Raw genomic sequence first — 230,686 nt, 5'->3', positions numbered from 1 at the left:
TCAACGCGATGCACGCGGCCAATGTCGGCGTGGGTGCTGTGGTCAGTTTTGTCGGCTACGTGCGCGACTTCAATGACGGCCTCGATGTGTCCGGGATGTTCCTGGAGCATTATCCGGGCATGACCGAGAAAGCGCTGGGCAAGATCGCCATCGAGGCCGAGCAGCGCTGGCCATTGCTCAAGCTTGAAGTGCTGCACCGCATCGGCGCCTTGGAGCCGGGTGAGCCGATCGTTTTTGTCGGCGCCGCCAGCGCCCACCGCCAGGCGGCGTTCGACGCCTGCGCCTTTGTCATGGACTACCTCAAGACCCGCGCGCCGTTCTGGAAAAAAGAAAACACCGTCGATGGCCCGCGCTGGGTCGAAGGGCGGGACAGTGATCATGCGGCGGCGGATCGCTGGAAGCAGTAGTCCACGTCGTTTCTTCGCAATACTTATGCCCGCATCGCGAGCAAGCTCGCTTCCACAGTGGCGCTTCGTTGCACACAATGTTTGTGTCTGACACAGATCCCCCTGTGGGAGCGAGCCTGTTCGCGATGAGGCCGGTAGCCTCCCATCACTTTCGCCTGTTTCCCCAATTGACGATGTGTACATTAAAGTCCAGTATGGATTTATAAGTACAAAATCAGTCGCACCTGCCTTTCTCTGCCAAACCAACAACAACCCGCGAGAGAACGATTATGAAGAAACTCCCCCTCATCACTGGTCTGGCCTTGAGTCTGTTGGCCTCCAGTAGCCTGTTCGCCGCCGATAAAACCTTGCGCATCGGTATCGAGGCGGCTTATCCGCCGTTTGCTTCGAAAACCTCGGAGGGGAAAATCGAGGGGTTTGACTACGACATCGGCAATGCCTTGTGCGCACAGATGCAGGTGAAGTGCGAGTGGGTCGAGGGTGAGTTCGATGGGCTGATCCCGTCGCTCAAAGTGAAGAAGATCGACTTGGCCCTGTCGTCCATGACCATCACCGAAGAGCGCAAGAAGTCGGTGGATTTTACCCACAAGTATTACTTCACCTCATCGCGCCTGGTCATGAAGGAAGGGGCGTCGGTCGATGACCAGTACGCCAGCCTCAAGGGCAAGACCGTCGGCGTGCAGCGCGCCACCACCACGGACCGTTTCGCCACGGAGGTCTTTGAACCCAAGGGCGTTACGGTCAAGCGCTACAGCAATAACGAAGAAATCTACATGGACCTGGCGTCGGGTCGCCTGGATGCGATTTTTGCCGACACCATTCCTTTGGAAGACTTCCTGTCGATGCCTCGTGGCAAGGGCTATGCCTTCGTCGGGCCGGAGCTCAAGGACCCGAAATACGTCGGCGAGGGCGCCGGGATTGCGGTGCGCAAGGGCAACACCCAATTGGTGGCGGATTTGAACAAGGCCATCGATGGGATTCGGGCCAATGGCGAGTATCAGAAAATCCAGGCCAAGTATTTCAAGTCGGATATCTACGGCGATTGATCGATAGCCTTCGCGAGCAGGCTCGCTCCCACAGAGGATTTGTGTCGTGCACGAGATATGTGTGCAATGCGATTCAATGGGGGAGCGAGCTTGAACTGGTCAAGTAATCTTGGACACCGATTAAGGTTCACGCCGCCAACCTTTCCTTCGCGACCGGCGACCGGTAGTCGTTGTAGCTGTGAGGCCTGCTGATGTTGTAGCGCGAGACATAGCGCTGCACGTCTGCCCGGGCCTCATGTTCCAGTTTGTAGCCCGTTTCAGGAACCCACTCTGATTTCAAACTACCAAAGAAACGCTCCATGGGGGCGTTGTCCCAGCACTCGCCTTTACGGCTCATACTTTGCCTAAACCCGTGTTTCACAAGCTCGTTTCGGAATTTATGACTGGTGTACTGACAACCTTGGTCTGAATGAAACAACACATCCTGGGGGTGGCCGCGTAGCTCAACCGCCATGCGTAGCGCTTCGCAGGTCAGGTTGGCATCAGAAATCATCGAGAACGACCAACCCACGATCCTCCGAGCGTACAGATCCAGAACGGCGGCGAAGTACATCCACCGCTTGCCGACCTTGATGTAAGTCACGTCGCCACACCACACCTGGTTAACCGCCGTTACATCAAATTTTCGCTTGAGCACGTGCGGCGCCACCAATGCCTCAACGCCCGGCGACTTGTACTTATGGCGCCTGCGCTGACGACTAGCGATGCCAGCTTCGCGCATCAAACTGCGAGCCATATAACGTCCGATACGATGCCCTTTGGCTTTTAGCTCCTTGGACAAAGTACGTGCGCCGGCCGACTCTCTGGACGCCCTGTGGTGCCTGACCAGCGCGGCTTTGAGCTTGTCCCGTTCAGGATTTGCTCTGCCTTGGCGCTGGCGCCAGGCGTAGAAACTACTGCGGTTGATCCCAAACGCCCGGCAACACCTTTTAACGCCGTATTGCTCGTCCAGCTCATCGATCAGCGTGAATGATCTTTGGCGTCCAAAAGCAGGAGAGCACTGGCCTTTTTTAGGATTTCAATGTCCAGGTCTTTCTCCCTGAGTAGGGCTTTGAGCCTCTGGATTTCTCGCTGATCAGCGGTAATCGCCTTGGCCCCTACCGGGGTCGAACCCAGGCGTTCTTTTTGCACTTGATCGACCCAGCGGCGCAGAGCAGTGGGGCCGATATCTAGGCTGGCACAGACCTCGGTAACCGGCTGGCCTTCATCCAGCACCATGCTGGCAGCCTTGAGCTTGAACTCACTCGAATAAGATTTACGCATATCCAAACACCTCAGATTTGGGCGCTATCATAGCGCCCGATTGAAGTGTCCAAAATCATTAGGCCAGTTCAGCTTGCTCGCGATGGCGTCAGGCCAGGCAACCCAAAACCTCAGCCCTTCAATTCCTTCAGATGCTTGTACACCGTCGCCCGCCCCATGTTCAGCACATTGGCCACATAGTTGGACGCGCTCTTGCCCTTGAACGCGCCTTCAGCATGCAGCGCCAACACCAGCTCGCGTTTGTGGTCGCGGGTCAGCAGGTTCAGGCTCAGTTGACGCTCGCGCATCCAGGCGTGCAGGAAAGTGTTGATCCGCTCCTGCCAGTCATCACGAAACAGTGAATCCGGCTGGGGAATCAATTTGCCTGGCGACAGGAACAGATCCAGCGCGGCCTTGGCATTCTCGAACAGCGAAATATTCAGGTTGATGCACAGCACCGCCAGCGGATGACCGTTTGCATCGCGCAGGACGCTGCTGAGGCTGCGAATCTTCTGTCCGTCCCAGTTCAGTTTTTCGTACGGCCCGATGTTACGTTCGCTGACGTCCTCACTGAGCATGTCTTCCAGGGACGAGTCATCGCCGATTTCGCGCTTGGACAGGTTATTGGCGATGTAGTCGACCTTCTGGGTGCGCAGGTCATGCAACACCACTTCCGCGTGGGGGTAGAACAGTGTGGCGATGGCATCGGCGATAGTGCGGAAGTTATCGAGTGTCGGATTGGCTTGCGGGGCATTCATGACGGGACTCCAGACGGTCAGCGCCCCGTGGAACAGGGGCGCGAGGGAGTGTGCCGCAATCGTGGCGATGCGTCACCTCACCGAAGGTCAACCCAGGCGAGTGGGCGATAGCATCGCGGCGTTCAGGCCGAAACGGGTCAAAGGCTCAGGCAGTGGTTCACCGCGCGCCAGTGCCGCGCTTGCCTGGCCCATGGCAGGGGAGGTCTGGATGCCATAGCCCCCCTGGGCCGCGACCCAGAAAAGGCCGGGTACTTGTGGGTCGAAGCCGGCCAGCAGATCACCGTCAGGCACGAAGCTACGCAATCCGGCCCAGGTGCGGGTCGGACGGCGAATGGTCAGGGTGGTCGCCTCTTCGATCTGGTAGATGCCCATGGCGATGTCCAGCTCTTCGGGCTGTACGTCGTGTGGTTCGACCGGGTCGGCATTGGCCGGAGAGCCGAGGAACATGCCAGCGTCCGGCTTCATGTAGAAGGATTCGTCGAGGCTCACCAGCATCGGCCAGTCGTGGATATTCACACCCTCGGGGCCGGCGAAAATGAACGCCGCCCGCCGCTTGGGTTGCAGGCCCAGCTTGCGCGCGCCGGCCATTTCGGCCACTTGATCGGCCCAGGCGCCGGCCGCGTTGATCAGCACCGGCGCGTAGAACGTCTGGCTGGCGGTCCTGACCTGCCATCGCCCTTGGTCGTCGCGGATCAAGTCCAGCACTTCGCTGTCGGTGTGTACCTCGCCGCCGCTGCGACGGATACCGCGCAGATAGCCTTGGTGCAGCGCATCGGTATCGATATCGCAAGCCGTGGGGTCGTAGATCGCGCCGTGGACTTTATCCCGTCGCAGGATCGGCAGGCGCAGGCAGGCCTCTTCGGCGCTGAGCAATTGCATTTGCGGCACCGTGGCTTTGGCGCTGAGGTATTGGTTACCAAGCTCGGCCGGGTCGCCGATGAAATCCACCGTCATTTCGCCGCGCGGGGTGAGCAACGGGTGTTCGCAGAACCCGGCTGGTGGTGCGTCGAAGAAATCCCGGCTGGCCTGGGTCAATGCCCGTACCTGAGGGGTGCCGTAGGCTGCGGTGTACAACGCCGCCGAGCGTCCGGTGGAGTGATAGGCCGGATGGGATTCGCGTTCAAGCACAATGACCCGGCCGTGGGGTGCGAGCCAGTAGCCGGTGGAAGCACCGGCGATGCCGCCGCCAATGATGATGAAGTCTGCTGAGATCATAAAGTTCTCCTGTCGAGCACATTGCCGGGAGTTTCCGTGAACCTGTGGGAGCGAGCCTGCTCGCGAAAGCGGTGTGTCAGTCACGCGTATTTATCTGATAAACCGCTTTCGCGAGCAGGCTCGCTCCCACAAGGGAAAATGGGTGTGTCAGTCGAGAAGTTGGTAAAGCGCATTCGCCAGCGCAACATCCTCCAGCCCCAACCCAATGGAACGGAAAAACACATGGCGCTCATAGTTTGGTCGCGCCGCACGTTCGCTCAGCAGATCGGGCAAGTCACCCACAATGCTTGAAGGCTCCCAGCCATGCTGTTCAGCGGCGATCAACATCTCGCCAGCCGAGCCCGGAGTGGTCTGACGATAGTCGCAGAACACATCCATGTCGTTGAGGCTCTGGGGCGGTACTTCATGCGCGCGCGGGGCGTTGGTGCTGATGGATGTGATCAACGTCGGTTTGCCGAGGGTCTGCGGGTCTAGCACTGCCCGGGCGGAGGAGGTGCAGAGCATCACCACATCGGCGTCGTGCAGTGCCGCTTCAAGGGTGTCGGCGATTTGCAGGCGCGGGTCCAGGCCTGTTATCGAGGCAAGTTGTTCTGCCGATTTGGCCTTCAGGCTTGGCGAATAGAGACTGATGCCTTGCCAATCCCGCAGTCCCTTGACGTACTGCACATGGGCGCGCGCCAGCGCGCCACTGCCGATCACCGCCAGGCGCCTGGCGTTGTGCGGGGCGAGGGCATCGATGGCGACGGCGGTGGTGGCGGCGGTGCGGACGGTCGTCAGCTCGGCGGCATCGCACAGCATCAACGGCTGGCCGGTCTGCATCGACATCAGCAAAGTCCAGGCGGTGATGAGTGGCCCTTGCTCGCGCACGATGTAGGGCGAGGTCTTGACCCCATAGACCTGGTCTTGAGCCAGCACACCGAGGAAGTTGATGAAGTCCCCGGCGCCCTCGGGAAACACCACCCTTTGCTGGGGCGGCTGCACCGCTTGCCCGGCCGCAAGATCGCGGAACAGCTTGCGCAGGACTGCCAGCACATCGACGTGCCCGAGCAGTTCTCGGGCCTGGGCTTGGGTCATGACATGAGGCGTATTGGTCATCGTAGACTCCGGGTGTCTCGAGTAAACTAATTTGTCCATTATGGACTTTTAGTTTATCCGAGCAATATCCCCGGGCAAAAAAAACGCAGCCTGAGTTGGCTGCGCTGATCATTCCCACGCGCTGCGTGGGAATGCCTCAATGGACGCGTTGCGTCCGTCTCGACGTTAGGGCCGCTTGCGCTCAACCGGCCGCAACAGATGAGTCGGTGGCATCTCGCAACTGATCTTGCGACCCAGCAGCGCTTCGATCGACGGCAACTGGTAAGAGTCGTCTTCGCCGGCAAAGCTGATCGATACACCTGCTGCCCCGGCACGACCCGTGCGACCAATGCGGTGCACATAGTCGTCCGGTACTTCAGGCAAGGTGAAGTTGATCACATGGCTGATGCCGTCGATGTGAATGCCCCGACCCGCCACATCGGTGGCGACCAGCACGCGGATCTTGCCTTCGCGGAAACCTTCCAGTGTCTTGATCCGCTTGTGCTGCGGCACGTCGCCCGAGAGCTGGGCGGCGTTGACGCCGTCGCGCACCAGGCGTTCCTCGATGCGGCGCACTTCGTCCTTGCGGTTGGCAAATACCATCACCCGCTCCCAGCCATTGTCGTTGACCAGGTTGTAGAGCAGCTTGTACTTGTCGGCACCGGCGACGGCGTAGATGTGCTGCTCCACATTTTCACTGGCGACGTTCTCGGCTTCGATCTCGACGATGGCCGGGTCGGTGGTCCATTGCTTGGCGAGGTTCATCACATCGTCGGTGAAGGTGGCGGAGAACAGCAGGGTCTGGCGTTCGCTTTTCGGCGGGGTCTGGCGAATGATCTGGCGGACCTGGGGAATGAAGCCCATGTCGAGCATGCGGTCGGCTTCGTCCAGCACCATCACTTCGACCATGTCCAGGTGCACGTCGCCGCGCTGGTTGAAATCCAGCAGGCGGCCCGGCGTGGCCACGAGGATGTCGCAGTGGCGGGCTTCGAGGTGCTTGAGCTGCTTGTCGAAATCCATGCCGCCCACGAACGTCATCACGTTCAGACCGGTGTACTTGGTCAGGTCGGCGGCGTCCTTGGCGATTTGCACCACCAGTTCGCGGGTCGGCGCAATGATCAGCGCGCGCGGTTCGCCCATATAGCGTTCCTTGGGCGGTGGGGTCTGAAGCAATTGGGTAATGATGGAAATCAGGAATGCGGCGGTCTTGCCGGTACCGGTCTGGGCACGGCCGATGGCGTCTTTGCCCGCGAGGGTGTAACCGAGCACCTGCGCCTGGATCGGCGTGCAATAGGGAAAGCCCAGGTCCTGGATGGCATGCATCAATTCAGGGGCGAGCTTGAAATCGTGGAAGCGGGTCTTGCCTTCCTGGGGCTCTACGACAAAGTCCTCGAGCTTCCAGGCGACGACGGGCGGTTTTGGTGCGCGTTCGCGGCGCGGCCTTGGCGCTTCGCTGCGTGGCTTTTCCTGGGTAGGGGCCGCGACAGGCTGGGCTGCGGTGGCGGTTGGCGGCGTTGTTTTCGCCTCCGCAACCGGCGGTGCGGTCCGGCGCGACTGCTGCGCATCGGCGCGGTTCGGGGCCTGGGGCGCGCTGGCGACAGGCGCGAGCTGCTCGGCCTCGCTTTTACCGAACATCTTCTTGAGTGCTTTGAGCACGGTCATCTCATCGATTGGTTAAGGAATGTACGCCGGCCAGTGTAATGCAAGAAACGGGCGCGGCGTAGTGTGTTCATCAAAGCGCTGGCGTGCGATAGGCCTCTTAGCGCAACTGCTTATCCAGCCAGGCGCCGATGTCGCGGATCTCCTCGGGTAACACTTCGTGGCCCATTGGGTATTCCTGCCATGTCACGGTGACACCATGCTGCTTCAGATACTCTTTCGCCGTCCGGCCCATCGGGTTGAGCACCACCTCGTCGTATTGTCCGTGCAACGCCAGTACCGGGATGCGCTGCTGGCTGGCAGAGAGTTGCAATTCCTCGCTGAAAGTTGGCGCATATGTGGACAGCGCGATAACGCCCCCCAGGGGCCCCTGCCATTTGACGAATGCGGTGTGATAGACCACCGCGCCACCTTGGGAAAAACCCGCGAGGAAGATTCGCGAAGCGTCTATTCCGCTGGATCGCTGGGCTTCCATCAGGTCGATGACCCGCTGGGCCGAGGTTTCGAGTTGATCTTCGTCAATGGCTCGAGCCGGGCTCAGGGCGCGGATGTCGTACCAGCTTGGCATGGCATAGCCACCATTGATGGTGACGGGCTGAGTGGGTGCTTGAGGCAGGACGAAACGTGTGGTGAGCAGGCTTTGCTGCAACATTTCGGCTACCGGCATGAAGTCGTAGCGATCGGCGCCCAGGCCGTGGAGCCAGATAATGCAGGCATCGGCGGTGCCAGAAGGCTCGAGAATCAAGGGGTCGGTCATGGTGTGCTCCAAAAATGTGCGGGCGCGCTCGATCAGTGCATGGTTACGGTGCGCGCTTGGTGCCTCAGTTAATTACATGTCGCAATACTACAACTTTTTGTCTTGACGTACCCGGTATGGGGTAAGCGCAGCGGTATGGTACGGGCTTTGCTATGGGGTAGCTGAGTGATGATTCTTACGCTGCGCGGTAACACTATCAGCTAGACGCGACGCATGGGATATCAGAAATCCGGTGATGGATGTTCGCCAATAGCCGCTACGGGCTTCGCGAACGTGAAGGGCTACAGCCCGTTCGGCCGATTGGTGAGAAGTGAGCAGGCCGCTGTTGATGGGCGCTCTCATTAATAGACTCATAGCGAAGGCCCAGACGTCGGTCGACCCTAAAAAAAGCCAACAGGGGTCGGCAATGCCTCAAAAGGGTGCGACAGGGCTCAAGCTCCGACACAACAAGAGCAAAACTGGAGGTTTGAATGAAGTTACTGAAATCCACCCTGGCAGTCGTGACTGCAGCAGCAGTCCTCGGCGTCAGCGGGTTCGCTCAGGCGGGTGCAACCCTGGATGCCGTGCAGAAGAAAGGTTTTGTGCAATGTGGTGTAAGTGATGGCTTGCCGGGCTTCTCGGTGCCAGATTCCACCGGCAAGATCGTCGGTATCGACGCTGACTTCTGCCGTGCCGTTGCCGCTGCGGTATTTGGCGATGCGACCAAGGTCAAGTTCAGCCAGTTGAACGCCAAGGAGCGCTTCACCGCGCTGCAATCGGGCGAAATCGACGTGCTGTCGCGCAACTCCACCATGACCAGCTCCCGTGATGCGGGCATGGGCCTGAAGTTTCCTGGCTTCATCACCTACTATGACGGCATCGGTTTCCTGGCCAACAGCAAACTGGGCGTCAAGAGCGCCAAAGAACTGGACGGTGCAACCATCTGCATCCAGGCCGGTACCACCACCGAACTGAACGTATCCGACTACTTCCGCGCCAACGGCCTGAAGTACACCCCGATCACCTTCGACACCTCCGATGAAAGCGCCAAGTCGCTGGAATCCGGTCGTTGCGACGTGCTGACCTCCGACAAGTCCCAGCTGTTCGCCCAGCGCAGCAAGCTGGCCTCGCCAAAGGACTACGTGGTTCTGCCGGAAACCATTTCCAAGGAGCCTCTGGGCCCGGTCGTGCGTAACGGCGACGACGAGTGGCTGGCTATCGTGCGTTGGACTGGCTTCGCCATGCTCAATGCCGAAGAAGCAGGCGTGACTTCGAAGAACGTCGAAGCCGAAGCCAAGTCCACCAAGAACCCTGACGTCGCTCGTATGCTGGGCGCTGACGGTGAATACGGTAAAGACCTGAAGCTGCCTAAGGACTGGGTCGTGCAGATCGTCAAGCAAGTCGGCAACTACGGCGAAATGTTCGAGCGCAACCTCGGCAAAGACACCCCGCTGCAAATCGATCGCGGTCTGAACGCTCTGTGGAACGCAGGCGGCATCCAATACGCACCACCAGTGCGCTGATGGTTCTATCACCCGGTGGGCCAACCACCGGGTGATGTTCTGTTCCATTCTTTGCGGGGCACTTCATGCAAAATTCAATCGGCGCACCTAAGCAGAGGTTCAGCCTCAGCGATCCACGAGTGCGTGCGTGGGTATTTCAGATCGTCACCATCGTGGCGGTCATCTCGCTGGGCTGGTTTCTGTTCGATAACACACAAACCAACCTGGAACACCGGGGCATCACGTCCGGTTTCGGTTTTCTGGAGCGCAGTGCCGGGTTCGGCATCGCCCAACATCTGATCGACTACACCGAAGCGGACAGTTATGCCCGCGTCTTTGTCATCGGTCTGCTCAACACCCTCCTGGTGACCTTCATTGGCGTGATCCTGGCGACCATCCTGGGGTTCATCATCGGCGTCGCACGCTTGTCGCAGAACTGGATCATCTCCAAGCTGGCGACCGTCTATGTGGAGGTTTTCCGTAACATCCCACCGCTGTTGCAAATCCTGTTCTGGTACTTCGCCGTATTCCTGACCATGCCGGGACCACGGGCTGCCCACAATTTCGGTGACACGTTCTTCGTCAGCAGCCGGGGCCTGAACATGCCGGCGGCGCTGGTGGCCGATGGGTTCTGGCCGTTCGTGATCAGCATCGTGCTGGCGATTGTCGCGATCGTGCTGATGACGCGCTGGGCCAACAAGCGCTTCGAAGCGACGGGCGAGCCGTTTCACAAATTCTGGGTCGGCCTGGCGCTGTTCCTGGTGATCCCGGCAATCTGCGCTTTGGTCTTCGGGGCGCCTGTGCATTGGGAAATGCCACAGCTCAAGGGCTTCAACTTCGTCGGCGGCTGGGTGTTGATCCCGGAGCTGCTTGCGTTGACCCTGGCCTTGACCGTGTACACCGCGGCGTTCATCGCCGAGATCGTGCGCTCGGGCATCAAGTCGGTCAGCCATGGCCAGACCGAGGCGGCCCGTTCCCTGGGGCTGCGCAACGGTCCGACCTTGCGCAAAGTCATCATCCCGCAAGCCCTGCGTGTGATCATTCCGCCGTTGACCAGCCAATACCTGAACCTGGCGAAGAACTCTTCCCTGGCGGCTGGTATCGGTTACCCGGAAATGGTTTCGCTGTTTGCCGGCACGGTGTTGAACCAGACCGGCCAGGCCATCGAGGTGATTGCGATCACCATGAGCGTGTACCTGGCGATCAGTATCAGCATTTCCTTGCTGATGAACTGGTACAACAAGCGCATTGCGCTGATCGAGCGGTGAGGAAACGCGCATGACATCTCATACTTTCAAACCCGACATGCCACCGCCGAGCAGCAGTATCGGCGTAGTGGCATGGATGCGCGCCAACATGTTCTCCAGCTGGCTCAACACGCTGTTGACGTTGTTTGCGTTCTACCTGATCTACCTGATCATTCCGCCGATCCTGCAATGGGCGATCCTGGATGCCAACTGGGTCGGCACCACCCAGGCCGACTGCACCAAGGAAGGCGCTTGCTGGGTGTTCATCCAGCAGCGTTTCGGCCAGTTCATGTACGGCTATTACCCGACGGGCCTGCGCTGGCGCGTGGACCTGACCGTGTGGCTGGCCGTGATCGGCGTGGCGCCACTGTTCATCTCGCGCTTCCCGCGCAAGGCGATCTACGGCCTGAGCTTCCTCGTGCTGTACCCGATCATCGCCTGGTGCCTGTTGCACGGCGGCGTGCTGGGCCTGGATACCGTGGCGACCAGCCAGTGGGGCGGCCTGATGCTGACTCTGGTGATCGCCACCGTCGGCATCGCCGGAGCCTTGCCGCTGGGTATCGTCCTTGCGCTTGGCCGTCGCTCCAACCTGCCGGCGATCCGCGTGGTCTGCGTGACGTTCATCGAGTTCTGGCGCGGCGTGCCGTTGATCACAGTGCTGTTCATGTCCTCGGTCATGCTGCCGTTGTTCCTGCCTGAAGGCATGAACTTCGACAAGCTGCTGCGGGCGCTGATCGGCGTGATCCTGTTCCAGTCGGCCTACGTGGCCGAAGTGGTTCGCGGTGGCCTGCAAGCGATTCCCAAGGGGCAGTACGAAGCGGCCGCGGCGATGGGCCTGGGGTACTGGCGCAGCATGAGCCTGGTGGTTCTGCCGCAAGCCCTGAAAATGGTGATCCCGGGGATCGTCAACACGTTTATCGCGTTGTTCAAGGACACGAGCCTGGTGATCATCATCGGCCTGTTCGACCTGCTCAACAGCGTGAAACAAGCTGCCGCCGACCCGAAATGGCTGGGCATGGCCACTGAAGGCTATGTGTTCGCCGCCCTGGTGTTCTGGATTTTCTGTTTTGGTATGTCCCGCTATTCCATGCATTTGGAACGCAAGCTGGACACTGGCCACAAGCGTTAGGAGTTGACTCATGAGTGAAGCGATCAAACAGCCTGTGAGCCCTGAAGGCATTATTCAGATGCAGGGCGTGAACAAGTGGTACGGCCAGTTCCACGTGTTGAAAGATATCAACCTGAACGTCAAGCAGGGCGAGCGCATCGTGCTGTGCGGCCCGTCGGGTTCCGGCAAGTCCACGACTATCCGCTGCCTCAACCGCCTGGAAGAGCACCAGCAGGGTCGCATCGTGGTCGACGGCGTCGAGCTGACCAACGACCTCAAGCAGATCGAAGCGATCCGCCGTGAAGTCGGCATGGTGTTCCAGCACTTCAACCTGTTCCCGCACCTGACCATCCTGCAGAACTGCACCCTGGCGCCGATGTGGGTGCGCAAGATGCCCAAGCGCAAGGCCGAGGAAATCGCCATGCATTACCTGGAACGCGTTCGCATTCCAGAGCAGGCGCACAAATACCCGGGTCAGCTCTCCGGTGGTCAGCAACAGCGCGTGGCGATCGCCCGTGCCCTGTGCATGAAACCGAAAATCATGCTGTTCGACGAACCGACCTCGGCCCTCGACCCGGAAATGGTGAAAGAGGTTCTGGACACCATGATCGGCCTGGCCGAAGACGGCATGACCATGCTCTGCGTAACCCACGAAATGGGCTTCGCCCGTACCGTGGCGAACCGTGTGATCTTCATGGACAAGGGTGAAATCGTCGAACAGGCCGCGCCGAACGACTTCTTCGACAACCCGCAGAACGACCGCACCAAGCTGTTCCTGAGCCAGATCCTGCATTGATCTGATCAGGCGGCGAAATAGACCCGGACTTGTCCGGGTTTATTTTTGTCCGCAGGTCAGAGATCCGCCGTGTCGCGTTCCCCATGGCGACTCGACAGCAGTCGCTGCAAATCGGCTCCGTCACTCAGCGCAACGACCTCAGCCATCAGATGCGGATGGCGATCAAGCAGCCGCATCAGCACGAACAGCGATTGAGCCGGGGCGACTTCGCCGCGCTCATAGCGGGAGAAGGCGTTGTGTCCGCCTCCCGACAACAGCTTCACTGCGTCTTTTTGCGTGAGGTGCAGTTTGCGCCGGATGCGTTTGATTTCCGCACCTATGGCCAGCGCATAATCTTCGAGCAACAGGTCGCTGGCCTTGGAGTAACGCTCGGCACTGTCAGTGTCGTGATCGAATTCGATTTCCCCGCAGATCCGGCATTCCCATCCGGCGATGTCGGATACTTGCCGGGTAACCTGCTTATAGTCGACCGCAAATGTGCGGCCTTGGAAGTGATGCATCGCTTCGAGAGTGCCGCAGCTGACGCATTGCTGGGTTTTCATTGGTTTTTCTCCTTGAAGGAGATCACCGGATGCCCACCGCCGGGGCGATAGGACACTTTGATGTAGATCTCCCGATCCTGAAATGTTGTGTGATAGACGTCTTGCCAGATTCGGTGATCGGCGTAGGTCGTCATTGATTTGTGCAACATTCTGTATTCGAGCAATTGAACGATTCGCAGCATTTGGGGAAGACTCAGCGACATCCTTCTGCCGCCCTCCCGCGCACTTAGCGTGAAGGCCTTGCTTCCCAACCTGCGAGTCTCGACCTTGACCACCGCCAGGTCGTAATGGGGTGTGCTCTTTTCCATAAGAAGTCATTTGCCCTGTTTCTGAAATTACCCATATTGGGTAATTATGTCCAATCGAAATTTCAGGATCTTTTACCTCCAATAAAACGTAGGCGGTTGCTGTCCTACACGAAGCTGACTAACATGTCAGAAAATTCATCCCATGATTGGATGAAAAGGCGAAGCCCATGTCCGACATTTCTCCATTGATAAAGCGCTCGTTGGTCGATCAGGCCCTGGAGCAATTGCGCCAACGCATCAGCGACGGCGTGTGGGCCGTCGGCCAGCGCCTGCCCACCGAGCCGGAGCTGGTTGCCGAGTTGGGCATCAGCCGCAACACCGTGCGCGAAGCCATGCGCGTGCTGGCGTTTTCCGGGTTGATCGAAATCCGTCAGGGCGACGGCAGCTATGTGCGGGCGGTGGTCGATCCGCTGGACACGCTCAAGGCGTTGTCGCGCTGCTCACTGGAGCAGGCGCGGGAAACCCGGCACATCCTGGAAGTGGAGGCCATTGGCCTGGCGGCGCTGCGGCGCACCGAGGCGGATTTGGCTGCTTTGCGCCAAGCGTTGAAAACCAGCGGCGAGCAGTACCACGGCGACCTGGAGCACTACATCGCCTGCGACCTGATTTTCCATCGGCTTCTGGTGGATGCCGCGCATAACCCGGCCCTCAGCGAGCTCTATCGTTATTTTTCCAGCGTGATCGGCGCGCAGTTGCGCCAGAGCCTCAACGTCATTCCTCGCCATCAACACGTGTTTGACCTGCATGTCGAAATCCTCGACGCCGTCGAACGACAGGAGCCGGAGCGGGCCAAGGCCCTTTGCCGGCAGTTGATCAATGAACCCTGAACCAGAGCTTTCCATGTCCCGCGACCCGCTTGACCACGCCACCGCGACGACGCACAAACGCGCCGCCGAACTCGAAGAACTGCTGATCGACGCCGAAGCCGACGATGAGCAAGCCCAGCAGAACCATCCATTGGTGCGCCGGCCCTGGCTGTTGTTGCTCGGGCTGATTCTGGTGGCGCTGAACCTGCGTCCGGCTCTGTCGAGCATGGCGCCGCTGCTCAGTGATGTTTCAAAAAGCCTTGGACTGTCGGCTGCCCAAGCGGGCCTGCTGACTACGCTGCCCGTGCTTTGCCTGGGGTTGTTTGCACCGCTGGCTCCGGTTCTGGCTCGGCGTTTTGGCGCAGAGCGCGTCGTGTTGGGGATTTTGCTCACGTTGGCTGGCGGGATCATTCTGCGCAGTTCTTTCGGCCAGTTCGGGCTGTTCGCCGGTAGCATCCTGGCAGGTGCCAGCATTGGCGTGATCGGCGTGCTGCTGCCGGGCATCGTCAAGCGCGACTTCGCCAAACAGGCTGGGGCCATGACCGGTGTCTACACCATGGCGCTGTGCCTGGGCGCCGCGATGGCGGCCGGGGCTACGGTGCCTTTGAGCGAACGAATGGGCGATAGCTGGTCGCTTGGCCTGGGTTTCTGGATGCTGCCTGCGCTATTGGCCGCGGTGTTCTGGTTACCGCAAGTGGGGCACAAGCACGGCGCTCACAACGTGGCCTATCGTGTCCGCGGTCTGCTGCGTGATCCGTTGGCCTGGCAGGTGACGTTGTACATGGGGTTGCAGTCTTCCCTGGCCTACATCGTATTCGGTTGGCTGCCGTCGATTCTCATCGGCCGGGGCCTGACGCCTACCCAGGCCGGGCTGGTGCTGTCCGGTTCGGTGATCGTGCAATTGATCAGCTCGCTGGCGGCGCCATGGCTGGCAACGCGCGGCAAGGACCAACGGCTCGCCATCGTGATTGTGATGGTCATGGCCCTCGGCGGTCTGTTCGGTTGCCTCTATGCCCCTATCGAGGGCCTGTGGGGCTGGGCGATCTTGTTGGGGTTGGGGCAGGGCGCGACGTTCAGCCTGGCCCTTACCCTGATCGTATTGCGCTCGCGCGACGCCCACGTGGCCGCGAACCTTTCGAGCATGGCCCAGGGCTTTGGTTACACGCTGGCGTCCCTGGGGCCGTTCGCGGTGGGCGTGGTACATGACTGGACTGGCGGCTGGAGTGCTCTGGGCTGGATCTTCGGCGTGATTGGCCTGGGGGCGATCATCGCGGGAATCGGTGCCGGTCGGGCTCTGTACGTCGGCGTGGTCAGCGAAAGAGTCACCGAGCCTCATTGATATCATTTTCATGGCGAATGACGATGGTCTTCCCGGCGGCGGGGGATTATCGTGCAGGCCTGTCGAACCGTTTCCCGGAGCCTGTCCATGAGTGATGCCCATAACGCCCTGATCACCCGTTTCTACCAGGCCTTCCAACGCTTGGATGCCGAGGCCATGAGCGCTTGTTATACCGATGACGTGGTGTTCAGCGATCCGGCGTTCGGCGAACTGCGCGGGCGCGATGCCGGTGACATGTGGCGCATGTTGACCACTCGGGCCAAGGATTTTTCCCTGACGTTCGACAATGTGCGCAGCGACGAGCGCAGCGGCGGCGCCCATTGGGTGGCAACGTACCTGTTCAGCCAGACCGGCAATATCGTGGTCAACGATATCCAGGCGCGCTTTGTGTTTCGCGATGACAAGATCTGCGAGCACCACGACAATTTCGATCTGTGGCGCTGGTCTCGCCAGGCTTTGGGCGCCAAGGGTCTCTTGCTGGGCTGGACGCCGCTGGTGCGCAACGCAGTCAGGGCGCAGGCCCTCAAGGGGCTGCGGGCATTCCAGGCCAGTCGCTGATAAGATCGCGGCTTGTTTCCTACCTGCTTGTTGAACATCCGTGACGACCGCCAACGAATCTTCCGAGCTGTGCGTGCCCGAGGCGACCGAGCCGGGCAAGCCCTGGTTCGTCTACCTGGTGCGGGCCGCCAATGGCTCGTTGTACTGCGGCATCAGCGATGACCCGGCGCGGCGCTTCGCCAAGCATCAAAGCGGCAAGGGCGCGCGCTTCTTCCTGTCCAGCCCGGCGGTGGCCCTGGTGTATACCGAGGCCTGCCGCGACAAGGGCGAGGCCCTGCGCCAGGAACGGCTGATCAAGAAGCTCAGGAAGAGCGCCAAGGAATGCCTGGTAGCCAGCGCAACGGCTCTTGATCAACCGCGCTGATAGTCCTTCATCACGCCGGTAGGCTGTTGTTCCTTGGCGCGCTAAAGTGCGGGACTTCCTACCTGCATTGGCGAATCTCATGTCAGAGCTGATTCTTCACCATTACCCGACATCTCCTTTCGCGGAAAAAGCCCGCCTGCTGCTGGGTTATAAAGGCTTGGCCTGGCGCTCGGTTAACATCCCGCCGATGATGCCCAAGCCCGACCTGACCGCGCTCACCGGCGGCTACCGCAAGACACCGGTCCTGCAAATCGGCGCGGATATCTATTGCGACACCGCCTTGATGGCCCGTCGGTTGGAGCAGGAAAAAGCCTCGCCGGCGCTGTTCCCTGAAGGTCGTGAAATGATCGCGGCGTCCTTTGCGGCGTGGGCCGATTCGGTGGTGTTCCAGCATGCGGTGAGTCTGGTGTTTCAGCCGGAGTCGGTGGCGGTGCGTTTTGCCAAGTTGCCGCCTGAAGCGATCAAGGCGTTCATCAGCGACCGCGCTGGCCTGTTCAGTGGCGGCACGGCCACGCGCTTGTCCGCCGAGCAGGCCAAGCACCAATGGCCGACGATCATGGCGCGGCTTGAGCAGCAGTTGCAGCGCGAAGAGGGGGATTTCCTGCTGGGTGATCCTTCGATTGCCGACTTTGCCATGGCTCATCCGCTGTGGTTCCTCAAAGGCACGCCGGTGACCTCGCCGCTGGTGGACGTATATCCGGCTGTTTCGGCATGGCTCGCGCGAGTGCTGGGTTTCGGCCACGGCGCGTCGAGCCAGATGAGTGCCGAAGAAGCCTTGGGGGTTGCCCGCAACGCGACACCGGCTGCGCTGCCGGATGAGTCGTTCGAAGAGCCTGACGGGTTCACGGCAGGGCAGCAGGTAACCATCGCCGCGACGGACTATGGTGTCGATCCGGTGGCTGGGGAGTTGCTGTTTGCCGGTCGCGAGGAATTGATTCTGCGTCGCGAAGATGAGCGTGGCGGGGTGGTGCATGTGCACTTTCCGCGGTTTGGATTTCGGGTCGAGACCCGATGAACAACGAATGATCTTGTGGGAGCGAGCTTGCTCGCGATGGGCCAGGGCAATCAATATTGATGTTGAATGTCAGTCCGCTATCGCGAGCAAGCTCGCTCCCACAGGGGGGGGGTTGTTCACAGGATCTGCGTTTGCCGCTAATCACTGTGTAGGAGCGAGCTTGCTCGCGATGAGGCCCTTAAGCCTATATCGCGGGCACTTCTTCAGCACCCTGTCTGCATCAGTTGCGACGCTTGAGCTGATCAGTCAACGAAGTCGGCAACCCCTTGATGATCAACGTCCCAGCCTCTTCGTCATACTCAATCTTCGAGCCCAGCAAGTGCGCTTCGAAGCTGATGGACAAGCCTTCGGCGCGGCCGGTGAAGCGGCGGAACTGGTTGAGGGTGCGTTTATCCGCCGGGATCTCCGGCGACAGGCCGTAGTCTTTGTTGCGGATGTGGTCGTAGAAGGCTTTCGGGCGATCTTCGTCGATCAGTTCGGAGAGTTCTTCCAGCCCCATCGGCTCGCCGAGCTTGGCCTGGCTGCTGGCATAGTCCACCAGGGTCTTGGTTTTTTCCCGGGCATCGTCTTCCGGCAGGTCTTCGCTTTCGACGAAATCACTGAAGGCCTTGAGCAGGGTGCGGGTCTCGCCAGGGCCGTCGACGCCCTCCTGGCAGCCGATGAAGTCGCGGAAGTACTCCGAGACTTTCTTGCCATTCTTGCCCTTGATGAACGAGATGTACTGTTTGGATTGCTTGTTGTTCTGCCATTCCGACACGTTGATCCGCGCCGCCAGGTGCAACTGGCCCAGGTCCAGGTGGCGGGACGGGGTCACGTCCAGCTCGTCGGTGACTGCCACGCCTTCGCTGTGGTGCAGCAGGGCGATGGCCAGGTAATCGGTCATGCCCTGTTGGTAGTGGGCAAACAGCACGTGGCCGCCTACCGACAGGTTGGACTCTTCCATCAGTTTTTGCAGGTGTTCCACCGCCACACGACTGAAGGCGGTGAAGTCCTTACCGCCGTCCAGGTACTCCTTCAGCCAGCCGCTGAACGGATGCGCGCCGGACTCGGCATGGAAAAATCCCCAGGCCTTGCCTTGCTTGGCGTTATAGCTCTCGTTGAGATCGGCGAGCATGTTCTCGATGGCCGTGGATTCGGCGAGTTCAGAGTCGCGGGCATGAAGCACAGCAGGCGTGCCGTCGGGTTTTTTGTCGATCAGGTGGACGATGCAATGACGGATCGGCATGGATTTCTCGGCTGGTGAAAGAGAGGAGGGCGCGCTCCCCGAAAAAGGGCTCAGTGTACCGCAATCACTGGTTTTGCAACGCGTCGAAGGCCCTTTCAGACCCTTCCGACACCCTGCGAGCATTTTTTTACCGATTTAGCGCAATAAAGCTGACCAAATGGGTAGGTAGAGGCGGATATTTCACAGGCGTTGTGCTAGTTTTGCCCGGTCTTACGCGATGTCACTGCGTTAAGCGTGCATTCAGCATTTGTCAGGTCGAACCAAACCCGGATTTCGGCATCTATTACCCCGATCCGTCGTGGTGATGACCGAGGGCGGCTGATCAGACAGATCGGGCTCGATGGCTGACACTGCACTCTGCAATCCATATGAATTTGATAGGGAAGGAACACTACATGGCTCTTACTAAAGACCAACTGATCGCTGATTTGGCTGAATCTGTAGACGCACCTAAAGCTACCGTGCGTGCTCTGCTGGACCAACTGGGCCAAGTCGTTGCCGATCAGCTGGAAAACGGCGGCGAACTGACCTTGCCAGGCGTTGGCAAGCTGAAAGTCACCGAGCGTCCTGCCCGTACCGGTCGCAACCCTTCGACTGGCGCAGCCATCGAAATCCCGGCCAAGAAAGTGATCAAGCTGGTTGTGGCCAAAGGCCTGACCGACGCGGTCAACAAGTAAGACCGCCCGATAAAAGCCGTGCCGCGGAGCGATCCGGGCACGGTTTTTTATTGCCTTGGAAAAACCAGTGAGACGGCAATGCTGTCATAGTAAACCCGTGGCGAGGGAGCTTGCTCCCGCTGGGCTGCGCAGCAGCCCCAACTGCGAGTACTTTGTATTGGGTGGCTTCACTCAGCCCTTGCGAACCCAACGCGACTGGCGCCAAGCCTGTTGCTGTGCCTCGGTCTGGAAGGTCCAGGCCACGAAGCGGCTCTGTTTTTGTCCCTGGGACATTTCCACCACCTGACTATGCAAGGCCCCCGCCTTTTTCAGCGCTGTCTCGATGGCCGGCAGGTTCGACGCCTTCGATACCAGGGTGCTGAACCACAACACTTGGCCCGCCACCTGTGCGCTTTCGCTGATCAGTTGCGTGACAAACCGCGCCTCGCCGCCCTCGCACCACAACTCCGCCGCCTGGCCGCCGAAGTTCAGCACCGGTAACTTGCGCTTCGGATCCGCTTTGCCCAGCGCGCGCCATTTGCGCTGGCTGCCCTTGGTCGCTTCTTCCAGGGAGGCGTGGAACGGTGGGTTGCACATCGTCAGGTCGAAGCGTTCAGCGCTTTCCAGAAGGCCCAGCAGAATCTGCTTGCGGTTGGTTTGCTGACGCAACTGGATGGCCTTGTTCAGCCCGTTGGACTGCACGATGGTCGTGGCCGAGGCAATCGCCGTCGGATCGATCTCCGAGCCGAGGAAATGCCAGCGGTAATCGCTGTAGCCGATCAGCGGATAGACGCAATTGGCGCCGGTGCCGATATCCAGCACCTTTACCGCAGCCCCGCGGGGGATTTCACCTTCGTTGTGGCTGGCGAGCAGATCGGCGAGAAAATGCACATAGTCCGCACGCCCTGGCACCGGCGGGCACAGGTAGTCAGCGGGAATGTCCCAATGCGCGATGCCGTAAAACGATTTGAGCAGCGCCCGGTTGAACACCCGCACGGCTTCAGGGCTGGCGAAATCGATGCTTTCCTTGCCGTAGGGGTTGATGATTACGAACCGCGCCAGTTCGGGCGTGCTCTTGATCAACGCCGCAAAGTCATAACGGCCCTGGTGGCGGTTGCGCGGGTGCAGGCTGGCTTTCTCCCGTGGCGCCTTGGCCTCGGTGGCAGGCTTGGGCTTCTGGCGGGCAGGCTTGGGTGTGCGAGGGGCGGTCATGGGCGGGTCGATTCGGGGCTGGTCAAAAAGTGGCGAGCATTGTCCCACATCTGGTCCGTTCTTGATGACTGCGCGAGTTAAATGTGGGAGCGAGCAAGCTCGCTCCCACAGGGGGGCGATACCTGAAAGAAAAGTGGCAGGCATAAAAAAGGAGGTCCAGCCGGACCTCCCTTTTCATTGCGAACAACCGTTACAGACTGGAAATCCGCGCGTGTTGCTCGGCCAGCTTGCCCAGGGCCAGCTCAGCCTCGGCCAACTTGGCCCGTTCCTTCTCGATGACTTCGGCCGGCGCCTTGTCGACAAAGCCGGCGTTCGACAGCTTGCCGCCAACGCGCTGGACTTCACCCTTCAGGCGCAGGATTTCCTTGTCCAGGCGCGCCAGTTCGGCGGCCTTGTCGATCAGCCCGGCCATCGGCACCAGCACTTCCATCTCGCCAACCAACGCGGTGGCCGACAGCGGCGCCTCTTCGCCAGCAGCCAGCACGGTCACCGATTCAAGCTTCGCCAGCTTCTTGAGCAGCGCTTCGTTCTCATTGAGGCGGCGCAGGTCTTCGGCGCTGGCGTTCTTCAGGAACAGGGTCAGCGGCTTGCCCGGGCCGATGTTCATTTCGGCGCGGATGTTGCGCAGGCCGAGCATGAAGGTCTTCAGCCACTCGATGTCGTCTTCGGCCGCCGGATCGATGCGGCTCTCGTTGGCCACCGGCCACGGTTGCAGCATGATCGTCTTGCCCTGTGCACCAGCCAGCGGCGCGACGCGCTGCCAGATTTCCTCGGTGATGAACGGCATGAACGGATGCGCCAGGCGCAAGGCCACTTCCAATACCCGAACCAAGGTGCGACGGGTGCCGCGCTGGCGCTCGACCGGAGCGTTTTCGTCCCACAAAACCGGCTTGGACAGTTCCAGGTACCAGTCGCAATACTGGTTCCAGATGAACTCGTACAGCGCTTGCGCCGCCAGGTCGAAACGGAACTGGTCGAGCTGGCGGGTTACTTCGGCTTCGGTGCGTTGCAGCTGGGAAATGATCCAGCGATCCGCCAGGGTCAGCTCGTAGGCTTCGCCGTTCTGGCCGCAATCTTCGCCTTTATCCAACACGTAACGCGCGGCGTTCCAGATCTTGTTGCAGAAGTTGCGATAGCCTTCGACGCGGCCCATGTCGAACTTGATGTCGCGACCGGTGGATGCCAGCGAACAGAAAGTGAAACGCAGGGCATCGGTGCCGTAGCTGGCGATGCCGTCCGCGAACTCTTCGCGGGTGGCTTTCTCGATCTTCTTCGCCAGTTTTGGCTGCATCAGGCCGGAGGTGCGTTTCTGCACCAGGGTTTCCAGGTCGATGCCGTCGATGATGTCCAGCGGATCCAGGACGTTGCCCTTGGACTTGGACATCTTCTGGCCCTGGCCGTCGCGCACCAGGCCATGGACGTAAACGGTCTTGAACGGCACCTGCGGGGTACCGTCTTCGTTTTTCATCAAGTGCATGGTCATCATGATCATCCGGGCGACCCAGAAGAAAATGATGTCGAAGCCGGTGACCAGCACGTCGGTGGAGTGGAATTTCTTCAGGAATTCGGTCTGCTGCGGCCAGCCTAGGGTGGAGAAGGTCCACAGGCCGGAGCTGAACCAGGTATCGAGAACGTCGTTGTCCTGTTGCAGGGCAACGTCCGGGCCGAGGTTGTGCTTGGCGCGGACTTCGGCTTCATCGCGGCCAACGTAGACCTTGCCCGACTCGTCGTACCAGGCCGGGATGCGATGACCCCACCACAGCTGACGGCTGATGCACCAATCCTGGATGTCGCGCATCCACGAGAAGTACATGTTTTCGTATTGCTTGGGCACGAACTGGATGCGGCCGTCTTCCACGGCGGCAATCGCCGGCTCGGCCAATGGCTTGGTGGACACGTACCATTGATCGGTCAGCCACGGCTCGATGATGGTGCCGGAACGGTCGCCTTTCGGGACTTTCAGGGCGTGATCATCGACGCTCACCAGCAGGCCGGCGGCTTCGAAGGCCGCGACGATCTGCTTGCGTGCCTCGAAGCGCTCCAGGCCGGCGAATTCGGCCGGAATCTGGCCGTCGACGTTCTCGTTCAGCGTGCCATCGAGGTTGAATACCTGGGCTGCTGGCAAGACATTGGCGTTCTTGTCGAAGATGTTCAGCAGCGGCAGGTTGTGGCGCTTGCCGACTTCGTAGTCGTTGAAATCGTGGGCCGGGGTGATTTTCACGCAACCGGTGCCGAATTCAGGGTCGCAATAATCGTCACCGATGATCGGAATACGACGGCCCACCAACGGCAGCTCGACAAACTTGCCGATCAATGCCTTATAGCGCTCGTCGTTCGGGTTCACCGCCACGGCGGCGTCGCCGAGCATGGTTTCCGGACGGGTAGTGGCAACGATCAGGTAATCCTTGCCTTCGGCGGTTTTGGCGCCGTCGGCCAGCGGGTACTTCAGGTTCCACAGGAAACCCTTCTCGTCGTGGTTCTCCACTTCGAGGTCGGAAATCGCCGTGTGCAGCTTGGTGTCCCAGTTGACCAGGCGCTTGCCGCGGTAAATCAGACCGTCTTCATGCAGGCGCACGAAGGCTTCCTTCACCGCTTCCGAGAGGCCGTCGTCCATGGTGAAGCGCTCGCGGCTCCAGTCCACGGACGAACCGAGGCGGCGGATCTGGCGGGTGATGTTACCGCCGGACTCCTCTTTCCATTCCCAGACTTTCTCCAGGAATTTTTCGCGACCCAGGTCATGACGGTTCTGGCCCTGGGCTTCGAGGCGGCGCTCCACCAACATCTGGGTGGCGATACCGGCGTGGTCGGTGCCCGGTTGCCACAACGTATTACGACCTTGCATGCGACGGAAACGGATCAGGGCGTCCATGATCGCGTTATTGAAACCGTGGCCCATGTGCAGGCTGCCGGTGACATTCGGCGGCGGGATCATGATGGTGTAGGAATCGCCCGCGCCTTGCGGAGCGAAATAATTCTCGGACTCCCAGGTGTTGTACCAGGAAGTTTCAATGGCGTGCGGCTGGTAGGTCTTATCCATGCGCGGCGGGACCCTATAGGCATTTATTCAGGAAAAGCCGGGAAGTATAGCGGGCAGGGCTGGTGCAAGCCACAAGCTGCGATGAATGCGGAGACAGTTGACCCCTGTGGACGCGAGCTTGCTCGCGATAAGGCCATCACATTCAACATGGATGGTGACTGACAGCCCGCTATCGCGAGCAGGCTCGCTTGTATGGTAGGACTTGAAGGGAGGAGGAGGGACAAGGCTCGATTCTGACTGTTCGCGCAGTACAGACCGTGGGAGATTTCACCCCTCCTCCTTTCACCCAAGCGCCGATAAAGAATGCATCTGGCCTAGACCGACGATAGGAACAAGCCTGCGCCTCGGTGAACCCTTCAAGTGTTCAAACCTTAGCGCGGAGGATTTTCAATGGCAATGCCGGTTTCTGTCGCAAAGCCGATCGTGGGGGTTGATGTCGCCAAAGATGAGTTGGTGATTTATCACGCAGAAACAGATCGACTGCAAGCGATCCCCAACACCAAAGCTGCGATCAAGAAGTGGCTCAAGGAATTGCCTGCGCCAGTGGATGTCGCCATCGAGGCCACCAATATCTATCACCAGGACTTCGCCGACCTGGCTTATGCGCAGGGCTGTGTGATCTACATGATCGGCGGCTACGAACTCAGCCATTACCGCAAAGGTGTGAAAGTTCGCGCCAAAACCGATGCGCTGGATGCTCGGTTGTTGGCTCGCTACTTGAACAACGAAGGCCACCAGTTGCACCCGTGGACCCCGCCATCGCCCCTGTATTGCCGGCTTATAAGCCTTTTCCGGCGCCGGGCAGCCTTGGTTCAGGCGCGTGTCAGCCTCAAGCAAAGTTGGTCGAACGAACCGTTGCTCAAAACGGCCTTTGAGAACCAGATAAAGGCCATGCAGCGACTGGAAATCTTGCTTGAGAAAACAATCCAGACGCAATTGGATGCAGCCGGTCTGGGCAGTCAGCTCAAGCGCTGCATGAAAGTCGAAGGAATCGGGCTGTTGAGCGGTGCGCGTTTACTTACGTCGTTTCAGCGTGGAGATTTCAGAAATGCCGATGCCTTCATCGATTTTCTAGGGCTGGACCTGCGCATATCGGACTCGGGAAAAAAGAAGGGACGCCGCTGCCTGTCTAAGCGAGGTGACCCGGAGGCGCGCCGATTGATGCACAACGCCGCGATGTCGGCGAGCCGCACAGCGGCGTGGAAGGGTTTTTATGGGGCTCTGCGGGCTCGAGGGCTAAGCACAACCGAAGCATTAGTGGCACTGGCCCGCAAGCTTGCCCGAGTGGTATTCGCCCTGTTGAAGAACCAGAGCGAATACTTACCAAAAGGCATCTAAGGGCTAGCCATGCACCATAGAATCTCCCACAGGATGTTCACAATGAGGCGGAGGACGCTATTCGTACTGGCTCAACAACCGCTCCATCCGCGCATCCAACCGGCGCTTGATCTCGGTCTCGATATGCGGTGCGAAGTCGTCGATGACGTCTTGCATGATCAACTGCGCGGCGGCACGAAGTTCCCGGTCCAGGTGTAGCAGGGCGTCGGGGCCTTTCGGTTCTGCCTTGGTGGCTGGCTGGGGTTCAGGCTGGCCGTTGATCGGGTCGAACAGCAGCGGGATCTGTTCGTCATGCACCGGCTCGTGCTCCACCGTATCGGTCAGCAGCGGCGGTTGCAGGTTGTCATCGCCGAGCAGTTGGCGGATCGACTCGAGGTCATCCAGCAGTTGCGCGGGTTTTTGCGGTGGTTTTGGAGTGTCCATCGTAGGCTCAGAGTCGCTGTAAACGGTGGTCTTGCAGAGGATAGCCCTGTTCACGGTAGAAACGGAAACTCTCCCGAGCGGCTTGCCGGATAGCCGGGTCTTCCACCACCACTTCCGCCACGCGGGCGAAGCGCTGGGCGAAGGCCGGCACTTTCAGGTCGAGGTTGACCAGCAGGTCGTGGTGTTGCCCGCAGTCATTCCCAAGCCCGAGTACGATCAAGCCCTCGGGTTCGTTTTCGGCAGGGCCATGGGGCACGAAGCTCTCGCCCTTGAACGCCCACAAGCGCGCATCGAGGTCGTCACGCTGGGCGGCATCGCTGCAACGCAGGTAGATGCGATGGCCCATGCGCCAGGCCTTTTCGGTGAGTTTGCAGGCGAAATCCAGCCGCGCCGAGGGATCGGCGCTGGGCAGGATATAGAAATCGACTTTGGTCATTGCGGTTCCTGGATCGCCGATGCGCCGCCCGAAGGCGACGTACCGGCTATCATCAGTGTCAGGCTTTGGCGCGGTCCAGCAGGTACTGGGTCAACAGGGGGACCGGACGGCCGGTGGCGCCCTTGTCCTTGCCGCCGCTGGTCCAGGCCGTGCCGGCGATGTCCAGGTGCGCCCAATTCAAGTTCTTGGTGAAGCGCGACAGGAAGCACGCCGCCGTGATGGTCCCGGCTTTCGGGCCGCCGATGTTGGCAATGTCGGCGAATGGGCTGTCCAGCTGTTCCTGGTACTCGTCGAACAACGGCAGTTGCCAGGCGCGGTCGTCGGCTTGCTGGCCGGCGCTCAGCAATTGGGCGATCAGCTCGTCATTGTTGCCCAGCAGGCCCGAGGTATGGGCGCCCAAGGCAACCACGCAGGCGCCGGTCAGAGTGGCGATGTCGATCACCGCTTGCGGCTTGAAGCGTTCGGAGTAGGTGAGGGCGTCGCACAGCACCAAGCGGCCTTCGGCGTCGGTGTTGAGGATTTCGACAGTCTGGCCGCTCATGGTGGTGACGATGTCGCCAGGGCGCGACGCCGTGCCGCTGGGCATGTTCTCGGCGCAGGCGAGGATGCACACCAGGTTGATCGGCAATTGCAGTTCGAGCACGGCGCGCAGGGTGCCGAACACGCTGGCGGCGCCGCCCATGTCATATTTCATTTCGTCCATGCCGGCGCCGGGCTTGAGGCTGATGCCGCCGGTGTCGAAGGTGATGCCCTTGCCGACCAGCGCGTACGGCTTCTCGGATTTCTTGCCACCGTTGTATTGCATGACGATCAGGCGCGGCGGCTGGGCGCTGCCCTGGCCGACGGCATAGAACGAGCCCATGCCCAGGTCCTTGATCTTCTTCTCGTCGAAGACCTCTACCTTGAGACCCTTGAATTCCTTGCCAAGCGCCTTGGCCTGTTCGCCCATGAAAGTCGGGTGGCAGATGTTCGGCGGCAGGTTTCCCAGGTCACGGGTGAAAGCCATGCCGTTGGCAATGGCGGTGGCATGGGTCACGGCGCGCTGGACTTCGGCCTGGGCGGCCTTGATGGTCAGCAGCGTGATTTTCTTCAGGGCGCGCGGTTCGGCTTTCTGGCTCTTGAAGCGGTCGAACTGGTACTCGCCGTCAATCAGGGTTTCGGCCAGCAGGCGATTCTTGCCGTAGCTGTCGCGGCCTTTGACTATCAGTTCGTCCAGCGCCAGTGCAGCGTCGCCGCCACCGAGGTTTTTCAGGGTGGCCAGCACGCCGGCGATGATCTTGCGCAACGGACGGTCGCCCAGTTCGGCGTCCTTGCCCACGCCCACCAGCAGCACACGGTCGGCCTTGAGGTTGGGCAGGTTGTGCAGCAACAGGCTCTGGCCGACCTTGCCGGCCAGGTCGCCGCGCTTGAGCACGGCGCTGATTGCACCGCCGCTCAGGGCGTCGAGCTGGCTGGCAACGACACCGAGCTTACGGTTTTCACCCACGGCAACCACCAGGGTGGCGGTCTTCAACGTTTCTGGGCTGACGCTTTTTACAACCAGTTCCATGTCCGGATCCTTGAGTCAATGGTCAAGAGGCCAGGCGCCACGACGACATTGGCGCGCTGAACAGCTGTCTTCTATAAAAAGAAGCGCCGGGGCTTGCCGGCGACAAAGGCGGCAGTTTGAACCTCGGCGCCCGAGCCTGACAACCCTGGCAATCGTTAACTTTTTGGCCATGAAGCGTCTGCTTAAAGCGTGCGCAGTGACAGGCGCCTCCAATCACAGGATAATGCGGCTCTTTTTTCGGCGGCTCGCATTGTGGGCCGGCTCGATACGTTTGCTAGTTTGGCCGCCTTAGGGTTTGTATGAAAAGTCGCGCAGGCGCTTCTCGTACAAGGCCCAGCCTGACAATCCTGGAGTGTCTGGTTTGATCGTCTTCCGTTACCTATCCCGCGAAGTCCTGTTGACCCTGAGCGCCGTCAGCGCCGTGCTGCTGGTCATCATCATGAGCGGGCGCTTCATCAAATACCTCGCCCAGGCGGCCTCCGGTGCCTTGGACCCGGGCTCCCTGTTCTTGATCATGGGGTTCCGCCTGCCGGGCTTCCTGCAATTGATTCTGCCGCTGGGGCTGTTCCTCGGCATCCTGCTGGCCTATGGGCGCTTGTATCTGGACAGCGAAATGACCGTGCTGTCGGCCACCGGCATGAGCCAGCAACGGCTGTTCCGCATCACCTTGTTCCCGGCAACGCTCGTGGCGCTGGTGGTCGCGTGGCTGAGCCTGAGCCTGTCGCCGCAAGGGGCCAACCAGTTCCAGCTGTTGATCAACCAGCAGGACGCCATGACCGAATTCGACACCTTGGTACCGGGGCGCTTCCAGGCCCTGCGGGACGGGACGCGGGTCACTTATACCGAACAGCTCTCGGACGATCGCATCGACCTGGGCGGCGTCTTCATTACCCAGAAGAATGTGTCTTCGGACACCAAGAAGGATCGGGGCATTTCCGTGCTGGTGGCTGAAAAGGGTCGCCAGGAAATCAACCCCGACGGCAACCGCTACCTGATCCTTGAAAATGGCTATCGCTACGATGGCACGCCAGGCCAGGCCAACTACCGGGCGATCAAGTACGACACCTACGGCGTATTGCTACCCAAGCCGGAGGCCAGCGACGAAGTCACCGATCGTGACGCCATGTCCACGGCCAGCCTGCTGGGCAACGACGACATCCGCGCCCGCACCGAGCTGCAATGGCGCCTGTCGCTGCCGCTGCTGGTATTTATCGTGACGCTCATGGCGGTTCCGCTGTCGCGGGTCAATCCGCGCCAGGGCCGTTTCCTCAAGTTGTTGCCGGCGATTCTTTTGTATATGGCTTACCTGACCATCCTGATTTCCGCCCGCAGCGCCCTGGAGAAAGGCAAGATCCCGCCGACGCTGGGCCTGTGGTGGGTGCATTCGATATTCCTGGCCATTGGCCTGGGGCTGCTCTACTGGGAGCCCCTGCGCCTGAAGCTCGCAAGTCGTCGCAGCGCGCTGGAGGTGGCCCGTGGTTAAGCTCGATCGCTACATCGGCAGCAGCGTATTCATGGCGATCCTCGCCGTATTGGGGATCATTCTTGGCCTGGCGACCTTGTTCGCGTTCATTGATGAAATGGGCGATGTCAGCGATACCTATACGCTGCTGGACGTGGCGAGCTACGTATTGCTGACCGCGCCGCGCCGCTTGTACGACATGCTGCCGATGGCCGCATTGATCGGCTGCCTGATCGGCCTGGGCAGCCTGGCGAGCAACAGCGAACTGACCATCATGCGCGCCGCTGGCGTGTCCATCGGTCGGATCGTCTGGGCGGTGATGAAACCCATGCTGGTGCTGATGCTGGTAGGTGTGCTGATCGGCGAGTACGTCGCCCCGGCCACCGAGAATACCGCCCAGGCCAACCGCTCCCTGGCCCAGGGCGGCGGTGACGCGCAAAGCGCCAAGCACGGTCTGTGGCACCGCCAGGGCGAAGAGTTCATCCATATCAACTCGGTCCAACCCAACGGAACCTTGTATGGCGTGACCCGCTACCGTTTCGACGATCAGCGGCATATGTTGTCCTCCAGCTTCGCCAAGCGGGCCCAATTCGCCGACGATCACTGGCAACTGAGCGATGTCACCACCACGCTGTTCCATGACAAGCGCACCGAAGTCGTCACCGCACCGCAGGAACGCTGGGACGTGGCGCTCAGCCCGCAGCTGCTCAGCACCGTGGTCATGGCGCCGGACTCGTTGTCTATCACCGGGTTGTGGGGGTACATCCATTACCTGGCGGACCAGGGCCTGAACAACGGTCGCTACTGGCTGGCTTTTTGGGTCAAGGTGTTGCAACCCCTGGTGACCGCTGCGCTGGTGTTGATGGCCATCTCCTTCATCTTCGGTCCGCTGCGCTCCGTGACCCTTGGCCAACGGGTATTCACCGGTGTGCTAGTGGGCTTTACTTTCCGCATTGCCCAGGATCTGCTCGGGCCATCGAGCCTGGTGTTCGGCTTCTCGCCATTGTTCGCGGTGCTGGTGCCGGCCGGCGTCTGCGCGTTGGCCGGGCTCTGGCTGTTGCGCCGGGCAGGTTGATTCAACGCTCGATGTGGCGAGCAAGCATCCTCGCCACACATGCTCATCGACAGGCGAGCGTGACGCTTGCGCGGTGTATCGGGTACAATTCCCGGCTATTTTTCGGCGGGCCATGCCTGCAGCCTTTTTGAGTGTTGATCCGTGAGTGATTTGAGTCATATCCGCAATTTCTCCATCATCGCCCACATTGACCATGGCAAGTCGACGCTGGCTGATCGCTTCATCCAGATGTGCGGCGGCCTGGCCGAGCGTGAAATGGAAGCCCAGGTCCTGGACTCCATGGACCTCGAGCGTGAACGCGGGATCACCATCAAGGCCCACAGCGTTACCCTTTACTACAAGGCTCGCGACGGCATTACCTACCAGCTCAACTTCATCGATACCCCGGGCCACGTCGACTTCACCTATGAAGTCAGCCGGTCGCTGGCGGCCTGTGAAGGTGCGTTGCTGGTGGTCGATGCCGGCCAGGGCGTCGAGGCCCAGTCGGTCGCCAACTGCTACACGGCCATCGAGCAGGGCCTGGAAGTCATGCCGGTGCTGAACAAGATCGACCTGCCACAGGCCGATCCGGACCGCGTGAAAGAAGAAATCGAAAAAATCATCGGCATCGATGCCACCGACGCGGTCACGTGCAGCGCCAAGACCGGCCTGGGCGTGGATGAAGTGCTCGAGCGCCTCGTCACCACCATTCCCGCGCCGACCGGCAATATCGAAGATCCGCTGCAAGCGTTGATCATCGACTCCTGGTTCGACAACTACCTGGGCGTGGTTTCCCTGGTTCGCGTGCGCCATGGCCGCGTGAAGAAGGGCGACAAGATCCTGGTCAAGTCCACCGGCAAGATCCACCTGGTGGACAGCGTCGGTGTCTTCAACCCGAAACACACCGCTACCACCGACCTGAAGGCCGGTGAAGTGGGCTTCATCATCGCGGGCATCAAGGACATTCATGGGGCGCCGGTGGGCGATACCCTGACCTTGAGCTCCACCCCCGACGTCGATGTGCTGCCAGGCTTCAAACGCATCCAGCCACAGGTCTACGCCGGCCTGTTCCCGGTCAGTTCCGACGACTTCGAAGACTTCCGCGAAGCCCTGCAAAAGCTGACCCTGAACGACTCGTCCCTGCAGTACACCCCGGAAAGTTCCGACGCCCTGGGCTTCGGCTTCCGTTGCGGGTTCCTCGGCATGCTGCACATGGAGATCATCCAGGAGCGCCTGGAGCGCGAGTACGACCTGGACCTGATCACCACGGCGCCGACGGTAATCTTCGAGCTGCTGCTCAAGAACGGCGAGACTATCTACGTCGACAACCCGTCCAAGCTGCCGGACCTGTCGGCCATCGAAGACATGCGCGAGCCGATCGTGAGGGCCAACATCCTTGTGCCTCAGGAGCACCTGGGCAACGTCATTACCCTGTGCATCGAGAAGCGCGGCGTGCAGCACGACATGCTGTTCCTCGGCTCGCAGGTCCAGGTGACCTACGACCTGCCGATGAACGAAGTGGTGCTGGACTTCTTCGATCGCCTGAAATCCACCAGCCGCGGCTATGCTTCGCTGGACTATCATTTCGATCGTTACCAATCGGCTAATCTGGTGAAACTGGATGTGCTGATCAACGGCGAAAAAGTCGATGCCCTGGCATTGATCGTGCACCGCGACAACGCGCACTACAAAGGTCGTGCGTTGACAGAGAAGATGAAGGAACTGATTCCGCGGCAGATGTTCGATGTGGCAATCCAGGCCGCCATTGGCGGGCAGATTGTGGCGCGTACAACCGTCAAGGCACTCAGAAAGAACGTATTGGCCAAATGCTACGGCGGCGACGTCAGCCGTAAGCGCAAGCTGTTGGAAAAGCAGAAGGCCGGTAAAAAACGCATGAAGCAGGTCGGCAACGTGGAAATTCCACAGGAAGCCTTCCTCGCGGTGCTCAGGTTGGATAGTTAGGTCCTATGTCGCTAAATTTCCCGCTGTTGCTGGTTATCGCCGTGTTTGTCTGCGGCCTGTTGGCGTTGCTTGATCTGTTGTTCCTGGCGCCTCGGCGCCGGGCCGCCATTGCCTCTTATCAGGGCAGTGTCAGCCAGCCTGACGGCGTGGTCATTGAAAAGCTCAACAAGGAACCGCTGCTTGTCGAGTACGGCAAGTCGTTCTTCCCGGTGCTGTTCATCGTGCTGGTGCTGCGCTCGTTCCTGGTGGAGCCGTTCCAGATTCCGTCCGGTTCGATGAAGCCCACCCTGGATGTGGGCGACTTCATCCTGGTGAACAAGTTTTCCTATGGGATCCGGCTGCCAGTGATCGACAAGAAGGTCATCGAGATCGGCGACCCGCAACGCGGCGACGTGATGGTGTTCCGCTTCCCAAGCGACCCGAACGTCAACTACATCAAGCGTGTGGTGGGCCTGCCGGGCGACAAGATCCGCTATACGGCCGACAAACGCTTGTTCGTCAATGGCGAACTGGTTGCCGAGCAGTTGATCGGTTCCGAACCGGGCACGCTGGGCAGTGCCGAGCTCTACAAGGAAAAACTCGGCGAGGCAGAACACCAGATCCGCAAGGAAATGAGCCGCTACCGCGCCACGCCGGACCATTCATGGACCGTGCCGGCCGGGCACTATTTCATGATGGGCGACAACCGCGACAACTCCAACGACAGCCGTTACTGGGATGATCCGAACATACCCAAGGACATGTTGGGCATGGTCCCCGACCGCAATATCGTCGGCAAGGCCTTTGCGGTCTGGATGAGCTGGCCGGAACCCAAACTCAGCCACCTGCCAAACTTCTCGCGGGTAGGGTTGATCAAGTAATCACACACGGCGCTGTTGAACACAGCGCCGAATGCATTTCTGGAGCCTGCACAAGGCTGCCCGAAGGCATGAAGCCAACGATAGTCAGGACGTCATTTTTGAACACAGCGTTAATTGTCCCAAGCCAACGGCGCCTTGCCGCCGTGGCGGTGGAATCCAGCCACGAACTCAGCGTGGGTAAACCGTGAGCGTTTCTCTAAGCCGCCTCGAGCGTCAGCTCGGCTACACCTTCAAGGATCAGGAGCTGATGCTCCTGGCCCTCACTCACCGCAGTTTTGCCGGGCGCAACAACGAGCGCCTGGAATTCCTCGGCGATGCCATCCTCAATTTCGTCGCCGGCGAGGCGTTGTTCGAACGCTTTCCCCTGGCTCGCGAAGGCCAGTTGTCGCGTTTGCGCGCAAGGCTCGTGAAAGGTGAGACCCTGGCCGTATTGGCGCGGGGTTTCGACTTGGGCGAGTACCTGCGCCTGGGTTCCGGCGAACTGAAAAGCGGTGGTTTCCGCCGCGAATCGATCCTCGCCGACGCCCTGGAGGCATTGATTGGCGCGATCTACCTGGACTCGGGCATGGAAATGGCGCGCGAGCGCGTGCTGGCCTGGCTGACTTCCGAGATCGACAGCCTGACGCTGGTGGACACCAACAAGGACCCCAAGACCCGCTTGCAGGAATTTTTGCAATCGCGCAGTTGCGAACTGCCACGCTACGAAGTGGTGGATATCCAGGGGGAACCGCATTGCCGAACCTTTTTCGTCGAATGCGAAGTGGTCTTATTGAATGAAAAAAGCCGTGGCCAGGGCGTGAGCCGTCGTATCGCCGAACAGGTAGCGGCCGCCGCAGCACTGATCGCCTTGGGCGTGGAGAATGGCAATGACTGATACAACCGTCACCCGATGCGGCTATGTCGCCATTGTCGGTCGGCCGAACGTGGGCAAGTCCACGTTGCTGAACCACATCCTGGGCCAGAAGCTGGCGATCACCTCGCGCAAGCCTCAGACCACGCGCCACAACATGCTGGGCATCAAGACCGAAGGCGATGTGCAGGCGATCTACGTCGATACTCCGGGAATGCACAAGGGCGGTGAGAAGGCCCTGAACCGCTACATGAACAAGACTGCCTCGGCAGCGTTGAAAGACGTTGACGTGGTGATCTTCGTGGTCGACCGCACCAAGTGGACCGAAGAAGACCAGATGGTCCTCGAGCGCGTCCAATACGTGACCGGTCCCTTGATCGTGGCGCTGAACAAGACCGACCGCATCGAAGACAAGGCAGAGCTGATGCCGCACCTGACCTGGTTGCAGGAACAGTTGCCGAACGCGCAAATCATCCCGATTTCCGCCCAACACGGTCACAACCTCGACGCGCTGGAGCGGGTGATCGCCGAGCACCTGCCGGAAAACGATCATTTCTTTCCCGAAGACCAGATCACCGACCGCAGCAGCCGTTTCCTCGCCGCCGAGCTGGTGCGCGAGAAAATCATGCGCCAGATGGGCGCCGAGCTGCCGTACCAGATCACGGTGGAGATCGAGGAATTCAAGCAACAGGGCAAGACCCTGCACATCCATGCCTTGATTCTCGTCGAACGTGATGGCCAGAAGAAGATCATCATTGGCGACAAGGGCGAGCGCATCAAGCGCATCGGCACCGAGGCGCGCAAGGACATGGAGCTGCTGTTCGACTCCAAGATCATGCTCAACCTGTGGGTCAAGGTGAAAGGCGGCTGGTCCGATGACGAGCGCGCGTTGCGTTCGCTGGGTTACGGCGACCTGTAATCGTTAATGTGAGTACATGAATGCCACTGTGGGAGCGAGCTTCTGTGGCGAGGGAGCTTGCTCCCGCTGGGCTGCGAAGCAGCCCCCGGATCTGCGATCATCTAGCCAAACCCATCGTATGGCCTGGTTTCACGGCTGCTTCGCAGCCGAGCGGGAGCAAGCTCCCTCGCCACAGGATTTCTTCAACCATTGATGTCTTGTTGATATTCAGGCCCCCGATGTCCCCCAACCCACCCACCGCCCAACCCGCCTATGTCCTGCACAGCCGCGCCTACCGCGAAAGCAGCGCCCTGGTGGACTTCCTCACGCCCCAAGGGCGGCTGAGAGCGGTGTTGCGTGGGGCTCGGGGCAAGGCCGGGACGCTGGCGCGGCCGTTCGTCCCATTGGACGTCGAGTTTCGCGGCAGGGGCGAATTGAAGAATGTCGGGCGCATGGAAAGCAACGGCGTCGCTGCCTGGCTCAACGGCGAAGCGCTGTTCAGTGGTTTGTACCTCAATGAACTGCTGATCCGCCTGCTCCCCGCCGAGGATCCTCATCCTGAAGTCTTCGACCACTATGCCGCCACGCTGCTGGCCCTGGCCGAAGGTCGCCCTCTGGAGCCATTGCTGCGCTCTTTCGAATGGCGCCTGCTGGACGATCTGGGCTACGGTTTTTCCCTCGACACCGACCTGCACGGACAACCCATCGCGGCGGACGGCCTCTACCGCTTACAGGTGGACGCGGGCCTGGAGCAGGTCTACCAGTTGCAACCCGGGTTGTTCAATGGCGTTGAGCTTCTTGCCATGGCCGAGGCCGACTGGACCGCGCCCGGTGCATTGGCGGCGGCCAAGCGTTTGATGCGCCAAGCCCTGGCGGTTCATTTGGGCGGCCGGCCGCTGGTCAGTCGCGAGCTGTTTCGCAAGCCCTGATCTACCCGTATGCTGTGGGCCGAATCTCTGTCCATTCAGGAGCGCTTTTCGTGAGCACCAGCAATCGCATTCTTCTCGGCGTGAACATCGACCATGTCGCCACCCTGCGCCAGGCCCGAGGTACTCGCTACCCGGATCCGGTCAAGGCCGCACTGGATGCCGAAGAGGCGGGCGCCGATGGCATTACCGTGCACCTGCGCGAGGACCGTCGCCACATCCAGGAGCGCGATGTGCTGCTGCTCAAGGATGTGCTGCAAACCCGCATGAATTTCGAAATGGGCGTGACCGAAGAAATGATGGCCTTTGCCGAGCGCATCCGCCCTGCGCACATCTGCCTGGTCCCGGAAACCCGTCAGGAGCTGACCACCGAAGGCGGCCTGGACGTGGCGGGGCAGGAGGCGCGGATCAAGGCCGCGGTGGAGCGGCTGTCGAAGATGGGCGCCGAGGTGTCGCTGTTCATCGACGCCGACGAGCGGCAGATCGAAGCCTCCAAGCGGGTCGGGGCGCCGGCCATCGAGCTGCACACCGGGCGCTACGCCGATGCCCAGACCCCCACGGACGTGGCCGATGAGCTGCAACGGGTGGCAGACGGCGTCACCTTTGGCCTGGCCCAGGGCCTGATCGTCAACGCCGGCCACGGCCTGCATTATCACAACGTCGAAGCTGTCGCCGCCATCAAGGGCATCAACGAGCTGAACATCGGCCATGCGCTGGTGGCCCATGCGTTGTTTGTCGGGTTCAAGTCAGCTGTGTCGGAAATGAAGGCGCTGATCCTGGCAGCCGCTAAGCCTTAAAATCACTACGAGCCCTGTGGGAGCGAGCTTGCTCGCGATGACGCCCTGACAGCCAACATCGATATTGACTGTCAGTCTGCTATCGCGAGCAAGCTCGCTCCCACAGGGGGTATGCCTTAAAGTTGCGGTGATTCCTGGCTCGGCTTGCTCTTGTCGACACCCGGCACGTGCAGGTTGCCCTCGGCCACCTGGTTGCCTTCGAGCTGTGGCTGCGTCACCCAGGTCAAGATGTCGTAGTAGCGACGGATGTTCGCCACGAAATGCACCGGCTCCCCGCCCCGGGCGTAGCCGTAGCGGGTCTTGCTGTACCACTGCTTCTGGGACAGGCGCGGCAGGATTTTTTTCACATCCAGCCACTTGTTCGGATTCAGCCCTTCCTTGGCGGCGAGCTTGCGCGCGTCGTCCAGATGACCACTGCCCACGTTATAGGCGGCGAGGGCGAACCAGGTGCGGTCCGGTTCCTCGATGCTTTCATCCAGTTGTTCCTTCATATAGGCCAGGTACTTGGCGCCGCCCATGATGCTCTGCTTCGGATCGAGGCGGTTGGATACACCCATGGCCTGGGCGGTGTTCTGGGTCAGCATCATCAGGCCGCGCACACCGGTCTTGGAGGTCACCGTCGGTTGCCAGAGCGATTCCTGGTAACCGATGGCAGCCAGCAACCGCCAATCGACTTTTTCCTTCTTGGCGTAGGTCTTGAAATGCTGTTCGTATTTGGGCAGCCGCTGCTGCAGGTGCTGGGCAAACGTCGTTGCGCCCATATAGCCGAGGACGTCAACGTGGCCGTAGTAGCGATCCTTCAACCGCTGCAACGTGCCATTCTTCTGCACCTTGTTCAGGTAGGCGTTGATTTCATTGAGCAGGCTGTTGTCTTCGCCGGGGCCCACTGCCCAGCTCTGGCTGCGGGTGTCGCCCAGGTCGAACGCCACGCGCACGTTGGGGAAGTAGACCTGGTTCATCGCCACTTCGTTGGAGTCCACCAGCGTCAGGTCGATCTGGCCCTCGTCGACCATGCGCAGCAGGTCGACGACTTCAACGGCGTCGGATTCTTCGTATTCGATCCCAGGATATTGCTGCTTCAGCTGTGCCAATTGTTCGGCATGGGAGCTGCCCTTGAGCACCATGATCTTCTTGCCGGCCAGGGCCGCCGCGTCGGTGGGGCGCGACTGACCGTTGCGATAGATGATCTGCGGGGTGACTTCCAGGTAAGGGCTGGAAAAGCGAACCTGTTTTTTGCGCTGTTCGCTGCTGACCAGGCCTGCCGCGGCCAGCACCGGGCCGTTGGGCTTGCCGATCTGGCTGAACAGGTCGTCGAGGTTGTCGGCGGTCTCGATTTTCAGCTCGACCCCCAAATCCTCGGCGAAACGCTTCACCAGCTCGTATTCGAAGCCGGTTTCACCACTGCGATCCTGGAAGTAGGTGGCGGGGCTGTTCCGGGTAACGACCCGCAGCACGCCATCCTCCTTTACGCGCTCCAGTGTGTTGGGTTTCTCAACACAGCCACTGAGCACCAGGAAGAGTCCGGTTGCGATCAGCCATCTGGCGTACCGCGGACGCAAAGCCGTTGGGGAAAACATCTGCGCAGTATACGCAAACGGCCTCGACCGCCATATATCGACAGCAAAAGGCCAGTCTGATAGAGGTTGCAAAACGTGTCCGCAAGCCAAGCGGGCCGGCGCGCGGCAAGGCCCCGCAGGGATAAAAAATATCTCTGTGGCGCGGGCCGGATGGCCGGGTAATCAAGCTATCCGCGCCACGACCGACGTTCGGCTCGCACCTGACGTAGCGTTTCGGGTGCCGTTGGCAGCGGTTTAGGCTAGAATGCACGGCCTCAAAGCACACCCCTTCCCGAGGCTGTCCCGAAGATGTTGATCCTGCGCGGCGCTCCTGCCCTTTCTGCCTTTCGCCACAGCAAACTTCTTGAGCAACTGAGCCAGAAAGTACCGGCTGTCAGTGGCTTGTATGCTGAATTCGCTCACTTCGCCGAAGTTACCGGCGGTTTGACTGGCGACGAACAGCAGGTGCTCGCGCGCCTCCTGAAGTACGGCCCAAGTGTTCCAGTCCAGGAGCCAACCGGCCGCCTGTTCCTGGTGTTGCCGCGTTTCGGCACCATTTCGCCGTGGTCGAGCAAGGCCAGTGACATTGCTCGCAACTGCGGCCTGTCGAAGATCCAGCGCCTGGAGCGCGGCATTGCCTTTTATGTCGCCGGTGAGTTCAGCGAGGCCGAGGCCCAACTGATCGCCGAAGGCCTGCATGACCGCATGACCCAGGTCGTACTGGGCAACCTGGAGCAGGCCGCCGGCCTGTTCAGCCACGCCGAACCCAAGCCGCTGACCGCCATCGACGTATTGGGCGGTGGCCGCGCCGCGCTGGAAAAAGCCAACGCCGAGCTGGGCCTGGCCCTGGCCGAAGACGAGATCGATTACCTGGTCAACGCCTTCCAGGGCTTGAAGCGCAACCCCCACGACATCGAACTGATGATGTTCGCCCAGGCCAACTCCGAGCATTGCCGCCACAAGATCTTCAACGCCAGTTGGGACATTGACGGCCAGAGCCAGGAAAAAAGCCTGTTCGGCATGATCAAGAACACCTACCAGATGCACAACGAAGGTGTGCTGTCGGCCTACAAGGACAACGCCGCGGTGATCGTCGGCAATGTTGCCGGTCGCTTCTACCCGAACCCCGAGACCCGCCAGTACGGTGCGGTCCAGGAGCCGGTGCACATCCTGATGAAAGTCGAGACCCACAACCACCCGACCGCCATTGCCCCGTTCCCGGGCGCGTCCACCGGTTCCGGTGGCGAGATCCGCGACGAAGGCGCCACCGGTCGTGGTGCCAAGCCCAAGGCCGGCCTGACCGGCTTCACCGTGTCGAATCTGCAGATTCCTGGCTTCGAACAGCCGTGGGAAAAGCCGTACGGCAAGCCTGAGCGCATCGTCAACGCCCTCGACATCATGATCGAAGGCCCACTGGGCGGCGCGGCGTTCAACAACGAATTCGGCCGTCCGGCCCTGACCGGTTATTTCCGAACCTTCGAACAGTCCATCACCACCCCTCGCGGTGAAGAGGTTCGCGGTTATCACAAGCCGATCATGCTCGCTGGCGGCATGGGCAATATCCGCGCCGAACACGTGCAGAAAGGCGAGATCGTGGTCGGCTCCAAGCTGATCGTCCTCGGTGGCCCGGCCATGCTGATCGGCCTGGGCGGCGGCGCGGCTTCGTCCATGGCCACCGGCACCAGCTCCGCCGACCTGGATTTCGCGTCGGTCCAGCGGGAAAACCCGGAGATGGAACGCCGTTGCCAGGAAGTCATCGACCGTTGCTGGCAGTTGGGTGAGAACAACCCCATCAGCTTCATCCACGACGTCGGCGCGGGCGGCCTGTCCAACGCCTTCCCGGAACTGGTCAACGACGGTGGCCGTGGAGGCCGCTTCGAATTGCGCAACATTCCGAACGACGAGCCGGGCATGGCCCCGCACGAAATCTGGAGCAACGAATCCCAGGAGCGTTACGTCCTGGCGGTCGGCCCGGCTGACTTCGAGCGCTTCCAGGCCATTTGCGAGCGCGAGCGTTGCCCGTTCGCCGTGGTGGGTGAAGCCACCGCCGAGCCGCAACTGACCGTGACCGACAGCCACTTTGGCAACAGTCCGGTGGACATGCCGCTGGAAGTGCTGCTGGGCAAAGCCCCGCGCATGCACCGTTCGGCGGTTCGCGAAACCGAGCTGGGCGACGATTTCGATCCGTCCACCCTCGACATCGCCGATTCCATCGAGCGCGTGCTGCATCACCCGGCCGTGGCGAGCAAGAGCTTCCTGATCACCATCGGCGACCGCACCATCACCGGCCTCGTGGCACGTGATCAGATGGTCGGCCCATGGCAGGTGCCGGTGGCCGACGTGGCCGTGACCGCCACCAGCTTCGACGTCTACACTGGCGAAGCCATGGCCATGGGCGAGCGCACGCCGCTGGCGCTGCTGGACGCCCCGGCGTCGGGCCGCATGGCGATCGGTGAGACCCTGACCAACATCGCGGCCTCGCGCATCGGCAAGATTTCCGACATCAAGCTGTCGGCCAACTGGATGTCCGCCGCCGGTCACCCCGGTGAAGACGCGCGCTTGTACGACACCGTCAAGGCCGTCGGCATGGAACTGTGCCCTGAACTGGGCATCACCATTCCGGTGGGCAAGGACTCCATGTCCATGGCCACGCGCTGGAACGACGAAGGCGTGGACAAGAGCGTGACCTCGCCACTGTCGCTGATCGTGACCGGTTTCGCCCCGGTCACCGACATCCGCCAGACCCTGACCCCGCAACTGCGCATGGACAAGGGCACCACCGATCTGATCCTGATCGACCTGGGCCGTGGCCAGAACCGCATGGGCGCCTCGATCCTGGCCCAGGTGCACGGCAAGCTCGGCTCGCAAGCACCGGACGTCGACGATGCCGAAGACCTGAAGGCGTTCTTCGCCGTGATCCAGGGCCTGAACGCCGACGGTCACCTGTTGGCCTACCACGACCGTTCCGATGGCGGCTTGCTGACCACCGTGATGGAAATGGCTTTCGCCGGTCACTGCGGCTTGAACCTGACCCTGGACAGCGTGGCCGAGTCGGCCAGTGAGATCCCGGCGATCCTGTTCAACGAAGAGTTGGGTGCGGTGATCCAGGTTCGCCAGGACGCCACCCCGGACATCCTCGCCCAGTTCAGCGCCGCCGGCCTGGCCGAGTGCGTCTCGGTCATCGGCCAGCCGATCAACAACGCCCACATCAATATCACCTTCAACGGCGACACCGTCTTCGAAGGCCAGCGTCGCTTGTTGCAGCGCCAGTGGGCCGAGACCAGCTACCAGATCCAGCGCCTGCGCGACAACGCTGAATGCGCCGAGCAGGAATTCGACGCGCTGCTGGAAGAAGACAACCCGGGCCTCAGCGCCAAGCTCAGCTTCGACGTCAACGAAAACGTGGCCGCGCCTTACATCAAGAAAGGCATTCGCCCGCAAGTTGCGGTCCTGCGCGAGCAGGGCGTCAACGGCCAGGTGGAGATGGCGGCGGCGTTCGACCGCGCCGGTTTCAGCGCGATCGACGTGCACATGAGTGACATCCTCGCCGGACGTGTCGACCTGAACGATTTCAAAGGCATGGTCGCCTGCGGCGGCTTCTCCTACGGCGACGTGCTGGGCGCCGGTGAAGGCTGGGCCAAGTCGGCGCTGTTCAACAGCCGCGCCCGCGATGCGTTCCAGGGCTTCTTCGAGCGCAACGACAGCTTCACCCTCGGTGTGTGCAACGGTTGCCAGATGATGTCCAACCTGCACGAGCTGATCCCGGGCAGCGAGTTCTGGCCGCACTTCGTGCGTAACCGTTCCGAGCAGTTCGAAGCCCGCGTCGCGATGGTCCAGGTGCAGGAGTCGAACTCGATCTTCCTGCAGGGCATGGCCGGTTCGCGCATGCCGATCGCCATCGCCCACGGTGAAGGCCATGCGGAGTTCCAGAGCGAGGAAGCGTTGCTTGAAGCCGACCTGTCCGGTTGTGTGTCGCTGCGTTTTGTCGACAACCACGGCAAGGTCACCGAAACCTACCCGGCCAACCCGAACGGCTCGCCGCGCGGGATCACCGGCCTGACCAGCCGCGACGGCCGCGTCACGATCATGATGCCGCACCCGGAGCGGGTGTTCCGCGCGGTGCAGAACTCGTGGCGTTCGGACGACTGGAACGAAGACGCGCCATGGATGCGCATGTTCCGCAACGCGCGCGTCTGGGTGAACTGAGGCGGTGTACAAGCTCTGTTTCTTCGTCCCGGCCAGCCACGTGGACGAGGTCAAAAGCGCCGTATTCGCTGCCGGTGGTGGGCGAATCGGCGACTATGACCACTGCGCCTGGCAAGTGCTGGGCCTGGGCCAGTTTCGCCCGTTGGACGGCAGCCAGCCGTTCATTGGCGAAGCCGGGCAGGTCGAGCAGGTTGAGGAATGGAAGGTTGAGCTTGTTGTCGCCGACGATCTGATTCGCCCCGTGGTGGAGGCGCTGAAACAGAGCCACCCCTACGAGACACCGGCGTATGAGGTGTGGCGGTTGGAGGATTTCTGATCCTCCCCGTTTAAATGAAAAACCCGCTGATTGGATCAGCGGGTTTTTTATTGTGGCGAGGGGATTTATCCCCGCTGGGCTGCGCAGCAGCCCCAAATACTGATTCCCCGGTGTGTCAGGCAGATGGGGTTGCTGCTTAGGGGGCTGCTGCGCAGCCCAGCGGGGATAAATCCCCTCGCCACAGGGGCCAGACAGTCGGCGAAGGCCTAGGCTTTGACACCCGCCTGACGACTCGGCACCACCGCCTCCAACGCCCGCCACAACCCCGGCGCTTTCTCCCCCAGCAGCAAATGCCACACGCCATCCTCCAGCGAACTCACCCCCTGGCAACCCAGCGTCTTGAGCTGGCTTTCCGACAACCCCTTGCCATCGGCCAACCGCACGCGCAAACGGCTCATCGCCACGCAATCGAGCTGCAACACATTCCTGCCACCGCCCAGGGCATCGAGCCATTGCTGTGCTTCGGCCTCCGGGACAATTGTCGTTAAGGCCGGCTCGACCACCGCGTTCGCGGGCGTACTGACGGCCTGATCGGAAGAGGGCAACGCCAAGCGAATCTCATCGGCAATGCTATCGGCCATCGGCCCCACCACCACCTGCAAGCTGCCGCCATTGCCGGGGCGGACCACCGCCATGGCGCCAAGGGCCTTGAGCTGGGCGTCGCAGGCCTTGTTGCGATCCACCATGTCCAGGCGCAAGCGCGTGGTGCAGGCGCCGACGGTAATCAAGTTGTCGGCGCCACCCAGGGCCTGGATGTAGGCGGCGGCACGTTGGTTTTCGGCGATGATCGGCTTTTCGCCCATCGCCACGTCTTCACGTCCCGGCGTCTTCAGGTCGAAGCGGCGGATGCAGAAGTCGAACACCAGGAAATAGATCGCCCCATAGACCAGGCCCACCGGTACGACCAGCCACCCGTTGGTGGATTTGCCCCAGCCCAGGACCATGTCGATGAAACCGCCCGAGAAGGTAAAGCCCAGGTGAATATCCAACAGATTGGTCACCGCCATCGACAGGCCGGTGAGCAACGCATGGACCAGATACAGCAACGGCGCGAGGAACATGAACGCAAATTCGATCGGCTCGGTGACGCCGGTCAGGAACGAAGTCAGCGCCATCGACAACAGAATCCCACCCATGACCTTGCGCCGCTGGGGCAGGGCATTGCGGTACATTGCCAGGCACGCCGCGGGTAGACCAACGAGCATCACCGGGAACATGCCGGTCATGAACTGGCCGCCCTTGGGGTCGCCGGCGAAATAACGGGTCAGGTCACCGGTGACGACGGCGCCGGTGGCCGGGTCAGTGAAGCTGCCGAAAATGAACCACGCCATGTTGTTGAGGATGTGGTGCAGGCCAGTGACGATCAGCAATCGATTGAACACACCGAAGACGAACGCGCCGAAGCTGCCGCTGGCCATCAACAGCTCGCCGAAGCTGTTGATGCCATGCTGGATCGGCGGCCAGATCAGGCCGAACACCACGCCAAGCCCCACCGCGCTGAAACCGGTGACAATCGGCACGAAGCGCCGTCCGCCAAAAAACGCCAGGTACTCCGGCAGCTTGATGTCCTTGAAGCGGTTGTACAGCCCGCCGGCCAACAACCCACTGACGATCCCGGCGAGCATGCCCATGTTGATCGTCGCGTCGAGCACCTTCAGTGTCGCGACCATTACCAGGTAGCCGATGGCCCCGGCCAGCCCGGCCGTACCGTTATTGTCCCGGGCGAAGCCCACGGCGATGCCGATGGCGAAGATCAGCGCCAGGTTGGCGAAGATCGCCTGGCCGGCATCGTGGATGATCGCGATGTTCAACAGGTCTGTGTCACCCAGGCGCAGCAGCAGGCCGGCAATCGGCAAAATCGCGATCGGCAGCATCAGCGCCCGGCCGAGGCGTTGCAGCCCTTCGATGAAATGCTGGTACATGGCGTCTCTCCTTTTATTGTTCTTCGACGGGTCTCAGCCCAGGGGCCAATGTTCATGACAGGCCTGGCGCACGGCGGCGGCGCTGGGCAGGTTCAGCAAGTCGGTACTGATGCGGCGGCACTGGGCGGCATCAAGGTGGCGTACGCGGTCCTTGATCTCGCCGACCTGCGGCGGGCTGACCGACAGCTCCCGTACACCCAGCCCGATCAGCACCGGCGTCGCCAGGGGATCGCAGGCCAGGGCCCCGCATACGCCAACCCAACGCCCGTGGCGTGCGGCGCCGGCGCAGGTCTGGGCGATCAGCCGCAACAGCGCGGGGTGCAAGGCATCGACGCGGGCGGCGAGGCCGGCGTGGTCGCGGTCCATGGCGAGGGTGTACTGGGAAAGGTCGTTGGTGCCGATGGAGAGGAAATCGGCATGCTCGGCCAGTTGCTCGGCGAGCAATGCGGCGGCTGGCACTTCGACCATCACGCCCAATTGCGGACGTTCCTCCAGGCATATTTCCGCACCCAGGACGTCAATGCGCTGGCGAATGTGCAGCAGCTCGGCGACCTCGGTGACCATCGGCAACAGGATCCGGCAACGGTGCAGCGGACGGGTATGCAGCAGCGCACGCAATTGCTGATCCAGCAGTTCCGGGCGCACCTGGCCCAGGCGAATGCCTCGCAGGCCGAGCACCGGATTGGCTTCGGCCGGAAGCGGCAGGTAATCCAATTGCTTGTCGCCGCCGACGTCAATGGTGCGGATGATCACCGGCTTGTCGCCCATGGCATCGAGCACGGCTTGATAGGCCTGGCGCTGCTCTTGTTCGTCGGGGGCGGTGTGACGGTCGACGAAAAGGAATTCAGTGCGCAGCAGGCCAACGCCATCGGCGCCATTGGCAAAGGCCTGGCCGGCTTCGGCGCTGGAGGCCACGTTGGCAGCGACTTCGACATCTACGCCATCGAGGGTTCGCGCCGGGGCGTGGGCGAGGGTTTGCTGCTGGGCCCGCAGCGCTGCGCGTTGGCTTTGTGCTTGCCGCACCTGGGCCAGGCGCTCGGCGCTTGGTGTGAGTTCGAGGCGGCCACCGTCGGCGTCCAGCACCACCGATTGACCGGGCAACTGCTCAAGCAGTGCATCGCCCAACGCAACCAGGCAGGGCAGGCCTTTGCCGCGAGCCAGGATCGCCACGTGGGACGTCGCGCCGCCCTCGGCCATGCATACGCCTGCCACGCCCTGGGCGCTGAGTTGCAACAGGTCCGACGGGGTCAGTTCCTGCGCGATGACAATGGCGCCCGCCGGCACCTCGAATTGCCAGGCCTCACCCAGCAGCGCCCGTAGGACCCGCTGGCGCAGGTCATGCAGATCATTGGCGCGCTCGGCCAGCAGCGTGCTTTGCAATTGCCGCAGCACTTGGCACTGTACGTCTATCGACCGGCTCCAGGCGTGGGCCGCCGCGCTCCCTTGCTCGATAGACAGGTACGCGGCATCCAACAGGGCCGGATCTTCCAGCAACGCCAAATGAGCGCTGAAGATCGCTTGCTCATCGACGTGGCGCCGGGCCTTGGCGTTTTCGAGTGTCAGCTGGATATCCTGACTGACTTGAGCCAGGGCATCGAGCAGTCGTTGGCGTTGTTCTTCGACATTGTGGCCGCCGGGATCTTTGGGTAATTGAATGCCATCCAATCGAACCAGCGGTCCGCTCGCCAGGCCGGGCGCGGCGCAGACGCCATGCAATACGCCTTCTTCGGCGGCGTGCCGGGTTGTCTGGACCTGCGGCGCCCTGCTGTGAGCCTCTTCGGCCAGAGCGGTGGACAAGCTCGCCAGCAGCGCTTGCAGCGCCGCTTCGGCATCGCTGCCGCGACAGCTGACATGCACTTCGGCCTGTTCGGTGATCGCCAGGCCCATCATGCCCATGACGCTGTCACAGGACGCCGACCGCCCCCCAAAGTGTAACTGCGAGCGGCTTTTGAATCCCCGTGCGGTCTGGCGAACCAAGGCCGCCGGCCGCGCATGCAAGCCGCCTCGATGGGCGATGCGAATCTGGCCGGACACTTCGATGCCGACTTCCAGGTCGTCAACCTGTCCTGCACCGGGCGCCCTGGGAACGACGTGCAACAGAGGTTCGCCGACCTTGACCCCTTTCAGGGTGATAGGCCGTGCCTGGAAATGTTCGCCATTGGTGATGACCAACAGGCTGACCAGGCTTTTGCAGCGCTGGGCCACTTTGTCCAGGTCGTAGCGCAGCAGCGCTTGCCCGTTGCTGACGCGCGTGCCTTCCTTGACCAGCATGAAAAAGCCGTCGCCCTGCAACTCGACGGTGTCCAGCCCCAGGTGCAGCAGCAATTCGGCGCCGTTGTCGGCCCGCAGGGTCACGGCGTGGCCGGTGCGAGCGACGTGGATCACCTCGCCGTCGCAGGGGGCGTAGAGGGTGTCGTTCAGCGGGTCGATGGCGATCCCGTCGCCCATGGCGCCGCTGGCGAATACGGCGTCCGGAACGTTGGTGAGGGTGAGCACCGGGCCGCTGAGCGGGGCGCTGAGGGTCAGCTCTTTATTGTTGTTGGGCATGGGCTCGCTCTCTGTGTAATTTCATGGGCCTTGCATGAACGCCGTCGGGTCAGTGGGTCCGGGTGACCTTGCTCAAATGCCGTGGTTTGTCCGGATCCAGGCCCCGGGCGAGGGCCAGCCGGGCAGCCATGCCATAAAAGCTCTGGATCGCCAGGATCGGGTCCAGGGCCGGGTGATCGGCGCGGGACAAGGTCAAGTCGCGCTCGACGATGTCATCGGGGGCCGCCAGCAGCACCCGGGCGCCGCGCTGGCGCATATCGGCGGCCAGACCCAACACGCCGGCCTGCTCGGCACCGCGCGGGGCGAACACCAACAGCGGGTAGTTTTCATCGATCAGCGCCATCGGGCCGTGGCGGACCTCGGCGCTGCTGAAGGCCTCGGCCTGGATCGCCGAGGTTTCCTTGAATTTGAGCGCCGCTTCCTGGGCGATGGCGAACCCGGCGCCACGGCCGATCACCATGAGCCGCTGGCAATCACGGAGCGTTTCGACGGCGGCGCCCCAGTCCTGGCCTGCGGCCTCGCGCAAACCTTCAGGCAGCGCAGCGCCGGCGTCGAGCAACTCGGCGTCATCCTTCCAGTGCGCCACCAAACGCGCGCTGGCGCTGAGGGTAGCGATGAAACTCTTGGTGGCGGCAACGCTGCTTTCGATGCCGGCGCACAACGGCACGCTGAATTCACAGGCCGCCTCCAGCGGAGAATCCTCTGCGTTGACCATCGCAACGCTCAACGCGCCGCGTTTGCGCAACAGGCGCAGGCTGTTGACCAGGTCCGGGCTCTGCCCCGACTGGGAGAACGCGAACGCCACCTGGCCACTGACCTTCAAAGGCGCCTGTTGCAGGGTCACCACCGACATCGGCAGCGACGCCACCGGCAAGCCCAATTGCTGCATGGTCAGGTAGGCGAAATAACTGGCAGCGTGGTCGGAACTGCCCCGAGCGATGGTCATCGCCACTTGCGGCGGTTGACGACGCAGGCGTCCGGCGATTTCCTCCAGCGTTGGGTCCAGCCGCTGCAGTTGGCGCTCGACGGCTTCGGCTGAGGCCTGGGCCTCTTCAAGCATTTTGCAAGTCAATGGCTTCTCCTTCGACCATCACGTCGATCAGGTTCAAGTTACGGTCGAGACGCACACAGTCGGCCCAGGCGCCGGGTTGCAGGCGTCCGCGCTCGGGCAGGCCGAGGTAGTCGGCGGGAAATTGCGACAGGCGTCGGGAAGCTTCGTCGATCGGCAGGCCGATTTTCACCAGGTTGCGCAGGGCCTGGTCCATGGTCAGGGTGCTGCCGGCCAGGGTGCCATCGGCCAGGCGCACGCCGCCCAGGCATTTGGTCACGGTGTGGCTGCCCAGCTTGTATTCGCCGTCGGGCATGCCAGCGGCGGCGGTGGAATCGGTGACGCAATACAGGCACGGGATCGAACGCAACGCCACGCGCATCGCACCGGGGTGCACGTGAAGCAAATCCGGGATCAGTTCGGCGTATTGCGCATGGGCCAGCGCCGCACCGACGATGCCGGGCTCGCGGTGATGCAGTGGGCTCATGGCGTTATACAAATGGGTAAAACTGCTGGCCCCGGCCGCGAGTGCCGCGACGCCTTCTTCATAGCTGCCGAGGGTATGGCCGATCTGCATGCGCACGCCGCGAGCGCTGAGGGCGCGAATCAACGCATCGTGACCGGCGATTTCCGGCGCAATGGTGATCACGCGGATCGGCGCCAGGGCCAGGTACGTTTCCACTTCGGCCATCAAGGCGGTGTGGGCGAAATTCGGTTGGGCGCCGAGTTTGCCGGGGTTGATGTAAGGGCCTTCCAGGTGAACACCGAGCACCCGTGCGCTGCCGCTGGGCCGCTGTTCGCAGAATTCACCGAGGGCCTTGAGTACGCGGATGATTTCTTCGCTCGGCGCCGTCATCGTCGTGGCGAGCAACGCCGTTGTGCCGAATCGCACATGGGTGCGGGCAATGGTTTCGAACGCCGCCGCGCCTTCCATGATGTCCTTGCCGCCACCGCCGTGCACATGCAGGTCGATGAAGCCGGGCAGCAGGTAGGGCTGGTCGTTGCTCGTCGGGTCGCAGGGCTGGCCTTCGATGGACACGACCCTGCCGCGTTCATGGATCAGGCGGCCGCGTATCCAGCCGTCGGCGGTGAGGATGTTGTTTTCGGACATGGGATTCTCGGGTCGTCTAGCGCCGCAACTCGGCGACGAAGTCGTAATAGTCGTTGCGGCAATAGGTGTCGGTGACTTCGATGGGCGTGTTGTCTTCCAGGTAGCCGACCCGCGTCATCAACAGCATCGCGGTGCCGGGGGCGATGCCCACCAGGGCGGCGAATTCGTCCGAGGCGTTGATGGCCTGGATGTGTTGCAGGGCGCGCACTACCGGTTTGCCGATGCTGTCGAGGAATTCATAAAGCGAATCGCCCACCGCCTGCGGCTTGGCAATGATCGATGCGGGCAGGGTGCTCATCTCGATGGCCATGACCGTGTCGTCGGCCTTGCGCAGCCGTTTGAGCCGGGCGACTTTGTCGGTGGGCGAGAGGCCCAGGCGTATCAATTCCTCATGGGTTGGCGGGGTGATCTCCCGCTCCAGCCATTGGGAGCCGGGCACAAAGCCTTTGAGCCGGAGCATCTCGCTGAAACCGCTAAGGCGTGAGAGCGGTTGTTCCAGGCGTGGGGTGATGAACGTACCCGAGCCTTGGTTGCGGCGGATCAGGCCTTGTTCGAACAGCACTTCCAGCGCCTTGCGCGCGGTGACCCGGGATATCCCCAATTGCTCGCTCAAGCTGCGCTCGGACGGCATCGCTTGTTCGGCTTTCCACTGGCCAGCGTGGATGGCGGCTTCCAGATTGCGGGCCAGTTGCAGGTAGAGCGGGGTGGGCTGGGTGTCGTCGGGGCGCAGGGTCTGGATATTCATTTGGGTGTCCGATGCGGTTTTTTGTGGGCGTTGTCGCTCGGTGGGTGGGGTGGAAGCTAATACCACTTGAATACCATGTCAACGCTGCTTTTCTAGGGCTGGCTTGTGTTTTCTGGGTATTCATTCGGGTGTTACTTAAGTGGTATTAGGGTGGTTTTTGTGGGGCGTGGAATTACAGCGTTGGGATGGGTTTTTTGTAGGTCAGTGGTATGCACGGAGGGCGGGTTGTGAAGTTTGATATTTATTTTTATGGCGACCGGTGGTAGTGCGTTTTGTGTGTATATCCGCCGGCACATCCAACATTCTCATTGACTGAGCCACCGCTATCGCGAGCAGGCTCGCTCCCACAGGGGAAACGCGAACACCCAGAACCAGGCCGCCTCGGGACGAGCCTTGATCTTCATCGCGAGCAAGCTCCCACAGTGGTTTCGTGTCGTTGACAAATATGCCAATCGACATCGAACCCTGTGGCGAGGGAGCTTGCTCCCGCTGGGCTGCGAAGCGGCCCTGAAACCTGACAGCGCGGTGTGTCAGGCAGATCGAGTTGACTACTTTGGGGTTGCTGCGCCCGAGGCGTCGGACCGTCCCAGCGGGAGCAAGCTCCCTCGCCACAAGAGCGCTTATCCACAGGAACTTCTTGCCGCAAGAAAATGGGCTACGGCCGAATCTCGATCATCGTCCCATCCGGCACAAGGTTCCACACCTCACGCATGTCCACATTGCGCATGGCGATGCAGCCGTCGGTCCAGTCCAGGGTGTGGAACAACTGCTCAGGGTTCTCCTCCGAGTCCGGCGTGCCATGAATCATGATCATGCCTCCCGGTTCCACGCCTTCGCGGCGGGCGCGGGCGGCGTCGCTGATGTTGGGGTAGGAGATGTGCATCGACAGGTAGAACCGGTCGCTGACCTTGCGCCAGTCGATCCAGTAAAAGCCTTCGGGGGTGCGCTTGTCGCCCTCGATCAACTTGGGGCCTTTCTTGGCGCCCTTGCCCAAGGAGATGCGATAGGTCTTGAGGGGCTTGCCGTCGTTGATCAATTGCAATTGATGGGCGGACTTGAGCACCAGGACTTTTTCGATGACTTTGCCGTTGTAGGTTCCCACGGCGGCGGCCTGGGACATGGCGGTGAACGACAAGCAGAACAGCACAAGCAACCAGCGCATTGAAACGATATCCCTAGAGGTGTCGCGGCTATATTGGATTTTCTAGGCTCTGTACGAAATGTATCCGCACTCGCCCATACTGCGTTGAAACGAGGCTCGGAATGCTCATGTACTCCAGTACACTGCGCTTCCTCGCCCCGTTTCGCCTTGTCTGGCCTTCGCGCGAACACATTTCGTACAGAGCCTACGTATTGGCAGGCTGAGTCAGCGGCGGAATCGACTCGGATCGCACCGGGTATTGCTCGGCCCGCCGGTCAGCGTAGAAGTATTCTAGGGTACGGCCCACGGTGCGGAAAGCCAGCTCGTTCCACGGGATGTCAGCTTCTTCGAACAGCTTCACTTCCAGGCTTTCGGGGCCCGCGGCGAAATCCTCGTCCACCAGCTCGGCGCGGAAGAACACATGCACCTGGCTGATGTGCGGAACGTCGATCAGCGTATAGATGCTCAGGTTTCGCACCCGGGCGCAGGCTTCCTCGGCGGTTTCGCGCACGGCGGCTTGCTCGACGGTTTCGCCGTTTTCCATGAAGCCCGCCGGCAAGGTCCAGTAACCACGCCGTGGCTCGATGGCGCGCCGGCACAACAGGACTTTACTGCCCCAGGTCGGTACACATCCGGCAACGATATTGGGGTTTTGGTAATGAATGGTGTGGCAGGTGTCGCAGACAAAACGCAGGCGCGAGTCGCCCTCGGGTATGCGCTGGGTCACCGGGTTACCGCACTGGCTGCAGAATTTCATGCTTGGATTCCTGAAGGCTGCGCCTATCTTGGCGTGTGCGGGCCGGTATCGGCAAGTTGTCGTTTCGCGACATGACGCGGTCCGGGGCTTGGGCCGCTTGCCTGATTGGTGCATGATGCTAGGCAGCGAATAAATCGAGAAGTCTCATGCTGGACGAGCTACTGCATCGAGTAAGCAACCATACGCCGCGCGATCTGGAGACCGATCGGCGTTTTCCTGAAGCGGCGGTGCTGGTGCCGATCACGCGCAGTGATGAACCGGAGCTGGTGCTGACCCTGCGCGCCAGCGGTCTCTCGACCCACGGCGGCGAAGTGGCGTTCCCCGGCGGACGTCGAGACCCGGAAGACCCCGACCTGATCTTCACCGCCCTGCGTGAAGCCGAAGAGGAAATTGGCCTGCCCCCCGGCCTGGTGGAGGTGATTGGTCCCCTCAGTCCACTGATCTCGTTGCACGGTATCAAGGTCACGCCTTACGTCGGCGTGATTCCGGATTACGTCGAATACCAGGCCAACGACGCCGAGATCGCCGCCGTGTTCAGCGTGCCGTTGGAATTTTTCCGCAAGGACCCGCGCGAGCACACCCACCGCATCGACTACCAGGGCCGCAGTTGGTACGTGCCCAGCTACCGTTTCGAGGGGTACAAGATCTGGGGGCTGACGGCGATCATGATCGTGGAGTTGGTCAACCTGCTGTACGACGCCGGCATCGACCTGCACACGCCGCCCAAGACTTTCATCAACACCTGATGCCCCGAGGATTCCCATGAAATACCGCTTGGGCGATGCCCGTGTCGAAACCCACCCACAGAGCTGGGTCGCGCCCAACGCCACGCTGGTGGGCAAGGTCCGCCTCGAAGAGGGCGCCAACGTCTGGTTCAACGCGGTGTTGCGTGGCGACAACGAATTGATCCTGATTGGCAAGGACAGCAACGTGCAGGACGGCACGGTGATGCACACCGACATGGGTTATCCGCTGACCATCGGCACTGGCGTGACCATCGGCCACAACGCCATGCTTCACGGCTGCACAGTCGGGGACTACAGCCTGATCGGCATCAACGCGGTAATCCTCAACGGCGCGAAAATAGGCAAGAACTGCATCATCGGCGCCAACTCGCTGATCGGCGAAGGCAAGGAAATACCCGATGGTTCGCTGGTCATGGGCTCGCCGGGCAAGGTCGTGCGAGAACTGACCGAGGCCCAGAAAAAAATGCTTGAAGCCAGTGCGGCGCACTACGTTCACAACTCGCAGCGCTACGCACGCGACCTGATCGAGCAGGAACAATGAACACACCTGAACGCCCGATTCCGTCGCCCTGCGTAAACATCTGCTCGCTGGACGATGACGACGTCTGCACCGGTTGCCAGCGCACCGTCTCCGAGATCACTCAATGGCGCAAGATGAGCAACGATGAACGGCGCAGCGTCCTGGCGTTGTGTCATGAACGGGCCAAGGCCAATGGATTGGTGTGGATGCTGCCGGCGAGGCGTTGATGTCCACTTGAGAATACAAAATCCCTGCGGAGAGGGAGCAAGGGCGTCTCACAAGGCTTTAATCGATCGTCGTCCCAACCACCGATCCAACCCCACCACCCCCAGCGCAATCCCGACAAACCCGGCCAACACGCCCCCGGCATTGATGAACACCTGTGGATAACCCAGGCTCGTCACGTCGATGAAAGGGTAGGGATAGGCCGCCAGCAGATCACCCCGTAGCAGGATGTAGGCGAAGTACACCAGCGGGTAAATCATCCACAGCCCGACGTGGCCCAGGCGCAACGTGCCTTTGGGCACCCAGAGCCCCCAATAGATGATGAACAGCACCGGCATGATGTCGTGCAGCAGTTCGTCGGCGATAAATTGCCAGCCTTCCGGTTGCCAGAGGTGGCGCAGCAATACGTTATAGGCCAGGCCGACCAAGGCGATGCTCACCGCGATGCCGCTGCGTACCGCTGGACGCAGGAACCAACGCCTCACCGCTGATTCACGGCGGGTCACTTCCCAGGTCAATACCACGGCGGCCAAGGTATTGGTCAATACGGTGAAGAAACTGAAGAAGTTGACCAGACCGCCCAACAGGCTCGCGCCCAGTTCCCACCGGCCCAGCAGGATCAGGTAGAGCTGAATGCTCAATCCCACCCAGCCGAGCAATGCCAGCATCGACACGAAACCGGTTCGCACGTTCATGGTTCAGATAGGCCGCTTGGTGCGCATCAACTTGACGTACAAGCGCTCGACCTTCTCCCGTGCCCATGGCGTCTTGCGCAGGAAGGTCAGGCTCGACTTGATGCTCGGGTCGCTCTTGAAGCAACGGATATCGATGCGTTCCGCCAGGCCTGACCATTGGTAATGCTGCACCAGGGCATTGAGGATCTGCTCCAGGGTCACGCCGTGCAGTGGGTTGTTGTTCGGTTCGGTCATGGCAAGCCTTGCATGATGAGCTGTGAAGCCGCGCACCTTAGCCGAGGCGCTCTGCGGGGGGAAGTGCCGCCGTTATCAGGGCTTGTGTCCCCGGCACACTGTTACCGAATTCGAGATGATCCATGTCAACAAAAGCGCTTTCGCTATTTGTAACAGGACATTATCCTTGCGCCGCTTGCTGAAACGCTTCTTCTGGCGTACCAGAGCCTCTGCGTCCAGCTACTCCTGTTGAAAGGTCTAAAGAATGCCGAATGTCGCGATCCTGAGAGACAGCGCTGTCTTGGTAAATTCCGGTGGGAACGAGCTTACTCACCATAGCGATTGCACATTCAACATTCGAGTCGACTGACACGCCTTGATCGCGAGCAAGTCCGTTCCAACAGCGACCGCGTCATCGAATTTGCCTTTTTCCAACTGAACCATGCCCCCTCAAGATCGTCATCTAAAGTGACTACTTGCGCGGGACTCTTTAAAACGTCACGGAGATACACACTATGAGCGCTGAGGGTGCTTTGAGTCGAAGCCGTCTGCTACCGAGCTTGCTCGGCATTCTGCTTCTATTGATGGGGCTGGCCTTGTTGGCCGGTGGGATCAAACTGAGCACGCTCGGCGGCTCGCTGTATTATCTGCTGGCGGGCATCGGCCTGGCGATTACTGGTGTACTGCTGATTCTGGCGCGCCGTGCAGCGCTGGGGATGTACGCGCTGGTTTTATTCGCCAGTACGGTGTGGGCGTTATGGGAAGTGGGCCTGGATTGGTGGCAATTGGTGCCGCGCCTGGCCATGCTGTTCGCCTTGGGCATCGTCATGCTGCTGCCGTGGTTCCGGCGCCCGTTGCTGACCGCCGATGCATCGCCGATGGGCACCCGAGCGCTGGGTGCGGCCGTTGTCATCGCGGGTATCGCCGCCCTCGCCAGCCAATTCACCAACCCTGGTGAGATCAAGGGCCAACTGGACCGCGACAGCGTACCGGGCGTGACCAACACCGCACCGGCCATGCCGGACGGGGATTGGAACTCCTACGGCCGCAGCGCCCATGGCGACCGTTATTCGCCACTGGCGCAGATCACCCCTGAAAACGTCAGCAAGCTGAAGGAAGCCTGGACGTTCCGCACCGGTGACCTGCCAGGGCCGAACGACCCAGGCGAGACCACCGCGGAAAATACCCCGCTGAAGGTCAACGGCATGCTTTATGTGTGCACGCCCCACAGCCAGGTCATCGCTCTGGAGCCAGAAACCGGCAAGGAAATCTGGCGCTTCGATCCGAAGCTTTCTACGCAGAACGCGGAAAACTTCAAGGGCTGGGCCCACATGACCTGCCGTGGCGTGAGCTATCACGATGACGCCGTCTACGCCTCGGCCGAGCAGAGCCCGACCGGCGCCGCCAGCACTACGCCGGCCAGCACCGTTTGCCCACGGCGGATCTTCCTGCCGACGGCCGACACCCGCCTGATCGCCCTCAACGCCGATACCGGCAAGATGTGCGAAGACTTCGGCGACAAAGGCCAGGTCGACTTGAGCGCCAACATCGGTGGTTTCACGGCCGGCGGTTACTACTCCACTTCGCCACCGGCGGTCACCCAGAATCTGGTCGTTATCGGCGGCCATGTCACCGATAACGTCTCCACCGACGAGCCAAGCGGCGTGATCCGCGCCTATGACGTGCACACCGGCAAGCTGGTGTGGAACTGGGACAGCGGCAACCCGGACGACACCACGCCGATTGCCGAAGGCCAGACCTACACCCGCAACTCGCCGAACATGTGGTCCATGTTCAGCGTCGATGAAAAACTCGGCATGCTTTACCTGCCGATGGGCAACCAGACCCCCGACCAGTTTGGTGGTTTCCGTACCCCTGAATCGGAAAAATACGCCGCTGGCCTGACCGCCCTGGACATCGCCACCGGCAAGGTGCGCTGGTACTTCCAGTTCACTCACCACGATCTGTGGGACATGGACGTTGGTGGTCAACCGACCCTGATGGACATGAAAACCGCCGATGGCGTGAAGCCGGCTGTGCTGGCATCGACCAAGCAGGGCAGCATCTATGTGCTGGACCGCAGCAACGGCCAGCCGATCGTGCCGATCAAGGAGGTCCCGGTGCCCCAAGGCGCGGTGGAAGGCGACTTCACCTCGCCGACCCAGCCGATGTCCGACCTGAACTTCGTGCCGCCGGTCCTCAAGGAGCGGGACATGTGGGGCGTCACGCCGTTCGACCAGATGCTGTGCCGGATCGACTTCAAGTCGCTGCGCTATGACGGTATGTTCACACCGCCTTCGTTGCAGGGCTCGATTGTTTATCCCGGCAACTTCGGTGTGTTCGACTGGGGCGGCATTTCTGTCGATCCGGTGCGCCAGATCGCCTTCGTCAACCCGAGCTACATGGCGTTCAAATCGAAGTTGGTACCGGCGGCGGAAGTGGCCGGTGGCCCGGGTCGCAAGAGCGAGACCGAAGGCGTGCAGCCAAACAAAGGCGCGCCATATGGAGTGATCCTCGAAGCCCTGCTCTCGCCCATGGGGCTGCCGTGTCAGGCGCCTGCGTGGGGTTATGTCGCGGCCGTGGACCTGACCAACAACAAAACCCTGTGGATGCACAAGAACGGCACGGTGCGCGACAGCTCGCCGGTTCCGATCCCGCTGAGCATGGGTGTTCCAAGCCTGGGCGGCACATTCACCACCGCCAGTGGCCTGGCATTCCTCAGCGGCACGCTTGACCAGTACCTGCGCGCTTATGACGTGAAGAACGGCAAGCAACTGTGGGAAGGCCGCCTGCCTGCTGGCGCTCAGACCACGCCGATGACCTACACCGGCAAGGACGGTAAGCAATACGTGCTGGTCGTTGCAGGGGGGCACGGTTCCCTGGGCACCAAGCAGGGTGACTATGTGATTGCCTACAAACTGCCGGATTAAGTCCTACCGGCGCTCATGAAAAAGGCGACACCCTTGCGGGTGTCGCCTTTTTTTTGTGCCGGAATCTGAACATAAGCGGCTTTTGTGGCGAGGGAGCTTGCTCCCGCTGGATGCGTCAGCATCCCCCTACGGTGTGATGGCCGGCAAAGCAGGGGGCCGCTTCGCCCGAGGCGTCGGACCGTCCCAGCGGGAGCAAGCTCCCTCGCCACAGGGGTATTGTGTATGACCTTTACAACTCGATCTTGACGGCCTGGGAAGCCCGGGTCGCCTTGGCGCGGGCGGCTTCGATGGATTCGTCGCGGGCCAGGGCCACGCCCAGGCGGCGCTGACCGTTGACTTCCGGCTTGCCGAATAGACGCAGCGCCGTGTCCGGCTCGCTCAGGGCGGCGCCGAGGTTGGCAAACGCGGTCTGGGTCGATTGGCCTTCCACGAGGATTACCGCCGAAGCCGATGGGCCGAACTGGCGGATCAACGGAATCGGCAGGCCGAGGATGGCCCGGGCGTGCAGGGCGAACTGAGACAGGTCCTGGGAGATCAGCGTGACCAGGCCGGTATCGTGGGGGCGCGGGGAGACTTCGCTGAACCACACTTGGTCGCCCTTGATGAACAGCTCGACGCCAAACAGGCCGCGGCCACCCAGGGCCTCGGTCACTGCCTTGGCGACGCGCTCGGATTCGGCCAGCGCCGCCGGGCTCATGGCCTGTGGCTGCCAGGATTCCTGGTAGTCGCCCTTTTCCTGACGGTGGCCGACCGGTGCGCAGAACGTGGTACCGCCGACATGGCGCACGGTGAGCAGGGTGATTTCGTAATCGAAATCGATGAAGCCTTCGATGATCACCCGGCCCTTGCCAGCGCGGCCGCCTTCCTGAGCGTAGTCCCAGGCTTTCTGCACGTCTTCAACGCCGCGCAGCAGGCTCTGGCCCTTGCCCGAGGAACTCATCACCGGCTTGACCACGCAGGGGAAACCCAGGGTCTCGACGGCCTTGCGGTAGTCTTCCACGGTGTCGGCGAAGAAATACGGGGAAGTCGGCAGGCCCAGCTCTTCGGCGGCCAGGCGACGGATGCCTTCACGGTTCATGGTCAGTTGCGCGGCGCGGGCCGTAGGAATCACCGTGAAACCTTCGGCTTCCAGCTCCACCAGGGTGGCGGTGGCGATGGCTTCGATCTCCGGCACGATGTAGTGCGGCTTCTCGGCCTCGATCACCGCACGCAGGGCGGCGCCGTCGAGCATGTTGATCACGTGGCTGCGATGGGCCACTTGCATCGCCGGCGCGTTGGCGTAGCGATCCACGGCAATCACTTCAACGCCCAGTCGCTGCAGTTCGATTACCACTTCCTTGCCCAGCTCACCGCTGCCACACAACAAAACGCGGGTCGCGGTGGGCGACAATGGAGTTCCGATACGGGTCATCTGAAGGTCCTCAAAACAGGAGCGGATCATCGGGGGCGCGCGCCGGGCGAGCTTCCCATGGGGAGAAAGCGCGGCATTTTACATGAACCGCGTCAGCCGGCGACGGCCTGTTTGCGCAAACGCCAGGCCATGATCAGCCAGACGGCCGTGACCCCGGCGAATTTCGAGAGCAGGGCGGTGATTATCACGGCGGGCGTCAGGGCATCGATCAGGCCGAAGAAAATGAATGTGTCGAGAGGGATGCTCAGTGCCGAACTGATCCACAACCGGTCATGCAGCGGACGCTTGGTGACCGTGAACACCAGCCAGTCGATGCACTCGGAGACGGCAAACGCCGTGGCGCTGGCCAGGGCGATGGTTGGGTCGGAGGTGACGTAGGACAGCACCAGCGCCACCAGCATCGCCACGATGGCGCCATGGCCGAAGCGGGTCTGCACCATGTCCCGCAAGATAAACACCAGGCCCCCCCAGGCCGACCAGATGATGTCCAGGTGCGGCGCGGCTGAAAATGCGAAGTTGATCAGCACGACGCTGCCGATGTAGGCGATCAGGAAAAGCATGGGACCGGGTACCTGGTGGGGATGGAATGTCGGGTGAACCCTCAAGGACAACGAAGCCCCCTGTGGCGAGGGAGCTTGCTCCCGCTGGGCTGCGAAGCAGACCCAAAACCTGACAACTCGGTGGATCAGATAGATCGAGGTGACTGTTTTTTGGGGGGCTGCTGCGCAGCCAGCGGGAGCAAGCTCCCTCGCCACAAGGGCCATTAGTGTCAGAAGGTTACTTCAGCAGCAAGCCATCCCTCAATCTTCCTCACTGTCATCCAGCTTCCAATACCCCACGGCCTTCACAAAATCCTGGTCCAGGCCTTTCTCTTCCAGCAATACCTTACGGATCTGCCGGGACACCTTGCTCTCGGTCGCGACCCAGGCGTACAGCTTGCCGCCGGGCATTTCCAACTGCTGCACGGTACGTAGCAGGCTGTCCTGGCGCCCCTCACGCAATACCCAGATCACATGCACCTGCGCGGGGCTGTGGAGCACCTGCTGTTCGGCGCCATTTTCCACTTCCACTACCACCAAGGCTTTCCGGTTGGGGGCAAGGCCTTCGAGACGGCGAGCGATGGCGGGCAAGGCGGTTTCGTCGCCGATCAACAGGTAGCTGTCGAAGACGTCCGGCACAATCATCGACCCCCGTGGCCCGGCGATGTTGAGGTATTGGCCGGGCGCGGCCTGGGCCGCCCAGGTCGAAGCGGGGCCGTCGCCATGGAGCACGAAATCGATGTCCAGCTCCAGGGCGTCCAGGTCATAGCGGCGCGGGGTGTAGTCGCGCATTTCTGGCATCGGACCCTGCGCCTTGCCCGCACCGGGCGCGAAGTTTTCCAAGGCTGCGTGTTCCTCGGCGTTCTGGGGGAACAGCAGTTTTATGTGATCGTCGGTGCCCAGGCTGACGAACCCGGCCAGTTCCGGCCCGCCGACGGTAATGCGGCGCATGCGCGGTGTCAGGTCGACCACCCGCAGCACTTGCAGGCGGCGGCGTTTGATCTCGTGGCTGACGCGGTGGATGGTGTTTGGATCGACTCCAGTCATGCTTTTACTCCGAAAAGGTTGGACGGTCAGGGCCGTCGACAATGGCTTTGGCGGTGTCGTTGAGCAGGTCGCGTACCCGCAGGATTTCATCCGGGCTCCAGCGGCCATGGTGCATTTGCAGGGCGTGGCGCAAGTTATGGACCGCTTCGTGGATTTCAGCGGGCCGATCCTGGCCGCGCAGCGAACGCTTGCTCACTTCGATGCGCATCCTTACGCCGTCGAGCGCCACGGCTTGCTCTTCAAGGGATAGACGTCCGGCATCGGTCACGCTGTAGCGTTTTTTCCCACCATCGGCGTCGCCGCTGATCATTTCGCTCTCTTCAAGGAACGTCAGCGTTGGGTAGATCACACCGGGGCTGGGGCTGTAGGCGCCGTCGAACATGCTTTCGATCCGGCGGATCAGGTCATAGCCATGGCAGGGTTGTTCGGCAATCAGCGCCAATAACAGCAACTTCAAGTCCCCAGGAGCGAATACCCTGGGGCCACGGCCGCCGCGTTCGCGGCCTGGCGGGCGTTTGTCGAAGCCGTCGTGGGCGGCATGTTCGCGGTGGGGATGGAAATGCGGGTCTCTCATTTGTGTGTCCTCCAGGGTTCTTAAGATAGAACTTAAGATATATCTTTCTTTTGTGCACGCCTGTTTTCGATAAATCCGACGAGCAGCCGATTGTCCAACGGCGTGACGAGCACGCGTTGAGTGTGGGAATGGAGACGGGAATGTGTGGGATCCGGACGTCGCGTATCGCTCGTCCCTTAACGGCTCGTCACCAACGGCTGGCACTGGGTATGCGTGCCCGGTTGCAGGTACGGCGAGAGAAACGGCGCCATGCCTTTGAGCACCTGGACCGGCAAGGCGGAGGTGAACTTGAAGTTCTGCGCCGACACGCCGGGTACGTAAGCGGTGAGCGTGCCGAAATGGCTGTCACCGATGTAAAACACGAACGTCGCGGTGCGGTTGATGGACTTGGAGCTGATGACCCGTCCACCGGAGCCGACGGCTTCGATACGGTTGTCGCCGGTGCCCGTCTTGCCGCCCATGGCCAGTGGCGTGCCATCGGCCAGTTTGAAGCTTCCGGCCACCCGTTTCGCGGTGCCGGCATCCACCACTTGGGACAATGCACCGCGCAACGCACGGGCCACTTCGACCGGCATTACGCGCTTGCCGTTGTCCGGATCGCTGACCACTCGCGTTTCATAAGGCGTGTCGACGGCGAACTGCAGGCTGTCGACCCGCAGCGCAGGCTGGCGGACACCGTCGTTGAGAATCGTCCCCACCAGCTCCGCAAGCGCGGCGGGGCGATCCCCAGAGCTACCGATCGCGGTGGCAAGGGACGGCACGAGATGGTCGAACGGGTAGCCAACCTTCTGCCAGCGTTGATGAATATCCAGGAACGCTTCGATTTCGAGCATGGTGCGGATACGGCTGTCCCGAGCGCTCTTGTGCCGGCTTTTGAACAACCAGCTATAGACTTCCTGGCGCTCGAACCGGCTGGCCTTGACGATCTGGCTGAACTTAGCGTCGGGGTTGTTCAACAGATAGCCCATCAGCCACAGGTCCAACGGATGGACCTTGGCGATGAAGCCTTGGTCCGGCAGGTCATAGGCGCCGGGGCCGTAGCTCTGGTAGAGCCGTTCCAGGCGTTCATCGGTGAGTTTTTCAGCACTCTTGGCCGACTTCAGATGAGCGCGCACGAAGCGGTTGAAGCTTTCCTGGCTGTCGCTGGGAAAGAAATAGCGGTGCACGGCGGCCAGGCGGATGGCGGTGGGGCGCATGCCGTCGAGGAAGGTCTCGAGGCGCTGGCCGGTGTCCTTTTTCTGGTACTTCTTCCAGAACCTGAGCAGGAACGAGGTGCCTTCGCGATCGGCGAACTGGGCGAGGTATTCCTGGCGACGCGGGTCTTTGTCGTCCTTGAGCAGTTCGGAACTGTTATTCGGGCCGGCGTAGGTGGCGTAGCGCACCAGGTCGCGCATCAGGCGAATGAAAGGCAGGTTGATGGATTCACGCAAGGCGTCGCGCAGCGTGGGGTTGCGACCGTCGTCCTCCTTGCGAAAGTTATGAAAAGTGTGCAGCCCGCCGCCGGTGAAAAACGCCTCGCCGGGGCTGGCTGAATATGTGCGGTCCAGCGCCGCTTCGAGCATTTTCGGCAGGCTGCGGTCGGTGTTTTCGATCAGGTAGTCCACGGCCCAGCGGGACAGGCGGTCCTGGTCGGCGACCTCGGTTTTTTTCAGGGCAGCCGGGGCCTGTTGCGCATAACGCTCGTGGAGTTCGGCGATGATCTGCAAGTACGTGGTCAGCACCCGCAACTTGGCGGTGGAGCCCAGTTCCAGTTTGCTGCCCTCATTGATGTCGAAGGGTTGGTCGGTGCTGTCGGTCTGGATGCGCACTCGCGAGCCGTCCGGGGTCAGTTCCAGCAAGGTGAAGCTGTAGCGCACCTGCGTGGTGCTGGTGGGGGTCAACAGGCGTTCTCCCATCAGGCCGATCTCGGCGGCGAATGCCGGGTCGGCCAATCGCTTGAGGTACTCGGTGGCCTGGGCCTGCAAATCGCTTTGCAACGTGCTGGTGGCGGAGAGGTCGAGGCGATCGAGGTCGTACAGCGGACGATTGAGCAGCGCGGCGATGCGACTGCGGGCGGCACTGATGCCCTTGTTGGTTTCGATAGGCTGGACGGTCGGGTCCTGGACCCAATCGCGGTAGCTGACCTTACTGGCCAGTGCGGCATCTGCCAGCGCGGCATCGATCACGCCGTTCTGGGCCAGCAGCCGGATGTGGCTGTCGGTGAGACGGGCGAGTTCGTCGTGCCCCTTCGAGAGATAGTGCGACGGGCGTCGCTGGGCGATCATCAACGACAACATTTCCCGCAGGGCCAGGCCTTTTTCCGCAAGGCTCTTGGGGTCGGTGGCGGTGCTGGACAATCGTTCGTTGGCCCGTCTGAAATCCGCGCCATACCAGACCCTCAGCCCTTCGGCCATGCCGTGGACCTCGCCATGCCCCGGCACGGCGGAAAGCGGCACGCTGTTGAGGTAGTCACGAATGACCCGTTGGCGGGCCTCGAGGGTTTGCGGGCCGGCCTGATAGGCGCGCACGCTAGCGGAAATCATCTGACGGATCTTCTCCGCGCCCGACACGGTCAGGCCCTCGGGGGAATGCCGGTATTTCTCCAACTGCGTCGCGAGCGTGCTGCCGCCGGCGGATTGCCCTGGCAGGCTCAACAATTTGGCGACCTGGGACCACGCCGCCATGCCGAAGCGTGGCCAGTCCACCGCGGGGTTGGCCAATGGTTGCTTGGGGTCGAGCAGGAAGCGGTTCTCGATGAACAAAAGGCTTTGCACCACGACCGGAGGAATGTCATCGAAACTGGCGTAAAGCTGTTGCGGATACTTGAACTGATAGACCGGCGCGGCGCGGCAATCGGTAATGGTCAAGCCAGCCTGGATCTTTTCCGCGTAGGGCACGAACAGGCCTTTGTCGACATAGTCCATCAAGGCCGGAGAAAAACGCGCCTGGGCCTCGATCACGTAGTCACGCTTGAGCAAACGAGGCAGGAATTCCCCCAGGGAGCTGTAGCCCAATCGCTGATCGAACGGGCCCGCACCGGGGTAGACAATGGCGTCGCTGGGGCCGGGTTGCACCGCATAGGTCAGGGACGCCGCGTATTTGCTGAGCTCCTGGGCCTGGAACCGGGACGTGCGCATCTCCTTGGCCACGGCCAGCCCGACCACCACCACGATAATCAGCAACAACAACCAGAACGCCCGCCAGCCATGCCGGGCGCGGCGAGTTTTTTTGGGTAAAGGCGCTTCTTCCATACGTTCAGTCGGGACCACAGGTTTATTCGAATCGGTTTGCCACAAAGCGCCCATAGTCGACTGATCCATTCACGCAGATTGATCGGACTTGCTTGAAGCTTAGACGGTGGTTGGCGTGGGGGAGGGGAAATTGTCGGCACTGGTTTTTCATGACCAATGACTCTCTTTTGTGGCGAGGGGATAAATCCCCTCGCCACAAGGTTCTCTACCTCAAAGCCATACAGCGTCCCATAGAGGGTAATCGCCAATGCGCTCCACCAGCCCAGCCCGAAGCGGATTGGCAATGATGTAGTCGGCACTGGGCCGCAGCTCTTCATTGTCACGAATCGCGCGATCATGGAAGCCGCTTTGCCAAAGCGGGCCAGAAGTTCCGGTGAGGTGGTTGACCCGATGGGCGCAGCGAGCTTTGGTGGCACCGATAACACGACTCAAATGGCTCTCGTGGATTTGCAGCAACCAATGAAAGTGGTCCGGCATTACCACCCAGGCTAAAGAATTCACCTGGCCCGAATCATGAGCACGTTTGAATTCGGCGACCAATAGCCGCCCAACCTTCCAATCGGAAAAAACCGGCCGTCGCTGATGAACAACTGCCGTTACCAGGTAGGCTCGTCCTGGCTCTGAATAACGGCCTCGACGCAAGCGGTGGGAGTTGGGGCGTGGATGCATTCCTTGCTTCCTTTGAAGGGGTTTGAATGCAGCCTAGTCATGCAGCTAGTTTTTCGACGCTGGAAAGGTCGAGCGAATATTCCGAAACTTATGTACTACTTGTGACAAAGGGATTCATCTGTGGCGAGGGGATTTATCTGTGGCGAGGGGATTTATCTGTGGCGAGGGGATTTATCCCCGTTGGGCTGCGCAGCAGCCCCCAAACCCGGTATGCCTGGACAATTGAGTTGCCTGCATTGGGGCTGCTGCGCAGCCCAGCGGGGATAAATCCCCTCGCCACAGATTGATCCTTTTCGACAAGGGTTGAGCGGCTGAAAGCCCTGCACTAGAGCCATCTGCCCATGGCAACGCATGACGCTGCACCCTCACTGTGCAATACTCGGCGCTGCTTCTAAAAGGCCATTAGCTCAGGCAATCCCTCTTCATAACGCCATCCTCGGCTGGCGCATTCCCTGAATTAACCTGCTTTTATAGTGAAACTTTCTGTTCCGAGCTTTTTATACTGCACGACCCGCTGATCTTGAGGAATTTTCCTACAGGACGGTCTGCCCACAAGGCAGGCCCGGTTTCGGCAATGCCCGCAGGCCCATCCGCCCGCGGCTTTGGAGACTCGGTGGTCAATCCAATAACAAGACGAGGTTGTATCCCTATGCCAGTCGGCAATCCTCTGCCCCATGGCGAGACCGCGCAGGGTGGTCCGCTCAAACGTGAGCTCGGCGAGCGGCATATCCGCTTGATGGCGCTTGGCGCCTGCATCGGTGTCGGGCTGTTCCTAGGTTCGGCCAAGGCGATCGAGATGGCCGGGCCGGCGATCATGCTGTCCTACATCATCGGTGGCCTGGCGATCCTGGTGATCATGCGCGCCCTCGGCGAAATGGCCGTGCACAACCCGGTGGCCGGTTCGTTCAGCCGCTACGCCCAGGATTACCTCGGCCCGCTCGCCGGTTTCCTGACCGGTTGGAACTACTGGTTCCTGTGGCTGGTGACCTGCGTGGCCGAGATCACCGCGGTGGCGGTGTACATGGGCATCTGGTTCCCCGACGTGCCCCGCTGGATCTGGGCCCTGGCCGCATTGGTCAGCATGGGCTCGATCAACCTGATCGCGGTCAAGGCCTTCGGTGAATTCGAATTCTGGTTCGCCCTGATCAAGATCGTGACCATCATCGCCATGGTCATCGGCGGCGTCGGCATCATCGCCTTCGGTTTCGGCAACGACGGCGTGGCACTGGGCATTTCCAATCTGTGGACCCACGGCGGTTTCATGCCCAACGGCGTGTCCGGCGTGTTGATGTCCCTGCAAATGGTCATGTTCGCCTACCTGGGCGTGGAAATGATCGGCCTGACCGCCGGTGAAGCACGCAACCCACAGAAAACCATCCCCAACGCCATCGGCTCGGTGTTCTGGCGGATCCTGCTGTTCTACGTCGGCGCGTTGTTCGTGATCCTGTCGATCTACCCGTGGAACGAAATCGGCACCCAGGGCAGCCCGTTCGTGATGACCTTCGAGCGCCTGGGCATCAAGACCGCCGCCGGCATCATCAACTTCGTGGTGATCACCGCCGCGCTGTCGTCCTGCAACGGTGGAATCTTCAGCACGGGTCGCATGCTCTACAGCCTGGCGCAAAACGGCCAGGCCCCGGCCGGTTTCGCCAAGACCTCCAGCAACGGCGTGCCACGCCGCGCGCTGTTGCTGTCCATCGCCGCCTTGCTGCTGGGCGTGCTGCTCAACTACCTGGTGCCGGAAAAAGTCTTCGTCTGGGTGACCTCCATCGCCACTTTCGGCGCGATCTGGACCTGGGTCATGATCCTGCTGGCCCAGCTCAAGTTCCGCAAAGGCCTGAGCGCTTCCGAGCGTGCCACGCTGAAATATCGCATGTGGCTCTACCCGGTCAGCTCGTACTTGGCGCTGGCGTTCCTAATGCTGGTGGTGGGCTTGATGGCGTACTTCCCCGACACCCGCGTGGCGCTGTATATCGGCCCGGCGTTTCTGGTATTGCTGACGGTGTTGTTCTACATCTTCAAGTTGCAGCCGACCGCCGATCAACCGGGTTCGGTGCGTTCCGCTTCGTAAGGTCAAGCGTGATGCAAAACAAAGCCCTGGTCGGATGACTGGGGCTTTTTTCATAAGTCTGATAAATCCGAGAACCCTGCCACCGGTACGCCACGGCGTATTCTTCTGAACTGGAGGGCACCTGTTATTTCTAACAGGTGATCGCGTGCCGATTTTCACGGATCATCGATGTCTGGCAGCGCCGACCGTCGGAGAGCTTATGAAAGCGATATGGAGCGTTTTTTTCAGCTATTCACTCGTCGGGCTGGCCAATACGCTGATCCATTGGCAGATTTTCTTCGTGCTGCGCGTGGCGTTCGGCCTCGACCAATCGACGAGTAATTTCATTGCCTTCTGCGTGGCCGCCTCATTTTCTTTTTATGCCAACGCGCTCTACACCTTCGAAGCCAAACTCTCCGTGCCGGGTTATGTGCTGTTCCTGTGTGTCATGGGCGCGCTCAGTTTCATCGTCGGCCACTTGGGGGACCGCTGGCGTCTCCATGGCCTGCTGACCGTTGCGGCGTTTTCGCTGTTGAGCCTGGTGCTTGGCTTTCTGTTTTCCCGGTTCGTCGTGTTTCGCGGACATCGGCCATGAAAATATCGCTGATTGTCCCGGTATATAACGAGGAGCAGGCCATTGGCCTGTTTTATCAAAGTGTTCGCCAGCATCCACAACTCAAGGATCATTGCGTCGAGATTGTCTTCATCAACGATGGTAGCAACGACCAGACCGCCGTCCTGGCCCGAGAGATAGCGTTGACGGACAGCCAAGTCCTGCTGATCGACTTTTCTCGAAATTTTGGCAAGGAGCCGGCCTTGTTCGCCGGCATCGAGCACGCCAGCGGCGATGTGGTCATCCCGATGGACGTGGATCTGCAAGACCCCATCGACGTGATCCCGCGAATGGTCGAGCAATGGCAAAGAGGTGCCGAAGTGGTGCTGGCCAAGCGTCGTGATCGTTCGTCCGACAGTTACCTGAAGCGCCGAGGCGCGGCGCTGTTCTACCGTTTGCTCAATCGCATTGCCTATCCCCATATCGAACAGAACGTGGGGGACTTTAGATTGATGGACCGCAAGGTCGTGGAAGTCATCAAGACGCTTCCCGAGTATCAGCTATTCATGAAGGGCGTGTTGTCATGGGCTGGTTTCAATACCGTCATCATCGAATACGACCGCGCCGGCCGCGCTGCGGGGAACAGCAAGTTCAACGGCTGGAAACTGTGGAACCTGGCCCTGGAAGGCATCACGTCGTTCAGCACCGTGCCGTTGCGGTTATGGACTTACGTGGGTAGCTGCATTTCGTTGGTCTCGTTGTTGTATGCCGCCTACCTGATTCTGGACAAGTTGATCTTCGGTAATGATCTGCCCGGCTACCCTTCGCTAATGACCGCGATCCTATTCCTGGGCGGCGTGCAACTGATCGGCATCGGTGTGTTGGGCGAATACATCGGGCGGATTTATCTGGAAACCAAGCACCGGCCTCGCTATGTCATCAAGGAACTGATTCAGGGTGGCCGACCTAAGATGCGAGATGAATCGTGAGCCCGTCCGTGGGAGCAAGAGCCTTGACGCCACGGGAAGTGTTGCTGTTTTACCTGGCGGCCAGTTTTCTTTTCATCTTCCCCTTGGTGCAGGCTGACTATTTCTACAACGACGACAACTGGCGGGCGCTGGTGGCCGGAGGAGGTTGGCGCGAGGAGGGGCGAGTTGTCATCGAGTGGTTTTACAACATTCTCTCGTTCAGCTCGAAATCCGCAGATCTGTTTCCCTTGCCATTATTTATCGCGACGACGGCTATTTCATTAGCATTAAGATCGCTGACCTTTTTCTATTTCGAACGGCCGACATTTGTTCATTGCCTGATCGTCCTGCCCATCTGGTACAACCCTTTTTTCCTGCAGAACCTGTCTTATCACTATGACGGGCCGGCAGTGGCGTTGGGATTGGTGGCGCTTATTTATGCCGTCATCTGGTCGTCTGGCTGGACCTGGCGAAACCTCTGGATACCGGCGTTGTTGTTGGCCTTGGCACTGTCCATCTATCAGGTGCTAATCGGTTTTTTTATCGCGATGTGCTGTGTTGAAGTGATTCGTCTGGTTTGGCAGGGCAGGCCTTCGCAGCATGTGCTGCGATTTATCGGCTGCAAGCTCGTGGCCGTCGCCGTCGGCGTATTGATTTATTTCCTCACGGCTAATCAGATGATGATGGGTACGCGTCAGGTGTTGTTGCCGTTGGAGGCCGGGAGCCTGCTGGAAGTTGGAGACCGCCTTTCATTTCTGGCGCGCATGTTCGGTGGCTGGATTACCGAAGGGGCTCGAGCATTGGTGTGGGTCGGTGCATCGCTGACGCTGGTTGGGTACGCGTGGGCAGGCATCGGCTTAATTCGTCGTCCGGACCCGTTCTGGCGAAAAACGTTGCTGCTGTTCTTGTATCTGCTGGCTTTTGCGGTGCTCTTGCTCTGCATCCCAGGCATCGCACTGTTATTCGCCGAGTTCAACTACGGTGCCCGAACGCTGGTGGCTTTCTCCGCGTTGTTGCTGCTGGTTTTTTTCCTGAGTCAGCAAGTACTTGGTCGGATCCATGCCTGCTTGGGGCTTGTCCTGTTGATTCCATTACTGGCGATGCTGTCGTTCTCTTTTGGGCACGGGCGTGTGCTGTCGCTGCAAAAGGAGCAGGAAGCCGTGGCGCTGGCCTCGCTGGCCTACGACATCAATCACTCAGCGCTGCGGGACGAAGACTCCATTTATATGATTCCCGAACTCAAGGCCAACTGGCTCCCGGCGGCCAGCGGTTTGTTCGCGACGATGCCGGCCCAACAAGATGTGTTGGGTGTGGGCTACATACTACTTCCCGAAAGCTTGCCGCGTGCGGGCATTACCAATGTGTACCTGGCCAAGGACCAAGCGGTGATTGCGTCGATTCGGCGGGGGGATTTTTCGCCCGTTGTATCGACACGTTTTTATGACCTGTTCGTCATCCAAGACAGCGGCTACATCTTCATGAAAAAGCCCTCGGGCGAGCCTGACGTCGTGCCCAAGTTGTGTTTGTTCGTCGATATCGAGCGCTGTCGCTGAACTGACCGCCCGTCGGAAACGGTGCCTGACTTGTAAGATCTGACAGTGGACCGCCGCAGGGCCGCCGCCTAGCTTGGAGACCCGCCAACTGGCAAATGGCAAGGCTGCACAATGAACGGTTTTTCTGCGTTGATGGTTATCGCACTGGTCAATGGACTGATCCATGGCCAGGTTTTTTTTCTGTTGCACGACGCCGCCGGGCTGGTTCAGGCGAGCAGCAACTTTGCTGCGTTCTGCGTGGCTGCGGTGTTTTCGTTTTATGTGAGTGGGCTTTACATCTTCTGACCCGGGGAGTCGTGGCGAGGTTATCTGCTGGGTAATGGCGCGATGGCAGGGCTGAGTTATGGCATTGGCTCGATCGGTGACGCGCTGCAGTTGCCGGGATGGGTGGCGGTCGCTTTGTCTTTGTATTTGTCGGTGAGCCTGGTGATGGGGTACGGGTTTATTCGGCTTAAGTTGTAGCGCGAGTGTCTTGGCCAGCGGGAGCAAGCTCCCTCGCCATAGGGAGCAGGTGCGAAGTTACGCGGCAGCTATTTCCTGCGGCTCAAAACTGTCCGCCCGCGCCAGTTGCCACATCCGCGAATAGAACTGTCCGTTCAGTTCACCGGTCAGCAATTCCCCCGGTTTCAAGAACACATGCAGCTGTGAAAACAGTTTGATCTCGGTCGCCGACATGCGCCGCACCAGATGCTTGGGCTGCAATTGCGAAGGGTGTTCAAGCCCGGCGGCGGCGAGCATTTCGGCCAGGGCCTTGAGGGTGTTGCGGTGGAAGTTGTAGACCCGCTGGGCCTTGTCCGGGACGACCAGGGCGCGTTGGCGCAGGGTGTCCTGGGTGGCGACGCCGGTGGGGCATTTGTTGGTGTGGCAGCTTTGGGACTGAATGCAGCCGATGGCGAACATGAAGCCGCGCGCGGCGTTGGCCCAGTCGGCGCCGATGGCCAGGACGCTGGCGATGTCGAAGGCGCTGACAATCTTGCCGCTGGCGCCGAGCTTGATCTTGTCGCGCAGGTTCAGCCCCACCAGGGTGTTGTGCACGAACAAGAGGCCTTCGCGCAGCGGCACGCCGATGTGGTCGGTGAACTCAACCGGTGCCGCGCCGGTGCCGCCTTCCTTGCCGTCCACTACGATGAAGTCGGGCAGGATGCCGGTTTCCAGCATGGCCTTGGCGATGCCCATGAATTCCCACGGATGCCCCAGGCAGAACTTGAAGCCCACCGGCTTGCCGCCGGACAGTTCGCGCAATTGCTGGACGAACTGCATCAGCTCGATTGGCGTGGAGAACGCGCTGTGGCGGGACGGCGAAACACAGTCCTCGCCCATGAGGATGCCACGGGTTTCGGCGATTTCCCGGGTGACCTTGTGCTTGGGCAGGATCCCGCCGTGGCCGGGCTTGGCGCCTTGGCTCATCTTGATTTCGATCATCCGCACCTGCGGGTTCCGGGCCTGGGTGGCGAAGCGCTCGGGGTCGAAGCGCCCGTCACTGCTGCGGCAACCGAAATAGCCGCTGCCCAATTCCCAGGTCAGGTCTCCGCCGTGTTCGCGGTGGTAGGGGCTGATGCTGCCTTCGCCGGTGTCATGGGCGAAGTTGCCGAGCTTGGCGCCCTGGTTCAACGCCCGGATCGCATTCGCGCTCAACGAGCCGAAGCTCATGGCCGAGATGTTGAACACCGAGGCCGAATAGGGCTGGGTGCATTGCGGGCCGCCGACCGTGACGCGAAAGCCGCTGGGGTCGCTCAACGGCGCCGGGCGCATGGAGTGGCCGATGAATTCGAAGCCGGCCTGGTAGACGTCGATCAAGGTGCCGAACGGTTTGTCGGCGCTTTCGTTCTTGGCCCGGGAATACACCAGCGAGCGCTGGGCGCGGGAGAAGGGCAGGGCATCGCTGTCGGATTCGAGCAGGTACTGGCGGATCTCCGGGCGGATGCCTTCGACCAGGTAACGGATATTGCCCAGGATCGGATAATTGCGGCGCACGGCATGGCGGGTTTGCAGCAGGTCGAACAACCCCAGCAGGCTCAGCAGCCCCGTCATCAGCGCTATCGGCCAGAGCCAGTCATGTTGCAGGAACGGCAAGCTGGCGAGGGTGAAGATCACGCAGCCGGCGAAGAAGGCGTAGCGGCTCAGCAAAGACAGGCTCATGCGGGTTCCTTGGGGGCGAGCGATGGGTGGGGCGAAGCAGAGATTCTGCGCTTGCTGTGAAACGGCAGGCAACAAGAACCCTGTGGCGAGGGGATTTATCCCCGCTGGGGCGCGAAGCGGCCCTGAAATTCTTGGGGCCGCTGCGCAGCCCAGCGGGGCGGTGCGACGTTTCGCTAAATCCCCTCGCCACATAGCCCTCTCGCTGAAATTGGAAACTGCGGTCGCTCACCCCGCCAATTTCATCTGCCGCACCGGCAACTCCACCCGAAAGGTCGTTCCCACCCCCACTTCACTGCTCACCGTGATGTCGCCGTTGTGTTTTTTCACGATGCCGTAGGACAGCGACAATCCAAGTCCCGTGCCTTGGCCGATGGGCTTGGTGGTGAAAAACGGGTCGAAGATTTTCTGCAGGGTTTCCGGCGGGATGCCGGAGCCGTTGTCGGCGACTTCGATCCAGACGTTGTCGCCTTCCACCCCGTTGCGCAGGGTGATGGTGCCGCGTTCCGGGCCGATGGCCTGGGCGGCATTGACGATCAGGTTCATGATCACCTGATTGATTTGCGACGGCAGGCACTCGACCTCCGGCAACGGGCTGTATTGCTTGACCACGTCGGCCTTGTACTTGATCTCGTTGGCGACGATGTTCAAGGTCGAGTCCATGCCTTGCTGCAAATTGGCCATCTGCCATTCCTGGCTGGAGTCGACGCGGGAAAAGTCCTTGAGGTCCTTGACGATCTGCCCGACGCGGGCGATGCCGTCCTTGGATTCCTTGATCAGCACCGGGATGTCTTCCACCAGGAAGTCCAGTTCCACCTGCTCGCGCAGGCTTTTCAGATTCAGCACCAATTCCGGCGAGGCGATGGCTTGCTCGGCACTGCCGTAGGCCTGGAGCATTTCCTCCAGTTTGCTGAAGTAGCCGCCGAGGGCGCCGAGGTTGGAGGAAATGAAGCCGATCGGGTTGTTGATCTCGTGGGCCACGCCGGCGGCCAGTTGGCCCAGGGAGGCGAGTTTTTCCGATTGCACCAGCTGGCTCTCGAGCATCTTGCGTTCGTCGATTTCCATCTGTAGCAACTCGCTGGCCTGTTTGAACGCCAGGGTGCGTTGTTCCACCAGGTCTTCGAGCTTGTTCATTTTCAAACGGGCGCGGGAGGTCATTTCCCATTTGGTGGTCAAGGTGTTGGCCATCTGCTGAACTTCGATGTTGTCGAAGGGCTTTTTTAGGATCAGCAGACGATCGTGGCCGTTGAGACGGTCGAGCAGCTCATCCCAGGAATAATCCGAGTACGCGGTGCAGACCACCACTTGCAGTTGCGGATCGACTTTCCACAGTTCCTCGATGGTCTTGGCGCCGTCCCAGCCTTCGGGCATGCGCATGTCGACGAAGGCCAGGGCATAGGGATGCTCCTTGGCCAGCGCCTGCTGCAATTTGGCCAGGCCTTCCTGGCCACCGTAGGCGGAGTCAAGTTCGAAAACGGTGGCGGCCGCTTTCGGCGCTTCGCCGAACAGCGCGCTTTCCATGTCCTGTAGATCAGCGTTGCTCTCGTCCTCAGGCGTCAGGATCTTTCGGAAGTCGTCATGGATGGCTGGCGTATCGTCGATCAAGAGGATGCGCCGGTTACTCAGGCTATTCATGGCTCACCTTCTGCGAGTTTCAAGGGCAGTTGCAATACGAATGTCGCCCCGGTCCCTGGCCCCTCGCTGTGCGCGGTGAGGTGGCCGTTCATTTCAATCGCCGCCAGTGCGCAACTGTGCAGGCCGAACCCGTGACCGTCCTTACGGGTGGTAAAACCGTGGGCGAAGATGCGCGTCATGTTTTCCTCCGGGATTCCTTCGCCTTCGTCCTTCACGCTGATTTGCAGTTCTTGATCTACGACCCTGGCTTTGAGCGTCATGTTCCGCGCATGGTTGGAAACCCCCGCCATGGCGTATTTGGCATTGCTGATCAGGTTGATCAGGATCAGCAGCATGCGGTGTTTGTCGCCCATGATCCGTGGCACCTCGCCGTACTCTTTGATCACCGTCACATGGTGGCGGGTCAGGGCCCCTGAGTTCATGCGCAGGGCGTCCTCGAGCAGTTCGCTGACCACCAGCGGTTCCATCAGGCTATTGGCGCCGGCGTAGGACTGCTGCGTGGAAACGATGTCCTTGATGTGGTCGACGCTCTTGCTCAGTTGCGCAAGCTCGTCGGTCAGGCTTTGTTGTTCCGTCGCGATGGCTTCCACCAATTGGTTGAGATAACCGGGTAGCAGCTTGCCTTTTTCGTCCTCGGTGAGGAAGTGCCCCAGGTCGTCGCTGTGCTCGTTGATGAGGTTCATCGCCTTGCCCAGGCCCAGGGCCTTGCTGCTGCGCAATTTTCGGCTGACCAGGTCGGCGGATATGTTCACGCTGTTGAGCACGTTGCCGACGTTGTGCAGCACGTTGGTGGCGATCTCCGCCATGCCGGCCTGGCGGGCAGTGTCCATCAGTTCACTCTGGGTGTCCTTGAGCTGGCGGGTGCGTTCCTCGACCCGTTGTTCGAGCTCGTCGTTGGCGGTTTGCAGGGCGCTGTTGACCCGCTTGATCTCGCCGAAACTGCGCACCAGCCGAACCGCCAGCCAAATCAATATCAGCACCAGGAAGGTGGCGAACACCAGCAGCAGGGTATGGTTGCGCTGATGTTCGGCGGCGGCGTGCTCCTGATCCTTTTCCAGCAGGCCGGTGATGGTGTCCAGCCGGTCAGCCAGGGGGACCGCTTCGAAGTCACGCAGCAGCTGGTTGACCAGCGGCTGCTCGCGCAGGATCAGCGCGATGTGCCTGCGCAGAATATCGACGGAGCCGACAAGCCCCGCCGGCAGCCGGTCCTTGTTGACGTCCAGTTGGTTGAGGCCCAGCAAGACTTCGGCGGCCTGCTCGCGAGTGGTGACCTGCGCTAACTCCATCGTGCTGAGCAGCAGGTCGTAGGTGTCGATGGCAACGTTCTGCAGTTCCAGTTTTTCACCGTCGGACAGTTGGGCGAACTGACGCTGGATGTCGTCCTCGGCGGTGGGCAGGAATGCCAGGGAGTTGCGCAGTACCGCGTTATGGGACTTGAACTGCTCCACCAGGCGAGTTTTTTCCTTGATCGCCTTCAGGTATTCGTCGCGCTGGGTTGACCAAAGCGCAGGCGCGTGGCGGCCGGACTCCGACTCGATGACGTCGAGGCGCTGCCACAGGCGCGTCATTTCATGCAATGGCGAAACCAGTGGGTCGTAATTGTGGCTCAGGGCGATCCGGGACTTGAGCACTTCGTTGTCCCAGATGCCGTCCTGCTGCTTGAGCTGGCGGATCAGGTCGCGCGATTCAATGTATGAAGCGGCTTGGTGGGCACTCGATTGGATGTACATGATCAACAGCATCGAAGCCAGCAATACGCCGATGAAAACCAGGCCGAGGCGGCGTGCGAGAGTCATAGCGGCTTGCCCTCCCATTCGCCGGTGAGGGTCTTGAGGAATTCGACGATCAGTTCGGTATCGTTCTTCTGGGGTTCGCGGCCCAGTTGATACTTGAACATCACTTTCACTGCCTGCTCCAGAGTCTGTGCCGACCCTCCATGGAAATACGGCGCGGTGACGGCCACGTTGCGCAGGCTTGGCACCTTGAAGACCTGGCGGTCGGCTTCGTCGCCGGTGACGTTGAAGCGTCCTTCGTCGGCTCGGGTCGGATTGCCCCGGTCCTGGATGTAGTCGCCCATCACGCCGAATTTCTGGAACATATTGCCGCCGATGTTCACGCCTTGATGGCAAGCGATGCAGCCGTACTCCTTGAAGCGCTGGTAGCCGAACTTTTCCCGAGGCGTGAGGATGTCGGTATCGCCCAGCAGGTATTTATCGAAGCGCGAGTTGGGTGTCCGCAGGGTGCGCTCGTAGTCGGCAAGCGCCCCCTGGATATTGGGTTGGGTCACGCCGTCTGGGTACGCGTCGGCAAAATCCCTGGCATAGCCCGTATCGCCCGCGATGCGCTTGACCACCGTTTCCCAGTTGCTGCCCATTTCACCGGGGCTGGTGACGACGATATGCACCTGTTCTTCCAGGGTGTCGACGCGACCGTCCCAGAACTGGTGGAAATTCAGGCTGGCATTGAACACCGTGGGCGTATTGACCTCCACCGGCTTGCCGTCGAAACCCAGGGATAAGGCTTTGTCGTCGGCGCCGCCCTTGTCCAGGCGATGGCAACTGGCGCAGGACAGGGTGTTGTTGACCGACAGCCGTGGGTCATTGAACAGCCGCTGGCCCAACTGGACTCGCTTGGGGTCCAGGGCGGGAGCGGGAGGCAGGGGTTTGAGCGGTTCGTCCAATGGCTCGGCGCGAGCGGTCACGCTCAGTCCCACCAGCAAGCCGAGAGCCAGAATCAGTCCGTGTGACGCCATGGGGTGCTTTCCTTTGAAATGCTGTCCCTTGAAACAAGGGGGTTATGACGCTGGCGCTCACGAAAACGGGTTCGGGCGTTGTTCCCATTCAGCCATCCATTGGCTGAAGGCTTGCGGTGCCACGGCCTTGCTGAAGAAGTAGCCCTGGGCTTCCTCGCACTGGTGGATCTTGAGGAATTCCAGCTGCTCCCGGGTTTCCACGCCTTCGGCAATGATGTGCAGGTTCAAACTCTTGCCCAGGCTGATGATGGTGCTCACCAGTTTCGCGTCGTTGCTGTCGATGCTCAGGTCACCGACGAACGACTGGTCGATCTTCAACACATCCACCGGAAATTTCTGCAGGTAGCTCAGGCTCGAATAGCCGGTGCCGAAGTCATCGATGGCCAGCCGTATGCCCAGATGCTTGATGGCATTGAGCGTGGCGACGGTGGTGTCGATGTTCTGCATGAGCACGCTTTCAGTGATCTCCAGTTCTAACTGTGTCGGGTCCAGACCGGTTTCCTTTAGGGTGCGCGCGATGCCATCGACGAAACCGCGCTGGCGGAAATCGATCGCCGAGACGTTGACCGACAGGTACAGCGGCCGCATGCCCTCGGCCTGCCAGCGACAGGCCTGCTGGCAGGCCTCTTGGAGCACCCACTGGCTCAGCGGGACGATCAGGCCGCTGTCCTCGGCCACGGGGATGAAATCCGACGGATAGACGAGCCCCTGATCGGGGCGATTCCAGCGCACCAACGCCTCGGCACCGACCACTTTACCGCTCGTCAGGTCGAGCTTGGGCTGGTAATGCAGCACGAACTCCTTACGCTGCAAGGCCAGGCGCAAGCCAGATTCGATGGTCTGCTGCTGACGGGCGCGGCGATTCATGTCCTCGGTGAAAAAACGGAAATCGTTGGGGCCGTTTTCCTTGACGTTGCGCATTGCCGTCTCGGCCTTTTTGATCAGCGCCACGGCATCGAAACCATCGGCCGGATACACGCTGATGCCCAGGCTCGCTGTCACCGTCAGGTCGTGACCGTCGATGGGGTGCGGGGAGTTGATAGCCCCCAGCAGCTTTTCCGCCACACCCTTGGTCAATTGTGGGTCGGCGATGTCGCCGAGGATCACCACGAACTCATCGGAGCCGTAGCGAAACACCGAGTCGGACTCGCGCACCACGGCCGCCAACGCCCGCGCCACGCGCTTGAGCATCTCGTCGCCCACCGGGTGCCCCAGCGCATTGTTGATGCGCTTGAAGCGGTCCAGGCCGATGAACATCACCGCCAACTGTCGGTCATGCCGGCGGCACTGCGCCAAGGCCTGGGTCAGGCGGTCGCCGAGCAGCATGCTGTTGGGCAGCTCGGTGAGCACGTCATATTGCAGCAGGTGGGAGACCTTGAGCAGCTCCTGGACCCGCTCTTCGATGGTGCGTTCCAGGCTGCGCATCTTGCGTGCGGCGTCCTGGGCCAGTTGCCATTTCCAGGTCATGGCGCTGGCCATCTGGCGGATTTCCAGGGTGTCGAACGGCTTCTTGAGGATCAACAACTGATCGTCGAATTCGATGCGTTCCGACATGGTCTCCCAGGAGTAATCCGAATGCGCGGTGCACAGGGCGATCTGCAGGCGCGGGTCGGCTTTCCACAGTTGTTCGATGGTCTGCAGGCCGTCCCAGCCGGGCGGCATGCGCATGTCGGCGAACACCAGGGCATAGGGCTGGCCTTCGGCCTGGGCGCGCTTGACCAGTTCCAGCGCTTCCTCGCCCTGGTAGGCCGAGTCGATCTGGAATTGCACCCGGTTCACCTGCGGCGTGCCGAACAACAGGCTCTCTGTGTCGTCCAGCGAGTCATCGTTGCCTGCGCTGGGGCTGAGGATCTTTCGAAAGTCGTGGTGAATGGCGGGCGTGTCGTCCACCACCAGGATGCGCCTGTTTGCCGGTACGGACATGGGGTTCATGGGCTGCTCTCCGATAGCTGGCTCGCCGGCCGGGTCCAGTGGTCCGCCACCGGAACGATGGCGCCCGCCTTGAGCAGGGCGGCGGCCTGCTCACTGTCCACCACAGTGCTGAAATAGTGCCCCTGGGCTTGTATCGACCCGCCGCTGGACATCAGCGTCGTGCGTTGCTCCTGGGTCTCGACCCCTTCGGCGATGATGCCGATGCCCACGTCCCGGGCGAAGTTGATGATTGCCCGCAGGGTCGTGGCGTTCTCCGGATCGGCGTTGGCGCTGTCGAGGAAGCGCTGGGCGAGCTTGAGGTGGTTCACGCGGTAAGTCTTGAGGTAATCGAAGGATGAGTACTCGGTGCCGAAGTCGTCGATGGCGACCTGCACGCCCAATTCGCACAGGCGCGGCAGCACGTCGTTATGGGTCCATTTGGTCTGGGCCAGGGTCGCTTCGGTGACGTCGAAACGCAGGTCCCAGGGCGCCAGCTCCCAGCGCGCGGTGGTACGCAGCACGTCGTAGATCAGTTCCGGGCCGGTCTTGAGCTGGGTCAGGGACAGGTCGATGGCGATCACCGGTGGCGCCATTCCCTGGTCTCGCCATTGGCGCATCTGCTGGCAGGCCTGGTCCAGGACCCAATGGCCCAGGCCGATGATGATTCCGGTTTTTTCCGCGGCCGGCATGAAGGCGGCCGGTTCCAGCCAGCCGCGCGCGGGATGGTTCCAGCGCACCTGCACGCCCATGCCGAGAATCCGGCCGGTGCCAAGGTCGACTTCCGGCAGGTAGTGCAAGTGCAACTCGTTGTTTTCGATGGCCAGGCGCAGGTCATTGGCGAGGGCGACCCGATCCGTGACCTCCTGGTTAATTTCCTCGTTGTGGAAGTGATACTGGTTGCGGCCCTTTTCCTTGGAGCGGTACAGGGCCATGTCGGATTGGGCCATCAGGCTGTCGGCGCTTGGGCTCTGCGGGGAATAGAGGCTGATGCCGATGCTCACGGAAATGCGTACGTCGTTGCCATCCAGGGAATAGGGCGCCACCAGCGTGTCGCGAATCTTGGCCGCCAGCGCGGCGCAGTGGGTCGCTTCGTGGACGTCCAGTTGCAGGATGGCGAATTCGTCGCCACCCAGGCGCGCCACCACGTCGTTTTCCCGGGTGCAGCCCTTGAGCCGCGCTGCGACTTGTTGCAACAGCAGGTCACCGATGGGGTGCCCGAGGGTGTCGTTGATCCGCTTGAAGTGGTCCAGGTCCAGGTAAAACATTGCGAAGGGCGCCGCCCCCCGACGGGCGGCCGCAAAGGCCTGGTGCAGCCGCTCGATCATGGTGGCGCGGTTGGCGAGCCCGGTCAGGCCATCGGTGCGGGCCAGCAAGGCGATCTTTTCCTCGGCCAGCTTGCGCTCGGTAATGTCGAGGATGATGCCTTCGACTTCCAGCAGCAGGCCTTGCTCGTTGCGCACCGGGATGTAGCGGTTCTCTACCCAGCGGAACGTGTCGTCGCCAGTGCGCATGCGAAATTCGATGGAGGCACCCGCGGTGTCGCGGTCCAGGACGCGCACCATGGCTTCGTCGACCTTGGCCTGGTCGTCGGGGTGGATCAAGGTTTGCGCCCAGTCCGGCGAGCTGATCAGGCGCGCCGCGACATGGCCGAACTTGGTGATGTTGTGGGAGATGTACATCAATGGAAAAGGCGGCTCGCCGCGCAGGCGATAAAGGATGGTCGGGCTGTTCTGCACGATGATGTTGGCGTCGGCCAGCTCCCGGGTGCGTTCTTCCACTGCCCGTTCGAGCATGTCCATTTTCAACGCGGCGTCTTCGGTCATCTGCCATTTGACGGTCAAGGTGCTCGCCATCTGGCGAATCTCGATCGCATCGAAAGGTTTCTTCAGGATCAGCAGGCGGTCGCCCAGTTCGAGACGGTCGGCGATGTCCTCCCAGGAATAATCCGAGTAGGCCGTGCACAACGCCACCTGCAACTTGGGGTCGGCGCGCCACAGCCGCTCGATGGTTTCCAGGCCGTCCCAACCCGGCGGCATGCGCATGTCGATGAAAGCCATGGCGAACGGTTTGCCCTGGGCAAGGGCGGTTTCGACCTTGTTCAGGGCTTCCATGCCCTGGAACGCCGATTCGAGCTCGAAGCTCTGGGCGCAAACCACCACGGGGGCGCCGAACAAGGCTTCTTCAGCATTGCTCAGGCTGTCTTCGGGCGCTGCGTGGGGGCTGAGAATCTTTCGAAAATCCTCATGGATCGTCGGCGTGTCATCAACGATCAGTATCCGCCGATTGGATCTTTCCATCGGCAGGCTCATGGCCGTGCACCGTCGAGATGCTGACTACGGAACCGTGGGTACATCTGATATCCCTTTCGCTGGCATGAGTATTCGGCCTGTACTTGGCCCTTCATGGGGTACAGCATAGTCGGCTCGTCGGAAGCGCGAGGTGAGTGATGGCGAATTGTGTCTAAATTTTCGCAATCTACTAGCCTGTTTTTTGGGGCTAAGGTAGAACGGTTGTCGATGACAGGAGGGGGTTCCAATGGAAGATCAAGCGCCGGGCGTTCCGGCAACAAAGCCGACGGTGTTGTTGGTAGATGACGAAGAATCGATCCTCAACAGCCTGCGTCGGCTGTTGCGCAGCCAGCCGTACGAAATCCTGGTGGCCGACAGTGGCGCCAAGGCCCTGGAAATTCTCAAGGAGCGGCCGGTCGATCTGGTGATGACCGATGCGCGCATGCCCAACATGGACGGCGCCACGCTGCTGGCGGAAATTCGCAAGCTTTATCCTTCGACATTGCGCATCCTGCTCACCGGTTATGCCGACGTGGACATGATGACCAAGGCTATCAATGAGGGGCAGCTCTACCGCTACCTCAGCAAGCCCTGGAATGACGAGGAGTTGGTGCAGGCCCTGCGCCAAGCCCTGGCCCACCAACATTCGGAGAGCGAGCGTCAGCGCCTCGAAGCCCTGAATCGTGAGCAGAACCAGCAACTCAAGACCCTCAACGCCACCCTGGAAAAACGCGTGGCGTCGCGGACCGCCGAGCTGCAGCAGACCGCCGACATGCTCGACCTGGCCTATGAAGAGCTCAAGCGCAGCTACGTGACCGGCACCGAGGTGTTCTCGCTGATCGCCAACCTGCGCCTGCCCAAGGCCAAGCAGACCAACCGGCAGATCATCGAACTCATCCGGGTCTATAGCCGGCTCAATTTCCTCGACGAGTCCACCGACCGCGACCTGACCATGGCCGCCGCGCTCTACAACATCGGCAAGCTGAGCTGGACCGATAACATGATGGTCACGCCGGCGGACATGCTGCATCACAGCGAACTGGAGCTGTACCGCGCCTATCCGAAGCAGAGCGAATCGCTGCTGATGACCCTGGACCCGATGAAGGACGCGGCGCGGATCATCCTTCATCACCAGGAACGTTGGGACGGCAGCGGATTCCCCGATCACTTGAAGGGCGAGGCGATTCCGTTCGGCTCGCGCCTGTTGAAACTGGCGGTGGATTTCATCGAGTTGCAGCGCGGGTTGATCCTGGAGCGGCAGATGAACAGCGACGAAGCGCTGGTCTACATCCGCAAATACGCCGGCAAGCTGTACGACCCGAACATGGTCGAAGACTTCATCAAGGCCTGTGGCGAATACCTGGAAGACGTGACGCTGTCCGACCCGACCGTGAAAGTCACCAGCACCCGTGAACTGGAGGCAGGCATGGTTCTGGCGCGCAACCTCAATGCCGACAATGGCATGCTGCTGCTCAACGCCGGAAAAGTCATGAGCGGCCCGCTGATCGAAAAGCTCATCGCCTTCGAAGCAATGGAAGGGGCGCGGTACAGCGTGTTCGTCAAGATCCCAGAGGAGGAGGCGGATCCTTCGGCGCCGAAGCCTATCTTGGGGTGACCGGGGTCTGACAGACCCGCTATCCCTTGTGGGAGCGAGCTTGCTCGCGATAGCTGAGTATCAGTCGAATATTTCTCGACCGACATACCGCAATCGCGAGCAAGCTCGCTCCCACAGAGGCACTGCGTCGATTTTCAGTCCGGCGCCAGGCTTTGCTCCCGCCGCTTTGATCTGTAACCTGCCCGGCATTTTCCGCCCGAGGCCCTTGTACATGACCACCCCTCTGATCCGCATCGCCGCCGCCCTGCTCATCGGCCCGGACGGCCGGACCCTGCTGGTGCGCAAGCGCGGCACCCAGGCCTTCATGCAACCCGGCGGCAAGATCGAAGCCCATGAGCAACCGATCCAGGCCCTGGCTCGGGAATTGGACGAGGAACTCGGGCTCAGGATCGATCCGGCCCAGGCCCGTCATCTGGGGCAATTCAGCGCGCCGGCCGCCAATGAGCCGGGATTTATCGTGCAGGCCGAGGTGTTTTTGCTGGAGACCGATGCAGCGGTTTCCCCGGCTGCCGAAATTGAAGAGGTGCGTTGGATCGACCCTTGCCGCGACAGCGAATTACTGCTGGCGCCGTTGACAGGCGAAGTGATCCTGCCGTTTTATCGAACCCACTGCCTCTCGACCTGCTGATTCAAGGAGCGACGCCTTCATGATCCCCTTGCCGGACCTGCTGATTTTCGCCGCCGCCGCGTTGCTGATGGTGCTCACGCCCGGCCCGAACATGATCTACCTGATTTCCCGCTCGATCTGTCAGGGGCGCAAGGCCGGCGTCACTTCTTTGTTGGGCGTGGTGGCGGGGTTCTTCGTGCACATGTTCGCGGCGGCGGCGGGGCTGACGGCGGTGTTCCTCGCGGTGCCCATGGCCTATGAAGTCCTCAAGTGGGCCGGTGCGCTGTACCTGCTGTGGCTGGCCTGGCAAGCGGTGAAACCCGGCGCCCGCTCGCCGTTCCAGGCCCAGCAATTGCCAGCGGATTCGACCCGCAAGCTGATCACCATGGGCTTTCTCACCAGCGCCCTGAACCCGAAGATCGCGGTGTTCTACCTCTCGGTGTTCCCGCAGTTCATCAGCCCGGAGCACGGTTCACTGTTCACCCAGAGCATCATCCTCGGGCTGACCCAGATCAGCGTCAGTTTCAGTGTCAATCTGCTGATCGCACTGTTCGCCGCCGGCATCGCCTCATGGTTCGTCCACAACCCGACCTGGCTGGCGGCGCAACGGTATTTCATGGGCTTCGTGCTCGGTGCGCTGGCCCTGCGGTTGATGCTTGAGCAACGGCGTTCGGCGTGAGCATCCGACGGCTGAAGGCGGGTGACGCCCAGAACTATCGGGAGTTGATGCTCCAGGCCTATGAATTCCATCCACAGGCCTTCACTTCCAGCGCCAGCGAACGGGCGACGCTGCCCATCAATTGGTGGGAGTCGCGCCTGACCAGCCGGCTCGAAGTGATCCTCGGCGCGTTCATCGCGCACGAGCTGGTGGGTATCGTCGGCCTGGCCCTGGAGCCTCGGCTGAAGGCGCGGCACAAGGCGACGCTGTTCGGCATGTACGTCGTCGAGGCCCATCGTCACGCCGGGCTCGGCGAACAGTTGATGCGGGCCGCCCTCGACGAAGCCCGTCGCCATCCCTTCCTGCGCCTTGTGCAATTGACCGTCACCGCCGGCAACGACCCGGCCATTGAGCTTTACCAGCGCTGCGGCTTTCTGTTGTATGGCCTAGAGCCGATGGCGATTCGCGTGGGGGACGAGTACCTCGACAAGATCCATATGTGGCTTGAACTCTGATCTCACCGCAAGTTTGAGTGATGGAGCTTTGTAGCAATTACCGCACCGCGCTGACACCGTCGAGTGTGGAAAACGACGTGTCCTTTGCCGTCAGCAGAAAGTCGCGCATATACGGCGCGTCGAGCATGTCGGTGCGCACCGCCGCGTAGAGCGTGGCGAACAAACCTTTTTCCCCCAGCCGCTTGGCCTTCACGTAGCCCCGTGAGCTGTATTCATGCAGCGCCCAATGGGGCATGCCGCAGACGCCACGGCCGCTGGCGACCAGTTGCATCATCATCACCGTCAGCTCGGACGTGCGCACCTGGGCCGGTTCGGTGTCGGCCGGTTCGAGGAAGCGGGTGAAGATGTCCAGGCGATCGCGTTCCACCGGATACGTGATCAGGGTTTCGCTGATCAGGTCTTCGGGCACGATGTAGGCCTTGCCCGCCAGCCGATGCTGGTTGGCCACCGCCAGCATCGCCTCGTAGGTGAACAGCGGCACGTAGGTGATGCCCGCCAGTTCAAGGGGATCGGAGGTGACGACCAGGTCCAGGTCGCCACGGGCCAGGGCCGGCAGCGGGGCGAAGGCGAAGCCCGAGGCCAGGTCCAGCTCGACTTCCGGCCAGGCATCGCGGAACTGGTCGATGGTGGGCATCAACCACTGGAAGCAGCTGTGACACTCGATGGCCATGTGCAAACGCCCGGCGGTGCCGCCCGCGAGCCGCGCGATGTCCCGTTCGGCGCTGCGCAGCAACGGCAGGGTGGCGTCGGCCAGTTGCAGCAAGCGCAGGCCGGCGCTGGTGAAGCGTACCGGTTTGGTCTTGCGCACGAACAACTGCATACCCAGGCGTTCTTCCAATTCCTTGAACTGGTGAGAGAGGGCAGACTGGGTCAGGTGCAGGCGTTCGGCGGCTTCGACCAGGCTGTCGGCTTCGCGCAGGGCGTGCAGCGTCTTGAGGTGACGGAGTTCAAGCACCGGATTTGCTCCATGAGTAAAACTTGTGATCAACACGAAAAGATTGAGTTTGTCTCATGTGGGGCTGGCTGTCGACAATGGCGTCATCTTTTACAAGGAGGACATTCCCATGGCCCTGGCCCATACCCTCGGTTTTCCCCGCATCGGCGCCGACCGCGAATTGAACGACCTGGAAGCTGATTGGAAAGGTACGCTGGGCTGGGAGCGGCTGTTCGACGAAATCGACGAAGCCCACGCCCAGGGCCATCGGGTCAAGCCTGCAGTCATCGGCCCGCTGACGTACCTCTGGCAGGGCAAGGCCAATGACGGCGACATTGACAAGCTCGACCTGCTGGAGCGCCTGCTGCCGGTCTACGGTGACGTCCTCAATCGTCTCAAGGCCCAAGGCGTGGAGTGGGTGCAGATCGATGAACCGATCCTCACGCTCGACCTGCCCCTGGCCTGGCGAAGCGCCTTCGAGCGGGCCTATCACATCCTTCAGTACTCGCCGCTGAAAAAGTTGGTGGCGACCTGCTTCAATGGCCTGGACGACAACCTCGGCCTGGCGGTTAGCCTGCCGGTGGATGGCCTGCACATCGACGCCGTGCCCGCCCCAGACCAACTGGGCCGGGTGCTGGATCGCCTGCCGACCTACAAGATCCTCTCGGTGGGCCTGGTCAATGACCGCGATGCCTGGCGTTGCGAATTCGAGCAGGCGCTGGCGCAGTTGCGCCCGGCCCAGGAACGGTTCGGCGACAACCTTTGGGTCAGCGTCGCCAATGGGCTTGAACCATCGCCGGCCTATGGCTTCACACAACCACTCGGCAATCTTCATCAAACTGTCACGCAACTGTGGCAGCGCGCTTGAACGAACTTCATCAGACTCGCGCTCTACTGGGGTTCTGCGTTTTGGTGTTTGTTCATGCGTGTATTCATTTTCCTGGCCGCCTTGTTGTGCGGCTTGCCGTCGTTGGCGGCTTCTCGTTGTGATGTCAATGTCGCGACCCAACGGGTCGACCTGGATCAGGTAAGCCTGGCGTACCAGAGCATCGGGCGGGCGTCCGACCCTGCGTTGCTGCTGGTGATGGGCTTGGGTGGGCAGTTGATTCATTGGCCGGATGAAGTGGTGGTGGCGCTGTGCGAACAGGGTTTTCGGGTGATCCGCTACGACAACCGGGATGTCGGGCTCTCCACCTGGCGCCAGGCGCCCGGCAGCGCCAACCTGACATTCGAAGCGTTGCGCTACAAGCTCGGCCTGCCCGTGGCGGCGCCTTATTCGTTGACGGACATGGCCGCCGATGGCCTGGGCTTGATGGACGCCTTGCAGGTGCAAAGCTTCCATGTGTTGGGCGTCAGCATGGGTGGGATGATCGCCCAGCACATGGCCGCCATGGCGCCTCAGCGGGTCGAGAGCCTGACATTGCTCATGACCAGCTCCGGCGCCGCGGGCTTGCCGGCGCCCAGTGAAACGCTGGTGCAATTGTTGTCGCGTCGCAGTGCGCCGAACCGTGAAGTGGCGATCGAACAGCAGGCCGACCTGCTGGCCGCGCTGGGCAGCCCGATGGTGGTCGACGATCGACAGGCTCTACTGCACCAGGCTGCGGTGGCCTACGACCGGGCCTTCAACCCCGAGGGTGTGAAGCGCCAGATCATGGCGATCATGGCCGAGCCAAGCCGGGTGGCGCTGCTCAATCAGCTGCAGGTGCCGACGTTGGTGGTCCACGGCACCGCTGATCCCTTGTTGCCGGTGATGCATGGGGTGCATCTCGCGGCGCATATTCGCGGCAGCCGGTTGAAGCTGATCCCGGGCCTCGCCCATCGCTTTCAAGAGGCCTTCAAGGAACCATTGCTGGGGGCGGTGCTGCCCTATTTGCAGCAGCACCGCGAAGACACCTCGCACTGGGCGCAGATCGAGCCGGCGCAGGCGCCGAATGTGCTCTAACTGACACCGGGGGTGCTGCAGTGGCGCTACTACCGTGCTTGGGCCTGCTCCACCAACCAGTCCATTAGCTCCTGCAACTGGCCCGACACCTGCGGCCGGCGCGGATAGACCAAGTGATAACCCAGCCCGGTCCTGACCTTCAGTTCGAACGGCATCACCAGCCGGCCGGCGCTGAGGTCTTCGCCGATCAGCGACCAGTCGCCAATCGCCACGCCGGTGCCTTGGGAGGCCATGGACATCGCCAGGTCCAGGGTTTCGAAATGCTGGCCTTTGCTGACGTTGCTCAAACGCACGTCGGCCGCGGCCAGCCAGGCGTTCCAGTCGCGCTCGTCGGTGGTGGGATGCAGCAGCAGGTGTTGTTGCAGATCGAGGGGTGAATTCAACGGGACCGGACCTTCCAGCAAGGGGCGCGAGCACACCGGTGTAAGCTGTTCGTCGAACAAGTGCAGGCAGTCAAGCGAGGCGTCGGGCGGCGGGCCGTAAACCACCGCCGCGTCGAATGCCTCACGCTGGAAATCCACGCCGTGCCGGACCGTGGTGGTCAGCTCCACCGGCACGTCCGGGCGCTCTTTTTGCCATTGCAACAGGCGCGGCAGCAGCCAGCGCATCACACAGGTCGGGGCCTTGAGCTTCAGGGTCTGGCGCTTCTCGCCGATCTGCTCGACCGCCTCGCCGATCAGGCCGAACACCTGCTGCACCCGGGGCAGCCACGCCTGGCCCTCGGCGGTCAGGCTCAACCCGCGTGCCTGGCGCTGGAACAACGCATAACCCAGATGATCCTCCAGCCCTGCGATCTGCCGGCTTACCGCGCCCTGGGTGATGTGCAGCTGTTCGGCGGCGCGAGTGAAGTTGCAGCACTGGGCCGTGATCAAGAAAGTATGCAACGTCGGCAGCGGTGGGAGTCGTTTCATCTGGATCCAAGCCATGACGTGAGGACATGGCTAGTATGACTTTTTATCCATTGTTGCCGCTACGGCCTGGCCGTCCAATAACGCCATTCCCTCAGAGCAAAAGCGGCCCGCAGGTGTCGTGCGGGGTCCTTTTCAAGACAACAAAAAGGCAATGGCAATGGCGACGTGCGGCGAAGTATTGGTCAAGTTACTGGAAGGCTATGGCGTGGAGCAGGTGTTCGGCATTCCTGGCGTACACACCGTGGAGTTGTATCGCGGGCTGGCCCGTTCAAGCATCCGCCATGTGACGCCGCGCCATGAACAGGGCGCCGGCTTCATGGCCGACGGCTACGCCCGTGTCAGCGGCAAGCCGGGCGTGTGCTTCATCATCACCGGCCCGGGCATGACCAACATCACCACTGCCATGGGCCAGGCCTATGCCGATTCGATTCCGATGCTGGTGATCTCCAGCGTGCAGTCGCGCAGCCAATTGGGCGGTGGGCGCGGCAAGCTGCATGAGCTGCCGAACCAGAGCGCGCTGGTGGGCGGGGTCGCGGCGTTTTCCCACACGCTGATGTCGGCCGCCGAATTGCCGGGTGTGCTGGCCCGGGCCTTTGCCCTGTTCCAGGCCGGGCGTCCGCGGCCGGTGCACATCGAGATTCCGTTGGATGTGCTCGTTGAACAAGCCGATGACCTGCTCGCCAGCACGCCAGTGAGCATCAATCGCGCCGGGGCCGCGCCCAGTGCCGTGGAGCAAATGGCAGCCTTGCTGGCGACGGCCCGGCGGCCGTTGGTGCTTGCCGGAGGGGGGGCGATGGACGCCGGGACTGAATTGACCGAACTGGCCGAACGCCTCGGCGCCCCCGTGGCGCTGACCATCAATGCCAAGGGCCTGCTGCCGTCCCGTCATCCGTTGCTGATCGGTTCCACCCAGAGCCTGGTGGCCACCCGTGCCCTGGTGGCCGAAGCGGATGTAGTGCTGGCGATCGGCACCGAGCTGGCCGAGACCGATTACGACGTCACCTTTGCCGGCGGCTTCGAGATTCCCGGTGCGTTGTTGCGCATCGACATCGACCCCGACCAGACCGTGCGCAACTACGCGCCAAGACTGGCGCTGGTGGCCGACGCACAAAGTGCTGCGCGGGCATTGCTCGATGCGTTGAAGCGCGGCGTGTCCGGCGCGAGAGACGACAGTTGGGGAGCGATTCGTGTCGAACGGCTGCGGACCGAACTCGATCAGCAATGGGACGTCCCGACCCGCGCCCAGACGGTGTTCCTCGATACGGTATTGCAGGCCTTGCCCGACGCGGTTTTCGTTGGCGATTCCACCCAGCCGGTCTACACCGGCAACCTCACCTTCAATCCCGAACGCCCGCGCCGCTGGTTCAATTCGTCCACCGGCTACGGCACCCTCGGCTACGCGTTGCCGGCGGCCATTGGTGCCTGGCTGGGTGGTGTCGACAACGGCCATGGCCGCCCGCCCGTGGTGTGCCTGATCGGCGACGGTGGGTTGCAGTTCACCCTGCCGGAACTGGCCAGCGCGGTGGAAGCGCGCACGCCGGTGATCGTGCTGCTGTGGAATAACCAGGGCTACGAAGAGATCAAGAAATACATGGTCAACCGCGCCATCGAACCGGTGGGCGTGGACATCTACACGCCGGATTTCATCGGCGTTGCCAAAGCCCTGGGGTGCGGCGCCGAGACGATCGACGGCGTGCATTCCCTGCGCAGCGCATTGCTGGCCGCCAGTCACCGCCAGGGTCCGACGTTGCTCGAGATTGACCAGGCGCGCTGGATGGCGGAGGTGGCCGAATGAATTTCCCGACGACGCAAGACGGCCTGTACATCAACGGCGAGTGGTTGGCGGGCGATCAACCGCTGCGGGTGATCAACCCCGCGACCGAGGCGCTGCTGACCACTGTTTACGGCGGCGATGAATATGCCGTGGATCAAGCCTTGGAGGCCGCTACCCAGGCTTTCGGCCCGTGGTCGAACACCTCGGGTGCCGAGCGCGGCGCGGTGCTTCGGCGTATTGCTGCCAGCGTGCGGGATGCTCGTGAGCGGCTGATGCATTTGCAATCGAGCAACAACGGCAAACCGTTGTTCGAAGCGGCCATCGACGTCGACGATGTGGTCGCGACCTTCGAGTACTACGCCGGTTTGGCCGAAGAACTGGACGCTCGTCAGGACGGTCCGCTGGCGTTGCCCAGCGATGATTTCTGCGCACGTCTACGCCGCGAACCTTGTGGGGTGGTCGGCTTGATCGTGCCGTGGAATTTCCCGATGGTCACCACCGCCTGGAAACTTGCCCCGGCCTTGGCCGCCGGCTGCTGCGTGGTGCTCAAGCCTTCGGAAGTCACGCCGCTGCCGGAGCTGGCGCTGGCCTCGGTCATCGCCGAATGCGGCTTGCCCGATGGCGTGTTCAACCTGGTCTGCGGCACGGGGTTGGCGGTCGGGGCGCCGCTGGCGTCCGACCCGCGCGTGGCGAAGATTTCCTTCACCGGCAGCAACGCGGTGGGGGTGCAAGTGATGCAACGGGCGGCGGAAACCGTGAAGGGCGTGAGCCTGGAGCTGGGCGGCAAATCGTCCTTGCTGGTGCTGGCCGACGCCGACCTGGACCTGGCGGTGGAGCTGGCCTGTGGCGGCGGTTTCTTCAACGCGGGGCAGATGTGTTCGGCCACCACTCGGGTGTTGGTCGCCGATGAGCTGGCCGATGAATTCGTGCGACGGCTCAAGGCGCGGGCCGAGGCGATCCGCGTGGCCGATCCATTCGATCCGGACGTGGAGATGGGCTCGCTGGTCAACCAGGCGCAATACCAACGGGTGCTCGGTCACATCGATCGAGGCGTGAGCGACGGCGCAACGTTGGTGTGCGGCGGTCAACGACCTGCGCATCTGCAACGCGGCTTTTTTTTACAGCCAACGATCTTCACCGACGTGCCCCTCGACAGTGCGCTGTGGTGCGAGGAGATCTTCGGGCCGGTGTTGTGCGTGCGTCGTTTCGGCCACCCGGAAGAGGCGATTGCCCTGGCCAATGACAGCCGTTTCGGCCTGGTGGCGAGCGTGGTCAGCCGCGATGCCGAGGCGGCCGGGAAGGTCGCCGACGCCTTGCAGGCGGGGCTGGTGTGGATCAACGCACCGCAAGTGATTTTCCCCCAGGCCGCTTGGGGCGGCTACAAGCAGAGCAGCCTGGGTCGTGAATTGGGACCTTGGGGACTGGCCGCGTTCCAGGAAATCAAACACGTGATCCGGGCGGTCTGAAGGATGCGAAGCCGAGGCGGCTAATGCCGTGCAAATCCAGGATCAGACAGTCATCCGCAACCGCGCCAGATCCCGCAACGGCGGCGCGCCAAACAAGCGGCTGTACTCCCGGCTGAACTGCGACGGGCTTTCATACCCCACTCGATACCCCGCCGCCGACGCTTCCAGCCCTTCGGCCAGCATCAACCGTCGAGCCTCCTGCAAGCGCAATTGCTTTTGGTATTGCAACGGGCTCATGGCCGTCATGGCCTTGAAGCGGTGATGCAAGGTCGAAACGCTGAGGTTGACCTCCCGAGCGAGGTCATCGATGCGCAACGGTTGTTCGAAATGGCCGTTGAGCCATTTGATCGCCTGGCTGATGCGATGGCTCTGGCTATTGGCAATGGCGATTTCATACAACCGATAGCCTTGCGGGCTGCGTAGCAGGCGGTAAAGGATTTCCCGGCGCACCAGGGGCGCGAGCATGGCGATGTCTTTTGGCGTATCGAGCAGGCGCGTCAGGCGTAGCACCGCGTCGAGCATCGGCGTGTCCAGGCGTTCCACATACAGGCCACGGCCGGCCGGGCGAGTCGGCACGCCCAGGGGGCCGGCATCGGCGATCAGCGCGGTGATTTCCGCCGGGTCGATGTCCAGGCGCAGCGCCAGGATCGGCTGCTCGGGCGAGACGTCGGCGATGCAACCGCTCAATGGCATCGAGACCGAGACCACCAGGTAATGCAGCGGGTCATAGTTGAAAAATTCGTCCGCCAGGCGCACCTGCTTGCTGCCCTGGGCCATGATGCACAGCGCCGGTTGCGCCAGCACCGGGGCAAACTTGTGTGGCTGGCTGTGGCGCGACAGGTTCAGCGAGCCGATGGCCGTGGCGTAGCTCCCGTCCTCGCTGGTGTTGCGGTCGATGATCGAAGCCAGCTCGGCGCGCTGCTGTTCCAGGTACGTGTCCAGCGGGGCGTGGGCGTGATCGAGTGGCGACATGCCGGGATCCTCATGGCGAAGGGAGCGATAGGACAAAGCATATGTTTGTGCAAGGCATGGCGGTAGTCACATCCTGTTGAAAGCTTGCCTGATCCTGCAAGGCGGGGGGTGAAGGGCTGTGCAGCCTGGCCGAAACTTGCTTGAAACCTTTTGTTTCAACTCCCGGCAATTCCCACCCATCAGGGACGGATGGGTGAATTCCCAGCCGCAGAATCGTGCAATGAGTCGGCAGGAATCGACTAACGAAGCTGGCGGCAGCGCGCTTAACCTTTGATCCTGTCGCAGCCTGTCCCCGGCTGCCAACGGATGACCTGGGAGGGTTGAACATGACTACACAGATCCCCGTCAGTCACATGGCTTTTGTCCGGGCCCGCGCCGGTTGCTCCAAGCCATTGGGCGCACGCCTCAGCAGCTTGATCGTACCTTCGCGCCAGGCGCCCGGTTGCCTGCACTTTGCCTTGCAACAATCGCAATGCGACGCCGATTTGTGGCTGGTGTCCGGGCTGTGGGTCAACCAACAGGCGATGGACGCTTATTTCAACTCACCGGCCATGGCGATCTTCGCCCAATTGGTGCAAGACCTGGTGGTCAGCAGCCTGGACTTCCACACCTTTCGGGAAGTGTCCGCCGCCCAGGCGACCGAAGGGTGCATGGCGAAGGTACACAAACTGGCCGGTTGAAGGTTTAATGACAGGCATTTCCCACCGCCAGGATGCGAAGTATGGCACGCAAAGCCTTTGAAACTTTTGAAGCTGTTTCCGCTGTTGTTCCCAAGGAAGGTGGCGGCTACTACGCAGCCATCGCCACCAAGGCCATCGGCAGTGCCGAGAAGCCGCGTTTCAATAAAGTGCTCGAAGAGCAGGCCTTCGAGACCGCTTTCAAAGCCGATGAAGCGGCTGCCCAGCAGTTGACTCACCTCAAGGGTGTCGACGACGAAGGCGGATTGGTCTGGTAAGCAGCATTTCAAGGATTGCCACAAGTGATCTCACCGCCCATCCTTATCGCGGGCGATGCATCTTGAACAACGCCTCCGGCCCCAGCTGGAAGTAATCCGCCGGCCCGCCGCCGCGCAAGATCGGCTCGGCGGCGGCGGTGTCGTAGACGCCGTCCTTCAACAGCCACTTGGCGATGTGAACGGCGACCACTTCGCCCAGAATCAACCAGCTCGGCACAGGCGCCTTGTCCGCTCGCTGCAACTGGATGATCTGCGTGACCTTGCATTCGAAGGACACTGGACTCTCGGCGACGCGCGGCACCTGGATGATCCGCGATGCCGCCGGCGTCAGGCCCGCCAGCTCGAATTCGTTGACCTGCGGCGCGACCATCGCGCAGCTCTGGTTCATCTGCTCGGCCAGTGGGCGCGTGGCCAGGTTCCAGGCAAATTCACCGGTCTGTTCGATGTTGTTGAGGCTGTCTTTGCGACCGACGCTGGAGAAGCCGATGATCGGCGGAACGTAGTTGAAAGCGTTGAAAAAACTGTAGGGCGCCAGGTTCAGGCGGCCTTCGCCATCTTGTGACGAGATCCAGCCAATCGGCCGGGGGCCGACAATGGCATTGAACGGGTCGTGGGGCAGGCCATGGCCTTGGGCGGGTTCGTAGTAGTGAATGTCGTCGGGCATGAAGGAGGTAGGTCCGGTGCGTGTCAGAAGGATCCGACGATAGTGCAGCGCCCTGACCCTTTTGTCAGCACCACAAAAAACCTGTGGGAGGTTGCTCGCTCCCACAGGTCTTGGTGTTGCCGGTTGGGATCAGTTGGTCGACGCCGCATCGCTAGGGTCGGAGCCGTCGGCAGCCACGGTGGGCTCGATGGCGTGGTTCTCGTCCTTCTTGGCAACGACGGCGGAACCGGCGCGCTCATGGCTGCTGGCGATGAAAGCGGCCGTGCCGGTCCGCTCGAAGCCGTCGTCGGCGAACGCGCTACTGGCCAGTGCGGTGAGGGTCAGGGCGAAGATCAGTTTGGTTTTCATGGTCATACTCCAAGCATCGATAGTTGATGAGCGCGAGGGTGGAGTGCAGCCATTAAGTGGAAATTAATGTAGGAAATGACGCCGTCCCGGAACGACGAAAGGGGCGAACCTGTGCAGGTTCGCCCCTTTTTTTGTACGACTGGCCTGTCAGTCAGTCACGATCCGCGAGTGTTTGCGGGTGTCCTTCATGGTGATGTACACCAGCAGCGAAACCGCGATGCACGCCGTCACGTACCAGTAATAGCCGGTCTCCATGCCGATGCTCTTGAACCACAGCGCGATGTATTCAGCGGTGCCGCCGAAGATCGATACGGTCAGTGCGTAGGGCAGGCCGACGCCCAGGGCGCGGATTTCGGTAGGGAACAGCTCGGCTTTCACCACCGCGTTGATCGAGGTGTAGCCGCTGACGATGATCAGCGCGGCCATGATCAGGAAGAACGCGCCCCACCAGGTCTCGATGGTGTGCAGGGTGGTGAGGATCGGCACGGTGAACAGCGTGCCGAGGATGCCGAAGGCAATCAGGATCGGCCGACGACCGATCTTGTCCGAGAGCCCGCCGATGACGGGTTGCAGGCACATGAACAGGAACAGCGTGGCGGCGGAAATGGTGGTGGAGTCGGAGATGCTCATGCCCACCGTGTTCACCAGGTATTTCTGCATGTAAGTGGTGTAGGTGTAGAAGGCCAGGGTGCCACCCATGGTCAGGCCGACCACGGTCAACAATTCCTTGGGGTGGCGCATCAGGGTGCGCATGGCGCTTTCCTTGGCCTTTTCCTTCTTGGTGAACGACTCGGTTTCTTCCATGCCGCGACGCAGGTACAGCGCAACGATTGCACACAGCGCGCCGATGGCGAACGGGATGCGCCAGCCCCAGGCGTACAGCTGCTCGGTGGTCAGCAATTGTTGCAGCACGATCAGCACGCCGAGGGCGATGAGCTGGCCGGAAATCAGCGTCACGTATTGGAAGCTGGAGAAGAAACCGCGACGTTCCTTGGTCGCCATTTCACTCAGGTAAGTCGCCGAGGTGCCGTATTCGCCACCCACCGACAGGCCCTGGAGCAAGCGGGCGAACACCAGCAGAATCGGCGCGCCGACGCCGATGGTTTCGTAACCGGGGCTCAGGGCGATGATCAGCGAGCCAAAGCACATCAAGTACACCGAGGCCATCAACGCGCGTTTGCGACCGGCGCGGTCAGCGTACAGGCCCATCAGCCAGCCACCGATGGGACGCATCAGGAAGCCGACGGCGAAGATCGCGGCGGTGTTGAGCAATTGGGCGGTGGTGTCGCCCTTGGGGAAGAAGGCTTTGGCGAAGTACAGCGAGAACGCGGCGTAGACGTACCAGTCGTACCACTCGACCATGTTGCCGACCGAGCCACTGAAGATCGACTTGATCCGGCTGGCGGTGGTTCTTTCACGGGCGGGCGCGGCAGCCGACCCAATGGGAAGGGCGTTTGAGTTATCCATTGAAGGATCCTTCGTTTAATTGTTTTTGTGGAGCGCGTAGGAACGCAGCCTGCCAGGGCTATAGCAGGAGCTGTGCCAGGTGGAAGAAGGCCGGTCTAGAGGGGATGTGGCTGTTTAGTGAGCGGAAATCCGCTTATTGCAGCCAGGGGTGTGGGCGGGGATCCGCTTATCAACAAGAAATGGGTTGGCTTCATCGCGAGCAGGCTCGCTCCCACATTCGCCCGGTATCCACAAATTCAGTGTGGGAGCGAGCCTGCTCGCGATGAGGCCAGTCCAGACACCACCGATGCCTCAGGGCGAAGAGGTTGAGGGCGTAAATTCCAACTTCAGCTCCCCCCGGTACTGCCCGGAGTTCTTGTCGATCTGATTGAACGGCGGCGTGTCCAAGGTGATGGGCCAGGGCGTACACACCACTGGATACGGCACATTGGGCAGCTTCACGGCGCGGATTTCCGCATTGTTGATGCCGTTGAAACTCACTGGTTGCCCGGACACATGCTGCGTCTCGCCGAGGTTGGCGGTGCGGGTGCGCACCTTGTATTCGATGCGGTCACGCTCGCCGCTGCCGCCGGACGTATGGCGGACGAAGAAGCGGCCCTCCATGCCGGGCACGGGGTTGGTGCCGGTGACACGGATTTCATAACTCTGGCTGTTGGCGTTGTAGCCGTCGTAGAGGCAGGCATCGACCACGGACCGGCCGGAGACGATACCGCCCGGGGCGGTGCTCAACGGGCGAGTACGCAGGTTGAGGTCCACCTGCGGCGTGCTGATGCCGTAGGCGGGCAGGTAGATCTGCATGTTGTCGCGGTCGGTGACGTCCAGCTTGAAGTCGACGGTGAAAGTTCTGGCGGCGCCAATCGGCTCCGAGTAATAGCGCTTGAGCTTGATGATCAACTTCGCCGACCAGATACCACCTGAAGGTAGCTTGGCGAGTTCTGATTGAGGGATCCAGACAGTCGACGCGGTGCCCGTGGTTCTGACCTCGTCGCACCAGCCTGACCCGGTTGCGTTCAGTACGTAGTCCTTCTCCCAGATTCCGCAACTGCTGTTCAGCGCATGCATGCGGGTGACGTAACCCTTGACCGACAAGACAGTCGACAGGCCGCTACGTCTCTCGGTAAACCGCAGCGGAATGTCTGTGATGCCATACCTCCCTGTATCGCCTCTGGTCTGGCATTGGCCGTTGGCTGGGTTGGTATCGGACAAACAAACGAAGTGCATGGTCGTATAGCCTGCGCCTGGCAAATCTTGCTCTTTCCAGCCATGGACCATTCGGGTCCAAAGGTAGTGATCGGCCGGTGGCGCCGAACGGTCAAAGTTGAGTATCACGGACTGATGATGGTCGCTGGGGATGATGTCCCCAAGCGTCGGCAATGCGGTGGCTGCCACGATGAGCGCGCTCAGCCGGCGGGCCCAACGGGTAAAAAATTGTGTTCATTGCGGGCTCTTATGACTGCATTGTTGAATGGAAATAATCGGCGGCTCCACCGGCCCCATCGCGAGCAGGCTCGCTCCCACATTCGCCCGGTATCCACAAATCCAGTGTGGGAGCGAGCCTGCTCGCGATGAGGCCAGTCCAGGCACCACTAATACCTCAGGGCGAAGAGGTTGAGGGCGTGAACTCCAGCTTCAACTCGCCCCGGTACTGGCCGGTGTTCTTGTCGATCTGGTTGAAGGCAGGCGTGTCCAAGGTGATAGGCCAAGGCGTACACACCACCGGAAACGGCACATTGGGCAGCTTCACGGTGCGGATGTCCGCATCGTTGATGCCGCTGAAGGTCACCGGTTGCCCGGACACATGCTGCGTCTCGCCGAGGTTGGCGGTGCGGGTGCGCACCTTGTATTCGATGCGGTCACGCTCGCCGCTGCCGCCGGACGTATGGCGGACGAAGAAGCGGCCCTCCATGCCGGGCACGGGGTTGGTGCCGGTGACACGGATTTCATAGCTTTGGCTGTTGGCGTTGTAGCCGTCGTAGAGGCAGGCATCGACCACGGACCGGCCGGAGACGATACCGCCCGGGGCGGTGCTCAACGGGCGAGTACGCAGGTTGAGGTCCACCTGCGGTGTGCTGACGCCGTAGGCGGGCAGGTAGATCTGCATGTTGTTCTGGTCGGTGACGTCAAGCTTGAAGTCCACCGTAAAGGTATTGGCCGCGCTGATCGGTTGCGAATTGTACCGCTTGAGTTTCAGGATCATCTTGGCGGTCCAGATGCCTCCGGTGGGCAGTTTGGCGAATTCTGACTGGGGCACCCACATCGTCGTGGCCGTCCCCTCCGATCGCTGGGTAAGGTCATCTTCGTCTTCATTGCAGTAGACGGGTGATGTGGTGGTCAGGACGAATTGACGGCCATCCCATACCCCACCGCAGAGGTTGAGCGGATACCTGCGCTGGAGATAGCCTTTGACCACAAGGACATGGGTAAGACGGCTGCGTCGCTCGGTAAAGCGTAACGGGATCTCGGTAGTGCCCAGCCTGCCAAAGGACGACGTATGGCATTGGCCCGTTGCCGGGTCCGTGCTGGAGAGGCAGACAAAATGCATGTTCGTATAACCGGCGCCCGGTATGTGCTGTTCGCTCCAGCCGTGGACCATCCGATTCCAGAGGTAGTGATCGGCGGGCGGCGCCGAACGGTCGAAGTTGAGCACAACGGATTGGTAGTGGTCGCTGGGTACCACGCCCGCTAAGGCGGGTAACGGAGTGACTGCGACGATGAGCGCGCTCAGCCGGCGGGCCCAACGGGTAAAAAATTGTGTTCATTGCGGGCTCTTATGACTGCATTGTTGAATGGAAATAATCGGCGGCTCCACCGGCCCCATCGCGAGCAGGCTCGCTCCCACATTCGCCCGGTATCCACAAATCCAGTGTGGGAGCGAGCCTGCTCGCGATGAGGCCAGTCCAGGCACCACTAATACCTCAGGGCGAAGAGGTTGAGGGCGTGAACTCCAGCTTCAACTCGCCCCGGTACTGGCCGGTGTTCTTGTCGATCTGGTTGAAGGCAGGCGTGTCCAAGGTGATAGGCCAAGGCGTACACACCACCGGAAACGGCACATTGGGCAGCTTCACGGTGCGGATGTCCGCATCGTTGATGCCGCTGAAGGTCACCGGTTGCCCGGACACATGCTGCGTCTCGCCGAGGTTGGCGGTGCGGGTGCGCACCTTGTATTCGATGCGGTCACGCTCGCCTCTGCCGCCGGACGTATGGCGGACGAAGAAGCGACCCTCCATGCCGGGCACCGGGTTGGTGCCAGTGACGCGAATCTCATAGCTCTGGCTGTTGGCGTTGTAGCCGTCGTACAGACAGGCATCAACCACGGACCGCCCGGAGACGAAGCCGCCCGGGGCGGTACTCAACGGGCGGGTGCGCAGGTTGAGGTCGACCTGCGGCGTGCTCATGCCGTAGGCGGGCAGGTAGATCTGCATGTTGTCGCGGTCGGTGACGTCCAGCTTGAAGTCGACGGTGAAGGTGTAGGGGTTTTGATGTGAGTGATACATCTTGAGCTTGAGGATCATTTTCGCCGTCCAGATGCCTCCGCTGGGCAGCTTGGCGAGTTCCGATCCGGGGATCCACAGGGTGGTAGCTGTTCCTTCTGATCGCTGCCGACGGTTATCTTCGTCCTCGTTGCAATAAGTGGGTGATGTGGTGGTTAAGACAAACTGACGGCCATCCATTACTCCATCGCAAGCGCTGAGGGGGTACTTGCGCTGGAGATAGCCTTTGACCACGAGTACGTAGCTGAGACGGCTGCGCCGCTCGGTGAAGCGCAGAGGTATGTCGGTCGTCCCGAGCCGTCCATACGAGGATGTATGGCATTGTCCCGTTGCCGGATCCGTGTTGGACTGGCAGACAAAATGCATGTTCGTGTAACCGGCGGCCGGAGCCAAGGACTGCTCACTCCAGCCATGGAGCATCTGTCTCCAGAGGATGAGATCGGGAGGTTGTGTCCCTCGGTCGAATTTGTCGACCACGGATTGGTAGTGATCGCTGGGATGGACGCCTGCGAAGGCTGGTAATGCGATGACCGCAGCGATGAGCGCGATCAGGCGCCGCCCCCAATGTACGAAAGCTCCGCTCATGGCTGGCTCCTCTTATCTAGTGATAACGCGGCACTGCGACGCGCAGTCCAGCGACCCAGGCGATCCGGGTCGTTCAAATCCTTGGGCAACGCATCCAGGGTGGTGCTTTCGCAGGTCAGCGTGCCGACCCGCCGCAGGCTGCTCTGGGCGGCACGGGTTTGTACCGTGCAGGCGTGTACGCCGTTGAGATCCAGGGCGAACAACGGATCGGGGTGGTGATTGAGGTCGACGACGAAGCTGCCGTCCTCGCCGGTTTCCATCATCGATGCATTGAGGATCGCGGCCTGGGCCAGCGGTTGTCCCCGAGCATCCACCAGGCGGCCGACGTAGGTATAACTGAGGGTGGACTCGATCCGTTGCACCGCCAGCTTGCCCGGCGGCAGGAACCACTCGCGGTTGCCGTTGCCGACGTTCACCGTGCTGAGGTTCTGGCGCGAAGTATCGGCGTCGCTGATGCGGGTGTGGGTGGCTTCGAAACCGTTGACCGGGATCAGCCGCTTCTCACCGAAACCGATGCTGGTCTGGGCGCCGTAGCCGCCGCTGACCTTGGCCGCCGCACCCGTGGCGTTTTCCAGCGGCGCGGCGATGATCCCCACGGCTGCGCCTGGGCCGGTGCCGCCCTGGCCCTGGCCCCAGAAAAAGCCCTCGCGGCCCAGGGCCAGGGACGAAGAATGGTTGCCGCTGAACCCAGGTCGCGAATCCTGTTGGTCGCCGCCACGCTGGGCCACCGTCAGGCTGGACTCGCCCCAGTTGCGCTCGATCCGTCCGCCCAACTCGGCGTCCCAACGGCCCAGGTCATCGTAGCCAACCCCGGTGTTCACTTCGTTCCTGCCTTGTTCGCCGTCCCAGGCGCGGGTATGGCCCAGGCTGGTGCGCAGGCTGTCGGGGGCATTCTGCTCGCGGCGCGCGTCCAGGCCGATGTTGCTCTGGCGGTAGCCGCCGGTGGGCGAGCGCTCGTTGTGGGACAGGCTCAGGCTCAGGTACAGGCCATGATCGGTCTCGCGGTTGCCGCTGGCATTGCGGAACGCGCCAACGCGATGAATGAGCTGGAACGGGCCCAGGGCATGTCCACGGGAAAAGCCCACTTGGAATGTCCTGGCCCAGGTGGAGGTGGTCAGATCGCGGGTCGGGTCGTCTTCTTCGGGAAAGTCGTTCCAGTAGGAAAACGGATTCACCTGGGCGTAGCGGTTGTAGTTGTAGCCGGCACTGAGGGTGCCACCGGCCAGGGGCAACGAGGCGCTGGCGGTCAATGATTCGTTGCAGCCGCTCTGCTGGTAGGCACGGGTATTGTGTTCGCACGAAGGGCTCTTCAGCGAGTAGCGGTACAGGCTCCAGGAGACTCCGTGGGTGAAGGTCATCTGCTGGCTGTTGCCGGTCGCGCCGTTGTTGCCGCGCAGCAGGGCGCCTGACAACGACCAACTGCTGGCGCCCAGCGTGCCGGCCCAATCCAGGCGGCTTTCGTTGTAGAACGCCGAGTCCAGCCAGGTAATCGCGCTGGTGAGCGCCAGGTCATCGCGCAACGGAATACGCAGGCCGGTCTGGGCCACGCCGGAAGGGTCCTGTTCGTACAGCGAATGCTCCGCCGTGCGCCCGCCCTGCAGGAACCATTGCACGGTGTCGTCCCCCAGGCCATTGCCATCGGTACGGCTGAAAGGCACGGTCTCGGTGCGGGTGACCTGACCGTTTTCGATCACCCGCAGGGTCACCGGATAGCTGCCGTTGGGGAAGGTCCGGGTGTCGACATTCTGCACGCCGGCATCCAGATAGGACGTGGACAGCAGCTCCTCGCCACGGAACGCATCGACGCGCGAGCGCTGGGTCAGGATCAGCGAGATCGGCGTGCCTTGGCCGACAACCTCGCGGTTGAGGTAGGCCAGGGTGGTGCCGATGCGGGCGCCGTCGATCCGCCCCAGAGGCAACAGGCTGAAGCTGAAGTTGCCGCCCTCGGCGCTGGACAGGTTGCTCATGTCCATGCGTCCGGCCTGGGCGTAGTGTTCGCGCTCGAAATCCTGGCGGTAATAGGCGTTATTGAATTCCAGGCTGCTGTCGCTGCCGCGCTTGCTCTGGTAGGCCTGGTAGTTCCAGGTGAAGCCAACGTGGCTGCTGTCACCCAGGCCGACCGCGCCCAGGCCGCTGGCGCCCAGGGCGCGATAGCTGTCGGCCTGGGCGATGTTGAGGTTCTGTCGATGTACCAGGGCGTTCGCTGCCTCGGAAGGCGTATGCAGACGCAGCGCCGCTGTATCGCTGGCCGGCAGCCAATCCTTGCGCATGAGTATCTGCAGGCGCGCGCTGGCCTCGTCGAGAATCACTGCCACCGCGTCGGTGTCCAGGTAACCGCAGCTCGCTTCGCTGGCCAGGCCGTAGGAGCACGCCAACTGGCTGTTGCTGGGCAACGGTTCGGACAGCAGCGGCAGCAACTCTTCGGATGACGCCGAAGCCCCTGCCTCGATCAGCAGGGCCGCGATTCGTTCGGGCTGTTGGAATTCGATACGACCAGGCCGCACCACGACAGGGTGCAGGCCGAGATTACGGTTGAGCAATTGAAGTTCAAGTTGTTCCACCTGACCTTCAACCAGGGCCTCGAAACCGGCCGGCACCTGGGGCAGATCGGTGGACGCGACCGATACGGCATCGGCCAGCGCCCAGGTAAGGGAGATTGAGAGTGCGGTGAAGTGGCGTTTCATACAGGGCCTTGACGAAGGAAAAGGGAAGTACGACGGCGCCGTACCTCCCTTTTTGAGGAAAAACCGGCAGTACTTAAGGCTGCTGGGTCAGCAGCAGGCTGACGATGCCTTCGTAGCGACCGACTTCGGTGATTGTGCCTGGGGTGGCCTGCTCGATTTTCAGATGTTGCTCGATCGAACCGCCGCTGGCATCGCCGCCAGGGAACAGGTCGGCGGCAAGCAGCGGGACACCGTTCATGCTCAATTTCCTTCCGCCATAGCTGACACTCAGATTGATGTCTGTACCTTGAGGGTTGGTCATGTTGGCCAGGACGGGATCGGTGGTCAGTCGCAGGGTCATGTCTTTGTTGACGTCATTCGTGAAGATCCGCGTGCCCACCTGAGTCGCTCTCAGGCCTTCGCCCGGGAAATGGCTCATCTCCATGGACGCCGGCAGCGGGCTGCCGTCCGACTGGAGGATCTCCAGGGTCGGGTCGACGTCGGCGTAGACCAGCAGGCTCTTTTCCACCGCCATGGCGGGCAGCGAGGTCAGGGCGACCAGTGCCAATGGGGCGAATTTCAACAGTTTCATGGGTGTTCCTCTTTTGCTGTGGGTGAACGGGGGCCCAACCACGTGCGGTGCACGTAGCTCGGATCAAAAAAATGGGGGTTACGGCAAGATGGCGAGGGTGCGCGGACGCCTGTCGTCGCTGGTCACGAAACGTACGATTACGTTACCGTTCGCGCCGGGGGCGGAGACGGGCAGGGTACTGCCGGGATACAGGCTGCGGTTGACGTCATTCCAGATGCAGTCCTTCTCGCCCGCTGCGTCGGTACACCGACCCACTTGCAATACGCCGACGCGCAGGGTGCCGTCGTTGCGCAATTCGTTGCCTTTGGGTTGCAGTTTGATGCTGGTACGGCGCTCATCGGGCAGCAGGCGCACCAAGGCGCCCCAGACCAGGTTTACGCCGACTCTGGGCTGCACACCGGATTGTTCGAGGACGTCTTCATCTATCAGGTCGGGTGCTCCCACCGGTTCGAAATAGACCCGGTAGACGGTTTCCTCGGTGGGCATCGACTGAGCGATGATCCGCACCGTGCGGCTGGCGCCGGGGGCCAGTACCGTGCGCTGCGGCGATACGACGATACCCAGCGCATCGGCCGGCGACAGCGGGCTTTCATGTTCGTCCGGCGTGCCGGGACGTTGGATCTGGGTGACGCTGACTTTGATGTATTGCACTTTGTCGGACTTGGAGTGCAGCTGGATCTGGCCAATGCCGTCCTGCTCGGCGCCGATGGTGCTGTTCATCGGGTAGACCACCATGTTCGCGGCTGCCGGAAACGACAGGGTGACGGCGAGCGCCATGAGCGCCAGCTTGCCCATGACAGCCCAGCGATGGATAAACGTTTGATTCGAATGCATTTCAAACCTCAAACAAGGAAGATGGACGGTCACTGTTTTTATGCACCGAGTGCGGGTGGCCTGCTTCGACCGGACCGGCGCCAGGCAAGCAAAGCCAGCCTCTGGACAACGACCCTCGGGCCCCTTTTTTTTCGTTTTTTTTGTCACTTTCACTCTCCGCTATTTTCTGTAGGAAATTTCCGGAGTAGATTCATGCTCAATGCACCCAGCGTGCGTGTTACTGCGAAATGGACAGGATTCCGAGTGCGCGCAGTCTCAGCACGGCCATGGTGCCGATTCTCTGTGAGGCAATGATGGCCGTTGTTTATGTCGGCGATTTTGGTGGGATATATACACCATGTCAATAGTTTTGGTGGAATATATCCACGTTCGGCTGCGCGAAGAGATTGATCGCTGTGGTGTTTCGCTGGCTGCCGCCTCCCGTGGGGCGGGCGAAGCGAGCCCGCAGCGCTTGAAGGAAGTCGTCTCCGGGCGGCAGAAATGTCCAGCCGATCTGGTGGCAAAACTGGCGGCTATCGGAGTGGATGTCCAATACGTCCTGACGGGCGAGCGCGTCCAGGCCGCGCCGGCACTGGCGCCTGATGAAGAGCTGTTGTTGGAAAGCTATCGCGCGCTGGATGTGGCGGGGCGCAAGCGCATGATCGCCCGTCTGATCTCGGGTTAGCCGACGGCGCTGGAGGTTCGTGCAAGGCTTGGCGATGGCTTCGCGGCCAGCCGCCACGCCTCCTTAGATGTCCCGCACAAACATTTCCCGACTCAAACCATGCCGCTGCATCTTTTCATTAAAGGTGCGGCGCGGCAGTTGCAGTTCCTCGAGCACGGCTTTTACGTCGCCTTTATGCCGCGTCAGCGCGGCGCGCAGGCATTGGGCTTCGAACGCTTCCTGCTGGGCCGCGAGGGACTGGCCCGGTTCGGTGTCCAGGGCAGGCGGCTGGTCGAGTCCCAGCACTTGGCGTTCGGCGACGTTGGCCAGTTCGCGCACGTTGCCCGGCCAATCGTGGCTGAGCAGATGGCTCAGTTGCGCGCCATTCAAGGGCACGGCGGGGCGGCCGAGGCGTTCGGCGGCGCCGTGGGTGAAATGCTCGAACAGCAATGGAATGTCTTCGCGCCGTTCACGCAAGGGCGGCAGGCGCAGCTCGGCGATGTTCAAGCGGTAGGCGAGGTCCTCACGAAATCGTCCGGCCCGGGCTTCGTCCAGCAAGTCCGGCTTGGTCGCGGCGATGATGCGCAGGTCCACGTGGATGCTCTGGTTGGAGCCCAGGCGTTCGAGTTTCTTCTCTTGCAGGACTCTCAGCAACTTGGCCTGCTGGGCCAGCGGCATGCTTTCGATTTCATCGAGAAACAGCGTGCCGCCGTCGGCGTATTCGAGCTTGCCGATGCGTTTGCCTTGGGCGCCGGTAAAGGCGCCGCTTTCATGACCGAACAGTTCAGCCTCGAACAGCGGTTCGGGGATCGCCGCGCAGTTCAGCGCAACGAAGGGTTTGCTCGCTCTCGGGCCGAAGTCGTGCAGGCAGCGGGCGACCAATTCCTTGCCACTGCCGGTTTCGCCACGGATCAACACGTTGACCGGCAATGTCGCCAGGTCCAGCACCTGGCGCCGCAGATTCTGCAAGGCGCGGGAGACACCCAGCAGCGTGGTGTCGAGCCTGACCCGAGCGTCGGCCTGCTCGTGCAGGCGACGGTTTTCCAACACCAGGAAGCGCTTGTCCAAGGCCCGACGCAGGCTGCTGAGCAGCGCTTCGGGGCTGAACGGTTTTTCGAGAAAGTCATAGGCGCCGTCGCGCATGGCTTCCACGGCCATCGGCACGTCGCCGTGGCCGGTCAACAGGATCACCGGCAGGTCCGCGTCGCGCTTGCGCACTTGCGCAAGCAGCTGGAGACCACTGAGACCGGGCATTCGTACGTCGCTGAGGATCACGCCAGCGAAGTTGTCCGGTAACCGCGCCAGGCAGTCTTCGGCACGGCTGAACAACTGCACCTGGAACCCCGACAGGCTCAGCCATTGCTCCACGGCCGTGCGGATGCTGTTTTCGTCATCGACGACTATGACCGAATCAAGCATGCAGCTGCGCCTCCTGATCGATGGGCAAGGTCACGCAGAATACCGCGCCGTTGTCATGATTGTCCGCTGTCAGCCGCCCGCCGGATTCGTGGATGATCGCAAATGAAACCGCGAGCCCCAGCCCGAGGCCATCGCCCACCGCCTTGGTGGTGAAGAACGGGTCGAACACCTGGGCCAGATGTTCTTCGGCGATCCCGGTGCCGCTGTCGCTGACGGTCAGGCGCCACAGTTGTTCATCGGCTTGCAGGCGCACTTCAAGGCGCTTGAGGGGCTGTTCGACCATGGCGTCGAGGGCGTTGCGCAGCAGGTTGATCAACACCTGTTCGAGACGGATGGCATCGCCGCGCACCCACGCCGGACGCGTCAGGTGCAAGACGGTACTGACGTTTTCGTCCCGCAGGCGTGTGTCGAGCAATTGCAGGGCCTGGTCGACTACCGCCGCCAGGTCAAGGCGTTCGCGAAGGCCGCTGGGGCTCTTGCGGGCGAAGGTCTTCAGGTGGCCGGTCAGGGCCGCCATGCGGGTCAGCATGTCGTCCACCGGCTTGAGGGCTTTATAGGCATCGTCGACGCGGCCGTGCTCCAGCAGCAGGCGCAGGGTCGCCAGTTGCATGCGCTGGGCGGTCAACGGCTGGTTGATCTCGTGGGCCAGCGCCGCCGACATCTGCCCCAGCGCCGCCAGCTTGGCCGATTGCACCAGGCCGTCCTGGGCGGTGCGCAATTCTCGGGTGCGTTCGTCCACCAGTCGTTCGAGTTCCTGGCGGCTGCGCTGGCGCAGTTTCGCCAGGCGCCAACGCTGGTTCAGAAACAGCAACAGAAACACCAGCGCCAGCCACAACCCGGCGGCGGCGAGCCCGGCGTTGCGCAGGTCTTCGAAGGCGATCTGTGGTCGACGCAGCAAATGCAGGCTCCAGCCTTCGCCGGCCAACGGCAGGGATTCCCAGAGGTACTGCGCCGTACCCTCGGGCGCCTCGACCAGGGTCAGGTGGCTGTTGTCGTCAAAGCGTCGCAGCGGATCGAAGGCCAGGGGTTGCAACGGTTGCTTGTCGTACTGGCGCGTGGCCTTGAGCTCGGCGCGGTCGCTGTCGGTCAAGGGTTGCAAATGGCGATAACGCCAACCGGGGCGATTGGCGATGAAAATGACCCCGCGCGCATCACTGACCAACAGGGTGTCGCTGCCCTGGCGCCATTCGCGCTCAAGCTCGGGAAACTCGAGCTTCACCACCATCGCGCCGAGGAACTCGCCGCTATCGCCAGTGACCGCGCTGGACAGAAAATAGCCCGGGATGCCGCTGGTCACGCCCACCGCATAGAAGCGCCCGGTGCCTTGGGTGCGGGTCTGGAGGAAATAGGGACGAAAGCCATAGTTGTGGCCAACGTAGCTGCTGGGCAACTGCCAGTTGCTGGCGGCGATCGCCAGGCCGGTGTGGTCCAGCAGCTCCAGGGTCGAGGACTGCGCGGCGCCGTTGATTTTTTCCAGCTTGCGGTTCAAGGCATCCTGTTGCGCCGCGCTGACCGGCCCCTTGAGGGCGTCACGCAACTGCGGGTCCAGCGCCAGCACGGCGGGCAGGGCGCGGTAGCGTTCGATCAAGGTGTGCAATGAGTTGGCGTACAGCGCCAATTGCTGGCTCGCGCGGCTGGCGTCTTCTTCCAGGGCCACGCGCTCGGCGTGGCGCACGGCCAGGGTGGCGGCCAGGGCGGCGCCGATGAGGATCAGGGCGATGGCAAGTAACAGGCGCAAGGTACGGGGAGTCGGCAGCATGCAGGCGCGAACCGGTAGAAGTCGGGGCCGAACCATACCATGTTGCTTGCGTGCGCCAAACAGGCTTGGCGTGCTGGCTCCCGATGGTTTTTGTAGCCCGATTGTCCGCGCCGCCGTGTTGTGTCCAGACACAAGTTTCGGCTGGTTCCGACGGGCCGCATCGTTTAGCTTCCCGGGCTCACTTGTCACGGACGACGGCAATACATGACTACCCTGCAAACATTGGTCACGAAGACCTCCCTACTGACCAACCCCCAGCAATGGCTCGTCCATTCGATGCCCGATTGGCTGTCCGGGCTTTCATCACAACAACGCACGGCACTGGCAAAAGCCGTAGGCCCGATACCACCGGGGCTCGCCCAGGCCAGCGCCGCGGATCGGGATCACCTTAAAAGCGCGTTGCAAGCCAGTTGGACATCCCACGGCAAACTGACGCAAATGCTCGGCCGGCTCCGGTCGATCGAGGCATTCGCCGAGCCGCTGTTGGTCGCCGCGTTGAAAAAGCGTTGCAACCTGACGCTGGACGTCAGGCAAACCTATGTGCGGCTCTACATTCCCGAGGGGGTGGCCGTCGCCTACAGGATCCGCACGATTTCCCTGCTGGATGCTGCCCTGCAAAATTTCGAGGCAAAAGAGGCGCGCCCGGGCTACTTCGACGAAGCGTCCTGCTTCATTAGCCAACCCACCGCGAGTGGACAGTTCGATATCTTGTCTGTTGGCTCCACCTTGACCTTGCCGGTGTTCGTCGCGCTTTGCCGGGACTTGGACATTGGCGGGCGCTATCAGGCGTACCTGAAGAGCCTTCTGATTGACGAGCCTGTCGGCAGTGCCGTGGCGCAGGAGTGTTTCCAGAACGATGACAGGGATGCCTTCCGGACGGCCGCGACGTTGGCGCGAATCAAAGGCGATATAAGCCCGCAGGTTTACCAAGCTTTGCAAGGCTTGATGACTGGCCAGCGAAGTGTCAGCCATGGCGGCAAGACGCAGTATTGCCACGACCTTTACCTACTCGACACTCGCCTGACCGGCATCGTGATGATCGCCCCGGATCTTGAGCAGAGCCGGCAAGTCGAACCGGTCGTGGTCTATATCCCTCACGATCCCGAGCATCCGCTAAAACAGTACAGCTCCACGGCGGCGTTCCTGGCAGCGCTGGCCGTTCGATTGCGCGCGCAACGTTACCAGCAGTTTTTCAGCCGCTTCATTTCCCTGGCCCACCGCGAACGTTTTTTCGCCGCGCTGGATGCCCGGTTGTTCAAGGCCCGGCGTGAGCCGGTGGAAAATCCCACGCTGCGGATGACTTGCCGGCGGGTAAAGGACGATCTTTGGGACCATGGGTTCGAACAACGACTCAACCAGATCTTCCAGGACGCTCGCCTGATAGCCGTGCCGACGGGGGACGAAGATCTCAAGTCCCGGTGGGCTCGCTGGGACAGTTTCATGCAGGTGGCCGAGACGGTGCTGGAAATGGCCGCTTTTACGGCAGCGTCGTTTGTGCCGGTACTGGGCGAAGCATTGATGGCCTATACCGCCTATCAACTCCTCGATGACACGTTTGAAGGCATCGTCGATTGGTCCCAAGGCCGACGTGCCGAAGCGGCCGCGCATTTGCTCGGGGTGGCCGAAAACATGGCGCTCATGGGGCTTTTCGTGGCGGGGGGGAAAGTGGTGGGGGCTGTGCGTTCCACGCGGCCTTCATCGTTTGTCGAGCAGATGAAAGTGGTCCAGAGCCACGATGGGCAGTCGCGTCTATGGCACCCCGATCTCGCGCCCTACGAGCAGTCGTTGGACCTCAAGACGAACGCTCGGCCACAAGCCAATGGCCTTTATCTTCATCAGGGACAAGAGGTGCTGTTGCTCGGCGACCGGCCGTTCGTGGTCGAGCAGGCCGCGGACACTGGGCAGTATCGGATTCAACATCCCGTGCGCGTCGATGCGTATGCGCCAAAGCTCGCCCATAACGAGGCGGGTGCCTGGGTTCATGAGGGCGAACGCCCGCTGAGCTGGCAAGGGCCAACACTGATGCGGCGCCTGGGGCACAGCGTCGAGTCTTTTTCGGATGAAACCCTGGAGCAGATCCGTATCGTCAGCGGCGTCGAAGAGGCAAGCCTGCGTCAACTCCACGTCGAACATGCCCGACCTCCGGTGTTGCTGGCCGAAACCGTCAAGCGCTTCCGGGCCGCGCAGGGCAGTCCAACCGGTATCGAGCCGGTCGACGAGGCGGGCAGTGCTGGCGCCCAGGTCTTGCGCAGCGAGTTTCCCCAGTTGCCCCGCGCAGTGGCGGACGAGCTGCTGGTTGACGTCACCGAGGTGGAGCGCCGGCAGATGAGTGAGCGAGGGTACTTGCCTCTGCGCCTGCGCCAGGCGGCCCGTACGGCCATGGGCGAATGGCGAATTGTCCAGGCCTACGAAGGCTTGTATTTGCCCACGAAGGGCAACCCCGACACCTGGCGGTTGGCGTTGCACAGCCTGGAGCATCTGCCGGGTTGGCCGGCGCAGGTGCGTATCGAGATTCGCGACGGGGCGCTGGAGGGGCCGCTGCTCGACAGCGTCGGACCGTCGTCATCGGTGGTGCGCAAGGTGCTCGTGCCGGTGGAAGAAGCGACGCCTGGGTTGTTTGGCGAGCAAGGTAACTCGGTGGACAGTGCCGACGATTTCTATACCGAAATCCTGAGCGCCTTGACCGAGGCCGAGCGTCGGGCGTTGGGTTACAAGCTCGGCGATGGGTCCTTGCTGGGGAAGGCTGTTCAACAAGCGCCGCTAGACCGGACGACGTTTCGCAAAGTCCTTCTGAACGCTGCCGGGACGGCGGAGGATCCACCGATAGTCGCACGTTTGCTCGGGGAGCAACCGGGCTATGGGCGGCTCGATGAGCAATTGCTTGGAACCGGTGATGCGTTGAGTCTGGAGGCGCGGTTCAAGGTGCTGTATCCGGAAGCGTCGACTCAGAGTTTTGCCCGGTTTGTTGAGTCATTCCACTCTGAACAGTTGGCAATACAAAACCTCGTGGGTCGCGAATTGGAGTTTGAGGGGCTGAGCAACTCGCTGGAAAACTGGGTGGCGATCAAGAGGGGCGATGTGGTTGCCATTGATCAGCTCTACCACAAGGGAAAACTCGCTTCGGCGCTCAAGCAGTGTTGGCGGGCTGGAGTGGATACGCCGCCTCAGGGGTATATTCTGAATCTGGATTACTTCTGGTCAAGTAACACTTTCGATTGCTTTCCAACCCTGGAAACGGCGTTCCCCCATGTGAGCGAACTGAAGTGGCGCCATGGCGCGCTGGATACTGATCTGACAGCGTTTCTCGGTTATTTCCCCAATCTCAAGACGCTGGACCTGAGTCATAACGATCTGACGGTGTTACCACGGCTAGAGCCCCATCTTGCAGATTTGCGGGTGTTGGACCTCGCACATAATCAATTGAGTCTCACCGCTCAAAACGTCGCTGACCTGGGAGGCTTGAGTCGCCTTGAGGTGTTGAAGTTGGGCAACAACCCCGCCTTGAACCTGCTGCCCGACATCACTCGCATGTCGGAGCTCGCCATGCTTGACTTGCAACAGACTGGTGTTACTGAGTGGCCGCCAGGTTTACTGACTGTCACACGACCCCGCTCCTTCGAGCTGAATCTGGAGGGTAATTCCATAGACCGTATTCCAGAGGTCACGCCCGGCTCCGAACAGGCCCGGTTGATCGCCCGGACTCGCTTGAGTCGCGACCAGCTTCCAGAAGACAGTTTGCGCCAATTCCAAGGCTATATGCGTTCGGTGGGTTATGACCCGGCGCGCAGCTATCCACCCAAGGGCGAGGAAACCAGCCAATACTGGCTTGAGAGCCTTGCCGATGACGCGCGAGTTTCCCGTCAGCGTACCTGGGACGAGCTTGAGCGCGAACCTGGCGCCCAGGGTTTTTTTGAGATGTTGGAGCAACTGACAGAGGCCGCCGATTACGTCGAAGAGGACTATCGTCCTCAATTGATAGGGCGAGTCTGGAGAATGCTCGACGCCGTGTCCGAAGACGCGACATTGCGCGAGGAGCTGTTCCGCATGGCGATCAACCCGGATTCCTGTGCCGACGCCGGGGCGCAGTTGTTCAACGAAATGGGCATCAAGGTTTTGGTCCATGAAGCGTATCGGGCGAGCGATGCTACTCAGGTCGAGGCCAAGCTGCTGGCGCTGGCCAAGGGCAAGTCGCGGTTGGATCAGGTCAATGAAATTGCCCGCGCGACGATTCAGAATCGATTGCAGGCGGGTGAGACGTTTATCACCCTGGACGAGGACGGGGAGTTCTCGGGAAGCATCGATGAGGTGGAGGTCTACCTGGCGTTCCAGACCGGATTAGCGGAGCGTCTGGGTTTGCCATGGCAATCGCAAGGGATGTTGTTCAGAGGTGTTTCCGGCGTGGATGACGCTGCCATGGACCTGGCTTATCAATCGGTCCTGGAACTGGAAACCGGCGACGGATTGGTGGACCAAATCATTGGGCAGCGGTTTTGGCGGACCTATCTTAAAGGTCGGCACCCACACGCCTTTGAGCGCAATGCCTCGGTGTATCAGCAGAAAGCCGAGGCCCTGTTGGATCAGCAAGTCGCGGGCTCGCTTTCGCAAGCCGACTACGAACGAGGCATGAGTGAACTGGCCCATGAACGGAAGGCCTTGTTACGGCAACTGACATTAGATGCGATGGCAGGGCCTAGTTGATGTACGGCCTGGCCAGGTCATTCCACTGTGAATGAGTTGTCTGCACCCATTCGGTCACGATGTCAAATTTCAGCAGATCGTCTGCGGCGTCCGAGGGGCCTCTAAGGATATTGGTGCAGTTGAAGCAGGCGGGAAAGCCTCGACCCAGTTCTCGCTTGCTGCCGGCAATCTTTTGGGTGACGACAAGTATCTGCGACGGATCCGTCGCCCCGGTGATGTTCTGCTGGATATTCAGCGCGACGTTCGCGCCGATGCTTTCAGCATGCAGGCCGGGAAGTCCTGCGACCTTGGGAAGGTAGTTGTTGCCCGCACTGATGTGATTTTCGAGCCGCTGTTTGACCAAGGGATGCAACACCGGGGCTTCGTGTTCAATCCCCGTCAAGTTCGTCGGCGTTGGGTTTGATCCCGTGTAGAGTTTCATGGGGCGTTTGGCGTCCCTGAACGTTTCAATGAGCTTGTTTTCCAGGAAAGCTTCGTAACGGGTGATATCTCCAAACTGGAATATGCCCCCCGAGGTCAGGAAATCTTCCTCGGTGTTCTGAACGGGATCACGGGACACCCGAACCCCCTCGGACATAAGTTCCAATGAGTCGGGTAGTGGAATGTTGTAGAGGTCAGTCAAGTAACGGGTTTCGTCAGGGTTATTGCCAGGAATTTCAAAGCCAGCATGGGCACTCAGTATGTCTCTACTGGTTTTAGCGAATAACTCTGCCTCTGGATGTTTTTGGTAATGCTGTTCCCGCGCCTTGAGTTTTTTGGCATTTGAACCCTTGATCTGGTTCTCATCAAACGGGGCATCTCCGCCTTTCAAGATGTGCTGAGTGCGCCGGGTCATCTTGTCCATGAGCTGCTCTCCTTTTATCAGCCCCAGGTTGTCGCTATAGCGAACAGGGTTATTCCCCACCATCGCATACAAATTCAACCCATCCACCGGCCCCGCCGGGTCCGGGTTGATACAACGCATCATCCATGCTGCGTAATAACGAAACCCGTAGTAATAGAGCCCACTGGCATCGCGCTCCTTGCCGGAATAACGAACGGTCTTGTAACTGGCCTGCACTTGGGAATCCGCCGCCCACCACGCCGTGCCGCCGAAGGGGTAGTAACCTTCATGGCTGATGAGTTGCGCATCCTGGTCCAGTTCCATGACCAACGAGCCCAGATGATCTTCAAGGCAATAGCGCAGTTGGCCTTGTTCGATTTCAGCCGGCCGGCCTTTGACCCAATACAATCCGCGCACGTTGGAGGCAGGGCCTTGGAATGTGCAGACGTGCAGTTCTTCGCTGTCATCCAGGATGCGGATTTCCAGGCCAGGCAAATAACGCACGTCCCGCACATGGACGACGGATGCGGCCTGGGTGGTCTGCCGCTTGTGCATGCGAATGCCCTGAGCGTCGTAGCTGTAGTGTTCGGCGTCGTCCTCGGCGTTGTGACGGTGGACCTGGGTCACCTTCTGCAATTGATTGCGCCAGTTCCAGGTCAAGCGTTGTCTGGAGGAGGGCAGGCTCAGTTGATTGCCACCGGCATCGAAGTCCAGATTGTCGCCGGGAGCTGCGTCGCCCTTTTGCCATTGCCGGCAGCGGTTGCTTGACGGGTCCATGGTCAGGCGCAATGTGTGCGCCTGCCCCGGCGTGGCGCTGCTGTGGATCAGTTTCTCCAGATTGCCGCCGTGGTCATACTCGTAGCGTTGGGTGTACGGAGTTCGCAGGGTCAGGTCTGAGGGCGGGACGAGCCCCGGCAATTGCGGTTGCGTACCTGCCCCGGACATTTCCAGTCCCGTGGCCCTTTCCAGGCGATAGAGGCTGTCATACACAAAGGTCCGAACGCCTTCGCTGCGCTGGTTGGCGTGGTAACGCACGACATGGGTGTGATCGGTAATGGAGGTGACATTGCCGACGAGGTCGTAGAGGTAACTCAAGTGTTGGTGGATATCGCTGCCTTTCGTGGCCTTGAGCTCAATCAGATGTCCGCCGGCCGGGTCGTAGGCAAAGGTTGTCTTGCTGCCGTTACCGGCTGTATATGCTTGACGCTGGCCCTCGGCACTGTGTTGGAATTCATGAGCAATCAGCTCTTCAGTCGGGCTGCCGGCCCATTGCAAATGCACGCGCTTGGGTTGGCCGGCCACATCGAACTCGATGCTTTGCTTATGCCCCTTGGCGTCCGTCTGGTTCAGGGCTCCCCCCACGGCGTCGTAGCGCCAGCGTGTGTCGTAGCGGGCAGGCTCCAGCAAACGCTCGCGGCCTGCTTCATCGTCCGGCCAGTCGGGTAGCTCCAGCGTGTCCAGGAACCGTTGCCCTTGATCCAGCGGCAAGCCTGCCAGCGAAAAGTCGTCAACGGTGACCAGCCCGGCCGTGTCGTAGTGCTCCACCAATTGACCGCATCGATTGTGCAGGGCGTCTTCGGTCGAACGACTGGCGTAGCGCAGGCGGCCAACCGTGGCCCAGGCTTGGTCCGGGCCGCGCTCGCGGATCAGCGTGGGCCGCAATTGCGAGTCGTATTCGGTTTGCTGCTCGCTGCCACGGGCATCCCAGCTGTGCAGGCGCTGGCCGGCCAGGCCAGGCAGTTCGCAACGCAGCCCAGCATCGATGTTTTCAGTGCGCAGCGGTGTGCCCGACAGACTGTAAATGCTGTGGAGGTTGACGGTTTTCGTGCCGTGGAAGCGAGGGTCCCATTGGTCGACGATGCGTCCGGCGAGGTCATATGCCTGGGCCGTGACCAGCCGTTGGGTTTCGTCGCTGGTCGAACCGCGCAGGTGATCCACCCGCCGTACCGGCCCAGCCCAGCCGTTGAACACCGCCACGACCGGCGTCTTTCGATGAACCTGGGGGGTCATTGGGCTGGCCCCGGATCGGTATCGTTGTAATCGTGATCACACCGGTACCACGGATGGTAGACATGCCAAGCCTCGTGCCCCTTGGCATTGATGACCTTGACCAAGCGTCCGATCGGGTCATAGAACTGCTGGTCGTGATAGCCGTGCTCGCGCAGCGAGGCGTCCTTGATGTAGCGCCAGGCATCGGCGAAGTAGGGGCGATAGACACGGGTCACCAGCCCCTTGTTGTTGTACTCGACCCGTTCGCTGACGCGCCAGCGCGGGTCGGCCTCGTGCTGTATCGGTTTGTCATCGGGGCCCAACAGCAGCGTGCCGTTCTCGGCGACGGCGTAGGCGACGCCGGGCTCCACCAGTTGTTTGGTTTGCAAAGCGCGTCCGAATCCATCGACGGCGCTCAGGGCGATGCGGATTTGTTGCAAGGGGTCGTCCGGGTAGCGATCGGCGCTGAGCACGACACTGTGGGCCGGCTCTTGGGTGGTGGCCTGGATGAGCGCCCACAGCAGTTCTTCGCCGGCGGTGCGGGTTTTAAGCCGGGCCAGGCGCACCCGCGCCGAGGCTCGGATGTGGCCGCTGGGCAGCAGATATCGGGCATTGATCCATTCGTCGCGCTGCGCCGGCAGGACCAGCGACAAATCGAGCTCGCCCATCCAGCTCAGGTTGTCGATGCGCGCTGCGCTGGCGATATCACCCAGGGTGGCTTCGGGGTCCTCGATGGCGTGGCCGGGCGACAAATCATCGGGTGGCTCATAGCCATCGATGGGATAAAAACCTGCGGGGATGCCGTTCTCGGTCCCATGGAAACTGACGCCCAAGGGCACGCCGGAGGGACCATAAAGCGCCTCGCGCACGTTGTCGTTGGCGTCAATGATGCGGCAGGGCAACAGCGAGTGATAGTCGTACTCGACGTGGGTCGCGCAGCCGTCCGGCACAGTGACGGTGATGGGCATCAAGTGAAAAGAGTCGTATTCGGTGCTTGTCAGGCCATGACTCTGGGTTTCTTGCAACGCGCTGATATGGAAGAAGCCTGCGAGTGGCCGGTAGGTGGCGAAACCGACTTTCTTCGACCAGAGATTCCGGGCCTCGTCCTCTTCTGGGTCTTCAGGCAGGAACAGCCTCATCGGCTCGTAGCCGACCATTTCCAGTTGTTCACGGATATCGAACGGTTCGGGCACGACGTCGTAGGCCTCCAGCGCCTGCTTGTCGAACTCGGCCACTTCCAACGGACCGCGCAAGGCTTGGAACGGGGCATCACTCAAGTAGGTTTGCTCCTCGAGAGCGATCAGCACGCGGGCCGTGTTCCAGTGCTCGCTCTCGTGGTGTTCGAGGAAACACTCGTAGCTGACCTGCTGCGGGTTCAGCCCTGCGGGGAGTGAGCCTTTTGGCAATTGGAACCCATTGGTCCGAGCGCGCCAGGGCAGGCCCAGCCGTTGACGCGGCGGTCTTTCTTTCTCGAAAAAGTGCTTATAGGCGGCCAGGCTTTCGGTCAGGTGATACACCTGTTGCTGATCGTCGTGGGCGTCGCGCCACCAGATATCCTGGTCTTCGTCCCCGAAGGGTGGATCGTCCGCCGCGCTCAGGCGCCGCGCGTAGTGGACGACGAAGCCGTGCTCCAGCTGACCGTAGCGGTTCCAGCCGAGGTTGACGATGTGCTGGGTTTGGGGGTCGTTGATAAAACCATCGTATTGATGGCTGATCATTTCCAGTTCCAGTACCTGAAGGCTCTTCTGGCGGTCATGGGGGGAACGCAGTAAATAACGTCGCCGGGCCACTGTTTGGGGCTTGGTCATGTCGGGCGACTCGCCCTCGTGGGTCTCGCTGCGCAGTACGTGACCGCCCAGGGCGTAGGCCATGTCCCGAGCGGTGTCCGGGTCGGAAAAGATAACTTCGTCAGCCTTGTCCTGTTCGTGGAGCCGGGTCAGCAATGTGCGGCCCAGGGGCGGCGCGTCGGGGTCGGCGTCGAAACAGTCCTTCAGGGTTTGGTCGACGGTGCGACCGGTGTGGAACCAGGTCTTGACCAGCACCGGTGCGGTGAAACCGCTGTCGCGCTCAACCGAAGGCAACTCGCTGTCGAGCTGGTACAACCGGCCAAATCCCCGGAACTCTCGGTGATAGCCGTCGTAGTCGCCTTCGTAGTAGGTGAAGCGTTGGGTCAGGCAATTTCCAGTGATTTCGTCCTCCTGTTGTTGCCGGGCCACCAGTGGCAAAGCCATGGGCAGGTAGCAGTCCAGCGCTTCGCCCTTCGCCGCGCGCTGAGCTTTTTCGTCCAACCAGAACTGCGCGCTGCTGCGGTGGGCGAGGGTGCTGTTGCAGCCCATGTTGTTGTTGGTGGCGTTAAGCAGGTAGGGCCGCGCGGCGACAAAATCGTAGCGCCAATGGCGCGGTTTCATGTCCGCGCTGTGATGGGGAATACTCAGGAGCAGGCTGGCGCAGCCCAAACCTTGCAGATCGGCCAGGGTGACCTGGCAGAGGTTGTCGTAGCGCATGCCTTGCGGCCAGGGCACCCGCACGGGTGTCTGTTCAAGGCAATTGCCGCCATGGTTCAAGTAGATTTCGAAACAGTCGCTGCGCAGGTAGATCAGCGCCGGCGCGCCGGAACCGTCCAGGTCGGCGATCCGCACCCGTTCGGCGTTGAACTCGGTGTAGGTGAAGGGCAGCGCGCTCATCACAAAGCCCTTGCCGAAACGCCCATGGCCCAGGTTCGGCCAGCACTTGATTTCATTGGAGCGGATACGGCACAGCTCGCTGCTGTCGCTCCCCAGCATGTTGGCGAACAGCACCAGTTCGCTGCGTACATCGCTGAACAAGGGCAGGGTGCTGTCGGGTTCATGGGGAACGTCCACGCCGGCGGCGAACCCGTCCTGGCGCAGGTTGGCGTACAGCCGCACGCTTTTGGGGCCGACCATCGCCAGGGAGCGCAGGCCGTCGCCCGTCAGGTCGCCCAATTGCGCGGCGGGGTGCAGGAACTCCGTGGGGAAGCGCTTGAAGTCGGTGAGGGTCGACCAACTGCGGTCCGGGTTGAGCGTATAGAAGCCACTCATGCCGGGCTGGGCGATGACCCAATTGAGGCGGCCATCGCCGCATAGATCGGTCAGCACCTGCATCACCAGTGTGTTGTCGGCGGCGATTGGGCTGCTTGGCAGAAGGGTCCACGGGGCGTACTCGATTTTATCAGGATCGTCCCCCGGGGCGCGCTGGGGCTCGCGGTAATACCAGCCGTTGCTGTAGCGGCACAGGAAACCAGGAACGCCTTCGCCATAAAGGTCGACGCATTGATAACGGCGGCTGTCTTCCAGGGCCGGCATGGTCTCCAGGGCAAAAAAAGCTTCAGGTTCGTAGTTGGGTTTGAAGTCGGTGTACTGGAGTTCGATCGGCGGCGTGTATTCGACCCGATCCTCGGCGTCCCAATGCTGGTAATGAGCGGCGGTCAACAGACTGTAGCTACATTGAGTGTCGCTGTATTCGAGCAGTAGCCGTCGTACCAGCGCGGGTTCGTTTCCGTTTTCGGCTTCGGCGGGAAACTGGTGAAACATCAGCACTTGGTGGCAGAGGCGCCGCGTGCCCACTTCGAAGCCGTATCGGTACGCGTGGATCGGATCGCTACGGAGTCTCCAGACATCTTCGTCGGGGGCCGACCAAGTGGGTTTTTCCGCCAGTTCACAGGTGCGCTGGCCATAGTCGAACAGCAAGTGAAAGTGCCAGGGTAGGCTGGCCGGGTCTTCTTGTTCCATGCAGTACAAGGTTTCGCTGGCCGTGGCGTTGCCGTAGCACAACCGTCGTAGGTAACGCTGGGTGCTGTAGTCGTGGGGGCCGCCGGAAGGGCCGGGGTCGGCCTGGTACTCGTAGTAGATGTGTTCGCCCAGGGGGCTGACCTCTTCCAGCAACAGCCACTCGGCGATACGCGAGGGGACTTGCGGGTCGGCAATGCGCGAGTTCGGGCTTTTCCCATAGCAATACACGTGGCCGTTGCTGCCCTGAACTCGCCAAAACGGTGGGATGTTGAAGCTCGTACACAGTTCATAGATGTCGAAGGTGCTTTCGATTCTGGGGTAATAACGCACGACCTCAAAAATATCGTCGCGGACTTTGCGGCTGGTCTGTGCTTCAAGATCCGGCCAAAGATCCACCCCGTCCGGGCCGACCATGACGTCGTCTTGGCTGTAATGCGGGACGCCTTTGCTGGTCTTGCGCCGAATGCTGGGGATCGACAGTTGCATGCCGATGCCGAACATACCGTTGCCGCCCTGGCTGTTGTAATGCAGGGCCAGCGCCGGCGTCAGGTGACGGGCACTCGATATCGGCAGGGGCAACTCGAAGGAAGCGGCGCCCCGCGTGCCGACCGGGCCGAGGCTGTTGCCGAAGGTGGCGATTGACGCACTACCGGCGATTGTTGGCGTGATGATTTGAAGGGGGGCTTGTTCGGCCATTTGTCGTTCATCCCTTTGACCTTGGCCGGGGGCGATTCCCGGCCAGGATGAGGATGCCAAGGGAGAGCGGGGGTGTAACCTGTCAGATCTGACAGGTCGGTGGGTTTGCCCGATGAATGGTGTGCTCAATGACTTTGTGGGAGCGAGCCTGCTCGCGAAAGCGGCGGTACAGCCAACATCTTCACCAACTGACCCACCGCCATCGCGAGCAGGTTCGCTCCCACAGGGGGTTGTTGTGCGCCTATAAAAAAGGCCGATGAGCGTGTCGCTCACCGGCCTTCTTCAGCGCGAGAAAGTGCGTGTTACTGCACTTCCACCGCCAGGCTTTCGCTGATCTTCTGCTGCCAGATCGCCGGGCCTGTGATGTGTACCGACTCGCCTTTGCTGTCCACGGCGACAGTCACCGGCATGTCCTTGACCTCGAACTCGTAGATCGCTTCCATCCCCAGTTCGGCGAAGGCCAGGACTTGGGATTTCTTGATCGCCTGGGCCACCAGGTAAGCGGCACCGCCAACGGCCATCAGGTAGACGGCCTTGTTGTCCTTGATCGCTTCGATGGCGGTCGGGCCGCGCTCGGATTTGCCGATCATGCCCAGCAGGCCGGTTTGTTCGAGGATCTGGCGGGTGAACTTGTCCATCCGCGTGGCCGTGGTCGGGCCGGCCGGGCCAACCACTTCGTCGCCCACCGGATCGACCGGGCCGACGTAGTAGATGAAGCGACCCTTGAGGTCCACCGGCAGGGTTTCACCCTTGTTTAGCATCTCGACCATGCGCTTGTGCGCCGCATCGCGACCGGTGAGCATCTTGCCGTTGAGCAGCACGGTTTCGCCCGGTTTCCAGCTTTGCACGTCTTCCGGGGTCAGGGTGTCGAGGTTCACGCGACGTGCCGACGGGCCGGCTTCCCAGACGATTTCCGGGTAGGCGTCCAACGGTGGCGCTTCCAGCGAGGCCGGGCCAGTGCCGTCCAGCACGAAGTGGGCGTGGCGGGTGGCGGCGCAGTTGGGGATCATGCACACCGGCAGGGAGGCGGCGTGGGTCGGGTAGTCCATGATTTTCACGTCAAGCACGGTGGTCAGGCCGCCGAGGCCCTGGGCGCCGATGCCCAACTGGTTGACCTTCTCGAACAGCTCCAGGCGCATCTCTTCGATGCGGTTTTGCGGGCCGCGGGCCTTGAGCTCGTGGATGTCGATGGATTCCATCAACACTTCCTTGGCCATCACCGCGGCTTTCTCGGCGGTGCCGCCGATGCCGATGCCGAGCATGCCCGGTGGGCACCAGCCGGCCCCCATGGTCGGAACGGTCTTCAGGACCCAGTCGACAATGGAGTCGGACGGGTTGAGCATGGCCATCTTCGACTTGTTCTCGGAACCGCCGCCCTTGGCCGCCACGTCCACTTCCACGGTGTTGCCCGGAACGATGGAGTAGTGAATGACCGCCGGGGTGTTGTCCTTGGTGTTTTTGCGCGCGCCTGCCGGGTCGGCGAGGATCGATGCGCGCAGGACGTTTTCCGGCAGGTTGTAGGCGCGACGCACGCCCTCGTTGATCATGTCGTCCAGGCTCATGGTCGCGCCATCCCAACGCACGTCCATGCCCACGCGCACGAACACGGTCACGATGCCGGTGTCCTGGCAGATCGGCCGATGGCCGGTGGCGCACATACGCGAGTTGATCAGGATCTGCGCCATGGAGTCACGGGCCGCCGGCGATTCTTCGCGCAGGTAGGCCTCGTGCATCGCCTGGATGAAATCCACGGGGTGGTAATAGGAAATGAACTGCAGGGCGTCGGCAACGCTCTGAATCAGGTCGTCTTGCTTGATCACGGTCATGAGTCGCGCTCCTCTCTAAGACGGGAACATTCAATAAGGTGCCGCCCGCTTGGGTGCATCGGTCGACGGACGGCACCTCTTAAGGCACGCCGGGCATGCTGGCGCGACGCTAAAAAGGCGCGGCAGTATATCGCAGGCTGGGGGCCTGTGGGAGCGAGCTGCCTTTGTGGCGAGGGGATTTATCCCCGCTGGGCTGCGGAGCAGCCCCAAAATGACTGAAGGCGAACAACCTGACACACCGAGGTGACTGGTTTTCAGGGCTGCTCCGCAGCCCAGCGGGGATAAATCCCCTCGCCACAGGGGATATCGGCGGAGCCGGCAGATGCGTCAATCTGGGCCATTGCTTTGACGCCATTTTTCTGAGCCAGAATTGAATGGTCATTTGTCGAACACGCCACTAAAGTGGCGTCTGGCCTGTAGCGTAGGACAGCTCTATCAGTTCCTCTTTTCCATGGTGAGTCACCGATTGACCCATAACGCCATTCAACGTCTTTTGCTCAAACGCTTCGCCCTGGCCGCCACGACTTATGCGCTGGCACTGGTGTTGCTGTGGTTGGCGTTTTTCAGTGGCCATTACCTCGACTCGTTGCGTGGCGCCATCATCGGCACGCTGTTGGTGGTGCTGTGCCAGGCTGGTTTGTTCGCGCTGTTCATCACCGATCGCAACCTGCGCTTCGCCGACCCCAGCCTGACGGAAATACAGGTCTGGATCGGCCTGGGCTGGCAGACCTGGATGATGGCGCACCTGGACCAGGCCCGCGGCGTGTTCCTGGTGTTTTATGTGCTGATCCTCTTGTTCGGGCTGTTCCACCTGACGCGGCGGGCCTTTGTGCGCTGCGCCACGCTGGTGTTCATCAGCTTTACCGGCATCACGCTGTGGGACGGTTACTTCTTTCGGCTGCCCGATCCGACGCTGGCCGGTCTGCAGGTGTCCGTGCTGTTCATCGTGCTGGTGTGGCTGGTGTTGTATGCCCGCTATGTCCAGACCTCACGCCAACGCATGCGCCAGCGCCGGTTTGCCTTGCAGGCGCACCAGGATACCCTGCGCGGCATGATGCGCCAGCTCGAAGACCTGGTCGCCACCGACGAACTGACCGGGCTGTTCAATCGCCGGCATTTCCTGCGCCTGGCGAGCCGCGAACTCAATACCCTCAGGCCCGGCGTCGCCCATGGCCTGGCCTTGATCGACCTGGACCATTTCAAGCGCATCAACGATTTGCACGGCCATGCGGCAGGCGACCAGGTGCTCCAGGCGTTTGCCGGTGTCGCCACGGCGTGCCTGCGTGAAGGCGACGTATTGGCCCGCTACGGTGGCGAAGAATTCGTAATGTTGCTGCCCGCCTGCGACCCCGCGCGCCTGACGGCCTGTTGCGAGCGCTTGCGGCTGGCGTTCACCCAAGTGGAATTGACCGACCTGCGGGTGGGCACTCTCAGCCTGTCTGTGGGCATGACGATGCTGGAAATGGGCGATGACCTGGACAGCGCCTTGCAGCGCGCCGACCAGGCCTTGTACCGTGCCAAGCGAGACGGCCGCAACCGTTGTGCCGCCGCCTGGGAGAACGTCGATGCCTGAGTTGAAAGTCGCCGGCCGGCAATGGTCGGTGGCGGCGGGCAGTAACCTGCTGGATGCGTTGAACCAGGCAGGCGTGGCCGTGCCCTACAGTTGCCGCGCCGGCAGTTGCCATGCGTGCCTGGTGCAATGCCTGAGCGGCGACGTGCGCGACAGTCGCCCCGATGCCCTGGCCCCGGCGCAGCGTGATCAAGGCTGGCGACTGGCGTGCCAATGCCAGGTGGTGGAGGACGTGCAAATCCACACCTTCGACCCACAACGCGACGGCCAAGCCGCCAAAGTGGCGGCGGTGGATTGGCTGGGCTCCGACGTGCTGCGCCTGCGCATTACCCCGGAGCGACCGCTGCGCTATCGCGCCGGACAACACCTGGTGCTGTGGGCTGGTGACGTCGCCCGGCCATATTCCCTGGCGAGCCTGCCCGAGGAAGACCGCTTCCTGGAGTTTCACCTCGATTGCCGCGCGCCCGGGCAATTCATCGACGCGGCGCGACAATTGAACAGTGGTGACCCGATCCGTCTCGGGGAACTGCGCGGCGGCGCGTTGCACTACGACCCCGACTGGCATGAAAAACCGCTGTGGCTGCTGGCCTCCGGCACGGGCTTGGGGCCGCTGTTCGGCATCTTGCGCGAAGCGTTGCGCCAACAGCATCGGGGCGCGATCCGGTTGGTTCATGTGGCCCGCGATGCCGCCGGGCATTATCTGGACAAACCCCTGGCGGCACTGGCGGCCAAGCATCCGAACCTGAGCATCGAGCTGTTGACCGCAGCCGAGGCGCCAGCGACGCTCGCACAGCTGCGCCTGGCGTCGCGCCAGACCCAGGCGTTGGTTTGCGGCCATCCGGATTGGGTCGAGGCGTTTGCCAAGCGCTTGTACCTGGCGGGGTTGCCGAGGAATCAATTGTTGGCGGATGTGTTTGTTACCCGTGACAATGGCGGCGTCTGACCGATCGCCATCGCGAGCAAGCTCGCTCCCACATAGGATTTGCGGCGCACACAGAACCCCTGTGGGAGCGAGCCTGAACTGGTCAAGTAATCTTGGACACCGATTAAGGTTCACGCCGCCAACCTTTCCTTCGCGACCGGCGACCGGTAGTCGTTGTAGCTGTGAGGCCTGCTGATGTTGTAGCGCGAGACATAGCGCTGCACGTCTGCCCGGGCCTCATGTTCCAGTTTGTAGCCCGTTTCAGGAACCCACTCTGATTTCAAACTACCAAAGAAACGCTCCATGGGGGCGTTGTCCCAGCACTCGCCTTTACGGCTCATACTTTGCCTAAACCCGTGTTTCACAAGCTCGTTTCGGAATTTATGACTGGTGTACTGACAACCTTGGTCTGAATGAAACAACACATCCTGGGGGTGGCCGCGTAGCTCAACCGCCATGCGTAGCGCTTCGCAGGTCAGGTTGGCATCAGAAATCATCGAGAACGACCAACCCACGATCCTCCGAGCGTACAGATCCAGAACGGCGGCGAAGTACATCCACCGCTTGCCGACCTTGATGTAAGTCACGTCGCCACACCACACCTGGTTAACCGCCGTTACATCAAATTTTCGCTTGAGCACGTGCGGCGCCACCAATGCCTCAACGCCCGGCGACTTGTACTTATGGCGCCTGCGCTGACGACTAGCGATGCCAGCTTCGCGCATCAAACTGCGAGCCATATAACGTCCGATACGATGCCCTTTGGCTTTTAGCTCCTTGGACAAAGTACGTGCGCCGGCCGACTCTCTGGACGCCCTGTGGTGCCTGACCAGCGCGGCTTTGAGCTTGTCCCGTTCAGGATTTGCTCTGCCTTGGCGCTGGCGCCAGGCGTAGAAACTACTGCGGTTGATCCCAAACGCCCGGCAACACCTTTTAACGCCGTATTGCTCGTCCAGCTCATCGATCAGCGTGAATGATCTTTGGCGTCCAAAAGCAGGAGAGCACTGGCCTTTTTTAGGATTTCAATGTCCAGGTCTTTCTCCCTGAGTAGGGCTTTGAGCCTCTGGATTTCTCGCTGATCAGCGGTAATCGCCTTGGCCCCTACCGGGGTCGAACCCAGGCGTTCTTTTTGCACTTGATCGACCCAGCGGCGCAGAGCAGTGGGGCCGATATCTAGGCTGGCACAGACCTCGGTAACCGGCTGGCCTTCATCCAGCACCATGCTGGCAGCCTTGAGCTTGAACTCACTCGAATAAGATTTACGCATATCCAAACACCTCAGATTTGGGCGCTATCATAGCGCCCGATTGAAGTGTCCAAAATCATTAGGCCAGTTCAGCCTGCTCGCGATAGCGCCCGTCCAGACACCCAACGTCCAAAGGCAAAAACAAAAAGCCCCGCCATTCACATGGCGGGGCTTTTTGTGTTCAGCGACCGATCATCAAACCATCGGGTCGCCAACGTGCAGGATCTTCATCCCGTTGGTGCCGCCGGTGGTGTGGTAGCTGTCACCCTTGGTCAGGATGACCCAGTCGCCTTTTTCCACGACGCCGCGTTTGGTCAGTTCGTCGATGGCTTTCTGGCTGACTTCGTGCGGCTCCAGCGAAGCCGGGTCGAACGGAATGGTGTACACGCCACGGAACATCGCGGCGCGCGCCTGGGCTTCGCGGTGCGGGGTGAAGGCGTAGATCGGCACCGAGGAGCGGATGCGCGACATGATCAGCGGCGTGTAGCCACTCTCGGTGAGGGCGATGATCGCCTTGACGCCCGGGAAGTGGTTGGCCGTGTACATGGTCGCCAGGGCGATGCTTTCGTCGCAGCGGGTGAATTCCTTGCCGATGCGGTGGCTGGAGGTCTTGCCGGTCGGGTGCTTCTCTGCGCCAATGCAGATACGCGCCATGGCCTGCACCGCTTCGAGCGGGTAGAGGCCGGCGGCGCTTTCGGCCGACAGCATCACCGCGTCGGTGTAGTCCAGCACGGCGTTGGCTACGTCGGACACTTCGGCGCGGGTCGGCATCGGGTTCTGGATCATCGACTCCATCATCTGGGTCGCGACGATCACCGCTTTGTTGTGGCGGCGTGCGTGCAGGATGATCTTTTTCTGGATGCCCACCAGTTCGGCGTCGCCGATCTCCACGCCCAGGTCGCCACGGGCCACCATCACGGCGTCGGACGCCTTGATCAGGCCGTCAAGCGTCTCGTCGTCGGCCACGGCTTCGGCGCGTTCGATCTTGGCCACCAGCCAGGCGGTGCCGCCGGCTTCGTCGCGCAGTTGACGGGCGTATTCCATGTCTGCTGCGTCACGGGGGAAGGACACGGCGAGATAGTCGACTTCCATTTCCGCGGCCAGCTTGATGTCGGCCTTGTCTTTATCGGTCAGGGCCGGTGCCGTCAGGCCGCCGCCGCGACGGTTGATGCCTTTGTGGTCCGACAGCGGGCCACCGATGGTCACGACGCAGTTCAGTTCAGTGGCGGTGGCGGTTTCGACGCGCATCACCACGCGACCGTCGTCGAGCAGCAGTTCGTCGCCCACGCCGCAATCCTTGACCAGGTCCGGGTAGTCGATGCCGACTACCTGCTGGTTGCCTTCGGTCAGCGGGTGGCTGGTGGAGAAGGTGAATTTGTCACCGATCTTCAGCTCGATGCGCTTGTTGGCGAATTTGGCGATACGGATCTTCGGGCCTTGCAAGTCGCCCAGCAGGGCAACGAAACGGCCGTGCTTGGCGGCCAGGTCACGCACCAGCTTGGCGCGAGCCTTGTGCTCGTCGGGGGTGCCGTGGGAGAAGTTCAGACGGGCAACGTCCAGGCCAGCCAGAATCAGCTGTTCGAGAACTTCCGGCGAGTTACTGGCCGGGCCAAGGGTAGCGACGATTTTGGTGCGACGGACGGACATGCAAGACTCCTCAAGTTCAAGCGCCAGCGAAGGCTACTATGGTCTTTGGGTGTAGTCATTGTTCATATGCACTACTTATTCGTTTCTTTTTCGAAATGAACATTCCTGAAAATTTTTGCGCCTTTAACTGCTTAAGCCGAACATCGCTCTTGTGGCGAGGGAGCTTGCTCCCGCTCGGTTGCGTAGCGACCGCAAAAATCCGGGGCTGCTCTGCAGCCCAGCGGGAGCAAGCTCCCTCGCCACACACGTGTTCACCGTGGAGGTTTTTCGTGCTGAAGATTTTCCCCGCCAGGTCGATACAGAGCTCAAGACAGGAGAACCTCCCCATGCGATTCGTGCTTTTTATTGCCCTGGCCCTGAATATCACGGGCTGCACCCGTTGGTCGATGAACCACCACATGAACCTGGCCTACAAGGCCTATGAGCGGGGCAACTGCGAGCAGGTGATGCTCGAGCTGTCCAAAGTCGACCGCGCCAGCCGTGCCCGTCGCTACATGCAGCCGGAAGTCTCGATGATGCGCGGCCAGTGCCTGGAGCGGCAGAAGCTCTACGTCGACGCGGCGCAAACCTACCAGTTCATCCTCACCCAATACCCCAACAGCGAGTACGCCTACCGCGCCCGCGCACGGCTCGAAACCCTGCAGAGCCTGGGTCATTACCCCACCCGCAGCGCCTCGGCGATCCGTCCCACGTCGTTCTGAATTTGATTTATTCGAAACCCTTCCGCGAGCCAGTTGTCGACCGATGACTGGTATCGAATCCGGCTGGCTGATGCTCGCGCTTGGACTATAGTTGTACAAAACGTGGCTAGAGCCAGAACTCTAATTTCGAAGCGTCACCTGTCACCGGTAGCATTTGGCCGGCCAGAGGGTGTCTGGCATCGGAGTCGGGGAGAGCGGGCAGGGATGAGCCCGTTCCGAAGCACTGGATTGGCCGGGTTATCGGCTACTCAAAAAGTGATACAAGACATGTACAAAGAGCGGCAGATTGCACGACATCAGCTGGCGTATTTCCTTGAGGTGTTCAACGGCATAAACGGCAAACCCATTGGTTTTTTGGGCAACGTTTCGGAAAACGGCCTGATGCTCATCAGCCATTTGCCCTTGATGATCGGTGCGGATTTCGACCTGCGCCTGAAACTGCCCGCCGAGGAAGGACCGCAGCAGCAGATCCGTTTGAAAGCCCATTGCCTGTGGTGCCGCGAGGACGTGACACCGCAACATTTCGACGCGGGCTTCAGCCTGCAGTGGGCACCGCCTGAATACGGACAACTGGTGAGCGCATTGCGGCAGTACTTCAGCTTCTATCAGCTACCAGAATCGGCGTGAGCCCTACCGCGTTGCGATAACCCCGTGGCGAGGGAGCTTGCTCCCGCTGGGGTGCGTAGCAGCCCCCTGGTTATCAACTGACACACCGCATGGGACGCTTCGCGTCCAGCGGGAGCAAGCTCCCTCGCCACGGGGACTTCATCGCCCGATGTATCGCGTTGCTATCAGCGCAGCACCTTCGCCTCGCCATCCAACAACTTCTCCAGCAACAACACCCCCATCTCGCCCATCTGATGAATCGCCAACGCCAGGTTGCGCGGGGCGCCTTCCAGTTCTTCCGATAAATCCAGAATCAGCGTGCTCACCGAGCAGAAGGTTTCGTAGCTGTGTACCAGCAAGCCTTCCGGGTCGGCATCGGGGGCGACGATGAAACAGTCCAGTTGTCGTTGGTTTTTGGCTGGTTGGGTGGGGTTGGGTTTCAGGTAGTGGTCGAGGGCTTTTTTCGCGGCTTTGTCGAGCTTTTGCTCGTCGACGGTTTTACGGGGAGCGGGTTTTGGGGGATTGGGGGTTGGTTTGATCATGAACGTTTTTCCGTAATTAAGGCTGCCACCCGTTTCGCGACTAAACGAGGGGTGGCGGCTGGACGCAGGTTAGTCGACCGGTGGAAAAACGAAGCCCGGCGCGCCCAAGGGCGCCCTGCGAACAGCCACCATCAAGTGCGGGACTTTGGCCCGACTGGATGACGCTTGTGCACACGCGTTTTTCATAGCCGAGCGACTATCCGCTCCCGTCGAGATCACGATAGAGCTGGAATACGGCGACAGTTTTTTAGCGGGTGCTCCGGATGCCCAGGTCTGTCTTAAATACGTGCGGGGGAGTGAGTCCGAGAACCTGGTGTTTGATCCGCCGTTGGGAGAACTTTTGGTAATGGAGCGGGGGAGCAGTCCGTTGAGGTGGACTGTTTCAACCAACACGGTGCGAGACTATTCGTTTGCGTTGCAATTCTTGATGCCCTTGTTCAGAGAGATTTCCCCGTCTCCCCCAGTTTCTGGCACTGTCTTGCGTAAGATCTGACGTTATGTTCGATCACTTCCATTGGCTTTGGGCAACGGCTACCGGGACAGTGCTTTGTTTTTTATGACGACTGAATCGTCTGTTGCCTACAAATCCCCACCCTTCTTCCACCCCAGATACAACGTCACCAGCTCGGCCCCCAACTCCCCGGGCCGAGCTTGCAACACCGCCATCCCATGGGCACTCAACCGCTCATGCAACGTCGCCCGCGCACTCAAATATTCCACCGTCCCGCAATAAGCCAGCGCGTCAGACACGGTGTGCACCGGCGCTTGGCGCAGGCGGTCGAGGGCTTCTTCGCGCAGGCTTGCCACCAGCACGCGATGGCGTTGGCCCAGGCGTTTGACGGCGGCCAGCAGTTCTTCATCGTCCTCGTCCCGCAGGTTGGTCACCAGCACTACCAGAGCCCGGCGTTTCTGCCGGGCGAGCAGTTGGGTGACGGCGGCCTGGTAGTCGGCGGGGTGTTGGCTGCTGTCCAGGTCGTAGACGCTGTTGAGCAACACGTTGAGTTGATCTGTGCCCTTGACCGGGGCGAGGTAGCGCGGCTGTTCGCTGGCGAAGGTGCTCAGGCCCACCGCATCGCCCTGGCGCAGGGCGGTGTAGCTGAGCAGCAGGCAGGCGTTGAGGGCGTGATCGAAATGCGACAGCTCGCCGTCCTGGCTGCGCATGCGCCGGCCGCAGTCGAGCATGAAGATGATTTGCTGATCGCGTTCGTCTTCGTATTCCCGGGCGATGGGCGTGCGGTGGCGGGCGGTGGCTTTCCAGTCGATCTGGCGCAGGCTGTCGCCTTCGCGGAATTCGCGCAATTGATGAAATTCCTGGCCTTGGCCGCGCCGCTGCCGCTGGCGGATGCCGAGCTGGCTGAGCCAGTTGTCCACCGCCAGCAGTTCGCCGTCGTACAGACGGGCGAAGTCCGGGTAGACGCGGGTGCTGTCGAGCGCGTCGATCAGGCGTTTGTCGCTCCACAGGCCCATTGGGCTGGGCAGGTTGATTTCGCAATGTTCGAAGGTGAAGTGCCCGCGCTTGAGCGGGCGGACGCGGTAGCCGAGCTGGGTGAGCTGGCCGGGTTGTAGTTGTGCTGAAACAGGCAGTTGTTCGAAGTCCAGGCCATTGGGCACGTGATCGAAAATCTCGATTTCCAATGGCTGGGGCAGGTCGTGGCGGATGCCCAGGCGCACTTCGCTCCATCGGCCCAGGGCCAGGCTGCCGGGCAAATGGCGTTGGACTCCGGGCGAGGGCAGGCGGCGGACGCGCACCGCGTCGAGTATCGACAGGGCCAGCAGCGCCAACAGCAAGCCCCAGTGGATCGACAGCAATGTCGAGGGCACCGCGATGCCCAGCGCGCGCAATGCACCCAGCACAATGCCGACGGTCAGCAGGATCGCGAGCCAGGCGAGCAGCAGGCGGGAGGGTTTCATGGTCGCGACTTTCCCGTGGCGAGGGAGCTTGCTCCCGCTGGGCTGCGAAGCGGCCCCCTGGATTTGACTGACACACCGCAAGGGGAGGCTGCGCCTCCAGCGGGAGCAAGCTCCCTCGCCACGCAGAGCACTTCGGTCCGAGAGAAATTCACAACCTTGGCGCCGACACTTGATCGAGCAACTGCCCCAGCACCTGGTCCACCGAAAGCCCTTCGATGTCCAGCTCCGGCGCCAGCCGTACGCGGTGGCGCAGCACGGCCAGGGCGCAGCCCTTGATGTCGTCCGGCACCACGAATTCGCCGCCGCGCAACATCGCGCGCGCGCGGGCGCAACGCACCAGGGCAATCGAAGCCCGAGGCCCGGCCCCCAGGGTCAGGCCCGGCCAGGTGCGGGTGGCGCGGGCCAGGCGCACGGCGTAGTCGAGCACCTGGTCGTCCATCGGCAGCTCGCTGGCGATGCGTTGCAGCGCTTGCACGTCCTTGGCTTGCAACACCGTGCGCAACGGCTGAACGTCGAGCATGTCGGCGCGGGTCGAGCGGCTGACCTGGCGCACCATGTTCAATTCCTGATCGGCGTCGGGGTAGTCCATGCGCACCTTGAGCATGAAACGGTCGAGCTCGGCCTCCGGCAACGGGTAGGTGCCTTCCTGTTCGATCGGGTTCTGGGTCGCGAGCACCATGAATGGCTGGGCGATCGGCAGCGCGCGGCCTTCGAGGGTGACCTGGCGCTCCTGCATGGCTTCGAGCAACGCCGCCTGGGTCTTGGCCGGTGCGCGGTTGATTTCGTCGGCGAGCAGCAGGTGGGTGAACACCGGCCCCTTGCGCAACTTGAACTGCTCGCTCTGCAAGTCGTACACCGCATGTCCGGTGACGTCGCTGGGCATCAAGTCCGGGGTGAACTGGATACGCGCGAACTCCCCGCCAAAACAGCGGGCCAGGGCGCGCACCAGCAACGTCTTGCCCAGCCCGGGAACGCCTTCGAGCAGGACATGACCGCCGGCGATCAGCGCCGTGAGCACATCATCGATCACGGCTGCCTGGCCGACCACGGCCTTATGCAGCTCGGTGCGGATCGCCTGGGCCAGTTGACTGGCGCGCTGGCGTTGCTGGGCGGCGTGGGCCTGGCTGTCTGAGGGCTCGTTCTGTTCAGTCGTCAATTCTGGCGTTCTCCTAACGGTTTATAAGGCATTCCTAAGGGTTTGCAAAAGGCCGACCTGACGGCAGAAGTCGGCGCTGGACAGGCGTCGTTTCGGCCGGGGGCTGAGGGCCTGGCTGATGGTTCGCGTGGGTTGGCGCGTCAGACGTGCTAGCACTTGCCATTGTTCGGCGACCACCAGTTGTTCGAAACCCGGATGAAGCTGGCGCGCCCGGCGCAGCACGTCCTGTTGCAGGCTGTGCAACAGGTGTTGCTGGCCGTTGTGGCGCAACTGGAAGGCGGCGCTGGCTTGCAGGTGTTCTTGCAGTTGGCGTCGCGCCTTGGGCGCCGGTTGTTGCAGCGGGCCATGGCGCACCGCCGACCGCCACAGCCAAAGGGCGATCAAGGCCAGCAGCGCCACGATGGCCTGAGGGAAGTAGCGCAGCAGCAGGGTCAGCAGGTTGTCGTGGTCGGTATTGAACAGCAGCGTGACGTCGGTATCGGCGCTCAGGTACCAGAGCAGCCAGGCGTTGTCGTACTGGTCGATCTGGTCGTTCTTCCACAGCTCGGCGTCGGTCAGCACGGTGATCGTGCCCAGACCGTGGTTCAGCTGCATCAGGTGAGTCGCCGCCGCGCTGTTGGCCCAGGCCTGGGCGAGGTTCAGCGGGTCTTCGAGGTGAAAGTCGGTGTCGAAGCCGATGTAGGCCGGCGCCTCTTCGTCTTCCAGGTACAGTTTGGTCAATTCGGGGTAGGGATCCTTGATCAGCTCCGGCTCCGGTGCCTTGAGGTCCTTGCTCAAAAGTTGGCGCAGGCGCACGCGGTCCAGCAGCAGGTCGCCGCTGCTGTTCGTGCTGTCGTCCCACAAGGCCTCGGCGACGAACAGCAGGCGCCCGCCGGCGCGGGTCCAGTTCATCAACTGGTCGACGTCCCGTGGCGTCATGTTGCTGCGTTCGCCCAACAGCAACAGGCTGCGTTGGTGCGGTTCGAGCGTGGGCAGCACGTCCAGGCTGTTGGCGTGTTCAACATTGATGCCTTGCTGGCGCAAGAATCGTTCGGCGGCCAGGTACGGGTTGGCCTGGGCTTCGGGGGAGGGGCCGTGCTCGATGGTTTCCTGATAGGGCACGGCCTTGAGGTACAGGTACACCGCCAACGCACAGGTCAACGCGGCACCGACTGCGCCGATCACCCACCCCGTGCGCTGGCTCATCGGGACGCTCCGGGGCCGAACAATTCGCGCCAGCCATTGCACAACTGCTGTTGCAGATGGGCGGGCGGAGGGCGGTGTCCATAGGCAATGTTCTGCCAATGCAGGGTCAGGTGCCTGCTGAAGGCCATCAGCGGTTCGTGCTGGAGCTGTTCAACCCGTTGCAACACCTGGCCTTCGGTGTCGGCCGGCTTGAGGGGCATGTTGAACTCATGGTGCAAGCGGCTGAGCAGCGCTCGGTACAACAGGCCCAACGCCTCGCGTGGCGCGTCGGACCACAACTGCTCGGCGCTGGCCGCGACATCGTTCGGCAAGCTCTCTTCGCGGATATCCAGGCCAAACATGCGTGCCGGCGCGGGGCGCTCCGCCGGCAGGCGTTTCGTTGGCCGGTAGTTGGCGAGCGCCTTGAGCCGTTCACGATAGTGCCAGGCCAGCCAGACGATCGCGCCCACCAGCGTGGCCCAGAGCAGCGCCTGGATCAGCGCAGCGATCGTTTCGAAGCGTTTGGCGCTCCAGTTGAGCATCGATTTCAGCCAGCCGGGGGCTTCATCGGTTTCGGCCGATTCGGTGGCTTCTTTGCCGAATCGATAGCGCGTCACGGTTTCCGGATTCTTGAAAGGGGGTGCGTCGAGGATCGCCTTGATGCGCTCGCGGGAGGCTTGGCTGGTGACGGGTTGGTTGAGCAGGCGAGGGCTCTGGGGTGCGTTGCTGTTGTCATCGGCCCATGCGGGTGGCGCCAGCGGCAGGAGGGTCAGGGCGAGCAGCGCCAGGGCAGGCGCTACGGTGCCCAGGCGTTGGCGCAGGCGGCGGAACACCAGCTCGATGTCCCAGGCTTCCAGCAGGGTGCGTCGATTCAGGTAGAGGCTGAAGCCGCAGGCGACGTAGATCGGCTCCCAGACAATCAATAGCAGCGGATAGAGGACATTGAGCAGGTGTTCGAGCCACAGCCAATCGTGTTCGGCGACGGCGATCAGGGTTTGCCAGTCCCATTCCAGTTCGACTTGTTGCGGCACGAATAGATAGAACAAGGCCATCAGGCCGAACCACAAGACGGTCTCCAGGTGCACGCCGAGGATGGTCAACCATTGCGCGGCGCCGCCGTTGCGTTGCAGCAGCACGCGCAAACGCTGCTCTCGTGCCTCGCCGGCGAGCCCTTCGAGTTGAACGACGGGCATCAGGAAGCTGCGGCTCAGGCTCAGCCGGCGCCAGGTCAGGCTGGCCAGCAATTGTGGCTTGAGCAGCGTCGGCCATTGGCGCAAGGCCTGTTTCAATGTCGGCGTCTCGCCAAACAGGGCCTTGGACAAGATGTACAGGGGCAGGCGTTCGAAGGCCGGTTTCAGCCACCAGAATATAAACACCACCAAGGAGGGCGAGTCCCACAGCAACAAGGTCAGTAGCGCATACACCGGCAGTGTGACGATGGCCCAGCTGGCCATCAGCAACCGCCGGTGCTGCTGGGTCATCAGTACGCCGAGGTCCATGGCTTCCCAGGTGGTGCGTGGGCGGATCGCTACCGTGACGTCACTCAGGCGCATGCTGGCCTCGCCCGGCGAACAGCAGGTAACCGATCACCAGCAGCCACAGTAGCGCGCCGATGATGTATTTGGTGGAGGGTGTCGCGGCGCTGGAGGACCAATAGGCCTCGACGAACGCTGCAATGAGCAGGAAGAGGATCACCCCGGCGATGATCAGCACGCTTTTGCCGGCGGCCAGTCGCAAGGCTTCGCCCCGCGTGAGGCGTCCCGGCGCAATCAGCGCCCAGCCCAGTTGCAGGCCCGCGGCACCGGCCAGGGTGATGGCAGTCAACTCGAAAGCGCCATGGCCAATGACGAACGACCAGAACGTTGCGCCCGAGCCGATCTGGGTCAGGTGCCCGGCCACCGCGCCAATGGTCAGGCCATTGAAGAACAGGAAGAACGCGCTGCCCAGGCCGAACAGCAAACCACTGGCGAATGTCTGAAAGGCAATCCCGATGTTGTGCATGATGTAGTAGCCGAACATCACCCAATCCTCGCTGGCGGCCCGCTCGATCGAGCGCCCCAGGTGCCCCGCCGCCGGGTCGTACATGCCGCGGATCTGGCTGACTTCCTCGACGCTCAGCAGGCTGTAGACCAGCTCGGGGAACAGGTACACCAGCAAGCCGACGCCGACGAGGCTGCCGATGAACATCAGGCCGGCCACCAGTACGAATCGCCATTGTTCGCGCACCAGGCGGGGGAAGCCGGCCAGGATAAAAGTCGACAGGCCGGTCGAGGGGTGGCTGCGGTCCCGGTAAAGTTGCTGGTGTCCGCGCAGCGCCAGTTGCTGCAAGGTATCCACCAGCAAGCTGCTGTAGCCCCGGGCCTGGGCCAGCGCCAGGTGTTGGCAGAGCTGTCGATAGGCGTGGGGAAAGTCGCTGCTCTGGGGGACATTGCGGCGGCGCTCCAGTTGGTCGAGCAGGCGGGACAGGTGTTCCCATTCCCCTTGGTGGCGGCTTTCGAACAGGCTTTGCTTCATGTCGGCCCCAACAGGCCGCGGGCGATGCCATTGAGTTCAGCCACGGCCCCGGTGGGGTGCACCTTCAATGGCGCGGCCAGGATTGCCGCCAGTTCGGTGACCCTGGCGTCAGACAATTGTGCCTGGCGCTCGGCAAAACCCAGCACGGCGCGTTGTTCCACCAGGGCCAGGGCAAAGGGCGGGCGTAGCGGCCGGGCCATTGGCAGTTCGGGACGCTTGACCGGTTGCTCGCGATAAACCACCAGCGTGCCAGCGGCCAGGTCGCCCAAGCGCTTGAAGGTCGGGTGTTGCAGGCAGCAGAGCGCTCCAAAGGTGTAGCCGAACGGCAGCATGTCGACGAAGCGCAGCAGGTTGCGGATCAACGAGGCAGACCAGCCGATCGGCCGACCATCATCCTGCACCACGCGCAACCCCATGATCTGCTTGCCGGGGGAGCGGCCCTGGTTCAGCACCTCGAACAACACCATGTACCACCAGCTGACGATGAACAGCAGGATCGAGCCCAGGCCGATCCCCAGTTCGCCGAAGAACGCCAGGACGACAAAGAACAGGCCGAGCACCAGCCCGCGTATCACCAGGTCGATGGCGAAGGCCAGCGCACGAGGCATCAGCCCCGCCGGGCGCAGTGGCAGGTCGATGCCTTCGGGCGTTTCGACCTGGTAACGCGTGTCCAGTGGCGGCGGCAGCGGCGCGTTCCTTTGCAGTGCTGGTTTCTCGAGCATGGGCAACCTGTGATGGCCGTTCGAACGTTCGATCTCGGCGCAGATGCTAGGGTCTGTATGAATGTGTTCGCGCGAAGGCCAGACAAGGCGAAACGGGGCGAGGAAGTGGAATGTACTGGAGTACATGAGCATTCCGGCCCCGTTTCAACGCAGTATGGGCGAGTGCGGATACATTTCGTACAGAGCCTATCAGTCTTCGGGCGGGCGCACGATATGGCCGTGTATGTCATTTCATGGCCTGCAACAGGATTAAAGGCGCGAAGGCTGGCGGGCGCAGGGTACGAACGCCTAGACTTCGCCAGTCCTCAGCCCAGGAACACCCCGTGACTTCCATCTTCTGGTACGACTACGAAACCACCGGCATCAACCCACGGTGCGACCGCCCCTTGCAGGTGGCGGGAATACGTACCGATTTCGACCTCAACGAAATCGCCGAGCCGGTGAACCTGTATTGCCGGCCCAGCGATGACATCCTGCCCCACCCGGCGGCCTGCGCCATCACCGGCATTACGCCCGCGTGCCTGGCGGAAAAGGGCTTGAGCGAAGCCGACTTCATGACACGCGTCCATGCGCAATTGGCTGCGCCTGGGACCTGTGGTGCCGGCTACAACACCTTGCGCTTCGACGACGAAATGACTCGCTACAGCCTGTATCGCAATTTCTTCGATCCGTACGCTCGGGAATGGCAGGGCGGCAATAGCCGCTGGGACCTCATCGACCTGGTGCGCGCCGCCTATGCGCTGCGCCCCGAGGGCATCGTCTGGCCGCAGGAGGATGGCCGCGTCACCCTCAAGCTCGAACGCCTGACGGCCGCCAACGGCATCGATCATGGCCAGGCCCATGACGCGCTGTCGGACGTGCGTGCGACCATCGCCCTGGCCCGGTTGATCCGCGAAAAACAGCCCCGGCTCTACGACTGGTTGTTCCAGTTGCGCGGCAAGCAGAAGGTGATGGACCAGATCCGCCTGTTGCAGCCGATGGTGCATATATCCGGGCGCTTCTCGGCGGCGCGAAACTACATTGGCGTGGTGCTGCCGCTGGCCTGGCACCCGAAGAACCGCAACGCCTTGATCGTCTGTGACTTACACCTGGACCCCCAGGGCTTGCTTGACCATGACGCGCAGCTTTTGCGCCAGCGGTTGTATACCCGCCGCGAAGACTTGCTCGACGGTGAGCTGCCGGTCCCCCTTAAACTCATCCACATCAACAAATGCCCGGTGGTTGCGCCGCTGGCTGTCTTGCGCGCCGAGGACCAACTACGGCTGCAGCTGGACATGGAGGGCGTGCACCAGCGGGCGCTGCGGCTAAGTGACGCACAACACGTCTGGCAAGACAAACTCCAGGCTATTTACGGGCAAGAAGACTTTACTGCCAGCGAAGATCCCGAGCAGCAATTATATGCAGGGTTTCTCGGTGATCGTGATCGCCGTTTATGTGAACAAGTTCGCATGGCGGATCCGTCTGATTTGGCCCAACAGCAGTGGCCATTCGACGATGAACGCCTGCCGGAATTATTGTTTCGATATCGTGCGCGCAACTTTCCGGAGACCTTGGATCCAGCGGAACAACAGCGTTGGACACTTTTTTGCCAGCAACGCCTGTCTTTGCCTGAATGGGGCGCGCCGAATACGCTGAGCAATTTTGATGAGGCGATGACAGAATGGATGGACCTATCTTCGCCGTTGCAGCGCGATGTGCTGATGCAATGGCAGGGCTACAGCCAACAATTGCGCAAACGTTTTAGCCTCTAAACTGCCACGCAGCTATTGAAAGCCAGGGTAAAAACCCAGGCATAAAAAAACGCCAGCAAATCGCTGGCGTTTCTGCTTGCAGGCTCCACCTCTTAACGCGCGGTGCCGCTGGCGAGGCTTAGCCCAGCAGGGTTGCCCAGCCTTCTACCACGTCACCGCCCCACTTGGCTTTCCACTCTTTCAACGTCTTGTGGTTGCCACCTTTTGTTTCGATGACTTCGCCATTGTGCGGGTTTTTGTATTGCTTAACTTTACGAGCACGTTTGGTGCCGGTCGTTTTTACCGCGCCGCGGGGTGCTTTACCCGACTTGGCTTCTGGATCCAGCAGGGCAATGATATCGCGCAGGGACTTGGAATATTCGCCCATCAGCGTGCGCAGTTTGCCTTCGAATTCCAATTCTTTTTGCAGTTTGTCGTCTTTGGAGAGGTCGGCCAGACGTTGTTGCAATTCTTCAATAGCTTGTTTTGTGGCGTTGTATTCGGTGATCAGAGACATGGGGACTACCTTATGTAGGACGCTGGTGACAAGGAGACAGTGAAGCAATAGTAATCAGACAGTTTCATCAAGTAAACATTTAAGCCGTGTTTATTTAGTTAAATAGTGCGGGTGCCATGGAAATGGGCATCGCAAATAAATACTCGATGCTGTCTTCATATCCGTTCACACAATTGCGGCGCAGCCACAGGCCACGTCGCGCGCAGCCTCGGTGGTCCCGGACGGGCAGGGTGTGCGATCGATACTGCAGTTTTGCTACGCAATGGCTAGAATGGCCGCCTTTTTGCGAAGTTCTGGAGTTCCCCTCATGCGCACTTTTCGGCTGGTGATCGCTTGCCCGGACCGCGTCGGTATCGTTGCTAAAGTCAGTAACTTTCTGGCGTCCCATAATGGCTGGATCACTGAAGCGAGCCATCACTCGGACAACCAAAGTGGCTGGTTCTTCATGCGTCACGAGATCCGCGCCGACTCGCTGCCCTTTGGCCTCGAAGCCTTTCGCGAGGCGTTCGCCCCGATTGCTGAAGAGTTCTCGATGGATTGGCGTATCACCGACACCGCGCAGAAAAAGCGCGTGGTGCTGATGGCCAGCCGCGAGTCTCATTGCCTGGCTGACTTGCTGCACCGCTGGCACAGCGATGAGCTGGATTGCGACATCGCGTGCGTCATTTCCAACCATGACGACTTGCGCAGCATGGTGGAGTGGCACGGCATTCCTTATTACCACGTCCCCGTCAATCCGCAGGACAAGCAGCCGGCGTTCGCTGAAGTCTCGCGGCTGGTCAAGCAGCATGACGCTGAAGTGGTGGTGCTGGCCCGCTACATGCAAATCCTGCCGCCATCGCTGTGCAGCGAATACGCGCACAAGGTCATCAATATCCACCACAGCTTCCTGCCGTCTTTCGTCGGCGCGAAGCCGTACCACCAGGCATCGATGCGCGGCGTGAAACTGATCGGCGCAACGTGCCACTACGTGACCGAAGAGCTGGACGCCGGCCCGATCATCGAGCAGGACGTGGTGCGTGTCAGCCACAGCGACAGCATTGAAGACATGGTGCGATTCGGTCGCGACGTGGAGAAGATGGTGCTGGCGCGCGGCTTGCGTTATCACCTGGAAGACCGCGTGTTGGTACACGGCAACAAGACCGTCGTATTCTGATCCAACGCAGAACCCGGTGAGGGAGCAAGCTCCCTCGCCACGATTAGCCTTGAGAGGGCATGGACCATGACCGATCCCTTGGACAAAGCCACCGCCAAAGCTCCGCCAACCGTGGGCGAGGGCTGCCTGAGCCGCTACGATCCCGACGCGTTGAGCCCCGAGGACGGCACTGAGTTTCCCGACGCCGCGAAGCTCTGGGACGAGCTGAACGACAAGCCTCAGGGCGACTCCGAACCCAATCAATAAAGGGTCAGGCCTGCCTGAGCCTGATCAGCTTCTTGATCAATGGTCGCCCGACCATCAGGAAAAACACTGGCCCTCCGGCCAGCAGATAGAAGTAATAGGTCACCGCTCGCCAGATCAGAATCGCCGCCGCCGCGGTGGATTTTCCTACCATGGGCGCCAGTAGCGCCGCCGAGGTCAACTCCGCCGCTCCGGCGCCGCCCGGCAGCAGGCTGAACTGCCCCGCGCTCAGAGAGAGCATTTGGATCAGGAAACTCCACGCCCATTGCAAATCCGCCCCCAGCCCTTTCAATGCCAGATAAAGCACGCTGTAGCGCAGCGCCCAGTGCAGGCAGGTCAAGCCGAACACTTGGAAAAGTGTCATTCGGGGCAACTTCAACGTATCGGTGAACGCCGCCAGGAAATTGAGGATCTTGCGTCCCCAACGCCGGCGAGTGCTGGTTTTCACCCGTAGGTGGCGCAGCACTCGGGCACCCAGCAGAATCAGCCGGCGATGGTAGCGCGCGACCAGGGCGCAGCAGGCCAGGCCGCCGAACATCGAAATCGCGCTCAACGCCAGCATCCATTCCATGCGCTGGCTGAGGTTCTGGAACAGCGCGTAGAACAGGATGCCCAGCAAGGCACACAGGAAAAACAGCAGATCGCTCAACTGATCCATCGCGAATACGGCGCTGCCATGGGCCGGGCGCACGCCGTTGCGCGCCAGCAGGGCCATCAGCGTCAAGGGGCCGCCGCTGCCGCCGGGCGTCGCGCACATGGCGAACTCGGTGGACATCACCACGCCCATGCTTTTGACCGCGCCGATGCGCCCACGGTGCTCGCCCAGCAGCAAACGCAGGCGCATCGAGTTCAGCGCCCAGCACAGCACAATCATGCCGAGCATGACCAACAGCAGCGACAACGGAAAGCGCTGCACCCGCGACCACATTTCCCCACCGCCCACCAGCATCGGCACCACAAGCGCGATGAGCAGGGCGGCGACCAGCCAGATCAATCGCTTCATGCGGCGTTACTGACCCGCAGGCCCTGGGTTGCCAGCCAGCCGGCCTTGGTCATCGGCACACGTCCGTCCTCAAGCAGGCGCTGCAGGGTGCGTAGCCAATAATCCCGGGAAAAACCGTGGCGCATGTCCACCGGGTGCAGCCCCAGGCGAATCACAGGTGCCTGGCGCCAGCGCTGTTCGCGCTGGTCGCTGATGATTTTCGACAGGCCCCGGCGCCAGGCGCTGCGCGCGCTCCAGACCAGGCCCGGCGCATCGATCTGGGTGAACTCGGGCAAACGGTAAAGGTGTTGGGTATCGCTGGTGTAACTCAGAGGCAGCTGGCGCAAGGCTTGCCGGGTGCCTTCGCTCATCAGCCAGGCGGGCGCGACGAAACCTTGGAGCGGCCATTGGTACCGCTGGAAGATTTCGATACCGGCTCGTAGGCGAGCGAGGGCGGCCTCTTCGGACAATCCATAGAACTCGCCTTCGTGGGTGTAGACCCGCCGCATGAAAAAGTCCTTGGGATGAAGGGCGGGCGGGCCGTCGTCGCAATGGTAGTAACCGTGCAAGACCAATTCATCGCCGCGCTCGACCCGGCCGTCCAGCAAGCGCCTGAAGCCGGGGTGATCGTCCAGCGCATTGGCATGATGGAAATCCGGCACCACCAGCCAAGTCATCGGCACCTGGCCAAGGGCGTCGACGGCTTCAACGAAGGGCTGGTAGTCGGGCCAGGTCTGGGGCGCGACGTCATGGAGCACCAACAGCAGGCTGGGAGTGGGATTCATTGCCATCGACGTCGCCTCAACCATTGGCCAGCAGCGGCATCTCTGCGCCGAGCACACTGTAGTAATGGCCCAACAGGCTATTGACCACCGTGTCCCAGGCGTAATGACGCTCTACGTGTCGCCGAGCCCTGGCGCCACGTTGCTCGCAACCTTCGGCGAACAGCTGTCGAACGGCATTGGCCATGGCCTGCGGATTGTCAGGTGTGCACAGCAGACCGCAGTCCTCCTGGACGATTTCGCTGAACGCGCCGGCGGCGACCGCTACCACCGGGATGCCGCTGGCCATCGCTTCGAGGATCACCAGGCCAAAGGTTTCCTGGTCGCCAGCATGTAGCAACGCGTCGGCGCTGGCCATCAGCCGGGCGACCTGGGGCGCCGGGCAGAATTCGTCGATGACGGTGACATTGTCCGGCACCAGGGCGGGCATCGAAGAACCGACCAACAACAAGTGGTAGCGCTCGCCCAGGCGTTTCATGCACTTGAGCAGCACCGGCAGGTTTTTTTCCTTGGAGCCGCGACCGGCGAAGATCAGCAATCGCGCGTCTTCGGCGATGCCCAGCTCCGCCCGCAATTCGGGGTCGCGGGCGGCGGGGTTGAAGGTCTGGAGGTCTACCCCCAAGGGCTGTACATAGACGTTCTTGACACCCAGCCCGGTCAGTTTGTCGGCCATGACCTGGCTGGGGGCCAGGACTCGGTCGAAGTTGCCGTACAACTTGCTGACGTAGGCCTCGATGTTGGGCGTGAACCAGCTTCCCATGCGGTTGCTGACCAGCAGCGGCAAGTCTGAATGATAAAAACCGATGACAGGCACATCGAGCTGGCGCCGGGCATCGAGGGCCGCCCAGGCGGTGAGATAGGGATCGCCTACTTCAATGAGATCAGGCTGCAAGTCGCGCAGGACATTACGCCAGGGCGCCAGGCGAAGCGGGAAGCGATAACCCTTGCCAAAGGGGAGCGGAGGGGCTGGAACTTTATAGATTCCGTCCTGCTCACTCAGGTGAGCGCCAGGAATCAAGAGGCTATGGCGGATACCGGGCCGATTGCCCAGGCGCCGGTGCTTGGCATCCAGATAAGTGCGCACGCCACCGCTGGCGGGGGCGTAGAACATGGTTATGTCCGCTATATGCACGATGAACGTCCCTCCGGTCTGTGTTCTCCTGTGTTGACCTTTAGTAAGAATAGATGTTCGGTTGGGGTTGTGAGGGCGGGTTGTCAGCGGAGTATTGCTGGGTTTGACAGGGCCTCATCGCGAGCAAGCTCGCTGCCACATGGGACCTGTGCGTACCACAACCCTGTGCGAGCTTGCTCGCGATAGGGCCCGCCCTGATTCGCAGCTATTATTCCTGCTGCCAACGCCCTAATGCCCAGGCATGCTCTTATATAAACGCGCAAAATGGCGTCATATCGCAAACACCACGGGTGACGAAATGCCTGACTCATCGCAACTGATCATCGGGGCCGACCTTGCCGGCCAACCTGTCGCCCAGGCCATGCGCCTGGCGAACCGCCATGGACTGGTGGCGGGTGCCACCGGCACGGGCAAGACCGTTACTCTACAGCGCCTGGCCGAGATGTTCAGCGATGCCGGCGTGGCCGTCTTCGCGGCAGACATCAAGGGCGACTTGTGCGGCCTCGGTGCTGCCGGCGCTCCCCAGGGCAAGATCGCCGAGCGTATCGCCGGCATGCCTTGGCTTGGCCACAAGCCCCAGGCTTATCCGGTGACGCTGTGGGACATTCACGGCCAATCGGGTCATCCGCTGCGCACTACCTTGAGTGAAATGGGCCCGTTGTTGCTCGGCAGCCTTTTGGAACTGACGGACAGCCAGCAATCGGCGTTGTACGCGGCGTTCAAGGTCGCTGATCGGGAAGGCCTGTTGCTGCTGGACCTCAAGGACTTGAAGGCGCTGCTCAACCACCTCAAGGACAACCCCGAATTGCTAGGGGACGATGCCGCCTTGATGACCACGGGTTCCAGCCAGGCGCTGATGCGACGCTTGTCCACGCTGGAACAGCAAGGGGCCGACGCCTTGTTCGGTGAGCCGGCGTTGCAGTTGGAGGACATTCTGCAACCGGCCAGCGATGGTCGCGGCCGTATTCATCTGCTGGACGCCAGCCGCCTGGTCCATGAAGCGCCGAAGGTCTACGCGACATTCCTGCTGTGGCTGCTGGCCGAGCTGTTCGAGCAACTGCCCGAGCGCGGCGACGCGGACAAACCCTTGCTCGCGCTGTTCTTCGACGAGGCGCACCTGTTGTTTGCCGGCACGCCCAAGGCGCTGCAGGATCGCTTGGAACAAGTGGTGCGACTGATCCGCTCCAAGGGCGTCGGGGTGTATTTCGTGACCCAGTCGCCGGGGGATCTGCCGGACGATGTGCTGGCACAGTTGGGATTGCGCATCCAGCACGGCCTGAGGGCTTTTACCGCCAAGGAACAGAAGTCCTTGCGGGCGGTGGCGGAGGGTTTCCGACCGAACCCGCAATTCGATGCCTTGGCGGTACTCACCGAACTGGGCATCGGTGAAGCCCTGGTCGGCACTCTGCAAGAAAAAGGCACGCCGGAAATCGTCCAGCGCGTGCTGGTGGCGCCGCCGCAGTCGCGTATCGGGCCGCTGAGCGAGGCCGAGCGGGCCGGGTTGATTGCCAGTTCACCGTTGCAGGGACGTTACGACAAGCCTATTGATCGCGAGTCGGCCTATGAAGTGCTGATGGGCCGCAAGGGGCTGGAACCGCAAGCCGAAGCGACACCGGGCAAGCCCACCGCTGAAGAGCCAAGCTTTACCGAAAAGGCCGGGGAGTTCCTTGGCACCGCGGCGGGCCAGGCCTTGAAATCAGCGATGCGCCAGGCGGCCAATCAACTGGGTCGGCAGTTGGTGCGGGGGTTGATGGGGTCGTTGTTGGGTGGCAGTAAGCGGCGGTAGTCGAGACCGAGTCGCGCCCATCGCGAGCAGGCTCGCTCCCACAGTAGGTTTCTGCCAGATACAAAATTTGTGTTCGCCTAGATCCCCTGTGGGAGCGAGCTTGCTCGCGATAGCTATCTAACAGGCGCCGGAAATCTCAATCCTTGGGCCGCGCATGCGCCGCCAACCGCTCCAGCGCCGCCTTCAGGTTAGGGTCGCTGATGCCCTCGGCGGTGGCCTGGATGGTCGCGGCCGCGTCGGTGGACAGGTCCAGGGTATGTCCCTTGGCGCCGGCCTGTACGGTCGGCGGCTGGACCTTGAACAGGATTCGCGTCAGGTTGGCGAATTCATCGAATGCCTGCAATTGACGCAGCAGGCGCTTCTGTTGGTAGCGCAGGCGCGTGGCCCAATGGCCGTCAGTGACGATCAGCAACAAGCTGCCTTCGCGCCAGGAGGCTACGTGGCAATGCTCACGCGCGGCGGGCTGCAACTGGCTGTCCACCAGCCGTTGCAGATGACCGAGGCGCCTGGCGTGGCCGAAAATGGCTTTCAGCGGCTTGGCTTCGCGCAGCAGAACGGCGGGCGCCTTGGCTGGAAGAGGGCGGAAGGCCATGGTTGAATACCGCAAAATGACAGAGGCGCCATGGTAGCAGAAGCACCGGTCGCCCCGCCGCCCTGTCGCCCAGCGGCTTTTATCCCACATAATCAATAAGTAACTTATGCGCTTTGTGGGTTGAAGTTCGCGCAAAAGCCCTTATTTTAGGGAGGCCCCGTCACAGCGCTGTGCCAGCATCGTGGAATAACGCCACTTTCCTCACCATCGTTTCCGGGTAGAATGCTCGTTCGCATGCGGCCATGAGGGCTGCACGGGCGACTCACGGGGCCGCCCTCCATCCCTTTAGTGTGGAAGATCCTGCCGATATGTTTGCGCCTTTGTTAAAGAAACTTTTTGGAAGCAAGAATGAGCGTGAAGTCAAGCGCATGCTCAAGACGGTACAGATCGTCAATGCCTTCGAAGAGCAAATGGTGGCCCTTTCGGACGATCAGTTACGCGCCAAGACCGCCGAATTCAAGGACCGCATCGCCAAGGGTGAGACCCTTGACCAGATCCTGCCCGAAGCCTTTGCGGTCTGCCGCGAAGCCGGCAAGCGGGTCATGGGCATGCGTCACTTCGACGTCCAGTTGATCGGCGGCATGACCTTGCACGAAGGCAAGATCGCCGAAATGCGTACCGGTGAGGGCAAGACCCTCGTGGCGACCCTGGCGGTGTATCTCAATGCATTGTCCGGCAAGGGCGTACACGTGGTCACGGTCAACGATTACCTGGCCCGCCGCGACGCCAACTGGATGCGCCCGCTCTACGAGTTCCTCGGCCTGACCGTCGGCGTCGTCACGCCGTTCCAGCCGCCGGAAGAGAAACGCGCCGCCTACGCCTCGGACATCACCTACGGCACCAACAACGAATTCGGCTTCGATTACCTGCGCGACAACATGGCGTTCAGCATGGAAGAAAAATTCCAGCGTGAACTCAACTTTGCCGTCATCGACGAAGTCGACTCCATCCTCATCGACGAAGCCCGTACCCCGCTGATCATTTCCGGTCAGGCCGAGGACAGCTCCAAGCTGTACATCGAGATCAACAAGTTGATCCCGCAGCTCAAGCTGCACGTGGAAGAAGTCGAGGGCGAAGTCACTCAGGCCGGTCACTACACCGTCGACGAGAAGACCCGCCAGGTCGAGCTCAACGAATCCGGCCACCAGTTCATCGAAGAGATGCTGACCCGCGTCGGCCTGCTGGCAGAAGGCGAAAGCCTGTACTCGGCCCATAACCTGGGCCTGCTGACCCACGTCTATGCCGGCTTGCGTGCCCACAAGCTTTTCCACCGCAATGTCGAATATATCGTGCAGGACGGCCAGGTCGTGCTGGTGGACGAGCACACCGGCCGCACCATGCCGGGCCGTCGCCTGTCCGAAGGCCTGCACCAGGCCATCGAGGCCAAGGAAGGTCTGAACATCCAGGCCGAGAGCCAGACCCTGGCCTCCACCACCTTCCAGAACTACTTCCGCCTGTACAACAAGCTGTCCGGCATGACCGGTACCGCTGACACCGAAGCGTTCGAGTTCCACCAGATCTACGGCCTGCAAGTGGTGGTGATTCCGCCGAACAAGCCGCTGGCGCGCAAAGACTACAACGACCTGGTGTTCCTGACCGCCGAAGAGAAATACGCGGCGATCATCAATGACATCAAGGAAGGCATGGCCCAGGGCCGTCCTATCCTGGTGGGTACCGCCACCATCGAGACCTCCGAGCACATGTCCAACCTGCTCACCAAGGAAGGCATCGAGCACAAGGTCCTGAACGCCAAGTTCCACGAGAAGGAAGCCGAGATCATCGCCCAGGCCGGTCGCCCGGGTGCGTTGACCATCGCCACTAACATGGCCGGCCGTGGTACCGACATCCTGCTGGGCGGCAACTGGGAAGTGGAAGTCGCTTCCCTGGAAAACCCGACCCCCGAGCAGATCGCGCAGATCAAGGCCGACTGGCAGAAGCGTCACCAGCAAGTGCTCGAATCCGGCGGCTTGCAGGTGATCGCTTCCGAGCGTCACGAATCCCGCCGTATCGACAACCAGCTGCGTGGCCGTGCCGGTCGCCAGGGTGACGCAGGCTCCAGCCGCTTCTACCTGTCGTTGGAAGACAGCCTGATGCGCATCTTCGCCTCTGACCGGGTGAAGAACTTCATGAAGGCCCTGGGCATGCAGCCAGGCGAGGCGATCGAGCACCGCATGGTGACCAACGCCATCGAAAAGGCCCAGCGCAAGGTCGAAGGCCGCAACTTCGATATCCGCAAGCAATTGCTGGAGTTCGACGACGTCAACAACGAGCAGCGTAAAGTGATCTATCACATGCGCAACAGCTTGTTGGCCGCCGACGACATTGGCGAAACCATCGCCGATTTCCGTCGTGAAGTACTCGACGCGACCATCAGCGCCCACATCCCGCCGCAATCGTTGCCGGAACAGTGGGACGTCGCTGGGTTGGAAGCCTCCCTGCGCAGCGATTTTGGCGTGTCGTTGCCGATCCAGCAGTGGCTCGACGAAGACGACCACCTGTACGAGGAAACCCTGCGCGAGAAGCTGCTGGCCGAACTGATCGCCGCGTACAACGAAAAAGAAGACCAGGCCGGCGCCGAGGCGCTGCGTTCCTTCGAGAAGCAGATCGTGCTGCGCGTGCTGGACGACCTGTGGAAAGACCACTTGTCGACCATGGATCACCTGCGCCACGGTATTCACTTGCGCGGCTACGCCCAGAAGAACCCGAAGCAGGAATACAAGCGCGAGTCCTTCACGCTGTTCTCCGAGCTGCTGGATTCCATTAAGCGCGACTCGATTCGTGTGCTGTCCCACGTTCAGGTTCGCCGCGAAGACCCGGTTGAAGAAGAAGCTCGCCTGCGCCAGGAAGCCGAAGCCTTGGCTGCCCGCATGCAGTTCGAACACGCCGAAGCGCCAGGGCTGGAAGTGGCCCAGGCGATGGAAGAAGGTGTCGACGTGGATGTTGCACTGGCCACCGCGCCGGTGCGCAACGAGCAGAAGCTGGGCCGTAACGAGCTGTGCTATTGCGGCTCGGGCAAGAAATACAAGCATTGCCACGGGCAGATTCAATAATCCCGTTTCAACGCTGAACGACCCGCGCCGCGACAGGTAACCCCTGTCGCGGCGTTTTGCCATTTGATTCGCCGTTTCGATGAAGACGGCGTCGATTTATCTATTAAGGAGCGCATTCATGGCTGTTGGTCTTGGTCCGTTGCCAACGTTGCACCCGGTTGCCGGTTTTGAACTCGGTATCGCCTCGGCGGGCATCAAGCGCCCCGGGCGCAAGGATGTGGTGGTGATGCGTTGCGCCGAGGGTTCGACGGTCGCGGGCGTGTTTACCCTCAATGCGTTCTGCGCCGCGCCGGTGATCCTGGCCAAGCAACGCGTGCAGGGACCGGTGCGTTACCTGCTGACCAACACCGGTAACGCCAATGCCGGCACCGGCGCGCCAGGCCTGGCCGCCGCCGAGCGCACCTGCGCCAAGCTGGCTGAACTGACGGGCGTCGACGCCAACCAGGTACTGCCTTACTCCACCGGTGTAATCGGCGAACCACTGCCGGTCGAGAAAATCGAAGGCGCGTTGCAAGCCGCCCTTGATGACCTCTCGGAAAACAACTGGGCCGCCGCCGCCACCGGCATCATGACCACTGACACCCTGCCCAAGGGCGCGAGCCGCCAGTTCCAGCACGACGGCGTCACCGTCACGGTCACCGGCATCAGCAAAGGCGCCGGCATGATCCGCCCGAACATGGCGACCATGCTCGGCTACATCGCCACCGACGCCAAGGTTTCGCGCCAGGTGCTGCAAGACCTGATGCTCGACGGCGCCAACAAGTCGTTCAACCGCATCACCATCGACGGCGACACGTCTACGAATGACTGCTGCATGCTGATCGCCACTGGCAAGGCCAACCTGCCGCAGATCACCGAGGCCAGCGGCCCGCTGTTCATGGCCCTCAAGCAGGCGGTGTTCGAAGTGTGCATGGAAGTGGCCCAGGCCATCGTCCGTGACGGCGAAGGCGCGACCAAGTTCGTGACCGTGCAGGTCAACGGCGGGGGCAATCACCAGGAATGTCTGGACGTCGGCTACACCGTGGCGCACTCGCCACTGATCAAGACCGCATTGTTCGCCTCCGACCCGAACTGGGGCCGTATCCTCGCCGCTGTCGGCCGTGCCGGCGTGCCTGAGCTGGACGTGAGCAAGATCGACGTGTTCCTTGGCGAAGTGTGCATCGCCAGCCAGGGCGCCCGCGCCGCAACCTACACCGAAGCCCAGGGCGCGGCCGTGATGCAGCAGGAAGAGATCACTATCCGCATCGAGCTGGGACGGGGTGATTGCAGCGAAACCATCTGGACCACTGACCTGTCCCACGAGTACGTAAAGATCAACGCTGAGTATCGGACTTAAGACCGAGGCGCTCCTATCGCGAGCAAGCTCGCCCCCACAGGGCAACAGTGTCGTTCGTGTGGGAGCGAGCTTGCTCGCGATGGGCCGGAACCGACTCCATCAACGCTGAGGAATAGCGCGGTGAAACGAATCCACGTAGCGGCGGCGGTCATTCGCGATGCCGCCAGCAGAATCCTGATCGCCCGGCGGGCCGATACCCAGCACCAAGGTGGCCTGTGGGAGTTTCCTGGCGGCAAGGTCGAGGCGGATGAATCCGTCGAGACCGCCCTGGCCCGGGAGCTTCATGAAGAATTGGGCATCGTTGTCGGCGCCGCTCGGCCGCTGATCAAGGTGCGTCATGACTACCCGGACAAGCAGGTGTTGCTGGACGTCTGGGAAGTCTCGGCGTTCAGTGGCGAGCCCCACGGTGCCGAAGGCCAGCCGTTGGCCTGGGTGACGGCCCGTGAGTTGACGAATTATGAATTTCCGGCGGCCAATCAGCCGATCGTCGCGGCGGCCCGTTTGCCGGGCGAGTACCTGATTACGCCCGAAGGCCTCGAAACGCCGGCGTTGCTGCGCGGCTTGCAGAAGGCGATCGGGGGTGGGATCAAGCTGGTCCAACTGCGCGCGCCCAACGGCTACGATCCGCAATACCGTGATCTGGCGGTGGACGCGGTGGGGCTGTGTGCCGGCAAGGCCCAGCTGATGCTCAAGGGGCCGTTCGAATGGCTGGGGGATTTCCCGTCGGCCGGCTGGCACATTACCGCCGCACAACTGCACAAGCATGCGGCGGCCGGTCGACCGTTCGGCAAGGATCGCTGGCTGGCAGCCTCGTGCCATAACGCAGAAGAGCTGTCCCTGGCGCAGCAGATGGATGTGGATTTCGTGACGCTCTCGCCGGTGCAGCCGACCCAGACCCATCCCGATGCCAAGCCGCTGGGATGGGACGAAGCGGCGCGGTTGATCGAGGGCTTCGACAGGCCGGTCTACCTGTTGGGCGGAGTAGGGCCGGATGAGCGGCAAAAGGCATGGGACGCCGGGGCCCAGGGCGTGGCGGGGATTCGGGCGTTTTGGCCTGAGGCGTGAGAGTGTGCAACAACTGACGCCATCGCGAGCAAGCTCGCTCCCACATTGGATTTTAGGCGGTCACAAAACCCCTGTGGGAGCGAGCTTGCTCGCGATGGCGGACTGACAGATCAGCCCCCAGGCTTGGCCGCCGCCTCCCAAAGTACCTCAGCCACCCCTTGGCGCCGGGCAATGACCCGCGCGGCCACGAACAACAGATCCGACAATCGATTGATGTAGGCCAGCCCCGGCCCGGCCAGCGGCTCCACTGCGTTCAATTGCTGGCAACGACGCTCGGCGCTGCGGGCCATGCTTCGGCAGACGTGGGCTTGGGCGATCAGCGTCGAGCCGCCGGGTAGGATGAAGTTCTCCAGCGGACCCAATTCCTCGTTCCATCTGTCAATCGCCGCTTCCAGCCGTTCGACTTCCGCCACGTTAAGCGCTTGATAGGCGGGCATCGCCAATTCACCGCCTAGGTCGAACAAGCGGTGCTGACATGGCGCCAACACCGTGATGACGTCTTCCAGCGCGGGATGCCGGGCCGTTTCCTCGGCCAGACCGGACAGCAACAGGCCCAACTGGCTGTTCAACGTATCCACTTCGCCGATCGCCTCGACCCGCGGGTGGTCCTTCGCCACGCGGCGACCATCCCCCAGCCCGGTTTCACCTTTGTCACCGGTGCGGGTGTAAATCTTCGACAGGCGAAAACCCATTGTTCAGCGCTCCACTTGCTTGTGTTCCTGGGCCACGATCGAAGTGCCCGCCAGCGGCAGGCGCAGGGTGAAGCAAGTGCCCTGGCCTGGCGCGGATTGCACTTCCATCTGGCCCTTGTGGTTGTTGGTGATGATGAAATACGAGACCGACAGCCCGAGGCCCGTGCCCTGGCCGATTTCCTTGGTGGTAAAGAACGGTTCGAAGGTGCGTTTGCGCACGTTCTCGCTCATGCCGATGCCATTGTCCTCGACCTGGATTTCCGCCCACGGTGGATTCAGCCGGGTACGCAGGATAATACGGCCGGGCTCGCCGTCGTCCTGGCGCTGATGGATGGCCTGGGCAGCGTTTTTCAGCAGGTTGAGCAGCACCTGCTCCAGTTCGTTGGCGGTGCCGGGCACCGGCCCCAGGTTCGGGTCGAACTGACGGATGATGGCCTGGCCCTTGAAGTCGAAACCGATCGCCAGGTCGAAATCGTTGCCGGCAATCTCGACGGCTTGGTCGATCAAAGCGGGCAAGTCGCAGGGGGCCATCTGCCGGGTGCTGCGTCGACTGAAGCTGAGCATGTGGGTGACGATCTTCGCGGCCCGGGCACCGGCCTGCTGGATGCCGTCGAGCAGTTGCGGGATTTCCCGGCTCTCCAGGTAACGGTAGATCACCGGCAACTCGATGCCCAACTGCTCGGCCTGTTCGAGGTTCTTCGGCAGTTCCGCCGACAGGCGTCGGCGGATGTTCTGCACGTTGTGCAGGATCGCTCCGAGCGGATTATTGATCTCATGGGCCATGCCCGCCGCGAGGCCACCGACCGAGAGCATCTTCTCCGATTGCACCATCATTTCTTCCAGCGACAAGCGCTGGGTAATGTCATCGATACGGATCACCACGCCCCGCCCGGCACCGCCCATCAACGGATAGAACGTGAGGGCGTAATGCCGGGCTTCGTCGTCCTTGGTCCAGGTGACACGCTCGATCTTGGCCACGGTGTGCTGCTCTACCGTCTGCTTGAGCTGTGGCAGATAGGGCTTGAGCGGTTCGAAGGCGAGGAAGATCGGCTGGTTCAGCGCTTCGTCCAATCGTGTGCCTGAGAGCGCGCTGGCTTCCTGGTTCCATTGGGTGACGTAGAGCTGTTCGTCGAGGGCGATCAGCGCCGACGGCATGGAGTCGATGATGCTGTTGAGGTAGTTCTGGAAGCCGGTGAGTTTTTTCTCGATCTTGCTGCGCACCTGGACTTCCAGTTCCAGCTTGCGGTTGGTGTGGCGGGTTTCCTCCGCCAGCCCCTGGGCTTGGTCATAGGCGGCCTGGGAATCGTCACGGGCTCGCTTGAGTTGCTGTTCGCGAGCTTCGATGCGCGACAGCATGGTGTTGAACGCCTCGGCCAGGCTGCCGATTTCGTCGTGGTTGCCCCGGGCGGCGCGCAGGGAATAGTTTTCCTCGCGGGTCACCTGGCGCGACAACTCTTCGAGCTGGTGGATCGGTTGGGTGATCAGCCGCTTGATCTGCTGGGCAATGACCAGCCACAGCAGCACGCTGAAGATGAGGATGCCGAGGCTGGCGGTCAACGTGCCGGTGTAGAACGCGGTGGGCAATTCGCTGCTGGCGACCAACAAGAGATGGCCCGGCGTGGTGCCGGGACGGGGCAGGGTAATGACCTGGTTGCTGCGGAACTCGCCGGCCTGCCAGGTTTGCATGTGGCGGAAATGTTCCGGCAGCCTGAGTTTTTCGCCCTGTTGCAGCTGGGCCAGCCGTTCGCCTTGTCCATCGTAGAGTGCCGCTGCTCGCAGCGGGGCGTAGCTGTTGAGCTCATCGAGCAGGCGTTGGGCGCTTTGCGGCGATTGCAGCGCGTCGGCGATCAGGCTCGGGTTGGCCACCAGCCGGCCAATGGTCTGCAACGCCTGGGGGGCCATGCTTTCCTGGGAAATGTAATAGGCCGCGCTGATGAAAGTCAGGTTGGCCACCAGCAAAACGGTGGTCAACAACACCAACAGGGCCGCCAGCAGTTTCTGGCCGACCGGTAGATTTTCAAGGCGCTGGCGCAATGGCATCGGACTCGTCGCTAACAAGGAACACGAGGGCCAGCGTAGCCGCTGCTCAGTCGCTGGGCAATCCAAGGTTGTGCAGGTGGGCGATCAGTCGCTCGCGCATTTGTCCGAGATGCGGCACCGTTACGCCATGCCGCTGGGCGACCGCGCAGGCATGGCCGAGCAGGTAGCTGATTTCGGTGCGCCGCTGGTTGGCGACGTCCTGGTACATCGAGGAATAATTGGCGGCGGTGGCCTGGATCACCCGTTCGACTTCCGTCTGCAAGTCCTCGGCCGCCGCAGGCTGGCCGCAGCGTTCAAGCAGGTCGGTGAGTTCGGCGCAAAGGGTCGCCACTTCGCAGCGGTGGTCCTGCAGGCCACCGTTCTTACAATGGTGCAGTACCGTGAGTGGGTTGATCGCACAGTTGAGGGCCAGTTTGCGCCAAAGGCGGGTGAGGATATCGGCGCTCCATTCATGGGGGATGCCGGCGGCGGCCAAGTCATCCAGCCAGACCGGTGCCACCGGCTGGGCCGGATCGCCCAGCCAGGTGAAGCCGTGGCCGGCGAACACCACGCGCCAATCGCCATCGCGAAACGCGCCTTCGGTGCTGGAAGCGCTGATGCAGCGGGCCTGGGGCACGCGGTTCGCCACGGCGTCCTGGCTGCCGAGGCCGTTCTGCAACAGGATCAGTTCCGACTCGGCGCCCAGTCGATGGGCAATCGAAGCCACGGCTGCTTCCGCGTCGTAGGCCTTGCAAGCCAGGAGCAGCCGCTGAATAGGCTCGGTGCCTTGCGCGGTTTCGCCGGGCACCGGGTAGCACTGCGCCTGGCCTTGTTCCACCAAGGTCAGGCCGCCGGCCTCGCGGTAAGCCTGCAACCGCTTTTCATTGCGAAGCACCAGCCGCACCGGCAGGCCGGCCCGGGCCAGGCGCGTCGCCCATAACGTGCCGAGGCTGCCGGCTCCCAGGACATGCCAGGTGGTGGACATCAGTTTTTTACTCGGTTTGGCGCAGGCATCTGAAGGGCTCGCGGTAAAGGCGGGAAAAGACCCGTTATAATGAGCCCGATTTCAACCACAAGCCAAGTGCGCGCCTTTGTCATGAGCGCGTCTTTTTATTTGGAGAACACTACATGCCGTCATTCGACGTGGTATCCGAACTGGACAAGCACGAAGTCACCAACGCCGTTGAAAACGCCGTCAAGGAACTCGACCGTCGGTATGACCTCAAGGGCAAGGGCAGCTTCGAGTTCAAGGAAAAGGATCTGACTGTCAACCTGACCGCCGAGGCCGACTTCCAGCTTGAGGCGATGATCGAAATCCTCAAGCTGGCGCTGGTCAAGCGCAAGATCGATGTGCAGTGCCTTGAAGTCAAGGACGCCTATGCGTCGGGCAAGCTGATGAAGCAGGAAGCCGTGCTCAAGGAAGGCATCGACAAGGAACTGGCAAAGAAGATCGTTGCCCACATCAAGGACGCCAAGCTCAAGGTCCAGGCCGCCATCCAGGGCGAGCAGGTGCGGGTGACCGGCAAGAAGCGTGACGACTTGCAGGAAGCCATCGCCGCGCTGCGCGGCAAGGAGTTCGGCATGCCGCTACAGTTCAATAACTTCCGCGACTGACACCAGGCTGTTCGCAATGACAGTGGCCAGATGCTGCTCCCGCCGGTAAGGCAGCGACCCATCAAAAAGGCGCTGCTGGGTAACCAGCGGAGGCGATGTTTGGCCACACAGTGTTTGCACGGGTGTTGCGTGCAACGGGAAAAAGGAGAACACGATGGACTTGAACGCTGAAGTGGACCACCTGGTCAAGGCTTCCCAGGCTTGGATACCGATGATCATGGAGTACGGCAGTCGTGTACTGCTGGCAATCGTTACCCTGGCCATCGGTTGGTGGCTGATCAACAAGGTTACGCAGAAACTCGGGGCGCTTTTGGCTTTGCGCAACGCCGACCTCGCCTTGCAAGGGTTCATCGGTACCCTGGCAAACATCATCCTCAAGATATTGCTGATCGTCAGCGTCGCGTCGATGATTGGCGTGGAAACCACGTCGTTCGTAGCGGCCATTGGTGCGGCAGGCCTGGCGATTGGCCTGGCCTTGCAGGGCAGCCTGGCGAACTTCGCCGGCGGCGTGCTGATTTTGCTGTTCCGTCCGTTCCGCATTGGCGATTGGATCGAAGCCCAAGGCGTGGCCGGCACGGTCGACAGTATCCAGATATTCCACACGGTGCTGCGTACCGGTGACAACAAGACAGTTATCGTGCCGAACGGCAACCTGTCGAACGGCATCATCACCAACACCAATCGCCAGCCCACCCGCAAAGTCGTGTTCGACGTGGGCGTGGATTACCAGGCCGACCTGCAAAAGGCTCGGGAAGTATTGCTGGAGTTGGCCAAGGACGAGCGCGTATTGGCTGATCCTGCGCCAGAAGCGGTGATTTCGACCTTGGGCGATAGCTCGATCACGGTTTCCCTGCGTATCTGGGTCAAGACCGCGGATTACTGGAACGTGATGTTCATGCTTAACGAACAGGCGCGGGACCGCTTGAAGGAGGCGGGCATTGATATTCCGTTTCCGCAGCGCGTGATTCGGATGGTTCATGAATCCACGTCGGCGTAACCGCTTCGCTTGTCGGATCCGACCAGGCATCCAAAAGTAGCGAGCATAAAAAAGGCCCATCCGAAGATGGGCCTTTTTTTGATTACCGCAAACTGACTTTCGGCAATTACAGAACCGAAATCGGGTAGTCAACGATCAGGCGGAACTCTTTCACGTCGCCTTCGCCTTCGTCTTCGTTAGCGTAGTGCCAAGCTTGACGAATGCGGAAGGAGAGGTCTTTCGCTGGGCCAGACTGGACAACGTACTTGGCTTCGAAGTTGGTTTCGTTGTGCTTGCCGTTGTCGCCGTAGATGCCGGCGTAAGCGCTGCCTGTTGGGGTGTTGGTGCCGTCGATGTCCCAACCTTTGACGTAGCGAGTCATGAAGCTCAGACCTGGAACGCCGTACTCAGCCATCTTCAGGTCATAACGGACCTGGGCAGACTTCTCGTTAGGTGCGTTGAAGTCGGAGTACTGGATGGAGTTGGCGAGGAAGATCGAGTCGCCGCCGCGGTTGTTCTTGCCCACGCCGATGTAGTCGAACGGCGTGTCGCCGTTGACCTTCTGGAAGGCCACGGTGACGGTGTGTGCTTTCAGGAACGAGAAAGCAGCTGCCAGGGAGAACGTCGTGTTGCTGATGTCACCGGCTTCGGCGCTGCCGGCATCGGTGGTGCGGTAGATGTTACCGTCCAGGTTCAACGACTGATCGCCACCCATTGGGATGGTGTAGTTCAGGTTGGCGTAGTACTGGTTCCAGATGTCTTCCAGCTTGGCGCCGTACAGCGATGCGCTCAGGTTGTCGCTGATCGCGTATTTGCCGCCCAGGTAGTCGATGGTGTTGGCTTCGACGCCAGCGTAGGTTGCGTACAGGCCGCCATTGCGGGAGTTACGATCCTGGCTGGTACCCGAGTAGAAGTGACCGGCTTCGAGGTCAAGGTCTTTGACTTCGCTGCTCTGCAGTTGGAAACCGCTGGCAGTTTGAGGAAGGATACGGGAACCGCCAACGGCAAACACTGGAGCAGTGCTTGGCTGCATGTCACCGACTTTCAGCTCGGTCTTGGAGACGCGGAATTTGATCGCTGCGCCGGCCTTGCCCTGGCTGTCGTTTACATCGCCATCGGCGTCGCGGCTCATGTTGCCGGTGCCGCCGGTGCCGTCGCCACCGTCCAGTTTCAATGCCAGGTAACCGAATGCGTCGACGCCGACGCCAACAGTACCTTGGGTGTAGCCGGAGCTGAAGTTGCCCCAGATACCCTGGGTCCAGTCTTTCTGGTCGTCGCCACCGTTTTTGTTATCACGGTTGAAGTAATAGTTGCGCAGCAGCAAGTCGAACTTTGCGTCTTCGACAAAGCCTTTGGCTTCAGACTGGTCACTTACGAAAGGTGCGGCCGAGGCCATTTGAGTACTGGCTGCTGCAGCAACGGCCAGTGCGATCATGCTCCACTTCATCACGCGCATCGTGATTTGCTCCTTTGGTTTTAAGAGTACTGCCGTCCCACCTGTTTTATTATCTGGGCGGCTCTTTCTTTTTGTGTCGGCGCAAACTTATATCACGCCGACATTCTTTGGCGATACTTGCCCATTCAACCTTTCAGCTTCTTTACGACCATGTCGCCAATGGCTCGATCCATGTCGTAATTCAGCTGCTCCGAGGTAGGTGGAAGACAACTTCAAGTTGCTCTTTTTTCCACCATCGGCGTAAAGAGTCCATAAGTACAACGCTTGAAGCTCCTGAGGGCAGCCTTGCCACTTTAATTCTCATGCCTGCAGGTTTCGCGTCCGGCGATGCCCTGTAGGCGATATGGGCATGAATGCAACAAGCATGCACAAACCCGGTTTTCGTTCACATTTTTTTCACATTTTAGCTGCGGTTGCGGCGAAACCTCATGAAACCGGGCTCCAAAGGCCTTGTTTTAAATGGGGTTGACTGCTGGGCAGCTGACATGTTTGAAGCCGATAAACCTCGCGGGACAACCAAAAACGTTACCGGTTCACCCCGTCAGTGGGTAAAACACGGATGCCACGATCACAAAGCGTAGACGCATTGTGCTGTTTTGGTGCAAAAATTCTCAACGCTGGACGAAAAGAGAACAGCGCTTGTGCCAGCTAGCTGCAAAATGCGCTTTTACGATTCCGGGCGCCCGGTATTGGTGCGCAGTGAACGTTGCGCCGTTCACAGGTATGCTGGCGGCCTGCGTCCGGTGGCAGCCCGAAGGGCGTCGCATCGGGCCATCGATCAACGAGCGAGGAGTACGCCGGTGTTTGCCTTAGATCCACGATTGCAACAAGACACATTGCCCATCGGCGATTTCCCGCTGTGCCGCTTGCTCTTGTCCAATGACTCGAACTACCCGTGGTTCATCCTCGTGCCGCGACGGGAAAATATCAGTGAATTGTTTCAATTGGATGACGCTGATCAATCGCAGTTGTGGAAAGAAACCACGGCACTGGCTGAAACGCTCAAGGACTCGTTCGATGCCGACAAGCTGAATGTTGCAACCTTGGGTAACGTCGTCAGTCAATTGCACATGCACGTGATCGTACGCAAGCGAGAGGATGCCGCCTGGCCGGCGCCGGTCTGGGGCAAGCACCCGGCCCAGCCTTATGATGCCGGGCAGGTAGCGGCCATCCGCGAACGGTTGCGAGCGGTGTTGACCGATGATTTCAAGTTTCTGGAGGGCTGAGACCATGAATCTTGAAGAGCGCGTAACAGACCTGGAAAGCCGCCTGGCGTTTCAGGATGACACTATCCAGGCATTGAATGACGTGCTGGTGGAGCAGCAACGAGTCGTTGAGCGTTTGCAGCTGCAGATGGCGGCGCTACTCAAGCGCCAGGAGGAAATGGCCGGGCAGTTCGAATCCTTCGAGGAAGACGCGCCACCGCCGCATTACTGATCGGTCCGAACGGCAGTCGATAAAAAACCGCGAGCAGCCAGGCTGCGTCGCGGTTTTTTTACGCCCGGATCAGCGGCGCGGCAGCGCGGCGATCACGTCTTCGGCCTGTAGGCCCTTGTCGCGATGCATCACCGAGAACTCCACGCGCTGGCCTTCGACCAGAACGCGGTGGCCTTCGCCACGAATGGCCCGGAAATGCACAAAAATGTCATCGCCGGAGTCGCGGGAAATGAAGCCGAACCCCTTGGAGGTGTTGAACCACTTCACGGTGCCGGTATCGCGGTTGGACATGTCGTAGTTCTGTGATGCGGCCGCTGGCGACGACTTCTTGTAGAAGCTGACGGCCAGGTGCAGCAAGACAGCGAGCAATGCCGCGGCCAGGCTGGACAGGATGGCGGGTTGGCCGCCGATTTCCGGCATGGGCGCCAGCAGGGACAGGGTTTGCAAGGCAACAGCCAGTACCAGCAAGCCGCTGACAAGGTTTTGCAGTTGATGACGTGGACCTTTGTTCCAGTAAGGGATGACGGGTGCCAGGGTCAGGTTGAGCAGGCCGAAAAAGGCCAGGTACAGCGCGTCGGGATGTTGCAGGTAAGGTGTGGCTTCGGAACCCAGGCTAGGGATGAAGGACAGCAGCAGGGCAGCTGCGCCCATTAGCAAGTGGACGATTTTCAACATTTTGATTGGCTCACGGTTAAGACAGATCACAAGGAAGAGCTGGTCGGGGGCGGTTCGCTCCAGAAATGAGAGGCGTAGGAACACGCACCCGGATCAGCCTATGCGCGACGCCCTGAAAAATAGGCGTAGCGACACACTGCCTATTTAACAGCAAAGCCGGGGCCTTCTCAAACGTGTTACAGAGGCGCGGCACGCTGTTCGTCGGCCAGGGGCATGGGAGGGACGCTTGCCGGCGACGGGCAATGGATGTTGAATTTTCACCGTCTTGCCGGAACCGTCCGACGTCCCAGCTTGTCGGTTCAGGATGGCTGGCGATTTGTCGCAGGATATCGACCGCGACACCCGCTAGAGTGAATTCACCATCGTCAGGAGATCAACCATGGCAATTGATATCGGTATCAGCGAAGAAGATCGCAAGTCCATCGTCGACGGACTTTCGCGGCTGCTGTCGGACACCTATGTGCTGTACCTCAAGACCCACAACTTCCACTGGAACGTTACCGGGCCGATGTTCCGCACCTTGCACCTGATGTTCGAAGAACAATACAACGAGCTGGCGCTGGCGGTGGATTCGATCGCCGAGCGAATCCGTGCGCTCGGCTTCCCGGCGCCTGGCGCTTATTCGGTGTATGCGCGTTTGTCTTCCATCAAGGAGGAAGAGGGCGTACCGGCGGCAGAGGATATGATCCGGCAATTGGTCGAGGGGCAGGAAGCGGTGACGCGCACCGCTCGCGGTATCTTTCCTTTATTGGACAAGGTCAGCGACGAGCCCACCGCCGACCTGTTGACGCAGCGTATGCAGGTTCACGAAAAAACCGCGTGGATGTTGCGTTCGTTGCTGGAAGATCGCTAAGCCCCGGGCCGGCGATGGTGCTGCCGTTGGCGTCATCGCCCGCCACTGCGTGTAGGAACGCATGATTCATCGCCAGCGCCCTGTTGGCTTGTCCTACGTTGATGGTCAAAAAGTCATCTGGAACTGGCGATCCAGTTGAGCTTCCATAGCACCACAGATCGGTTGTTCCGACTGAGGTTCGTATGGCAAAGGAGTGTCAACGGTATGATCCAAGGAAAAGACCCCAGGGAAAGTGTGCGCGGACGACCGCAGTCCGTGAAGATCGACCCGTTCGTCAGTGGTTTTGACATGCAACTGGCGCGGCCGCTGGCCCGCTCCATCCGACTCAACGGATTCGCCACCTGCCTGCGGCTGGAGCAGGTCTATTGGGATATTCTCGGTGACCTGGCGCAGCTCAACAGCTGCTCCGTCAGCACCTTGCTGTCCCATGTGGACAGGGAGGTCCACCTGCGTCATGGCGGCGTGCGTAATTTCAGTGGGCTGGTGCGCGTTGTCTGCGTGGTTCACAGCCTGAAGGAAATGCACGGGAGTGATCCAGGTCTTGGCTGAACGATATTATCGGCAATGACTGTGCGGTCTTACGGCTGCACAGGCCGCATTTAATGGATATAATCCCGCTCTTTGCCGCAAAGCCGGGCTTTGCGTGAATAACCTGATCGCCGAGACAACCCCCATGCCGATGTACGACTATCAATGTGCTTCCTGTGGTCATCAGATGGAAGCCATTCAAAAAATCAGCGCGGCACCGCTGGTCGATTGCCCCGCCTGCCAAGCGCCGGAGCTGAAAAAGATGCTGTCCATGCCTGGTTTCCGCCTCGGCGGCACGGGCTGGTATGAAACCGACTTCAAGACCGGCGCCAAGAAGAACCTGGCCGGTGGCGACAAGGCTGACTGAGTTGAACACGCGCGGGTTCTTGCACGGGCAGGGCCTCCAACCGAATTTCGAATTACGAGAAGTGAAACCACTACCATGATGCGCAGCCATTATTGCGGCCAACTGAACGAAAGCCTGGAAGGTCAGGAAGTTACTCTTTGCGGATGGGTCCATCGTCGCCGTGACCATGGCGGGGTGATTTTCCTCGATATCCGTGATCGTGAAGGCCTGGCCCAGGTAGTGTTCGATCCTGACCGCGCCGAAACCTTCGCCACCGCCGACCGCGTGCGCAGCGAATACGTCGTCAAGATCACCGGCAAGGTGCGCCTGCGCCCGGCTGGCGCTGGCAACGCCAACATGGCGTCCGGCATGATCGAAGTGCTGGGCTACGAGCTGGAAGTGCTCAACGAGGCGGAAACCCCGCCGTTCCCGCTCAACGAATATTCCGACGTAGGCGAGGAAACCCGCCTGCGCTATCGTTTCATCGACCTGCGTCGTCCGGAAATGGCCGAGAAGCTGCGTCTGCGTTCGCGCATGACCACCAGCATCCGTCGTTACCTGGACGAGAACGGCTTCCTCGACGTCGAGACGCCGATCCTGACCCGCGCCACGCCGGAAGGCGCCCGCGATTACCTGGTGCCGAGCCGTACCCACCCCGGCAGCTTCTTCGCCTTGCCGCAATCGCCACAGCTGTTCAAGCAACTGCTGATGGTGGCCGGGTTCGATCGCTACTACCAGATCGCCAAGTGCTTCCGCGACGAAGACCTGCGTGCCGACCGTCAGCCTGAGTTCACCCAGATCGACATCGAGACCAGCTTCCTCGATGAAAAAGACATCATGGGCCTGACCGAAGGCATGATCCGCAACCTGTTCAAGGAAGTGCTGGACCTGGAATTCGGCGATTTCCCGCACATGACCTTCGAAGAAGCCATGCGCCGCTACGGTTCCGACAAGCCAGACCTGCGTATTCCGCTGGAGCTGGTGGACGTGGCCGATCAGCTCAAGGAAGTGGAGTTCAAGGTATTCAGCGGCCCGGCCAACGATCCGAAATGCCGTATCGCTGCCCTGCGCGTTCCCGGTGGCGCGAGCATGCCGCGCAAGCAGATCGACGACTACACCAAGTTCGTCGGCATCTACGGTGCCAAGGGCCTGGCCTACATCAAGGTCAACGAGCGCGCGGCGGGTGTCGATGGCCTGCAATCGCCGATCGTGAAAAACATCCCGCAGGACAACCTCAACGTGATCCTCGATCGCGTGGGCGCGGTCGATGGCGACATCGTGTTCTTCGGCGCCGACAAGGCCAAGATCGTCAGCGAAGCCTTGGGCGCATTGCGCATCAAGCTGGGTCACGACCTGAAGCTGCTGACCTGTGAGTGGGCTCCGCTGTGGGTCGTTGATTTCCCGATGTTCGAAGAAAACGAGGACGGCAGCTTCTCCGCGCTGCACCACCCGTTCACCGCGCCGAAGTGCTCGCCACAAGAGCTGGAGGCCAACCCGGCCACCGCCCTGTCGCGTGCCTACGACATGGTCCTTAACGGCACCGAGCTGGGTGGCGGTTCGATCCGTATCCACCGCAAGGAAATGCAGCAGGCCGTGTTCCGCCTGTTGGGTATCGATGAAGCGGAACAGGAAGAGAAGTTCGGCTTCCTGCTGGACGCCTTGAAGTACGGCGCGCCGCCCCATGGTGGCCTGGCCTTCGGCCTGGATCGCCTGGTGATGCTGATGACCGGCGCCCAGTCGATCCGCGAAGTCATCGCGTTCCCGAAAACCCAGAGCGCGGCGGATGTCATGACCCAGGCGCCTGGCGTCGTGGATGCCAAGGCATTGCGCGAGTTGCACATTCGTCTGCGTGAACAGCCAAAGGCTGAGTAAGGCTGGCTCTTGAGAGGGCGCATCTTCGGATGCGCCTTTTCATTGGGGTCGATATTTTTGCTTGTCGGCTACCGCGCATGCGCGAAGGCGGGCAATGTTCCAGAGAAAAACCGGAGCGAGTTATGGCAGGTCATTCCAAGTGGGCGAACATCAAGCACCGCAAAGAACGTCAGGATGCCAAGAGAGGCAAGATCTTCACCAAGTGGATCCGTGAATTGACAGTCGCGGCCCGCCAGGGCGGCGGCGATCCGGGCTCCAACCCGCGCTTGCGCCTGGCATTGGATAAGGCCTTGGGCGCGAACATGAGTCGCGACATCATCGACCGAGCGATCGCCCGTGGCGCCGGTGCGACCGAGGCCGACAATGTCGAGGAGCTGACTTATGAAGGCTACGGCCCGGGCGGCGTGGCGGTGATGGTCGAATGCATGACCGACAACCGCAACCGCACCGCCGCGGCCGTGCGCCACGCATTCAGCAAATGCGGCGGCAACCTGGGCACTGACGGTTCGGTGGCTTATCTGTTCGAGCGCAAGGGGCAGATCAGCTTCGCGCCGGGTATTGATGAGGATGCCCTGACCGAAGCGGCCCTGGAGGCCGATGCCGATGATGTGGTCGGTCACGAGGACGGTTCGTTCGACGTGTTCACGTCGTTCGCCAGCTTCTATGCCGTGCGCAACGCCCTTGAGGCGGCCGGTTTCAAGCCTGCCGACGCGGAAATCGTGATGCAACCGACCACCAGCGCCGAACTCGACCTGGAAGGCGCCGAGAAAGTGCTCAAGCTGATCGACATGCTGGAAGACCTGGATGACGTGCAGAACGTTTATTCCAACGCTGATATTCCTGAGTCGGTGGCTGAACAACTCGGCTGATAGGTTCGTTGTAACTGCACGATCATCAATGTGGGAGCGAGCTTGCTCGCGATAGCGGTAGATCACCCAACGCTATGTTTGCTGACCCGACGCCATCGCGAGCAAGCTCGCTCCCACAGGCCCAGGTAACCCCCTTCAAACCGCAGGCGTTATGACTTTAATCCTTGGTATCGACCCTGGTTCGCGCATCACCGGCTATGGCGTGGTTCGCGACACCGGTCGCGGCTGCGTGTACGTCGCCTCTGGTTGCATCCGCACCGGCGCGGGCGAGCTGCACGAGCGCTTGCAGATTGTTTATCGCGGCGTGCGCGAAGTCATCCAGACCTACGGTCCGGTGACGATGGGCATCGAAAAGGTTTTCATGGCCCGCAATGCCGACTCCGCCCTGAAGTTGGGGCAGGCCCGGGGGGCGGCCATTGTGGCGGGCGCCGAGGAAAGCCTGGAGATTGCCGAATACACGGCGACCCAGGTCAAGCAGGCGGTCGTCGGCACTGGCGCGGCGAACAAGGAGCAGGTGCAGATGATGGTGATGCACTTGTTGAAACTGGTCAGCAAGCCGCAGATAGACGCCTCTGACGCCCTGGCCATCGCCATTTGCCATGCCCACACCCGTTCCAGCCTGGTGCCCCATGGCCTGGGAACCGCACGCAGTCGTGGCGGGCGCCTGCGTCTCTGATAGCATCAGCGCTTCATTCATGAGCCCGAGCGAATTGCGCCTGTGTCGTCGGCCTTCTGCTCGTGTTGTTATTCGCCAGCCAGTGGCTGGCCAACGCCCAAGGATCTGAAACGTGATTGGACGCTTGCGCGGCACCCTGGCTGAAAAACAGCCGCCGCACCTGATTCTGGATGTAAACGGCCTGGGCTATGAGCTCGAGGTGCCGATGACCACGCTGTATCGCTTGCCGTCGGTCGGTGAGCCGCTGACGCTGCACACTCATCTGGTCGTGCGCGAGGATGCGCAGTTACTCTATGGCTTCGTCGGCAAACGCGAGCGCGATTTCTTCCGCGAGTTGATCCGTCTCAACGGTGTTGGCCCGAAACTGGCCCTGGCCTTGATGTCGAGCCTGGAAGTCGACGAGCTGATTCGTTGCGTGCAGTCCCAGGACACCTCGGCCTTGACCAAGGTGCCAGGGGTCGGCAAGAAAACCGCCGAGCGTTTATTGGTGGAGCTCAAGGACCGCTTCAAGGCCTGGGAAGCCGTGCCGGCAATGTTCGCGCTCGTTCCGAACCAGCCGGATGCGCCCGCACCGGCAGCCAGTGCTGAAAACGATGCGGTCACCGCGCTGATATCCCTGGGCTACAAGCCTCAAGAAGCCAGCAAGGCGATTTCCGCGATCAAGGAAAAAGGCTTGAGTACCGAAGACATGATTCGCCGCGCCCTGAAGGGAATGATTTAAGTGATTGAAGCCGATCGTCTGATTGCCGCCACGGGCGCGCCCCGAGACCGCGAGGAAGTCCAGGACCGCGCGATTCGCCCCGTCAGCCTGGCCGACTATATCGGCCAGCCGACCGTGCGCGAGCAGATGGAGCTGTTCATCCAGGCAGCCCGTGGGCGCAGCGAATCGCTGGACCACACCCTGATCTTCGGCCCGCCGGGCTTGGGCAAGACCACCCTGGCCAATATCATTGCCCAGGAGATGGGTGTGTCGATCAAGAGCACGTCCGGGCCGGTGCTCGAGCGGCCAGGCGACCTTGCGGCGCTGCTGACCAATCTGGAGCCCCATGACGTGCTGTTCATCGACGAAATCCACCGGCTGTCGCCGATCGTCGAGGAAGTGCTGTACCCGGCCATGGAAGATTTTCAGCTCGACATCATGATCGGCGAGGGGCCTGCGGCGCGCTCCATCAAGCTCGACTTGCCACCTTTTACCCTGGTGGGCGCCACCACCCGCGCCGGCATGCTGACCAATCCGTTGCGGGACCGTTTCGGCATCGTCCAGCGCCTGGAGTTCTACAGCAACGCCGACCTGGCAACGATTGTCAGCCGCTCGGCTGGCATCCTCGGGTTACCGCTGGACCCGGACGGTGCGTACGAAGTCGCCCGGCGCGCCCGAGGTACACCGCGTATCGCCAACCGCCTGCTACGTCGGGTCCGGGACTTTGCCGAAGTCCGGGCCAAGGGCCACATCACCAAGCCGATCGCGGACCTGGCCTTGAACCTGCTGGACATCGACGAGCGCGGTTTCGATCATCAGGACCGGCGCCTGCTGTTGACCATGATCGAGAAATTCGACGGTGGCCCGGTGGGCGTGGACAGCCTGGCGGCCGCCATCAGCGAAGAGCGTCACACCATTGAAGACGTGCTGGAACCCTACCTGATCCAACAGGGCTATATCATGCGCACCCCACGCGGGCGCGTGGTGACGCGTCATGCTTATCTGCACTTCGGCTTAAACATCCCGACACGAATGGGGGAGATGCCGGTGGTAGACGAGTTCCTCGATGCGGTAGACGATTGAGCGCGCGCTGTACGACGACTTTTTTTCAGTTCGTGCTGTCCCAGACCACGCCTGGAGCGTCAATGCGTTCGAGAATGAAAAAACAGTTGCCTGGCCGGATTGGCAACCTGAGGAGTAAGCACTAGAGTATGCGCGCGCAAAACGGGCTGGAGTCGTTCGCACATCGCTGTCGCGTTTATTACGAGGACACCGATGCCGGCGGCATCGTTTACTACGTCAATTACCTCAAGTTTATGGAACGGGCTCGAACCGAACGGCTGCGGGAACTGGGTTTCGCCCAATCCGCGCTGGCAGGGGAGGACCTGTTATTCGTCGTGCATTCCAGCGAAGCGCGCTACCACGCGCCGGCGCGACTGGACGACGAGCTTGTGGTGACTGCCGATGTCATCGAATTGAACCGCGTCAGCCTGCGCTTCAAGCAGCAGGTCAGGCGCGCTGCGGATAATGTGCTGCTCTGCGAAGGGCAGTTTTTGGTGGCCTGTGTGCGCACCCATAGTTTGAAACCCCGGGCCATTCCCGAAGCTCTACGCGCGGCCTTTGCCGGCGTGAGCGGCGCGGGTACACACTCAGAGCAGGAGATAAAGCGTGGAAGCTAACGTCGTCGACCATTCCTCCATGTGGAGCCTGGTCAGCAATGCCAGCGTCGTGGTGCAACTGGTAATGCTGACCCTGGTAGCCGCATCGGTGACCTCATGGATCATGATTTTTCAGCGCAGCAACATGCTGCGCGCCGGTCGCCGTGCCTTGGAGAGCTTCGAAGAGCGCTTCTGGTCCGGTATCGACCTGTCCAAGCTGTACCGCCAGGCCGGCAGCAACCCGGACCCGGATTCGGGCGTCGAGCAGATCTTCCGCGCCGGCTTCAAGGAGTTCTCCCGTCTGCGCCAGCAACCGGGCGTCGACCCTGAAGCGGTGATGGAAGGCGTGGCCCGTGCGATGCGCGTGGCCATCTCCCGCGAAGAAGAAAAGCTCGAACAAGGTTTGCCGTTCCTGGCGACCGTCGGTTCGGTCAGCCCGTACATCGGCCTGTTCGGTACCGTCTGGGGGATCATGAACTCCTTCCGTGGCCTGGCATCCGCCCAGCAAGCGACCCTGGCCACCGTGGCCCCGGGCATCGCCGAGGCACTGATCGCCACCGCCATCGGCCTGTTCGCGGCGATCCCGGCCGTTATCGCCTACAACCGTTTCGCTGCCCGCAGCGAAACGCTGACCAGCCGCTACTACACCTTCGCCGATGAATTCCAGGCGATCCTGCACCGCAAAGTGCACACCAGCGAAGAATAAGCAGGTATTTCCCGATGGCTTTAATCGCTCGAGCCCGAAACAAGCGCAAGCCGGTTGCCGAGATGAACGTAGTGCCCTACATCGACGTGATGCTGGTGCTGCTGGTCATCTTCATGGTGACCGCGCCCATGCTCAATCAGGGCGTGAAGGTCGATCTGCCCAAGGTTTCCAGCGAAGCCTTGCCGCAGGACAACAACACCCAGGTACTGACCATTTCGATCAAGGCTGACAAGACCTACTACTGGAATCTTGGCAGCGAAGTGGACACCGAGAAGCAGCAGGACCGGGCCATGACCTTGCCGCAGATGACCGACGCGGTGACCAAGATCATCAATGCCGGCAACAGCAATGGCAAGCGTACGCAGGTGTTCATTCGTGGCGACAAGACTGTCGACTACGGCGCCGTGATGGGCGCCATGGGCGGCCTGCAGAAAGCCGGGGTCGGTAATGTTGGCTTGATCACCGAGGCCCCCTGATGCAGCAACAGCGAGAGCCGTCCGCCTCGGAAAGCTACTTCTGGCCCAGTGTTCTGGCAATCGGCCTGCATGTGCTGGTGTTCGGCATGCTGTTTGTCAGCTTTGCCATGACCCCGGAGCTGCCGCCGGCCAAGCCGATCGTGCAGGCGACCCTGTACCAGCTCAAGTCCAAAAGCCAGGCCACCACGCAGACCAACCAGAAGCTTGCCGGCGAGGCGAAGAAATCCGCTGCGCGCCAGACCGAAGTCGAGCAGATGGAGCAGAAAAAGGTCGAGCAGGAAGCCGTAAGGGCAGCGGAACAAAAGAAAGAGGAAGCTGCTCAAAAGGCCGAAGAAGCGAAAAAGGCCGATGAGGCAAAAAAAGCGGACGAGGCTAAAAAGGCAGACGAAGCCAAGAAAGCCGATGACGCGAAGAAAGCCGCCGAGGCCAAGAAGGCAGAAGAGAAACAATTGGCTGATATAGCCAAGAAGAAAGCCGAAGAAGAAGCCAAGAAAGCCGCTGAAGAAGAGGCCAAGAAAGCGGCCGCTGAAGAAGCGAAGAAAAAGATTGTCGAGGACGCGAAGAAAAAAGCGGCCGAGGACGCCAAGAAGAAAGCTGAAGCTGAAGAGGCGAAGAAGAAAGTCGCCGAAGACGCGAAGAAGAAAGCCGCCGCCGACGCCGCCAAGAAAAAGGCCCAGGACGCAGCGCGTAAATCCGCCGAAGAGAAAAAGGCCCAGGCCCTGGCAGATTTGCTTTCCGACACGCCGGAACGCGAGCAGGCATTGGCCGACGAGCAGGGCGATGAAGTCGCCGGTAGCTTCGACGATCTGATTCGCGCCCGGGCGGCGGAAGGCTGGGCTCGTCCACCTTCGGCGCGCAAAGGCATGACAGTTGTATTGCAAATCGGCATGTTGCCCGACGGTACGGTTACCTCGGTCAGCGTAGCCAAGTCCAGTGGCGATGGTCCGTTCGACGCTTCGGCGGTCGCGGCGGTCAAGAACATTGGGCGGTTGACGGAAATGCAAGGGATGAAGCCGAGCGATTTTGCTCCGTATCGTTCGTTCAAGATGACATTCACACCTGAGGATCTAGCCTTGTGAGAAACCTTCTTCGATCAATGCTCGTCGTTATCTGCTGCTTGGCAGGGATAGCGGTAGCAGAGGAAAAGAACATCCTGGTCACCAGCGGCAGCGACCGGGCGACGCCGATCGCCGTCGTTCCGTTCGGTTGGCAGGGCGGCAGTGTCTTGCCGGATGACATGGCTGAGATCATCGGCAACGACCTGCGTAACTCCGGTTACTACGCGCCGATTCCGAAGCAGAACATGATCAGCCTGCCGACCCAGGCCAGCGAAGTCATCTACCGTGACTGGAAGGCGCTGGGCGCCCAGTACATCATGGTCGGCAGCATCGTTCCGGCGGGCGGTCGCCTGCAGGTGCAGTACGCCTTGTTCAACGTCGCCACCGAGCAGCAAGTGCTGACCGGCAGCGTATCGGGCAGTGTCGACCAACTGCGCGACATGGCCCACTACATCTCCGACCAGTCGTTCGAAAAACTCACCGGCATCAAGGGCGCGTTCTCTACCCGCATGCTTTACGTGACGGCCGAGCGCTTCTCCGAGAACAACACCCGCTACACCCTGCAACGCTCCGACTATGACGGCGCGCGCGCGGTGACCTTGCTGCAATCGCGCGAGCCGATCCTGTCGCCGCGTTTTGCCCCCGATGGCAAGCGCATCGCCTACGTATCGTTCGAGCAGAAGCGTCCGCGTATCTTCGTGCAACACATCGACACCGGTCGCCGTGAGCAGATCACCAACTTCGAAGGCCTGAACGGCGCGCCAGCCTGGTCGCCGGACGGTTCGCGCCTGGCGTTCGTACTGTCCAAGGACGGCAACCCGGACGTCTACGTGATGAACCTGGCTTCGCGCTCGATCTCGCGCGTGACCAATGGCCCTGGCATCAACACCGAACCGTTCTGGGGCAAGGATGGTTCGACCATCTACTTCACCTCCGACCGCGGTGGCAAGCCACAGATCTACAAGACCAGCGCCGGTGGCGGTGGTGCCGAGCGCGTGACTTTCGTCGGCAACTACAACGCCAACCCTAAATTGTCGGCGGACGAAAAGACCCTGGTGATGATCCATCGCCAGGACGGTTTCACCAATTTCAAGGTGGCGGCCCAGGATTTGCAGCGCGGTAGCGTAAAAATCCTAACTGATAGCACTCTGGACGAGTCACCTACTGTTGCGCCCAACGGCACCATGGTAATCTACGCCACCCGCCAGCAGGGCCGGGGAGTCTTGATGCTCGTGTCCATTAATGGACGCGTGAGGCTCCCGCTTCCTACCGCTCAAGGCGAAGTCAGAGAACCGTCCTGGTCCCCTTACCTGAACTGACGCGGCGCAATACGTTTTACTTAACACACTGGGGTTCATTAGGAGTTTCACGATGGAAATGCTGAAGTTTGGTAAATTTGCTGCGCTGGCTCTGGCCATGGCTGTAGCTGTAGGTTGCTCGTCCAAAGGCGGCGACAACGCCGGTGAAGGCGCTGTTGATCCAAACGCTGGTTACGGCGCTAACACTGGTGCAGTTGACGGCTCCCTGAGCGAAGAAGCTGCTCTGCGCGCAATCACCACCTTCTACTTCGAATACGACAGCTCGGACCTGAAGCCAGAAGCCATGCGCGCTCTGGATGTTCACGCCAAAGACCTGAAAGGTAACGGCGCTCGCGTTGTTCTGGAAGGCAACACCGACGAACGTGGTACTCGTGAGTACAACATGGCACTGGGCGAGCGTCGTGCGAAAGCCGTTCAACGCTACCTGGTTCTGCAAGGTGTTTCCCCAGCTCAGCTGGAACTGGTTTCCTACGGCGAAGAGCGTCCAGTTGCTACCGGCAACGACGAGCAGTCCTGGGCTCAAAACCGTCGCGTCGAACTGCGTAAGTAATTCGTCATGCGAACGTGCCGTCGTGCTGTAACTGTCCTGGCTCTCAGCCTCGCGCCGCTTGCGGCGTGGGCTGCGGTTCCTGTGGTCGATAACGACTCCGGCTATAACAATAGCGGGAGCAGCTATCCGCCTGCGGGTTACGGTACGAACGGCGCCTATGCCGGGGGAGGGGTTTCGGCCCCTGTCTCGGCACAGGGCGAGCTGTTCAACCAACTGCAGCAAATGCAGGATCAACTGTCACGCCAACAAGGCGCGATTGAAGTTCTGCAAAATGAAGTGTCGCGCATGAAGCAGGAAAGCCTGGAGCGATACCAGGATCTTGATCGGCGCATAGGAACCGGCGTTGCACCTGCCGCGACTCCTGAGAATTCTCCAGCCGGTGGCGACTTGAACGCCCCCGGTGCAGCCGCAGGCGCTGGGGCTAGCGCTCCAGCAGCACCTGCAGCCGGTGGCGAACCGGCGGATCCGGCGAAGGAAAAGCTCTATTACGATGCTGCCTTCGACCTGATCAAGGCCAAGGATTTCGACAAGGCCAGCCAGGCCTTTACCGCTTTCTTGCGCAAATACCCCAACAGTCAATATTCGGGTAACGCCCAATACTGGCTGGGCGAAGTGAACCTGGCCAAGGGCGACCTGCAAGGCGCCGGCCAGGCGTTCGCCAAGGTTTCGCAGCTGTATCCCAAGCACGCCAAGGTGCCGGATTCGCTGTACAAGCTCGCTGACGTAGAACGCCGCCTCGGTCACACCGACAAGGTCAAGGGCATTCTGCAGCAGGTGGTGGCCCAGTATCCGGGGACTTCCGCCGCCCAGTTGGCCCAGCGTGATCTGCAACGCATGTAAGGCTGTTTGACCTGCTTTGAAGAAACCCGCGCCTGTCGCGGGTTTTTTCGTTAGAATTCACGCCCTTTTTATGAAACACGCTTCCTGGGATCTACGCGTTGGCGGGGTTCCTCGAAGTGCCTGACGGAGGCGGACAGCCTGTTTAGCTGTTACGCCCGTGGCGACTATGCAAGACACATTGAGAATTACCGAAGTTTTTTACTCTTTGCAGGGTGAAACGCGAACGGCCGGGCTGCCCACTGTTTTTGTGCGCCTCACCGGCTGCCCGTTGCGTTGCCAGTACTGCGACAGCGCCTATGCCTTCAGCGGCGGCACAATGCGAACCCTCGACGATCTTCTCGAACAAGTGGCCGGCTTCCGTCCGCGCTATGTTTGCGTCACTGGGGGCGAGCCATTGGCGCAGCCCAATGCCATCCCTTTGCTCAAGCAGCTGTGCGACGCCGGCTATGAGGTCTCCCTGGAAACAAGCGGTGCGCTGGATATCTCGGCGGTCGATCCCCGCGTCAGTCGCGTCGTGGACCTCAAGACGCCTGGTTCCAAGGAAGCCCATCGCAACCGCTACGAGAACATTGAACTGTTGACCCGCAACGACCAGGTCAAGTTTGTCATCTGCTCCCGGGAAGACTATGACTGGGCGGTGTCCAAGCTGATCCAGCATGGACTCGACCAGCGAGCCGGCGAGGTGTTGTTTTCGCCAAGTCATCACGACCTCAATGCGCGGGATCTGGCGGATTGGGTGGTGGCGGACAATTTGCCGGTGCGCCTGCAATTGCAGTTGCATAAATATCTTTGGAACGACGAGCCGGGGCGCTGACATGACTGAACATTCAACCACTGCTGAAAAACGCGCGGTCATCCTGCTGTCGGGCGGCCTGGACTCGGCAACCGTCGTGGCCATGGCTCGTGCCGAAGGTTATCGCTGCTACACCATGAGTTTCGATTACGGCCAGCGCCACCGTGCAGAATTGCAGGCCGCTGAACGGGTCGCCCGGGATCTGGGCGTGGTCGAGCACAAAGTCATCGGCCTGAACCTCAACGGCATTGGCGGTTCGGCCCTGACCGACAGCGCCATCGACGTTCCCGAAGCGCCGAGCGAAGGTATCCCGGTGACGTACGTGCCGGCGCGCAACACCGTGTTTCTGTCCCTCGCGCTGGGCTGGGCCGAGGTGCTGGAGGCGCGGGATATTTTCATCGGCGTCAATGCGGTGGACTATTCCGGTTATCCGGATTGTCGACCGGAGTTCGTCGAGGCGTTCGAGCGCATGGCCAACCTGGCGACGAAGGCCGGTGTAGAGGGACAGGGTTTCCGCATCCTGGCGCCGCTGCAAAACCTCAGCAAGGCCGAAATCGTCAAGGCGGGCGTGAGCCTTGGCGTCGACTATGGGCTTACCGTTTCGTGCTATCAGGCCGACGATCAAGGGCGCGCTTGCGGCAAGTGCGACAGCTGCCGGCTGCGTGCCGAAGGCTTCGCTGCGGCGGGTGTGAGCGATCCAACACCTTATTTTTGATTTTTTTGAAATTAGGTGTTGAATAGTCCTTAAAAATCAGTATTATACGCGCCACCACACAGAGGGTCGTTAGCTCAGTTGGTAGAGCAGTTGGCTTTTAACCAATTGGTCGTAGGTTCGAATCCCACACGACCCACCATTTTCTGTAGTTTTAAAAGTCTGGAAGGCCCACGAAAGTGAGGATTTCCGGATTTTTTTTTGCCCGCGAAAAAGTCGGATCGATGCCGTGGTCAGCGCTGGCCGACCTCGGCGCAAACGTCCATGACCTGCTGGCGCAACCAGGTGTTCCGGTTGTCCTGGCTCGCTTTTTCGCTCCACATCATCTCAAGCGTAAAGCCCGGCAGCCCCGGTGGCGGCTGGCGCTCGCCGAATCGTTGGTCGTCGCAAAGCAATGCCTGGATGCGTTTGGGCAGGGTCAGGATATAGTCGGTTCCGGTGACCAGGGCCAAGGCTGTCACGTAGCTGTTGGCGCGCGCGACGATCTGTCGCCTGGAGCCCTGGCGAGCGAGCCAGCCATCGATCATGTTGGTGTCGGATGTCCAAGGGGTCGGAAATACATGCTGCCCCGCGACAAATGCGTCGAGGCTGAACGCTTGCCCAGGGCCGGGGAAATGTTTATCCACCACGCACACCAGCTCATCCGTCAGCAATACCCGTGATTGCAGGCCGTTGGTATCGCCATGGAAATGCGGGCCGAAACCCACTGCAAGATCGAAGCGATCGTCCCTCAGCGCGTCGACCGGAATATCGCGCTGGAACTTCGTGGTGTTGATCACCACCGGAACACGGTTGCCGATGAAGCGCTTGACCAGGTTCGGAAGGATCAGGAGTTCGAAGTATTCCGGCGCGCAGAGGTTGAATGTGATCTCTTCCTGACGTGGATCGAATGGCTGGATGCCGGAGTGGCATTGGTTGATCGTGTTAAGCACCCCCAGCACCTGGCCATACATGACGATGGCCTTCTGAGTGGGGCTCATGCCTGCGCGTGTCACGGTGAACAGTTCGTCTTCGAAGCTGGTGCGCAGTTTTTTCAGGCAATAGCTGACGGTCGACTGGCTGACACACAGGGCTTCGGAAACCTGGGTGACGCTGCGCTGTTCGAACACGGCGACGAACACCATCAGGTCTTGCATATCCAGCTTTCGAAGCAGGTTACTAATGAGCATCAGCTAATCTCGGCGCCATCCTTGCGTAACATCCTGTTCCCACGAAGGCCTCCTTTATACAGGAGCCTTGGCCGTTTATCTTTCGGCAGGGTAGATGTTTTGCTAGGACAGCGACGACTAGCCAATATGCCGCGCGTATTGCCTGGGGTTGAAGCGCAACACCATCAGGATCATCAGCCCCATCACCACCGCGAGCGACCACCACGCCCATTCGAAACTGCCCGATTGGTCACGGATCACTCCGGCAATCAATGGCGACAGGCCGGCGATCAGGTAACCGATGCCTTGCACGAATGCCGTCAACGCGCCGGCCCGGCGCGGGTCGTCCAGGTGGTCGAGGGAGACGATCAGGCTCATCGGGAACAGACCGCCGATACCGAGCCCCAGCAAGCATGGCCACAGCAGGCTGAAGCGATCCGGGCTGAGGATCAAGCCGCAGAAGCCAGCCATGATCAATGTCAGCAGTACCGTCAGTATCGGGCGTTTGTCTTGGCTGCGGTTGGCGATTGCCGGGGTGACCAGGCCGGACAACACTTCCATCGCTGTGAGGAACCCCAAGACCAGGCCGGCCTGCTGTTCGCTCCAGCCTTTTTCCAGGTAATACGGCGCCAGCCAGGCCAGTACGCACGTATAGGACGCGGTGCCCAGGCCGAAGAACAGGGCCAGCAGCCAAGCCCGGCGGTTGGCAAAGAACGAGCCCTGTTGTCGTCCCGGTGCTCTGGGTAATGGCATGACGACCGAGCGTTGAGCGTGCCAGCAGCCCAGCGCGACCAGCACCAGCAATGCCCAGATCGCCAGGCCGATGCGCCAGCTGCCCGTCTGCGCCAGGACGAACGGGGAAAATGACGCCGCGATGGCCGCGCCACCCATGATCGACGTGACGTACAGCCCCATGAACAACGAGACGTTATCGCCAAGCCGCGACTTGATCAGGGCTGGCAGCACCGCCTGGATCAGGGCGATGCCGATGCCGGCCAAAACGGCGCTGATGATCAACGCTTCGGCGCTATCCAGGTACAGGCGCGAGACCGTGGCAAGGCCGATGACTACCAGCGACAGGACAATGGTGCGGTGTTCGCCAATGCGCAGGGCGACTCGCAGGCCCAGGAACATTGCCAAGCCCATGGCCATGACCGGCAACATCGTCAGCAACGATGCCATGCTGAACGTCAGGGGCACTTCGCCCCGAATGGCGGATAGCAAAGGCCCGACCGCCGCCATCGAAGGGCGCAGATTCAGCGCCACGCATACGATGCTGGTCATCAGCCAGAATACGCGGGTACTTGAGGCTTGAACGTTTTCCATGACAAGGCCTTGGCGGGGAAGAAAGCGCCATTTAGGCCCGGCCGCGTTGGGCTCGGCAAACTGAAAACTGGCTGGGGGAATTGAATAATTAAATACGTCACGCTCAGAACCACAGGCGCAGGCGCAAAGTCGTCTGCCGGGGCACAGGTCAGAATGATCTTTTGCAACGGCGGGATATTCTGTAGCCTTGCCGGCTTCACGCTGTCCCGTGCCTGATGACACTCACTTTCCCGGCGGTACCCGAGTGGTCCGGAGCCGGGTGTATACTCGACTTTCGCGCTAAACGCGCCTATAGGTCTTGCGAACATGACGCAGATTTCCGAACGCCTTCTGGTCCAGGCTCACCTCGATGCCAAGCAGCCCAAGCCGCTGTCCGCCGAGCAAGAGGCCTGGTACCGCGCCGCCATTGCCGCCGAGCTCAAGGCTCAGGACGCGGTGCTGGTTGCGCATTTCTATTGTGACCCGGTCATTCAGGCCCTGGCCGAGGAGACTGGGGGCTGTGTCTCCGACTCTCTGGAAATGGCCCGCTTTGGCAACGCCCATCCAGCCAAGACCGTGGTGGTGGCCGGGGTCAAGTTCATGGGCGAGACCGCCAAGATCCTCAACCCCGAAAAACGCGTGCTGATGCCGACTCTGGAAGCCACTTGCTCCCTCGATCTGGGTTGCCCGGTGGATGAATTCTCGGCGTTCTGCGACCAGCATCCGGAGCGCACCGTGGTGGTGTATGCCAACACTTCGGCGGCCGTGAAGGCCCGTGCGGACTGGGTGGTGACGTCCAGCTGTGCCCTGGAAATCGTCGAGAGCCTGATGGACAACGGCGAGACGATCATCTGGGGTCCGGACAAGCACTTGGGCACTTACATCCAGCGCAAGACCGGCGCCGACATGTTGCTCTGGGACGGTGCCTGCATCGTCCACGAAGAGTTCAAGTCCAAGCAGTTGGAAGATATGAAGGCGCTGTACCCGGATGCCGCCATCCTGGTGCACCCGGAGTCACCGACGTCGGTGATCGAACTGGCGGATGCCGTGGGTTCCACCAGCCAGTTGATTGCCGCCGCCCAGAGCTTGCCGAACAAGACGCTGATCGTCGCCACCGACCGCGGCATTTTCTACAAAATGCAGCAGCTGTGCCCGGACAAGGTCTTCATCGAGGCCCCTACCGCCGGCAACGGCGCGGCATGCCGCAGTTGCGCGCACTGCCCATGGATGGCGATGAACACGCTGGAACGCACGCTCCAGGCGCTCAAGGAAGGCAGCAACGAAATATTCGTCGACCCGGCATTGATCCCCCAGGCGATTCGCCCGCTCAAGCGCATGCTGGACTTCACCCAGGCGGCGCGGATGAAGTTAGCGGGTAATGCCTGACGCTGAACAGATTTGAGGCCTGCCGGGCTTTTTGTGGCGAGGGAGCTTGCTCCCGCTGGGCTGCGAAGCAGCCCCAAACGAGACACTGCGGGGTTATTCAGTCATACCGCATTGGCTGGATTACGACTGCTGCGCAGCCGAGCGGGAGCAAGCTCCCTCGCCACGGGGTTGTAGTGAGTTCCTACTTGGTCTTCTTGGGAATCCGCACCAACTGCGTATCCGAATAGATGTCATGCCAGCCCCGCTTGCGCTTGTCGAAAAGCGCCCAGATGAAGCCCAGCCCCACCAGCAGCAATGACGCAATCGACACCACGAATCGCAACAACGCCTGCCACAGGCTGATGGCCGTGCCATCGGCGTTCTGTACGCGAATGCACCAGACCTGCATGCCCAGGGTCTGGCCGTTGTGGGTCCAGAACTTGGCGAAGAAGCCGAACAGCACGAACAGCAACACCGTGGACAGCAGCGGATCGCCATCCAGCGCGCCGGCGTCGGTAAGGGCACGCATCTTTTCTTCGCCGATGATCATCATCTGGATCATCTTGTACACGCCACCGGTGACGATCAGCAGCGCCGTGCACAGCAAAAAATCATAGAACATCGCGGCCAGGCGACGGCCCAGGCCGGCGGGAGGGAAGTCACCCTGTGGGGTGAGCAGGTGTTTGGACATGACGGCCTCGAACCAAAAAGAAGCCATTTTACGGATTTACGCCCATAAAAAAGCCCCTGATATCAATCAGGGGCTTTTTAGTTTGCGAAAGCCTTAGGCTTCGGCTTGAACCTCGTCAGCCTGCATGCCTTTCTGGCCTTGCACGGCAACGAAAGTGACTTTCTGGCCTTCTTTCAGGCTCTTGAAGCCGTTGCCCTGGATGGCGCGGAAGTGCACGAACAGATCCGGACCGCTTTCAGGAGTGATGAAACCAAAACCTTTTTCGTCGTTGAACCACTTGACGGTACCGCTCTGACGTTCAGCCATTTTCTTATTTCCTTGACGCTAAATTAATGACAGCCTCTTTCCAGACGAAAGAGTACTGGGGCTGGGTTGCAGGAAAGTAAGATGACGTCGAACGGGTTGTAGCTAACTTCTTAGGCTACTGCCCAGGTCACGATCCAAGCGACCCATGCAAACACAGTGACGAAACTCTACGCCAACTTCCAAGGAAAAAACAACCCCCCTGAAGGCCCCGGATTTGCTCAGCTTGCTGGCGTTTTAGATGTTTTGCGGGAGGGGGCTTATTCAAAAGGCTAGTCCGATAGTTCCGTAGCGTTATAAGCCCGGTTGAATATCACTACATGCACCTTTTTATGGCGGTTGCGTTACACATTAGTGCACGTATAACGAAACCGCGTTACTTATAGAAACAACCAATCAACCACGGTAGTAGCGCTGCGGAACGAATGGCATTTTGCTTACAAGCAAAGGCACTTTTTTCCCACGCACAATGGCCCAGACCGGCGTGTCCAAGGCGACGAAGGCGCTGTCCAGATAACCCATCGCCAATGGACCGCCCAATGTCGGCCCGAACCCGCCGCTGCAAACCGTGCCGATGATCTCGCCGGCTTCGTTGACGATCTCCGCGCCTTCACGCACCGGTGTGCGTTCTTGGGGCAGCAGGCCGACACGTTTGCGCTTCACGCCTTGCTGTTGCTGGGCAAAAACAGTTTCCGCTCCGGGGAAGCCCCCGGCGCGCGCGCCATCGGCGCGGCGGACCTTGGAAATCGCCCACAGCAGGCTGGCTTCAATGGGTGTGGTTTCGGTGTTCATATCGTGGCCGTAGAGGCACAGGCCCGCTTCCAGGCGCAGGGAATCACGGGCGCCAAGGCCGATGGCGGCGACTTCCGGTTCGGCCAGCAGGGCGCGGGCGAGTTTCTCCGCATCGGCGGCTGGCACGGAAATCTCGAAACCGTCTTCACCGGTGTAGCCCGAACGGCTGACAAAGCAATCCACGCCCAGCAGAGTGACGCGCTGGAATTGCATGAAGGTCATCTTCGCCACTTCCGGCGCCAGACGCGCGAGCACGGTCACGGCCGCTGGGCCTTGCAGCGCGAGCAGGGCGCGGGCTTCGAACAGCGGCTCGATGCTGCACTGACCGCCGATGTTCGCTTGCAGGTGGGCCAGGTCCTGATCCTTGCACGCCGCGTTGACCACCAAAAACAGCTCATCATTGCCCAGGTTGGCGACCATCAAATCGTCGAGGATGCCGCCGTTGTCGTTGGTGAACATGGCGTAGCGCTGCATGCCCACGGGCAAGTCGATGATGTCCACCGGCACCAGCGTCTCCAGTGCCTTGGCCGCACCCGCGCCGGTCAGGCGGATCTGGCCCATGTGGGACACATCGAACAGCCCGGCCTGATCCCGGGTGTGCTGGTGTTCTTTCATCACGCCCAAGGGGTATTGCACCGGCATGTCGTAGCCGGCGAATGGCACCATGCGGGCGCCGAGTTCGAGGTGCAGCGCGTGCAGCGGGGTTTTCAACAGTTGTTCGGTGGACATATCAGCTCCTGGAAAATGAAAGGGGCACGCATCAGCATTCGATGATGTTGACCGCCAGACCGCCGCGGGCGGTCTCCTTGTATTTGCTTTTCATGTCGGCGCCGGTCTGGCGCATGGTGCGGATGACTTTGTCGAGGGAGACGAAGTGATGACCATCGCCGCGCATGGCCATGCGCACCGCATTGATGGCCTTTACCGAGCCCATGGCATTGCGTTCGATGCAGGGCACCTGGACGAGGCCACCGATGGGGTCGCAGGTGAGCCCGAGGTTGTGTTCCATGCCGATTTCGGCGGCGTTTTCCACTTGTTGCACGGTACCGCCCAGCACTTCGCAAAGCGCACCGGCGGCCATGGAGCAGGCCACGCCAACTTCACCCTGGCAGCCGACTTCAGCACCGGAGATGGAGGCGTTTTCCTTATAGAGGATGCCGATGGCGGCGGCGGTCAGCAGGAATCGCACCACGCCATCTTCGTTGGCCCCGGGAATGAAGCGCATGTAGTAGTGGAGCACGGCCGGAATGATGCCCGCCGCACCGTTGGTGGGCGCGGTGACGACACGGCCGCCGAAGGCGTTTTCTTCGTTGACGGCCAAGGCATACAGGTTGACCCAGTCCAGCACGGACAGCGGATCGCGCAAGGCCGCTTCAGGGTTCTTGCACAACTGGCGATGCAACGCCGCAGCCCGGCGCTTGACCTTGAGGCCGCCCGGCAAGATCCCCTCGTTGCGACAGCCCGCCGCCACGCAATCCTGCATGACCTGCCAGATCTTCAGCAGGCCGGCGCGGGTCTCGGCTTCGGGGCGCCAGGCGCTTTCGTTGGTCAGCATGACCTGGCTGATGGACAGACCGTAGGTGCTGCAGTGGGCCAGCAGATCTTTTGCGCTCTTGAACGGGAAGGTCAGGGGCGTGGCATCTTCGACGATACGGTCGGCGCCGGCGGCGTCTTCATCCACGACGAAGCCGCCGCCCACCGAGTAGTACTCGCGGCTGCGCACTTGCAGGCCGGCGGCGTCGAAGGCGCGGAAGATCATGCCGTTGGGGTGGTAGGCCAACGGTTTGCGGATCATCGCCAGGTGCAGTTTTTCATTGAATTCGATGGTGTGTTCGCCGAGCAGGTTCAGGCGACCGCTGCTGCGGATCTCCTGGAGCCGGGCGGTCACTGTTTCGGTGTCCACGGTGTCCGGGTGCTCGCCTTCCAGGCCCAGCAGCACGGCCTTGTCACTGCCGTGGCCCTTGCCGGTGGCACCGAGCGAGCCGTACAGCTCGACTTTGACGCTGGCAGTGGTATTGAGCAACTCATCACGACGCAACCCTTCGACGAAACGGGCCGCGGCACGCATCGGACCGACCGTGTGGGAGCTGGAAGGACCGATGCCGATCTTGAACAGGTCGAACACGCTTAACGACATGGTGTTTCTCCGGTTTCTTTTTATGGGATCGACTTTGAAGATGTGACTCAGGCCCTAGTGGGAGCGAGCTTGCTCGCGATAGCGGTGTGACAGTCACTCAAGTGACGACTGACAGTACGCTATCGCGAGCAAGCTCGCTCCCACAGGGGAAGATTCGGAGGGCGGATGGACCGCCCTCCACTTACCTTAAGCGTAGCTTTCGATCGACGGGCAGGCGCAGACCAGGTTGCGGTCGCCGAACACGTTGTCGACCCGACCGACTGGCGGCCAGTATTTGCCTTCGATCAACGACGCCACCGGGTACACCGCCTGCTCACGGCTGTAGGGGTGAGTCCAGTCGCCGACGAGTTCCGCCGCGGTGTGCGGGGCGTTCTTCAGCGGGTTGTCGTCTTTGTCCAGGCTGCCGTTTTCCACCGCGCGGATTTCTTCGCGGATGCAGATCATGGCGTCGCAGAAGCGGTCCAGCTCTTCCTTGGATTCGCTTTCGGTCGGCTCGATCATCAACGTGCCGGCCACCGGGAACGACATGGTCGGGGCGTGGAAACCGAAGTCGATCAGGCGCTTGGCCACGTCATCGACACTGATGCCGCTGCTGTCCTTGAGCGGGCGCAGGTCGAGGATGCATTCGTGGGCCACCAGGCCGTTGCTGCCGGAGTAGAGCACCGGATAATGCTCTTCCAGGCGACGGGCGATGTAGTTGGCGTTGAGAATCGCCAGCTGCGAAGCGCGCTTGAGGCCCGCGCCGCCCATCATGCGGATGTACATCCAGGTGATCGGCAGGATGCTCGCACTGCCGAACGGCGCCGCGCACACCGCGCCTTCCTTGCGTTCCATGTTGGCGTGGCCCGGCAGGAACGGCGCCAGGTGCGACTTGACGCCAATCGGGCCGACGCCCGGGCCGCCACCGCCGTGGGGAATGCAGAAGGTCTTGTGCAGGTTCAGGTGCGAGACGTCGCCGCCGAATTTGCCGGGGGCGCAGAGGCCGACCATCGCGTTCATGTTGGCGCCGTCGATGTACACCTGGCCGCCGTTGTCATGAATGATGCCGCAAATCTCGCGGATGCCTTCCTCGAACACGCCGTGGGTGGACGGGTAGGTGATCATCAGCGCGGCGAGGTGCTCGCGGTGCTCGATGGCCTTGGCCCGCAGGTCCTCGATGTCGACGTTGCCACGGGCATCGCAGGCGGTCACGACCACGCGCATGCCGGCCATGTTGGCGGTGGCCGGGTTGGTGCCGTGGGCCGAAGACGGGATCAGGCAGATGTCGCGACGGTCTTCGCCACGGCTCTGGTGATAGGCGCGGATCGCCAGCAGGCCGGCGTATTCACCCTGGGAACCGGCGTTGGGTTGCAGCGACACCGCGTCATAGCCGGTGGCGGCGCAGAGCATGGCTTCGAGCTCGTCGGTCAGTTGCTGATAGCCGGCGCTTTGCTCGGCCGGGGCGAACGGGTGCAGGGCGCCGAACTCTGCCCAGGTCACCGGGATCATTTCGCTGGCGGCGTTGAGTTTCATGGTGCAGGAACCCAGCGGGATCATGGTGCGATCCAGCGCCAGGTCCTTGTCGGCGAGCTTGCGCAGGTAGCGCATCAGCTCGGTTTCGGAGTGGTAGCGGTTGAACACCGGGTGGCTGAGGATCGCCGATTGGCGCACCAGCTCGGCCGGGATGCGGCTTTGCATGCTGGTGGCCAGTGCGGTGAAGTCCGGCACAGGCTTGCCGTCGGCCAACAGGCTCCACAGTGCTTCGATGTCAGCCTGGTTGGTGGTTTCGTCCAGGGACAGGCCCAGGCGTTCGGCGTCCACTGCACGCAGGTTGATGCGCTGGGCGCGGGCCTTGTCGTGCAGCGCGGCGGTTTGCGCGCCAGTGTGCAGCGTCAGGGTGTCGAAGAAGCTTTCTTGCTCGACCTTCAGACCCATTGCGCCCAGACCCTTGGCAAGGATCGCGGTCAGGTGATGGATGCGGTTGGCAATTTGCACCAGGCCCTTGGGACCGTGGTACACAGCGTACATGCTGGCGATGTTGGCGAGCAGAACCTGGGCGGTGCAGATGTTGCTGGTGGCTTTCTCGCGGCGGATGTGTTGCTCGCGGGTCTGCATCGCCAGGCGCAGGGCCGGCTTGCCGAAACGGTCCACGGAAACGCCGACCAGCCGGCCCGGCATGTCGCGCTTGAACGCATCCTTGGTGGAGAAAAAGGCCGCGTGCGGACCGCCGAAACCCAGGGGAACGCCGAAGCGCTGGGCGCTGCCGATGGCAACGTCGGCACCGAACTCACCCGGAGGGGTCAGCAGGGTCAGGGCCAGCAGGTCGGCGGCCACGGCCACCAGGGCATTGGCGGCGTGGAAGCGTTCGGTCAGCTCGCGGTAGTCGAACAGGTCGCCATTGCTGGCCGGGTACTGCAAGAGTGCGCCGAAGAAGCTGCTGACGTCGCTCAGTTCGCGCTCGTCGCCCACGACCACGTCGATGCCCAGGGGCTCGGCACGGGTGCGCAGCACATCGAGGGTCTGCGGGTGGCTGTGCACGGAGGCGAAGAACGCATTGCTGCCCTTGTTCTTGCTCAAGCGCTTGCAGAAGGTCATGGCTTCGGCGGCGGCGGTGGCTTCGTCCAGCAGGGAGGCGTTGGCGATCGGCAGGCCGGTGAGGTCGCTGATCAAGGTCTGGAAGTTCAGCAGTGCTTCGAGACGGCCCTGGGAGATTTCCGGCTGGTAAGGGGTGTAGGCGGTGTACCAGGCCGGATTTTCCAGCAGGTTGCGCAGGATCGGTGCCGGCGTATGGCAGTTGTAGTAGCCCTGGCCGATGTAGGTCTTGAACAGTTGGTTCTTGCCGGCGATGGCCTTGATCGAGGCCAGTGCATCGGCTTCGCTCTGGCCGTCGCCCATGTCCAGGACGCTGGTGCCTTTGATGCTTTCCGGGATCACGCTGGCGCTCAGGGCTTCCAGGGAGTCGTAGCCCAGGCGTTCGAGCATGGCTTGCTCGTCGCCTGCACGCGGGCCGATGTGGCGGGCGATGAATTCGTTGGCGGTGCCGAGATTAACGGTCATGGTGCGCTCCTCAGGCTTCGGCGTTGGCTTTGATCAGGCGGTCGTAGGCGTCTTGATCCAACAGCTTAGCCACTGCATCGGCGTCGGTCGGTTTAAAACGGAAGAACCAGCCTTCGCCCATCGGATCTTCGTTGACCAGCTCCGGGCTGTCGCCGAGTGCTTCATTCACTTCCAGCACTTCACCGTCCAGTGGCATGTACACGCCGCTGGCGGCCTTGACGGATTCCACGGTGGAGGCCTCGTCGCCTTTGGCGTAGGCCTGCAATTCAGGCAGTTGCACAAAAACCACGTCGCCCAACGCGTTCTGCGCGAAAGCGGTAATGCCTACGGTGACGCTGCCGTCGGTTTCGGCGCGCAGCCATTCGTGATCTTCAGTGAAACGCAACTCGCTCATGGAAACTCCTGGGGCCAGACTCGTCTGGTGGACGCGAAGAAAGGCGCGGGGCTTGGCCCGGCCGAATGGTTAAACCTTTAGCAAGAACGTGGCCAATGTTTAAAAGTCTTTGTTTATCAATGCATTGGATGGTTTTCCAGCGCGCTCGCTATTACAAGCTGTAGCGAAAACGCTACAGCTAGGCGCCTGGAAAAAATCGTTGCGGGATCAAAGCCTTGCGCAGAGCAGGTCAGCGCGGGGTGTAGCGATATCGTTCCGCTGTAGCGCTTTCAGTACAGATGGAGGTCGTTTTTGACTAACTTTCAAATACGCCTCAGACCAATGTGGGAGCGAGCCTGCTCGCGAAAGCAGTTTTTCAGTCAATGATGATGTTGGCTGATATACCGCTTTCGCGAGCAGGCTCGCTCCCACAGGTAGCCGAGTAAAGCTACGGCTTCCCGGAAATCCCGTACTTGCGCAACCGATGGGCAATTGCGGTATGGGAGGTCTGCAGTCGGCTGGCGAGCTGGCGAGTAGAAGGGTAATTGGCGTAGAGGCTTTCGAGCAGATGCTTCTCGAAGCTTTCCACCGCCTGCTCCAGGCTTTCGACTTCGACGTCGCCCTGACGCGCCACGGAGGTGCCGGCGATGTCCAGGTCGCCGATATCCACGAGGCTGCTTTCGCAGATGGCGGCGGCGCGGAAGATCACGTTCTGCAATTGCCGCACGTTGCCCGGCCAGCGGTTGCCCAGCAAGGCCGGGTAAGTGCCAGGGGCCAGGCGGCAGACCGGGCGCTGGATCTGCGCGCAGGCCTGCTGCATGAAATACCGCGCCAGCAGCAGGATGTCCTGGCCGCGTTCACGCAGCGGCGGGACTTCGACATTGAGCACGTTCAAGCGATAGAACAAGTCTTCGCGGAACGAGCCTTCGTTGACCATTTTCTCCAGGTTACGGTGGGTCGCGCTGAGAATCCGCACGTTGACCTTGATTTCCCGGTCGCCGCCGACCCGGCGGAAGCTGCCATCGTTCAGGAAACGCAGCAGCTTGGCTTGCAAGTACGGCGACATTTCGCCGATTTCATCGAGGAATACCGTGCCCTGGTTCGCCAGCTCCATCAGCCCGGGCTTGCCGCCCCGTTGCGCGCCAGTGAAGGCGCCCGGGGCGTAGCCGAACAGTTCACTTTCGGCCAGGTTTTCTGGCAGTGCCGCACAGTTGAGGGCCAGGAACGGTGCGCTGTGTCGGGCACTGATGGCGTGGCAGGCGCGGGCCACCAATTCCTTGCCGGTGCCCGTCTCGCCTTGGATCAGCAGCGGTGCATCCAGGGCCGCGACCCGTTGGGCGCGGGCCTTGAGGGTGCGAATCGCCGGGGATTCGCCCAGCAGCGCGTCGAAGCCTTCGGCGTGATCGTGGTGCAGCGCCGACAGGCGTTCGCCGATACGGTTGGGCTGATAAAGCGTCAGCAGCGCCCCGGCATCGGTGATGGGCGTGGCATCGAGGAGCAGCGTCTGGCCGTTGACGGTGATTTCCCGCAGCGGCAAGCGAAAGCCGTTTTCCAACAGCGCATCCAGCAGCGCCGCGTCATCGAACAGCTCCGCGACGCTTTCCCCGGCCGGTTCGCGACCGTACAGGGCGATGAGCGCCGGGTTGGCGAGCAACACCTTGCCGGCGCTGTCCAGGGCGAGCACCGGGTCGGTCATGGCGGCGAGCAAGGCATCGAGCTGCAAGTGCCGGCGCTGGCCCGGCAGGATGTCCACCACCGTGACCGCCTGCACGCCGCGCACGCTGAACAGCGCCTCGCGCAACTCATCCAGCACCTGTGGGCTGAGAGTCGGGGCGTCGATGTAGACGTTGGGCGGGACCATTTCCACCGCATCCAGGTTGAGATTGCGCCCACCAAGCAAGGCCAGGACTTCCTGGGTGATGCCGACGCGGTCGATGAAACTGACGTGGATACGCATGGGGCGGCTTTGGGTTCTGGAATGCGGAGGGTGGCAAGTATGCCTTGGGGCGGGCTAATGGTGAAATCCTGGCGCAAGGCTTAAGGCTGTACAGAGATCCCTTGTGGGAGCGAGCTTGCTCGCGATGGCTGAGTGTCAGCCACCCTTTTATTGACTGATACACCGCTATCGCGAGCAAGCTCGCTCCCACAAAGGTTCCCGCAGAGGTAGCTACAACCCCACATCCCACTCCGGTGTTTCGGGAAACCTGAGCACCAGAAAATCCAGCAGGCTGCGCAACGCCGAGGGCATGTGCTTGCGTGAGGCATACACCGCATACATGTTCATCCGGCGCGGTTCGGCGTGGGGCAGCAGGCGCACCAGTTCGCCGTTCTGGATATGAGGGCCGACCTGGTAGCTGGGCAGCATCGCCACACCGGCGCCGGCTATCGTTGCCTGGAGCAAGGTGCTGGCTTCGTTGGCGCTGATGTTGCCCTGTACCGGCACCGACAGCTGTTCGCCGTCCTGCTCGAAATGCCACAGGCTTTTGCCTACGTAGGAATGGGTCAGGCAGTTGTGCTGGCTCAGGTCTTCCACCCGTTGCGGTGTCGAATGTTCGCGCAGGTAGCGGGGGGAGGCGCAGATGACCGAACGGCAGACCGTGAGACGCCGGGCGATCAGGTTCGGATCGAGATCGTTGCTCATGCGGATCGCCAGGTCGATGCGTTCGTCCACCAGGTTGACGGTGCGATCGAGCATTTGCAGGTCAACGCTCACGCCCGGGTAGCGCTGGACGTATTCGGCCATCGCACTCGCCAATTGCGACTGGCCGAACGAGGGGCTGGCGCTGATGCGCAGCATGCCCCGTGGCGCGTCTTCGGGCGTGCTGACGGCCGCTTGCATGTCGCCGCACAGCTCCAGCATCTGCCGGCAGCGGGGCAGGGTCTCCGTGCCTGCGGCCGTCAGGCTCAGCTTGCGCGTGGTGCGGTGCATCAGCCGGGCACCGACCCAATCTTCCAGCTCCGCCAGATAGCGCGATACCACCGGCCGCGACAGGTCCAGGTGCTCGGCCGCCGCCGACTGGCTGCCCAGGTCCACCACGGTGACGAACACTCGCATTGCTTGTAGACGATCCATGATCTGCCCGATTTTAGAAACAAACTATGTCCCAGCATCGCATTTTTTGTACTGAGTCTGGCAACTAAGCTCCGTTCATTCCCTTGCGGGCCATTGCACAACGGAGCACCTCATGACCGGTTTCACTCTTCTAAAACGCTTGTCGCTGGCGACCGCAGCGCTGGCCATCACGGCCCAGGCCTGGGCCGCCGACTTGACGCTCGACGTCTACAACCCCGGCGCGGCGGCGATTTTCCCGGTGACTTCGGTATTGGTCAGCGGTGAAAACGAGGCGATCCTGGTGGACGCCCAATTTGGCAAAACCCAGGCCGAGCAGGTCGTGGAAAAAATCCGCGCCAGTGGCAAGCGGTTAACCACGATCTACATCAGCCACGGCGACCCCGACTACTATTTTGGCCTGCAAACCCTGGTAGCCGCTTTCCCGGAAGCCAAAGTCCTCGCATCCGCGCCAACCGTGGAGCACATCAAGGCCACTGCCGATGGCAAGTTGAAATATTGGGGGCCGATCCTGAAGACCGACGCGCCGTCCAAGACGCTGGTGCCCCAAGTGCTCAAGGGCGACAGCTTGACGCTGGAAGGCAAGCGCTTGCAGGTCATCGGCCTTGACGGCCCTCAGCCGGACCGCAGTTTCGTGTGGATTCCGTCGATCAAGGCGGTGGTGGGAGGTGTGGTGGTGGCGGAGAACATTCACGTCTGGATGGCCGATACCCAGACGCCGCAATCCCACCGGGATTGGCTGGCGACGCTGGATAACATGCAAAAGCTGCAACCGACCACCGTGATCCCCGGCCATTACCTGGGCGAAAGCGCTCGTTCCCTGGCGCCAGTGCGCTTCACCGCCGATTACATCAAGGCCTTCGACGAAGAAACCGCCAAGGCCAAGAATTCCGCCGCACTGATCGCCGCCATGAAACTACGCTATCCACAGCTGGGGGAGGACAGTTCCCTGGAGCTGAGCGCCAAGGTGGCGAAGGGCGAAATGAGGTGGTGAAACCCGAACTTTGATCTGGACGCTTTTGTGGCGAGGGAGCTTGCTCCCGCTCGGCTGCGAAGCAGTCGCAAAAATACTGGGTCTGCTGCGCAGCCCAGCGGGAGCAAGCTCCCTCGCCACGAACGTGTTCATGGTTCTAGAACGCGTTGAAGTAATCACTACGAATAACCATAGGAGAATCCCATGAGCACCATCGCAATCATCGGCGCTACAGGCCGGGCCGGCAGCCAACTGCTGGAAGAAGCCTTGCGCCGTGGTCACAGCGTGACGGCCATTGCCCGCAACACCGGAAAAATCGGCACACGGGCGGGAGTGGTCAGCAAGCAGTTGGACGTACTGGACAGCGAGGCACTGACCGCAGCGGTAGCAGGCCACGACGTGGTCATCAGTGCCGCGCATTTCGCCACGGTGCCGGCCGACAAGGTTGTCGCACCGGTGAAGGCCGCCGGAGTCAAGCGCCTGCTGGTTGTGGGCGGTGCCGGTTCGTTGTTGTTGCCGGATAACAGCCGCGTGATCGACAGCAAGGGCTTCCCGGAGGAATACCTGGCCGAAGCCACGGCCGGAGCGTTGTTCCTGGACGTGCTGGGAAAGGAGCAGGACCTCGATTGGACCTTCCTTTCGCCCTCGGCGGAGTTCGTCGAAACCGAACGCACCGGCCAGTTCCGCGTCGGCAAGGATCACTTGCTGTTCGATAACGCCGGGCGCAGTTGGATCGGCTTCGCCGACTACGCCATTGCGATGATCGATGAGGTCCAGGCGCCGCAGTTTTCGCGGACGCGGTTCACTGTCGGCTATTGAGCCATCGATCCGTGCAGCGAATCACCCGTGGATCCTCACCCAGACACTGACCAGCACCGTCGCCGCCATCAACCAGGCGACGGCAGCCACGGCCAATGACGCTTCGAGGCGCATCCGGTCGACCATCACGTACAGCGTCGCGAGATAGACGAAATACGGAATGATCGACCACATGCCGAACACGATGGTGGTCTTCAGGTCATCCACCGAGCGGCCCTTGCCGACGATGTAGTGGGCAATCAGCGCAAAGGTCGGAAACAGCGGCACCAGCCCGGCAATGTAATAGTTCTTGGTCTTGGCGAGCATCGCCAGGATGACGACAACGGCTGCGCCGAGCGCGGCCTTGAAAATAAGATCCACAGGTTCATGTCCCAGGTCAGTGGCTCAGGCCATATTTTTTGACTTTGTCGAAGAGCGTGGTCTTGGCCATGCCCAGTTCCTGGCTGGCCTGGGTCAGGTTGCCGCCGCTGCGTTGCAACGCGTCCACCAGCAGGTTGCGCTCGAAGGCTTCAACCGCTTCGGCGAAGGCCAGGCCTTGGCTGCCGGTGCTGGTGCCGGCTTTCTTGAACGCCGGCAAGCCCAGGGCGTAACGTTCGGCGACGTTGCGCAGCTCGCGCACGTTGCCCGGCCAATCGTGGCTCATCAGGTTCGACAGAGTGTGGTTGTCCAGCTCCGGCACGGTACGGTCGAAGCGCAGGGACGATTGCTGGAGAAAATGTTCGAACAGTTGCAGGATGTCTTCGCGCCGCTCCCGCAGGGGCGGCAGCTCCAGCGTCACCACATTGAGGCGGTAATACAGGTCGCTGCGGAACTGCCCGGTCCGACCCATTTCGTCCAGGTCGGACTTGGTGGCGGCAATCACCCGACAATCCACGGACACGCTCTGGTTCGACCCCAGGCGTTCGAGGGTGCGTTCCTGCAACACGCGCAATAGCTTGATCTGCAAGGGCAGGGGCATGCTCTCTACTTCATCGAGAAACAGCGTGCCGCCATCGGCGTGCTCGATCTTGCCGATCCGGCGCTTACCCGCGCCAGTGAAAGCGTTGGCCTCGTGGCCGAAAATCTCGCTTTCAAACAGGTTCTCCGGCAGGCCACCGCAGTTCAGCGCGACGAACTGCTTGTCGTGGCGCCGGCTGAAATCATGCAGGCAACGGGCGACCAATTCCTTGCCGGTGCCGGTTTCGCCTTCGATCAACACGTTGGCCGAGGTGTCGGCGACGTTGGCGATCAGCTCGCGCAGGTGCTGCATGGCCGGCGAGCGGCCGATGATGCGGCCTTCCAGGGAATCACGCTCGGCCAGTTGCCTGCGCAGCGAAGAAACTTCCCGGGCCAGGCTGCGCTGTTCCAGGGCGCGGCGTGCAACGTCCACCAGGCGCTCGGGGGAGAACGGTTTTTCCATGAAATCGTAGGCGCCTTTCTGCATCGCGCCTACGGCCATGGAAATATCGCCGTGGCCGGTGATCAACACCACCGGCAGGCTGCGGTCCCGGGCTTTGAGGCGGGTCAGCAGTTCCAGGCCGTCGATGCCCGGCAGGCGGATGTCGCTGATGACGATGCCGGCAAAATCTTCGCCGACCCGCTCAAGGGCCTCTTCGGCGCTGCCCACGCCAATGCAGGGAATATCTTCCAGGCTCAAGGCCTGCTGGCAGCCCAGCAGGACGTGGGGGTCGTCTTCGACGATCAATACGCTCAGGTCGTTGTTCATAGCAGCTCGGCAGGTAAAAGGCTTACCAACGGTAAACTGAGGATAAACGTGGTGCCACCATCCTCCGGATGCTCGACTCCCAAATGTCCGCCGGCGGCGGCACACAGGCTTGCCGAAAGCGTCAAGCCAAGGCCCAGGCCTTGTTCGCCGGGTTTGGTGGTGAAGAACGGTTCGAACAGATGCTTGCGAGCCTCCGGGTCGATGCCGTGGCCATTATCCCGCACCCGCAGGCGATATTTGCCATCGCTGCCTTGGCCTTCGAGCCACAGCTTCGGCGCGGGTTGCAGCTGCATGGCGTCAAGGGCATTGCCGATCAGGTTCACCAGGATCTGTTCCAGGCGCGTCTGGTCGATCTGGACCTGAACGTCTTCGAATGCCGTGTGGATCTGGATGTCGAGTTTTTCAAGGCGCGCGCCCAGCAATTGCAGCGCGGCCCCGACAGCCTTGCCCAGGCTCGCCCGGCCCTTGTCGTCGCCGCGCCGGGCGAAGGCGCGCAGGCTGGCGGTGATCCGACCCATGCGATCGATCAGGTCGTTGATGGTCCTGAGGTTGGCGCTGGCGATATCCAGCTGGCCCCTTTCCAAAAAGCGCACGGTATTGCCCGACAGGGTGCGCAGGGCGGCCAAAGGCTGGTTGAGTTCATGGGCGATGCTGGTGGACATCTGGCCGATGGCCGCCAGCTTGCCGGCTTGCACCAGTTCGTCCTGGGCGCGCCGCAAGGTCTCTTCGGCCTGCCGTCGTTCGCGAATCTGGCCCTTGAGCCGTTCGTTGCTGGCCCGCAGGTCGGTGGTGCGTTCGGTAATCCGACGTTCGAGCTGATTGTTGGCCTCTTGCAACGCTTCGCGAGCGGCGAGGCGGGTCGCGATGACTTTACGACGTTCGTTCCAGGCGATCAGCAGGAAAGCCACCAGGGCAAACGCCACGGCCACCAGGATGCCTTGGTTGATCGCTTGGCGGCGCAGGTCTTCGAGCGGGGTCAGTAACGTGAAATTCCACGGTGTGTCGCTCAGCGGCCGGGTCTGGGAAAGGTAGCTGGTGGCGCGCTGGTCAGCCGCTATTTCGGTGTTGGCGGGGAAAGTCAGCTTCTCCATGCCCTCGGCCAGCCGTTCCCGCGCCAGAGGGATCAGCTCGTTGAGCGGGAACCAGTAATATTGCAGGCTGCGGGCCAGGCGCTCCTTGGTTTCGTCGCTCAGCGGACGCACCGATTTGAGCCGCCGCGCCGGATCGCTGGAGAGGATGATGATGCCGTTCTCATCGCTGACGAAGGCTTCCAGGCGGGCCCGCTGCCAGCGCTCCTCCATGGCTTCGAGGCGGACCTTGACCACGGCCACGCCGATGATCTTGCCTTGTTGCTCCAGGCCATGTGCCAGGTAATAACCGGGTTCGCCGCTGGTGCTGCCGATCCCATAGAAGCGCCCCGGCTGGCCGCGCACGGCGTTCTGGAAATAGGCGCGGAAAGACAAGTCTTCCCCCAGGTAGCTGTCGACGTCGCGCCAGTTGCTGGTGGCCATGACGCGGCCGGTGGTGTCCATGACGTAGATGGCCCGGCTGCGACTGCGCCGGTTCAGGCCCTCAAGGTATTCGTTGACGGTCTTGCGATGCTCGGGCGTCGGGTCGTCGAGCAATTTCGAGACGCTGGATTCAAGTTCCAGCAGGCTGGGCAAATAGGTGTATTTGCTGATTTCGCTCTCCACCGCGCGGGCGTGCAGCTCCAACTGACGCTCGCCATTCTCGGCGAGGCCGCGAATGCCATAGTGCTCGCTGATCCAGAAGCCGAGGTAACCCAGGCCGATCATCAACGCTATGACCAGCGGCGGCAGGAACAGATGGCGGATCAGGCGGGGTTTCACGGCGAGTGATGGCGGCGCGGCGCGATAAAGAGTGGGGTCGCATTTCATCACAGAAGCCTTGGGTCAACCAGTGTGGCGGCGGTCGTCCTTCGAACGCGGTCCTGTGGCGAGGGAGCTTGCTCCCGCTCGGCTGCAAAGCAGCCGCAAAACGGTTCATGCGGTATGCCAGAGACATTGCATTTCCGGTTTAGGGCCGCTGCGCGACCCAGCGGGAGCAAGCTCCCTCGCCACAAGGACAAGCGCGCCTAGAAAAGGCGATGCTTAGTGCTGCAGAATCTTCTCAAGGAAATGCTGTGCACGTTCGGAGCGGGCGCTGATGTCGCCGAAGAACTCTTCTTTCGGGCAGTCTTCGATGATCTGGCCCTGATCCATGAAGATCACCCGGTTCGCCACTTTGCGGGCGAAGCCCATTTCGTGGGTCACGCACATCATGGTCATGCCTTCGTGGGCCAGTTGCACCATCACGTCGAGCACTTCGTTGACCATTTCCGGGTCAAGCGCCGAGGTCGGTTCGTCGAACAGCATTACCACCGGGTCCATCGCCAGCGCACGGGCGATCGCCACGCGCTGCTGCTGGCCGCCGGAGAGCTGGCCCGGGTGCTTGTGGGCGTGGGCCGACAGACCGACGCGCTCTAGCAGTTGCAGGCCTTTCTTGGTGGCTTCTTCCTTGCTGCGGCCCAGCACCTTGATCTGCGCGATGGTCAGGTTTTCGGTGATGGTCAGGTGCGGGAACAGTTCGAAGTGCTGGAACACCATGCCCACCCGCGAACGCAGTTTTGGCAGGTTGGTCTTCGGGTCGGCGATGGACGTGCCATCGACCACGATGTCGCCTTTCTGGAAGGGCTCAAGGGCGTTCACGCACTTGATCAGCGTGGACTTGCCCGAACCCGACGGCCCGCACACCACCACAACCTCGCCTTTGCTGACCTCGGTGCTGCAATTGGTCAGTACCTGGAAGTCCCCATACCACTTGTTGATGTTTTTGATAGAGATCATACGGCGAACCTTTTTTGCAGACGCTTGACCAGCAGCGAGGCGGCAAAGCTGATTGTGAAGTACACGAGACCTGCGATGATCAGGAACTCATTGGAGCGGCCGATGATGTCGCCATTGGCTCGCGAAGCATTGAGGAAGTCCACCAGACCGACCGTGTAGACCAGCGAGGTGTCCTGAAACAGGATGATGCTCTGTTGCAGCAACAGCGGGGTCATCTTGCGGAACGCCTGGGGCAGGATGATCAGGCGCATGACCTGGCCATAATTCATGCCCAGTGCCTGTGCCGCGCCCATCTGGCCCTTGGGGATCGACTGCACGCCGGCCCGGACGATTTCGCAGAAGTACGCCGCCTCGAACATCATGAACGCCACGACGCAGGAGCCGAACGCGCCGATCGGCGTGTCTTCGCCAGTGATCCAGCGCAGCACGAACGGGACCGCCAGGTAGAACCAGGTGATGACCAGCAGCAGCGGGATCGAGCGGAAGTAGTTGACGTAGGCGCCAGCGATGTTGGAGATCAGCTTGTTGTGGGACAGGCGCATCAGCGCCAGGATCGTCCCCAGGATAATCCCACCGACGACACCCAGGGCCATCAGCTTGAGGGTCATCACCATGCCGTTCCACAAGCCGGGAATGGCCGGGATGATGCCTGTGAAGTCGAATTCCATTATTTACCCCCCACGGAGATCAGGCCGGGCACCGCGACTTTCTTCTCGACCATGCGCATGAGCAGCATCAGGCTCATGTTCAACGTGAAGTAGATCAGCGTCGCCAGGGTAAAGGCTTCGAACAGGTTGGCCGAAAATTCGGCGGTCTGCTTGGTCTGCGCGAGCAGCTCCATCAGGCCGATCAACGACGCCACGGAGGAGTTCTTGAAGACGTTGAGGAATTCCGAGGTGAGCGGCGGAATGATGATCCGGTAAGCCTGGGGCAGCAGCACGTTCCAATAGATCTGCGGCAGTTTGAAGCCCATGGCCCGGGCAGCGGATTCCTGGCCGCGCGGCAGCGCCTGGATGCCGGTGCGCACCTGTTCGCAGACCCGCGCGGCGGTGAACAGGCCCAGGCACACGACAACGCTCAGGTAGGCCGAGGTGGTCGGGTTCAGGTCCTGCTTGTACCATTCCTGCATGTCGGCTGGCAGCAGGTCCGGCACCAGGAAGTACCAGATGAACAGTTGAACCAGCAGTGGCACGTTACGAAAGAGTTCCACGTAGCAAGTCGCGATGCCCGATACCAGCCGGTTCGGCACGGTACGCATCACACCCAGGATCGAGCCCAGCAGCAGGGCAATGATCCAGGCGACGACGGCGATGGCGATGGTCCAGCCCAGGCCGGCCACGTACCAGTCGAGATAAATCTCGCTGCCCACGCCGGTGGACTTGAAGAACACGCCCCAGTCCCAGTTGTAATTCATTAGGGTCTCCCCTCAGATCGTTCGATGTACAAGTATCTGCAGGGGGAAATCCTTTCCCGCCCAATCTTGAGGATCGGGCACACACTCACGGCTCGACTTACCGTTGCGAGTGTTTCCTTTGGTTCCAGCAGGGAATGACACACTCCTGGAAAGGGCCGAGCCCTTCCAGGAGGTAAGGTTAGTCAGAAATCAGGATTTCTTATCGTCAGCCGCTTTATCGGTCGGGTTGGCGATCAAAGCCTTGAGCTCGTCGCTCATCGGGAAGTTCAGGTTCAGATTTTTAGGCGGGATAGGCTGGGTGAACCATTTGTCGTAGATCTTGTTGATCTCGCCAGACTTGTAGCTGGCGACAATGGCGTCATCGACAACCTTTTTGAACGGCTCGTCGCCCTTACGCATCATGCAGCCATAGATTTCGTAGGATTGGGGAGTACCGGTTACTTCCCAGTCGGTCGCCCTCTTGGCCTTGGCGGCTTCGCCGGCCAGCAGGGCGTCATCCATCATGAACGCGACGGCACGGCCCGATTCCAGCATCTGGAAGGATTCGCCGTGGTCCTTGGCGGAGATGACGTTCATGCCCATTTGCTTGTCGGCATTCATCGCCTTGAGGATGCGCTCGGACGTGGTGCCGGCGGTGGTCACGACGTTCTTGCCCTTGAGATCGTCGAAATCCTTGTATTTGGAATCTTTCTTGGAGAGCAGCCGGGTGCCGATCTCGAAGATGCCAACCGAGAAGGCGACTTGTTGCTGACGCTCGACGTTGTTGGTGGTGGAGCCGCACTCCAGGTCCACGGTGCCGTTCTGCACCAGTGGGATACGGGTCTGCGAGGTGACCAGGTTGTACTTGACCTGCAGGTTCGGCACGTCCAGCTCTTTTTTCAGGGCTTCGACGACTTGCAGCTGGATGTCATGGGAGTAGCCGACGGGCTTGCCGGAAGCGTCCGCGATATAGGAAAACGGAATGGAGGCGTCGCGGTGGCCGAGCGTGATGACGCCGGACTCTTTGATCTTTTTCAGCGTGCCGGTCAGTTCGGCTGCGAAAACCGGAGTGCTGATCAGAGCAGCAGCAACGGCTGCGCCCAGGAGATGGGGAACGATGCGCATCGATGTTTCCTCGACATTGTTTTTTTTGTATTCGGCCGGTTCACCGGCCCTGAGTGCTTCGAATGCCTGAAAGCTCCTGTTGTGTTGGCGTAACAGGCGTTCGTCTCCACGAGTGTAGAGCATGACTCGTGCCAGGCCAGTGGCCTATCACTATCATGTTGTTTTTAAAGGAAATTAATGTTTTGTTTCAGCTTTTTGGTCTTTTGTTTATCCGGTTTGCCGAACTGACCGCTGGGTCGTGTTCGGAAAACCGAATGGCTTGAGCCCCACCAATCCGTGGGAGAGGCGGTGTGTTCCAAAATGCAAAAAGCCCCTGGATCGTAGATTCAGGGGCTTTTGGTCTTGCGGGTACTGTCACGCCGCTTCAATTTTGCGCCGATTGTGCTCGACCTTTTGCAGATACTGCTGGAGCTTGTCCTGCTCTGCGGCGGTGGTAAACAAGCCCAGCTTGCCGCGGCGCCAGAGGATGTCCTGGGCATCGATGGCCCACTCGTCGCTGCACAGGTAATCGACTTCGCGGGTGTAGAGGCCTGCGCCAATGTGCTCGCCCAGGTCGACGAGGTTGTGTACGCCTTCGAGCATGCGCCAGGTGCGGCTGCCGTACGTGGTGGCCCAGCGGCGGGCGATGTCGGTCGGCAGCCAGTCGAACTTGTCGCGAATCGCCGAGCACAGCGCCTGCGGGGTCGTCATGTTTTCGCCCCCCGGCAAGGTTGCCAGGGCGGTCCAGCTTGGACGCATCTGCGTAAAGTACGGCGCCAGTTGCGCCATCGCCGATTCGGCCAGCTTGCGGTAAGTGGTCAGCTTGCCACCGAATACCGAAAGCAGTGGCGCCTCTTGACCTGCGGCAGAAAGCGCCAGGGTGTAATCCCGGGTTACGGCGGAAGGGTTGTCGGACTCGTCGTTGCACAACGGCCGGACGCCGGAATAACTGTGCAGGATGTCGTCGCGGCTGACCTGTTTCTTGAAGTGGGCGTTGACCACTTTCAGTAGGTAATCGGTTTCGCCTTCGGTAATCGCGACCTTCGCCGGATCGCCGGTGTATTCGCGATCTGTCGTGCCGATCAGGGTGAACTGGTTCAGGTAGGGGATAGTGAAGACAATGCGCTGGTCCTCGTTCTGGAGAATATGCGCATGCTCGCCTTCGTAGAGTTTCGGAACGATCAAGTGGCTGCCCTGAATCAGGCGGATACCGTAAGGCGATTCCATCTTCAGGTCGTCACGAATGAACTTGGCCACCCACGGGCCGGCGGCGTTGACCAGGGCCTTGGCCTGGATCGAAAACAGGCTGCCGTCGGCACGCTCCAGATGCAACTGCCAAAGGCCCTTGCTGCGACGGGCGCTGACGCAGCGGGTGCGGGTATGTACGTGGGCGCCTTTTTCCCGCGCCGCCATGGCGTTGAGTACCACCAGCCGGGCGTCGTCAACCCAGCAGTCCGAGTATTCGAAGCCCTTGGTGATTTCGCTTTTCAGTACGCTGTCAGCGCCAAATTTCAAACTCCTGGAGCCGGCGAGCTGCTCGCGCTTGCCCAGATGATCGTAAAGGAACAGGCCGGCGCGGATCATCCAGGCGGGGCGAAGATGCGGCCGATGGGGCAGCACGAAGCGCATCTGCTTGACGATGTGTGGGGCTTTGGCCAGGAGGACTTCGCGCTCGGCCAGCGCTTCGCGCACCAGGCGGAATTCATAATGTTCGAGATAGCGCAGGCCGCCATGTATCAGCTTGCTGCTGGCGGAAGAAGTATGGCTGGCGAGGTCGTCCTTTTCGCAAAGGAACACCGAAAGGCCGCGACCGGCCGCGTCCGCAGCGATCCCCACGCCATTGATGCCGCCGCCTATAACGGCGATGTCATAGATCTCTGCGAGAGGGGGCGTAGGCAAGGTGGTAGTGGGCATCGGCTGGCCTCGGGCTCTTTTCGAAATATTTGAATTCGAACATTAATGTTCATTTGCGAAAAATACTAGCCCATAAAAACGGCAACGGCCAGTTGGATTCGATTGAAAATACTGATCGAATGCCGCCGAAAGGAAAATTTTCGAACAAAAAGAGAATTGCGGAATGCTTCTGTGGCGAGGGGATAAACCCCCTCGCCACCAGGGTTCTGGGAACGGGCGCGGAGCTAGACCACTTCCAATCGAATCTTGTGCTGGGTCAGCAGATGCGCCAGGGCTGGCACGGGCTGCTGATCGGTTACCAGGCAATCGATCAGGCTGATCGGGCCCAGGCGGACCATGGCGTTGCGCCCGAATTTGCTGGAATCTGCTGCCAACAGCACTTGCCGAGCGTTGGCGATGATGGCTTGGGACACCCGCACTTCCTGGTAATCGAAGTCCAGCAGGCTTCCGTCCTCATCGATGCCGCTGATGCCCACCAGGGCGAAGTCGACCTTGAACTGGCTGATGAAGTCGACACTGGCCTGGCCAACCACGCCGCCGTCGCGTCGCACATTGCCCCCGGCGATCAGGACTTCGAAATCATCCTTGGCGCTGAGGATCGACGCCACGTGCAGGTTGTTGGTGATGACTTTGAGGTGGTTGTGATTGAGCAGCGCCCGGGCGATGGATTCGGTGGTGGTGCCGATGTTGATGAACAGCGACGCGTGATCGGGAATCTGGGCGGCGATGGCTTCGGCGATGCGTTGCTTCTCATCGCGCATCTGGTCCGCGCGCATGGCGTAGGCGGTGTTTTCCACGCTTGAATCGTAAGCCGCGCCGCCGTGATAGCGGCGCAACAGATTCGCTTCCGCCAATTGATTGATGTCGCGGCGGATGGTCTGTGGGGTGACGACGAATAATTGCGCCATTTCCTCGATGCTGACATAGCCGCGTTCGCGGACCAGTTCGAGGATTTGTTGCTGGCGGGGAGGCAGATTCATGGGGCTTCCTTTGGGCTGCCATTCAAAATTTGCCCATGATGCCGCAGGAATCCCCTCCCGACCAGTTTCAGAACTTTAACGGGCCTTATTCGGCGTCTTCGTGGGGCTCCCAATCGCGGGTGCGGCTGACGGCTTTTTTCCAGCCGGCGTAGAGTTTTTCCTTGGCTTGCTCGTCCAGTTGCGGTTCGAACTCACGCTCGATTACCGCTTTGCCGCGCAGTTCTTCCAGGCTGCTCCAGAAACCGCACGCCAGGCCGGCCAGGTACGCTGCACCGAGGGCGGTGGTTTCGCGCATTTTTGGGCGTTCGACCTGGGTGCCAAGGATATCCGCCTGGAATTGCATGAGGAAGTTGTTGGCCACCGCGCCGCCGTCCACGCGCAAGGACTTGAGGCGCTCGCCGGAGTCCTGCTGCATGGCGTCGAGCAGATCGCGGGTCTGGTAGGCGATGGATTCGAGCGTGGCCCGGATAATATGGTCGACCCGCACGCCACGGGTCAGGCCGAACAGCGCGCCACGGGCATAAGGGTCCCAGTACGGCGCGCCCAGGCCAGTGAACGCCGGGACCAGATACACCCCATTGCTGTCCTTGACCTTGTTGGCGAAGTACTCGGTGTCGAGCGCATCGTTGATGATCTTCAGTTCATCGCGCAGCCACTGAACGGTAGACCCGCCATTGAACACTGCGCCTTCCAGGGCATAGGCCACTTCACCGCGAGGGCCGCAGGCGATGGTGGTGAGCATGCCGTGATTGGATTTGACCGCTTTGTCACCGGTATTCATCAGCAGGAAACAGCCGGTGCCGTAGGTGTTTTTCGCCTGGCCCGGTTCCACGCACATCTGGCCGAACAGGGCGGCCTGCTGGTCACCGGCGATACCGCCGATGGCGATGCCGCTCTTGGTGCGGCCGTAGATTTGTGAGGACGATTTGACCTCCGGCAGCATTTCCCGAGGGATGTTGAGGATGTCGAGCATCTTCGCGTCCCACTCAAGCGTATGGATGTTGAAAAGCATGGTGCGCGAGGCGTTGGTGTAGTCGGTGACATGGACCTTGCCGCCGGTAAATTTCCAGATCAGCCAGCTGTCCACGGTGCCGAACAGCAACTCGCCGTTGCGTGCGCGCTCGCGGCTGCCTTCGACGTTATCCAGGATCCACTTGAGCTTGGTGCCGGAGAAATACGGATCTGTGACCAGGCCGGTGGCTTCGCTGATGTACTGCTCATGGCCGTCACGCTTGAGCTGCTGGCAGATTTCAGTGCTGCGCCGACATTGCCAGACAATGGCGTTGTAGATCGGCCTGCCGGTCGACTTGTCCCAGACCACCGTGGTTTCGCGCTGGTTGGTGATGCCGATGGCGGCGACCTGGTCGTGATGCAGCCCGGCCTGGGCAAGCGCTTCGACCATGACCGCGCTCTGGGTGGCGAAGATCTCCATCGGATCGTGTTCGACCCAGCCTGGCTGTGGGTAATGCTGGACGAATTCTCGTTGGGCCGTGCAGACCACGTTGGCGTCACGGTCGAAAATAATGGCACGTGAGCTGGTCGTGCCCTGGTCGAGGGCAATGATGTAGTTCTTATTCTCAATGTCGGTCATGTCGATTGCCTTGGGACTTAGGTAACGTAATTAAGGAAGAGGCCAGGGCGGGAGCTCGAATGACAGGCGCCCGCGCCGACTGTTTCAGGACGTTCTGGGCTTGCCATCAATGGCCGGCTCTGGCTCCTTTGCAGCAACCACGGCGCTGGGCAGGTGGCGAGCGATGAGCCCGCGATAAGCAGCAGCACCCAGGCATGCGCCAAGGATCGGCGCAAAAATCGGTACGAGGAAGTATGGAATGTCACGCGCCCCGGTGAGTGAAATTTCACCCCAGCCAGCGAAGAAAGTCATCAATTTCGGACCGAAATCACGCGCCGGGTTCATCGCGAAACCTGTCAGTGGCCCCATCGAACTGCCGATCACGGCGATCAGCAAGCCGATCAGCAGCGGCGCCAGCGGGCCGCGCGGCAGGCCGTTGTTATCATCGGTCAGGGACATGATCACGCCCATCAGGATGGCGGTGATGATCATCTCGACCAGGAAAGCTTGGCCGGTGGACAGTGCCGGGTGGGGGTAGGTGGAGAATACCGACGCCAGTTCGAGGCTGGCCACGGTGCCCCGGATCATGTGGCGGGACTGTTCGAAATCGAAGAACAAATTGCTGTACAGCGTGTAGACCAGCAGTGCGCCGCAGAACGCGCCGGTCACTTGGCAAACGATATAGAAAGGCAGTTTGCGTTTTTCGAAGTCAGTGAAAATGCACAGGGCGATGCTGACGGCGGGGTTCAGGTGTGCGCCGGAAATGCCCGCGCTGAGATAAATCGCCATGCTGACACCGACGCCCCAGATGATGCTGATTTCCCACAAGCCGAAACTGGCGCCCGCGACCTTGAGCGCTGCAACGCAACCGGTGCCGAAAAAAATCAACAGGGCCGTACCCAGGAACTCCGCCAGGCATTGGCTGGAGAGCGAAGGTTGTTGTAAAGCAGTCGTCATTCAAACCTCGGTTCTTTTTGTTGTCCTGCGCGGCGGAAAACAACCCGTCGTCGCCTTTTCGCCGAGTGCCGGATCCCCATCCTGCGCTCGGGGTGTTGCTTGAGACACGCGTTTCTGCTTTCAGTTTCGAAAAAATATAGACAAGAAACGCCGCTGTCAAAGGTCGAAAGTGAACCGTCGGTCATATTGGGATTATTCGTTCCATGAATGAATTTTTCCGGCGTGGCGCGGCGTCGACATCGGCGGTCTGCGCAGCCTTTTGCCTGGGGATCGCTTAGAATTCTCGCCACTCTTTTTGTTGTTTCCCTGTCAGGAGCGGTCATGACCCCCGCATTGGATCTGCTGAAAAAAGTGCGTGCCGAACATCGTATTCACAGTTACGAACATGACCCCAAGGCCGCGTCCTATGGTCTGGAAGCCGCAGAGAAACTGGCTCTGGAACCGGCGCGAGTGTTCAAGACGCTGTTGGCCGCGAGCGAGAAAGGTGAATTGCTGGTGGCGGTGGTGCCGGTCGCCGGGAGTTTGGACCTCAAAGCGCTGGCCCATGCGGCCGGGGTAAAGAAAGTCGAGATGGCCGATCCAGCCGCCGCGCAGCGTTCGACAGGTTATTTGCTGGGGGGCATCAGTCCGCTGGGACAGAAGAAGCGCCTGCGCACGTTTATCGACTCATCCGCACAGCCGTTCCCCACTGTGTTCGTCAGCGCGGGAAGACGAGGCCTGGAGGTGGAGTTGGCGCCCGCGTTGCTGGCGGAGCATACCGGAGCGGCGTTTGCGGATATTGGCCGCGGGTGAGGAGCAAGCGCCTCTGCCAGGATGAATCTTTCCAACCGACCAGGCGTCCAACCTTTCAATGTGTAAGGCGAAAATTGTGTCGATCTGTCACTGGATAAACGGTGCCTGCGCAGCTCATGCTCACGCATCATAAAAAAGGAGATGTGCCATGCAGCTTGCGTTTCATCAGGTCGATGCGTTCAGTGACCGGCCCTTTGGCGGTAACCCGGCGATGGTCTATCGGCTCGATGCCTGGCTTGCCGATGACCTGATGCAAAAGATTGCCGCCGAACATAACTTGGCTGAAACCGCGTTTATGGTGCGCGAAAACCAGCACTGGCATATCCGCTGGTTCACCCCGACCACCGAGGTGCCCTTGTGTGGTCATGCCACGTTGGCCAGCGCTTATGTGTTGTTCGAGGTCTATCACGAAACCGTGGAGCGGCTGGACTTCATCTGCAAATCCGGAGCGCTGAGCGTCACGCGCGAGGGCGAACGGCTGTGGTTGGATTTCCCTGCCATCGTGCCGGCTGAATTGGGCGCGTCCCTGGCGGTCCAGAGTGCCTTGGGTGTCGAGGCGGTGGATGTGCTGAGTTCCAACGAATTGTTCGTGGTATTGGAGTCGGAGCAGGCGGTGCTCGAATGCAAGCCGGACATGGCCGCCCTGGCGAAACTGCCATGGCCTGGCGCGATCGTGACCGCGCCGGGGAGCAAGCACGATTTCGTCTCGCGCTATTTTGCTCCGGCGATTGGTATCAATGAGGATCCGGTCACCGGGTCGACTCATTGCAGCCTTATTCCCTACTGGTCCAAGCGGCTGAACAAGCTCGGGCTGACGGCGTATCAATGCTCGGCCAGGGGAGGGGCATTGTTCTGCCGGCTGGAGGGTGACCGGGTGAAGATCGGTGGGCATGCCACGTTGGTGGCCAGCGGGACCCTATCAGTCGGTTGAGGTCAATGAGGTTCTGTGGGGGCGCGCTTGCTCGCTCCCACAGGGTGTAGCGTCAATTGGCGACGCTATGCCGTCGCACGCCGCTGTCTATCGACGGCAAATGCGCTGCCGTACTGCCCGAGGCCTGGAACAGCACCAGGTGTTCGGCGGCCACGCGAATACCGACAGTCGCCCCGACCTGATGGTCGGCGTGGCTTGGGAAAATCGATTCCAGTTGCGCACCCGTCGGCAATTGCAGGCGATACAAAGTCGAAGCGCCCAGAAAAGTCTTACCGACGATGGTAGCCGTGAGCGGGCTGTCAGGCGCGTAGACGATATCGTCCGGGCGCAGCAGCACATCCACGGCGCTGCCGATGGGCCAGGTATAGGCCCGGTTTCCCCGTAGCGTCCCCAATTCGGTCTGCACTGATTCCGGGCTGTCGAGCTGGCCTCGGATGAAATAGCCCTGGCCGATAAAGCTGGCGACATAAGGCGTCAGGGGTTCGTGGTAAAGGTTGTAGGGCGTATCCCACTGTTCCAGCCGACCCTCCCGGAATACGCCGACATGATCACTCACGGCGAAGGCTTCTTCCTGGTCATGGGTCACCAGAATCGCGCTGGTGCCGCGAGCCTTGAGGATGTCCCGCACCTCATGGCTGAGCTTGCGTCGCAGCTCGCCATCGAGGTTGGAGAAGGGCTCGTCGAGCAGCAGCAATTGCGGCTCGGGCGCCAATGCCCTGGCGAGCGCCACGCGTTGTTGCTGGCCTCCGGAGAGCTCATGGGGAAAACGTTTACCGAGGTTCTTCAGGTTGACCAGTTCCAGCAGCTCTTCGACCACACGGTTCTTGCCAGGGTGTTTACGAATGCCGAATGCCATGTTCTCGGCGACGCTGAGGTGCGGGAACAGTGCATAGTCTTGGAATACCATGCCGATGCGACGTTTTTCCGGGGCCAAGGTGAAACCCGCGCGGGAAATGATTTCCCCGGCCAACTGGATCTCGCCTTCGTGTACCGGTTCGAAACCGGCGATGGCCCGCAGGGTCGTGGTCTTGCCGCACCCGGACGAGCCCAGCAAGCAGCCGATGTCGCCCGCATTGAGGTGCAGGTTGAGGTTCTGGACGACTCGCTGGTCCTGGTACCCGCAGGCCAGGTTATGCAGATTCAGTAACAAGGAGTGACTCATGCGTGGTGATACGCCGGCTCGACGAGGAATTCGAGCAGGGCCTTCTGTGCGTGGAGACGGTTTTCTGCCTGGTCCCAAGCGACGGATCGCGGGTCTTCCAGCAGGTCGAGGCTGATTTCCTCGCCGCGATGGGCGGGTAGGCAATGCATGAACAGCACCTCGGCGTCCGCCAGGTCGAGCAGGGCCCGTGTGACTTGCAACGGCGCGAACAGCTTGACGCGCTTGGCGGCTTCCTCTTCCTGGCCCATGGAGGTCCAGACGTCGGTGCTCACCAGGTGCGCGCCGGCCACGGCCAGCTTCGGATCACGGACCAGCGACACCCGGTCCCCGGCCTTGGCGAGCAGTTCTGCATCCGGGTCATAGCCTTCAGGGCAAGCGATCCGTAGCTGGAAGTCGAATTGCATCGACGCTTCTATATAGCTGTTGCACATGTTGTTGCCATCGCCGACCCAGGCAACGGTTTTGCCCTGGATCGAGCCGCGGTGCTCGAGGAAGGTCTGCATGTCGGCCAACAGCTGGCAAGGGTGCAGATCGTCGGATAGGCCGTTGATCACCGGCACGCGGGAATAGGCGGCGAATTCGGTCAGGGTGCTGTGGGCAAAGGTACGGATCATCACGGCGTCGAGCATGCTCGACATGACAATGGCGCAATCGCTGATCGGCTCGCCACGTCCCAGTTGAGTGTCGCGGGGCGACAGGAAAATCGCCTGGCCGCCAAGCTGGATCATGCCGGCTTCGAAAGAGATGCGCGTGCGCGTGGATGACTTCTCGAAAATCATCCCCAGCACACGGTTTTTCAAGGGCTCGAACAGTACGCCGCGTTTACGCAGGTCCTTGAGCTCAACGCCTCGACGGATCACGGCGAGCAACTCATCGGGCGTGAAATCCATCAGGGAGAGAAAGTGCCTTGCGCTCATGATTGACTACCTTTTTGTAACGGACCGCAGATGCTCAGAGCCTTTTTCATGGAAAAACGGGCGAGACCTGCGGCAAAAGCCGCACGGGGCGACGAAATAGGGGAAAGGCGCGATATTGACATTAAATGTCGCGTCTTACCAATAGGGCTACGGTTATGAGGGATTTCAGCGAGGCCAATGCAGAGTTGCATTGGCGTGGATGAGGCCGGTTTCCTGACAGCAGCGGGTTCATTTGTACACTGGCGTTGCGTCGCTTGGCAATCGAGCAGGGCGGGCATCGGGTGGTTGGCGGTCGGTTTTTGACCCGCTGGCCCGGGTCGTCGGTCTGTTGCCAAATGTGAAATATTTCCTAATGCAGGACCCTGAGTTATAAATGAACCCCTAGCCGCAGGAGCCCCGAAATGGATTCGAAAGAGCAACGACTGATGGAACTGTTGGGGCTGACGGCACGCACCCTGACCCACCTGACCGCTTCGGTGACGTCCATGTCATTCGAATTGCTGCGCAGCGATGACGAAGTGACCAAGGCGGCGGGGCGCCGCATGATCGATCGGATGGCCACGATCAGCGGTGGTCTCGATGAGCACTGGCGCTTGATTGGCGAGTTGACCGGGGTGCCCATGGCCCAGGAGGAAGTGCAGACCATCGAGGAAATCCAACTGCTGGCGCCTCCTCCCGAGCAGCCTTGACAGCGACACATCGGCGGGCCTGATGCCTGGCGATTCACAGGACGAACGTCGCTGGCGCTACCGGGCATCCCGCGCCATAGTTTTGTTCCCGCGGCCCAAAGTGCCCGCTACGAATAAAACAGAGGCTGGCCATGACCAAGACCCTCCATCACCGTGCGTGCCATCTGTGCGAGGCCATCTGTGGCCTGACTCTCGAAACCACCGAAACCGAAGGCCAAGGCCTGGCGATCACCTCGATCAAGGGTGATCCGCTGGACAGTTTCAGTCGTGGGCACATCTGCCCCAAGGCCGTGGCGTTGCAGGATATCCAGAACGATCCGGACCGCCTGCGCCAGCCCATGCAACGAGTCGGCGGCGAGTGGCAGCCCATCGCCTGGGACGACGCCTTTGCCTTGGTGGCCGAACGCCTTGCGGCGATCCAGGAGCGCCACGGCCAGAACGCGGTGGGGGTCTATCAGGGCAACCCCAGCGTGCACAACTATGGATTGATGACCCACAGCAACTATTTCCTCGGCTTGTTGAAAACCCGCAGCCGCTTTTCGGCGACTTCGGTTGATCAATTGCCCCATCACCTGACCAGTCACTTGATGTACGGTCACGGCTTGCTGCTGCCGATACCGGACATCGATCACACCGATTTCATGCTGATCCTGGGGGGTAATCCGCTGGCTTCCAATGGCAGCATCATGACCGTGCCGGATGTGGAGAAACGGCTGAAGGCAATCCAGTCCCGGGGCGGCCGGGTGGTGGTGGTCGATCCGCGGCGCAGCGAGACGGCGGCCATCGCCGACCAGCATGTATTCGTACGCCCCGGCGGCGATGCCGCGCTGCTGTTTGGCTTGCTTGGCACCTTGTTCAGCGAAGGACTGACGCGTGACAGTCATTTGCCGGTGGACGGCCTCGAAGAGGTGCGCCAGGCCGTTGCACCTTTCACCGCAGAGGCCATGAGCCCGCTTTGTGGGGTGCCTGCCCCGCAGATCCGCCAATTGGCCCGTGATTTCGCTGCCGCGCCGTCGGCCGTGTGCTATGGCAGGATGGGTGTTTCGACCCAGGCTTTCGGCACGCTGTGCCACTGGCTGATCCAGGTGATCAACCTGGTGACCGGCAATCTTGATCGAGTAGGCGGGGCACTGTGCACCGAGCCAGCGGTGGATTTGGTGGCGACCACTTCGGGCGGGCACTTCAATCGCTGGCAAAGCCGTGTATCCGGGCGTCCCGAATATGCGGGCGAGTTGCCTGTATCGACCCTCGCCGAAGAAATGCTCACCGGGGGCGAAGGGCAGATCCGTGCGCTGGTCACCGTGGCCGGCAACCCCGTGCTGTCCACGCCTAACGGACGGCAGCTCGAGCAAGCGCTGGATGGGCTTGAGTTCATGGTCAGCATCGACTTGTACATCAACGAAACCACGCGCTACGCCGACTTGATCCTGCCGTCGACCTCGGCCCTGGAAAATGATCATTACGACACCACGTTCAACCTGTTCGCCGTGCGTAACGTCAGCCGCTTCAACCGGGCCATCCTGCCCAAGCCCGAGGGAGCGCTGCACGATTGGGAGATTTTTGTCGGCCTGGCCAAGGCTTTTGCCGCCCGGACCGGCAAGGAGCTCAAGCCGACGATGCCGCCGGCGCAGATGATCGATTTCGGCCTGCGAGCCGGGATGTATGGCGATGCTTCGCCCTACAGGTTGTCCTTGGCAACGCTGTTCGATCATCCCCACGGTATCGATCTCGGAGCGCTCAAGCCCAATCTGACGGCCCGGTTGAAAACCGAAAATGGCCGCGTGCAGGCTGCGCCCGCCGTCATCCTCGCCGACCTGGCGCGCTTTGCCGCGTTGCGAGCGCCGGCAGCGGACGAGTTGCTGATGATTGGCCGGCGCCATGTGCGCAGCAATAACTCATGGATGCATAATTTCCACCGGCTGGTGAAAGGCAAGCCGCGTCATCAATTGCTGATGCATCCGCAAGACCTTGCCAGCCGGGGGCTTGTCGATGGGCAGCGCGTGAAGGTCAGCTCCCGGGTCGGCGTGATTGAAGTGGAGCTCCAGAGCAGCCCGGACATGATGAAAGGCGTGGTCAGCCTTCCTCACGGTTGGGGGCATGCTCGTCCTGGCGTGCAGATGACCATCGCCAGCGGACAGCCTGGGTCCAGCGCCAACGACCTGACCGATGAGCGCCAGCTCGATGAGTTATCCGGCAACGCGGCGCTGAACGGTGTTCCGGTGAAGGTGGCGGCTGCGTAAAATTGTCCCCGGGGCGGACCGAGCAAGGTGCTCGGCTTTCCGTTACAATGCGCCACCGTGTCGACATCTGTAGTCGCAAAAGTTCAAGCCGAGGTGCTCCGTGGATATCATCGAAACGATCAAAGAACAGATTGCCAACAACACCATCCTGCTCTACATGAAAGGCTCGCCGAACGCCCCACAGTGCGGCTTCTCGGCCAAGGCTGCTCAGGCGGTGATGGCGTGTGGCGAGAAGTTCGCCTACGTGGACATCCTGCAGAACCCGGAAATCCGCGCCAACCTGCCCAAGTACGCCAACTGGCCAACCTTCCCACAGTTGTGGGTTGGCGGTGAGCTGATCGGCGGCAGTGACATCATGACTGAGATGGCCGCCGACGGTTCGTTGCAGTCTACGATCAAGGCAGCTGTGGAAGCAGCGGCGGCTAACAAGTCCGAAGCCTGATCGACCGCAGTACTGTAGGAGCCTGGCCATCCAGGCAATAAAAAGCCCCGCACCTCGAAAGAGGGCGGGGCTTTTTAGTGGCTTGCTTTCGAGGGCGCTTATTCTTCGCCCATCTGCGATTGCAGGTAATTTTCCAGACCGATCTTGTCGATCAGGCCCAGCTGGGTTTCGAGCCAGTCGATGTGCTCTTCCTCGGATTCGAGAATGTCTTCCAGCAGTTCGCGGCTACCGAAGTCGCCAACGCTTTCGCAATGGGCAATGGCGGCTTTCAGGTCGGCGTGGCCGGTGCGCTCGATGCGCAGGTCGCACTCGAGCATTTCACGAGTATGTTCGCCGATGTGCAGCTTGCCCAGGTCCTGGACGTTCGGCAGGCCTTCGAGAAACAGGATTCGCTTGATCAGCTTGTCCGCATGTTTCATTTCATCGATGGATTCGTGGTACTCGTGCTTGCCCAGCTTGTTCAGGCCCCAATCCTCGTACATGCGTGCATGCAAGAAGTACTGATTGATCGCGACCAGCTCATTGGCAAGGATCTTGTTGAGATGCTGGATGACTGTAATGTCGCCTTTCATGATGAGGGCCTGCCCTGATAACTGTGTATTAAGGCGGAGTTTGAGCCGAGCTATTACGAGTGTCAAACCTAAGTTATTGAATAATAAATGAAAATTAATCGGAATAAGAATGTTTGTGTTCCGCGTCTGGAAGCTAAGCATTTGATTTTCGGGCATAAAAAAACCGGACATTGAGTCCGGTTCTTTGAATATCTGGATTTATGCGGCCGTAAATTCTGCCGGATAAGGGATCGAGGCTTGCGCGGTCTGAACTTTGGCGAGGGTTTCACGCACCACTTCCTTGGCGAGGCAGGCGCATTTGCCGCATTGGCTGGCTACGCCGGTGGCCTGGCGGACTTCCCGGTAGCTGCAGCAACCCTCATAGATCGCTTCGCGGATTTGTCCGTCGGTGACGCCAGTGCAGAGGCATACATACATAAGTGAGAACCGTCGCTGGTTGTGACTCAATTGAGACGGATCTTAATGTTAACGAGAATGATTGTCAAAGTGGTTTCCTGCGCTGGTTGACGAACGGTGTCGAGCGCCTGCCATCAAGCGGGCATCGGATTTCCTGGGCCGCCAAAAAACCGTTGAGGACAGGCCAAACGTGCGGTGTATGATGGTCGGTCCTTGCAAAGCGGGTTCGTGTCACAGGGCTGTCGCCTGAGGGTGGCAGGCTGGCGCGGACCTTGTTTTCACGTTACTACACCAGGAGATATCCAATGAGCGTACTCGTAGGCAAACAAGCCCCTGACTTCACCGTTCCCGCCGTCCTCGGCAATGGCGAAATCGTCGACAGCTTCACCCTGTCCTCGGCCATCAAAGGCAAATACGGCCTGGTGTTCTTCTACCCGCTGGACTTCACTTTCGTTTGCCCGTCCGAGCTGATCGCACTGGATCACCGCATGGACGACTTCAAGGCGCGCAACGTTGAAGTGGTCGCCGTTTCGATCGACTCGCACTTCACCCACAACGCCTGGCGCAACACCGCCATCAATGCCGGTGGCATTGGCCCGGTGAAATACACCATGGCTGCCGACATGAAGCACGAAATCGCCAAGGCCTACGACGTTGAGTCCGAAGGCGGCGTGGCCTTCCGTGGCGCGTTCCTGATCGACGACAAAGGCGTGGTCCGTTCGCAGATCATCAACGACCTGCCGCTGGGACGTAACATGGAAGAGCTGATCCGTCTGGTTGACGCCCTGCAGTTCCACGAAGAGCATGGCGAAGTCTGCCCGGCCAACTGGAAAAAAGGCGACAAGGGCATGACCGCATCGCCTGAAGGTGTAGCTGCCTACCTGGGCGAGCACAGCGACAAGCTGTAAGCGCACCCATGCATAAAAAAACCGGCCCTCGATGGGCCGGTTTTTTTATGGACGTTTCTTGGCGCAGCACAGATCCCTCGCCACAAAGAGCCAGGCTGATGTCAGTCGTCGAAATCCTGCCAGCCACCCATTTCCTTCCACCGGTTGACGATGCCGCAAAAAAGCTCGGCGGTTTTCTCGGTGTCGTAGCGGGCCGAATGGGCTTCACGGCCATCGAAATCGATGTCGGCTGCCTGGCACGCCTTGGCCAACACGGTCTGGCCATACGCCAGGCCTGCAAGGGTGGCCGTGTCGAAGCTGGAGAATGGATGGAAAGGGTTGCGCTTCATGTCCAGGCGCGCCACGGCGGCATTGAGGAAGCCCAGGTCGAAGCTGCTGTTGTGGCCAACCAGGATCGCTCGCTTGCAACCGTTGGCCTTCAGCGCCTTGCGCACACCACGGAAGATGTCGGTCAGCGCGGTCTCTTCGCTGACGGCCATGCGCAGCGGATGATCGAGCTTGATCCCGGTGAACTCCAGGGCAGCCGCTTCGATGTTGGCGCCTTCGAACGGTTCGACCCGGAAGAAATAGGTGTGGTCGGGGAAGACGAAGCCTTTCTCGTCCATGCCGATGGTCGTCGCGGCGATTTCCAGCAGCGCATCGGTGGCCGAGTTGAAACCGCCGGTTTCTACATCGACCACGACCGGCAGATAACCCCGGAAGCGAGCCGCCATTGGATGGCGCGGGCCGCCTGAGCCGCCGTTGCCGTCCAGTTCGTCATCGAAATGATCTTCACTCACGCGTTTTCCTCCAGCAGGCGCCAGCGCAGTTTTTCACCGGCGCGCAGCGGGATGACAGTCTGCTCGCCAAACGGCAGGCTGGCAGGGGCGGTCCACTCATCGCGAACCAGGGTAATACGATCGGTGTTCACCGGCAGGCCATAGAAGCGTGGGCCATGCAGGCTGGCGAAACCTTCGAGCTTGTCCAGGGCGTTGCGCTGCTCGAATGCCTCGGCATACATCTCGATGGCGGCGTAGGCGGTGTAACAGCCGGCGCAACCGCAGGCGGCTTCCTTGGCGTGACGGGCGTGGGGCGCCGAGTCGGTGCCCAGGAAGAACTTGGCGCTGCCGCTGGTGGCGGCGTCCAGCAAGGCTTCCTGATGGGTGTTGCGCTTGAGGATCGGCAGGCAGTAGAAATGCGGCCGGATCCCGCCCACCAGCATGTGGTTGCGGTTGTACAGCAGGTGGTGTGCGGTAATGGTCGCGCCGACGTTGGCCGAGGCCTCGTTGACGAATTGCACGGCATCGCCGGTGGTGATGTGCTCGAACACCACCTTCAGCGTCGGGAAGCGTTCGACGACGCGACGCATGTGTTCGTCGATGAAGATCTTCTCGCGGTCGAACACATCGACGTCGCCCCGGGTGACCTCGCCATGGATCAACAATGGCATGCCGACTTCGGCCATGACCTCCAGCGCAGGGAAGATCTTGTCGATGCTGGTGACACCGGAATCCGAGTTGGTGGTGGCGCCAGCGGGGTACAACTTGGCCGCGTGGACGAAACCACTGGCCTTGGCCTCGCGTATTTCTTCGGGCTGGGTGCGGTCGGTGAGGTAAAGCACCATCAGCGGTTCGAAGCGGCTGCCAGCCGGGCGTGCAGCCAGGATGCGCTGGCGATAGCCATCGGCCTCGGCAGCGTTACGCACGGGCGGAACCAGGTTAGGCATGATGATGGCGCGGCCAAAAGTGCGCGCGACATCGGCGACGGTATGGGTCAACACAGCACCATCGCGAAGATGAATATGCCAGTCGTCGGGACGCAGCAGGGTCAGGCGGTCGGACATGGGGGGCTTCCAGGCGGGTAAATCTCTGGCGAATGCTACCGGAAAAGACCGATCCGGGCACCCGCTATCAAGTTTTGCCGCAAGTTACCGATAGCCCCTTCAGGTGTGCCACGATTGCGTGCAGTGTCTAGGCCAAGCGGCATGCCCAGCGTTTTTCGATTTCCGTATAAAAGCCAGTGGAGCCTCCCGTGCGCCAGCGTTATCTAGCCTTGCTCAGTGTGTTTGCCAGCCTTCCTGCGATGGCGCTCACTTTCCAGACCCGTCTGGAGAGCATTGAGTGGACGGTCGAAGGCGATAAGTTCGAGTGTCGGCTGAGTCAGCCGATCACCGATTTTGGCAGCGGCGAATTCGTGCGCAAGGCGGGCGAGCAGGCCACGTTCCGGCTCAAGGCCTATAACCCGATGCTCGGTGGCGGCTCCGCGACGTTGCTGGCGGCGGCGGCGCCCTGGCAGCCAGGACGAGGCGATATCAACCTGGGCTCGGTCAGGATCGGTAGCGGCGATGTGCTGTTCAACAGCTCCCAGGTGCAGGCGGGCCGCTTGATCAGCGGGCTGATGGAAGGTCGCAGCCCCGTGGTGCGGCGTAACACCGACGATGGGCGGGTGTCGGAAGTCCGGTTGTTGCCCGTGCGCTTCAACAAGGCGTTCAGCGATTACCAGGGCTGTGTCGCGAAGCTGTTGCCGAAGAACTTCGAACAGATCAAGCAAACCCAGATCGGTTTTCCCGGCGAAGGCATCGAGCTCGACGCCCAGGCCAAGGCTCAGTTGCAGGTCATGCTCGACTTCATCAAGGCTGACCCGAGCGTCAATCATGTCGAACTCGACGGCCACTCCGACAACAGTGGCAACCGCCTGACCAACCGCGAGCTGTCGCGCCGCCGGGCCCTGGCCGTCCAGGACTTCTTCAAGGCCAACGGCTTCCAGGAGTCTCAGTTTACCGTTCGCTTCCATGGCGAGCGTTATCCGCTGGTGCCCAATACCAACGCCGCCAATCGGGCCAAGAACCGTCGTGTGCTGGTAAAACTGGAGCGGGGCGCCGCACCGGCCTCGGCCCCACAGCCGCCAACCCCTGCGACAACGCCTGCGGTGCCTGCCGTGGCGCCCGCTGCCGCGCCGGGCAAGCCGGCGACGCCAGTGGCCCCGGCCAAGGCGGCTACGCCCGCTGCGGCTACTGCGCGCACTTCCTGATCGCGCCTTGATCGTCGCGCAGCTGACATAATCTGTCGCTTCGTCGTCATAAGCTGTCGCGCCTCTGTAAATTATCCGCGGTGGACGTTAGACTTGCCGGCTTTCCGTACAACCCGTGGAGTGATGGCATGGCGGACGTAAACAAGGTCGTTCTGGCGTATTCCGGCGGCCTGGACACTTCGGTGATCCTCAAGTGGCTGCAGGACACATATAACTGCGAAGTGGTGACCTTCACCGCTGACCTGGGACAGGGCGAGGAAGTCGAGCCTGCACGCGCCAAGGCCCAGGCCATGGGCGTCAAAGAGATCTATATCGATGACCTGCGCGAAGAATTCGTCCGCGACTTCGTCTTCCCGATGTTCCGCGCCAACACTGTTTACGAAGGCGAATACCTGCTGGGCACGTCCATCGCCCGTCCGCTGATTGCCAAGCGCTTGATCGAAATCGCCAACGAAACCGGTGCCGATGCCATTTCCCATGGGGCGACCGGCAAGGGCAACGACCAGGTACGTTTCGAGCTGGGTGCCTATGCCCTCAAGCCGGGCGTGAAGGTCATTGCTCCATGGCGCGAGTGGGACTTGCTGTCCCGTGAAAAGCTGATGGACTACGCCGAGAAGCACGCGATCCCGATCGAGCGTCATGGCAAGAAAAAATCTCCGTACTCGATGGATGCCAACCTGTTGCACATCTCCTATGAAGGCGGCGTGCTGGAAGACACCTGGACCGAGCACGAAGAAGACATGTGGCGTTGGACCGTCTCCCCCGAGAAGGCTCCCGATACCCCGCAATACCTGGAACTGACCTATCGCAATGGCGACATCGTTGCGCTCGATGGCGTGGAAATGAGCCCGGCCACTGTGCTGGCGACCCTGAACCGCATCGGTGGCGAACACGGCATCGGTCGCCTCGACATCGTCGAGAACCGCTATGTCGGTATGAAGTCCCGTGGTTGCTACGAAACCCCAGGCGGCACCATCATGCTGCGCGCCCACCGGGCGATCGAATCGATCACCCTGGATCGCGAAGTGGCTCACTTGAAGGATGAGTTGATGCCCAAGTACGCCAGCCTCATCTACACCGGCTACTGGTGGAGCCCTGAGCGTCTGATGCTGCAACAGATGATCGATGCCTCCCAGGTCAACGTGAACGGTGTCGTGCGCCTGAAGCTGTACAAGGGCAACGTGATCGTGACCGGGCGCAAGTCCGACGACTCGCTGTTCGATGCCAACATCGCCACTTTTGAAGAAGACGGTGGTGCCTACAACCAGGCCGACGCGGCCGGCTTCATCAAGCTCAACGCCCTGCGCATGCGCATCGCGGCGAACAAGGGTCGCAAGCTGTTCTGATGCAATCCGAAAACGGCCTGCCGCATGGCAGGCCGTTTTCTGTTATTTCCCCATCCCGTGTGTCGCTGCAGCCGTTTCCCTTATGGCTCACCCCGCCTGTTTATCCGGCAGTGTCCCTGCGCCGTTCCCGTTGTAAACAACGAAGACGATGATGGTCTTGCCCTCAAGACGCCGTCCCGAGTCCTTAGCCCAATACATGTCGACCGACGGGTGGGATGAAGTGTGCTTGAACGCATCGTCCAGAGCCGTGCACTTATTCCATCGATAAGACTGCGACAGGAAATCAGCCTTGCTTCCTTGGCGTGATCTACGTCTACGCCGACAGGATGACTCAGCCGCACCCCTTATGAAGTGCTTGGTTTTGTGGAAATCCGAGGGCGAGTACAAGGAACGGTAGTTGAAGTTGAGTGTGATAAAGAAAAGAAATAACAGGTAAAACGGGAAGCTAATGAGGAACCATACATAGTACTCTCGCTCTTCATCATCCAGAAACGGCAAGGAAATAGCTGCGGAAGTTTCGGAGATCGTTGCGAATACAGCGATCAGTGTCAGGGGGTTGGCGATGGTTCTTAATGATCTTTTCATGGTGAGTGCTCATAAGTAATAGTGTGCTCGATTGTTTGAGTTGATCGAATAAATGAAATTGCCCGGCCGCTAGAATAACCCTGCGATCAGGCAGCGTTCTCTTTCGTGTGCTGGTAAGTGGAGTCTTTTTTATACAGAAAACTGAATCTTCCGAGCTAAACTTTTGCGGTTTGTCTTTAAATAAATCGGTAACTTTTTATGAGGGAAATGCTTTTCCCTGGGTGGCAGGTAATCAGGTTTTTGACGAGAAGGCGCATTATTCATAGGGTGTTCGACGCGTGAGAATTGCCGTTCGCACCCCTCGGGAAAATTCATGGCACATTATTTCGAAGGTTATTTGTAGGATTTTTCTGCGTTGCTTGTAGGTTGCGTCTTTCGCTGCGAGCGGTAAGGGGGGACGACATGCCAAGGAAGAAATGACTAGGCTATTGTGCGTGCTCTAAAAATTCGAACAGCGAAGTTGGATTTGCCCATGAATAAAGTGCTGATCGTGGATGATCATCCCGTCATTCGTCTTGCTGTACGTTTGCTGATGGAGCGTCATGGATATGAAGTTATTGCCGAAACGGATAACGGCGTCGATGCATTGCAGATTGCCCGGGAACAAATGCCCGACATCGTTATTCTGGATATTGGAATTCCGAAGTTGGATGGATTGGAGGTTATCGCTCGCCTGACCATCAATCCTTCGCCATTGAAAGTGCTGGTGCTGACTTCCCAGGCCCCTGGACATTTTTCGATGCGCTGCATGCAAACGGGGGCCGCCGGCTATGTATGCAAACAGCAAGACCTGACCGAACTGTTGAGTGCGATAAAAGCGGTGCTGTCGGGCTATAGCTATTTTCCCAACCAGGCATTGCACACGGTGCGTTCAAGCCTTGGCAATGCCAGCGAGTCGGATATGGTGGAACGTTTGTCCGGGCGAGAGATGATGGTGCTGCAGCAACTGGCTCGCGGTAAGACCAACAAAGAGATCGCGGATCGGATGTTCCTGAGCAACAAGACCGTCAGCACCTACAAAACCCGCTTGTTGTTGAAGCTCAATGCCCGTTCGCTGGTGGACCTGATTGAACTGGCACAACGAAATGGACTGGTCTGAATCGGGCACGCGTACAGTAAAAAGCCTCCATCTGGGAGGCTTTTACGTGTCAGAGATCAAAATCGTAATCGGCGAGTTGCTTTTGGAGACGACGCTCTTCCAACAGGTTGTCGATGGTGCGGCGTTTACTCAGGTTGGTTTTTGCCACTTCCACGACAACAGGTTCCGCATCGTCACCTTCAACGGCGACGAAATCGTCTTCCACTACATCCAGTTGTTCTTTGCCAGTACTCATGGGGTCGACTCCAGGCTAAGACTGCCATTGGCGCTCCTTATATCGATAAACAACCGGCGGGTAAAAAAGATTTTTTCAATCGGCGGATGCGTAAAAGCAATAGCGCATCAATCGTCCGATGTCTTGTGCTTATATTCACATAGGTCTTCGATCCGGCAGCTCCCGCAACGGGGCTTGCGGGCCAGGCAGACGTAACGCCCATGCAGGATCAGCCAGTGGTGTGAATCCAGAAGGTAATCCTTGGGGACGAATTTCATGAGCTTCTTTTCCACTTCCACCACGTTCTTGCCCGGCGCCAGCCCAGTCCGGTTACTGACGCGGAAAATGTGGGTGTCGACGGCCATCGTCAATTGACGGAATGCGGTATTGAGAACCACATTGGCGGTCTTGCGACCGACACCTGGAAGAGCTTCCAGCGCTTCGCGGGACTGGGGAATCTCACCGCCGTGACGCTCGATCAGCAGGCGACAGGTCTCGATCACGTTTTTCGCCTTGCTGTTGAAAAGCCCGATGGTCTTGATGTACTCGGACAGCCCTTCGACGCCCAAGGCAAGGATCGCCTGCGGTGTATTGGCTACGGGAAAAAGCTTGGCCGTGGCTTTGTTGACACCGACGTCGGTGGATTGGGCCGATAGAATCACCGCGATCAGCAACTCGAAAGGGGAAGAGTAGGCCAGTTCGGTCTTTGGCTCGGGGTTGTCTTCATGAAAACGACGAAAGATTTCCAGACGTTTTGCGGCGTTCATGGGCGCGGCGTTTCCTCTTGGGTCGAACGGGGTTTGATGCCTGTCCAGGCTTGATAGGCGGCGAGCAGCAGGCCGAGCAGAATGAATCCGCCGGGGGCGAGCAGGGCCATTGGCACGCCTCTGCCGATCAGCTCGCGCAAAGCGCCCAGGCTGACGATCAAGAGGCCGAACTGCGCCGCCAACCTGAGGTGAGCAAGCCAGCGGCGCTCGACGACAGCGGTTTGTTCCAGGGTCACGCAGCTCAGTGCGATCCATGCGGTGTACATGCTCAGCGCGCCATGGCGCTCTAACATCCAGGCCTGGACGAGGAGGTCGGCGCAGGCGGTCATGGCGGCGGCCACGACGCAGGATGCGATGAGTCGCTGGCGGTCCGTAAGGCGCGGCCCCAGCAATGCCTGTGTCGAGGCGTGGGCGAGGCTGATCAAGACCCAGGCGAGCCACAGGACCAGCGCATTCACCAGCGAGTCGCTGGCTCCCACCAGAGGAACGAGCACGAGGCCGCGGGACCAGGGTATGGAGTTATTCATGACTGATCGCTCCCGTCAGCTGCGTCTTATGCCCGTCGAAGTAACGCAACGCATCGTGGACAGCCTGGAGCACCGCCCTGGATGTGACCGTCGCGCCAGCCAACTGGTCGAACTGGCCGTGATCCTTTTTCAACGCCCAACTCTCATCGGCGGGCACCTGGCTCGACTTGCCCTCGAAGGTTTGCAGCCAGGCATTCGGCCAGCCGGCTATCGCCGCGCCGAGGCCGGGAGTTTCCGACTGGCGCAGGGTTTTTACGCCCAACACGCGTCCTGTCGGATCCACGGCGATCAGTAGCTCGATGCTGCCCTCGTAGCCCTGTACCTGGCTGCTTAGCAACACGGCGCTGGGCACTGCGTCGCGAGTTGCCAGGTAAGCGCCCAGCAATGTGCTGCGGGGCAGCGTCACCGGAGCCGCGATGAGCGGTTGCGCCATCGGCTGATTGTCGTAACGGTCGGGCGGCAGTATGTCGAGCAAGGTCCGGTTGGCGATGGCTTGGCGCTGCGCCTCGATGCGCCCGGCGGTGCCGGTTTGCACCAGGTACGTGGCGCCGATGGCAAGGCCGCCAAGCAACACCAGGATCGCAACGCCGGCGATTTTTTTCATGTCAGCGGGCGCCTTTGTCGTGCCTCGACGAAGCGCTCCAGGGCCGGCACGCCGAGATTCATCAACAACACCGCAAACGCTATGCCGTCCGGCAACCCACCCCAGGCGCGGATCACGTAGACCAGCAGCCCCGCGCCTACGCCGAACAACAGTCGGGCAAACGGGGCTTTGGCGCCCGACACGGGTTCGGTCACGATGAAAAACGCGCCGAGCATGGTTGCGCCGGTCAGCAGATGAAACAGTGGCGAACCGTGGGAATCCGAGCCCGAACCGTTCCAGAACAACAGGCTGACGGTGAACAGGCTGGCCAGCATGCCCACGGGGGCGTGCCACGTGAAAATCCGTTGTTGCAACAGGAACAGGCCGCCGGCAAGGAACCCCAGGTTGATCCACTCCACACCGTGTCCGCCCCAGCGGCCGAACGCCGGGTCGCTGGCAAACAGCTCGTCGATGGTCAGGCTGGTGTTTACCCGCAGGCTGTCCAACGCGGTGGCGCCGGCCCAGCCATCGGGGGGCTGGCCCATGTCGGCGACCAGGCGCAAACCGTCCATCAGGCCCAGGCCATGGGTCGTTGGCCATTGGCTCATGTATTGGGGGAACGCCATCAATACCAGGGCATACCCGAGCATCGCTGGATTGAACGGATTGCTGCCGACCCCACCCCAAAGGTGCTTGCCAAACAACAAGGCGCAGGCGACCGCCGTGACGGTCAGCCACCAAGGGCAATACGCTGGCAAGGCCAGGGCCAGCAAGGTGGCACTGACCAATGCGCTGCCGTCGCCCAGGTCTGGCTTGATGGGTCGTCGCCGCAAACGCAATATCAGCGCCTCGATCGCCAGCGCGGTCAGCCCGGACAACAACAGGTTCAGCAACACACCCCAACCAAAGAACCACATCGAGGCCAGTACGCCGGGCAACGTCGCCAGCAGTACACGCCGCATCGCCTGGCGCAGCCGTTCGTCCAGCGGATCAGCGAGCGGCATGGACATCCACCTGCCGCTCGGCGTCCTTGACGGCTTGCTCCAATGCTTGAAGCTGCTCCGCAGAGGCAGCGGCCGCCCGGGCCTTGCTGAGTTCGGCGCGACGCATCGCCAGCTGAATCTTGGCCCGCTTCAGTTCGGCGTCATTTGCCGGCACCGGTGCCGGTGCCGGTGCCGGCGTGGCGGGCGACGCAGCGCTTTCCAGTTGGGCCAATGCCTGTTCTGCCGCTTCGAACTGGCGTTGCAGCACGATCAGCCGTGACTGTTGCTCGTAGGTCGGCGGATGGCCGAACGCTCTCAAGGACTTGTGCAACTGTGCCCGACTCATGGCCAAATCGACCTTGGCTTTCTTCAGGGCGGCATCCGCAGTGGCGGCTTTCTGCGCGCGCACTCGCTCCAATGCTGCCTGCACGGGATCGAGTGGCTGCGCCCGGGCCGGTTGGGCGTTCCGCTGGATTCTGGCCAGGCGCTCGGCTTGGCGCGCCTCGTCTTCACGACGCAAGCGCGCGTTGCGTTGCTCGAAACGCTGACGAGCGTGATTGCGCTTGGCGGCTCGCGCTTGCCGCTCCTCGTCGCTGGAGGCGAGTCCTCCCACGATCGGCGTTACCGTCGCCACCGGCAATGGCCGCATCTCGATGCAATCCACCGGGCAAGGCGCCACGCAAAGATCACAGCCGGTGCATTCGTCGATGAGAACGGTGTGCATCAGCTTTGCCGCGCCGACAATCGCATCCACCGGGCAGGCCTGGATGCACTTGGTGCAGCCGATGCATTCGGCTTCCCGGATAAACGCGATTTGCGCCGGTGCCGCGCCGCGACTGGCGTCCAGCTCCAAGGCCGGCACCCGCATCAGTTCGGCCAAGGCTGCGATGGTTTCCCGTCCGCCAGGCGGACATTTGTTGATCGGCTCACCCTGGGCGATCCCTTCGGCATAGGGCTTACACCCGGGGTGACCGCACTTGCCGCATTGAGTTTGCGGAAGCAGGGCATCGATGTGTTGAATCAGGTTCATGTCTTGACCAGCCCGCGCAATCCGAGAAACGCCACTGCCATCAGGCCGGCGCTGATCAGTTGGATCGGCAGCCCCCGCAAGGGCATGGGAATATCGTTGTCGTGGATTCGCTGTCGCAAGTCTTCGAACAGGCTTAACACCAGCCAGAAACCCAGTCCACCCCCCAGGCTCAAGGACATGGCGTGGCCCAGGCCGGTGGCCTCCCGGCTATTGAGCAGCGTGACGCCCAATATGCCGACATTGCCGAGTAGCAGCGGCCACAAGCCAGCAAGCGGCAGCATGGGCAGCCAGTGCTTCAGCAGCCCCAGCACCGGCCTGATCAGCAAGACACTCAGGGGCAGCCATAGCAAGAGCCGCATTGACGCCAGGCCGGCCGGGACCAGCAACCATTGGTCGATCAGATAGCCCACGCTCCCGACACAGAGCATCAGGCACGCCGTCGCCAGGCCCAGGGCATGCACCTGGCTTCGACCCTTGGCTGCCAGCAACGGATCGACGCCCAGCGGCCAATGCAACACCAGGTTGTTGATCAGGGCCGCGCTCAACAGGGATAAGAGGATTTCGGTCATGGCTATGGGGCGATAGGGCCTGTGACAGGATGGGCATTATCCGGCACACCGTGACGGCGAGCCAGATATGAAAATCCCACAGTCACTCGTTAGCGACTGTGGGATCGGTGCCGCGTGCAGTTGCGTTACTTGATCCGCTGGCCCGGCTTGGCGCCGCTATCGGGGCTTAGCAGGTAGATCTCTTCGCCGCCGGGGCCCGCCGCCATCACCATGCCCTCGGAAATACCGAAACGCATTTTGCGTGGCTTGAGGTTGGCGATCATCATCGTCAGCCGGCCTTCAAGCTTGGCTGGGTCAGGGTAGGCGCTCTTGATGCCGGAGAACACGTTGCGCTGCTCGTCACCGATGTCCAAGGTCAGGCGCAACAGCTTGTCGGCCCCTTCGACCGCTTCAGCCTTGACGATCAGCGCCACGCGCAGGTCGATCGCCGCGAAGGCGTCGAAGTCGATTTCAGGCGACAGCGGGTCCTTGGCCAGTTCGCCGTTGCCGCTCGGGCCGCCGGTGTCGGTCTGGCTGGCGGCCAGGTCTTCCTTGGAGGCGTCGATCATCGCTTGCACCTTGGTCGCGTCGATGCGGGTCATCAGCGGCTTGAACTCGTTCAACTGATGATCGCTCAGCAGGGTCTGGTGATCGTTCCAGGACAGGGGCGCGACGTTGAGGAACGCTTCGGCATCGGCGGCCAGCAGCGGCAGCACCGGCTTGAGGAAAATCACCAGTTGGCGGAACAGGTTAATGCCCAGGGCGCAGATCGCCTGGACTTCATCCTGCTTGCCGTCCTGCTTGGCCAACGACCAGGGTGCCTTGTCGGCGATCCACGCGTTGGCGCGGTCGGCCAGGGCCATGATCTCGCGCATGGCGCGTGCAAAGTCGCGGCTCTCATAGGCATCGGCGATGCTTGGCGCGGCGGCGAGGAAGGCGTCGGTCAGTTCCGGCGCGGCGTTACCGGCAACCAGCACGCCAGCGTTGCCTTTGTGGATGAAACCGGCGCAACGGCTGGCAATGTTGACGACCTTGCCCACCAGGTCGGAGTTGACCTTCTGCACGAAGTCTTCGAGATTCAGGTCCAGGTCGTCGACGCCACGGCCGAGCTTGGCGGCGTAGTAGTAACGCAGGTATTCCGGCGACAGGTGGTCCAGGTAGGTCCGCGCCTTGATGAACGTGCCGCGGGACTTGGACATCTTCTGGCCGTTGACGGTCAGGTAGCCGTGGACGTTGATGCCGGTCGGTTTGCGGAAACCGGCGCCTTCGAGCATGGCGGGCCAGAACAGCGCGTGGAAGTTGACGATGTCCTTGCCGATGAAGTGATACACCTCGGCGGTGGAATCCTTGGCCCAGAAGGCGTCGAAGTCCAGCCCCGGGGTGCGGTCGCAGAGGTTCTTGAAACTGGCCATGTAGCCAATGGGCGCGTCCAGCCACACATAGAAATACTTGCCTGGCTCGCCAGGGATCTCGAAGCCGAAGTACGGCGCATCGCGGGAAATGTCCCACTCCTGCAGGCCCGAGTCGAGCCACTCGGCGAGCTTGTTGGCAACCGCGTCCTGCAGCGTGCCGCTGCGGGTCCAGGTCTGCAGCATCTGCTGGAAATCCGGCAGCTTGAAGAAGAAATGCTGGGAGTCCCTGAGCACCGGGGTTGCACCGGAAATCGCCGATTTCGGGTCTTTCAGGTCGGTCGGGGCGTAGGTGGCGCCGCATTTTTCGCAGTTGTCGCCGTACTGGTCCTCGGTGCCGCATTTCGGGCAGGTGCCCTTGATGAAGCGGTCGGCCAGGAACATTTTCTTTTCCGGGTCGAAATATTGGGTCACCGACCGGGTGGAAATATGCCCGGCGTCACGCAGCTTCAGGTAGATCTGGCTCGACAGCTCACGGTTTTCTTCGGCGTGGGTGGAGTGGAAGTTGTCGAAGTCCACCAGGAACTCGGCAAAGTCGGCGCTGTGTTCAGCCTGGACGTTGGCGATCAGTTGTTCCGGGGTGATGCCTTCTTTTTCCGCGCGCAACATGATGGCCGAGCCGTGGGCGTCGTCGGCGCAGACATAAATGCATTGGTTGCCGCGATGTTTCTGGAAGCGCGTCCACATATCGGTCTGGATGTATTCCAGCATGTGGCCAAGGTGGATCGAACCATTGGCGTAGGGCAGGGCGCTGGTGACGAGGATCTTGCGTGGCTCGGACATGGGGCTCGGCTACTTGATGAAACGGAGGTCGGCCACTATAAAGCGCCGGGAAATATATTTCACCCCACGGGCCTGTTTCCAGATGCATTGCTGGAGAGCACAGGCCCAACCTTTGGCGAGGGGATAAATCCCCTCGCCAAAGAAGGTCAGCGTTCGAATGGTAATCGGGTCGCCACAAAAGCATGTGCGGCGTAGGATAGCGGCCTGTTTTCAAGTCTTGCTATCGGAGTTGCCCATGAGCGCCGTCAATCGCGCAGCGGTGGAAGCCGTCCTTCGCCAGTACACCGACCCTTACCTGAACCAGGACCCGGTCAGCGCCGGATGCGTGCGGGCCCTCGATATCCAGGGCGATCGCGTCACTGTCCATCTGGAAATCGGCTACGCCGCCGATCTGTTCAAGAAGGGTTGGGCGCAAATGCTGCAAATGGCCATCGAGGGGCTGGACGGTGTCACGGCGGCCAAGGTCGAAGTGACCAGCGTCATTGCCGCTCACAAGGCCCAGGCCCAAGTGCCTGGACTTGCGAACGTCAAGAATGTCATCGCGGTCGCCTCGGGCAAGGGCGGCGTGGGCAAGTCCACCACTGCCGCCAACCTGGCGCTGGCGCTTGCCCGTGAAGGTGCGAAGGTCGGGATTCTCGATGCGGATATCTATGGTCCGAGCCAGGGCATCATGTTTGGCATCGCCGAGGGTACTCGCCCACAGATAAAGGATCAGAAATGGTTCGTGCCGATCCAGTCACACGGCGTGGAAGTCATGTCCATGGCGTTCCTGACCGATGACAACACCCCCATGGTCTGGCGCGGGCCGATGGTGTCCGGCGCCTTGTTGCAGTTGGTCACGCAAACCGCCTGGGGCGACCTGGATTACCTGGTCATCGACATGCCGCCAGGCACCGGCGATATTCAGCTGACCCTGGCACAGAAAGTCCCGGTGGCCGGCGCGGTGATCGTCACCACGCCCCAGGACCTGGCCTTGCTGGATGCGCGCAAAGGCGTGGAGATGTTCCGCAAGGTGAACATCCCGGTGCTGGGCGTGGTGGAGAACATGGCCGTGCACATTTGCTCGAACTGCGGGCACGCCGAGCATCTGTTCGGTGAAGGCGGTGGGGAAAAACTGGCAACCCAGTACGGCGTCGAACTGCTGGCCTCGCTGCCGTTGTCGATGGTGATCCGCGAACAGGCAGACGGTGGCAAGCCAACCGTCATCGCCGAACCGGACAGCCAGATCGCCATGGTCTACCAGGAGCTGGCTCGCCACGTCGGCGCGCGGATCGTATTGCAGGAAGCCGCGTCGCCTGTGATGCCGAACATCACCGTCAGCGACGATTGATAGAGTGAAACCCTATCCACTGTGGGAGCGAGCCTGCTCGCGATAGCGGTCTGACATTTCAACATTGATGCAAGCTGACCCGGCGCCATCGCGAGCAAGCTCGCTCCCACATTTTGCTAGGCGGTGGGTTTAGATCCGCATTCCACCATCCATCTCCAGGATCCGACCGGTGTAGTAGTCGTTTTCGAAGATGTAGGCCGCCGAATGCGCGATCTCCTCAGGCTTGCCCATGCGCTTGAGCGGGATCACCGAAGTCATTCGTTCCAAGGCCTCTGGTTTCATGCCCAGGGTCATTTCGGTTTCGATGAACCCCGGCGCGATGCCCGCCACACGGATGCCGTAGCGCGCCAGTTCCTTGGCCCAGGTCACGGTGGCAGCGGCCACGCCGGCCTTGGCGGCCGAGTAGTTGGTCTGGCCGATGTTGCCGGCGCGGGAGATCGACGAGATATTGATGATCGCGCCGCTGTTCTTCAGCTCGACCATCTTGGCCGCCACTTCACGGGTGCACAGGAACACACCTGTAAGGTTCACGTCGATCACGGCCTGCCACTGGGCCAGGCTCATCTTGGTCATTTCGCCGTCCTTGACCTTGAGCAACAGGCCATCGCGCAGGATGCCAGCGTTATTGATCAGCCCATGGATCGCGCCGAAGTCCTGCGCAACGCGGGCCACCATGTCGATCACCTAGTCTTCATTGGCGACGTTGCACAAGTAGGCGCGAGCCTCGACGCCCTTGGAGGCGCAGGCGGCGACCGCTTGGTCGAGTTTCTCCTGATTGAGGTCGACCAGCGCCAGCTTCGCGCCCTTGCCGGCGAAATACTCGGCCATGGAACGCCCCAGGCCCTGGCAACCGCCAGTGATAATGATTATTTTGTCAGTGAGTTGCATTCTCATGTCCAGATGGCGCAGCGGTGGAGGGACTGTTTAGGTAGCGCTCGATTTGCGGGTTTGGCCCGGCTGCAAGCGAGACAGTCCAGAGGTGTCTGGAACATTACTCCACTCGCCTGATCGTTTTCTAGACGGATTTCATTAAAGGAGTCATAAATTGAGCGTCGAAGCAGCCAAGCATGCCCGGGAACTGTTGCTCAAGGAGTACCGTGGAGTGCTCTCCACCCATTCCAAATCCATGCCCGGCTTTCCGTTCGGCTCCGTGGTCCCCTATTGCCTGGACGATCAGGGCCGGCCGCTGGTCTTGATCAGCCGTATCGCCCAGCACACTCACAACCTGCAAAAAGACCCCAAGTGTTCCATGCTGGTGGGCGAGCGGGGCGCTGAGGATGTACAGGCCGTGGGGCGCCTGACCTACCTGGCCGAGGCCCGTAAACTCGAAGATAGCGTTGCCATCGATGCCGCCGCCGAGCGTTATTACCGCTACTTTCCCGAGTCGCAGAACTATCACAAGGCCCACGACTTCGACTTCTGGGTGCTCGACCCGGTGCGCCATCGCTACATCGGGGGTTTCGGCGCCATTCACTGGATCGATCAGGTAATCCTCTCCAACCCGTTCGCCGGCAAGGCTGAAACCAGCATGATCGACCATATGAACGCTGATCACGCCAAGGCCATCGCCCATTACGTGGAGTTGAGCGGCCTGCCGAAAAACGAACCGGCGCGTTTGGTCGGCATCGACAGCGAAGGTATGCACTTGCGCATCGGACAAGGGCTGTATTGGCTGGCGTTTCCGAACCCTTGCAACACGCCGACACAAGTGCGCGAAGCCTTGGTTTATCTGGCTCACGCCGAGCAATGGCCAAAAAATGCCGAGGTCGATGCTTGAATTCACGAAAGGGCGACGTCATTTAGGTTTTCATAGCAAGGTCTTCTTGCGTTGAGGAACCCTTTGATGCGCCCATTTTTATTGCTCTTTCTGCTGTTCCCGGTGTTGGAGCTGTTCGTATTCGTCAAGGTCAGCGGTGCGATCGGGTTCTTCCCGGCGCTGTTGCTGGTCATTCTCGGCTCGATGCTCGGCGTCTTCGTGTTGCGCATCGCCGGCCTCGCCACGGCGTTGCGTGCCCGTGAAAGCCTGAACCGTGGCGAGCTGCCTGCGCAGACCATGCTCGAAGGCCTGATGCTGGCCTTGGGTGGCGGCCTGTTGATCCTGCCTGGTTTTATCAGCGACGTGCTGGGCCTGGTCATGTTGTTGCCGTTCACCCGCCGCTTGCTCGCCAACAAGATGCGCCAGCGTGCCGAAGAGCAGGCGATGCGCCAGCGAGCGTTCGCCGATGATCTTCAGTCCCGGGGCGGCCCGGCCCCCAGGGAGCCCGTAGGTCGCGAGCCGAACGTGATCGAAGGCGAATTCGAACATCGCGATCCCAAGTGACCCTTCAATCAACTTTCCCAAGCAACTATCGAGCAGCACGGCACCTTCGGGTGCCGTGTCCGTTTGAGCCTTCGTAAAGCAAAAATTTTCATCGCCGCCCCTTGTAATCGACTTGCACGCCCTTATGTATGGGTCACCGCAAGGTTTCCGGTGGCGACACTGGACAGACTTCCGCGGTTCGCTTGACGAACCGCACCCCGGCTCCGCCGGCTTTTGTTAAACCCGCCGGGACTACACCGGCCGATGAAAACCAAAATTAGGAGAGATCGACAATGAAGCTTCGTCCTCTGCATGACCGCGTCGTCATCCGTCGCAGCGAAGAAGAGAAGAAAACCGCTGGCGGTATCGTCCTGCCAGGTTCGGCTGCTGAAAAAGCCAACCACGGTGAAGTTCTCGCTGTAGGTCCAGGCAAGGCACTGGAAAACGGTGAAGTACGTGCGCCGGCCGTGAAAGTGGGTGACAAGGTTGTGTTTGGCCCTTACTCCGGCAGCAACACTGTGAAAGTCGACGGCGAAGACCTGTTGGTCATGAGCGAGAACGAAATCCTCGCTGTTCTCGAAGGCTGATTTCCCCGCTCATTTTCCCGCTACTACAAAGTATTTAAGGAATATCGATCATGGCTGCTAAAGAAGTTAAATTCGGCGATTCCGCCCGCAAGAAAATGCTCGCCGGTGTCAACGTCCTGGCTGACGCAGTAAAAGCGACCCTGGGCCCGAAAGGCCGTAACGTGATCATCGAGAAGAGCTTCGGCGCTCCGACCATCACCAAGGACGGCGTTTCCGTAGCCAAGGAAATCGAGCTCAAGGACCGCTTCGAAAACATGGGCGCGCAACTGGTCAAAGACGTTGCCTCCCGTGCCAACGATGACGCTGGTGACGGTACCACCACCGCGACCGTACTGGCCCAGTCGATCGTCAACGAAGGCCTGAAAGCCGTCGCTGCCGGCATGAACCCGATGGACCTCAAGCGCGGCATCGACAAGGCGACCATCGCCATCGTCAAGGAACTGAAAGGGCTGGCCAAGCCTTGCGCTGACTCCAAGGCGATCGCCCAGGTTGGTACCATTTCCGCCAACTCCGACAACTCCATCGGCGACATCATTGCCGAAGCCATGGAAAAAGTCGGCAAGGAAGGCGTGATCACCGTTGAAGAAGGCTCGGGCCTGGAAAACGAACTGTCGGTTGTAGAAGGCATGCAGTTCGACCGTGGCTACCTGTCCCCGTATTTCGTCAACAAGCCAGATACCATGGTTGCCGAGCTGGACAGCCCGCTGATCCTGCTGGTCGACAAGAAGATCTCCAACATCCGCGAAATGCTGCCAGTGCTGGAAGCCGTTGCCAAAGCCGGCCGCCCACTGCTGATCGTGGCTGAAGACGTCGAAGGCGAAGCCCTGGCGACTCTGGTTGTGAACAACATGCGTGGCATCGTTAAGGTTGCAGCCGTCAAGGCTCCAGGCTTCGGCGACCGTCGCAAGGCCATGCTGCAGGACATCGCCGTTCTGACCGGCGGTACCGTTATCTCCGAAGAGATCGGCCTGAGCCTGGAAAGCACCACCCTGGAGCATCTGGGTAACGCCAAGCGCGTGATCCTGTCCAAGGAAAACACCACCGTGATCGACGGTGCTGGCAACGATGCCGATATCCAGGCTCGTGTGACCCAGATCCGTGCACAAGTGGCCGAGACCTCGTCCGACTACGACCGTGAAAAACTGCAAGAGCGTCTGGCCAAACTGTCCGGCGGCGTTGCGGTGATCAAGGTTGGCGCCGGTTCCGAAGTTGAAATGAAAGAGAAGAAAGCCCGCGTTGAAGACGCCCTGCACGCAACCCGCGCAGCCGTTGAAGAAGGCGTGGTACCTGGCGGCGGCGTGGCACTGGTTCGTGCTCTGCAAGCCATCAGCGAGCTGAAAGGCGACAACGACGACCAGAACGTCGGTATCCAACTGCTGCGTCGCGCTGTCGAAGCACCTCTGCGTCAGATTGTTGCCAACTCCGGCGACGAGCCAAGCGTAGTGGTCGACAAGGTCAAGCAGGGTTCGGGTAACTACGGTTACAACGCTGCTACCGGCGAATACGGCGACATGATCGAAATGGGTATCCTGGACCCAGCCAAAGTGACTCGTTCGGCTCTGCAAGCGGCTTCGTCGATTGCCAGCCTGATGATCACCACCGAGGCGATGATCGCTGAAATCAAGGAAGACGCTCCAGCTGGCGGCGGCATGCCAGACATGGGCGGCATGGGTGGCATGGGCGGCATGATGTAAGCCAGCCTTACCCCTGTAGCGAAAAACCCCGCCTGCGAAAGCAAGCGGGGTTTTTTATTGCCTTGGATTTTGACGCGGGGGCGCATTTTTCCTGGGGGGACCTGTGGGAGCGAGCTTGCTCGCGATGACGGTACATCAGTGCCAGATATGGAAACTGACACACCGCAATCGCGAGCAAGCTCGCTCCCACAGGGTTATTCCATGCTCAGGCATTAGCGGGTTGGTTCAGCGCTGCGCGATCAGCCATGGCAGCCGGTCGATACAGCACGAAGTAGTAACACCCCAGGCAGATCAGCCAGCAGAACACCGCTGTCCACACGTTATGGGAGAAAAAATGCGCCCCTTGCATCATCCGACCCACGGAGAAAACGGTGCCCAGTGCGAAGGCAAACACCAGTGATTGACGGGCCAGGCGGGGTCGGCGGTCGCGTAATACGAAGAACAGCGCAAACAGCGTGAACCCCGTTGCGGCATGTCCGCCGGGCCAGCAACGGCCGGGCTTGTCAGTGGCCGGGCGCGGGCTCAGCAATTCACTGTAGGTTTCCTTGCCGCCAAACTCCTTCAGGCTCCAAGGGCATTGCACCGCCGTCACGGCCTTCAGCGGCGTGACAAACGCCGTTGCCAGCGCTAGCGATAAGACCAGGCAACCGAGTTCACGCTTGAACGGTTTGAGGCGATCGACAAAAAACGAAGCGATGAACCCCGCGACCGCCAGGATGCAGAAGACGATGACCATCTGCTTGGCCCGGTCGTGCAGGATGTCTTCGAGAAAAAAACTATGCCGTCCGATGAATCCGCCCTCGGCCGCACTGTAGAAAAGCCTGGCAAGGTCCATGTCAAGCGTAGTCAGTTCCAGCACCACCAGGATCAGCGCAACAACTACAGGCACCCCCAGCGCGATTCCGAAATTCAATGGCCTTGAAACAGGGCGAAGGCTAGCGCAAACCATGGACAGTACCTTTTGTGGATGTTCTTGAGCAGCAGGTTGCGCCCAGTCTCGTCCGCGTCGCGTTGGGCAGGCGTGAATGCGGGGTGAAAAACTCGTCAATGCCCCAACCCCAGCCGAGACAACCCTAGCCGCGGAACACGCTTGGCCTTAAGCTGCGCGGGCCACGACGATTGCCTACGTGTGCAGGAGAGATGCCCATGCGAATTCTATTGGTCGAAGACAACCGCGACATCCTGGCCAACCTGGCCGATTACCTGGGACTCAAGGGTTATACCGTCGATTGTGCCCAGGATGGTTTGTCGGGTTTGCACCTGGCCGCGACCGAGCACTACGACCTGATCGTGCTCGACATCATGCTGCCAGGCATCGATGGCTACACCTTGTGCAAGCGCCTGCGTGAAGACGCCCGGCGTGATACGCCGGTGATCATGCTCACCGCGCGGGACCAGTTGGACGACCGCCTGCAGGGATTCAAGTCCGGGGCTGACGATTACCTGGTCAAGCCTTTTGCGTTGTCGGAG

The 230,686-nt window shown here is 61.0% G+C and carries 204 protein-coding genes, 1 tRNA gene and 3 pseudogenes (2 of these 208 cut by a window edge); 95 read left to right on the top strand and 113 right to left on the bottom strand.

Annotation, left to right across the window (positions count from 1 at the left end):
• Together moaE and DOCECA_RS17255 are read left to right on the top strand one after the other, a co-directional pair.
• On the top strand, positions 1–407 hold the 3' portion of the coding sequence (moaE, locus tag DOCECA_RS17260) for a molybdopterin synthase catalytic subunit MoaE (protein WP_420765385.1). 46 nt of this gene lie to the left of the window's left edge; 407 of the gene's 453 nt are visible here — the last part of the coding sequence; the start codon falls outside the window, past its left edge; it ends in the stop codon at positions 405–407.
• Between the two features lie 269 nt (positions 408–676).
• Positions 677–1,453, top strand: coding sequence for an ABC transporter substrate-binding protein (locus DOCECA_RS17255; protein ID WP_434607610.1), 777 nt, complete (start codon positions 677–679; stop codon positions 1,451–1,453).
• Positions 1,454–1,580: 127 nt separating this feature from the next.
• On the opposite strand, the gene DOCECA_RS17250 is transcribed toward DOCECA_RS17255, so the two are convergent.
• The 7 genes from DOCECA_RS17250 to DOCECA_RS17220 form a co-directional block, all read right to left on the bottom strand.
• Positions 1,581–2,405, bottom strand: coding sequence for an IS3 family transposase (locus DOCECA_RS17250; RefSeq protein WP_434611621.1), 825 nt, complete (start codon positions 2,403–2,405; stop codon positions 1,581–1,583).
• 8 nt (positions 2,406–2,413) lie between these two features.
• Positions 2,414–2,716: a transposase gene (locus DOCECA_RS17245; RefSeq protein ID WP_014717988.1), complete on the bottom strand. Its 303-nt coding sequence runs from the start codon at positions 2,714–2,716 to the stop codon at positions 2,414–2,416.
• Between the two features lie 110 nt (positions 2,717–2,826).
• Positions 2,827–3,453, bottom strand: coding sequence for a helix-turn-helix transcriptional regulator (locus tag DOCECA_RS17240; protein ID WP_420765383.1), 627 nt, complete (start codon positions 3,451–3,453; stop codon positions 2,827–2,829).
• An 87-nt stretch (positions 3,454–3,540) separates the two neighbouring features.
• The gene (locus DOCECA_RS17235; RefSeq protein WP_445570844.1) at positions 3,541–4,668 is read right to left on the bottom strand and encodes an NAD(P)/FAD-dependent oxidoreductase; all 1,128 of its coding nucleotides are present in this window, start codon (positions 4,666–4,668) and stop codon (positions 3,541–3,543) included.
• A 147-nt stretch (positions 4,669–4,815) separates the two neighbouring features.
• Entirely contained in the window at positions 4,816–5,763 is a 948-nt protein-coding gene (locus DOCECA_RS17230) for an ornithine cyclodeaminase family protein (protein ID WP_445570843.1), read from the bottom strand.
• A gap of 165 nt (positions 5,764–5,928) precedes the next feature.
• Positions 5,929–7,404, bottom strand: a complete 1,476-nt coding sequence (rhlB, locus tag DOCECA_RS17225) for an ATP-dependent RNA helicase RhlB (RefSeq protein ID WP_434560473.1) — start codon at positions 7,402–7,404, stop codon at positions 5,929–5,931.
• Between the two features lie 97 nt (positions 7,405–7,501).
• Positions 7,502–8,158 (bottom strand): alpha/beta hydrolase, encoded by a 657-nt coding sequence (locus DOCECA_RS17220; protein WP_445570842.1) that lies wholly within the window; start codon positions 8,156–8,158, stop codon positions 7,502–7,504.
• A 470-nt stretch (positions 8,159–8,628) separates the two neighbouring features.
• On the opposite strand from DOCECA_RS17220, the gene DOCECA_RS17215 reads away from it, so the two are divergent.
• The 4 genes from DOCECA_RS17215 (at position 8,629) to DOCECA_RS17200 (ending at position 12,790) form a co-directional block, all read left to right on the top strand.
• Entirely contained in the window at positions 8,629–9,660 is a 1,032-nt protein-coding gene (locus tag DOCECA_RS17215; protein WP_186610954.1) for an amino acid ABC transporter substrate-binding protein, read from the top strand.
• A 65-nt stretch (positions 9,661–9,725) separates the two neighbouring features.
• The gene (locus tag DOCECA_RS17210; RefSeq protein ID WP_420765378.1) at positions 9,726–10,907 is read left to right on the top strand and encodes an amino acid ABC transporter permease; all 1,182 of its coding nucleotides are present in this window, start codon (positions 9,726–9,728) and stop codon (positions 10,905–10,907) included.
• Between the two features lie 10 nt (positions 10,908–10,917).
• Positions 10,918–12,015: an amino acid ABC transporter permease gene (locus DOCECA_RS17205; RefSeq protein ID WP_445570841.1), complete on the top strand. Its 1,098-nt coding sequence runs from the start codon at positions 10,918–10,920 to the stop codon at positions 12,013–12,015.
• Positions 12,016–12,025: 10 nt separating this feature from the next.
• The gene (locus tag DOCECA_RS17200; RefSeq protein WP_003178331.1) at positions 12,026–12,790 is read left to right on the top strand and encodes an amino acid ABC transporter ATP-binding protein; all 765 of its coding nucleotides are present in this window, start codon (positions 12,026–12,028) and stop codon (positions 12,788–12,790) included.
• A gap of 56 nt (positions 12,791–12,846) precedes the next feature.
• Here the strand turns inward: DOCECA_RS17200 and DOCECA_RS17195 are convergent, their stop codons facing one another.
• On the bottom strand, positions 12,847–13,332 hold the full coding sequence (locus tag DOCECA_RS17195; RefSeq protein WP_420765376.1) for a type II toxin-antitoxin system MqsA family antitoxin: 486 nt from the start codon (positions 13,330–13,332) through the stop codon (positions 12,847–12,849).
• Entirely contained in the window at positions 13,329–13,640 is a 312-nt protein-coding gene (locus DOCECA_RS17190) for a type II toxin-antitoxin system MqsR family toxin (RefSeq protein ID WP_420765375.1), read from the bottom strand. Before DOCECA_RS17190 ends, DOCECA_RS17195 begins: the two co-directional genes overlap by 4 nt.
• Positions 13,641–13,807: 167 nt before the next feature.
• Between DOCECA_RS17190 and DOCECA_RS17185 the strand changes: the two genes are divergently transcribed.
• The 5 genes from DOCECA_RS17185 (at position 13,808) to DOCECA_RS17165 (ending at position 17,722) form a co-directional block, all read left to right on the top strand.
• Positions 13,808–14,467 carry a FadR/GntR family transcriptional regulator gene (locus DOCECA_RS17185; protein WP_445570840.1) on the top strand — a complete coding sequence of 220 codons (660 nt, stop codon included), beginning with the start codon at positions 13,808–13,810 and terminating at the stop codon, positions 14,465–14,467.
• Positions 14,457–15,785: a CynX/NimT family MFS transporter gene (locus DOCECA_RS17180; protein WP_420765373.1), complete on the top strand. Its 1,329-nt coding sequence runs from the start codon at positions 14,457–14,459 to the stop codon at positions 15,783–15,785. The genes DOCECA_RS17185 and DOCECA_RS17180 overlap by 11 nt, the downstream gene beginning before the upstream one ends.
• A gap of 87 nt (positions 15,786–15,872) precedes the next feature.
• Positions 15,873–16,343, top strand: a complete 471-nt coding sequence (locus DOCECA_RS17175; protein WP_420765372.1) for a nuclear transport factor 2 family protein — start codon at positions 15,873–15,875, stop codon at positions 16,341–16,343.
• Between the two features lie 40 nt (positions 16,344–16,383).
• On the top strand, positions 16,384–16,707 hold the full coding sequence (locus tag DOCECA_RS17170) for a GIY-YIG nuclease family protein (protein WP_445570839.1): 324 nt from the start codon (positions 16,384–16,386) through the stop codon (positions 16,705–16,707).
• A 79-nt stretch (positions 16,708–16,786) separates the two neighbouring features.
• On the top strand, positions 16,787–17,722 hold the full coding sequence (locus tag DOCECA_RS17165) for a glutathione S-transferase family protein (RefSeq protein WP_434648833.1): 936 nt from the start codon (positions 16,787–16,789) through the stop codon (positions 17,720–17,722).
• A 220-nt stretch (positions 17,723–17,942) separates the two neighbouring features.
• Here the strand turns inward: DOCECA_RS17165 and yejK are convergent, their stop codons facing one another.
• Positions 17,943–18,947, bottom strand: coding sequence for a nucleoid-associated protein YejK (yejK, locus tag DOCECA_RS17160; RefSeq protein WP_014340016.1), 1,005 nt, complete (start codon positions 18,945–18,947; stop codon positions 17,943–17,945).
• 395 nt (positions 18,948–19,342) lie between these two features.
• Here yejK and DOCECA_RS17155 point away from each other — a divergent pair, with 395 nt between their 5' ends.
• The gene (locus DOCECA_RS17155; RefSeq protein WP_030139622.1) at positions 19,343–19,624 is read left to right on the top strand and encodes an HU family DNA-binding protein; all 282 of its coding nucleotides are present in this window, start codon (positions 19,343–19,345) and stop codon (positions 19,622–19,624) included.
• A gap of 171 nt (positions 19,625–19,795) precedes the next feature.
• Here the strand turns inward: DOCECA_RS17155 and rlmF are convergent, their stop codons facing one another.
• Entirely contained in the window at positions 19,796–20,815 is a 1,020-nt protein-coding gene (rlmF, locus tag DOCECA_RS17150; RefSeq protein WP_434648830.1) for a 23S rRNA (adenine(1618)-N(6))-methyltransferase RlmF, read from the bottom strand.
• A gap of 190 nt (positions 20,816–21,005) precedes the next feature.
• Positions 21,006–23,852 (bottom strand): valine--tRNA ligase, encoded by a 2,847-nt coding sequence (locus DOCECA_RS17145; RefSeq protein ID WP_434560451.1) that lies wholly within the window; start codon positions 23,850–23,852, stop codon positions 21,006–21,008.
• A gap of 390 nt (positions 23,853–24,242) precedes the next feature.
• Here DOCECA_RS17145 and DOCECA_RS17140 point away from each other — a divergent pair, with 390 nt between their 5' ends.
• Positions 24,243–25,190, top strand: coding sequence for an IS110 family transposase (locus DOCECA_RS17140; RefSeq protein WP_445570838.1), 948 nt, complete (start codon positions 24,243–24,245; stop codon positions 25,188–25,190).
• 57 nt (positions 25,191–25,247) lie between these two features.
• On the opposite strand, the gene DOCECA_RS17135 is transcribed toward DOCECA_RS17140, so the two are convergent.
• Genes DOCECA_RS17135 through DOCECA_RS17125 form a run of 3 tightly spaced genes read right to left on the bottom strand, consistent with a single transcriptional unit; the run spans position 25,248 to position 27,598 of the window.
• Positions 25,248–25,613, bottom strand: a complete 366-nt coding sequence (locus DOCECA_RS17135) for a DNA polymerase III subunit chi (protein ID WP_445570837.1) — start codon at positions 25,611–25,613, stop codon at positions 25,248–25,250.
• Between the two features lie 7 nt (positions 25,614–25,620).
• Complete coding sequence (locus tag DOCECA_RS17130; RefSeq protein WP_445570836.1) at positions 25,621–26,049, bottom strand: DNA polymerase III subunit chi; 429 nt, start codon at positions 26,047–26,049, stop codon at positions 25,621–25,623.
• 58 nt (positions 26,050–26,107) lie between these two features.
• Positions 26,108–27,598: a leucyl aminopeptidase gene (locus DOCECA_RS17125; protein ID WP_420765364.1), complete on the bottom strand. Its 1,491-nt coding sequence runs from the start codon at positions 27,596–27,598 to the stop codon at positions 26,108–26,110.
• Positions 27,599–27,959: 361 nt separating this feature from the next.
• On the opposite strand from DOCECA_RS17125, the gene lptF reads away from it, so the two are divergent.
• From lptF to pdxJ, 8 genes are all read left to right on the top strand, one after another.
• Positions 27,960–29,081: an LPS export ABC transporter permease LptF gene (lptF, locus tag DOCECA_RS17120; RefSeq protein ID WP_434560445.1), complete on the top strand. Its 1,122-nt coding sequence runs from the start codon at positions 27,960–27,962 to the stop codon at positions 29,079–29,081.
• Entirely contained in the window at positions 29,074–30,135 is a 1,062-nt protein-coding gene (gene lptG / locus DOCECA_RS17115) for an LPS export ABC transporter permease LptG (RefSeq protein ID WP_434648824.1), read from the top strand. Before lptF ends, lptG begins: the two co-directional genes overlap by 8 nt.
• 141 nt (positions 30,136–30,276) lie before the next feature.
• Entirely contained in the window at positions 30,277–32,076 is a 1,800-nt protein-coding gene (gene lepA, locus DOCECA_RS17110; RefSeq protein ID WP_245142437.1) for a translation elongation factor 4, read from the top strand.
• A gap of 5 nt (positions 32,077–32,081) precedes the next feature.
• The gene (gene lepB / locus DOCECA_RS17105; protein ID WP_420765361.1) at positions 32,082–32,936 is read left to right on the top strand and encodes a signal peptidase I; all 855 of its coding nucleotides are present in this window, start codon (positions 32,082–32,084) and stop codon (positions 32,934–32,936) included.
• Between the two features lie 184 nt (positions 32,937–33,120).
• A complete protein-coding gene (gene rnc, locus DOCECA_RS17100; protein WP_245142433.1) occupies positions 33,121–33,810 on the top strand; it encodes a ribonuclease III in 690 nt (229 codons plus the stop codon).
• The gene (gene era / locus DOCECA_RS17095; protein ID WP_039591481.1) at positions 33,803–34,705 is read left to right on the top strand and encodes a GTPase Era; all 903 of its coding nucleotides are present in this window, start codon (positions 33,803–33,805) and stop codon (positions 34,703–34,705) included. Before rnc ends, era begins: the two co-directional genes overlap by 8 nt.
• Positions 34,706–34,923: 218 nt before the next feature.
• Complete coding sequence (gene recO, locus DOCECA_RS17090; RefSeq protein WP_420765360.1) at positions 34,924–35,613, top strand: DNA repair protein RecO; 690 nt, start codon at positions 34,924–34,926, stop codon at positions 35,611–35,613.
• 50 nt (positions 35,614–35,663) lie between these two features.
• Positions 35,664–36,407 carry a pyridoxine 5'-phosphate synthase gene (gene pdxJ / locus DOCECA_RS17085; protein WP_434648820.1) on the top strand — a complete coding sequence of 248 codons (744 nt, stop codon included), beginning with the start codon at positions 35,664–35,666 and terminating at the stop codon, positions 36,405–36,407.
• A gap of 116 nt (positions 36,408–36,523) precedes the next feature.
• Here pdxJ and mltF read toward each other — a convergent pair whose 3' ends face one another.
• Complete coding sequence (mltF, locus tag DOCECA_RS17080; RefSeq protein WP_420765358.1) at positions 36,524–37,984, bottom strand: membrane-bound lytic murein transglycosylase MltF; 1,461 nt, start codon at positions 37,982–37,984, stop codon at positions 36,524–36,526.
• A gap of 288 nt (positions 37,985–38,272) precedes the next feature.
• Between mltF and purL the strand changes: the two genes are divergently transcribed.
• Both purL and DOCECA_RS17070 read left to right on the top strand, forming a co-directional pair.
• Positions 38,273–42,169, top strand: coding sequence for a phosphoribosylformylglycinamidine synthase (gene purL / locus DOCECA_RS17075; RefSeq protein ID WP_420765357.1), 3,897 nt, complete (start codon positions 38,273–38,275; stop codon positions 42,167–42,169).
• Between the two features lie 4 nt (positions 42,170–42,173).
• On the top strand, positions 42,174–42,485 hold the full coding sequence (locus tag DOCECA_RS17070; RefSeq protein WP_445570835.1) for an NGG1p interacting factor NIF3: 312 nt from the start codon (positions 42,174–42,176) through the stop codon (positions 42,483–42,485).
• Positions 42,486–42,691: 206 nt separating this feature from the next.
• On the opposite strand, the gene nagE is transcribed toward DOCECA_RS17070, so the two are convergent.
• The 7 genes from nagE to DOCECA_RS17035 all read right to left on the bottom strand — a co-directional run bounded on the left by nagE (position 42,692) and on the right by DOCECA_RS17035 (position 51,756).
• Positions 42,692–44,407 carry an N-acetylglucosamine-specific PTS transporter subunit IIBC gene (gene nagE, locus DOCECA_RS17065; RefSeq protein WP_445570834.1) on the bottom strand — a complete coding sequence of 572 codons (1,716 nt, stop codon included), beginning with the start codon at positions 44,405–44,407 and terminating at the stop codon, positions 42,692–42,694.
• A 33-nt stretch (positions 44,408–44,440) separates the two neighbouring features.
• Complete coding sequence (gene ptsP, locus DOCECA_RS17060; RefSeq protein WP_445570833.1) at positions 44,441–46,954, bottom strand: phosphoenolpyruvate--protein phosphotransferase; 2,514 nt, start codon at positions 46,952–46,954, stop codon at positions 44,441–44,443.
• 49 nt (positions 46,955–47,003) lie between these two features.
• Positions 47,004–48,026 (bottom strand): SIS domain-containing protein, encoded by a 1,023-nt coding sequence (locus tag DOCECA_RS17055; RefSeq protein WP_434648814.1) that lies wholly within the window; start codon positions 48,024–48,026, stop codon positions 47,004–47,006.
• Complete coding sequence (nagA, locus tag DOCECA_RS17050; RefSeq protein ID WP_434648812.1) at positions 48,007–49,113, bottom strand: N-acetylglucosamine-6-phosphate deacetylase; 1,107 nt, start codon at positions 49,111–49,113, stop codon at positions 48,007–48,009. Before nagA ends, DOCECA_RS17055 begins: the two co-directional genes overlap by 20 nt.
• Positions 49,114–49,129: 16 nt before the next feature.
• Entirely contained in the window at positions 49,130–49,858 is a 729-nt protein-coding gene (locus tag DOCECA_RS17045; protein WP_420765351.1) for a GntR family transcriptional regulator, read from the bottom strand.
• A 655-nt stretch (positions 49,859–50,513) separates the two neighbouring features.
• Positions 50,514–51,020, bottom strand: coding sequence for a L,D-transpeptidase family protein (locus DOCECA_RS17040; protein ID WP_434560429.1), 507 nt, complete (start codon positions 51,018–51,020; stop codon positions 50,514–50,516).
• Positions 51,021–51,204: 184 nt separating this feature from the next.
• A complete protein-coding gene (locus tag DOCECA_RS17035) occupies positions 51,205–51,756 on the bottom strand; it encodes an NUDIX hydrolase (RefSeq protein WP_434607565.1) in 552 nt (183 codons plus the stop codon).
• Between the two features lie 146 nt (positions 51,757–51,902).
• Between DOCECA_RS17035 and DOCECA_RS17030 the strand changes: the two genes are divergently transcribed.
• Genes DOCECA_RS17030 through DOCECA_RS17020 form a run of 3 tightly spaced genes read left to right on the top strand, consistent with a single transcriptional unit; the run spans position 51,903 to position 53,249 of the window.
• Positions 51,903–52,502: a CoA pyrophosphatase gene (locus tag DOCECA_RS17030; RefSeq protein ID WP_420765348.1), complete on the top strand. Its 600-nt coding sequence runs from the start codon at positions 51,903–51,905 to the stop codon at positions 52,500–52,502.
• Between the two features lie 16 nt (positions 52,503–52,518).
• Positions 52,519–53,043 carry a gamma carbonic anhydrase family protein gene (locus DOCECA_RS17025; protein WP_420765347.1) on the top strand — a complete coding sequence of 175 codons (525 nt, stop codon included), beginning with the start codon at positions 52,519–52,521 and terminating at the stop codon, positions 53,041–53,043.
• Entirely contained in the window at positions 53,040–53,249 is a 210-nt protein-coding gene (locus DOCECA_RS17020; RefSeq protein ID WP_420765346.1) for a DUF1289 domain-containing protein, read from the top strand. Before DOCECA_RS17025 ends, DOCECA_RS17020 begins: the two co-directional genes overlap by 4 nt.
• A 48-nt stretch (positions 53,250–53,297) precedes the next feature.
• Here the strand turns inward: DOCECA_RS17020 and DOCECA_RS17015 are convergent, their stop codons facing one another.
• Both DOCECA_RS17015 and DOCECA_RS17010 read right to left on the bottom strand, forming a co-directional pair.
• The gene (locus DOCECA_RS17015; protein ID WP_434560425.1) at positions 53,298–53,942 is read right to left on the bottom strand and encodes a Pr6Pr family membrane protein; all 645 of its coding nucleotides are present in this window, start codon (positions 53,940–53,942) and stop codon (positions 53,298–53,300) included.
• 3 nt (positions 53,943–53,945) lie between these two features.
• A complete protein-coding gene (locus DOCECA_RS17010; protein ID WP_434607560.1) occupies positions 53,946–54,176 on the bottom strand; it encodes a VF530 family DNA-binding protein in 231 nt (76 codons plus the stop codon).
• Positions 54,177–54,670: 494 nt separating this feature from the next.
• Between DOCECA_RS17010 and DOCECA_RS17005 the strand changes: the two genes are divergently transcribed.
• The gene (locus tag DOCECA_RS17005; RefSeq protein WP_434560423.1) at positions 54,671–57,085 is read left to right on the top strand and encodes a glucose/quinate/shikimate family membrane-bound PQQ-dependent dehydrogenase; all 2,415 of its coding nucleotides are present in this window, start codon (positions 54,671–54,673) and stop codon (positions 57,083–57,085) included.
• A 229-nt stretch (positions 57,086–57,314) separates the two neighbouring features.
• Here DOCECA_RS17005 and purT read toward each other — a convergent pair whose 3' ends face one another.
• The 6 genes from purT to DOCECA_RS16975 form a co-directional block, all read right to left on the bottom strand.
• A complete protein-coding gene (gene purT, locus DOCECA_RS17000) occupies positions 57,315–58,496 on the bottom strand; it encodes a formate-dependent phosphoribosylglycinamide formyltransferase (protein WP_434560421.1) in 1,182 nt (393 codons plus the stop codon).
• 92 nt (positions 58,497–58,588) lie between these two features.
• A complete protein-coding gene (locus tag DOCECA_RS16995) occupies positions 58,589–59,056 on the bottom strand; it encodes a VUT family protein (RefSeq protein ID WP_420765341.1) in 468 nt (155 codons plus the stop codon).
• Between the two features lie 240 nt (positions 59,057–59,296).
• Positions 59,297–60,082 (bottom strand): siderophore-interacting protein, encoded by a 786-nt coding sequence (locus DOCECA_RS16990; protein WP_434560419.1) that lies wholly within the window; start codon positions 60,080–60,082, stop codon positions 59,297–59,299.
• Positions 60,083–60,086: 4 nt separating this feature from the next.
• The gene (locus tag DOCECA_RS16985; protein ID WP_445570832.1) at positions 60,087–60,656 is read right to left on the bottom strand and encodes a PadR family transcriptional regulator; all 570 of its coding nucleotides are present in this window, start codon (positions 60,654–60,656) and stop codon (positions 60,087–60,089) included.
• A 176-nt stretch (positions 60,657–60,832) separates the two neighbouring features.
• Positions 60,833–63,940 (bottom strand): transglycosylase domain-containing protein, encoded by a 3,108-nt coding sequence (locus DOCECA_RS16980; RefSeq protein WP_445570831.1) that lies wholly within the window; start codon positions 63,938–63,940, stop codon positions 60,833–60,835.
• Positions 63,941–64,096: 156 nt separating this feature from the next.
• Positions 64,097–64,555, bottom strand: a complete 459-nt coding sequence (locus tag DOCECA_RS16975) for an REP-associated tyrosine transposase (RefSeq protein WP_445570830.1) — start codon at positions 64,553–64,555, stop codon at positions 64,097–64,099.
• A 649-nt stretch (positions 64,556–65,204) separates the two neighbouring features.
• Between DOCECA_RS16975 and DOCECA_RS16970 the strand changes: the two genes are divergently transcribed.
• From DOCECA_RS16970 to DOCECA_RS16950, 5 genes are all read left to right on the top strand, one after another.
• Positions 65,205–66,626, top strand: coding sequence for an amino acid permease (locus DOCECA_RS16970; protein ID WP_445570829.1), 1,422 nt, complete (start codon positions 65,205–65,207; stop codon positions 66,624–66,626).
• A gap of 199 nt (positions 66,627–66,825) precedes the next feature.
• Positions 66,826–67,200: a GtrA family protein gene (locus DOCECA_RS16965; RefSeq protein ID WP_445570828.1), complete on the top strand. Its 375-nt coding sequence runs from the start codon at positions 66,826–66,828 to the stop codon at positions 67,198–67,200.
• On the top strand, positions 67,197–68,147 hold the full coding sequence (locus tag DOCECA_RS16960; RefSeq protein ID WP_445570827.1) for a glycosyltransferase family 2 protein: 951 nt from the start codon (positions 67,197–67,199) through the stop codon (positions 68,145–68,147). The genes DOCECA_RS16965 and DOCECA_RS16960 overlap by 4 nt, the downstream gene beginning before the upstream one ends.
• A 23-nt stretch (positions 68,148–68,170) precedes the next feature.
• Positions 68,171–69,679, top strand: a complete 1,509-nt coding sequence (locus DOCECA_RS16955; protein WP_445570826.1) for a glucosyltransferase domain-containing protein — start codon at positions 68,171–68,173, stop codon at positions 69,677–69,679.
• A gap of 111 nt (positions 69,680–69,790) precedes the next feature.
• Positions 69,791–69,964 carry a hypothetical protein gene (locus DOCECA_RS16950; protein ID WP_445570825.1) on the top strand — a complete coding sequence of 58 codons (174 nt, stop codon included), beginning with the start codon at positions 69,791–69,793 and terminating at the stop codon, positions 69,962–69,964.
• Between the two features lie 234 nt (positions 69,965–70,198).
• Here DOCECA_RS16950 and DOCECA_RS16945 read toward each other — a convergent pair whose 3' ends face one another.
• The 7 genes and pseudogenes from DOCECA_RS16945 to DOCECA_RS16915 form a co-directional block, all read right to left on the bottom strand.
• Entirely contained in the window at positions 70,199–71,818 is a 1,620-nt protein-coding gene (locus tag DOCECA_RS16945) for an FMN-binding glutamate synthase family protein (protein WP_445570824.1), read from the bottom strand.
• A gap of 225 nt (positions 71,819–72,043) precedes the next feature.
• On the bottom strand, positions 72,044–72,361 hold the full coding sequence (locus DOCECA_RS16940) for a sensor histidine kinase (protein ID WP_434564141.1): 318 nt from the start codon (positions 72,359–72,361) through the stop codon (positions 72,044–72,046).
• A 408-nt stretch (positions 72,362–72,769) separates the two neighbouring features.
• A pseudogene (locus DOCECA_RS16935) lies at positions 72,770–72,856 on the bottom strand (hypothetical protein); the annotation flags it as partial.
• 590 nt (positions 72,857–73,446) lie between these two features.
• Entirely contained in the window at positions 73,447–75,246 is a 1,800-nt protein-coding gene (locus DOCECA_RS16930; protein ID WP_434648792.1) for a DAHL domain-containing protein, read from the bottom strand.
• A complete protein-coding gene (locus tag DOCECA_RS16925) occupies positions 75,243–76,202 on the bottom strand; it encodes a cytochrome-c peroxidase (protein WP_420765327.1) in 960 nt (319 codons plus the stop codon). Before DOCECA_RS16925 ends, DOCECA_RS16930 begins: the two co-directional genes overlap by 4 nt.
• A gap of 57 nt (positions 76,203–76,259) precedes the next feature.
• The gene (locus DOCECA_RS16920) at positions 76,260–78,134 is read right to left on the bottom strand and encodes an EAL domain-containing protein (protein ID WP_434648790.1); all 1,875 of its coding nucleotides are present in this window, start codon (positions 78,132–78,134) and stop codon (positions 76,260–76,262) included.
• Positions 78,131–80,422: a GGDEF/EAL domain-containing response regulator gene (locus tag DOCECA_RS16915; protein ID WP_420765325.1), complete on the bottom strand. Its 2,292-nt coding sequence runs from the start codon at positions 80,420–80,422 to the stop codon at positions 78,131–78,133. The genes DOCECA_RS16920 and DOCECA_RS16915 overlap by 4 nt, the downstream gene beginning before the upstream one ends.
• Positions 80,423–80,648: 226 nt before the next feature.
• Between DOCECA_RS16915 and DOCECA_RS16910 the strand changes: the two genes are divergently transcribed.
• From DOCECA_RS16910 to DOCECA_RS16895, 4 genes are all read left to right on the top strand, one after another.
• Positions 80,649–82,016, top strand: coding sequence for an HD domain-containing phosphohydrolase (locus tag DOCECA_RS16910; RefSeq protein WP_434560399.1), 1,368 nt, complete (start codon positions 80,649–80,651; stop codon positions 82,014–82,016).
• A gap of 211 nt (positions 82,017–82,227) precedes the next feature.
• On the top strand, positions 82,228–82,644 hold the full coding sequence (locus DOCECA_RS16905) for an NUDIX hydrolase (protein ID WP_434607531.1): 417 nt from the start codon (positions 82,228–82,230) through the stop codon (positions 82,642–82,644).
• A 19-nt stretch (positions 82,645–82,663) separates the two neighbouring features.
• Positions 82,664–83,302 (top strand): LysE family translocator, encoded by a 639-nt coding sequence (locus DOCECA_RS16900; RefSeq protein ID WP_047230397.1) that lies wholly within the window; start codon positions 82,664–82,666, stop codon positions 83,300–83,302.
• Positions 83,299–83,796 (top strand): GNAT family N-acetyltransferase, encoded by a 498-nt coding sequence (locus DOCECA_RS16895; RefSeq protein WP_434607527.1) that lies wholly within the window; start codon positions 83,299–83,301, stop codon positions 83,794–83,796. The genes DOCECA_RS16900 and DOCECA_RS16895 overlap by 4 nt, the downstream gene beginning before the upstream one ends.
• A gap of 37 nt (positions 83,797–83,833) precedes the next feature.
• Here DOCECA_RS16895 and metR read toward each other — a convergent pair whose 3' ends face one another.
• On the bottom strand, positions 83,834–84,751 hold the full coding sequence (gene metR, locus DOCECA_RS16890; protein ID WP_434607525.1) for a transcriptional regulator MetR: 918 nt from the start codon (positions 84,749–84,751) through the stop codon (positions 83,834–83,836).
• Positions 84,752–84,944: 193 nt separating this feature from the next.
• Here metR and DOCECA_RS16885 point away from each other — a divergent pair.
• Together DOCECA_RS16885 and DOCECA_RS16880 are read left to right on the top strand one after the other, a co-directional pair.
• Positions 84,945–85,529, top strand: a pseudogene (locus DOCECA_RS16885) (5-methyltetrahydropteroyltriglutamate--homocysteine S-methyltransferase); the annotation flags it as partial.
• A gap of 123 nt (positions 85,530–85,652) precedes the next feature.
• Entirely contained in the window at positions 85,653–86,672 is a 1,020-nt protein-coding gene (locus DOCECA_RS16880; protein ID WP_434648788.1) for an alpha/beta fold hydrolase, read from the top strand.
• A gap of 29 nt (positions 86,673–86,701) precedes the next feature.
• Here DOCECA_RS16880 and DOCECA_RS16875 read toward each other — a convergent pair whose 3' ends face one another.
• Positions 86,702–87,583: a LysR substrate-binding domain-containing protein gene (locus DOCECA_RS16875; protein ID WP_434560393.1), complete on the bottom strand. Its 882-nt coding sequence runs from the start codon at positions 87,581–87,583 to the stop codon at positions 86,702–86,704.
• A gap of 157 nt (positions 87,584–87,740) precedes the next feature.
• On the opposite strand from DOCECA_RS16875, the gene DOCECA_RS16870 reads away from it, so the two are divergent.
• Together DOCECA_RS16870 and DOCECA_RS16865 are read left to right on the top strand one after the other, a co-directional pair.
• On the top strand, positions 87,741–89,378 hold the full coding sequence (locus DOCECA_RS16870) for a 5-guanidino-2-oxopentanoate decarboxylase (protein WP_434648784.1): 1,638 nt from the start codon (positions 87,741–87,743) through the stop codon (positions 89,376–89,378).
• A complete protein-coding gene (locus DOCECA_RS16865) occupies positions 89,375–90,823 on the top strand; it encodes an aldehyde dehydrogenase family protein (protein WP_445570823.1) in 1,449 nt (482 codons plus the stop codon). Before DOCECA_RS16870 ends, DOCECA_RS16865 begins: the two co-directional genes overlap by 4 nt.
• A gap of 42 nt (positions 90,824–90,865) precedes the next feature.
• On the opposite strand, the gene DOCECA_RS16860 is transcribed toward DOCECA_RS16865, so the two are convergent.
• On the bottom strand, positions 90,866–91,795 hold the full coding sequence (locus tag DOCECA_RS16860; protein ID WP_420765315.1) for an AraC family transcriptional regulator: 930 nt from the start codon (positions 91,793–91,795) through the stop codon (positions 90,866–90,868).
• 326 nt (positions 91,796–92,121) lie between these two features.
• Here DOCECA_RS16860 and DOCECA_RS16855 point away from each other — a divergent pair, with 326 nt between their 5' ends.
• Both DOCECA_RS16855 and DOCECA_RS16850 read left to right on the top strand, forming a co-directional pair.
• Positions 92,122–92,475: a putative quinol monooxygenase gene (locus DOCECA_RS16855; protein WP_420765314.1), complete on the top strand. Its 354-nt coding sequence runs from the start codon at positions 92,122–92,124 to the stop codon at positions 92,473–92,475.
• Between the two features lie 41 nt (positions 92,476–92,516).
• Complete coding sequence (locus DOCECA_RS16850) at positions 92,517–92,750, top strand: hypothetical protein (protein ID WP_445570822.1); 234 nt, start codon at positions 92,517–92,519, stop codon at positions 92,748–92,750.
• 43 nt (positions 92,751–92,793) lie between these two features.
• Here the strand turns inward: DOCECA_RS16850 and DOCECA_RS16845 are convergent, their stop codons facing one another.
• The 9 genes from DOCECA_RS16845 to DOCECA_RS16805 form a co-directional block, all read right to left on the bottom strand.
• A complete protein-coding gene (locus tag DOCECA_RS16845) occupies positions 92,794–93,414 on the bottom strand; it encodes a flavin reductase family protein (RefSeq protein WP_420765312.1) in 621 nt (206 codons plus the stop codon).
• Positions 93,415–93,543: 129 nt separating this feature from the next.
• The gene (locus DOCECA_RS16840; protein WP_420765311.1) at positions 93,544–93,762 is read right to left on the bottom strand and encodes a hypothetical protein; all 219 of its coding nucleotides are present in this window, start codon (positions 93,760–93,762) and stop codon (positions 93,544–93,546) included.
• Positions 93,763–93,909: 147 nt separating this feature from the next.
• Positions 93,910–95,229 carry an MFS transporter gene (locus tag DOCECA_RS16835; protein ID WP_420765310.1) on the bottom strand — a complete coding sequence of 440 codons (1,320 nt, stop codon included), beginning with the start codon at positions 95,227–95,229 and terminating at the stop codon, positions 93,910–93,912.
• A gap of 291 nt (positions 95,230–95,520) precedes the next feature.
• Entirely contained in the window at positions 95,521–96,618 is a 1,098-nt protein-coding gene (locus DOCECA_RS16830; RefSeq protein ID WP_445570821.1) for a CfaE/CblD family pilus tip adhesin, read from the bottom strand.
• A gap of 205 nt (positions 96,619–96,823) precedes the next feature.
• On the bottom strand, positions 96,824–97,906 hold the full coding sequence (locus tag DOCECA_RS16825; RefSeq protein WP_445570820.1) for a CfaE/CblD family pilus tip adhesin: 1,083 nt from the start codon (positions 97,904–97,906) through the stop codon (positions 96,824–96,826).
• 238 nt (positions 97,907–98,144) lie between these two features.
• Positions 98,145–99,086, bottom strand: a complete 942-nt coding sequence (locus tag DOCECA_RS16820) for a CfaE/CblD family pilus tip adhesin (protein WP_434651161.1) — start codon at positions 99,084–99,086, stop codon at positions 98,145–98,147.
• 215 nt (positions 99,087–99,301) lie between these two features.
• Positions 99,302–101,989, bottom strand: a complete 2,688-nt coding sequence (locus DOCECA_RS16815; RefSeq protein WP_445570819.1) for a TcfC E-set like domain-containing protein — start codon at positions 101,987–101,989, stop codon at positions 99,302–99,304.
• Between the two features lie 73 nt (positions 101,990–102,062).
• A complete protein-coding gene (locus DOCECA_RS16810) occupies positions 102,063–102,560 on the bottom strand; it encodes a CS1 type fimbrial major subunit (protein WP_434648776.1) in 498 nt (165 codons plus the stop codon).
• Between the two features lie 78 nt (positions 102,561–102,638).
• Positions 102,639–103,394 carry a hypothetical protein gene (locus tag DOCECA_RS16805; protein ID WP_434648774.1) on the bottom strand — a complete coding sequence of 252 codons (756 nt, stop codon included), beginning with the start codon at positions 103,392–103,394 and terminating at the stop codon, positions 102,639–102,641.
• A gap of 337 nt (positions 103,395–103,731) precedes the next feature.
• Here DOCECA_RS16805 and DOCECA_RS16800 point away from each other — a divergent pair, with 337 nt between their 5' ends.
• Positions 103,732–104,058, top strand: coding sequence for a hypothetical protein (locus DOCECA_RS16800; RefSeq protein ID WP_420765304.1), 327 nt, complete (start codon positions 103,732–103,734; stop codon positions 104,056–104,058).
• Positions 104,059–104,121: 63 nt separating this feature from the next.
• Here the strand turns inward: DOCECA_RS16800 and DOCECA_RS16795 are convergent, their stop codons facing one another.
• Both DOCECA_RS16795 and DOCECA_RS16790 read right to left on the bottom strand, forming a co-directional pair.
• Positions 104,122–105,456 (bottom strand): sigma-54-dependent transcriptional regulator, encoded by a 1,335-nt coding sequence (locus tag DOCECA_RS16795; RefSeq protein ID WP_445570818.1) that lies wholly within the window; start codon positions 105,454–105,456, stop codon positions 104,122–104,124.
• Positions 105,449–107,215 carry a sensor histidine kinase gene (locus DOCECA_RS16790; protein ID WP_434648770.1) on the bottom strand — a complete coding sequence of 589 codons (1,767 nt, stop codon included), beginning with the start codon at positions 107,213–107,215 and terminating at the stop codon, positions 105,449–105,451. Before DOCECA_RS16790 ends, DOCECA_RS16795 begins: the two co-directional genes overlap by 8 nt.
• Before the next feature lie 204 nt (positions 107,216–107,419).
• On the opposite strand from DOCECA_RS16790, the gene DOCECA_RS16785 reads away from it, so the two are divergent.
• Complete coding sequence (locus tag DOCECA_RS16785) at positions 107,420–111,913, top strand: NEL-type E3 ubiquitin ligase domain-containing protein (protein ID WP_445570817.1); 4,494 nt, start codon at positions 107,420–107,422, stop codon at positions 111,911–111,913.
• On the opposite strand, the gene DOCECA_RS16780 is transcribed toward DOCECA_RS16785, so the two are convergent.
• The 3 genes from DOCECA_RS16780 to DOCECA_RS16770 form a co-directional block, all read right to left on the bottom strand.
• A complete protein-coding gene (locus tag DOCECA_RS16780; protein ID WP_445570816.1) occupies positions 111,906–114,746 on the bottom strand; it encodes an RHS repeat-associated core domain-containing protein in 2,841 nt (946 codons plus the stop codon). The two genes, DOCECA_RS16785 and DOCECA_RS16780, sit on opposite strands and share 8 nt — an antisense overlap.
• Positions 114,743–119,170, bottom strand: a complete 4,428-nt coding sequence (locus DOCECA_RS16775; RefSeq protein WP_445570815.1) for a SpvB/TcaC N-terminal domain-containing protein — start codon at positions 119,168–119,170, stop codon at positions 114,743–114,745. The genes DOCECA_RS16780 and DOCECA_RS16775 overlap by 4 nt, the downstream gene beginning before the upstream one ends.
• 302 nt (positions 119,171–119,472) lie before the next feature.
• Entirely contained in the window at positions 119,473–120,996 is a 1,524-nt protein-coding gene (locus DOCECA_RS16770) for a fumarate hydratase (RefSeq protein ID WP_434607486.1), read from the bottom strand.
• A gap of 466 nt (positions 120,997–121,462) precedes the next feature.
• Here DOCECA_RS16770 and DOCECA_RS16765 point away from each other — a divergent pair, with 466 nt between their 5' ends.
• Both DOCECA_RS16765 and DOCECA_RS16760 read left to right on the top strand, forming a co-directional pair.
• Entirely contained in the window at positions 121,463–122,569 is a 1,107-nt protein-coding gene (locus tag DOCECA_RS16765) for a GGDEF domain-containing protein (RefSeq protein WP_420765296.1), read from the top strand.
• Positions 122,562–123,509 carry an iron-sulfur-binding ferredoxin reductase gene (locus DOCECA_RS16760; protein ID WP_434607483.1) on the top strand — a complete coding sequence of 316 codons (948 nt, stop codon included), beginning with the start codon at positions 122,562–122,564 and terminating at the stop codon, positions 123,507–123,509. Before DOCECA_RS16765 ends, DOCECA_RS16760 begins: the two co-directional genes overlap by 8 nt.
• A 110-nt stretch (positions 123,510–123,619) precedes the next feature.
• Here the strand turns inward: DOCECA_RS16760 and DOCECA_RS16755 are convergent, their stop codons facing one another.
• From DOCECA_RS16755 to pyk, 3 genes are all read right to left on the bottom strand, one after another.
• Entirely contained in the window at positions 123,620–124,444 is an 825-nt protein-coding gene (locus DOCECA_RS16755) for an IS3 family transposase (RefSeq protein ID WP_434611621.1), read from the bottom strand.
• An 8-nt stretch (positions 124,445–124,452) separates the two neighbouring features.
• Entirely contained in the window at positions 124,453–124,755 is a 303-nt protein-coding gene (locus DOCECA_RS16750) for a transposase (RefSeq protein ID WP_014717988.1), read from the bottom strand.
• Between the two features lie 174 nt (positions 124,756–124,929).
• Positions 124,930–126,381, bottom strand: coding sequence for a pyruvate kinase (gene pyk / locus DOCECA_RS16745; protein ID WP_039591415.1), 1,452 nt, complete (start codon positions 126,379–126,381; stop codon positions 124,930–124,932).
• A gap of 326 nt (positions 126,382–126,707) precedes the next feature.
• On the opposite strand from pyk, the gene DOCECA_RS16740 reads away from it, so the two are divergent.
• Together DOCECA_RS16740 and DOCECA_RS16735 are read left to right on the top strand one after the other, a co-directional pair.
• A complete protein-coding gene (locus tag DOCECA_RS16740) occupies positions 126,708–127,082 on the top strand; it encodes a tetratricopeptide repeat protein (protein WP_445570814.1) in 375 nt (124 codons plus the stop codon).
• Positions 127,083–127,349: 267 nt separating this feature from the next.
• Entirely contained in the window at positions 127,350–127,709 is a 360-nt protein-coding gene (locus DOCECA_RS16735) for a PilZ domain-containing protein (protein ID WP_420765292.1), read from the top strand.
• A 164-nt stretch (positions 127,710–127,873) separates the two neighbouring features.
• Here the strand turns inward: DOCECA_RS16735 and DOCECA_RS16730 are convergent, their stop codons facing one another.
• From DOCECA_RS16730 to DOCECA_RS16700, 7 genes are all read right to left on the bottom strand, one after another.
• Entirely contained in the window at positions 127,874–128,230 is a 357-nt protein-coding gene (locus DOCECA_RS16730; RefSeq protein ID WP_434607478.1) for a DUF6124 family protein, read from the bottom strand.
• Positions 128,231–128,809: 579 nt separating this feature from the next.
• A complete protein-coding gene (locus DOCECA_RS16725) occupies positions 128,810–130,141 on the bottom strand; it encodes a DUF58 domain-containing protein (RefSeq protein ID WP_445570813.1) in 1,332 nt (443 codons plus the stop codon).
• A 148-nt stretch (positions 130,142–130,289) separates the two neighbouring features.
• On the bottom strand, positions 130,290–131,297 hold the full coding sequence (locus DOCECA_RS16720) for an AAA family ATPase (protein ID WP_434607474.1): 1,008 nt from the start codon (positions 131,295–131,297) through the stop codon (positions 130,290–130,292).
• A gap of 21 nt (positions 131,298–131,318) precedes the next feature.
• The gene (locus tag DOCECA_RS16715; protein ID WP_434607471.1) at positions 131,319–132,482 is read right to left on the bottom strand and encodes a DUF4350 domain-containing protein; all 1,164 of its coding nucleotides are present in this window, start codon (positions 132,480–132,482) and stop codon (positions 131,319–131,321) included.
• Entirely contained in the window at positions 132,479–134,014 is a 1,536-nt protein-coding gene (locus DOCECA_RS16710; RefSeq protein ID WP_445570812.1) for a DUF4129 domain-containing protein, read from the bottom strand. The genes DOCECA_RS16715 and DOCECA_RS16710 overlap by 4 nt, the downstream gene beginning before the upstream one ends.
• Positions 134,001–134,975: a stage II sporulation protein M gene (locus tag DOCECA_RS16705; protein WP_445570811.1), complete on the bottom strand. Its 975-nt coding sequence runs from the start codon at positions 134,973–134,975 to the stop codon at positions 134,001–134,003. The genes DOCECA_RS16710 and DOCECA_RS16705 overlap by 14 nt, the downstream gene beginning before the upstream one ends.
• Positions 134,972–135,697 carry an RDD family protein gene (locus DOCECA_RS16700; protein ID WP_445570810.1) on the bottom strand — a complete coding sequence of 242 codons (726 nt, stop codon included), beginning with the start codon at positions 135,695–135,697 and terminating at the stop codon, positions 134,972–134,974. Before DOCECA_RS16700 ends, DOCECA_RS16705 begins: the two co-directional genes overlap by 4 nt.
• Before the next feature lie 323 nt (positions 135,698–136,020).
• Between DOCECA_RS16700 and sbcB the strand changes: the two genes are divergently transcribed.
• Positions 136,021–137,448: an exodeoxyribonuclease I gene (sbcB, locus tag DOCECA_RS16695; RefSeq protein ID WP_434675946.1), complete on the top strand. Its 1,428-nt coding sequence runs from the start codon at positions 136,021–136,023 to the stop codon at positions 137,446–137,448.
• A gap of 118 nt (positions 137,449–137,566) precedes the next feature.
• On the opposite strand, the gene mvaT is transcribed toward sbcB, so the two are convergent.
• Positions 137,567–137,944: a histone-like nucleoid-structuring protein MvaT gene (mvaT, locus tag DOCECA_RS16690; protein ID WP_420765277.1), complete on the bottom strand. Its 378-nt coding sequence runs from the start codon at positions 137,942–137,944 to the stop codon at positions 137,567–137,569.
• Positions 137,945–138,251: 307 nt separating this feature from the next.
• Here mvaT and purU point away from each other — a divergent pair, with 307 nt between their 5' ends.
• Together purU and DOCECA_RS16680 are read left to right on the top strand one after the other, a co-directional pair.
• On the top strand, positions 138,252–139,100 hold the full coding sequence (purU, locus tag DOCECA_RS16685; protein WP_420765276.1) for a formyltetrahydrofolate deformylase: 849 nt from the start codon (positions 138,252–138,254) through the stop codon (positions 139,098–139,100).
• A gap of 66 nt (positions 139,101–139,166) precedes the next feature.
• On the top strand, positions 139,167–139,346 hold the full coding sequence (locus DOCECA_RS16680; protein ID WP_420765275.1) for a hypothetical protein: 180 nt from the start codon (positions 139,167–139,169) through the stop codon (positions 139,344–139,346).
• Between the two features lie 4 nt (positions 139,347–139,350).
• Here the strand turns inward: DOCECA_RS16680 and DOCECA_RS16675 are convergent, their stop codons facing one another.
• Genes DOCECA_RS16675 through DOCECA_RS16665 form a run of 3 tightly spaced genes read right to left on the bottom strand, consistent with a single transcriptional unit; the run spans position 139,351 to position 142,218 of the window.
• Positions 139,351–140,346 (bottom strand): lysylphosphatidylglycerol synthase transmembrane domain-containing protein, encoded by a 996-nt coding sequence (locus DOCECA_RS16675; protein ID WP_420765274.1) that lies wholly within the window; start codon positions 140,344–140,346, stop codon positions 139,351–139,353.
• Positions 140,343–141,116, bottom strand: coding sequence for a DUF2334 domain-containing protein (locus tag DOCECA_RS16670; protein ID WP_434648744.1), 774 nt, complete (start codon positions 141,114–141,116; stop codon positions 140,343–140,345). The genes DOCECA_RS16675 and DOCECA_RS16670 overlap by 4 nt, the downstream gene beginning before the upstream one ends.
• Before the next feature lie 10 nt (positions 141,117–141,126).
• Entirely contained in the window at positions 141,127–142,218 is a 1,092-nt protein-coding gene (locus tag DOCECA_RS16665; protein WP_420765272.1) for a glycosyltransferase family 4 protein, read from the bottom strand.
• 319 nt (positions 142,219–142,537) lie between these two features.
• Here DOCECA_RS16665 and DOCECA_RS16660 point away from each other — a divergent pair, with 319 nt between their 5' ends.
• On the top strand, positions 142,538–144,025 hold the full coding sequence (locus DOCECA_RS16660; protein WP_420765271.1) for a helicase HerA-like domain-containing protein: 1,488 nt from the start codon (positions 142,538–142,540) through the stop codon (positions 144,023–144,025).
• Positions 144,026–144,161: 136 nt separating this feature from the next.
• Here DOCECA_RS16660 and DOCECA_RS16655 read toward each other — a convergent pair whose 3' ends face one another.
• Positions 144,162–144,617, bottom strand: coding sequence for a DUF721 domain-containing protein (locus DOCECA_RS16655; protein ID WP_420765270.1), 456 nt, complete (start codon positions 144,615–144,617; stop codon positions 144,162–144,164).
• A 308-nt stretch (positions 144,618–144,925) separates the two neighbouring features.
• Here DOCECA_RS16655 and secA point away from each other — a divergent pair, with 308 nt between their 5' ends.
• The 3 genes from secA to DOCECA_RS16640 all read left to right on the top strand — a co-directional run bounded on the left by secA (position 144,926) and on the right by DOCECA_RS16640 (position 150,068).
• Positions 144,926–147,667, top strand: coding sequence for a preprotein translocase subunit SecA (secA, locus tag DOCECA_RS16650; RefSeq protein ID WP_420765269.1), 2,742 nt, complete (start codon positions 144,926–144,928; stop codon positions 147,665–147,667).
• Between the two features lie 118 nt (positions 147,668–147,785).
• On the top strand, positions 147,786–149,003 hold the full coding sequence (argJ, locus tag DOCECA_RS16645) for a bifunctional glutamate N-acetyltransferase/amino-acid acetyltransferase ArgJ (RefSeq protein WP_420765268.1): 1,218 nt from the start codon (positions 147,786–147,788) through the stop codon (positions 149,001–149,003).
• Positions 149,004–149,123: 120 nt separating this feature from the next.
• Positions 149,124–150,068, top strand: a complete 945-nt coding sequence (locus DOCECA_RS16640) for a Nudix family hydrolase (RefSeq protein ID WP_445570809.1) — start codon at positions 149,124–149,126, stop codon at positions 150,066–150,068.
• 110 nt (positions 150,069–150,178) lie between these two features.
• On the opposite strand, the gene DOCECA_RS16635 is transcribed toward DOCECA_RS16640, so the two are convergent.
• The 3 genes from DOCECA_RS16635 to DOCECA_RS16625 are packed head-to-tail and all read right to left on the bottom strand — an operon-like array spanning position 150,179 to position 153,764.
• Positions 150,179–150,760 carry a cob(I)yrinic acid a,c-diamide adenosyltransferase gene (locus tag DOCECA_RS16635; RefSeq protein ID WP_434701662.1) on the bottom strand — a complete coding sequence of 194 codons (582 nt, stop codon included), beginning with the start codon at positions 150,758–150,760 and terminating at the stop codon, positions 150,179–150,181.
• A 3-nt stretch (positions 150,761–150,763) separates the two neighbouring features.
• Entirely contained in the window at positions 150,764–152,800 is a 2,037-nt protein-coding gene (locus tag DOCECA_RS16630) for a sensor histidine kinase (RefSeq protein ID WP_434648736.1), read from the bottom strand.
• 46 nt (positions 152,801–152,846) lie between these two features.
• On the bottom strand, positions 152,847–153,764 hold the full coding sequence (locus tag DOCECA_RS16625; protein WP_434560333.1) for a putative 2-dehydropantoate 2-reductase: 918 nt from the start codon (positions 153,762–153,764) through the stop codon (positions 152,847–152,849).
• 143 nt (positions 153,765–153,907) lie between these two features.
• On the opposite strand from DOCECA_RS16625, the gene DOCECA_RS16620 reads away from it, so the two are divergent.
• Both DOCECA_RS16620 and DOCECA_RS16615 read left to right on the top strand, forming a co-directional pair.
• Positions 153,908–154,393: a YajQ family cyclic di-GMP-binding protein gene (locus tag DOCECA_RS16620; RefSeq protein ID WP_003205057.1), complete on the top strand. Its 486-nt coding sequence runs from the start codon at positions 153,908–153,910 to the stop codon at positions 154,391–154,393.
• A 154-nt stretch (positions 154,394–154,547) separates the two neighbouring features.
• Entirely contained in the window at positions 154,548–155,390 is an 843-nt protein-coding gene (locus tag DOCECA_RS16615) for a mechanosensitive ion channel family protein (protein ID WP_420765263.1), read from the top strand.
• A gap of 106 nt (positions 155,391–155,496) precedes the next feature.
• Here the strand turns inward: DOCECA_RS16615 and DOCECA_RS16610 are convergent, their stop codons facing one another.
• A complete protein-coding gene (locus DOCECA_RS16610; RefSeq protein ID WP_445570808.1) occupies positions 155,497–156,825 on the bottom strand; it encodes an OprD family porin in 1,329 nt (442 codons plus the stop codon).
• 800 nt (positions 156,826–157,625) lie between these two features.
• On the opposite strand from DOCECA_RS16610, the gene DOCECA_RS16605 reads away from it, so the two are divergent.
• A complete protein-coding gene (locus tag DOCECA_RS16605) occupies positions 157,626–158,051 on the top strand; it encodes an HIT family protein (protein ID WP_420765261.1) in 426 nt (141 codons plus the stop codon).
• A 4-nt stretch (positions 158,052–158,055) separates the two neighbouring features.
• Entirely contained in the window at positions 158,056–158,262 is a 207-nt protein-coding gene (locus DOCECA_RS16600) for a SlyX family protein (RefSeq protein ID WP_420765260.1), read from the top strand.
• Positions 158,263–158,331: 69 nt separating this feature from the next.
• Here the strand turns inward: DOCECA_RS16600 and DOCECA_RS16595 are convergent, their stop codons facing one another.
• The gene (locus tag DOCECA_RS16595; protein WP_420765259.1) at positions 158,332–158,937 is read right to left on the bottom strand and encodes a cold shock domain-containing protein membrane protein; all 606 of its coding nucleotides are present in this window, start codon (positions 158,935–158,937) and stop codon (positions 158,332–158,334) included.
• 379 nt (positions 158,938–159,316) lie between these two features.
• On the opposite strand from DOCECA_RS16595, the gene DOCECA_RS16590 reads away from it, so the two are divergent.
• From DOCECA_RS16590 to DOCECA_RS16505, 18 genes are all read left to right on the top strand, one after another.
• Positions 159,317–159,790, top strand: coding sequence for a Dps family protein (locus DOCECA_RS16590; RefSeq protein ID WP_039591690.1), 474 nt, complete (start codon positions 159,317–159,319; stop codon positions 159,788–159,790).
• 204 nt (positions 159,791–159,994) lie between these two features.
• On the top strand, positions 159,995–160,339 hold the full coding sequence (locus tag DOCECA_RS16585; RefSeq protein WP_434560329.1) for a ribbon-helix-helix domain-containing protein: 345 nt from the start codon (positions 159,995–159,997) through the stop codon (positions 160,337–160,339).
• Between the two features lie 124 nt (positions 160,340–160,463).
• Entirely contained in the window at positions 160,464–160,685 is a 222-nt protein-coding gene (locus DOCECA_RS16580) for an FmdB family zinc ribbon protein (protein WP_003178589.1), read from the top strand.
• A 75-nt stretch (positions 160,686–160,760) separates the two neighbouring features.
• The gene (gene aspS, locus DOCECA_RS16575; protein WP_434701667.1) at positions 160,761–162,536 is read left to right on the top strand and encodes an aspartate--tRNA ligase; all 1,776 of its coding nucleotides are present in this window, start codon (positions 160,761–160,763) and stop codon (positions 162,534–162,536) included.
• 122 nt (positions 162,537–162,658) lie between these two features.
• A complete protein-coding gene (locus DOCECA_RS16570; RefSeq protein ID WP_434560327.1) occupies positions 162,659–163,405 on the top strand; it encodes a YebC/PmpR family DNA-binding transcriptional regulator in 747 nt (248 codons plus the stop codon).
• A 151-nt stretch (positions 163,406–163,556) separates the two neighbouring features.
• Positions 163,557–164,081, top strand: a complete 525-nt coding sequence (gene ruvC / locus DOCECA_RS16565; protein WP_434648728.1) for a crossover junction endodeoxyribonuclease RuvC — start codon at positions 163,557–163,559, stop codon at positions 164,079–164,081.
• A 112-nt stretch (positions 164,082–164,193) separates the two neighbouring features.
• Entirely contained in the window at positions 164,194–164,802 is a 609-nt protein-coding gene (ruvA, locus tag DOCECA_RS16560) for a Holliday junction branch migration protein RuvA (RefSeq protein ID WP_039591695.1), read from the top strand.
• Positions 164,803–165,864, top strand: coding sequence for a Holliday junction branch migration DNA helicase RuvB (ruvB, locus tag DOCECA_RS16555; RefSeq protein ID WP_175363048.1), 1,062 nt, complete (start codon positions 164,803–164,805; stop codon positions 165,862–165,864).
• Positions 165,865–165,992: 128 nt separating this feature from the next.
• Positions 165,993–166,460, top strand: coding sequence for a tol-pal system-associated acyl-CoA thioesterase (gene ybgC / locus DOCECA_RS16550; protein ID WP_030140799.1), 468 nt, complete (start codon positions 165,993–165,995; stop codon positions 166,458–166,460).
• Positions 166,450–167,145, top strand: a complete 696-nt coding sequence (gene tolQ / locus DOCECA_RS16545; protein ID WP_030140798.1) for a protein TolQ — start codon at positions 166,450–166,452, stop codon at positions 167,143–167,145. The genes ybgC and tolQ overlap by 11 nt, the downstream gene beginning before the upstream one ends.
• 23 nt (positions 167,146–167,168) lie before the next feature.
• The gene (tolR, locus tag DOCECA_RS16540) at positions 167,169–167,621 is read left to right on the top strand and encodes a protein TolR (RefSeq protein ID WP_162254906.1); all 453 of its coding nucleotides are present in this window, start codon (positions 167,169–167,171) and stop codon (positions 167,619–167,621) included.
• Positions 167,621–168,700, top strand: a complete 1,080-nt coding sequence (gene tolA, locus DOCECA_RS16535; RefSeq protein ID WP_045156747.1) for a cell envelope integrity protein TolA — start codon at positions 167,621–167,623, stop codon at positions 168,698–168,700. Before tolR ends, tolA begins: the two co-directional genes overlap by 1 nt.
• On the top strand, positions 168,697–169,998 hold the full coding sequence (tolB, locus tag DOCECA_RS16530) for a Tol-Pal system beta propeller repeat protein TolB (protein WP_039591701.1): 1,302 nt from the start codon (positions 168,697–168,699) through the stop codon (positions 169,996–169,998). The genes tolA and tolB overlap by 4 nt, the downstream gene beginning before the upstream one ends.
• 52 nt (positions 169,999–170,050) lie before the next feature.
• On the top strand, positions 170,051–170,548 hold the full coding sequence (gene pal, locus DOCECA_RS16525) for a peptidoglycan-associated lipoprotein Pal (RefSeq protein WP_042121796.1): 498 nt from the start codon (positions 170,051–170,053) through the stop codon (positions 170,546–170,548).
• Between the two features lie 6 nt (positions 170,549–170,554).
• Positions 170,555–171,388 carry a tol-pal system protein YbgF gene (gene ybgF / locus DOCECA_RS16520; protein ID WP_420765254.1) on the top strand — a complete coding sequence of 278 codons (834 nt, stop codon included), beginning with the start codon at positions 170,555–170,557 and terminating at the stop codon, positions 171,386–171,388.
• 166 nt (positions 171,389–171,554) lie between these two features.
• Positions 171,555–172,202 carry a 7-carboxy-7-deazaguanine synthase QueE gene (queE, locus tag DOCECA_RS16515; RefSeq protein WP_420765253.1) on the top strand — a complete coding sequence of 216 codons (648 nt, stop codon included), beginning with the start codon at positions 171,555–171,557 and terminating at the stop codon, positions 172,200–172,202.
• Position 172,203: 1 nt separating this feature from the next.
• Positions 172,204–172,896, top strand: coding sequence for a 7-cyano-7-deazaguanine synthase QueC (gene queC / locus DOCECA_RS16510; RefSeq protein WP_420765252.1), 693 nt, complete (start codon positions 172,204–172,206; stop codon positions 172,894–172,896).
• Positions 172,897–172,959: 63 nt separating this feature from the next.
• Positions 172,960–173,035: transfer RNA gene (locus DOCECA_RS16505), tRNA-Lys, on the top strand.
• 91 nt (positions 173,036–173,126) lie between these two features.
• Here the strand turns inward: DOCECA_RS16505 and DOCECA_RS16500 are convergent.
• Positions 173,127–174,062 (bottom strand): LysR family transcriptional regulator, encoded by a 936-nt coding sequence (locus tag DOCECA_RS16500; RefSeq protein ID WP_434607440.1) that lies wholly within the window; start codon positions 174,060–174,062, stop codon positions 173,127–173,129.
• Positions 174,063–174,179: 117 nt separating this feature from the next.
• Positions 174,180–175,367: a cyanate transporter gene (locus DOCECA_RS16495; RefSeq protein WP_434560323.1), complete on the bottom strand. Its 1,188-nt coding sequence runs from the start codon at positions 175,365–175,367 to the stop codon at positions 174,180–174,182.
• Positions 175,368–175,673: 306 nt separating this feature from the next.
• Here DOCECA_RS16495 and nadA point away from each other — a divergent pair, with 306 nt between their 5' ends.
• Positions 175,674–176,732 carry a quinolinate synthase NadA gene (gene nadA, locus DOCECA_RS16490; protein ID WP_420765249.1) on the top strand — a complete coding sequence of 353 codons (1,059 nt, stop codon included), beginning with the start codon at positions 175,674–175,676 and terminating at the stop codon, positions 176,730–176,732.
• Positions 176,733–176,913: 181 nt separating this feature from the next.
• Here the strand turns inward: nadA and DOCECA_RS16485 are convergent, their stop codons facing one another.
• The 8 genes from DOCECA_RS16485 to DOCECA_RS16450 all read right to left on the bottom strand — a co-directional run bounded on the left by DOCECA_RS16485 (position 176,914) and on the right by DOCECA_RS16450 (position 187,116).
• Complete coding sequence (locus tag DOCECA_RS16485; RefSeq protein ID WP_445570807.1) at positions 176,914–177,402, bottom strand: RDD family protein; 489 nt, start codon at positions 177,400–177,402, stop codon at positions 176,914–176,916.
• Positions 177,403–177,495: 93 nt separating this feature from the next.
• A complete protein-coding gene (locus DOCECA_RS16480) occupies positions 177,496–177,708 on the bottom strand; it encodes a cold-shock protein (protein ID WP_027902257.1) in 213 nt (70 codons plus the stop codon).
• Between the two features lie 393 nt (positions 177,709–178,101).
• On the bottom strand, positions 178,102–179,226 hold the full coding sequence (gene gcvT / locus DOCECA_RS16475; RefSeq protein ID WP_434607432.1) for a glycine cleavage system aminomethyltransferase GcvT: 1,125 nt from the start codon (positions 179,224–179,226) through the stop codon (positions 178,102–178,104).
• 31 nt (positions 179,227–179,257) lie between these two features.
• Entirely contained in the window at positions 179,258–180,634 is a 1,377-nt protein-coding gene (locus DOCECA_RS16470; RefSeq protein WP_434607430.1) for an L-serine ammonia-lyase, read from the bottom strand.
• Positions 180,635–180,820: 186 nt separating this feature from the next.
• Positions 180,821–183,670, bottom strand: a complete 2,850-nt coding sequence (gene gcvP / locus DOCECA_RS16465) for an aminomethyl-transferring glycine dehydrogenase (protein ID WP_434648724.1) — start codon at positions 183,668–183,670, stop codon at positions 180,821–180,823.
• A 10-nt stretch (positions 183,671–183,680) separates the two neighbouring features.
• The gene (gcvH, locus tag DOCECA_RS16460; RefSeq protein WP_420765244.1) at positions 183,681–184,064 is read right to left on the bottom strand and encodes a glycine cleavage system protein GcvH; all 384 of its coding nucleotides are present in this window, start codon (positions 184,062–184,064) and stop codon (positions 183,681–183,683) included.
• 427 nt (positions 184,065–184,491) lie between these two features.
• Positions 184,492–186,000: a sigma-54-dependent transcriptional regulator gene (locus tag DOCECA_RS16455; protein WP_420765243.1), complete on the bottom strand. Its 1,509-nt coding sequence runs from the start codon at positions 185,998–186,000 to the stop codon at positions 184,492–184,494.
• A gap of 210 nt (positions 186,001–186,210) precedes the next feature.
• Positions 186,211–187,116 (bottom strand): LysR family transcriptional regulator, encoded by a 906-nt coding sequence (locus DOCECA_RS16450; protein ID WP_420765242.1) that lies wholly within the window; start codon positions 187,114–187,116, stop codon positions 186,211–186,213.
• A gap of 112 nt (positions 187,117–187,228) precedes the next feature.
• Between DOCECA_RS16450 and DOCECA_RS16445 the strand changes: the two genes are divergently transcribed.
• Complete coding sequence (locus DOCECA_RS16445) at positions 187,229–188,107, top strand: MBL fold metallo-hydrolase (RefSeq protein WP_445570806.1); 879 nt, start codon at positions 187,229–187,231, stop codon at positions 188,105–188,107.
• Positions 188,108–188,290: 183 nt separating this feature from the next.
• A complete protein-coding gene (locus DOCECA_RS16440; protein WP_420765240.1) occupies positions 188,291–188,905 on the top strand; it encodes an NAD(P)-dependent oxidoreductase in 615 nt (204 codons plus the stop codon).
• Between the two features lie 21 nt (positions 188,906–188,926).
• On the opposite strand, the gene DOCECA_RS16435 is transcribed toward DOCECA_RS16440, so the two are convergent.
• The 11 genes from DOCECA_RS16435 to DOCECA_RS16385 form a co-directional block, all read right to left on the bottom strand.
• Positions 188,927–189,256: a GlpM family protein gene (locus tag DOCECA_RS16435; protein ID WP_212800569.1), complete on the bottom strand. Its 330-nt coding sequence runs from the start codon at positions 189,254–189,256 to the stop codon at positions 188,927–188,929.
• Between the two features lie 25 nt (positions 189,257–189,281).
• Positions 189,282–190,562 carry a sigma-54-dependent transcriptional regulator gene (locus tag DOCECA_RS16430; RefSeq protein WP_434651159.1) on the bottom strand — a complete coding sequence of 427 codons (1,281 nt, stop codon included), beginning with the start codon at positions 190,560–190,562 and terminating at the stop codon, positions 189,282–189,284.
• Positions 190,563–190,606: 44 nt separating this feature from the next.
• Positions 190,607–192,508, bottom strand: coding sequence for a sensor histidine kinase (locus tag DOCECA_RS16425; protein WP_445570805.1), 1,902 nt, complete (start codon positions 192,506–192,508; stop codon positions 190,607–190,609).
• 213 nt (positions 192,509–192,721) lie between these two features.
• Positions 192,722–193,456: an amino acid ABC transporter ATP-binding protein gene (locus DOCECA_RS16420; RefSeq protein ID WP_018614195.1), complete on the bottom strand. Its 735-nt coding sequence runs from the start codon at positions 193,454–193,456 to the stop codon at positions 192,722–192,724.
• Complete coding sequence (locus tag DOCECA_RS16415; RefSeq protein WP_030140772.1) at positions 193,453–194,124, bottom strand: amino acid ABC transporter permease; 672 nt, start codon at positions 194,122–194,124, stop codon at positions 193,453–193,455. Before DOCECA_RS16415 ends, DOCECA_RS16420 begins: the two co-directional genes overlap by 4 nt.
• Positions 194,124–194,870 (bottom strand): amino acid ABC transporter permease, encoded by a 747-nt coding sequence (locus DOCECA_RS16410; RefSeq protein ID WP_053124568.1) that lies wholly within the window; start codon positions 194,868–194,870, stop codon positions 194,124–194,126. The genes DOCECA_RS16415 and DOCECA_RS16410 overlap by 1 nt, the downstream gene beginning before the upstream one ends.
• A 189-nt stretch (positions 194,871–195,059) precedes the next feature.
• On the bottom strand, positions 195,060–195,974 hold the full coding sequence (locus tag DOCECA_RS16405) for a glutamate/aspartate ABC transporter substrate-binding protein (protein WP_420765237.1): 915 nt from the start codon (positions 195,972–195,974) through the stop codon (positions 195,060–195,062).
• A 354-nt stretch (positions 195,975–196,328) separates the two neighbouring features.
• Positions 196,329–197,867, bottom strand: a complete 1,539-nt coding sequence (glpD, locus tag DOCECA_RS16400; RefSeq protein WP_445570804.1) for a glycerol-3-phosphate dehydrogenase — start codon at positions 197,865–197,867, stop codon at positions 196,329–196,331.
• Positions 197,868–198,091: 224 nt separating this feature from the next.
• The gene (locus DOCECA_RS16395; protein WP_420765235.1) at positions 198,092–198,847 is read right to left on the bottom strand and encodes a DeoR/GlpR family transcriptional regulator; all 756 of its coding nucleotides are present in this window, start codon (positions 198,845–198,847) and stop codon (positions 198,092–198,094) included.
• An 85-nt stretch (positions 198,848–198,932) separates the two neighbouring features.
• Positions 198,933–200,438: a glycerol kinase GlpK gene (gene glpK, locus DOCECA_RS16390; RefSeq protein WP_420765234.1), complete on the bottom strand. Its 1,506-nt coding sequence runs from the start codon at positions 200,436–200,438 to the stop codon at positions 198,933–198,935.
• A gap of 84 nt (positions 200,439–200,522) precedes the next feature.
• The gene (locus tag DOCECA_RS16385; protein WP_420765233.1) at positions 200,523–201,374 is read right to left on the bottom strand and encodes an MIP/aquaporin family protein; all 852 of its coding nucleotides are present in this window, start codon (positions 201,372–201,374) and stop codon (positions 200,523–200,525) included.
• Positions 201,375–201,695: 321 nt separating this feature from the next.
• Here DOCECA_RS16385 and ybaK point away from each other — a divergent pair, with 321 nt between their 5' ends.
• Positions 201,696–202,166, top strand: a complete 471-nt coding sequence (gene ybaK / locus DOCECA_RS16380; RefSeq protein WP_420765231.1) for a Cys-tRNA(Pro) deacylase — start codon at positions 201,696–201,698, stop codon at positions 202,164–202,166.
• Positions 202,167–202,314: 148 nt separating this feature from the next.
• Positions 202,315–203,097, top strand: a complete 783-nt coding sequence (locus DOCECA_RS16375; RefSeq protein WP_434607416.1) for a PhzF family phenazine biosynthesis protein — start codon at positions 202,315–202,317, stop codon at positions 203,095–203,097.
• 52 nt (positions 203,098–203,149) lie between these two features.
• Here the strand turns inward: DOCECA_RS16375 and DOCECA_RS16370 are convergent, their stop codons facing one another.
• Positions 203,150–204,259 carry an ABC transporter ATP-binding protein gene (locus DOCECA_RS16370; protein WP_434560301.1) on the bottom strand — a complete coding sequence of 370 codons (1,110 nt, stop codon included), beginning with the start codon at positions 204,257–204,259 and terminating at the stop codon, positions 203,150–203,152.
• Positions 204,256–205,176, bottom strand: coding sequence for an ornithine carbamoyltransferase (argF, locus tag DOCECA_RS16365; protein WP_434560299.1), 921 nt, complete (start codon positions 205,174–205,176; stop codon positions 204,256–204,258). Before argF ends, DOCECA_RS16370 begins: the two co-directional genes overlap by 4 nt.
• A 401-nt stretch (positions 205,177–205,577) precedes the next feature.
• Between argF and DOCECA_RS16360 the strand changes: the two genes are divergently transcribed.
• The 3 genes from DOCECA_RS16360 (at position 205,578) to grxD (ending at position 208,547) form a co-directional block, all read left to right on the top strand.
• Complete coding sequence (locus tag DOCECA_RS16360; protein ID WP_420765227.1) at positions 205,578–205,865, top strand: hypothetical protein; 288 nt, start codon at positions 205,578–205,580, stop codon at positions 205,863–205,865.
• Between the two features lie 131 nt (positions 205,866–205,996).
• A complete protein-coding gene (locus tag DOCECA_RS16355; RefSeq protein ID WP_445570803.1) occupies positions 205,997–208,105 on the top strand; it encodes a molybdopterin oxidoreductase family protein in 2,109 nt (702 codons plus the stop codon).
• A 100-nt stretch (positions 208,106–208,205) separates the two neighbouring features.
• Complete coding sequence (grxD, locus tag DOCECA_RS16350; protein ID WP_186569763.1) at positions 208,206–208,547, top strand: Grx4 family monothiol glutaredoxin; 342 nt, start codon at positions 208,206–208,208, stop codon at positions 208,545–208,547.
• A gap of 98 nt (positions 208,548–208,645) precedes the next feature.
• Here the strand turns inward: grxD and bfr are convergent, their stop codons facing one another.
• Positions 208,646–209,119 (bottom strand): bacterioferritin, encoded by a 474-nt coding sequence (gene bfr, locus DOCECA_RS16345; RefSeq protein ID WP_053124544.1) that lies wholly within the window; start codon positions 209,117–209,119, stop codon positions 208,646–208,648.
• Between the two features lie 198 nt (positions 209,120–209,317).
• The gene (locus DOCECA_RS16340; protein ID WP_039591750.1) at positions 209,318–209,536 is read right to left on the bottom strand and encodes a bacterioferritin-associated ferredoxin; all 219 of its coding nucleotides are present in this window, start codon (positions 209,534–209,536) and stop codon (positions 209,318–209,320) included.
• Positions 209,537–209,820: 284 nt separating this feature from the next.
• Here DOCECA_RS16340 and DOCECA_RS16335 point away from each other — a divergent pair, with 284 nt between their 5' ends.
• Positions 209,821–210,423, top strand: coding sequence for a peroxiredoxin (locus tag DOCECA_RS16335; protein WP_039591751.1), 603 nt, complete (start codon positions 209,821–209,823; stop codon positions 210,421–210,423).
• A 101-nt stretch (positions 210,424–210,524) separates the two neighbouring features.
• On the opposite strand, the gene rnt is transcribed toward DOCECA_RS16335, so the two are convergent.
• A complete protein-coding gene (rnt, locus tag DOCECA_RS16330; RefSeq protein WP_420765224.1) occupies positions 210,525–211,202 on the bottom strand; it encodes a ribonuclease T in 678 nt (225 codons plus the stop codon).
• On the bottom strand, positions 211,199–212,245 hold the full coding sequence (gene pyrC / locus DOCECA_RS16325; RefSeq protein ID WP_420765223.1) for a dihydroorotase: 1,047 nt from the start codon (positions 212,243–212,245) through the stop codon (positions 211,199–211,201). The genes rnt and pyrC overlap by 4 nt, the downstream gene beginning before the upstream one ends.
• A gap of 188 nt (positions 212,246–212,433) precedes the next feature.
• Between pyrC and DOCECA_RS16320 the strand changes: the two genes are divergently transcribed.
• Positions 212,434–213,432: a flagellar protein MotY gene (locus DOCECA_RS16320; RefSeq protein ID WP_434560295.1), complete on the top strand. Its 999-nt coding sequence runs from the start codon at positions 212,434–212,436 to the stop codon at positions 213,430–213,432.
• 128 nt (positions 213,433–213,560) lie between these two features.
• Positions 213,561–214,778 carry an argininosuccinate synthase gene (locus tag DOCECA_RS16315; RefSeq protein WP_024779511.1) on the top strand — a complete coding sequence of 406 codons (1,218 nt, stop codon included), beginning with the start codon at positions 213,561–213,563 and terminating at the stop codon, positions 214,776–214,778.
• A gap of 87 nt (positions 214,779–214,865) precedes the next feature.
• Here DOCECA_RS16315 and DOCECA_RS16310 read toward each other — a convergent pair whose 3' ends face one another.
• Positions 214,866–215,363 carry a hypothetical protein gene (locus DOCECA_RS16310; protein ID WP_434560293.1) on the bottom strand — a complete coding sequence of 166 codons (498 nt, stop codon included), beginning with the start codon at positions 215,361–215,363 and terminating at the stop codon, positions 214,866–214,868.
• Positions 215,364–215,835: 472 nt separating this feature from the next.
• Here DOCECA_RS16310 and DOCECA_RS16305 point away from each other — a divergent pair, with 472 nt between their 5' ends.
• Positions 215,836–216,462 carry a response regulator gene (locus DOCECA_RS16305; RefSeq protein ID WP_445570802.1) on the top strand — a complete coding sequence of 209 codons (627 nt, stop codon included), beginning with the start codon at positions 215,836–215,838 and terminating at the stop codon, positions 216,460–216,462.
• 49 nt (positions 216,463–216,511) lie between these two features.
• Here DOCECA_RS16305 and DOCECA_RS16300 read toward each other — a convergent pair whose 3' ends face one another.
• The 8 genes from DOCECA_RS16300 to metG form a co-directional block, all read right to left on the bottom strand.
• The gene (locus DOCECA_RS16300) at positions 216,512–216,697 is read right to left on the bottom strand and encodes a PA3496 family putative envelope integrity protein (protein WP_420765219.1); all 186 of its coding nucleotides are present in this window, start codon (positions 216,695–216,697) and stop codon (positions 216,512–216,514) included.
• A 107-nt stretch (positions 216,698–216,804) separates the two neighbouring features.
• Positions 216,805–217,443 (bottom strand): endonuclease III, encoded by a 639-nt coding sequence (gene nth / locus DOCECA_RS16295; protein ID WP_420765218.1) that lies wholly within the window; start codon positions 217,441–217,443, stop codon positions 216,805–216,807.
• On the bottom strand, positions 217,440–217,970 hold the full coding sequence (locus DOCECA_RS16290) for an Rnf-Nqr domain containing protein (RefSeq protein WP_445570801.1): 531 nt from the start codon (positions 217,968–217,970) through the stop codon (positions 217,440–217,442). The genes nth and DOCECA_RS16290 overlap by 4 nt, the downstream gene beginning before the upstream one ends.
• The gene (locus DOCECA_RS16285) at positions 217,963–218,574 is read right to left on the bottom strand and encodes an RnfABCDGE type electron transport complex subunit G (RefSeq protein ID WP_434607405.1); all 612 of its coding nucleotides are present in this window, start codon (positions 218,572–218,574) and stop codon (positions 217,963–217,965) included. Before DOCECA_RS16285 ends, DOCECA_RS16290 begins: the two co-directional genes overlap by 8 nt.
• Positions 218,571–219,557 (bottom strand): RnfABCDGE type electron transport complex subunit D, encoded by a 987-nt coding sequence (locus DOCECA_RS16280; protein WP_434607403.1) that lies wholly within the window; start codon positions 219,555–219,557, stop codon positions 218,571–218,573. Before DOCECA_RS16280 ends, DOCECA_RS16285 begins: the two co-directional genes overlap by 4 nt.
• Positions 219,544–220,566, bottom strand: coding sequence for an electron transport complex subunit RsxB (gene rsxB, locus DOCECA_RS16275; protein WP_434607401.1), 1,023 nt, complete (start codon positions 220,564–220,566; stop codon positions 219,544–219,546). The genes DOCECA_RS16280 and rsxB overlap by 14 nt, the downstream gene beginning before the upstream one ends.
• A complete protein-coding gene (locus DOCECA_RS16270) occupies positions 220,563–221,135 on the bottom strand; it encodes an Rnf-Nqr domain containing protein (RefSeq protein ID WP_420765213.1) in 573 nt (190 codons plus the stop codon). Before DOCECA_RS16270 ends, rsxB begins: the two co-directional genes overlap by 4 nt.
• A gap of 125 nt (positions 221,136–221,260) precedes the next feature.
• Positions 221,261–223,306 carry a methionine--tRNA ligase gene (gene metG, locus DOCECA_RS16265; protein ID WP_420765212.1) on the bottom strand — a complete coding sequence of 682 codons (2,046 nt, stop codon included), beginning with the start codon at positions 223,304–223,306 and terminating at the stop codon, positions 221,261–221,263.
• Between the two features lie 235 nt (positions 223,307–223,541).
• On the opposite strand from metG, the gene apbC reads away from it, so the two are divergent.
• Entirely contained in the window at positions 223,542–224,636 is a 1,095-nt protein-coding gene (gene apbC, locus DOCECA_RS16260; RefSeq protein ID WP_420765211.1) for an iron-sulfur cluster carrier protein ApbC, read from the top strand.
• A gap of 129 nt (positions 224,637–224,765) precedes the next feature.
• On the opposite strand, the pseudogene DOCECA_RS16255 reads toward apbC, so the two are convergent.
• A pseudogene (locus tag DOCECA_RS16255) lies at positions 224,766–225,524 on the bottom strand (SDR family oxidoreductase).
• A gap of 157 nt (positions 225,525–225,681) precedes the next feature.
• On the opposite strand from DOCECA_RS16255, the gene DOCECA_RS16250 reads away from it, so the two are divergent.
• The 4 genes from DOCECA_RS16250 to groL all read left to right on the top strand — a co-directional run bounded on the left by DOCECA_RS16250 (position 225,682) and on the right by groL (position 229,216).
• Positions 225,682–226,413, top strand: coding sequence for a HugZ family protein (locus tag DOCECA_RS16250; protein WP_434607396.1), 732 nt, complete (start codon positions 225,682–225,684; stop codon positions 226,411–226,413).
• A 66-nt stretch (positions 226,414–226,479) separates the two neighbouring features.
• On the top strand, positions 226,480–226,956 hold the full coding sequence (locus DOCECA_RS16245) for an FxsA family protein (RefSeq protein WP_420765208.1): 477 nt from the start codon (positions 226,480–226,482) through the stop codon (positions 226,954–226,956).
• A 272-nt stretch (positions 226,957–227,228) separates the two neighbouring features.
• Positions 227,229–227,522 carry a co-chaperone GroES gene (locus DOCECA_RS16240; protein WP_039591772.1) on the top strand — a complete coding sequence of 98 codons (294 nt, stop codon included), beginning with the start codon at positions 227,229–227,231 and terminating at the stop codon, positions 227,520–227,522.
• 50 nt (positions 227,523–227,572) lie between these two features.
• Positions 227,573–229,216: a chaperonin GroEL gene (gene groL, locus DOCECA_RS16235; protein ID WP_030142514.1), complete on the top strand. Its 1,644-nt coding sequence runs from the start codon at positions 227,573–227,575 to the stop codon at positions 229,214–229,216.
• A 205-nt stretch (positions 229,217–229,421) separates the two neighbouring features.
• Here the strand turns inward: groL and DOCECA_RS16230 are convergent, their stop codons facing one another.
• Entirely contained in the window at positions 229,422–230,165 is a 744-nt protein-coding gene (locus tag DOCECA_RS16230) for a phosphatase PAP2 family protein (RefSeq protein ID WP_420765206.1), read from the bottom strand.
• A 197-nt stretch (positions 230,166–230,362) separates the two neighbouring features.
• On the opposite strand from DOCECA_RS16230, the gene colR reads away from it, so the two are divergent.
• On the top strand, positions 230,363–230,686 hold the beginning of the coding sequence (gene colR, locus DOCECA_RS16225; protein ID WP_039591775.1) for a two-component system response regulator ColR. Its footprint extends 360 nt past the window's final position; the window shows 324 of its 684 coding nt (coding positions 1–324); the start codon lies at positions 230,363–230,365; the stop codon falls past the right edge of the window.

The sequence above is a fragment of the Pseudomonas sp. E102 genome, assembly GCF_052660185.1.
The sequence above is the reverse complement of the archived record's forward strand: the minus strand, read 5'-3'. Positions and strand labels throughout refer to the sequence as shown.

Bases quoted from the DNA above. Each gene is read 5' to 3' on its own strand.
- DOCECA_RS16975 (WP_445570830.1), bottom strand. From the start codon at position 64,555: ATGCATCCACGCCCCAACTCCCACCGCTTGCGTCGAGGCCGTTATTCA.
- DOCECA_RS17235 (WP_445570844.1), bottom strand. From the start codon at position 4,668: ATGATCTCAGCAGACTTCATCATCATTGGCGGCGGCATCGCCGGTGCT.
- DOCECA_RS17130 (WP_445570836.1), bottom strand. From the start codon at position 26,049: ATGACCAAAGTCGATTTCTATATCCTGCCCAGCGCCGATCCCTCGGCG.
- DOCECA_RS16310 (WP_434560293.1), bottom strand. From the start codon at position 215,363: ATGAAAAGATCATTAAGAACCATCGCCAACCCCCTGACACTGATCGCT.
- DOCECA_RS16445 (WP_445570806.1), top strand. From the start codon at position 187,229: ATGACCGGTTTCACTCTTCTAAAACGCTTGTCGCTGGCGACCGCAGCG.
- DOCECA_RS16385 (WP_420765233.1), bottom strand. From the start codon at position 201,374: ATGACGACTGCTTTACAACAACCTTCGCTCTCCAGCCAATGCCTGGCG.
- DOCECA_RS17200 (WP_003178331.1), top strand. From the start codon at position 12,026: ATGAGTGAAGCGATCAAACAGCCTGTGAGCCCTGAAGGCATTATTCAG.
- DOCECA_RS16950 (WP_445570825.1), top strand. From the start codon at position 69,791: ATGAACGGTTTTTCTGCGTTGATGGTTATCGCACTGGTCAATGGACTG.
- DOCECA_RS17145 (WP_434560451.1), bottom strand. From the start codon at position 23,852: ATGGATAAGACCTACCAGCCGCACGCCATTGAAACTTCCTGGTACAAC.
- DOCECA_RS16585 (WP_434560329.1), top strand. From the start codon at position 159,995: ATGATCCAAGGAAAAGACCCCAGGGAAAGTGTGCGCGGACGACCGCAG.
- DOCECA_RS16800 (WP_420765304.1), top strand. From the start codon at position 103,732: ATGTCAATAGTTTTGGTGGAATATATCCACGTTCGGCTGCGCGAAGAG.
- DOCECA_RS17165 (WP_434648833.1), top strand. From the start codon at position 16,787: ATGTCAGAGCTGATTCTTCACCATTACCCGACATCTCCTTTCGCGGAA.
- DOCECA_RS17140 (WP_445570838.1), top strand. From the start codon at position 24,243: ATGGCAATGCCGGTTTCTGTCGCAAAGCCGATCGTGGGGGTTGATGTC.
- DOCECA_RS16610 (WP_445570808.1), bottom strand. From the start codon at position 156,825: ATGCGCGTGATGAAGTGGAGCATGATCGCACTGGCCGTTGCTGCAGCA.
- gcvP (WP_434648724.1), bottom strand. From the start codon at position 183,670: ATGACCGTTAATCTCGGCACCGCCAACGAATTCATCGCCCGCCACATC.
- DOCECA_RS16710 (WP_445570812.1), bottom strand. From the start codon at position 134,014: ATGCGCCTGAGTGACGTCACGGTAGCGATCCGCCCACGCACCACCTGG.
- DOCECA_RS17205 (WP_445570841.1), top strand. From the start codon at position 10,918: ATGACATCTCATACTTTCAAACCCGACATGCCACCGCCGAGCAGCAGT.
- DOCECA_RS16315 (WP_024779511.1), top strand. From the start codon at position 213,561: ATGGCGGACGTAAACAAGGTCGTTCTGGCGTATTCCGGCGGCCTGGAC.
- yejK (WP_014340016.1), bottom strand. From the start codon at position 18,947: ATGCCGATCCGTCATTGCATCGTCCACCTGATCGACAAAAAACCCGAC.
- argJ (WP_420765268.1), top strand. From the start codon at position 147,786: ATGGCTGTTGGTCTTGGTCCGTTGCCAACGTTGCACCCGGTTGCCGGT.
- DOCECA_RS16840 (WP_420765311.1), bottom strand. From the start codon at position 93,762: ATGAAAACCAAACTGATCTTCGCCCTGACCCTCACCGCACTGGCCAGT.
- DOCECA_RS16375 (WP_434607416.1), top strand. From the start codon at position 202,315: ATGCAGCTTGCGTTTCATCAGGTCGATGCGTTCAGTGACCGGCCCTTT.
- queC (WP_420765252.1), top strand. From the start codon at position 172,204: ATGACTGAACATTCAACCACTGCTGAAAAACGCGCGGTCATCCTGCTG.
- DOCECA_RS17005 (WP_434560423.1), top strand. From the start codon at position 54,671: ATGAGCGCTGAGGGTGCTTTGAGTCGAAGCCGTCTGCTACCGAGCTTG.
- ybgC (WP_030140799.1), top strand. From the start codon at position 165,993: ATGCGCGCGCAAAACGGGCTGGAGTCGTTCGCACATCGCTGTCGCGTT.
- nagA (WP_434648812.1), bottom strand. From the start codon at position 49,113: ATGTCCGAAAACAACATCCTCACCGCCGACGGCTGGATACGCGGCCGC.
- rsxB (WP_434607401.1), bottom strand. From the start codon at position 220,566: ATGAACCTGATTCAACACATCGATGCCCTGCTTCCGCAAACTCAATGC.
- DOCECA_RS16920 (WP_434648790.1), bottom strand. From the start codon at position 78,134: ATGAACCCCATGTCCGTACCGGCAAACAGGCGCATCCTGGTGGTGGAC.
- DOCECA_RS16635 (WP_434701662.1), bottom strand. From the start codon at position 150,760: ATGGGTTTTCGCCTGTCGAAGATTTACACCCGCACCGGTGACAAAGGT.
- DOCECA_RS16630 (WP_434648736.1), bottom strand. From the start codon at position 152,800: ATGCCATTGCGCCAGCGCCTTGAAAATCTACCGGTCGGCCAGAAACTG.
- DOCECA_RS16835 (WP_420765310.1), bottom strand. From the start codon at position 95,229: ATGGATAACTCAAACGCCCTTCCCATTGGGTCGGCTGCCGCGCCCGCC.
- DOCECA_RS16655 (WP_420765270.1), bottom strand. From the start codon at position 144,617: ATGGCCTTCCGCCCTCTTCCAGCCAAGGCGCCCGCCGTTCTGCTGCGC.
- DOCECA_RS16810 (WP_434648776.1), bottom strand. From the start codon at position 102,560: ATGAAACTGTTGAAATTCGCCCCATTGGCACTGGTCGCCCTGACCTCG.
- DOCECA_RS16725 (WP_445570813.1), bottom strand. From the start codon at position 130,141: ATGAAACCCTCCCGCCTGCTGCTCGCCTGGCTCGCGATCCTGCTGACC.
- DOCECA_RS16785 (WP_445570817.1), top strand. From the start codon at position 107,420: ATGACTACCCTGCAAACATTGGTCACGAAGACCTCCCTACTGACCAAC.
- DOCECA_RS16485 (WP_445570807.1), bottom strand. From the start codon at position 177,402: ATGTCCAAACACCTGCTCACCCCACAGGGTGACTTCCCTCCCGCCGGC.
- DOCECA_RS17155 (WP_030139622.1), top strand. From the start codon at position 19,343: ATGGCTCTTACTAAAGACCAACTGATCGCTGATTTGGCTGAATCTGTA.
- DOCECA_RS16500 (WP_434607440.1), bottom strand. From the start codon at position 174,062: ATGCTCATTAGTAACCTGCTTCGAAAGCTGGATATGCAAGACCTGATG.
- DOCECA_RS16900 (WP_047230397.1), top strand. From the start codon at position 82,664: ATGATCCCCTTGCCGGACCTGCTGATTTTCGCCGCCGCCGCGTTGCTG.
- DOCECA_RS16960 (WP_445570827.1), top strand. From the start codon at position 67,197: ATGAAAATATCGCTGATTGTCCCGGTATATAACGAGGAGCAGGCCATT.
- DOCECA_RS16860 (WP_420765315.1), bottom strand. From the start codon at position 91,795: ATGTCGCCACTCGATCACGCCCACGCCCCGCTGGACACGTACCTGGAA.
- DOCECA_RS16580 (WP_003178589.1), top strand. From the start codon at position 160,464: ATGCCGATGTACGACTATCAATGTGCTTCCTGTGGTCATCAGATGGAA.
- DOCECA_RS17020 (WP_420765346.1), top strand. From the start codon at position 53,040: ATGAACACACCTGAACGCCCGATTCCGTCGCCCTGCGTAAACATCTGC.
- DOCECA_RS17175 (WP_420765372.1), top strand. From the start codon at position 15,873: ATGAGTGATGCCCATAACGCCCTGATCACCCGTTTCTACCAGGCCTTC.
- DOCECA_RS17185 (WP_445570840.1), top strand. From the start codon at position 13,808: ATGTCCGACATTTCTCCATTGATAAAGCGCTCGTTGGTCGATCAGGCC.
- purL (WP_420765357.1), top strand. From the start codon at position 38,273: ATGTTGATCCTGCGCGGCGCTCCTGCCCTTTCTGCCTTTCGCCACAGC.
- DOCECA_RS16980 (WP_445570831.1), bottom strand. From the start codon at position 63,940: ATGGGCGCTTTGTGGCAAACCGATTCGAATAAACCTGTGGTCCCGACT.
- DOCECA_RS16730 (WP_434607478.1), bottom strand. From the start codon at position 128,230: ATGATCAAACCAACCCCCAATCCCCCAAAACCCGCTCCCCGTAAAACC.
- DOCECA_RS16790 (WP_434648770.1), bottom strand. From the start codon at position 107,215: ATGCTGCCGACTCCCCGTACCTTGCGCCTGTTACTTGCCATCGCCCTG.
- DOCECA_RS17180 (WP_420765373.1), top strand. From the start codon at position 14,457: ATGAACCCTGAACCAGAGCTTTCCATGTCCCGCGACCCGCTTGACCAC.
- DOCECA_RS16910 (WP_434560399.1), top strand. From the start codon at position 80,649: ATGGAAGATCAAGCGCCGGGCGTTCCGGCAACAAAGCCGACGGTGTTG.
- DOCECA_RS16570 (WP_434560327.1), top strand. From the start codon at position 162,659: ATGGCAGGTCATTCCAAGTGGGCGAACATCAAGCACCGCAAAGAACGT.
- DOCECA_RS16415 (WP_030140772.1), bottom strand. From the start codon at position 194,124: ATGGAATTCGACTTCACAGGCATCATCCCGGCCATTCCCGGCTTGTGG.
- DOCECA_RS16470 (WP_434607430.1), bottom strand. From the start codon at position 180,634: ATGTCGTTAAGCGTGTTCGACCTGTTCAAGATCGGCATCGGTCCTTCC.
- DOCECA_RS17255 (WP_434607610.1), top strand. From the start codon at position 677: ATGAAGAAACTCCCCCTCATCACTGGTCTGGCCTTGAGTCTGTTGGCC.
- DOCECA_RS16420 (WP_018614195.1), bottom strand. From the start codon at position 193,456: ATGATCTCTATCAAAAACATCAACAAGTGGTATGGGGACTTCCAGGTA.
- DOCECA_RS16815 (WP_445570819.1), bottom strand. From the start codon at position 101,989: ATGAAACGCCACTTCACCGCACTCTCAATCTCCCTTACCTGGGCGCTG.
- DOCECA_RS17190 (WP_420765375.1), bottom strand. From the start codon at position 13,640: ATGGAAAAGAGCACACCCCATTACGACCTGGCGGTGGTCAAGGTCGAG.
- tolA (WP_045156747.1), top strand. From the start codon at position 167,621: ATGCAGCAACAGCGAGAGCCGTCCGCCTCGGAAAGCTACTTCTGGCCC.
- argF (WP_434560299.1), bottom strand. From the start codon at position 205,176: ATGAGCGCAAGGCACTTTCTCTCCCTGATGGATTTCACGCCCGATGAG.
- DOCECA_RS16865 (WP_445570823.1), top strand. From the start codon at position 89,375: ATGAATTTCCCGACGACGCAAGACGGCCTGTACATCAACGGCGAGTGG.
- DOCECA_RS17045 (WP_420765351.1), bottom strand. From the start codon at position 49,858: ATGAATATCCAGACCCTGCGCCCCGACGACACCCAGCCCACCCCGCTC.
- secA (WP_420765269.1), top strand. From the start codon at position 144,926: ATGTTTGCGCCTTTGTTAAAGAAACTTTTTGGAAGCAAGAATGAGCGT.
- ruvC (WP_434648728.1), top strand. From the start codon at position 163,557: ATGACTTTAATCCTTGGTATCGACCCTGGTTCGCGCATCACCGGCTAT.
- pal (WP_042121796.1), top strand. From the start codon at position 170,051: ATGGAAATGCTGAAGTTTGGTAAATTTGCTGCGCTGGCTCTGGCCATG.
- DOCECA_RS17245 (WP_014717988.1), bottom strand. From the start codon at position 2,716: ATGCGTAAATCTTATTCGAGTGAGTTCAAGCTCAAGGCTGCCAGCATG.
- DOCECA_RS16820 (WP_434651161.1), bottom strand. From the start codon at position 99,086: ATGCATTTTGTCTGCCAGTCCAACACGGATCCGGCAACGGGACAATGC.
- DOCECA_RS16965 (WP_445570828.1), top strand. From the start codon at position 66,826: ATGAAAGCGATATGGAGCGTTTTTTTCAGCTATTCACTCGTCGGGCTG.
- DOCECA_RS16595 (WP_420765259.1), bottom strand. From the start codon at position 158,937: ATGTTGAAAATCGTCCACTTGCTAATGGGCGCAGCTGCCCTGCTGCTG.
- DOCECA_RS17025 (WP_420765347.1), top strand. From the start codon at position 52,519: ATGAAATACCGCTTGGGCGATGCCCGTGTCGAAACCCACCCACAGAGC.
- DOCECA_RS16675 (WP_420765274.1), bottom strand. From the start codon at position 140,346: ATGAAGCGATTGATCTGGCTGGTCGCCGCCCTGCTCATCGCGCTTGTG.
- DOCECA_RS16425 (WP_445570805.1), bottom strand. From the start codon at position 192,508: ATGAAATGCGACCCCACTCTTTATCGCGCCGCGCCGCCATCACTCGCC.
- queE (WP_420765253.1), top strand. From the start codon at position 171,555: ATGCAAGACACATTGAGAATTACCGAAGTTTTTTACTCTTTGCAGGGT.
- DOCECA_RS17015 (WP_434560425.1), bottom strand. From the start codon at position 53,942: ATGAACGTGCGAACCGGTTTCGTGTCGATGCTGGCATTGCTCGGCTGG.
- DOCECA_RS16335 (WP_039591751.1), top strand. From the start codon at position 209,821: ATGAGCGTACTCGTAGGCAAACAAGCCCCTGACTTCACCGTTCCCGCC.
- DOCECA_RS16780 (WP_445570816.1), bottom strand. From the start codon at position 114,746: ATGACCCCCCAGGTTCATCGAAAGACGCCGGTCGTGGCGGTGTTCAAC.
- DOCECA_RS17030 (WP_420765348.1), top strand. From the start codon at position 51,903: ATGCTGGACGAGCTACTGCATCGAGTAAGCAACCATACGCCGCGCGAT.
- nagE (WP_445570834.1), bottom strand. From the start codon at position 44,407: ATGTACCAGCATTTCATCGAAGGGCTGCAACGCCTCGGCCGGGCGCTG.
- DOCECA_RS16925 (WP_420765327.1), bottom strand. From the start codon at position 76,202: ATGGCGTCACACGGACTGATTCTGGCTCTCGGCTTGCTGGTGGGACTG.
- mltF (WP_420765358.1), bottom strand. From the start codon at position 37,984: ATGTTTTCCCCAACGGCTTTGCGTCCGCGGTACGCCAGATGGCTGATC.
- DOCECA_RS16930 (WP_434648792.1), bottom strand. From the start codon at position 75,246: ATGACTCTCGCACGCCGCCTCGGCCTGGTTTTCATCGGCGTATTGCTG.
- DOCECA_RS16245 (WP_420765208.1), top strand. From the start codon at position 226,480: ATGCGCCCATTTTTATTGCTCTTTCTGCTGTTCCCGGTGTTGGAGCTG.
- era (WP_039591481.1), top strand. From the start codon at position 33,803: ATGACTGATACAACCGTCACCCGATGCGGCTATGTCGCCATTGTCGGT.
- purU (WP_420765276.1), top strand. From the start codon at position 138,252: ATGCGCACTTTTCGGCTGGTGATCGCTTGCCCGGACCGCGTCGGTATC.
- DOCECA_RS16945 (WP_445570824.1), bottom strand. From the start codon at position 71,818: ATGAGCCTGTCTTTGCTGAGCCGCTACGCCTTCTTCGCCGGCTGCGTG.
- DOCECA_RS16760 (WP_434607483.1), top strand. From the start codon at position 122,562: ATGCCTGAGTTGAAAGTCGCCGGCCGGCAATGGTCGGTGGCGGCGGGC.
- DOCECA_RS16370 (WP_434560301.1), bottom strand. From the start codon at position 204,259: ATGAGTCACTCCTTGTTACTGAATCTGCATAACCTGGCCTGCGGGTAC.
- DOCECA_RS16410 (WP_053124568.1), bottom strand. From the start codon at position 194,870: ATGAATTACAACTGGGACTGGGGCGTGTTCTTCAAGTCCACCGGCGTG.
- DOCECA_RS17195 (WP_420765376.1), bottom strand. From the start codon at position 13,332: ATGAAAACCCAGCAATGCGTCAGCTGCGGCACTCTCGAAGCGATGCAT.
- DOCECA_RS16620 (WP_003205057.1), top strand. From the start codon at position 153,908: ATGCCGTCATTCGACGTGGTATCCGAACTGGACAAGCACGAAGTCACC.
- DOCECA_RS16340 (WP_039591750.1), bottom strand. From the start codon at position 209,536: ATGTATGTATGCCTCTGCACTGGCGTCACCGACGGACAAATCCGCGAA.
- DOCECA_RS16495 (WP_434560323.1), bottom strand. From the start codon at position 175,367: ATGGAAAACGTTCAAGCCTCAAGTACCCGCGTATTCTGGCTGATGACC.
- DOCECA_RS16405 (WP_420765237.1), bottom strand. From the start codon at position 195,974: ATGCGCATCGTTCCCCATCTCCTGGGCGCAGCCGTTGCTGCTGCTCTG.
- DOCECA_RS16270 (WP_420765213.1), bottom strand. From the start codon at position 221,135: ATGACCGAAATCCTCTTATCCCTGTTGAGCGCGGCCCTGATCAACAAC.
- ybgF (WP_420765254.1), top strand. From the start codon at position 170,555: ATGCGAACGTGCCGTCGTGCTGTAACTGTCCTGGCTCTCAGCCTCGCG.
- DOCECA_RS16775 (WP_445570815.1), bottom strand. From the start codon at position 119,170: ATGGCCGAACAAGCCCCCCTTCAAATCATCACGCCAACAATCGCCGGT.
- DOCECA_RS17220 (WP_445570842.1), bottom strand. From the start codon at position 8,158: ATGACCGACCCCTTGATTCTCGAGCCTTCTGGCACCGCCGATGCCTGC.
- DOCECA_RS16615 (WP_420765263.1), top strand. From the start codon at position 154,548: ATGGACTTGAACGCTGAAGTGGACCACCTGGTCAAGGCTTCCCAGGCT.
- DOCECA_RS16625 (WP_434560333.1), bottom strand. From the start codon at position 153,764: ATGTCCACCACCTGGCATGTCCTGGGAGCCGGCAGCCTCGGCACGTTA.
- nadA (WP_420765249.1), top strand. From the start codon at position 175,674: ATGACGCAGATTTCCGAACGCCTTCTGGTCCAGGCTCACCTCGATGCC.
- glpD (WP_445570804.1), bottom strand. From the start codon at position 197,867: ATGCCCACTACCACCTTGCCTACGCCCCCTCTCGCAGAGATCTATGAC.
- DOCECA_RS16360 (WP_420765227.1), top strand. From the start codon at position 205,578: ATGGATTCGAAAGAGCAACGACTGATGGAACTGTTGGGGCTGACGGCA.
- DOCECA_RS16875 (WP_434560393.1), bottom strand. From the start codon at position 87,583: ATGAAACGACTCCCACCGCTGCCGACGTTGCATACTTTCTTGATCACG.
- DOCECA_RS16915 (WP_420765325.1), bottom strand. From the start codon at position 80,422: ATGAGCCTGCCGATGGAAAGATCCAATCGGCGGATACTGATCGTTGAT.
- rlmF (WP_434648830.1), bottom strand. From the start codon at position 20,815: ATGACCGCCCCTCGCACACCCAAGCCTGCCCGCCAGAAGCCCAAGCCT.
- gcvT (WP_434607432.1), bottom strand. From the start codon at position 179,226: ATGTCCACCGAACAACTGTTGAAAACCCCGCTGCACGCGCTGCACCTC.
- pyk (WP_039591415.1), bottom strand. From the start codon at position 126,381: ATGTCCGTCCGTCGCACCAAAATCGTCGCTACCCTTGGCCCGGCCAGT.
- DOCECA_RS16750 (WP_014717988.1), bottom strand. From the start codon at position 124,755: ATGCGTAAATCTTATTCGAGTGAGTTCAAGCTCAAGGCTGCCAGCATG.
- DOCECA_RS16300 (WP_420765219.1), bottom strand. From the start codon at position 216,697: ATGAGTACTGGCAAAGAACAACTGGATGTAGTGGAAGACGATTTCGTC.
- pyrC (WP_420765223.1), bottom strand. From the start codon at position 212,245: ATGTCCGACCGCCTGACCCTGCTGCGTCCCGACGACTGGCATATTCAT.
- DOCECA_RS17230 (WP_445570843.1), bottom strand. From the start codon at position 5,763: ATGACCAATACGCCTCATGTCATGACCCAAGCCCAGGCCCGAGAACTG.
- glpK (WP_420765234.1), bottom strand. From the start codon at position 200,438: ATGACCGACATTGAGAATAAGAACTACATCATTGCCCTCGACCAGGGC.
- DOCECA_RS16480 (WP_027902257.1), bottom strand. From the start codon at position 177,708: ATGGCTGAACGTCAGAGCGGTACCGTCAAGTGGTTCAACGACGAAAAA.
- DOCECA_RS16705 (WP_445570811.1), bottom strand. From the start codon at position 134,975: ATGAAGCAAAGCCTGTTCGAAAGCCGCCACCAAGGGGAATGGGAACAC.
- groL (WP_030142514.1), top strand. From the start codon at position 227,573: ATGGCTGCTAAAGAAGTTAAATTCGGCGATTCCGCCCGCAAGAAAATG.
- DOCECA_RS16680 (WP_420765275.1), top strand. From the start codon at position 139,167: ATGACCGATCCCTTGGACAAAGCCACCGCCAAAGCTCCGCCAACCGTG.
- DOCECA_RS16240 (WP_039591772.1), top strand. From the start codon at position 227,229: ATGAAGCTTCGTCCTCTGCATGACCGCGTCGTCATCCGTCGCAGCGAA.
- DOCECA_RS16990 (WP_434560419.1), bottom strand. From the start codon at position 60,082: ATGACTGGAGTCGATCCAAACACCATCCACCGCGTCAGCCACGAGATC.
- DOCECA_RS16850 (WP_445570822.1), top strand. From the start codon at position 92,517: ATGGCACGCAAAGCCTTTGAAACTTTTGAAGCTGTTTCCGCTGTTGTT.
- purT (WP_434560421.1), bottom strand. From the start codon at position 58,496: ATGACCCGTATCGGAACTCCATTGTCGCCCACCGCGACCCGCGTTTTG.
- DOCECA_RS16715 (WP_434607471.1), bottom strand. From the start codon at position 132,482: ATGAGCCAGCGCACGGGGTGGGTGATCGGCGCAGTCGGTGCCGCGTTG.
- DOCECA_RS16395 (WP_420765235.1), bottom strand. From the start codon at position 198,847: ATGAATCTGCCTCCCCGCCAGCAACAAATCCTCGAACTGGTCCGCGAA.
- DOCECA_RS16600 (WP_420765260.1), top strand. From the start codon at position 158,056: ATGAATCTTGAAGAGCGCGTAACAGACCTGGAAAGCCGCCTGGCGTTT.
- DOCECA_RS17010 (WP_434607560.1), bottom strand. From the start codon at position 54,176: ATGACCGAACCGAACAACAACCCACTGCACGGCGTGACCCTGGAGCAG.
- DOCECA_RS16230 (WP_420765206.1), bottom strand. From the start codon at position 230,165: ATGGTTTGCGCTAGCCTTCGCCCTGTTTCAAGGCCATTGAATTTCGGA.
- DOCECA_RS16355 (WP_445570803.1), top strand. From the start codon at position 205,997: ATGACCAAGACCCTCCATCACCGTGCGTGCCATCTGTGCGAGGCCATC.
- DOCECA_RS16290 (WP_445570801.1), bottom strand. From the start codon at position 217,970: ATGAATAACTCCATACCCTGGTCCCGCGGCCTCGTGCTCGTTCCTCTG.
- DOCECA_RS16440 (WP_420765240.1), top strand. From the start codon at position 188,291: ATGAGCACCATCGCAATCATCGGCGCTACAGGCCGGGCCGGCAGCCAA.
- DOCECA_RS16880 (WP_434648788.1), top strand. From the start codon at position 85,653: ATGCGTGTATTCATTTTCCTGGCCGCCTTGTTGTGCGGCTTGCCGTCG.
- DOCECA_RS16740 (WP_445570814.1), top strand. From the start codon at position 126,708: ATGCGATTCGTGCTTTTTATTGCCCTGGCCCTGAATATCACGGGCTGC.
- DOCECA_RS17210 (WP_420765378.1), top strand. From the start codon at position 9,726: ATGCAAAATTCAATCGGCGCACCTAAGCAGAGGTTCAGCCTCAGCGAT.
- DOCECA_RS16285 (WP_434607405.1), bottom strand. From the start codon at position 218,574: ATGAAAAAAATCGCCGGCGTTGCGATCCTGGTGTTGCTTGGCGGCCTT.
- DOCECA_RS16735 (WP_420765292.1), top strand. From the start codon at position 127,350: ATGTACAAAGAGCGGCAGATTGCACGACATCAGCTGGCGTATTTCCTT.
- DOCECA_RS16455 (WP_420765243.1), bottom strand. From the start codon at position 186,000: ATGCGTATCCACGTCAGTTTCATCGACCGCGTCGGCATCACCCAGGAA.
- DOCECA_RS17125 (WP_420765364.1), bottom strand. From the start codon at position 27,598: ATGGAACTGGTTGTAAAAAGCGTCAGCCCAGAAACGTTGAAGACCGCC.
- apbC (WP_420765211.1), top strand. From the start codon at position 223,542: ATGAGCGCCGTCAATCGCGCAGCGGTGGAAGCCGTCCTTCGCCAGTAC.
- mvaT (WP_420765277.1), bottom strand. From the start codon at position 137,944: ATGTCTCTGATCACCGAATACAACGCCACAAAACAAGCTATTGAAGAA.
- DOCECA_RS16670 (WP_434648744.1), bottom strand. From the start codon at position 141,116: ATGGCAATGAATCCCACTCCCAGCCTGCTGTTGGTGCTCCATGACGTC.
- DOCECA_RS16940 (WP_434564141.1), bottom strand. From the start codon at position 72,361: ATGAACCTGATCGTCAATGCCGCCCAGGCCATCGGCCCGGAACGCGGC.
- bfr (WP_053124544.1), bottom strand. From the start codon at position 209,119: ATGAAAGGCGACATTACAGTCATCCAGCATCTCAACAAGATCCTTGCC.
- DOCECA_RS17035 (WP_434607565.1), bottom strand. From the start codon at position 51,756: ATGAAATTCTGCAGCCAGTGCGGTAACCCGGTGACCCAGCGCATACCC.
- ybaK (WP_420765231.1), top strand. From the start codon at position 201,696: ATGACCCCCGCATTGGATCTGCTGAAAAAAGTGCGTGCCGAACATCGT.
- DOCECA_RS16770 (WP_434607486.1), bottom strand. From the start codon at position 120,996: ATGACCGTGATCAAGCAAGACGACCTGATTCAGAGCGTTGCCGACGCC.
- DOCECA_RS16795 (WP_445570818.1), bottom strand. From the start codon at position 105,456: ATGCTTGATTCGGTCATAGTCGTCGATGACGAAAACAGCATCCGCACG.
- DOCECA_RS16665 (WP_420765272.1), bottom strand. From the start codon at position 142,218: ATGTTCTACGCCCCCGCCAGCGGTGGCGTGCGCACTTATCTGGATGCC.
- lepB (WP_420765361.1), top strand. From the start codon at position 32,082: ATGTCGCTAAATTTCCCGCTGTTGCTGGTTATCGCCGTGTTTGTCTGC.
- DOCECA_RS16660 (WP_420765271.1), top strand. From the start codon at position 142,538: ATGCCTGACTCATCGCAACTGATCATCGGGGCCGACCTTGCCGGCCAA.
- DOCECA_RS16450 (WP_420765242.1), bottom strand. From the start codon at position 187,116: ATGGATCGTCTACAAGCAATGCGAGTGTTCGTCACCGTGGTGGACCTG.
- DOCECA_RS16995 (WP_420765341.1), bottom strand. From the start codon at position 59,056: ATGCTTTTCCTGATCGCCTACATCGGCAGCGTCGTGCTGATCAACTTC.
- DOCECA_RS16870 (WP_434648784.1), top strand. From the start codon at position 87,741: ATGGCGACGTGCGGCGAAGTATTGGTCAAGTTACTGGAAGGCTATGGC.
- ptsP (WP_445570833.1), bottom strand. From the start codon at position 46,954: ATGCCCAACAACAATAAAGAGCTGACCCTCAGCGCCCCGCTCAGCGGC.
- gcvH (WP_420765244.1), bottom strand. From the start codon at position 184,064: ATGAGCGAGTTGCGTTTCACTGAAGATCACGAATGGCTGCGCGCCGAA.
- rhlB (WP_434560473.1), bottom strand. From the start codon at position 7,404: ATGACCGTGCTCAAAGCACTCAAGAAGATGTTCGGTAAAAGCGAGGCC.
- DOCECA_RS16845 (WP_420765312.1), bottom strand. From the start codon at position 93,414: ATGCCCGACGACATTCACTACTACGAACCCGCCCAAGGCCATGGCCTG.
- DOCECA_RS16700 (WP_445570810.1), bottom strand. From the start codon at position 135,697: ATGCTCGAGAAACCAGCACTGCAAAGGAACGCGCCGCTGCCGCCGCCA.
- DOCECA_RS16280 (WP_434607403.1), bottom strand. From the start codon at position 219,557: ATGCCGCTCGCTGATCCGCTGGACGAACGGCTGCGCCAGGCGATGCGG.
- DOCECA_RS16855 (WP_420765314.1), top strand. From the start codon at position 92,122: ATGACTACACAGATCCCCGTCAGTCACATGGCTTTTGTCCGGGCCCGC.
- DOCECA_RS16590 (WP_039591690.1), top strand. From the start codon at position 159,317: ATGGCAATTGATATCGGTATCAGCGAAGAAGATCGCAAGTCCATCGTC.
- DOCECA_RS17135 (WP_445570837.1), bottom strand. From the start codon at position 25,613: ATGGACACTCCAAAACCACCGCAAAAACCCGCGCAACTGCTGGATGAC.
- recO (WP_420765360.1), top strand. From the start codon at position 34,924: ATGTCCCCCAACCCACCCACCGCCCAACCCGCCTATGTCCTGCACAGC.
- DOCECA_RS16970 (WP_445570829.1), top strand. From the start codon at position 65,205: ATGCCAGTCGGCAATCCTCTGCCCCATGGCGAGACCGCGCAGGGTGGT.
- DOCECA_RS16985 (WP_445570832.1), bottom strand. From the start codon at position 60,656: ATGAGAGACCCGCATTTCCATCCCCACCGCGAACATGCCGCCCACGAC.
- DOCECA_RS16805 (WP_434648774.1), bottom strand. From the start codon at position 103,394: ATGCATTCGAATCAAACGTTTATCCATCGCTGGGCTGTCATGGGCAAG.
- metG (WP_420765212.1), bottom strand. From the start codon at position 223,306: ATGTCCGAGCCACGCAAGATCCTCGTCACCAGCGCCCTGCCCTACGCC.
- aspS (WP_434701667.1), top strand. From the start codon at position 160,761: ATGATGCGCAGCCATTATTGCGGCCAACTGAACGAAAGCCTGGAAGGT.
- nth (WP_420765218.1), bottom strand. From the start codon at position 217,443: ATGAACGCCGCAAAACGTCTGGAAATCTTTCGTCGTTTTCATGAAGAC.
- DOCECA_RS17240 (WP_420765383.1), bottom strand. From the start codon at position 3,453: ATGAATGCCCCGCAAGCCAATCCGACACTCGATAACTTCCGCACTATC.
- DOCECA_RS16305 (WP_445570802.1), top strand. From the start codon at position 215,836: ATGAATAAAGTGCTGATCGTGGATGATCATCCCGTCATTCGTCTTGCT.
- DOCECA_RS17040 (WP_434560429.1), bottom strand. From the start codon at position 51,020: ATGCGCTGGTTGCTTGTGCTGTTCTGCTTGTCGTTCACCGCCATGTCC.
- DOCECA_RS16905 (WP_434607531.1), top strand. From the start codon at position 82,228: ATGACCACCCCTCTGATCCGCATCGCCGCCGCCCTGCTCATCGGCCCG.
- DOCECA_RS17215 (WP_186610954.1), top strand. From the start codon at position 8,629: ATGAAGTTACTGAAATCCACCCTGGCAGTCGTGACTGCAGCAGCAGTC.